General features: G+C 66.5%; 235 protein-coding genes and 3 pseudogenes (1 of these 238 running past the window's edge). 98 read left to right on the top strand and 140 right to left on the bottom strand.

The annotated features are described in order from the left end of the window. From ACHQ4I_RS25940 to ACHQ4I_RS25925, 4 genes are all read right to left on the bottom strand, one after another. On the bottom strand, positions 1-288 hold the beginning of the coding sequence (locus ACHQ4I_RS25940; RefSeq protein WP_420774448.1) for a serine/threonine-protein kinase. It extends 1,977 nt beyond the left edge of the window; 288 of the gene's 2,265 nt are visible here — the first part of the coding sequence; its start codon is at positions 286-288; the stop codon falls past the left edge of the window. Positions 289-380: 92 nt separating this feature from the next. Beyond that, the gene (locus tag ACHQ4I_RS25935) at positions 381-1,622 is read right to left on the bottom strand and encodes a tetratricopeptide repeat protein (RefSeq protein WP_420774447.1); all 1,242 of its coding nucleotides are present in this window, start codon (positions 1,620-1,622) and stop codon (positions 381-383) included. 91 nt (positions 1,623-1,713) lie between these two features. Next, positions 1,714-2,235 carry a hemerythrin domain-containing protein gene (locus tag ACHQ4I_RS25930; RefSeq protein ID WP_420774446.1) on the bottom strand — a complete coding sequence of 174 codons (522 nt, stop codon included), beginning with the start codon at positions 2,233-2,235 and terminating at the stop codon, positions 1,714-1,716. Between the two features lie 275 nt (positions 2,236-2,510). Next, on the bottom strand, positions 2,511-3,548 hold the full coding sequence (locus tag ACHQ4I_RS25925) for an ABC-2 transporter permease (protein ID WP_420774445.1): 1,038 nt from the start codon (positions 3,546-3,548) through the stop codon (positions 2,511-2,513). A 72-nt stretch (positions 3,549-3,620) separates the two neighbouring features. On the opposite strand from ACHQ4I_RS25925, the gene ACHQ4I_RS25920 reads away from it, so the two are divergent. From ACHQ4I_RS25920 to ACHQ4I_RS25905, 4 genes are all read left to right on the top strand, one after another. Then, a complete protein-coding gene (locus ACHQ4I_RS25920) occupies positions 3,621-4,049 on the top strand; it encodes a MarR family winged helix-turn-helix transcriptional regulator (RefSeq protein ID WP_420774444.1) in 429 nt (142 codons plus the stop codon). A gap of 77 nt (positions 4,050-4,126) precedes the next feature. After that, on the top strand, positions 4,127-5,206 hold the full coding sequence (locus ACHQ4I_RS25915) for an NAD(P)H-dependent amine dehydrogenase family protein (RefSeq protein WP_420774443.1): 1,080 nt from the start codon (positions 4,127-4,129) through the stop codon (positions 5,204-5,206). Further along, complete coding sequence (locus ACHQ4I_RS25910) at positions 5,203-5,688, top strand: carboxymuconolactone decarboxylase family protein (RefSeq protein ID WP_420774442.1); 486 nt, start codon at positions 5,203-5,205, stop codon at positions 5,686-5,688. Before ACHQ4I_RS25915 ends, ACHQ4I_RS25910 begins: the two co-directional genes overlap by 4 nt. Before the next feature lie 58 nt (positions 5,689-5,746). Continuing rightward, entirely contained in the window at positions 5,747-6,397 is a 651-nt protein-coding gene (locus ACHQ4I_RS25905) for a hypothetical protein (protein WP_420774441.1), read from the top strand. 5 nt (positions 6,398-6,402) lie between these two features. Here the strand turns inward: ACHQ4I_RS25905 and ACHQ4I_RS25900 are convergent, their stop codons facing one another. Beyond that, positions 6,403-7,089, bottom strand: a complete 687-nt coding sequence (locus ACHQ4I_RS25900; protein WP_420774440.1) for a hypothetical protein — start codon at positions 7,087-7,089, stop codon at positions 6,403-6,405. 116 nt (positions 7,090-7,205) lie between these two features. On the opposite strand from ACHQ4I_RS25900, the gene ACHQ4I_RS25895 reads away from it, so the two are divergent. Together ACHQ4I_RS25895 and ACHQ4I_RS25890 are read left to right on the top strand one after the other, a co-directional pair. Next, the gene (locus tag ACHQ4I_RS25895; protein ID WP_420774439.1) at positions 7,206-7,493 is read left to right on the top strand and encodes an ArsR/SmtB family transcription factor; all 288 of its coding nucleotides are present in this window, start codon (positions 7,206-7,208) and stop codon (positions 7,491-7,493) included. 2 nt (positions 7,494-7,495) lie between these two features. Next, complete coding sequence (locus tag ACHQ4I_RS25890; protein WP_420774948.1) at positions 7,496-7,885, top strand: VOC family protein; 390 nt, start codon at positions 7,496-7,498, stop codon at positions 7,883-7,885. Positions 7,886-7,888: 3 nt separating this feature from the next. On the opposite strand, the gene ACHQ4I_RS25885 is transcribed toward ACHQ4I_RS25890, so the two are convergent. Then, positions 7,889-8,818, bottom strand: a complete 930-nt coding sequence (locus ACHQ4I_RS25885; RefSeq protein WP_420774438.1) for an LLM class flavin-dependent oxidoreductase — start codon at positions 8,816-8,818, stop codon at positions 7,889-7,891. Between the two features lie 56 nt (positions 8,819-8,874). Next, on the bottom strand, positions 8,875-9,384 hold the full coding sequence (locus tag ACHQ4I_RS25880) for a GtrA family protein (protein ID WP_420774437.1): 510 nt from the start codon (positions 9,382-9,384) through the stop codon (positions 8,875-8,877). 350 nt (positions 9,385-9,734) lie between these two features. On the opposite strand from ACHQ4I_RS25880, the gene ACHQ4I_RS25875 reads away from it, so the two are divergent. The 4 genes from ACHQ4I_RS25875 (at position 9,735) to ACHQ4I_RS25860 (ending at position 14,314) form a co-directional block, all read left to right on the top strand. Next, entirely contained in the window at positions 9,735-10,538 is an 804-nt protein-coding gene (locus ACHQ4I_RS25875; RefSeq protein WP_420774436.1) for an aldose epimerase family protein, read from the top strand. A 67-nt stretch (positions 10,539-10,605) separates the two neighbouring features. After that, positions 10,606-11,160 carry a P-loop nucleotide/nucleoside kinase family protein gene (locus tag ACHQ4I_RS25870; RefSeq protein WP_420774435.1) on the top strand — a complete coding sequence of 185 codons (555 nt, stop codon included), beginning with the start codon at positions 10,606-10,608 and terminating at the stop codon, positions 11,158-11,160. Positions 11,161-11,850: 690 nt separating this feature from the next. After that, positions 11,851-12,264: a CU044_2847 family protein gene (locus ACHQ4I_RS25865; protein ID WP_420774947.1), complete on the top strand. Its 414-nt coding sequence runs from the start codon at positions 11,851-11,853 to the stop codon at positions 12,262-12,264. 10 nt (positions 12,265-12,274) lie between these two features. Next, positions 12,275-14,314, top strand: a complete 2,040-nt coding sequence (locus tag ACHQ4I_RS25860; protein ID WP_420774434.1) for a CHAT domain-containing protein — start codon at positions 12,275-12,277, stop codon at positions 14,312-14,314. A 391-nt stretch (positions 14,315-14,705) separates the two neighbouring features. Here the strand turns inward: ACHQ4I_RS25860 and dapA are convergent, their stop codons facing one another. Continuing rightward, positions 14,706-15,593 carry a 4-hydroxy-tetrahydrodipicolinate synthase gene (gene dapA / locus ACHQ4I_RS25855; RefSeq protein ID WP_420774433.1) on the bottom strand — a complete coding sequence of 296 codons (888 nt, stop codon included), beginning with the start codon at positions 15,591-15,593 and terminating at the stop codon, positions 14,706-14,708. Positions 15,594-15,665: 72 nt separating this feature from the next. On the opposite strand from dapA, the gene ACHQ4I_RS25850 reads away from it, so the two are divergent. Next, complete coding sequence (locus ACHQ4I_RS25850) at positions 15,666-16,550, top strand: LysR family transcriptional regulator (protein WP_420774432.1); 885 nt, start codon at positions 15,666-15,668, stop codon at positions 16,548-16,550. A gap of 835 nt (positions 16,551-17,385) precedes the next feature. Here the strand turns inward: ACHQ4I_RS25850 and ACHQ4I_RS25845 are convergent. After that, complete coding sequence (locus ACHQ4I_RS25845; RefSeq protein ID WP_420774431.1) at positions 17,386-18,876, bottom strand: carboxylesterase/lipase family protein; 1,491 nt, start codon at positions 18,874-18,876, stop codon at positions 17,386-17,388. Between the two features lie 112 nt (positions 18,877-18,988). Between ACHQ4I_RS25845 and ACHQ4I_RS25840 the strand changes: the two genes are divergently transcribed. Beyond that, positions 18,989-19,399 (top strand): GlcG/HbpS family heme-binding protein, encoded by a 411-nt coding sequence (locus tag ACHQ4I_RS25840; protein ID WP_420774430.1) that lies wholly within the window; start codon positions 18,989-18,991, stop codon positions 19,397-19,399. Between the two features lie 107 nt (positions 19,400-19,506). Then, positions 19,507-21,030: an FAD-dependent monooxygenase gene (locus ACHQ4I_RS25835; RefSeq protein WP_420774429.1), complete on the top strand. Its 1,524-nt coding sequence runs from the start codon at positions 19,507-19,509 to the stop codon at positions 21,028-21,030. A 62-nt stretch (positions 21,031-21,092) separates the two neighbouring features. Here ACHQ4I_RS25835 and ACHQ4I_RS25830 read toward each other — a convergent pair whose 3' ends face one another. After that, positions 21,093-21,503 (bottom strand): nitroreductase family deazaflavin-dependent oxidoreductase, encoded by a 411-nt coding sequence (locus ACHQ4I_RS25830; protein ID WP_420774428.1) that lies wholly within the window; start codon positions 21,501-21,503, stop codon positions 21,093-21,095. Between the two features lie 140 nt (positions 21,504-21,643). On the opposite strand from ACHQ4I_RS25830, the gene ACHQ4I_RS25825 reads away from it, so the two are divergent. Then, positions 21,644-22,411 (top strand): trans-aconitate 2-methyltransferase, encoded by a 768-nt coding sequence (locus ACHQ4I_RS25825; protein WP_420774427.1) that lies wholly within the window; start codon positions 21,644-21,646, stop codon positions 22,409-22,411. Between the two features lie 6 nt (positions 22,412-22,417). On the opposite strand, the gene ACHQ4I_RS25820 is transcribed toward ACHQ4I_RS25825, so the two are convergent. After that, positions 22,418-22,855 carry a nuclear transport factor 2 family protein gene (locus ACHQ4I_RS25820; RefSeq protein WP_420774426.1) on the bottom strand — a complete coding sequence of 146 codons (438 nt, stop codon included), beginning with the start codon at positions 22,853-22,855 and terminating at the stop codon, positions 22,418-22,420. 72 nt (positions 22,856-22,927) lie between these two features. Between ACHQ4I_RS25820 and ACHQ4I_RS25815 the strand changes: the two genes are divergently transcribed. After that, the gene (locus tag ACHQ4I_RS25815) at positions 22,928-23,644 is read left to right on the top strand and encodes an NADPH-dependent F420 reductase (RefSeq protein WP_420774425.1); all 717 of its coding nucleotides are present in this window, start codon (positions 22,928-22,930) and stop codon (positions 23,642-23,644) included. A 20-nt stretch (positions 23,645-23,664) separates the two neighbouring features. On the opposite strand, the gene murQ is transcribed toward ACHQ4I_RS25815, so the two are convergent. The 7 genes from murQ to ACHQ4I_RS25780 all read right to left on the bottom strand — a co-directional run bounded on the left by murQ (position 23,665) and on the right by ACHQ4I_RS25780 (position 31,235). Next, entirely contained in the window at positions 23,665-24,579 is a 915-nt protein-coding gene (murQ, locus tag ACHQ4I_RS25810; RefSeq protein ID WP_420774424.1) for an N-acetylmuramic acid 6-phosphate etherase, read from the bottom strand. Position 24,580: 1 nt separating this feature from the next. Then, complete coding sequence (locus ACHQ4I_RS25805; RefSeq protein ID WP_420774423.1) at positions 24,581-25,444, bottom strand: MurR/RpiR family transcriptional regulator; 864 nt, start codon at positions 25,442-25,444, stop codon at positions 24,581-24,583. Next, positions 25,437-26,600, bottom strand: coding sequence for an anhydro-N-acetylmuramic acid kinase (locus tag ACHQ4I_RS25800; protein WP_420774422.1), 1,164 nt, complete (start codon positions 26,598-26,600; stop codon positions 25,437-25,439). The genes ACHQ4I_RS25805 and ACHQ4I_RS25800 overlap by 8 nt, the downstream gene beginning before the upstream one ends. Continuing rightward, positions 26,600-28,129, bottom strand: a complete 1,530-nt coding sequence (locus ACHQ4I_RS25795) for a sodium:solute symporter (protein WP_420774421.1) — start codon at positions 28,127-28,129, stop codon at positions 26,600-26,602. The genes ACHQ4I_RS25800 and ACHQ4I_RS25795 overlap by 1 nt, the downstream gene beginning before the upstream one ends. 73 nt (positions 28,130-28,202) lie before the next feature. Further along, the gene (locus tag ACHQ4I_RS25790; RefSeq protein ID WP_420774420.1) at positions 28,203-29,117 is read right to left on the bottom strand and encodes an N-acetylglucosamine kinase; all 915 of its coding nucleotides are present in this window, start codon (positions 29,115-29,117) and stop codon (positions 28,203-28,205) included. Positions 29,118-29,149: 32 nt separating this feature from the next. Then, positions 29,150-30,439, bottom strand: a complete 1,290-nt coding sequence (locus ACHQ4I_RS25785) for an MFS transporter (protein ID WP_420774419.1) — start codon at positions 30,437-30,439, stop codon at positions 29,150-29,152. A gap of 7 nt (positions 30,440-30,446) precedes the next feature. Further along, positions 30,447-31,235 carry an MBL fold metallo-hydrolase gene (locus tag ACHQ4I_RS25780; protein WP_420774418.1) on the bottom strand — a complete coding sequence of 263 codons (789 nt, stop codon included), beginning with the start codon at positions 31,233-31,235 and terminating at the stop codon, positions 30,447-30,449. An 89-nt stretch (positions 31,236-31,324) separates the two neighbouring features. Between ACHQ4I_RS25780 and ACHQ4I_RS25775 the strand changes: the two genes are divergently transcribed. Both ACHQ4I_RS25775 and ACHQ4I_RS25770 read left to right on the top strand, forming a co-directional pair. Beyond that, a complete protein-coding gene (locus tag ACHQ4I_RS25775; protein ID WP_420774417.1) occupies positions 31,325-31,915 on the top strand; it encodes an ABATE domain-containing protein in 591 nt (196 codons plus the stop codon). Positions 31,916-32,109: 194 nt separating this feature from the next. After that, on the top strand, positions 32,110-32,616 hold the full coding sequence (locus tag ACHQ4I_RS25770; RefSeq protein WP_420774416.1) for a DnaJ family domain-containing protein: 507 nt from the start codon (positions 32,110-32,112) through the stop codon (positions 32,614-32,616). Here ACHQ4I_RS25770 and ACHQ4I_RS25765 read toward each other — a convergent pair. Further along, the gene (locus tag ACHQ4I_RS25765) at positions 32,613-32,909 is read right to left on the bottom strand and encodes a chorismate mutase (protein WP_420774415.1); all 297 of its coding nucleotides are present in this window, start codon (positions 32,907-32,909) and stop codon (positions 32,613-32,615) included. The genes ACHQ4I_RS25770 and ACHQ4I_RS25765 overlap by 4 nt on opposite strands. 21 nt (positions 32,910-32,930) lie before the next feature. Beyond that, complete coding sequence (locus tag ACHQ4I_RS25760; protein ID WP_420774414.1) at positions 32,931-33,590, bottom strand: RraA family protein; 660 nt, start codon at positions 33,588-33,590, stop codon at positions 32,931-32,933. A gap of 289 nt (positions 33,591-33,879) precedes the next feature. Between ACHQ4I_RS25760 and ACHQ4I_RS25755 the strand changes: the two genes are divergently transcribed. Further along, entirely contained in the window at positions 33,880-34,287 is a 408-nt protein-coding gene (locus tag ACHQ4I_RS25755; RefSeq protein ID WP_476445410.1) for a TIGR03668 family PPOX class F420-dependent oxidoreductase, read from the top strand. A 267-nt stretch (positions 34,288-34,554) separates the two neighbouring features. Here the strand turns inward: ACHQ4I_RS25755 and ACHQ4I_RS25750 are convergent, their stop codons facing one another. Continuing rightward, entirely contained in the window at positions 34,555-34,860 is a 306-nt protein-coding gene (locus ACHQ4I_RS25750; protein WP_420774412.1) for a protein kinase family protein, read from the bottom strand. Positions 34,861-35,011: 151 nt separating this feature from the next. Between ACHQ4I_RS25750 and ACHQ4I_RS25745 the strand changes: the two genes are divergently transcribed. From ACHQ4I_RS25745 to ACHQ4I_RS25735, 3 genes are all read left to right on the top strand, one after another. Continuing rightward, the gene (locus ACHQ4I_RS25745; protein ID WP_420774411.1) at positions 35,012-35,587 is read left to right on the top strand and encodes a TetR/AcrR family transcriptional regulator; all 576 of its coding nucleotides are present in this window, start codon (positions 35,012-35,014) and stop codon (positions 35,585-35,587) included. A gap of 73 nt (positions 35,588-35,660) precedes the next feature. Continuing rightward, a complete protein-coding gene (locus ACHQ4I_RS25740; protein WP_420774410.1) occupies positions 35,661-36,449 on the top strand; it encodes an oxidoreductase in 789 nt (262 codons plus the stop codon). Positions 36,450-36,498: 49 nt separating this feature from the next. Beyond that, positions 36,499-36,864: a nuclear transport factor 2 family protein gene (locus ACHQ4I_RS25735; protein ID WP_420774409.1), complete on the top strand. Its 366-nt coding sequence runs from the start codon at positions 36,499-36,501 to the stop codon at positions 36,862-36,864. Positions 36,865-37,023: 159 nt separating this feature from the next. Here the strand turns inward: ACHQ4I_RS25735 and ACHQ4I_RS25730 are convergent, their stop codons facing one another. Further along, positions 37,024-38,010 (bottom strand): alpha/beta hydrolase, encoded by a 987-nt coding sequence (locus tag ACHQ4I_RS25730; RefSeq protein ID WP_420774408.1) that lies wholly within the window; start codon positions 38,008-38,010, stop codon positions 37,024-37,026. A 252-nt stretch (positions 38,011-38,262) separates the two neighbouring features. Between ACHQ4I_RS25730 and ACHQ4I_RS25725 the strand changes: the two genes are divergently transcribed. From ACHQ4I_RS25725 to ACHQ4I_RS25710, 4 genes are all read left to right on the top strand, one after another. Beyond that, positions 38,263-38,712 carry a helix-turn-helix transcriptional regulator gene (locus ACHQ4I_RS25725; protein ID WP_420774407.1) on the top strand — a complete coding sequence of 150 codons (450 nt, stop codon included), beginning with the start codon at positions 38,263-38,265 and terminating at the stop codon, positions 38,710-38,712. 5 nt (positions 38,713-38,717) lie between these two features. Next, entirely contained in the window at positions 38,718-39,131 is a 414-nt protein-coding gene (locus tag ACHQ4I_RS25720) for a VOC family protein (RefSeq protein ID WP_420774406.1), read from the top strand. Between the two features lie 235 nt (positions 39,132-39,366). Next, positions 39,367-41,772: an ATP-binding cassette domain-containing protein gene (locus tag ACHQ4I_RS25715; RefSeq protein ID WP_420774405.1), complete on the top strand. Its 2,406-nt coding sequence runs from the start codon at positions 39,367-39,369 to the stop codon at positions 41,770-41,772. A 218-nt stretch (positions 41,773-41,990) separates the two neighbouring features. Further along, the gene (locus ACHQ4I_RS25710; protein WP_420774404.1) at positions 41,991-42,479 is read left to right on the top strand and encodes a DoxX family protein; all 489 of its coding nucleotides are present in this window, start codon (positions 41,991-41,993) and stop codon (positions 42,477-42,479) included. A gap of 264 nt (positions 42,480-42,743) precedes the next feature. Here the strand turns inward: ACHQ4I_RS25710 and ACHQ4I_RS25705 are convergent, their stop codons facing one another. Beyond that, positions 42,744-43,691 (bottom strand): NADP-dependent oxidoreductase, encoded by a 948-nt coding sequence (locus ACHQ4I_RS25705; RefSeq protein ID WP_420774403.1) that lies wholly within the window; start codon positions 43,689-43,691, stop codon positions 42,744-42,746. 292 nt (positions 43,692-43,983) lie between these two features. Between ACHQ4I_RS25705 and ACHQ4I_RS25700 the strand changes: the two genes are divergently transcribed. The 3 genes from ACHQ4I_RS25700 to ACHQ4I_RS25690 all read left to right on the top strand — a co-directional run bounded on the left by ACHQ4I_RS25700 (position 43,984) and on the right by ACHQ4I_RS25690 (position 46,226). Further along, positions 43,984-44,604, top strand: a complete 621-nt coding sequence (locus ACHQ4I_RS25700) for a TetR/AcrR family transcriptional regulator (RefSeq protein ID WP_420774402.1) — start codon at positions 43,984-43,986, stop codon at positions 44,602-44,604. Between the two features lie 424 nt (positions 44,605-45,028). Further along, positions 45,029-45,661: a DUF1906 domain-containing protein gene (locus ACHQ4I_RS25695; RefSeq protein WP_420774401.1), complete on the top strand. Its 633-nt coding sequence runs from the start codon at positions 45,029-45,031 to the stop codon at positions 45,659-45,661. Positions 45,662-45,677: 16 nt separating this feature from the next. Further along, positions 45,678-46,226, top strand: coding sequence for an N-acetylmuramoyl-L-alanine amidase (locus ACHQ4I_RS25690; protein WP_420774400.1), 549 nt, complete (start codon positions 45,678-45,680; stop codon positions 46,224-46,226). Positions 46,227-46,304: 78 nt separating this feature from the next. Here the strand turns inward: ACHQ4I_RS25690 and ACHQ4I_RS25685 are convergent, their stop codons facing one another. The 6 genes from ACHQ4I_RS25685 to ACHQ4I_RS25660 all read right to left on the bottom strand — a co-directional run bounded on the left by ACHQ4I_RS25685 (position 46,305) and on the right by ACHQ4I_RS25660 (position 48,671). Then, positions 46,305-46,637, bottom strand: a complete 333-nt coding sequence (locus ACHQ4I_RS25685; protein WP_420774399.1) for a nuclear transport factor 2 family protein — start codon at positions 46,635-46,637, stop codon at positions 46,305-46,307. A gap of 72 nt (positions 46,638-46,709) precedes the next feature. After that, a complete protein-coding gene (locus ACHQ4I_RS25680) occupies positions 46,710-46,871 on the bottom strand; it encodes a hypothetical protein (protein WP_420774398.1) in 162 nt (53 codons plus the stop codon). A gap of 6 nt (positions 46,872-46,877) precedes the next feature. Beyond that, positions 46,878-47,069, bottom strand: coding sequence for a hypothetical protein (locus ACHQ4I_RS25675; RefSeq protein ID WP_420774397.1), 192 nt, complete (start codon positions 47,067-47,069; stop codon positions 46,878-46,880). 49 nt (positions 47,070-47,118) lie between these two features. After that, the gene (locus tag ACHQ4I_RS25670; RefSeq protein ID WP_420774396.1) at positions 47,119-47,472 is read right to left on the bottom strand and encodes a cold-shock protein; all 354 of its coding nucleotides are present in this window, start codon (positions 47,470-47,472) and stop codon (positions 47,119-47,121) included. Between the two features lie 19 nt (positions 47,473-47,491). Then, positions 47,492-47,722 carry a hypothetical protein gene (locus tag ACHQ4I_RS25665; protein ID WP_420774395.1) on the bottom strand — a complete coding sequence of 77 codons (231 nt, stop codon included), beginning with the start codon at positions 47,720-47,722 and terminating at the stop codon, positions 47,492-47,494. Between the two features lie 514 nt (positions 47,723-48,236). Beyond that, complete coding sequence (locus ACHQ4I_RS25660; protein WP_420774394.1) at positions 48,237-48,671, bottom strand: Hsp20/alpha crystallin family protein; 435 nt, start codon at positions 48,669-48,671, stop codon at positions 48,237-48,239. A 129-nt stretch (positions 48,672-48,800) separates the two neighbouring features. Here ACHQ4I_RS25660 and ACHQ4I_RS25655 point away from each other — a divergent pair, with 129 nt between their 5' ends. Together ACHQ4I_RS25655 and ACHQ4I_RS25650 are read left to right on the top strand one after the other, a co-directional pair. Further along, on the top strand, positions 48,801-49,160 hold the full coding sequence (locus tag ACHQ4I_RS25655; protein WP_420774393.1) for a MerR family transcriptional regulator: 360 nt from the start codon (positions 48,801-48,803) through the stop codon (positions 49,158-49,160). After that, the gene (locus ACHQ4I_RS25650) at positions 49,157-49,417 is read left to right on the top strand and encodes a hypothetical protein (protein ID WP_420774392.1); all 261 of its coding nucleotides are present in this window, start codon (positions 49,157-49,159) and stop codon (positions 49,415-49,417) included. Before ACHQ4I_RS25655 ends, ACHQ4I_RS25650 begins: the two co-directional genes overlap by 4 nt. 172 nt (positions 49,418-49,589) lie before the next feature. On the opposite strand, the gene ACHQ4I_RS25645 is transcribed toward ACHQ4I_RS25650, so the two are convergent. Continuing rightward, entirely contained in the window at positions 49,590-50,519 is a 930-nt protein-coding gene (locus tag ACHQ4I_RS25645) for an AraC family transcriptional regulator (protein WP_420774391.1), read from the bottom strand. A 114-nt stretch (positions 50,520-50,633) separates the two neighbouring features. Between ACHQ4I_RS25645 and ACHQ4I_RS25640 the strand changes: the two genes are divergently transcribed. Beyond that, the gene (locus ACHQ4I_RS25640; RefSeq protein WP_420774390.1) at positions 50,634-51,317 is read left to right on the top strand and encodes an NAD(P)H oxidoreductase; all 684 of its coding nucleotides are present in this window, start codon (positions 50,634-50,636) and stop codon (positions 51,315-51,317) included. A 65-nt stretch (positions 51,318-51,382) separates the two neighbouring features. Here the strand turns inward: ACHQ4I_RS25640 and iolB are convergent, their stop codons facing one another. Genes iolB through iolC form a run of 3 tightly spaced genes read right to left on the bottom strand, consistent with a single transcriptional unit; the run spans position 51,383 to position 54,167 of the window. After that, positions 51,383-52,249, bottom strand: a complete 867-nt coding sequence (iolB, locus tag ACHQ4I_RS25635) for a 5-deoxy-glucuronate isomerase (protein ID WP_420774389.1) — start codon at positions 52,247-52,249, stop codon at positions 51,383-51,385. Positions 52,250-52,254: 5 nt separating this feature from the next. After that, positions 52,255-53,154, bottom strand: coding sequence for a Cgl0159 family (beta/alpha)8-fold protein (locus tag ACHQ4I_RS25630; protein ID WP_420774946.1), 900 nt, complete (start codon positions 53,152-53,154; stop codon positions 52,255-52,257). A gap of 47 nt (positions 53,155-53,201) precedes the next feature. Further along, positions 53,202-54,167, bottom strand: a complete 966-nt coding sequence (iolC, locus tag ACHQ4I_RS25625) for a 5-dehydro-2-deoxygluconokinase (RefSeq protein WP_420774388.1) — start codon at positions 54,165-54,167, stop codon at positions 53,202-53,204. A 184-nt stretch (positions 54,168-54,351) separates the two neighbouring features. On the opposite strand from iolC, the gene ACHQ4I_RS25620 reads away from it, so the two are divergent. Further along, complete coding sequence (locus ACHQ4I_RS25620) at positions 54,352-55,089, top strand: GntR family transcriptional regulator (protein WP_420774387.1); 738 nt, start codon at positions 54,352-54,354, stop codon at positions 55,087-55,089. Between the two features lie 676 nt (positions 55,090-55,765). Here ACHQ4I_RS25620 and ACHQ4I_RS25615 read toward each other — a convergent pair. The 4 genes from ACHQ4I_RS25615 to ACHQ4I_RS25600 all read right to left on the bottom strand — a co-directional run bounded on the left by ACHQ4I_RS25615 (position 55,766) and on the right by ACHQ4I_RS25600 (position 59,915). Beyond that, on the bottom strand, positions 55,766-55,942 hold the full coding sequence (locus tag ACHQ4I_RS25615) for a hypothetical protein (protein WP_420774386.1): 177 nt from the start codon (positions 55,940-55,942) through the stop codon (positions 55,766-55,768). Positions 55,943-55,966: 24 nt separating this feature from the next. After that, positions 55,967-56,593, bottom strand: a complete 627-nt coding sequence (locus tag ACHQ4I_RS25610) for a hypothetical protein (protein WP_420774385.1) — start codon at positions 56,591-56,593, stop codon at positions 55,967-55,969. 214 nt (positions 56,594-56,807) lie between these two features. Then, entirely contained in the window at positions 56,808-59,054 is a 2,247-nt protein-coding gene (locus tag ACHQ4I_RS25605; protein ID WP_420774384.1) for a serine/threonine-protein kinase, read from the bottom strand. Positions 59,055-59,213: 159 nt separating this feature from the next. Continuing rightward, positions 59,214-59,915 carry a hypothetical protein gene (locus ACHQ4I_RS25600; protein ID WP_420774945.1) on the bottom strand — a complete coding sequence of 234 codons (702 nt, stop codon included), beginning with the start codon at positions 59,913-59,915 and terminating at the stop codon, positions 59,214-59,216. Positions 59,916-60,175: 260 nt separating this feature from the next. On the opposite strand from ACHQ4I_RS25600, the gene ACHQ4I_RS25595 reads away from it, so the two are divergent. Both ACHQ4I_RS25595 and ACHQ4I_RS25590 read left to right on the top strand, forming a co-directional pair. Further along, positions 60,176-62,527 carry an arylsulfatase gene (locus tag ACHQ4I_RS25595; protein ID WP_420774383.1) on the top strand — a complete coding sequence of 784 codons (2,352 nt, stop codon included), beginning with the start codon at positions 60,176-60,178 and terminating at the stop codon, positions 62,525-62,527. A 45-nt stretch (positions 62,528-62,572) separates the two neighbouring features. After that, positions 62,573-63,478, top strand: coding sequence for a formylglycine-generating enzyme family protein (locus tag ACHQ4I_RS25590; protein ID WP_420774944.1), 906 nt, complete (start codon positions 62,573-62,575; stop codon positions 63,476-63,478). A gap of 66 nt (positions 63,479-63,544) precedes the next feature. Here the strand turns inward: ACHQ4I_RS25590 and ACHQ4I_RS25585 are convergent, their stop codons facing one another. Both ACHQ4I_RS25585 and ACHQ4I_RS25580 read right to left on the bottom strand, forming a co-directional pair. Then, positions 63,545-64,336, bottom strand: a complete 792-nt coding sequence (locus tag ACHQ4I_RS25585) for a nitroreductase family deazaflavin-dependent oxidoreductase (RefSeq protein ID WP_420774382.1) — start codon at positions 64,334-64,336, stop codon at positions 63,545-63,547. Then, the gene (locus ACHQ4I_RS25580; protein WP_420774381.1) at positions 64,333-65,007 is read right to left on the bottom strand and encodes a TetR/AcrR family transcriptional regulator; all 675 of its coding nucleotides are present in this window, start codon (positions 65,005-65,007) and stop codon (positions 64,333-64,335) included. The genes ACHQ4I_RS25585 and ACHQ4I_RS25580 overlap by 4 nt, the downstream gene beginning before the upstream one ends. Before the next feature lie 100 nt (positions 65,008-65,107). On the opposite strand from ACHQ4I_RS25580, the gene ACHQ4I_RS25575 reads away from it, so the two are divergent. Beyond that, positions 65,108-65,320 carry a hypothetical protein gene (locus ACHQ4I_RS25575; RefSeq protein ID WP_420774380.1) on the top strand — a complete coding sequence of 71 codons (213 nt, stop codon included), beginning with the start codon at positions 65,108-65,110 and terminating at the stop codon, positions 65,318-65,320. Between the two features lie 93 nt (positions 65,321-65,413). Here the strand turns inward: ACHQ4I_RS25575 and ligD (ACHQ4I_RS25570) are convergent, their stop codons facing one another. The 7 genes and pseudogenes from ligD (ACHQ4I_RS25570) to ACHQ4I_RS25540 form a co-directional block, all read right to left on the bottom strand. Beyond that, positions 65,414-66,301, bottom strand: a complete 888-nt coding sequence (gene ligD, locus ACHQ4I_RS25570; RefSeq protein ID WP_420774379.1) for a non-homologous end-joining DNA ligase — start codon at positions 66,299-66,301, stop codon at positions 65,414-65,416. After that, entirely contained in the window at positions 66,301-67,293 is a 993-nt protein-coding gene (ligD, locus tag ACHQ4I_RS25565; RefSeq protein WP_420774378.1) for a non-homologous end-joining DNA ligase, read from the bottom strand. The genes ligD (ACHQ4I_RS25570) and ligD (ACHQ4I_RS25565) overlap by 1 nt, the downstream gene beginning before the upstream one ends. Continuing rightward, entirely contained in the window at positions 67,293-67,859 is a 567-nt protein-coding gene (locus ACHQ4I_RS25560; RefSeq protein WP_420774377.1) for a DNA polymerase ligase N-terminal domain-containing protein, read from the bottom strand. Before ACHQ4I_RS25560 ends, ligD (ACHQ4I_RS25565) begins: the two co-directional genes overlap by 1 nt. A gap of 92 nt (positions 67,860-67,951) precedes the next feature. Further along, positions 67,952-68,128 (bottom strand): annotated as a pseudogene (locus ACHQ4I_RS25555) (ArsR/SmtB family transcription factor); the annotation flags it as partial. 19 nt (positions 68,129-68,147) lie between these two features. Then, positions 68,148-68,744, bottom strand: a complete 597-nt coding sequence (locus tag ACHQ4I_RS25550; protein WP_420774376.1) for a hypothetical protein — start codon at positions 68,742-68,744, stop codon at positions 68,148-68,150. A 122-nt stretch (positions 68,745-68,866) separates the two neighbouring features. Beyond that, complete coding sequence (locus ACHQ4I_RS25545; RefSeq protein WP_420774375.1) at positions 68,867-69,346, bottom strand: hypothetical protein; 480 nt, start codon at positions 69,344-69,346, stop codon at positions 68,867-68,869. A 28-nt stretch (positions 69,347-69,374) separates the two neighbouring features. Then, on the bottom strand, positions 69,375-70,118 hold the full coding sequence (locus ACHQ4I_RS25540; protein WP_420774374.1) for a hypothetical protein: 744 nt from the start codon (positions 70,116-70,118) through the stop codon (positions 69,375-69,377). Positions 70,119-71,440: 1,322 nt separating this feature from the next. On the opposite strand from ACHQ4I_RS25540, the gene ACHQ4I_RS25535 reads away from it, so the two are divergent. Beyond that, the gene (locus tag ACHQ4I_RS25535) at positions 71,441-71,710 is read left to right on the top strand and encodes a hypothetical protein (RefSeq protein WP_420774373.1); all 270 of its coding nucleotides are present in this window, start codon (positions 71,441-71,443) and stop codon (positions 71,708-71,710) included. Between the two features lie 272 nt (positions 71,711-71,982). After that, on the top strand, positions 71,983-72,369 hold the full coding sequence (locus tag ACHQ4I_RS25530) for a hypothetical protein (RefSeq protein ID WP_420774372.1): 387 nt from the start codon (positions 71,983-71,985) through the stop codon (positions 72,367-72,369). A gap of 13 nt (positions 72,370-72,382) precedes the next feature. On the opposite strand, the gene ACHQ4I_RS25525 is transcribed toward ACHQ4I_RS25530, so the two are convergent. From ACHQ4I_RS25525 to ACHQ4I_RS25490, 8 genes are all read right to left on the bottom strand, one after another. Beyond that, the gene (locus ACHQ4I_RS25525) at positions 72,383-72,691 is read right to left on the bottom strand and encodes a hypothetical protein (RefSeq protein ID WP_420774371.1); all 309 of its coding nucleotides are present in this window, start codon (positions 72,689-72,691) and stop codon (positions 72,383-72,385) included. 146 nt (positions 72,692-72,837) lie between these two features. Further along, positions 72,838-73,758, bottom strand: a complete 921-nt coding sequence (locus ACHQ4I_RS25520; RefSeq protein WP_420774370.1) for a universal stress protein — start codon at positions 73,756-73,758, stop codon at positions 72,838-72,840. Positions 73,759-73,779: 21 nt separating this feature from the next. Beyond that, on the bottom strand, positions 73,780-74,652 hold the full coding sequence (locus tag ACHQ4I_RS25515; RefSeq protein ID WP_420774369.1) for a universal stress protein: 873 nt from the start codon (positions 74,650-74,652) through the stop codon (positions 73,780-73,782). Positions 74,653-74,688: 36 nt separating this feature from the next. Next, entirely contained in the window at positions 74,689-75,606 is a 918-nt protein-coding gene (locus ACHQ4I_RS25510; protein WP_420774368.1) for a universal stress protein, read from the bottom strand. Between the two features lie 167 nt (positions 75,607-75,773). Further along, positions 75,774-77,510, bottom strand: a complete 1,737-nt coding sequence (locus ACHQ4I_RS25505; protein WP_420774367.1) for a sensor histidine kinase — start codon at positions 77,508-77,510, stop codon at positions 75,774-75,776. A gap of 54 nt (positions 77,511-77,564) precedes the next feature. Beyond that, positions 77,565-78,212: a response regulator gene (locus ACHQ4I_RS25500; RefSeq protein WP_420774366.1), complete on the bottom strand. Its 648-nt coding sequence runs from the start codon at positions 78,210-78,212 to the stop codon at positions 77,565-77,567. 27 nt (positions 78,213-78,239) lie between these two features. Continuing rightward, positions 78,240-79,760, bottom strand: a complete 1,521-nt coding sequence (locus ACHQ4I_RS25495; protein ID WP_420774365.1) for a bifunctional aminoglycoside phosphotransferase/ATP-binding protein — start codon at positions 79,758-79,760, stop codon at positions 78,240-78,242. Further along, a complete protein-coding gene (locus tag ACHQ4I_RS25490; protein ID WP_420774364.1) occupies positions 79,757-80,521 on the bottom strand; it encodes an SDR family oxidoreductase in 765 nt (254 codons plus the stop codon). Before ACHQ4I_RS25490 ends, ACHQ4I_RS25495 begins: the two co-directional genes overlap by 4 nt. A 234-nt stretch (positions 80,522-80,755) precedes the next feature. Here ACHQ4I_RS25490 and ACHQ4I_RS25485 point away from each other — a divergent pair, with 234 nt between their 5' ends. Then, complete coding sequence (locus ACHQ4I_RS25485; protein WP_420774943.1) at positions 80,756-81,751, top strand: Acg family FMN-binding oxidoreductase; 996 nt, start codon at positions 80,756-80,758, stop codon at positions 81,749-81,751. 174 nt (positions 81,752-81,925) lie between these two features. Here ACHQ4I_RS25485 and ACHQ4I_RS25480 read toward each other — a convergent pair whose 3' ends face one another. After that, positions 81,926-82,834: a DUF302 domain-containing protein gene (locus ACHQ4I_RS25480; protein WP_420774363.1), complete on the bottom strand. Its 909-nt coding sequence runs from the start codon at positions 82,832-82,834 to the stop codon at positions 81,926-81,928. Positions 82,835-82,850: 16 nt separating this feature from the next. Beyond that, positions 82,851-83,456 (bottom strand): flavodoxin domain-containing protein, encoded by a 606-nt coding sequence (locus ACHQ4I_RS25475; protein ID WP_420774362.1) that lies wholly within the window; start codon positions 83,454-83,456, stop codon positions 82,851-82,853. Positions 83,457-83,513: 57 nt separating this feature from the next. Here ACHQ4I_RS25475 and ACHQ4I_RS25470 point away from each other — a divergent pair. The 3 genes and pseudogenes from ACHQ4I_RS25470 to ACHQ4I_RS25460 all read left to right on the top strand — a co-directional run bounded on the left by ACHQ4I_RS25470 (position 83,514) and on the right by ACHQ4I_RS25460 (position 86,316). After that, positions 83,514-84,686: pseudogene (locus tag ACHQ4I_RS25470) on the top strand (SulP family inorganic anion transporter). Positions 84,687-84,767: 81 nt separating this feature from the next. Beyond that, the gene (locus ACHQ4I_RS25465; RefSeq protein WP_420774361.1) at positions 84,768-85,370 is read left to right on the top strand and encodes an Rv1733c family protein; all 603 of its coding nucleotides are present in this window, start codon (positions 84,768-84,770) and stop codon (positions 85,368-85,370) included. A 67-nt stretch (positions 85,371-85,437) separates the two neighbouring features. Then, positions 85,438-86,316, top strand: a complete 879-nt coding sequence (locus ACHQ4I_RS25460; protein WP_420774360.1) for a universal stress protein — start codon at positions 85,438-85,440, stop codon at positions 86,314-86,316. A gap of 239 nt (positions 86,317-86,555) precedes the next feature. Here ACHQ4I_RS25460 and ppsA read toward each other — a convergent pair whose 3' ends face one another. The 6 genes from ppsA to ACHQ4I_RS25430 form a co-directional block, all read right to left on the bottom strand. Next, positions 86,556-88,847 (bottom strand): phosphoenolpyruvate synthase, encoded by a 2,292-nt coding sequence (gene ppsA / locus ACHQ4I_RS25455; protein WP_420774359.1) that lies wholly within the window; start codon positions 88,845-88,847, stop codon positions 86,556-86,558. Positions 88,848-88,871: 24 nt separating this feature from the next. Continuing rightward, positions 88,872-89,426, bottom strand: coding sequence for a flavodoxin domain-containing protein (locus ACHQ4I_RS25450; RefSeq protein WP_420774358.1), 555 nt, complete (start codon positions 89,424-89,426; stop codon positions 88,872-88,874). A gap of 86 nt (positions 89,427-89,512) precedes the next feature. Further along, positions 89,513-91,540 (bottom strand): erythromycin esterase family protein, encoded by a 2,028-nt coding sequence (locus ACHQ4I_RS25445; protein WP_420774357.1) that lies wholly within the window; start codon positions 91,538-91,540, stop codon positions 89,513-89,515. 45 nt (positions 91,541-91,585) lie between these two features. Continuing rightward, a complete protein-coding gene (locus tag ACHQ4I_RS25440) occupies positions 91,586-92,752 on the bottom strand; it encodes a site-2 protease family protein (RefSeq protein ID WP_420774356.1) in 1,167 nt (388 codons plus the stop codon). Position 92,753: 1 nt separating this feature from the next. After that, positions 92,754-93,419 (bottom strand): DUF2267 domain-containing protein, encoded by a 666-nt coding sequence (locus tag ACHQ4I_RS25435; protein WP_420774355.1) that lies wholly within the window; start codon positions 93,417-93,419, stop codon positions 92,754-92,756. Between the two features lie 178 nt (positions 93,420-93,597). Beyond that, positions 93,598-94,590, bottom strand: a complete 993-nt coding sequence (locus ACHQ4I_RS25430) for an Acg family FMN-binding oxidoreductase (RefSeq protein ID WP_420774354.1) — start codon at positions 94,588-94,590, stop codon at positions 93,598-93,600. A gap of 272 nt (positions 94,591-94,862) precedes the next feature. Between ACHQ4I_RS25430 and ACHQ4I_RS25425 the strand changes: the two genes are divergently transcribed. Next, entirely contained in the window at positions 94,863-95,132 is a 270-nt protein-coding gene (locus ACHQ4I_RS25425) for an SHOCT domain-containing protein (RefSeq protein WP_420774353.1), read from the top strand. Between the two features lie 161 nt (positions 95,133-95,293). Here the strand turns inward: ACHQ4I_RS25425 and ACHQ4I_RS25420 are convergent, their stop codons facing one another. Next, entirely contained in the window at positions 95,294-95,500 is a 207-nt protein-coding gene (locus ACHQ4I_RS25420; RefSeq protein ID WP_420774352.1) for a hypothetical protein, read from the bottom strand. A 457-nt stretch (positions 95,501-95,957) separates the two neighbouring features. Between ACHQ4I_RS25420 and ACHQ4I_RS25415 the strand changes: the two genes are divergently transcribed. Next, a complete protein-coding gene (locus ACHQ4I_RS25415; protein ID WP_420774351.1) occupies positions 95,958-96,917 on the top strand; it encodes an acyl-ACP desaturase in 960 nt (319 codons plus the stop codon). Further along, entirely contained in the window at positions 96,904-97,500 is a 597-nt protein-coding gene (locus ACHQ4I_RS25410) for a vitamin K epoxide reductase family protein (RefSeq protein WP_420774350.1), read from the top strand. The genes ACHQ4I_RS25415 and ACHQ4I_RS25410 overlap by 14 nt, the downstream gene beginning before the upstream one ends. 4 nt (positions 97,501-97,504) lie before the next feature. Here ACHQ4I_RS25410 and ACHQ4I_RS25405 read toward each other — a convergent pair whose 3' ends face one another. The 3 genes from ACHQ4I_RS25405 to ACHQ4I_RS25395 form a co-directional block, all read right to left on the bottom strand. Further along, complete coding sequence (locus tag ACHQ4I_RS25405) at positions 97,505-98,509, bottom strand: Acg family FMN-binding oxidoreductase (protein WP_420774349.1); 1,005 nt, start codon at positions 98,507-98,509, stop codon at positions 97,505-97,507. 68 nt (positions 98,510-98,577) lie between these two features. Then, positions 98,578-99,249 (bottom strand): SRPBCC family protein, encoded by a 672-nt coding sequence (locus ACHQ4I_RS25400; RefSeq protein ID WP_420774348.1) that lies wholly within the window; start codon positions 99,247-99,249, stop codon positions 98,578-98,580. A 140-nt stretch (positions 99,250-99,389) separates the two neighbouring features. Continuing rightward, a complete protein-coding gene (locus ACHQ4I_RS25395; protein WP_420774347.1) occupies positions 99,390-99,584 on the bottom strand; it encodes a hypothetical protein in 195 nt (64 codons plus the stop codon). Between the two features lie 516 nt (positions 99,585-100,100). On the opposite strand from ACHQ4I_RS25395, the gene ACHQ4I_RS25390 reads away from it, so the two are divergent. After that, on the top strand, positions 100,101-100,850 hold the full coding sequence (locus tag ACHQ4I_RS25390; protein ID WP_420774346.1) for a sigma 54 modulation/S30EA ribosomal C-terminal domain-containing protein: 750 nt from the start codon (positions 100,101-100,103) through the stop codon (positions 100,848-100,850). 100 nt (positions 100,851-100,950) lie between these two features. Here the strand turns inward: ACHQ4I_RS25390 and ACHQ4I_RS25385 are convergent, their stop codons facing one another. The 8 genes from ACHQ4I_RS25385 to ACHQ4I_RS25355 form a co-directional block, all read right to left on the bottom strand. Beyond that, positions 100,951-101,805, bottom strand: a complete 855-nt coding sequence (locus ACHQ4I_RS25385; protein WP_420774345.1) for a universal stress protein — start codon at positions 101,803-101,805, stop codon at positions 100,951-100,953. A gap of 445 nt (positions 101,806-102,250) precedes the next feature. Beyond that, a complete protein-coding gene (locus ACHQ4I_RS25380) occupies positions 102,251-104,176 on the bottom strand; it encodes an HAD-IC family P-type ATPase (protein ID WP_476445409.1) in 1,926 nt (641 codons plus the stop codon). A 24-nt stretch (positions 104,177-104,200) separates the two neighbouring features. After that, positions 104,201-104,935, bottom strand: a complete 735-nt coding sequence (locus ACHQ4I_RS43265) for a P-type ATPase actuator domain-containing protein (RefSeq protein ID WP_476445407.1) — start codon at positions 104,933-104,935, stop codon at positions 104,201-104,203. Continuing rightward, complete coding sequence (locus ACHQ4I_RS25375) at positions 104,935-105,216, bottom strand: CBS domain-containing protein (protein ID WP_420774344.1); 282 nt, start codon at positions 105,214-105,216, stop codon at positions 104,935-104,937. The genes ACHQ4I_RS43265 and ACHQ4I_RS25375 overlap by 1 nt, the downstream gene beginning before the upstream one ends. A gap of 373 nt (positions 105,217-105,589) precedes the next feature. After that, a complete protein-coding gene (locus ACHQ4I_RS25370) occupies positions 105,590-106,024 on the bottom strand; it encodes a DUF302 domain-containing protein (protein ID WP_420774343.1) in 435 nt (144 codons plus the stop codon). Beyond that, on the bottom strand, positions 106,021-106,311 hold the full coding sequence (locus tag ACHQ4I_RS25365; protein WP_420774342.1) for a YgaP family membrane protein: 291 nt from the start codon (positions 106,309-106,311) through the stop codon (positions 106,021-106,023). Before ACHQ4I_RS25365 ends, ACHQ4I_RS25370 begins: the two co-directional genes overlap by 4 nt. A 45-nt stretch (positions 106,312-106,356) precedes the next feature. Beyond that, the gene (locus ACHQ4I_RS25360) at positions 106,357-106,626 is read right to left on the bottom strand and encodes a metal-sensitive transcriptional regulator (RefSeq protein WP_420774341.1); all 270 of its coding nucleotides are present in this window, start codon (positions 106,624-106,626) and stop codon (positions 106,357-106,359) included. A gap of 65 nt (positions 106,627-106,691) precedes the next feature. After that, positions 106,692-108,836 carry an MMPL family transporter gene (locus ACHQ4I_RS25355; RefSeq protein WP_420774340.1) on the bottom strand — a complete coding sequence of 715 codons (2,145 nt, stop codon included), beginning with the start codon at positions 108,834-108,836 and terminating at the stop codon, positions 106,692-106,694. Positions 108,837-109,038: 202 nt separating this feature from the next. Between ACHQ4I_RS25355 and ACHQ4I_RS25350 the strand changes: the two genes are divergently transcribed. Beyond that, the gene (locus ACHQ4I_RS25350) at positions 109,039-109,656 is read left to right on the top strand and encodes a mycothiol-dependent nitroreductase Rv2466c family protein (protein ID WP_420774339.1); all 618 of its coding nucleotides are present in this window, start codon (positions 109,039-109,041) and stop codon (positions 109,654-109,656) included. 182 nt (positions 109,657-109,838) lie between these two features. Here the strand turns inward: ACHQ4I_RS25350 and ACHQ4I_RS25345 are convergent, their stop codons facing one another. Further along, positions 109,839-110,291: a CBS domain-containing protein gene (locus ACHQ4I_RS25345; protein ID WP_420774338.1), complete on the bottom strand. Its 453-nt coding sequence runs from the start codon at positions 110,289-110,291 to the stop codon at positions 109,839-109,841. Positions 110,292-110,529: 238 nt separating this feature from the next. On the opposite strand from ACHQ4I_RS25345, the gene ACHQ4I_RS25340 reads away from it, so the two are divergent. The 10 genes from ACHQ4I_RS25340 to ACHQ4I_RS25295 all read left to right on the top strand — a co-directional run bounded on the left by ACHQ4I_RS25340 (position 110,530) and on the right by ACHQ4I_RS25295 (position 117,440). Next, on the top strand, positions 110,530-111,297 hold the full coding sequence (locus ACHQ4I_RS25340) for a sigma 54 modulation/S30EA ribosomal C-terminal domain-containing protein (protein ID WP_420774337.1): 768 nt from the start codon (positions 110,530-110,532) through the stop codon (positions 111,295-111,297). Then, positions 111,294-111,737 (top strand): pyridoxamine 5'-phosphate oxidase family protein, encoded by a 444-nt coding sequence (locus ACHQ4I_RS25335; protein WP_420774336.1) that lies wholly within the window; start codon positions 111,294-111,296, stop codon positions 111,735-111,737. The genes ACHQ4I_RS25340 and ACHQ4I_RS25335 overlap by 4 nt, the downstream gene beginning before the upstream one ends. 56 nt (positions 111,738-111,793) lie before the next feature. Further along, positions 111,794-112,177, top strand: a complete 384-nt coding sequence (locus ACHQ4I_RS25330; protein ID WP_420774335.1) for a hypothetical protein — start codon at positions 111,794-111,796, stop codon at positions 112,175-112,177. Between the two features lie 116 nt (positions 112,178-112,293). Further along, a complete protein-coding gene (locus ACHQ4I_RS25325) occupies positions 112,294-113,640 on the top strand; it encodes an alpha/beta family hydrolase (protein WP_420774334.1) in 1,347 nt (448 codons plus the stop codon). Positions 113,641-113,738: 98 nt separating this feature from the next. Further along, positions 113,739-113,969, top strand: coding sequence for a hypothetical protein (locus ACHQ4I_RS25320; protein WP_420774333.1), 231 nt, complete (start codon positions 113,739-113,741; stop codon positions 113,967-113,969). Between the two features lie 94 nt (positions 113,970-114,063). Further along, a complete protein-coding gene (locus ACHQ4I_RS25315) occupies positions 114,064-114,759 on the top strand; it encodes a hypothetical protein (protein ID WP_420774332.1) in 696 nt (231 codons plus the stop codon). A 201-nt stretch (positions 114,760-114,960) separates the two neighbouring features. Continuing rightward, positions 114,961-115,395 carry an Hsp20/alpha crystallin family protein gene (locus ACHQ4I_RS25310; RefSeq protein WP_420774942.1) on the top strand — a complete coding sequence of 145 codons (435 nt, stop codon included), beginning with the start codon at positions 114,961-114,963 and terminating at the stop codon, positions 115,393-115,395. A gap of 343 nt (positions 115,396-115,738) precedes the next feature. After that, a complete protein-coding gene (locus ACHQ4I_RS25305; RefSeq protein WP_420774941.1) occupies positions 115,739-115,984 on the top strand; it encodes a universal stress protein in 246 nt (81 codons plus the stop codon). A gap of 16 nt (positions 115,985-116,000) precedes the next feature. Next, a complete protein-coding gene (locus ACHQ4I_RS25300) occupies positions 116,001-116,939 on the top strand; it encodes a universal stress protein (RefSeq protein WP_420774331.1) in 939 nt (312 codons plus the stop codon). A gap of 9 nt (positions 116,940-116,948) precedes the next feature. Further along, positions 116,949-117,440, top strand: coding sequence for a DUF2267 domain-containing protein (locus ACHQ4I_RS25295; RefSeq protein ID WP_420774330.1), 492 nt, complete (start codon positions 116,949-116,951; stop codon positions 117,438-117,440). Between the two features lie 101 nt (positions 117,441-117,541). On the opposite strand, the gene ACHQ4I_RS25290 is transcribed toward ACHQ4I_RS25295, so the two are convergent. The 13 genes from ACHQ4I_RS25290 to ACHQ4I_RS25230 form a co-directional block, all read right to left on the bottom strand. Then, complete coding sequence (locus ACHQ4I_RS25290) at positions 117,542-117,754, bottom strand: hypothetical protein (protein WP_420774329.1); 213 nt, start codon at positions 117,752-117,754, stop codon at positions 117,542-117,544. 3 nt (positions 117,755-117,757) lie between these two features. After that, complete coding sequence (locus ACHQ4I_RS25285) at positions 117,758-118,237, bottom strand: nitroreductase family deazaflavin-dependent oxidoreductase (RefSeq protein ID WP_420774328.1); 480 nt, start codon at positions 118,235-118,237, stop codon at positions 117,758-117,760. A 202-nt stretch (positions 118,238-118,439) separates the two neighbouring features. Further along, a complete protein-coding gene (locus tag ACHQ4I_RS25280; RefSeq protein WP_420774327.1) occupies positions 118,440-121,091 on the bottom strand; it encodes a cation-translocating P-type ATPase in 2,652 nt (883 codons plus the stop codon). Positions 121,092-121,124: 33 nt separating this feature from the next. Next, entirely contained in the window at positions 121,125-121,274 is a 150-nt protein-coding gene (locus tag ACHQ4I_RS25275) for a hypothetical protein (RefSeq protein ID WP_420774326.1), read from the bottom strand. An 89-nt stretch (positions 121,275-121,363) separates the two neighbouring features. Next, the gene (locus ACHQ4I_RS25270; RefSeq protein WP_420774325.1) at positions 121,364-121,735 is read right to left on the bottom strand and encodes a ribose-phosphate diphosphokinase; all 372 of its coding nucleotides are present in this window, start codon (positions 121,733-121,735) and stop codon (positions 121,364-121,366) included. Positions 121,736-121,814: 79 nt separating this feature from the next. Beyond that, positions 121,815-122,615, bottom strand: coding sequence for a sigma 54 modulation/S30EA ribosomal C-terminal domain-containing protein (locus ACHQ4I_RS25265; RefSeq protein WP_420774324.1), 801 nt, complete (start codon positions 122,613-122,615; stop codon positions 121,815-121,817). A 78-nt stretch (positions 122,616-122,693) separates the two neighbouring features. Beyond that, on the bottom strand, positions 122,694-124,103 hold the full coding sequence (locus ACHQ4I_RS25260; RefSeq protein WP_420774323.1) for a wax ester/triacylglycerol synthase family O-acyltransferase: 1,410 nt from the start codon (positions 124,101-124,103) through the stop codon (positions 122,694-122,696). Positions 124,104-124,228: 125 nt separating this feature from the next. Then, complete coding sequence (locus ACHQ4I_RS25255; RefSeq protein WP_420774322.1) at positions 124,229-124,828, bottom strand: Rv1733c family protein; 600 nt, start codon at positions 124,826-124,828, stop codon at positions 124,229-124,231. 5 nt (positions 124,829-124,833) lie between these two features. Further along, on the bottom strand, positions 124,834-125,145 hold the full coding sequence (locus ACHQ4I_RS25250; RefSeq protein WP_420774321.1) for a DUF1918 domain-containing protein: 312 nt from the start codon (positions 125,143-125,145) through the stop codon (positions 124,834-124,836). 28 nt (positions 125,146-125,173) lie between these two features. Beyond that, positions 125,174-126,232: a hypothetical protein gene (locus ACHQ4I_RS25245; RefSeq protein ID WP_420774320.1), complete on the bottom strand. Its 1,059-nt coding sequence runs from the start codon at positions 126,230-126,232 to the stop codon at positions 125,174-125,176. A gap of 246 nt (positions 126,233-126,478) precedes the next feature. Then, entirely contained in the window at positions 126,479-127,273 is a 795-nt protein-coding gene (locus ACHQ4I_RS25240) for an ABC-2 transporter permease (RefSeq protein WP_420774319.1), read from the bottom strand. 6 nt (positions 127,274-127,279) lie between these two features. Then, positions 127,280-128,149, bottom strand: a complete 870-nt coding sequence (locus ACHQ4I_RS25235; RefSeq protein ID WP_420774318.1) for an ABC transporter ATP-binding protein — start codon at positions 128,147-128,149, stop codon at positions 127,280-127,282. A gap of 49 nt (positions 128,150-128,198) precedes the next feature. Then, complete coding sequence (locus tag ACHQ4I_RS25230) at positions 128,199-129,185, bottom strand: Acg family FMN-binding oxidoreductase (RefSeq protein WP_420774317.1); 987 nt, start codon at positions 129,183-129,185, stop codon at positions 128,199-128,201. 839 nt (positions 129,186-130,024) lie between these two features. On the opposite strand from ACHQ4I_RS25230, the gene otsB reads away from it, so the two are divergent. Then, positions 130,025-134,008 (top strand): trehalose-phosphatase, encoded by a 3,984-nt coding sequence (otsB, locus tag ACHQ4I_RS25225; RefSeq protein ID WP_420774316.1) that lies wholly within the window; start codon positions 130,025-130,027, stop codon positions 134,006-134,008. A 108-nt stretch (positions 134,009-134,116) separates the two neighbouring features. Here otsB and ACHQ4I_RS25220 read toward each other — a convergent pair whose 3' ends face one another. Further along, a complete protein-coding gene (locus tag ACHQ4I_RS25220; RefSeq protein ID WP_420774315.1) occupies positions 134,117-135,001 on the bottom strand; it encodes an SDR family NAD(P)-dependent oxidoreductase in 885 nt (294 codons plus the stop codon). Between the two features lie 62 nt (positions 135,002-135,063). On the opposite strand from ACHQ4I_RS25220, the gene ACHQ4I_RS25215 reads away from it, so the two are divergent. After that, positions 135,064-135,693 (top strand): TetR/AcrR family transcriptional regulator, encoded by a 630-nt coding sequence (locus ACHQ4I_RS25215; protein WP_420774314.1) that lies wholly within the window; start codon positions 135,064-135,066, stop codon positions 135,691-135,693. Positions 135,694-135,763: 70 nt separating this feature from the next. Here ACHQ4I_RS25215 and ACHQ4I_RS25210 read toward each other — a convergent pair whose 3' ends face one another. Together ACHQ4I_RS25210 and ACHQ4I_RS25205 are read right to left on the bottom strand one after the other, a co-directional pair. Next, positions 135,764-136,678, bottom strand: coding sequence for a universal stress protein (locus tag ACHQ4I_RS25210; protein ID WP_420774313.1), 915 nt, complete (start codon positions 136,676-136,678; stop codon positions 135,764-135,766). A 200-nt stretch (positions 136,679-136,878) separates the two neighbouring features. Then, positions 136,879-137,199 carry a GNAT family N-acetyltransferase gene (locus ACHQ4I_RS25205; RefSeq protein WP_420774940.1) on the bottom strand — a complete coding sequence of 107 codons (321 nt, stop codon included), beginning with the start codon at positions 137,197-137,199 and terminating at the stop codon, positions 136,879-136,881. Positions 137,200-137,335: 136 nt separating this feature from the next. Between ACHQ4I_RS25205 and ACHQ4I_RS25200 the strand changes: the two genes are divergently transcribed. The 4 genes from ACHQ4I_RS25200 (at position 137,336) to ACHQ4I_RS25185 (ending at position 140,460) form a co-directional block, all read left to right on the top strand. Next, the gene (locus tag ACHQ4I_RS25200) at positions 137,336-138,130 is read left to right on the top strand and encodes an alpha/beta fold hydrolase (protein ID WP_420774312.1); all 795 of its coding nucleotides are present in this window, start codon (positions 137,336-137,338) and stop codon (positions 138,128-138,130) included. A gap of 89 nt (positions 138,131-138,219) precedes the next feature. Then, the gene (locus ACHQ4I_RS25195) at positions 138,220-138,786 is read left to right on the top strand and encodes a hypothetical protein (RefSeq protein ID WP_420774311.1); all 567 of its coding nucleotides are present in this window, start codon (positions 138,220-138,222) and stop codon (positions 138,784-138,786) included. Between the two features lie 109 nt (positions 138,787-138,895). Then, entirely contained in the window at positions 138,896-139,306 is a 411-nt protein-coding gene (locus ACHQ4I_RS25190; protein WP_420774939.1) for a YciI family protein, read from the top strand. Beyond that, positions 139,303-140,460, top strand: a complete 1,158-nt coding sequence (locus ACHQ4I_RS25185) for an RNA polymerase sigma factor (protein ID WP_420774310.1) — start codon at positions 139,303-139,305, stop codon at positions 140,458-140,460. The genes ACHQ4I_RS25190 and ACHQ4I_RS25185 overlap by 4 nt, the downstream gene beginning before the upstream one ends. 22 nt (positions 140,461-140,482) lie before the next feature. On the opposite strand, the gene sigJ is transcribed toward ACHQ4I_RS25185, so the two are convergent. Continuing rightward, entirely contained in the window at positions 140,483-141,346 is an 864-nt protein-coding gene (gene sigJ / locus ACHQ4I_RS25180) for an RNA polymerase sigma factor SigJ (protein WP_420774938.1), read from the bottom strand. Positions 141,347-141,509: 163 nt separating this feature from the next. Between sigJ and ACHQ4I_RS25175 the strand changes: the two genes are divergently transcribed. Continuing rightward, on the top strand, positions 141,510-142,097 hold the full coding sequence (locus ACHQ4I_RS25175) for an NADPH-dependent FMN reductase (RefSeq protein ID WP_420774309.1): 588 nt from the start codon (positions 141,510-141,512) through the stop codon (positions 142,095-142,097). A gap of 28 nt (positions 142,098-142,125) precedes the next feature. On the opposite strand, the gene ACHQ4I_RS25170 is transcribed toward ACHQ4I_RS25175, so the two are convergent. The 18 genes from ACHQ4I_RS25170 to ACHQ4I_RS25085 all read right to left on the bottom strand — a co-directional run bounded on the left by ACHQ4I_RS25170 (position 142,126) and on the right by ACHQ4I_RS25085 (position 157,621). After that, positions 142,126-142,881 carry a DUF6390 family protein gene (locus ACHQ4I_RS25170; protein WP_420774308.1) on the bottom strand — a complete coding sequence of 252 codons (756 nt, stop codon included), beginning with the start codon at positions 142,879-142,881 and terminating at the stop codon, positions 142,126-142,128. Then, the gene (nicT, locus tag ACHQ4I_RS25165) at positions 142,881-143,987 is read right to left on the bottom strand and encodes a Nickel transporter NicT (protein WP_420774307.1); all 1,107 of its coding nucleotides are present in this window, start codon (positions 143,985-143,987) and stop codon (positions 142,881-142,883) included. Before nicT ends, ACHQ4I_RS25170 begins: the two co-directional genes overlap by 1 nt. A gap of 47 nt (positions 143,988-144,034) precedes the next feature. After that, positions 144,035-145,123, bottom strand: coding sequence for a hydrogenase expression/formation protein HypE (hypE, locus tag ACHQ4I_RS25160; RefSeq protein ID WP_420774306.1), 1,089 nt, complete (start codon positions 145,121-145,123; stop codon positions 144,035-144,037). Further along, the gene (gene hypD / locus ACHQ4I_RS25155; RefSeq protein WP_420774305.1) at positions 145,116-146,228 is read right to left on the bottom strand and encodes a hydrogenase formation protein HypD; all 1,113 of its coding nucleotides are present in this window, start codon (positions 146,226-146,228) and stop codon (positions 145,116-145,118) included. Before hypD ends, hypE begins: the two co-directional genes overlap by 8 nt. Then, positions 146,225-146,590, bottom strand: a complete 366-nt coding sequence (locus ACHQ4I_RS25150; RefSeq protein ID WP_420774304.1) for a HypC/HybG/HupF family hydrogenase formation chaperone — start codon at positions 146,588-146,590, stop codon at positions 146,225-146,227. The genes hypD and ACHQ4I_RS25150 overlap by 4 nt, the downstream gene beginning before the upstream one ends. A gap of 16 nt (positions 146,591-146,606) precedes the next feature. Then, complete coding sequence (gene hypF / locus ACHQ4I_RS25145; protein WP_420774303.1) at positions 146,607-148,880, bottom strand: carbamoyltransferase HypF; 2,274 nt, start codon at positions 148,878-148,880, stop codon at positions 146,607-146,609. Next, a complete protein-coding gene (locus tag ACHQ4I_RS25140) occupies positions 148,877-149,122 on the bottom strand; it encodes a HypC/HybG/HupF family hydrogenase formation chaperone (RefSeq protein ID WP_420774302.1) in 246 nt (81 codons plus the stop codon). The genes hypF and ACHQ4I_RS25140 overlap by 4 nt, the downstream gene beginning before the upstream one ends. A 2-nt stretch (positions 149,123-149,124) precedes the next feature. Continuing rightward, positions 149,125-149,598, bottom strand: coding sequence for a hydrogenase maturation protease (locus tag ACHQ4I_RS25135; protein ID WP_420774301.1), 474 nt, complete (start codon positions 149,596-149,598; stop codon positions 149,125-149,127). Between the two features lies 1 nt (position 149,599). Beyond that, positions 149,600-149,719 (bottom strand): DUF6893 family small protein, encoded by a 120-nt coding sequence (locus ACHQ4I_RS25130; RefSeq protein ID WP_420774300.1) that lies wholly within the window; start codon positions 149,717-149,719, stop codon positions 149,600-149,602. Positions 149,720-149,732: 13 nt separating this feature from the next. Beyond that, a complete protein-coding gene (locus ACHQ4I_RS25125; protein ID WP_420774299.1) occupies positions 149,733-151,034 on the bottom strand; it encodes a hypothetical protein in 1,302 nt (433 codons plus the stop codon). Continuing rightward, positions 151,031-151,675 carry a DUF6084 family protein gene (locus ACHQ4I_RS25120; RefSeq protein WP_420774298.1) on the bottom strand — a complete coding sequence of 215 codons (645 nt, stop codon included), beginning with the start codon at positions 151,673-151,675 and terminating at the stop codon, positions 151,031-151,033. The genes ACHQ4I_RS25125 and ACHQ4I_RS25120 overlap by 4 nt, the downstream gene beginning before the upstream one ends. Next, complete coding sequence (locus ACHQ4I_RS25115; RefSeq protein ID WP_420774297.1) at positions 151,675-152,304, bottom strand: DUF5947 family protein; 630 nt, start codon at positions 152,302-152,304, stop codon at positions 151,675-151,677. The genes ACHQ4I_RS25120 and ACHQ4I_RS25115 overlap by 1 nt, the downstream gene beginning before the upstream one ends. Beyond that, positions 152,301-153,212 carry a NifU family protein gene (locus ACHQ4I_RS25110; protein ID WP_420774296.1) on the bottom strand — a complete coding sequence of 304 codons (912 nt, stop codon included), beginning with the start codon at positions 153,210-153,212 and terminating at the stop codon, positions 152,301-152,303. Before ACHQ4I_RS25110 ends, ACHQ4I_RS25115 begins: the two co-directional genes overlap by 4 nt. A gap of 29 nt (positions 153,213-153,241) precedes the next feature. After that, positions 153,242-155,038 (bottom strand): nickel-dependent hydrogenase large subunit, encoded by a 1,797-nt coding sequence (locus ACHQ4I_RS25105; RefSeq protein ID WP_420774295.1) that lies wholly within the window; start codon positions 155,036-155,038, stop codon positions 153,242-153,244. A gap of 12 nt (positions 155,039-155,050) precedes the next feature. Further along, entirely contained in the window at positions 155,051-156,106 is a 1,056-nt protein-coding gene (locus tag ACHQ4I_RS25100; RefSeq protein WP_420774294.1) for an NADH-quinone oxidoreductase subunit B family protein, read from the bottom strand. 111 nt (positions 156,107-156,217) lie between these two features. Next, positions 156,218-157,018 (bottom strand): hydrogenase nickel incorporation protein HypB, encoded by an 801-nt coding sequence (gene hypB / locus ACHQ4I_RS25095; RefSeq protein WP_420774293.1) that lies wholly within the window; start codon positions 157,016-157,018, stop codon positions 156,218-156,220. After that, positions 156,976-157,350: a hydrogenase maturation nickel metallochaperone HypA/HybF gene (locus tag ACHQ4I_RS25090; RefSeq protein ID WP_420774292.1), complete on the bottom strand. Its 375-nt coding sequence runs from the start codon at positions 157,348-157,350 to the stop codon at positions 156,976-156,978. Before ACHQ4I_RS25090 ends, hypB begins: the two co-directional genes overlap by 43 nt. 148 nt (positions 157,351-157,498) lie before the next feature. Then, positions 157,499-157,621, bottom strand: coding sequence for a hypothetical protein (locus ACHQ4I_RS25085; RefSeq protein WP_420774291.1), 123 nt, complete (start codon positions 157,619-157,621; stop codon positions 157,499-157,501). 458 nt (positions 157,622-158,079) lie between these two features. On the opposite strand from ACHQ4I_RS25085, the gene ACHQ4I_RS25080 reads away from it, so the two are divergent. The 4 genes from ACHQ4I_RS25080 (at position 158,080) to ACHQ4I_RS25065 (ending at position 161,218) form a co-directional block, all read left to right on the top strand. Then, entirely contained in the window at positions 158,080-158,682 is a 603-nt protein-coding gene (locus ACHQ4I_RS25080; RefSeq protein WP_420774290.1) for a DUF4232 domain-containing protein, read from the top strand. Positions 158,683-158,839: 157 nt separating this feature from the next. After that, positions 158,840-159,790, top strand: coding sequence for a hypothetical protein (locus tag ACHQ4I_RS25075; RefSeq protein ID WP_420774289.1), 951 nt, complete (start codon positions 158,840-158,842; stop codon positions 159,788-159,790). A 20-nt stretch (positions 159,791-159,810) separates the two neighbouring features. After that, on the top strand, positions 159,811-160,146 hold the full coding sequence (locus ACHQ4I_RS25070; RefSeq protein WP_420774288.1) for a hypothetical protein: 336 nt from the start codon (positions 159,811-159,813) through the stop codon (positions 160,144-160,146). A gap of 16 nt (positions 160,147-160,162) precedes the next feature. Continuing rightward, positions 160,163-161,218, top strand: a complete 1,056-nt coding sequence (locus ACHQ4I_RS25065) for a DUF4185 domain-containing protein (protein ID WP_420774287.1) — start codon at positions 160,163-160,165, stop codon at positions 161,216-161,218. 106 nt (positions 161,219-161,324) lie between these two features. Here the strand turns inward: ACHQ4I_RS25065 and ACHQ4I_RS25060 are convergent, their stop codons facing one another. The 4 genes from ACHQ4I_RS25060 to ACHQ4I_RS25045 all read right to left on the bottom strand — a co-directional run bounded on the left by ACHQ4I_RS25060 (position 161,325) and on the right by ACHQ4I_RS25045 (position 164,943). After that, entirely contained in the window at positions 161,325-161,486 is a 162-nt protein-coding gene (locus tag ACHQ4I_RS25060; RefSeq protein WP_420774286.1) for a hypothetical protein, read from the bottom strand. An 18-nt stretch (positions 161,487-161,504) separates the two neighbouring features. Then, positions 161,505-161,966: an aminoacyl-tRNA deacylase gene (locus ACHQ4I_RS25055; RefSeq protein WP_420774285.1), complete on the bottom strand. Its 462-nt coding sequence runs from the start codon at positions 161,964-161,966 to the stop codon at positions 161,505-161,507. A gap of 527 nt (positions 161,967-162,493) precedes the next feature. Continuing rightward, positions 162,494-164,332: an AMP-dependent synthetase/ligase gene (locus ACHQ4I_RS25050; protein WP_420774284.1), complete on the bottom strand. Its 1,839-nt coding sequence runs from the start codon at positions 164,330-164,332 to the stop codon at positions 162,494-162,496. A gap of 200 nt (positions 164,333-164,532) precedes the next feature. Continuing rightward, positions 164,533-164,943 (bottom strand): hypothetical protein, encoded by a 411-nt coding sequence (locus ACHQ4I_RS25045; protein WP_420774283.1) that lies wholly within the window; start codon positions 164,941-164,943, stop codon positions 164,533-164,535. Positions 164,944-165,224: 281 nt separating this feature from the next. On the opposite strand from ACHQ4I_RS25045, the gene aac(6') reads away from it, so the two are divergent. From aac(6') to ACHQ4I_RS25020, 5 genes are all read left to right on the top strand, one after another. Then, positions 165,225-165,662, top strand: a complete 438-nt coding sequence (gene aac(6'), locus ACHQ4I_RS25040) for an aminoglycoside 6'-N-acetyltransferase (protein ID WP_420774282.1) — start codon at positions 165,225-165,227, stop codon at positions 165,660-165,662. Between the two features lie 793 nt (positions 165,663-166,455). Beyond that, the gene (locus ACHQ4I_RS25035) at positions 166,456-167,064 is read left to right on the top strand and encodes a MauE/DoxX family redox-associated membrane protein (RefSeq protein ID WP_420774281.1); all 609 of its coding nucleotides are present in this window, start codon (positions 166,456-166,458) and stop codon (positions 167,062-167,064) included. After that, complete coding sequence (locus ACHQ4I_RS25030; RefSeq protein ID WP_420774280.1) at positions 167,061-167,687, top strand: TlpA family protein disulfide reductase; 627 nt, start codon at positions 167,061-167,063, stop codon at positions 167,685-167,687. Before ACHQ4I_RS25035 ends, ACHQ4I_RS25030 begins: the two co-directional genes overlap by 4 nt. Positions 167,688-168,087: 400 nt before the next feature. Continuing rightward, positions 168,088-170,022, top strand: coding sequence for an ABC transporter ATP-binding protein (locus tag ACHQ4I_RS25025; protein WP_420774279.1), 1,935 nt, complete (start codon positions 168,088-168,090; stop codon positions 170,020-170,022). Further along, positions 170,019-170,471, top strand: a complete 453-nt coding sequence (locus tag ACHQ4I_RS25020; protein WP_420774278.1) for a S26 family signal peptidase — start codon at positions 170,019-170,021, stop codon at positions 170,469-170,471. The genes ACHQ4I_RS25025 and ACHQ4I_RS25020 overlap by 4 nt, the downstream gene beginning before the upstream one ends. Positions 170,472-170,531: 60 nt before the next feature. On the opposite strand, the gene ACHQ4I_RS25015 is transcribed toward ACHQ4I_RS25020, so the two are convergent. Together ACHQ4I_RS25015 and ACHQ4I_RS25010 are read right to left on the bottom strand one after the other, a co-directional pair. After that, positions 170,532-171,728, bottom strand: a complete 1,197-nt coding sequence (locus ACHQ4I_RS25015; RefSeq protein ID WP_420774277.1) for a L,D-transpeptidase — start codon at positions 171,726-171,728, stop codon at positions 170,532-170,534. A 203-nt stretch (positions 171,729-171,931) separates the two neighbouring features. After that, positions 171,932-172,492: a hypothetical protein gene (locus ACHQ4I_RS25010; RefSeq protein WP_420774276.1), complete on the bottom strand. Its 561-nt coding sequence runs from the start codon at positions 172,490-172,492 to the stop codon at positions 171,932-171,934. A gap of 203 nt (positions 172,493-172,695) precedes the next feature. Here ACHQ4I_RS25010 and ACHQ4I_RS25005 point away from each other — a divergent pair, with 203 nt between their 5' ends. Further along, positions 172,696-174,126 carry a serine hydrolase domain-containing protein gene (locus tag ACHQ4I_RS25005; protein ID WP_420774275.1) on the top strand — a complete coding sequence of 477 codons (1,431 nt, stop codon included), beginning with the start codon at positions 172,696-172,698 and terminating at the stop codon, positions 174,124-174,126. 97 nt (positions 174,127-174,223) lie between these two features. Here the strand turns inward: ACHQ4I_RS25005 and ACHQ4I_RS25000 are convergent, their stop codons facing one another. Then, positions 174,224-174,907 carry a GNAT family N-acetyltransferase gene (locus ACHQ4I_RS25000; RefSeq protein ID WP_420774274.1) on the bottom strand — a complete coding sequence of 228 codons (684 nt, stop codon included), beginning with the start codon at positions 174,905-174,907 and terminating at the stop codon, positions 174,224-174,226. Positions 174,908-174,916: 9 nt separating this feature from the next. Beyond that, entirely contained in the window at positions 174,917-175,789 is an 873-nt protein-coding gene (locus tag ACHQ4I_RS24995) for a universal stress protein (RefSeq protein WP_420774273.1), read from the bottom strand. A gap of 242 nt (positions 175,790-176,031) precedes the next feature. On the opposite strand from ACHQ4I_RS24995, the gene ACHQ4I_RS24990 reads away from it, so the two are divergent. The 9 genes from ACHQ4I_RS24990 (at position 176,032) to ACHQ4I_RS24950 (ending at position 185,232) form a co-directional block, all read left to right on the top strand. After that, positions 176,032-176,934 (top strand): universal stress protein, encoded by a 903-nt coding sequence (locus tag ACHQ4I_RS24990; RefSeq protein WP_420774272.1) that lies wholly within the window; start codon positions 176,032-176,034, stop codon positions 176,932-176,934. A 539-nt stretch (positions 176,935-177,473) separates the two neighbouring features. After that, positions 177,474-178,688: a 4Fe-4S dicluster domain-containing protein gene (locus tag ACHQ4I_RS24985; RefSeq protein WP_420774271.1), complete on the top strand. Its 1,215-nt coding sequence runs from the start codon at positions 177,474-177,476 to the stop codon at positions 178,686-178,688. After that, on the top strand, positions 178,675-179,184 hold the full coding sequence (locus ACHQ4I_RS24980; protein ID WP_420774270.1) for a Crp/Fnr family transcriptional regulator: 510 nt from the start codon (positions 178,675-178,677) through the stop codon (positions 179,182-179,184). Before ACHQ4I_RS24985 ends, ACHQ4I_RS24980 begins: the two co-directional genes overlap by 14 nt. A 92-nt stretch (positions 179,185-179,276) precedes the next feature. Beyond that, entirely contained in the window at positions 179,277-180,086 is an 810-nt protein-coding gene (locus tag ACHQ4I_RS24975; protein WP_420774937.1) for an FAD/NAD(P)-binding protein, read from the top strand. Beyond that, complete coding sequence (locus tag ACHQ4I_RS24970) at positions 180,086-180,859, top strand: NADH-quinone oxidoreductase subunit B family protein (protein ID WP_420774269.1); 774 nt, start codon at positions 180,086-180,088, stop codon at positions 180,857-180,859. Before ACHQ4I_RS24975 ends, ACHQ4I_RS24970 begins: the two co-directional genes overlap by 1 nt. Continuing rightward, entirely contained in the window at positions 180,843-182,135 is a 1,293-nt protein-coding gene (locus tag ACHQ4I_RS24965; protein WP_420774268.1) for a Ni/Fe hydrogenase subunit alpha, read from the top strand. Before ACHQ4I_RS24970 ends, ACHQ4I_RS24965 begins: the two co-directional genes overlap by 17 nt. Before the next feature lie 64 nt (positions 182,136-182,199). Beyond that, positions 182,200-182,694 (top strand): hydrogenase maturation protease, encoded by a 495-nt coding sequence (locus ACHQ4I_RS24960; RefSeq protein WP_420774267.1) that lies wholly within the window; start codon positions 182,200-182,202, stop codon positions 182,692-182,694. Positions 182,695-182,728: 34 nt separating this feature from the next. Next, positions 182,729-183,634, top strand: a complete 906-nt coding sequence (locus tag ACHQ4I_RS24955; RefSeq protein ID WP_420774266.1) for an ABC transporter ATP-binding protein — start codon at positions 182,729-182,731, stop codon at positions 183,632-183,634. Further along, the gene (locus ACHQ4I_RS24950; protein WP_420774265.1) at positions 183,631-185,232 is read left to right on the top strand and encodes a hypothetical protein; all 1,602 of its coding nucleotides are present in this window, start codon (positions 183,631-183,633) and stop codon (positions 185,230-185,232) included. Before ACHQ4I_RS24955 ends, ACHQ4I_RS24950 begins: the two co-directional genes overlap by 4 nt. Positions 185,233-185,907: 675 nt before the next feature. Here the strand turns inward: ACHQ4I_RS24950 and ACHQ4I_RS24945 are convergent. Then, positions 185,908-186,462: a flavodoxin domain-containing protein gene (locus ACHQ4I_RS24945; RefSeq protein ID WP_420774264.1), complete on the bottom strand. Its 555-nt coding sequence runs from the start codon at positions 186,460-186,462 to the stop codon at positions 185,908-185,910. A 337-nt stretch (positions 186,463-186,799) separates the two neighbouring features. Here ACHQ4I_RS24945 and acsA point away from each other — a divergent pair, with 337 nt between their 5' ends. From acsA to ACHQ4I_RS24920, 5 genes are read left to right on the top strand one after another with little or no spacing between them, the layout of a single operon-like run. After that, entirely contained in the window at positions 186,800-188,599 is a 1,800-nt protein-coding gene (acsA, locus tag ACHQ4I_RS24940) for an acetate--CoA ligase (protein WP_420774263.1), read from the top strand. Further along, complete coding sequence (gene pdhA / locus ACHQ4I_RS24935) at positions 188,596-189,579, top strand: pyruvate dehydrogenase (acetyl-transferring) E1 component subunit alpha (RefSeq protein ID WP_420774262.1); 984 nt, start codon at positions 188,596-188,598, stop codon at positions 189,577-189,579. Before acsA ends, pdhA begins: the two co-directional genes overlap by 4 nt. Then, complete coding sequence (locus ACHQ4I_RS24930; RefSeq protein ID WP_420774261.1) at positions 189,576-190,544, top strand: alpha-ketoacid dehydrogenase subunit beta; 969 nt, start codon at positions 189,576-189,578, stop codon at positions 190,542-190,544. The genes pdhA and ACHQ4I_RS24930 overlap by 4 nt, the downstream gene beginning before the upstream one ends. Next, a complete protein-coding gene (locus ACHQ4I_RS24925) occupies positions 190,545-192,062 on the top strand; it encodes a 2-oxo acid dehydrogenase subunit E2 (protein WP_420774260.1) in 1,518 nt (505 codons plus the stop codon). It abuts the gene before it with no gap. A gap of 18 nt (positions 192,063-192,080) precedes the next feature. After that, entirely contained in the window at positions 192,081-192,335 is a 255-nt protein-coding gene (locus tag ACHQ4I_RS24920; RefSeq protein WP_420774259.1) for an acyl carrier protein, read from the top strand. A 97-nt stretch (positions 192,336-192,432) separates the two neighbouring features. Here ACHQ4I_RS24920 and ACHQ4I_RS24915 read toward each other — a convergent pair whose 3' ends face one another. Beyond that, entirely contained in the window at positions 192,433-193,413 is a 981-nt protein-coding gene (locus ACHQ4I_RS24915) for a 1-phosphofructokinase family hexose kinase (RefSeq protein ID WP_420774258.1), read from the bottom strand. Positions 193,414-193,586: 173 nt separating this feature from the next. On the opposite strand from ACHQ4I_RS24915, the gene ACHQ4I_RS24910 reads away from it, so the two are divergent. Next, on the top strand, positions 193,587-195,005 hold the full coding sequence (locus tag ACHQ4I_RS24910) for a wax ester/triacylglycerol synthase family O-acyltransferase (RefSeq protein ID WP_420774257.1): 1,419 nt from the start codon (positions 193,587-193,589) through the stop codon (positions 195,003-195,005). 36 nt (positions 195,006-195,041) lie between these two features. Here the strand turns inward: ACHQ4I_RS24910 and pspAB are convergent, their stop codons facing one another. Genes pspAB through ACHQ4I_RS24890 form a run of 4 tightly spaced genes read right to left on the bottom strand, consistent with a single transcriptional unit; the run spans position 195,042 to position 197,389 of the window. Further along, positions 195,042-195,614 (bottom strand): PspA-associated protein PspAB, encoded by a 573-nt coding sequence (pspAB, locus tag ACHQ4I_RS24905; protein WP_420774256.1) that lies wholly within the window; start codon positions 195,612-195,614, stop codon positions 195,042-195,044. Between the two features lie 7 nt (positions 195,615-195,621). Further along, a complete protein-coding gene (htpX, locus tag ACHQ4I_RS24900) occupies positions 195,622-196,530 on the bottom strand; it encodes a zinc metalloprotease HtpX (RefSeq protein ID WP_420774255.1) in 909 nt (302 codons plus the stop codon). Positions 196,531-196,535: 5 nt separating this feature from the next. Continuing rightward, a complete protein-coding gene (gene pspAA, locus ACHQ4I_RS24895; RefSeq protein WP_420774254.1) occupies positions 196,536-196,814 on the bottom strand; it encodes a PspA-associated protein PspAA in 279 nt (92 codons plus the stop codon). Further along, positions 196,811-197,389 carry a PspA/IM30 family protein gene (locus ACHQ4I_RS24890; protein WP_420774253.1) on the bottom strand — a complete coding sequence of 193 codons (579 nt, stop codon included), beginning with the start codon at positions 197,387-197,389 and terminating at the stop codon, positions 196,811-196,813. The genes pspAA and ACHQ4I_RS24890 overlap by 4 nt, the downstream gene beginning before the upstream one ends. Before the next feature lie 268 nt (positions 197,390-197,657). Here ACHQ4I_RS24890 and ACHQ4I_RS24885 point away from each other — a divergent pair, with 268 nt between their 5' ends. From ACHQ4I_RS24885 to ACHQ4I_RS24870, 4 genes are read left to right on the top strand one after another with little or no spacing between them, the layout of a single operon-like run. Beyond that, positions 197,658-198,335 (top strand): DUF4389 domain-containing protein, encoded by a 678-nt coding sequence (locus ACHQ4I_RS24885; protein WP_420774252.1) that lies wholly within the window; start codon positions 197,658-197,660, stop codon positions 198,333-198,335. A 32-nt stretch (positions 198,336-198,367) separates the two neighbouring features. Then, complete coding sequence (locus tag ACHQ4I_RS24880; protein ID WP_420774251.1) at positions 198,368-198,751, top strand: hypothetical protein; 384 nt, start codon at positions 198,368-198,370, stop codon at positions 198,749-198,751. After that, the gene (locus tag ACHQ4I_RS24875; RefSeq protein WP_420774250.1) at positions 198,745-201,036 is read left to right on the top strand and encodes a heavy metal translocating P-type ATPase; all 2,292 of its coding nucleotides are present in this window, start codon (positions 198,745-198,747) and stop codon (positions 201,034-201,036) included. The genes ACHQ4I_RS24880 and ACHQ4I_RS24875 overlap by 7 nt, the downstream gene beginning before the upstream one ends. A 29-nt stretch (positions 201,037-201,065) precedes the next feature. Beyond that, complete coding sequence (locus ACHQ4I_RS24870; protein ID WP_420774249.1) at positions 201,066-201,332, top strand: CBS domain-containing protein; 267 nt, start codon at positions 201,066-201,068, stop codon at positions 201,330-201,332. A 51-nt stretch (positions 201,333-201,383) separates the two neighbouring features. Here the strand turns inward: ACHQ4I_RS24870 and ACHQ4I_RS24865 are convergent, their stop codons facing one another. Together ACHQ4I_RS24865 and ACHQ4I_RS24860 are read right to left on the bottom strand one after the other, a co-directional pair. After that, positions 201,384-203,027, bottom strand: a complete 1,644-nt coding sequence (locus ACHQ4I_RS24865; protein ID WP_420774248.1) for a SulP family inorganic anion transporter — start codon at positions 203,025-203,027, stop codon at positions 201,384-201,386. A gap of 193 nt (positions 203,028-203,220) precedes the next feature. Next, a pseudogene (locus ACHQ4I_RS24860) lies at positions 203,221-203,582 on the bottom strand (transcriptional regulator). A gap of 71 nt (positions 203,583-203,653) precedes the next feature. Between ACHQ4I_RS24860 and ACHQ4I_RS24855 the strand changes: the two are divergent. The 5 genes from ACHQ4I_RS24855 to ACHQ4I_RS24835 all read left to right on the top strand — a co-directional run bounded on the left by ACHQ4I_RS24855 (position 203,654) and on the right by ACHQ4I_RS24835 (position 207,928). Continuing rightward, the gene (locus tag ACHQ4I_RS24855; RefSeq protein ID WP_420774247.1) at positions 203,654-204,028 is read left to right on the top strand and encodes a DUF5313 family protein; all 375 of its coding nucleotides are present in this window, start codon (positions 203,654-203,656) and stop codon (positions 204,026-204,028) included. A 24-nt stretch (positions 204,029-204,052) separates the two neighbouring features. After that, complete coding sequence (locus tag ACHQ4I_RS24850) at positions 204,053-204,868, top strand: alpha/beta fold hydrolase (protein ID WP_420774246.1); 816 nt, start codon at positions 204,053-204,055, stop codon at positions 204,866-204,868. Positions 204,869-204,932: 64 nt separating this feature from the next. After that, positions 204,933-205,286: a zinc ribbon domain-containing protein YjdM gene (locus tag ACHQ4I_RS24845; protein WP_420774245.1), complete on the top strand. Its 354-nt coding sequence runs from the start codon at positions 204,933-204,935 to the stop codon at positions 205,284-205,286. 522 nt (positions 205,287-205,808) lie between these two features. Beyond that, positions 205,809-207,167: a cytochrome P450 gene (locus ACHQ4I_RS24840; RefSeq protein ID WP_420774244.1), complete on the top strand. Its 1,359-nt coding sequence runs from the start codon at positions 205,809-205,811 to the stop codon at positions 207,165-207,167. A gap of 197 nt (positions 207,168-207,364) precedes the next feature. After that, positions 207,365-207,928: a TetR/AcrR family transcriptional regulator gene (locus ACHQ4I_RS24835; RefSeq protein WP_420774243.1), complete on the top strand. Its 564-nt coding sequence runs from the start codon at positions 207,365-207,367 to the stop codon at positions 207,926-207,928. Positions 207,929-207,998: 70 nt separating this feature from the next. Here ACHQ4I_RS24835 and ACHQ4I_RS24830 read toward each other — a convergent pair whose 3' ends face one another. The 14 genes from ACHQ4I_RS24830 to ACHQ4I_RS24765 all read right to left on the bottom strand — a co-directional run bounded on the left by ACHQ4I_RS24830 (position 207,999) and on the right by ACHQ4I_RS24765 (position 223,332). Beyond that, a complete protein-coding gene (locus ACHQ4I_RS24830; RefSeq protein WP_420774242.1) occupies positions 207,999-208,172 on the bottom strand; it encodes a hypothetical protein in 174 nt (57 codons plus the stop codon). A gap of 67 nt (positions 208,173-208,239) precedes the next feature. After that, entirely contained in the window at positions 208,240-208,863 is a 624-nt protein-coding gene (locus ACHQ4I_RS24825; protein WP_420774241.1) for a DUF2218 domain-containing protein, read from the bottom strand. Between the two features lie 25 nt (positions 208,864-208,888). Beyond that, complete coding sequence (locus tag ACHQ4I_RS24820; RefSeq protein WP_420774240.1) at positions 208,889-209,536, bottom strand: class I SAM-dependent methyltransferase; 648 nt, start codon at positions 209,534-209,536, stop codon at positions 208,889-208,891. A 139-nt stretch (positions 209,537-209,675) separates the two neighbouring features. Continuing rightward, the gene (locus ACHQ4I_RS24815) at positions 209,676-210,296 is read right to left on the bottom strand and encodes a GNAT family N-acetyltransferase (RefSeq protein WP_420774239.1); all 621 of its coding nucleotides are present in this window, start codon (positions 210,294-210,296) and stop codon (positions 209,676-209,678) included. 8 nt (positions 210,297-210,304) lie between these two features. After that, the gene (purB, locus tag ACHQ4I_RS24810; RefSeq protein WP_420774238.1) at positions 210,305-211,591 is read right to left on the bottom strand and encodes an adenylosuccinate lyase; all 1,287 of its coding nucleotides are present in this window, start codon (positions 211,589-211,591) and stop codon (positions 210,305-210,307) included. Then, a complete protein-coding gene (locus tag ACHQ4I_RS24805) occupies positions 211,588-213,798 on the bottom strand; it encodes a penicillin acylase family protein (RefSeq protein ID WP_420774237.1) in 2,211 nt (736 codons plus the stop codon). The genes purB and ACHQ4I_RS24805 overlap by 4 nt, the downstream gene beginning before the upstream one ends. A 13-nt stretch (positions 213,799-213,811) precedes the next feature. After that, positions 213,812-215,197 carry a cation:proton antiporter domain-containing protein gene (locus ACHQ4I_RS24800; RefSeq protein WP_420774236.1) on the bottom strand — a complete coding sequence of 462 codons (1,386 nt, stop codon included), beginning with the start codon at positions 215,195-215,197 and terminating at the stop codon, positions 213,812-213,814. A gap of 30 nt (positions 215,198-215,227) precedes the next feature. After that, positions 215,228-216,544 carry an NAD(P)/FAD-dependent oxidoreductase gene (locus ACHQ4I_RS24795; protein ID WP_420774235.1) on the bottom strand — a complete coding sequence of 439 codons (1,317 nt, stop codon included), beginning with the start codon at positions 216,542-216,544 and terminating at the stop codon, positions 215,228-215,230. A 22-nt stretch (positions 216,545-216,566) separates the two neighbouring features. Next, positions 216,567-216,827 carry a phosphopantetheine-binding protein gene (locus ACHQ4I_RS24790; protein WP_420774234.1) on the bottom strand — a complete coding sequence of 87 codons (261 nt, stop codon included), beginning with the start codon at positions 216,825-216,827 and terminating at the stop codon, positions 216,567-216,569. Between the two features lie 23 nt (positions 216,828-216,850). Next, entirely contained in the window at positions 216,851-218,458 is a 1,608-nt protein-coding gene (locus ACHQ4I_RS24785; RefSeq protein ID WP_420774233.1) for a (2,3-dihydroxybenzoyl)adenylate synthase, read from the bottom strand. A 42-nt stretch (positions 218,459-218,500) separates the two neighbouring features. After that, entirely contained in the window at positions 218,501-219,844 is a 1,344-nt protein-coding gene (locus ACHQ4I_RS24780; RefSeq protein WP_420774232.1) for a salicylate synthase, read from the bottom strand. A 34-nt stretch (positions 219,845-219,878) separates the two neighbouring features. After that, a complete protein-coding gene (locus ACHQ4I_RS24775) occupies positions 219,879-221,084 on the bottom strand; it encodes a 3-deoxy-7-phosphoheptulonate synthase (protein WP_420774231.1) in 1,206 nt (401 codons plus the stop codon). Beyond that, the gene (locus ACHQ4I_RS24770; RefSeq protein ID WP_420774230.1) at positions 221,081-223,006 is read right to left on the bottom strand and encodes a hypothetical protein; all 1,926 of its coding nucleotides are present in this window, start codon (positions 223,004-223,006) and stop codon (positions 221,081-221,083) included. The genes ACHQ4I_RS24775 and ACHQ4I_RS24770 overlap by 4 nt, the downstream gene beginning before the upstream one ends. Beyond that, on the bottom strand, positions 223,003-223,332 hold the full coding sequence (locus ACHQ4I_RS24765; RefSeq protein WP_420774229.1) for a 4Fe-4S dicluster domain-containing protein: 330 nt from the start codon (positions 223,330-223,332) through the stop codon (positions 223,003-223,005). The genes ACHQ4I_RS24770 and ACHQ4I_RS24765 overlap by 4 nt, the downstream gene beginning before the upstream one ends. A gap of 214 nt (positions 223,333-223,546) precedes the next feature. Here ACHQ4I_RS24765 and ACHQ4I_RS24760 point away from each other — a divergent pair. Continuing rightward, the coding region (locus tag ACHQ4I_RS24760) for a beta-ketoacyl-[acyl-carrier-protein] synthase family protein (RefSeq protein WP_476445406.1) at positions 223,547-224,111 on the top strand (565 nt) is incomplete at its 3' end.

The raw sequence follows: 224,111 nt of genomic DNA, 5'->3' as shown, positions 1-224,111 counted from the left end.
CCAGGTGCGCAATTCCGGTAGGTCCTCGACGTATTCGGCGAGTCGCTTCGGTTCGGTGCCGCGCATCCACCGGTTCGCCAGGTCGACCTTGATCAGCTCGATCAGCGACACCCGGCGGATGGCGGGAGAGTCCGGCAGGTAGGCGGACAGATCCGGGGGCGCGTCGGCCGCGCGCCAGGCCTGCGCGAACCGCTCGACGACCTCGGCCACCCCGGGGCCGCGTGAACCACCCGGCGAGCGATCCGTAGCGACCGTCGCCCCCGGAACCGGCGGAGCGGGGTGCGCCATCTGCGCATCGTATCCCCGCCGCTACTCGGAAGGCGGCCGAGTTGGGCCGCGACACCGATGTCGAACGGTTCCCATGACCGGAAGCCCCACGATCAGCCGGAATTGACTGATCGGTCGGTTTCTCCGGCGCTGTCCTCGGCCGCGGCCCGCCAGACTTCGGCCTCGGCGTGCTTGCCTTGGCGCTCCAGGAGTTCGGCGAGTCCGGTCATCGCCCGCGATTCGCGGCGATCGGCGGCGGTGCGCCACCAGTGTTCTGCATCGCCGAGTTGACCGCGACGGAACAGCATGACGCCGAGGTCGTAGGCCGCGCCCGCGTGTCCGGCATCGGCGGCTTGCGCCCACAGTCCGCACGCCTGGTCCTCCTCGCCCCGGCCGAACATGGCGACGCCGAGGTCGTAGAGGGCACTGCCGTATCCGCGGTCCGCGCCCAGCCGCGGTTCGGGGTCGGGCCGCTGCGGCGCAACGAGTTGGGTGGGTCCGGAATCCACGGATACCGGTTCTCGCGTTTGCGGAACCCGTACGGTGTCCGTAACCGCTGCTGGCTGCGGTAATGGGGTTCGCGCGGGCGCCAAGGGTGCCGTTTGTTCCACCGCCGAGACCTCGGCCCGGGCGGATGCGGTCGGCTCGGGGAACCGCACCAATTCGAGGTCGGGGGGTGTCGGCTGCGGGAGTCGAGGCTGCTCGGGCTCGGCGGACTCGGCTCGTGGTGGCTGAGTCGGCGGCGTCGACTGTGGGGCGGCGGAATGTGGTGGCTGTGGTTCGGGCCGCATCGGTTGGGGCGGCGGAATGTGGTGCGGGGCGGCGGGCGGCGGGGCGGAGACGGCGGGGAGGTCGGCCGTGTCGACCTCCACTACAAGGTTGGCGAAGTTGGGTGGGCCCTCGCCGACGCTGCACCAGAGCACGAGGCGGCCGCTCGGGGGTTGTTCGATGAGAATGCCGTAGTTGCCGGTCCAGGATTTCTGTGCGCCATAGCCGTCCACCCAGACGGGGGTGAGGGAGAACAGCGCGCCCGGATCGGTGGGGATCACTTCGAAGCTCACGCCCGAGGCGAGGGCGTCGCTCCATACATCGACACCGGCGAGGCGTCTGCCATCGATACCGATATGCCCATCGACGACCGACAACCCGATGCCGTGTCCGCGCAGACCCGCCGGCGGTGCGGCGGACAGCAGGGTCATGGTGACCAGGATCGGGGCGGGCCCGACCTGTTCGGTGTACATCGGGTAGACGAGACTGCCGTTCCAGGTGATCGGATCGGCGGATCGGTAGCGGGCGGCCAGCGGTAGGTTGTCGGGCGAATTCTGGGCATACCAGTGCGAATACGGCTGATTCATATCGCGCCCCGACTCTCCACCGATGCTTCCTCGCCCCTGTCGTCGTGGTCCGGCCGGTAATACCGTACCCGTCTCGGATGTGGTCGGCGTCTCAATCTCGTGCGGACCGTGCACCGTCCGCGCCGAGCGCGGTGCCGAGCAGGTCTTCGCCGGTTCCGGTACCCATCTCGAGCGCGTCGAAGGCCTCGATGAGCCTGCGCTCTTCCCACCGGAAGTGCGATTCGAGAATGGCTGCCAGACCGTCGAGTTCGCGCCGCACGGTGTCGGCATTGTTCGGCCCGATCGAGTCGACCAATTCGGTCAGCCTGCGCAGGATATCGCCGACCAAATCGTGGTCTTTGCGCAGTTCGATCAGTACCGGCGCCAGCTCTGGGAACTGCTCAGCAAGCGCCGGGAAGCCCGCGACGTCCTCACTGGTGTGATGCCGGGTGAGGGCGGCGCAGAATGCCGTGCAGTGCGTGCGAAGTCGCGTCGGCCGCAGATCGGAACCGGCTGCGTAGGCGGTGACGTCCGCGCGGATTCGGGTGAGCTCGGTTCGCAGCCAGTGGTGGACCCGCACCAGCTCCTGGCCGAGGGCGCGCGCCCGGTTTGCGTCGAGGTGAGGTGATGGCATGGATCGTCTCTCGATCACGGTGCCTCCATGCCGATCGCCGTCCACCCGGCGCCGTCACGCGACACATCCACGATCTTGCACCTCGACCGGGGCGCCTATCAACTCGGGCCTGTGCCCGAAGATGTTGCGCGCCATGCGAAATTGCAGTTCCTGTCCCAACCGAGGTTGCGTAGAATTTATATGTAACTCACGGTTACACATAAATCAGGTTCTGCGGAATCAAGTGCCAGAGCGGCGATGCGATCACTCTACCCGAAGCCGGGCCGCAGTGCGCGTCATACGCCGACCGCCTCTTCGATCTCCTCTTCCGCCTCGACCGAGTGTTGCGCATGCACCGGCGCGGGAGGAGCGGAGGAGTTACGACGCTCATACCTGGCGGCCACCACCAACAGCACCGCGCCGACCGCCAACCACACGAACAGACTGGCGATCCGACTCGGGAAATCCGCGCCGCCGTCGAAGTACAACAGGCTGCGCGCACCCTCGACGAAACCCGCGCCATTCCAGAACGCGTGCAGCGAACCGAAGAAACCGTTCTGCAGCTCGGGACGGTAGATGCCGCCGGAGGTGGTGAAGTTGAGCATCACGAACAGCACCATCAGCGCGAGCGTGGTCCAACGCTTCAGGAAGGTGTGCAGCCCGATGCCGACGGCGATGATGCCCGCCGAGTACAGCCAGCCCATGGCCCAGATCGCCGCGTAGTCGTGGTCGACGATGTGGAAGACGGGTGCCGCCACCGCGATTCCGATAATGCTTACCACGAGCGAAGTGGCCAGCCCGATCGCCGCGCGCACCCGCATGGACAGTCCGGCACCGGCCGCGCCGATCGCGGCGACACTGCCGTAGGAGCCGATGCTCAAGGCCACGAGCAGGAAGAACAGGCCCTGCCCGGTGGGATCGCCACTGGCGGTGGTGGTGATATCGGTGACCGTGATCGGCATGCTCTGCGCCCCGGCGACCTGCCGGAACACCAGCTCGACCGCCATGGCCGTGGTGTCGGAATTGGCCTTGGCGACAAGCAGTTCCGGATATTGCGCGTCGGGCAGGTAAGCGCCGGAGAGCGTGCGGTCGCGCAATTGCGCCGTGGCGTCATCGCGGGTCGGCAGGGTGACCACCTCTAGTGCGTCGCCCGCCTTGTCCTTCATGGTCTGCGCCAGCACCATCTCCCGCGCGGAGGTGCCGACCACGGCCACCTTCAGATGGTTCGGCTCAGGCTGATGGAACGCGCCCAGATAGGCCAGGGCCATGCCGAGGCACATCAGCAGTGGGGTCAGCAGATGCCCGGCGACATGCCGTAGCTGGTGCGAGCGCATGAGGGTCAACTCCTAATAGTTGGTAAATACAACTATTACTGTTGTAACACACAACGGATGTATAGTGCAACTATGACGTCCGAACCACGCACGGCGGCGATCCACGCCATCCAGCGCGAGTTGACCGCATTCGCTCGGCGCGCCCGCGGTCGCGCTGCCGAGCTGCATCCGGAGTTGTCGCTGGTCGCCTTCAGCATTCTGGACCTGGTCATCGAGCGCGACGGCTGCCAGGCGACCGATGTCGCAGACCATTTCGTCCTCGATAAATCCACGGTCAGTCGGCAGGTGGGCGCGCTGGAACGGCTGGGATATCTGACCCGCGAGGTCGATCCGGACAACCGTCGCAACCACATCCTGCGGCCGACGGCGGAGGGGCGACGGGTCGCGGGGGCGGCCGAGCGGCGTCGTCATCGGGAATTCGCCGAACGCCTCACCGCATGGGAGGACGCCGACATCCGCCGATTCGCCGAGTATCTGGTCCGCTACAACGCCGGCCAATGACAGCGCGAATTCCATAGCCGCACTGCGTAATTCCGCTAATCCCAGCCACCAAACCAAGCGCTTGCTACGCTCGCTCGATGATCCGCACGATCGTCTGGGGCACCGGCAATGTCGGCCGCGCGGCCATCCGCGCCGTCGACGCCCATCCGGCGCTGGAACTCACGGGCGTGCTCGTCCACAATCCCGATAAGGTCGGCCGCGATGCGGGTCGGCTCGCGGGGCTCGACTACGACCTCGGCGTCACGGCGAGCGCCGATATCGACGCGGCGCTCGCCGCCGGACCTCGGGCAGTGGTGTACGCGGCCTCCGGCGATATCCGCCCGGATGACGCACTCTCCGACATCATCCGCGCCATCGAGGCCGGAGCGGCGGTCGTCACCCCCGCGCTCTACGCGCTCTACGATCCGTCCAGCGCGCCACCGGAATTGCGTGATCCAGTACTGGCGGCGGTCGCACACGGCGGCGGGTCGCTGTTCGTCTCCGGCGTCGATCCCGGCTGGGGCAATGATGTGCTGCCGCTGCTGATGAGCGGGCTGGGCAGCACGGTCGAGGTTATCCGCTGCCAGGAAATCTTCGACTACACCACCTACGACCAGCCCGATTCGGTCCGCTATCTGGTCGGCATGGGTCAGCCGATGGACTATCTGCCGCCGATGGTGGCGTCCGGCGTCCCAACGATGGTGTGGGGTGGGCAGATTCGATTGATGGCGCGGGCATTGGGCGTCGAAGTCGACGAGATTCGCGAAACACTGGACCGGCGCGCGCTCGACGCCACCGTCAGCACCGAGCGGATGGGTGATTTCGAGGCGGGTACGCAGGGGGCGGTGCGGTTCGAGGTACAGGGGATCGTCGAGGGCGAACCTCGCATCGTCATCGAACACGTCACCCGAATCCATCCGTCGTGCGCACCCGACTGGCCGACGCCACCCGACGGGGAGGGCGCGCACCGCGTGATCATCGAGGGCCATCCGCGCATCGAGATCACCATCGAGGCCGCCGACGAGGACGGAAACCGTTCCGCGGGCGGCAATGCCACCGCGGTCGGCCGACTGGTCAATGCCATCGACTGGCTCGTCGACGCCGAACCCGGACTCTATGACGCGCTGGATGTCCCACTGCGCCCCGCAGTCGGCAAGCTCGGAAGGAAGCATCCATGATCATCGACATTCCCGAGGGCAAGGACCCGATCGGCTATGTGTGGGGCGAGATGGTGCCGGGTATCGGCCCGGCCGCCTCGAACTTCTCGCTGGCGGTGTACTCGCATTCGACCCTCGGACTGCGCGAATTCGAGGCGGCGCGGCTGAAGATCGCCCAGGTCAACGGGTGCATCTTCTGCCTCGATTGGCGCACCGAACGGGACGGCCAGAAGGTGGAGGCGGAGTTCGCGGACGCGGTGACCAACTGGCGCACCACCGAGTTGTTCGACGACCGCACCCGGCTGGCCGCCGAATACGCCGAACGCTACGCCACCGATCACCACAATCTGGACGAGGAGTTCTGGGACCGGATGCGGGCGCACTACAGCCAGACCGAGATCGTCGAGTTGAGCATGAGCATCGGTTCGTGGCTGGCCTTCGGACGGCTCAACCATGTGCTCGGCCTGGACGCGGTGTGCGTCCTCCCGGGACATTCGTCATAGGCGAGTCCCGCGAATAAATCGGTTTCCCGCGACGACGGCGCGACTCTATGGTCATCGCATGCCGGAATCGTCTCGGGCCGAGCCGGATACGTTGTTCGGGTTGATCGAGCGTGGCCGCGGCGCGTGCTACGACGCCGCGCTCGCGCAGCCCGCCCTCGCACGCGAGTTCGTCCTCGACTGCATCGTTGGCGATCCTCGGCGGGATCACCAAGTGGAACAACGCGATTGGCTGTACGCGACGCTCGTCGCCGAGTTGGGGATCGACCTGTCTCGGCTGCGCGCCGCGATCGCAGCGCAGCTGGTCAGCGCCCCGGCGAAGTCGATGGACCAGCCCGAATGGGAGGCCGCGCTTTTGGCCATCGCAACGGATCTCCTGCACCCGCAGGACTTCCCGCTCCCGGTCCGGATGGCGACGCGCCGCTGTCTCGCTCGGCTGAACTCACCGCGAGCCCTGGCATGGGCCCGTGCGAACGCGGCCCTCGACAGCGACGCCGGACCCACGGCGATCGCCATGATCACCGATTTCGCCGAGCGCCAAGCGATCGAATGCCTCTACGACTGCGAGTCCGAGACCCGCACACTCGCGATAGCGCACGCGAGCACCCGGATTCCCGAGGTGCGCGAAAGCATCCGTGGCATCGCGGAGGACCCGAGCGAGGAGGAAGGCAATCGCCGAGCGGCCGCGGCTCGAATCCTGCTGTGGCGCTGACGTCTTCAGTCCAAGGGCTCCCAGGAGACTTGGTCCAGGCGGTTCCACTCGTCGCCAGCCCAGTCCCAGATGAGTTGGGCGACGGTTGCGCCGTCGGTCATCGTGGCGCCGAGGCGCTGGTCACGGACGGGGTGGTGGAGTTCGAGGGTGTAGTCGGTGGGGGAGTTGCGGTCGATCCGGATGAAACTCCCGGTGGCACTCTGCTTTTCGGCGATCAGGAACGGGGTGGCGGCCAGGAGGTGGAGTTCGCGGACCCAGTCGAAGATGTCACGTTGGGTGAGGGAGGAATATCTGCGCTCGCCGCCGATATCCACCGAGACATAGCGGCGGATTTCGGGGCTGGTCAAGGTGTTGGCCCGCGCATCGTAGATTTCGTACGCGAAACCCGTTATGAGCGCTTCGATGAGCTCGCGAATGCGCGGCGCCGCGTAATCCTTCGCGGAGCCACGCGTTCGGCGCCGGTCCACGCTATCGGCGGCGGTCACCCGCACCGAATCCCCGGCCGCCTCGATCCGCACTCTGGCGTGCCGGGCGGCGGCCGGAATCCGGCTGTTCCACCCGTGTAGTCCGGCAATGACGGTCTGGTAGAGATGATCGTCCGCGGGTTGCCCGCGTCGCGATCGAAAATAAGGAATTACGTCCCCCGGCGATGCCGCCGCGCCCGCGGGCAGCACCACGAACTCATAACTCATCCACCCAATTTAGCTCGGTCACCACCCCATTCGCCCTGTGATTCGACCCCGACCACCATCGCTGCGCGGCACGGTACGACTTGATAGGCAAGTAATTACTTGCCTATAGTGGGGATGTGAGCACCGGTTCGCCAGGCGATGTCTTCAAAGCGTTGGCCGACCCCACGCGACGCGCGATCCTCGACGAATTGGCCGATCGCGACGGCCAGACATTGTTCGAGCTGTGCGCCCGGCTCACCATGGGCCACCAGCTCACCTCGAGCAGGCAGGCGATCTCGCAGCATCTGGATGTGCTCGCGGCCGCCGGTCTGGTGACCACGCGCCGGGACGGCCGGTACAAGTTCCACCATCTGAATCGAGAACCACTGCGGCGGCTGACCGACCGCTGGCTTCAGGAGGAATGATGATCCGCATCAATGTCACGAGTGTGCTCGTCGACGATCAGGAAAAGGCGTTGCGCTTCTACACCGAGGTCCTCGGCTTCGTGCAGAAGACCGATATTCCGCTCGGCGAACACCGATGGCTGACGGTCACGTCGCCACAGGAGCCGGACGGCGTCGAACTATTGCTCGAGCCCGACCAGCATCCGGCGGTTGGACCGTTCAAAAAGGCCCTGGTCGAAGATGGGATTCCATACACGTCATTCGCGGTGGACGATCTGGACGCCGAGTACGAGCGGCTGCGGGGGCTCGGCGTACGGTTCACCCAGCAGCCGCTCGATCACGGACCGGTGGTCACCGCGGTGCTCGATGACACCTGTGGCAACCTGATTCAGATCGCCCAGCAAAAAGCCTGAGGCTCAAGCGGATTGGTGGGCGGGCAGGAGCGCGTCGGCGAGTAGGTCCAGTTGACGGTGGACATCGAGTGATCCGATGCGCAGCACCAGGTGTGATGCACCGGCGTCGAGATATCGGCCGAGCCACTGCACGCATTCGTCGGCCGATCCGCCGAAATAGGCTTGGATCATGGACATTTCGTCCAGGGATCGGCGGTAGTACTGCCGGACGTAGCCGTCGAGTTCGGCGCGCGCGGCGGCGGAATCGGGGTTGATGTTGATCGTGGCGTACAGGCCGGGAGTGATGGTGCGCGTGGTCTTTTCGCGGATCGTGGCCCAGGCGCGGGCGTAGGCGTCCGGGTCCGGCAGGAATGGCAGCCACCCGTCATAGTGCCGGGCCACCCGATCCAGTACTCGCGGTGTGTCGCTGCCCGCCAGCCAGAGTGGGGGACCGGCCGGGCTCGCGGCAGGGAGCGTGTGGGTCAGGTCGTCGAGGTGCCAGTAGCGGCCGTCGAAATCGGTTGCGCCGGACCAACTCCGCCGCCAGATGGCGACCGTCTCGTCGAGTCGGCCCACCCGGTCGGTGAAAGGCACACCGACAGCGGCGAATTCGTCCTGGCTCTCGGGCAGCGGGAATCCGGCGCCCAGGCCCAGGATCAACCGGCCGTTGCTGAGTTGGTCGACGGTGGCGGCGGTGTGCGCGCCCAGCAGCGGGTGACGCAATGTCGCGGTGAACGCGGCGGTGCCGAGTCGCACGCGGGCGGTGGTCGCGGCGACGGCGGCCAGCAGCGGCAGCGGATCGACCCGGGTGCGCGCCAGCGGCGAATCACCGATCCATACCGAGTCGAAACCGGCTTCCTCGGCGGCTCGAGCGAACCGGACCAATCCGGCGGCATCGTGATCACCGGTCATGGCGGTTTCGCGGCTGGGCAGCAGGAGGCCGATCTGAGTCATATCGGCGATCTTCGGTCCGCACCGATTCGGGGTCAATTACCTCGAAGGTAAGCGGTCTAGCGCGGTTCGAGCTCGGATTGGACGAGATCGTCGGGGAAGGCGTAGCGGCGGAACGCCCAGTACCGGAACGCCATGGCGAGCAACACGCCGAGGATCTGGCCGGTGATGAAGTTCGATATGGCCTGCGTGACCGGGCTGACATGCGGCACCCGGATATCGAGCACATACAGCGCGACCGCCTGCGGCAATAGGGTAACCCCGATGCCGAGTGCGCTGATGGCGAAGAACAGGGCCGCCTCGTGATGCCGTTCCCGGCCGCCCCTGGTGCGGAACGACCACTCCCGATTGAGCACATACGACACGATGGTGGCGATCAGCACGCCGAGAACGCGTGCGGTGAGCGGCTTTTCGCCGAGCACGGTCAATTTCAGCGCATATACGATGCCGGTGTCGATGAACCAGGTGATCCCGCCGACCACCGCGAACTTCAGCAGTTCACGACGCCGGATCAGATACGACCGATACGGCTCCGGAATGCGGTCGAGAGCAGGCTGGATGAAGGACACGCCCCGCACTATATCCAGCAAATGCGCCACCTCGCGTTCTCAACCGACGGTCGGCCTGTCTCAACCCGAGCACGCACGCGTACATCGCGCCACATAGGCAACAGCATTCCCATCACCCGCGACCTCGATGCGGATCGCATTCTCGTCACCTGCGACGACACCAATGCGGCTTCAGCCCGCATTATCGAGTCCTGTGGCGGGATGCTCGATTCGATCGAGGCATGGACCGACGGCAGATTGGTACGGCGGTACTGGAACGGCTGAGATCCGACGTCGGGTGCGCCGCGCGTCAGGGCTGCGGCCGTGGCAGTGTGCTACCTGACCAGTTCATTGCCGGACGAGGAGTGCTCATGGCCGACGCAGGCGATTCCACTGTCGTACTGACCGCTGGGAAAGCGGAGCTGACCATTGATCCGCGGGACGGCGGACGCCTGACCAGTCTGCGGATCGGTGGCCTCGAGTTGCTGCGGCAGGGTCCTCACTACGGCGCGTTTCCGATGGTCCCCTGGTGCGGCCGAATGGGATTGGGCCAGTTCCGAAATGGCGGCCAAGTCCATCAGATGCCCATCAACGCCGCACCGCACGCCATCCACGGCACCGGCCGCGATACGGCCTGGCGAGTACTGAGCGTCACCGAATCCTCCGCCACACTGAGCTTCGACCTCGCAGACCCATGGCCTTATCGCGGCCGAGTCACGCAGCTGATCGAACTCACCCCGGACTCGGTCGCACTCACCATGCGTGTCGAAGCGGCTGCGGATTCCTTCCCGGCCCAGGTCGGCTGGCATCCCTGGTTCCTTCGGAACTTGGGCTCCGGCAACGACATCCAGCTCGATTTCGCCCCCGCCTGGCAAGAAGAACGCGGCTCTGACTACCTACCCACCGGCCAACGAATCGCCCCCGAACCTGGCCCCTGGGACGACTGCTTCGCCATGCCCACCGGCACCGATGTCACCCTGACCTGGCCCCACGCCCTGGAGCTGAAAATCGCCAGCCCCGCGCATTGGGTGGTGATCTTCGATCAACAGCACGAAGCTGCTTGTGTCGAACCCCAATCCGGCCCACCCAACGGCCTCAACACCCACCCCCGCCCGGTAACGCCCACTGACCCGCTGGAGCTCTCCACCACTTGGACCTGGCGCTCCCTCACCTAGACAAGTGAGTGCGGTCGGCCAGAGGTCCCGGACTCACGAATCACTACCCGAAACCGTAGAGGGAGCGATGGACAAACTTCTCGTGCTGGTCAATGGCCTACCCGGCTCGGGTAAGTCGACTTTGGCGCCGCTGCTCGCCCGCGAACTGAATGCGCAGGCGCTGTCCAAGGACACGGTGAAAGAAGCTTTGACGGAATGCATTTCCTGCCCCGAGACGCTGCCGTCGCTCGGCGCGATTGCGATGGAAACGGTATGGGCTATGGCCGCAGCGATATCGCATTCGGTGGTGATCGACTCATGGTGGTTCAGACCGCGCGACCTCGAATTCGCGAGAGCGGGCATTCACCAGGTGCGCGCCGACCGCGCGGTCGAAGTCTGGTGTGACGCTTCGGTGGAAGTGGCGCGAGCCAGGTACGCGCGACGGCAGCGGGCCGCCGTACACAACGACCAGCAACGCCTCACTCGCGATTGGGATACCTGGGCCGACCACGGTCGACCGCTGGAACTGACCCCGGTCATCCGCGTCGATACGACGCGCCCCGCGGATATCCTCGGCTTGGTTCAGCGGATCGAAATAGCCGCTGCCGCAATCCATCCGACGGCTGAAGTCTCTCATCGGTGATGACGGGACAGACCGCCGGGCTGAGTACGACCAGAGCCACCACGATTTCCGGGCGGCCTATCTCACGTTCATCGATCTAGCCAGACAGGCACTCGAGGTTGCACCCGACCGTCGGTAGACGTCCGAGTCAAGGCCGACCAGCATCGCGTCGACGCCGAGACGGCCGGATTTCGTTGTCGGAGATCATGTCGGCGAGCAAGGTGTAGGTCGGGTCGCAGCCGCCTCGAGCTTGACCCACGGGGCGGCCGGTGAAAAAATGACGTTGGGCTCGGGGTAAATGCACAGCAAACCTTCTTGCATCGAGGTTAGCACCATGAGCCTTACCGTTTATATTGTGGTTGGTAATTCTGACCCGCGGGGTACTTTTCCAGATTGCGACTGGGTGCACGGGTTGACGACTCGCCTCGGCACCGACGTTGGCGAACGATCCGGCGGTCGGAGTGCATCACGGTGGGGCTTGTTCGATTGGTGCGGGGTCGCAACCACGAGTAAGGAATGGAACACTTCCGGCTGGCATCTCGGCGAATCCTTGAATTCTTGCGCATTACTATCCAACTCACTGGCAAACCTCCCGTGCCATTCGAACTGTCACCGAGTGGGCCAGCGAATTTCGATGAGATTTGATCCGGCTGAGGTCCTCCGATCCGAACTTTATGAACTGGGCGGCTGAAGGGAGTCGCAGAGGTGTCGATGGTCAGTTTTCCGCTCGAAGGCGGCGGCGAGGTGCTGGTGCACGTACAGTCGGCGCCTCGGTACGGCGAGGTTGTGACCCGCGGCAGGCAAGAACAGGCGGCGGATGCCGTGGAGAAGGCCGGACGTTACTTCGATTCCGCGCTCGGGGCGATCCGAGTCATGGCGGAAGGGGTCCTCGGTCAACTGAATGAGCTGGCCGCACCCCCTTCGGAGGTTCGGGTGCAGTTCGGTCTGGAATTCAACGCGAAGGCGGGAGCCGTCATCGCCTCGACTGGCGCCGCGGCCCAGTTGAACGTCGACCTGACGTGGCATCCCAGCACCAGATGTGCGGATGACTTCGACGACCGTCGGCCGGGGAGCGCGAGGCGACCCTTTGTACGGCGTGGTGCGGGGCCAATGGCTAAGGAGTGATCAACGGAAAATGGCATGCACGATTCAAGTGGAGATCGAGGCTGGATCGGGCGCCGGCGAATACACCACTCATGTGGTGCACTCGCCCGTGGGGGCTGAACCGTCAGCGACCATGTATCTGGACGCGTACCGGCTGCTCGATGAGCAGAATGGCTTGGAAACGGAGGTGCTCGCATCAGCGGTAGTCGGGCGCAGGGTTGCCGGACCTGATGAAAAACACCTGCAGGAAGTCGGTGGCCGCCTGTTCAAGGCGCTGTTTGCCGGCCCGGTCCTCAGGACATATCGGGAGAGTGTTGCGGCGGCGCAGGATCGGGGTGAGCAGCTGCACGTGGAATTGCGCATGAGCGCTCCCGAACTAGCTGCCCTGCCATGGGAAGCGCTATGGGACGACGACACGAAGAACTACCTGTGCCTGACCGAGCCACTGGTCCGGCATGTACCTGCGCCGTACGCCCGCGAACCGCTCAAGGTGACACCACCGTTGCGAATCCTCGGGTTGGTGGCCTCCCCACGTGGGATGCCCTTCCTGGAGGTGCTCGATGAACAAGAACACCTGGAACGGGCCCTGGTTCCGTTGACCTCCGGCGGCTTACTGCACATTGAATGGTTGAGGCAAGCGAGCTGGGCGGGCGTGCAGGAGAAGCTGCTCGCCGACCATTGGCACGTGCTGCATTTCATCGGCCACGGTTACTACGACGTCAAAAACGATCAAGGGTGTATCGACTTGGTCGGCTCCAACGGCGGAGCCGATCCGATCGGCGCCAACAAATTGGCCAATTTACTGAGTTTGGCGGAGCCGACACCCCGATTGGTGGTCCTCAACTCCTGCTCCTCCGGTGCGGAGAGCAGCATGGATCTGTTCTCCGGCACCGCCGCCGTGCTGGCCAGAAGCGGCGTCAACGCCGTCGCCGCAATGCAGTTCACTATCAGCGACGCGGCGGCAATCTCCTTCGCCGCTGGGTTCTACACGGCGATCGCCCATGGCCACAGCGTCGACAACGCCGTTCACAGCGGACGAATCTCGATCCTGGGCGCCCATACCCTTGAATGGGTCACCCCGGTGCTGTACCTACGAGGCGAAAACAGCCAACTGTTTACCCTGCGACAGCGCAGAGTTGCCAGGGGGCGAAGCGCCCCACCGAGGCCGAGAAAAACATCGGAACCACGCGACGCCGCAGCCGAGAAACTCGATCTCGCCGATAGATACCAGCGGGCCGTGGACGCACAGGCCTGCCACAAGTGGGCTGCCGCCACCAGCCTCTTCGACGAGATCCTCGAAGCGCGACCAGGCTATCGCGACGCCACCACCCGCCGCCAGGAATGCCGTACCGCAGGACAGATCGCCGACCTACAGTCCGAACTTCGACGCCTAGCCGACACCGGCGACTGGACGGCTGTCGCCGACGTCAGCGACGAAATCGCCCGTCTCGATCCGGCCGAGGCCGACCCTGACGGGCTTGCCACGCGAGCCCGCGACAACCTTCGAGCCGACGCGGAGCTGGCAGGAAAGACGCGGCCCGACACCGGGGGTGACACAAGCAATGGGCACCGCGAGGGCCGCCGGATTCCGGCCTGGACTATCGGAATAGGCGCTGCCGCCGCCATCATCGCGGCTGCCGCAACCGCGATTTACTTCGTAGTAAGTGGACAGCAGCCAGCTGTCCATTGGAGTGCCGGGGATTGTGCGCGAGTCACGGTTGACACGTTAATTCCAATTGCAGTCCCCTGCGACAGCATCGAAGCGGATGCGGAGGTCAAGGCTATCGTCAGCGCGCCGGACAAATGCAACAGACTCAACGGTAATTCACCGGTGACAGGCGGCTATCTTTGCTGGGACATTAATTGGAAAGAGGGGAGATGCTTCGATAAGGCCAGATACCCTGTAAAGCAAATACCCTGCAGTGAGGGGCCCGGCGAGTTCCGTGTAAAGGTTACATCGATCCTGCATGACACTACAGATGCAACCAAGTGCGGGAGTTCCCCGTATACTTCTGTCAACGACATAGATAATTTCGTGGTCTGCGGCCAACCGCTGCGATCTCAGACGTGACCCAAAACGCCCTGCGCGGCGGGCACTCGACCGCGTCAGGAAGCTGCATGCCGCCGGTGATCGTATAGATCTCAACGAGTTTTCGCCCAGACAATTCGGCATGGTCCTGAGTTGCGGGTTGAGAACCCTGCCTGCTGGGCTATTCGCGACCTAGTTCGTCCCGCGCGACGATGGCGCCGTGGTATCACGGGTGGCAGCCGTTGCCGTTCGCGGCGGAGGTGCGGATCGATGCCAGGTGGCGTGCTGAGAAGGTTGTTCAGCGGATTTACGCGGATGTTGTCGGAGGGCCGTGAGTCCGATTGCAGTGCTTAGTTGTTGGCGATCCGACGGGCACGCGATGAAGTCCCGCATGGTGCTTCTATTGCTACCGAGGGCACTGCGGTGAAGTGCGTCAGGCGGTTGCGAGGACGTAGGTCAAGGCTTCGAGGGCGGAGTTGGTGGCGGCGGAGGAAGCGGGAAGGAGGGGGAGGCGGACGGTGGGGGTGGGGATCCGGCCTTGGGCGGCTAGGGCGGATTTGATCACTACGGGATTGGGTTCGGCGAACAGGGCTGTGCAGAGGGGGGCGAGGCGGTGGGCGAGTTGGCGGGCTTCGGGCAGGGGGCCGTTGCGCCACAGGCGGATGAGGGTGGCGAAGGCGGAGGTGGCCAGGTGGGCGGTGGCGAGGATGGCGCCCGATGCGCCTAGGGCGAGAAGTGGGGCGGCGTGCAGGTCGTCGCCCGCGAGGACGGAGACGTCCGACGGGAGGGTGCTCATCAGGGTGATGGTGGTGTCGTCGATGCTGCCGACGGCGTGTTTGAAGCCGATGATGTTCGGGGTGCTGGCGAGTTGGTGGAGGGTGTCGAGGCTCAGGGTGCGGCCGGTGCGCTGCGGAATGTTGTAGACGATCAGGGGGACCGGGCTGGTGGCGGCCAGTTGGCCAAAGTGGGCGAGGACGCCCGCTTCGGTGGGGCGGGTGTAGTAGGGGACGACGGTGAGCGCGGCGGTGACGGTGGGGCCGAAGGCGGCGAGCGCTTCGGTCGAGGCGGCGGTGGAGTTGGTGCCCGCACCGGCGATCAAGGGAGCGTTGCGTTCTCGGCAGACAGTTCCGCAGATATCGAGGACGCGACGGCGCTCTTCGGGAGTGAGGGTGGCGGTTTCGGCGGTGGTGCCGAGGGCGACGATGCCGGTGGCGCCGTCGTCGAGCACCTCATGGGCCAGGCCAGCCAGTGCGTCGGCGGCTAGTTCGCCATTGGCGGAGAAGGGCGTGATCAGGGGGAGGAAGAGGCCGGTGAGCGTCATGGTTCCCAGACTGGCGCGCACAGATGCTTCAGGTCCAGTTCACGTTTCTTCTGGTGAGCATAAGCTGAACTGATGCTCGATGTGCGTAAGCTGCGCCTGCTGCGCGAATTGGCCCACCGCAGGACGATCGCGGCGGTCGCCGAGGCCATGAGCTACACACCGTCGGCGGTGTCCCAGCAGTTGACCGCGCTGGAACGGGAAGCCGGTGTGCCGCTGCTCGAGCGGACCGGACGACGCGTCACCCTGACACCCGCCGCGCTCACGCTGGTCGAACACGCGGAGACGATTCTCGCCGCGCTCGAGCAGGCCACCGCCGACCTCGCCGCCACCCGCGCCGCGCTCACCGGCACGCTGCGCATCGGCGCCTTCCCAACGGCGGTCGCCACGATCCTTTCCCCGGCGTTGATCACGCTGAGCCGGGACCATCCGCGGCTGGAACTGCTGGTGACGGAACTGGATCCGGCCACCGTCCCCGACTCGCTGCGCACCGACGTGCTGGATGTGGCACTGGTGCAGGAGTACGACTATGTGCCCGCGGAGCCCGATCCGGCCCTGGACACCGAGCCGCTCCTGGAAGAGACGATCTACCTGGCCGCACTCGCCGCCGCGCCACTACCGGATCACCGAGCCGCATCGTGGATTGTCGGCACACCAGGAACGCTCTGCCACACGATGACGATTCGGGCCTGCCAGGCAGCGGGATTCACGCCTCGAGTACGCCACCAGGTCGACGACTTCAGCACCGTCCTCGCACTGGTCGCGGCCGGACAGGGCGTCGCCCTCGTCCCGGAACTCGGTGCACTCGACCCACCGCCCAACGTGGTGCTGACCGCACTACCGACCCGACGCAAAACCCACTTGGCCTACCGACGAGGCACCGGCGCACACCCGGCCGTTGTCGCCGCCCGCACCGCTCTACGCGCCTCTGCCACAACGATTTCCAGCGAACAGCAGTAACCCGCCCGCGCAGATTGTGCTGAAGGACCAACCGACTCGTCGGGTGCCGATCGTGCGCTAGACGACCCATCCCATGTCGGCTTGGACCGGCGCGGGAATGCCTTTGCGGGCGATCATGACGCGGTGGACCATGACGGGTCGAGCATGGCCGCGCTGACCGGCTTGGACCCCTCCGACGCCGACACGGTGTGGTATCTGCAGTCGGCATGGCTCTCAGCAGCGTGCTGGACCGCAAGCACCCCCCGTCCTGGGCTGGCCGTAGTTGCCATTCTGGCCGCGATCCGAGCTGCTGTGACCGCCGCGGTTCCAGATGCCGGGGTCACCGCGAAAGCCGCCGTGCATGCCGCCGCCGTCACCGGCCGGCCCAACAGGGGCGGTCGGTGGGGCGGCGGCGATAGCTGCCGACGGAGCCGAAACGGGCTGGGCTTGGGCCGTCGGCGCGGCAGCGATAGCTATTGCCACAGCTCCCACCGCCAACACTGGTGTGATGTAGTTTCTGATTCGCACGAAGGCACTCCCTCAATGGCTCGGTATGGACTCATTCAGAATTGCGCCCCAGCGAACCCATGTCGCCACCGCTGACACCCATCCATGCTTCCCACCAGCCGATATCCCTGCCTACCTGCCAGCAGCAAGCGCGGTGCCGTGAGCAGGAACGGCGCAGCGGATCTGGGCGAACCGGGAGCATTTCGAAACGCGTGCATCAGCGCCAGCCGGCGGCGATCTGCACCCCGAGACTCGTGGACGCCCAGGATCAGGCCGAGGACTCCGCTGCACAGCAGTGGGCGGGAGCCGGACGACACACCTGCCGCCAGATCAGCGAGGTGCCGGTGGCCTAGCCGACCGACTTCCGCAACGCCGCCAGCTCATCCCCGCGCGGATCGCTCACGACAACCGATTCGGGGCTGTCGAAGATTCGCACGAGCCGCGTATCAGCCTCGAACCGCGGCCATCCGGGATCTCCGTATTCGGCGAAAGCAACCCACGCCGAATGGATTTCGTCGGCGAGCGACTGGGGCGGGTTGGGACCGGTCAGCGTGTGCACACCGTCGAGTGAGTCGAAAACAAAGGGCACCTCCAGCACATGGCACGCACCTAGGCCCTCGATGCCCGACGGCCATGCGAACTCGTAGGCGTAGGTCGGCACACCCGCGGCAGCATTCGATTGCGCGAGGTGCAGGGTGTCGGAGCGGAAGGTCCGATCGGTGATGATCGCGGCGAAGACATCCGCGGGCGTGGCGTCTGGGCGATTGGCTCCGTAGATATCGGCCAAGGCGGGATTGATTCCGTAGCGTGCGAGCACGAAAGGCAATGTCTGCGCGGTGATCCCGGCGGCGACACCGGTCGGAACCGTGAAAAAGCGGAACTCCTCCGCGGTGCACCCGGCGATGAACGGCACGGCCCGATCTGGCTGCTCGGCAAGCACTGCGACGGGCCTGGCCTCCACTACCTCACCGTCTATCACCGGCAGCAGACTCATGATGCCCAGCCCGTTCGCAATGATCGACGAACCCCAACGCGCCGGATTCGGATCGCTCATCAATTCGAGTGCGATCGCGTCCTGCGCGGCGCGCAGCTCATCGGGCCCGAGACGGCCGAAATCGTCTGCGACGGCACCGATCCCGAGCTTCGCGGCCAACTCACCGGCGAGTTTGCGGGCGTCTTCGGCCGCTACGACCGCGGATCCGTTGCCGCTCTGCATGATCGCCTGCCGGAACAACCCGCGCGACAGCGGCGAAGCCATCAGCGTCGCCACGCTCATCCCGCCCGCCGATTCACCGAATATCGTGACCCGGTTCGGATCCCCGCCGAAGGATTCGATGTTCTCCTGCACCCACCGCAGGGCGAACAGCTGATCGTGCAACCCGCGGTTGAGCGGTGCGTCCGCCACCGCCGCGAATCCGGAAATACCGAGCCGATAGTTGATCGAAACCAGCACGACCCCGTCGCGTGCGAATGCGGCACCGTTGTAGATCGTCCTGGCATTGGACCCGCGCGTGAACGCGCCGCCGTGAATCCACACCATGACCGGCAGTCCCGAACCACCCGGATCCGGCGTCCACACATTGACATTCAGGTATTCGTCGCCCGGTATCCCATCACTGCCGATCAGTGCGTGGATCGGCGGGGGATACGGCGACTGCACACAGGTCGCTCCATGGGTGAGCGCATCACGAACACCCTGCCAGTCCGGCACTCGTGCCGGCAGCCGGAACCGCGCGGGCCCGACCGGAGCGGCGGCGTACGGCACTCCGAGAAATGCACTCACTCCGTCGGTCGTCCGGCCACGAATCTTGCCGCCGGTGACGGAAACAATCGGTTCCATGGGTCTCCTTCGTCCCACTCGATTCTCTACGCCGGACCGTCGCTGGACCACGGAATCCACGAGCTCACAGAACTTCGGAATAGCTGCGGATGTGCGGTGGTTGCGCACAACCATGACGATCACCCTCGACCAGGCACACGCTGTTATCGCCGCCGCAAGGACCGCGGCCACCGACCGATCCGAAACGGTGGCGCTCGCGGTTGTCGACCAGGGCGGCAACCTGGTCGCGTTCGCGCGCACCGACGGCGCGCCGCTCATCACCATCGATACCGCGATCGGTAAGGCGTTCACCGCCATCTCGATCGGCGCGGACACCATCAACCTGACCCCGGCCATCCAACCGGGCCAGCCCCTTTTCGGTATCGGACTCGGCCTGGCCGGGTCGCGCTCCCTGGTTCCCTACGGCGGCGGTCTGGTGATTCGCTCCGGCGATACCGTCATCGGCGCGTTGGGCGTGTCCGGCGCGGCGTTGTCGCAGACCGACCACGAGATCGGTGTGGCCGCGATCGATCAGCTCGATTGAGTTCGGCATGAACGGTTCCCGGCGGTCACCAGCACCGCGGGAACGACGCAAGGGGTATGCAAGCCGACGCAAGACCACCGCAATGATCGGGCGGCAGAGTCGGGTTCATGAACGAGACATTCGATGTGGTCGTCGCCGGGGCCGGACCGGTCGGGCTGATGCTGGCCTGCGAACTGCGCCTCGGCGGCGTGGATGTGCTGGTGGTCGAACGGTTGACCGAACCCGATATGACCATCAAGGCCGGTGCGATCAATGTGCCCACCGGACAAGCCTTCTACCGCCGCGGACTGCTGCCCGACCTGCTCGAACAGCAGAACGCGACGCTGCAGCGCATGGGCGCCACGAGTATGCTGCCGAGCGACGAGGCGGCCGCCCAGCGCCTGCCGATCGCGGGTCATTTCGCGGGCATCATGCTCCGCATGACCGATATCGACTTCGACGATCCGGATTTCGCCGAACTCGGCCCGGGCGCCGAGGCGGTCATGGTGGCTCAGCAGAGTATCGAAGCCATCCTGGCCCGGCGCGCCGCCGAACTCGGTATCGAGATCCGTCGCGGCGTCGAGTTGACCGAATTCGATGACGACGGAACCGGTGTCACCGTGCGGGTGGGCGAGAGTGCGATCCGCGCGGACTGGCTCGTCGGTTGCGACGGCGGCCGCAGCACGGTGCGCAAGCAGGCCGGATTCGACTTTCCGGGTCTGGATCCGGAGATCACCGGGCATCAGGCCTTGGTCGAGATGACCGGTGCGGAGGGTCTGCGACCGGGGTGGAACTCCACCGATACCGGAATCTACGTCAACGGCCCGATGCCGGGTCGTTTCCTCACCGTGGAACTCGACGGACCGCCCGCCGACCGCTCCGCGCCGGTGACCGCGGCCGAATTGCAGGCGAGCCTGCGCGCGGTCTCGGGCGTGCCGGTCGAGATCACCGCCGTGCACTCCGCGACCCGGTTCACCGACAACACCCGCCAGGTCACCGACTACCGCAAGGGCCGTGTCCTGCTGGCCGGCGATGCGGCCCATGTGCATTCGCCGTTCGGCGGGCAGGGTCTCAATCTCGGCATCGGCGATGCGGTCAACCTCGGTTGGAAACTGGCCGCCGTGGTACGCGGCGACGCGAGCGAGACTCTGTTCGATACCTATACCGCCGAACGGCATCCGGTCGGCGCCTGGGTTCTGGAGTGGACCCGCGCACAGATCCCCCTGATGCGACTCGACCAGCGCAGCAAGGCATTACGCGGTGTGATGACCGATCTGCTCGCCACCCGTGACGGCAGCACCGCCATCTTCAAGAAGATCTCCGGCGTACTGAACCGTTACGACCTCGGCGCCGGACATGACCTCGTCGGCGCGGTCACACCGGATATCGAACTCTCCGACGGCACTCGGGTCGGCGCACACTGCACCGACGGTCGTGCAGTCCTGCTGGACCTCAACGATTCCCGCGAATTGCGGTCGATCGCCGCACCGTGGTCGGATCTCGTGCGCGTAGTTACGGCGAAACCCGTTGCACCACGGGAGCTTTCCGCGCTACTGATCCGACCTGACGGCTACGTGGCCTGGGCCGCGGACTCTGGTGCACACGCCGGGCTGCTCGAAGCGCTGCGCCGGTGGTTCGGCGACAAATCCTGATCAGCCGGGCAAGAAAACCGCGGGGAAGCCGCGACCCCACCCGGTCGCGGCTCCTACACGAGTCAGGCCACCTGGCGGTACACCGCGACGACCGGAATCAACCGGGACGTCTTGGCCTGGTACTCGCCGAATCCCGGCATGATCTCGACCATTCGCGCATACAGTTCGTCGCGTTCGGTACCGGTCACCACCTCAGCCTTCGCCGGGTAGGTCTCGGTGCCGATCTCCACGGTGAACTCCGGATTGGCGCGCAGGTTGTGGTACCAGGCCGGATGCCTATCGGCGCCGCCGTTCGAGGCGATGAGCACGATGCGCTCGCCGTCCGGGAGATAGACGAGCGGGCTGGTGACCTGGCGGCCGGACTTCGCACCCGTCGTCGTGATCAGCACCATCGGCGCACCCTCGAACATGCCGCCGACCTTGCCCTCGTTCGCGCGGAACTCGTTGATCACCTGCGCGTTGAAATCGTTCACTTCACTCCCATCGTTCACAGCGTTTACCGCACCAACCCGCGTCGCGCGCTCGAAATTCCGGCACGCACCTTGCCGAACCCGGCTCCAGCGGAATACAGTACGTACGTACGGTTTGGTTGACTCGACGACTGGAGCTGCCGATGTGGGATCCGAAGAAATATCTGGCCTTCGATGACCACCGCTCGCGCCCGTTCTTCGATCTGCTGGGTCGAATCGGGGCCGAGGATCCCCGCCGGGTCGTCGATCTCGGCTGCGGCCCCGGGCATCTCACCGCAGCGCTGGCCGAACGCTGGCCCGGCGCCGTGATCGAGGCGTCCGACTCCTCACCCGAAATGGTCTCCGCGGCAAGAAGTCTCGGCATCGACGCGACCCTCGGCACGGTAGAGGATTGGCGACCGGCACCGGATACCGATGTCGTCATCACCAATGCCGTGCTGCAATGGGTGCCGACGCACACCACTCTGCTGCCGCGATGGGTGAGTGCGCTGCCCACGGGCGCCTGGCTCGCGTTACAGGTGCCCGGCAACTTCGACGCGCCCTCCCACCGCGTGATTCGCGAGCTCGCGGCCCGCGACGAATGGCGTGACCGGCTCGCGCCCGCGGGCATCCTGCAGCCGCGTGATGTGCTCGACCCCAGCGGATACGCGCAGGTGCTGACCCTCGCCGGATGCGAGGTCGACGCCTGGGAGACGACCTACCTGCAGCGCCTGTCGGGGGAGGATCCGGTGTTGGAGTGGGTCACCGGGACGGCTTTGCGCCCCGTGCGCGATGCGCTCGACGACGCGGGCTGGCGGGAGTTCACCGCGCAATTGGCGCCGCTGTTGCGTGCTGCCTACCCGCGTCAACTCGACGGCACCACCTGGCTGCCTTTCCGGCGGGTCTTCGCCGTCGCGCGCAAGCTCGGCTGAGCGCCCTCAGACACTGCCCGGCGCGACGAACATAAAGCTCTTCTCCTCGACGCGCTGTTTGATCCGCCACCGCCCCTCGATACGTTCGAAGGTGTCGAGATACCAGAGCCCGCACAGCATCAGGCTCTGCTTTCCTTCACCTGTCGAGACCAGCATCGGGTTGTGGCACATGGTGCGCCCGGTGGCGGTGTCGCCATCGACGGTGATGGAGGAATTGCTGATCAGATGCTGGAACGCAAGGAAGTTCGGCATGACGGTGGCGAGAAATTTCTTCGTCGATTCGAGATCGCCCACCGCGCCGCCCATGGCCGAATAGTCGATATGCGCATCCGCGGTGAAGACGTCGTCGAGCAGATCCCACTGGTGGGTGTCTACCGCATGCGAGTACCGGACCATGAGGTCCTCGATCTCCAGACGGTCCGAAATCTCCTGCAGGGACAACATGGTGCCTCCGAATTGCCTACACAGCGCTCCGGCGGGGCGCGGAACTGTGAGTCAGGGTAGCGTCGAAACCGTTTGGCCCCGCGTAGTTCCAGCAATGGGTGGGGAGAATTGCGTCTACCGAGGAGTGTTATGAGAATCGGCATCATCGGCGCGGGCCGGATCGGCGGCGGCATCGCCCGCCAACTGGCCATGGCTGGGCATCAGATCCAGCTGGCCTTCAGCCGGAACCCGGACACGCTGACGAAATTGGCCGCCGATATCGGGCGCGGCGTGACAGTCGGCGAACCCGCGGCGACAGTCGCGATCTCCGATGTGGTGGTGATCTCGGTGCCGTGGCCGGTGGTTCCGGAGGCATTGGCACAGGCGGGTTCCCTCGCAGGCAAGATCGTCATCGACACCACGAATCAGTTCGGTGTGCCGCAGCCACCGGAAGGTTCGACGGCCGCGCAGTTCAATGCCGAGCGGATGGCCGGCGCGCGCTACACCAAATCGTTCAACACGCTGACCTCCGGCTTCCAGGCCGAGGCCGCCCACCGAGTCGGCGATGACCGGGTGGTGCAGTGGCTATGTGGTGACGACGCGGAGGCCAAGGCGATCGTGGCCGGGTTGATCACCGACGCCGGTTTCGTGCCGGTGGATCTCGGCGAACCCGCGGCCGCCGCGGTGATGGAGGCCCCGCGTCGTGACGGTGCGGTGTACGGCGAGGAGTACCGCGCCGCCGATGCGGATGCGGTGGTGCAGGCGGTGGCGGACGGTAAGCCGATCCCGCCGGTGCCCGAATATCGCTGACCGAAGACTAGGAGCAGGTGCTAGCTGATCGCGTCGCGCACCCGTCCGTCCGCGTCGCGGAGGAGTTTGCGTGCCGCTGGTGCGTCGACTCCGGCCAGGCGCATGACGACGGCGGTCTTGACGTGGCCGTCGGCCGCGTCCAAAAGTGCTGCGGCCGTGGCGGGGTCGACTCCGGTCGCTTCGGTGATGATGCGGTGTGCCCGGTCTACGAGTTTGGCGTTGGTCGGCTTCACATCCACCATCAGATTGCCGTAGACCTTGCCCGCCCGCACCATCGCGGCGGTGGAGAGCATATTGCACACCATCTTCTGTGCCGTGCCCGCCTTCAATCGGGTGGAACCGGTCAAAACCTCGGGGCCCGTGTCGATTTCGATGCCGACGTCGGCGTGTGCGCTCGTTTCGGCATTGCGGTTGCAGGAGATGGCGACGGTCGCGGCGCCGATCGAGCGGGCGTGCCGCAATGCGCCGATGGCGTAGGGGGTGCGTCCGCTCGCGGCCAGGGCGACGACCACATCGTCGGGGTTGAGTTCGATCGCGGACAGGTCAGTAGCGGCGCGGGCGGGATCGTCCTCGGCTCCCTCGATCGCCCGCAGAAAGGCATCCGGTCCGCCCGCGATGATCCCCAGCACCTCGCCGGTATCGGTGCCGAAGGTTGGCGGACATTCGACCGCGTCGAGCATGCCGAGTCGGCCACTGGTGCCCGCGCCGATATAGATCAATCGACCGCCACGCTGCCGCGCCTCGACGATCAGCTCCACCGCCCGCGAGATCTTCGGAATCGCCTGCGCCACAGCCGAAGCCACACCGGCATCCTCGGTGTTCATGGTGCGCAGCAGTTCCTCGATCGGCATCGAGTCGAGTGTGGTGGTGCGCGGGTTCGTCGCCTCCGTTGTCAGCGAACCGATTTCGGTCACCGTGCCACCGGTGTCGCGCATTTCATTGGACCTCCTTGGTTCGGCGATCGGCTACCGCCGCGTGGGTGCGGCGCAGAGCTTTCGCCGCGGACGGCGTGCGTTGCAGGACTCCGACATACAGTGCGTCGACGATGAGAAGTTGGCTCATGCGGCTGGCCATTGCCGCGGAACGGAATCCGTCCTCGCGCCCGGCGACTAGCACGGTGTGCGCGGCGGAATTCGCGAGTCCGGAATGCGTTCCGGCAGTCACGGCGACCGTTGCCACACCCGCGTCGGCGGCCCTGCGCACCGCTTCGACCACCGCGGCGGTTTCGCCCGAATGCGAGAACGCGACGGTCACATCGCCCGCCTGCAACAGGCTGGCCTGTACCAGCGCATCGTCCTCGGATATACAGGCGGCACACCACATTCCGATGCGGGTCAGCTTCTGTGCCATATCCATCGCGACGAGTCCGGAGGCGCCGATGCCGACGAGCAGCACCCGCCGCGCACCCACCAGGGCGTCGACAACGGATTCCATCGTCACCGGATCGGCGAGTTCCGCGGTCGCGACCATGCCCTCGGTTTCGAAGGCGGTGAGTTTGTGCAGGACCTTCGACAGTTCGTCATCGGCGGCTATGTCGGTGGCGAAGACCGGCGATCCGTCATCACCGCCGACGGCGGCCAGTGCCAGCCGCAACTGCGGATAGCCTTCGTAGCCAAGCGTTTTGGCCAGGCGCACCACCGCGGAAGTGCTGGTCGTCGACCGCTCGGCCAGCTGACTCACCGTGAGCTGCGCGGCGGCCGCCGGATCGTGCCGGATCACCTGCGCGACGCGCAGGGCGGTCGGTGTGAGCCGCGGCAGGGCGGCGAGCAGGCGGGTGCGTACATCGTCGGACTCAGGCATGGCTCACCACGAGTCGTCGAGGCGCGGCGGTGGTTGCGGCGGGGAGCGTGCACCCGGCCGCGCCCGGGGTGATCGAACCGAGCACTGCCGCACGTCTGGCTCCGGTACAGGCGGGATGGCTGCCCGCTAGGCCGTGCGCGGTGAGGAAGCCGAGCACGGCGAATGCGGTGGCCTCCTTCGCCGCCGAGGGGAGTCCGAGTTCGTCGGAGGTGCACAGTTTCGCACCGTCCAGATGTGCGCCCAGCACTGCCATCAGGGTGGGATTGCGAGTTCCACCGCCCGATGCGATGACTTCGGTCGGGTGCAGCGGCGCGAGGGCGTCGGCGATGGTGCGTGCGGTCAGCGCTGTCACAGTTGCGACAATATCGTCGGCGGATAAGGTACGGCCGTACAACACGCGCTCCAAGTAGGCGCGGTTGAACAGCTCCTTGCCGGTGGACTTGGGTGCTGGCGCGCGGTAATAGGGCTCCGCGAGAAGGGTTTCCAGTAGATCGGCGTCGACCTGGCCGCGCGCGGCGCGCATGCCCGCACGATCGAAATGCTCGGTGCCGCCGGTGCATCGTTCGACCGCCGCGTCGATCAACGCATTGCCCGGTCCGGTGTCGAAGGCGACCGGCTGGTCACCGGTGACGGTGACATTGGCGATCCCGCCGATATTCAGCGCCGCCGCTCGCCCGGGACGCCCGGCCAACCACAGCACGTCGAAGAGCCCGACGAGCGGTGCGCCCTGTCCGCCCGCGGCGATATCGCGCGAGCGAAAATCGCTGACCACGGTCACTCCGGTGCGTTCGGCGATCCAGGCAGGCTGACCGAGTTGTAGCGTGCCGCGGGTCTTACCGTCGGACACCCAGTGATACACCGTCTGCCCGTGTGATGCGACGAGATCGGCGCTGCCGCTGAAGAACTCGCCCATCGCGGCGTCGGCGGCGTCGGCGAAGGCCTGACCGATCGCGGTATCCAGTCGGCACACGGTTGCCATCTCGATCGAACCCGGCGGCACGGCGGCGATGAGTTCCGAGCGCAGCGTGTCGGGATACGGTCGACTGAGCTGCCCGATGAGCCGGACGTGAATGGTCCTGTCCCGCAGGATGATATCCGCACCGACAGCATCGATCGCATCGTGCGATGTCCCCGACATCAATCCGATGACACGCACTATGCCACCGCCGCAACGGTTTCCGGTTCCTCCGGCGTGGACGCAGGATGGAACAGGCTCGCGATCCCGCCGACGACCAGCGTGACCAGCACTCCTATCGGCACCAACCACTGTGCCGCGATACCCTTTTCGACCACCTTCCCGGCAACGGTCACATCGATCTTGACGACCCGCACGACGAAGGTCATCACGACCACCGTGGCGATGAAGGCAATGATCGCGTCGAACTGATTGGCACGCGCCACAAGTCGTCCGAGCAGGAACGCGCCCAGCAGCGCACCGTAGGTGTATCCGGCGATGGTGAGCGCCGTCAGATACACATTGCCCGTCGTCGCGCTGAAGCCCATCGCGAAAAGCGCCATCAGCGCCGCCCACACCAGCGTCATCACCCGGGCGAGCCGCAGCAATGTCTGATCGGCGAGCGTTCGGCGAGAGAAGCTGCGAATGATATCGGCGACCGTCGAATTCGCCATCGAATTCAACGCCGAGGACAGCGAACCCATTGCCGCGCCCAGGATTCCGGCGACGAGCAACCCGGAGATCACCACCGGCAACCCGTGCAGAATGAAATTCGGATACAGGCTGTCCGCGCTGGCCAGCCCGAGTTCCTTGGCCGTCTTGCCGCCGTTGTAGGACCACAGCAGCACACCTACCAGGGAGAATGCGGCGAACTGGATGGCAACGAAGATGCCCGAACCGATTATCGCCCGCTGACTGTCGCGCAACGACCGCGTCGCCAGGATGCGCTGCACGATCAGCTGATCGGAGCCGTGTGAGGCCATCGCGAAGATCGCGCCGCCGATGATCGCGGTCGGAAGCGCGAAGGTGCTGGTCAGAATGTGCGCGATGCCGAAATCGGTATCGAAGACGCGGAACTTGCCCGCGTGCAACGCATCCGACCATCCGGAGCCCCCGACGTGACCGGTGAGCACACAGATCGCGATGAGCGCACCGGTGAGATAGAGGCCCATCTGCAGCGCATCGGTCCAGATGACCGCCTTGATGCCGCCGAGGTAGGTGTACATGACGGTGAGCAGCGTCAGCGCGACGATGATCGCGTCGTAGCCGAAGTCGAGCCCGAATTCGCTGAGCAGCAATTTGATCGGTATCGCGGAGGCGAACAGTCGCACGCCCTCGGCGAGTAGCCGGGTGAATACGAAGGTCACCGATGCCACTCCCTGCAGGTAGCGGCCGAAGCGCAGTTCGAGGTACTGGTAGGCGCTGACGAACCCGCCGCGCTTGTAGAGCGGGATCAGCACGATCGCCACGATCGTGCGCCCGATGATGTAACCGATGGCCAGCTCGACATTTCCGAAGGCCTGATCGGTATACGCACCGCCCGGAATCGAAATGACGGTGAGCACACTGGTTTCGGTGGCCACCACCGAGAAACATACTGTCCACCACGGCATTCGGCCCTCACCGACGAAATAGTCGCTGCTGGACCTCTGTTTTCCGGACAGCCGTAGGCCGATCCACGCGACGGCGACGAGATAGACGACGATGACGGCGAGATTGAGTGCGTTCAACGCAGCTCCCCGGTGACGCGGCGGACGGAATGCAAGTAAGTGTCAGATGTTATGCGATGTCTGTCAATGATTGTCAGACGATTCGGGTGACCAGGGCTTCGAGTGCGGTGGCCGGATCGAGGGCGAGCAGGGCCGCACCGTCGATGGGGTCACCGAGGGGTTCGCGGCGGTCGATCGCGTGGGCGATCTGCCGGTCGAGCGGGTCCAGCAGTGGCGCACCCAGTTTGGTGAGTCCGCCGGTGATCGCGTAGGGGACCGGCGGGTGGATGCCGGATCGCTCGATCGCGGCGAGGACGGTTCGGCCGAGTGCGCGGGCGGCGGTCGCCATGATCGCCGTGGCGATGTCGTCCACAGCGGCTGCGACAACGGGTGCGAAGCTGGCGGCGACCGATGCCGGATTATCTTGTTCGCCAAGGTATTTCGGCAATGCGTCCAGATCGATACCGAAGTGTTCGCCGACCTTCTCGGCCAGGACGGTGTGTGGCCCGCGGCCGTCGTGGGAGCGCAATGCCGCGCGCAGACCTTCGAGGCCGATCCAGCCGCCGCTGCCCTCGTCACCCAGTTGCGGTCCCCAGCCGTCGACTCTGGTGAACCGACCCGCCGCGTCTACCGCCGTCGCGACGGCTCCGGTTCCGATCGCCAGCACGACTCCGGGAGAACCGCCCAGCGCCCCGGCGTGCGCGGTGACGGCATCGGAGGTGACGGCGACCGAGCCAGCGAACTCGGCCAATCGCCGGGCGAGGAATGCGGCCGCGTCCGGGGCCGAGGCAGCTCCCGCCGCGCCGACGGCGAGCGTGAAAGTGGTTGGTATCGGCGTTATCTGGTCGATGACCGCACGAATCGCGCGTTCCGCCTCCGCGACACCGGCGGCATGGGCGAGTCCAGTCGCGCCTGGTGCTTCGGCGTAACCCGTCTGGGTTCCATCGAGGCGCAGCGAACCGCGACAGCCGGTCTTGCCGAGATCGATCGCGAGCACATGGCTGGTCATGGGGAACATCCTTACCAGCAGGGCGGGCGTCCTCACCACCTGTGTGGCATCGCCCAGCCGGGTAGGGATTTGCGTGCGGCGGCGGCGACCGTGGGCACGATGGCCAGTGCCAGGATGCCGCCGCCGATAGCCAGCATGGGGTAGCCGGCAGCGGCGACGACGAGCCCTGAGGCCATGCCGCCGGTGGCGCCCGCGATGGCGATGGTGACGTCGACCAGGCCTTGGGTTTTGGCGCGGGTAGCCAGCGGCACGGCGTCGGTGATGATCGCGGTGCCGGCGACGAGGCCGAAGTTCCAGCCGAGACCGAGCAGTGTGAGTGCCGTCGCCAGCAGGGCTACGGAGTCGCCGGGCGCGCAGGCGGCGACGATTCCGGCGCCGAGCAGGGTCAGCCCGGAGCCGGCGGCGATGGTGAAGCGGCCGTAGCGGTCTACGAGCCAGCCGGTCAGCGGCGATGGCAAGTACATCGCGCCGATGTGGATGGCGATGACGAGGCCCGCGGCGGCGGTGCCGTGGCCGTGGTCGTGCATGTGGACGGGTGTCATCGTCATGATCGCGACCATTACGAACTGGGTGAGCACCATGACCGTCACACCGACCAGCACGCCGGAGCCGCGCCTTTCGACCGCTTGGCGCGGCAGGCCATCGGCATGGTCGGGCTGTGCGCCGATGCGTTCGGCCTCGAGCGTGCGGGCAAGCAGTAGCGGGTCGGGGCGCAGCCAGATGGCCAGCACCACGGCCGCCAATGCGTATGCGGTGCCGGCGAGCAGGAACGGACCGGCCAGGTGGGGGATACCGAGTGCGTATGCGAGGTCGCTGGTCGGCGCGGTGAGGTTGGGGCCGACTACCCCGCCGAGTGTGGTGGCGACCAGCACGGTGGACACGGCACGGGCGCGGTGCTCGGGGCCGGCCAGATCGGCTCCGGCATACCGGGCTTGCAGATTGGTGGAGGTGCCAGCGCCGTAGACGAACAGCGCGACGAACAGCAGGATCGGATTGTCCACGACAGCGGCCGCGATGACCCCGATGCTGCCGATGGCACCGGTCAGATACCCGGCGACCAGGCCGGGACGGCGGCCGCGGGCTTGCGAAATTCGTCCGACGGCGACGGCCGCCAGTGCGGAGCCTGCGGTGCCGAGTGCACTGGGCAGACCGGCAAGGCTGGTTGAGCTGAGCATGTCCTGCGCGAGCAGTGCGCCTACGGTTACGCCCGCCGCCAGCCCCGCGCCGCTCAGAGCCTGAGCGGCGACCAGGACGAATAGGGTGCGGCGCTGCGCCTGGGAGCCGGGGAGATCATCGATCCGGGCCGATACTGAAGTCGCCACGACAGAGTCAGCCCAGCTCGCCCAGGTCAAGGCGGTCGCGGAGTCCGGCGGCAGTGAAAGCCGCGACCAATTCGGCACGGCCCTCGGTGAAGTGGGCCCAACCCTCATAGTGAACGGGAACCACCCGACGTGCGCCGAGGAGCTCGGCGGCCTCTGCGGTCTGGGTACTGTCGAGGACGATCGGCGCACCGTCGAAGAGAACGGAGAAGCGGGGCGCTCCGGCGAAGAGGATGGCGGTGTCCACCGGTGCGAAACGCTCGGCGATCTCCTCGACCGCAGTGAGCGAGGCGTTGTCGCCGCTGACATAGACGGTGGGCAGGCCTTCCCCGGTCAGTACGAATCCGACAACCTGGCCGGTGATCGGTTCGACCTCCTCGCGTGCGCCCGGCCCGTGGATCGCGGGCACCCCCGTCACGGTGATCGTGCCGCCGCCGGGGCGGTCCAGCTCGATCGACTCCCAGTCGACCAGACCTTTTGCCCCGTTTCCGAGGCGTTGCCCGCCACCCGGCGTGGTGAGGGTGAGCGGCACGTCGGCGAGCAGGGCACGGCCGGCGTCGTCGAGGTTGTCGGGGTGCTCATCGTGCGAGAGCAGAACCACGTCGACGCGGCCGAGGTCGGCCGGCGCCGCGGCGGCTGGCGCGGTCTTGGTCAACAGGCCGCCGGACTGCTGGTAGTCGCGGGGCGCGTCGAAGGTCGGGTCGGTGAGGAACCGCAGCCCGCCGTATTCGAAAAGGGCGGTCGGGCCGCCGAAGACGCGGACGCAGACCTGCTGATCGGTTGTGCCTGCAGAAGCCACTAGCAAACTCCTCACGGATGAAGCTCGAAATATCCGTGAGATACGGTAGGGCGTTCTCACGGATAAAAGCAAGTCGTAACATGAGAGTCGTGAGAGAAGCCTTGCCCGCGCCGTTGCCGCCCGCACCGGGGGCCGAGCAGTACCTCGCTCTCGACTTCGCCGACAGCGCCTATGTGCTGCCCGGTGGACACTTCATCGATCTGCTCGGCACCCCCGAATCGACGAATCGGTGGCTCGCCGAACGCGGTCTCGCGCCCGCCGATGCCGGAGTGCAGGAGATGTGCGCGACGCAGCTGCGCGTGTTGCGCGAACACGTCAGGGCATTGTTCGCCGCCCGCGTCGCGCGGCAGCCGGTACTACCCGCAGCGCTGTCCGCCGTCAACGACGCGCTGAGCCGGACCCCAACGGCCGCCCTGTTGCAATGGGATGAGACGAACGGCCCCTACCGCGCTGCGCTGTGTCCACCCAACGAGATCCTCGACCGCGCGCTCGCGACGCTCGCCACGGATGCGGCCGACCTGCTCACCGGCCCCGAGGCCGACTTCCTGACCACCTGCGACTCCGCCCCGTGCAATCGGTACCTGATCCGCCATGGCCGCCGTCACTGGTGCTCAACGCGCTGCGGCGACCGCGCTCGCGCCGCCCGCGCCTACGCCCGCGCCAAGTCGAAGGCGGACTGACCCTGCTCACCGGTCATGCGGCCGGGCCGGCAAGGGTCTCCTCGAGACGCCTTGTCCGACGGCGGTCACGATATCGCCGCGACCGGTGGCCAATCTTGCGGCTCGACATGGGATCCCGGTAGGTAATCGCTGATCCACCGGCGGTCCTGGGCTCCGTAAACTCGAGGTATGGACGTTCCGTCGAAGCTGTTGCCATGACCGAGCGCAAACCACTTGGCGTCACGTTCGAATCGTGGATCGACAAACAGATCCGCCAGGCGACCGAACGCGGCGAATTCGACAACCTCCGGGGCTCGGGGAAACCGATTCCGGACTCGGTCGATGACGAGAACTGGTGGCTGAAGAGCTACCTGCGTGGCGCAGGCGTGCGTGCGGACGGCCTGCTGCCTCCGTCTCTGGTGTTGCGCCGCGATATCGAGGAACTGCCGGAACTGGTGCGGGATATGACTTCCGAGCGCGAGGTTCGCGAAGCGGTTTCGGAGCTGAACGAGCGCATCGTGGACTGGCTTCGGATGCCGCACGGGCCGTTTGTTCCCGTCGGACCGGTGAATACGGAGGCGGTCCTCGCACAGTGGCGCAGTGGCCGAGCTGCCGCACGCCCGAAGAAGCCGCCGAAAACGAGTGCGCCGAAGACTCCTCCGCCGGCCGAACCCCGTTGGTGGCAACGGATTACGCGCCGCCGTTCGACCCGACAGTCCTAAACGCTCTGTCGCAGCGCCGCTTGCTCGGCGAGCTCGAGCTCGATGAAGGCGTCGATCATGGCCCGCCACACCGACTCCGCGACCGCAGGGGCCAAACCGGCTTCGGTGGCACGCGCACGGGCCAGGGCCACCACCTGCGCCACCCGATCCGGCGCGCGCACGGCGTGTTCATCGGTCTTGAACGCCGCCGCCGAGCGCACCAGTCCCTGGCGCTGTGCCAGGAGGCGGATCAACTCGGCGTCGACGGTGTCGATGCGGGCGCGGACCTGGGCAAGCGAGTCGGGTGCGGACATAGCCGCTCATCCTACGGGCCGTCAGACCAGAAACCGCAGCGCCGAGGGTTCGCCGCGTTCGAGGGCCGCGGCGTGCTCGGCGACATTGAGGCCGTCGCTGAGCGTCGATCCGGCATCGAGCAGTTCGACGAGTTTCGCTTCGGCGTCTTTGACCGCTGCCGCCGCATCGAGCAATGCATCGATCCGCGCGGGATCGACGACGATGACACCTTCGGCATCGGCCAGGATCAGATCACCGGGAGCCACCTCGACACCACCGCAGATCACCGGGATCTGCAGCTGGCCGAGTTCAGATGTGGTGCCCGCCATCGGCGTAACGAACCGGCTGTACACCGGCAGCGCGCAGCCGCGAACATAGGCGATATCGCGGTACCCGCCATCGACGATGATGCCGCCGAGACCGCGGACGAGCGCGCCGCGAGCGAACAACTCGCCGGCGAACGCGATTTCGGCACCACCACCGTCGACCACGATGACGTCGCCGGGCGCGGCCGTCTCGACAGCCCGTAAGACCGCGAGGAAGTCGCCGCGACAGCGGACGGTGAACGCGGGGCCGAAGATGTGCGGCTCGGCGGATCGCGGTCGAATCGCGCTGTCGAGCACCCGCGTCGACTTATCGGCGTCGCAGATGGCCGTCGTATCGACGGTGCGGAATTTCGTGACGAGCTGGTCGGTCGGCATCGGTGACGCCCCTTCCGAACTCGAATGACGGATCAGCTGGCATCGTACGGTCTCCCGCCGCGGCCGCTACGAACTCGCCGATGCTCGCATCGGGCTCGCACTGTCATCGGCGTCGTTATCCCGCGCGCTACCCCGAATTCGACCTGCGCAGCCATATGATCAGACATCGGGTGGGGCGGATGGAAGGGCAGCCGCTGTTCACCCCTTCTCGATCGAGAGCCTGCGGGGAAGTCGGCGGAGTACGAAATCGGTTGTACGACCGGTCACGAGATACGGAGGTGCGGTGCGCCTGGATGCCGGGGTGGCGCGGGAACGGTTCATCGCGGAACCGGTAGCCCGGCTTGCCACAGTGTCGACGGACCTGCGTCCGCACATTGTGCCGATCGTATTCGCGGTCGCGGATGAGACCATCTATACCGCGGTCGATGCGAAACCGAAGACGACAACCGCCCTGCGCCGATTGGCGAATATCGCGGAAAACCCGTCGGTCGCCGTGCTCACCGACCACTACAGCGATGACTGGACACACCTGTGGTGGGCCCGAGCCGACGGCACCGCGCGCATCGCCGACAACTCCGAAGCCCAACTGGCCCAACGCCTTCTGGCCGCACGCTATCCGGTGTACGTGTCCCAGCCGCCGCCCGGCCCGGTCGTGGCCATCGATGTCACCCGATGGTCGGGGTGGTCCGCGAGCTGATACGCGGTGCCGCACTGTGGGTCGGCCGCTGCTATCGCCTGAACGAGTACTACGGGTAAGCCGACCGTGCAACCATGGGACTGCCGAGTCGAGAGGGGACGCAGATGGGGAAGCTGGCGGATCCGGCAGGATCGTCGCCACCTCGTCCATCGTCGGCCGCATGGGAGCGGCGAACTCGGGCCACTATGCCGCGGCGAAATGGGGCGTGCTGATTGTCCCGCAAGAGGTTTCCGAAACCATCCTGCTCCTGGTCGGCGAACGCGGCCGTCACTTCAATGGCGAAGCCATCACCATCTCGGGCGGCATGAGCGCGGGCACCAGCTGAACATGCCCTGCCGCAACCGAACCCGGTACAGCAGTCGGATGCTCCAGCCGCGCAACGACACTGGCCTCCCGCTCGAACCGCCGCCGCAGTTCGGCATCGCCGGAGACCTCACGGTTGAGCAACTTCAGCGCGACCGATCGCGGCAGCCGAGGATGCCGAGCGAGATAGACCGTTCCCATACCGCCTTGTCCGAGTACGCCGTCGATGACGTAGTCCGCGAACGTCGAACCAATATCGGGATGAACCACGATCCCCCTCGTACTGCAGCGGTAATGAGCCGCGCCAGCATAGCTAGGAATCCCGGATTGTCTTGTGCGCCTGAGAGATAGCTGCTGCGGCCCAGGGCGGTGGTGACGATTTGTTCTTGACCTCGAGGTCTAGAACGTTTACGGTCAGAGCGTGGGTAGGCCGAGAAGCTTCGATGACGACACCGTGATCGAGCGCGCGATGGAGGCGTTCTGGACCCATGGCTACTCGAGCACTTCACCTGCCCAGCTGGCGGAGGCGACCGGGGTCGCGAAGGGCAGCCTCTACAACGCCTTCGCGAGCAAGCGGCAGCTATTCGACCGAGTCTTGGACTTCTACCACCAACAGATCGCCGAGCTGGCGAAAGGCCTTCTCGACCAACCCGGTACGACGCGCGACTGCATCGGCGCCGCGCTGCGATTCGTCGTCGATTCCGACCTTGCCCAGCCAGTGCGGCGCGGGTGCTTGATCGGCAACACGGCGGTCGAGCTCGCGGGCCATGACCCCGCGATGGCGCAGAAGATCCACAAGATGCAGGACGAGTCCATCGACTGGTTCGCGGCCAGGATCGAACGGGGACAGCGAGACGGCGACGTCGAACGCGAGCTCGATCCGCGCGCTTACGCGGAATGTCTGGCGAACACGCTCGCGGGCCTACGCGTCATGGCGATGACTCACGACGCGCCGGTACTTCATCGAATCATCGATACGACCCTCAGCACGCTCTGACAACGGCGGGCTCGCATGCCCGCCCTTCCTTATGTCCGCGTTTTAGACCGATAGTTCAAGAAAGGTTGATCGGATGGATCTTCAGCTCAATGGAAAGACCGCGGTGGTCACCGGCGCCAGCCGTGGCATCGGGCTCGCCGTCGCCCAGGCCCTGGCGCGGGAAGGTGCCCGTGTGATCGGTGCTGCACGCACCATCACAACTGCTTTGGAAAAGGCCACCGTGGCAGTGGTGCAGGCTGATTTGTCCAATCCCGAAGGTGCGCGGGCGGTCATCGAGGCCGCGGTCGCGGAAACCGGCGGGGTCGACATCTTGGTCAACAATGTCGGCGCCGGAGATAGCGACCGAGTGAAACTGGGCGGGTTCCTCGATGCCGACGACCAGCAGTGGCGAGACCTGTTCGACCTGAACCTGTTCAGCGCGGTCTGGACATCACGCGCGGCCTTGCCCAGCCTGATCCAGCGGCGCGGAGCGATCATCAACGTGTCCTCGATCAACGCCCGGGTGCCGGCAACCGGCCCTGTCGGCTACAGCGAAGCCAAGGCGGCACTCACCGCTTTCAGCAAACGCCTCAGCGAAGAGTTCGGACCCCGAGGAGTGCGGGTCAACACCGTGTCTCCGGGCCCCGTGGGCACCGGGGTGTGGCGCGATCCCGAGGGATTCGGCGCCAAAGTCGCCGCCCACAACGGAGCCACCCACGAGGACTTCCTCGCCGCCATGCCCGAAACGTTCGGCATCGCTTCCGGCCGGATCGCCGAACCCGAAGAGGTCGCCGCTCTTGTCGCGTTCCTGGCATCCCCGGCGGCGGGCAGCGTGCTCGGGGCCGACATCGTGATCGACGGCGGCACCATCAAGACCGCCTGAGCCACAGCGACTTCCCCGAACCATCTCCAACTCCAGAATCGAGAGCCCGATGACCACTAGCGACTTCGACACCCGGTACCTGCGGACCTGGACCGAGCCCGACCCCCGGATTCGCCGCGCGAACATCGACCGCCTGTGGGCCGCAGACGGCCGCATGGCCATCTCCTCGCTCGGAATCACCATCGAGGGCATCGACGGCATCGCTGCGCACATCACGCGCGTGCACGAGGAAAACATCGCCGGCAAGGGACTGACCTTCACCTACGACCAGGACATCGAATCGGGAGACGCGCTCCTGCTGCGCTGGTCGATGCTGACCCCAAGGGGCGAGACCGTCGGTCGCGGGGTGGACGTCGTCTTCCGCGATCCGAACGGACTCGTGAAGACCGTCTATATGTTCATGGGCGTCAACTGAGAACCACGACGCTTCTCGACGGGTTCGCGGCCGGGCTATACCAGCGCCGGGCTCGGGCAAGTGTGCGCGCATCGCTCAGCATGCTCGTGAACGTAGGACAGCCTGCCGCCGGGTCTCGTCCGGATCGCGTCGAACCGATCGACGTCGGTGATAGTCGGGTCAGTACGCGCCGAGTGCTTCGAGGATCATCGGACGCGCGGTCGCGAGCGCCTGCTGCCAGTAGGGCCAGGTGTGTGTTCCATTGACGATGTCGATGCGCGCGGGAATTCCGAGCTCTGCGATTCGATCACGGAACATCTGGGCGGAAATCAGCGTCATCGCCTCGAGGCCCATCGCGTTGATGGTGTTGCCGAGCCCGTAGGGCAGGTCGGGCGGACCGGGCTGGCCGTTGCCCGTCGAGAGGTATATCGGCAGGCCGCGCAGCAATTCTGCCTGCACGGTGGCATCGTTGCGAGGCCAGGCGGGGTCACCGGCCGGACCCCACATGTCGTCCACATTGAAGTTGCCCTCGTCCCGCATGGCGGCGCGCATCGCCTCGTTCCAATGCGGAAATGTCGGATGCACGAATCCGGAGAAGGATCCGGCGAACTTGAACTGGTCGCGATGGTGTCCCGCCAGTATCAGGGCGGCATTGCCCCCCATGGAGGGCCCGATGATGGCGTCGTTGGTGCGCGATACGCCGAACTGTTGCAGGAATGCGGGTAGCTCCTCGGTCAGGAAGGTCTCCCACCTGTACGTCGTCGCCTGACCGTTGGTACTGCTCGGCCGGTACCAGTCGGTGTAGAAGCTCGACCGGCCACCCACCGGGAAGACCAATGTGACGTTGTCGCCTGCGAACTGGCGCAGCGCGTCGGTATCGGTCGTCCACTGACTGTGGTCGTTCGGTGCTCGGAGACCGTCGAGCACGTAGAGGGCGGCGCTACCACCACGGGCCGCCCACTGCACCTGGACCTTGATCGGCCCCATGCTCGACGGCACGAATAGCTCGTCGTAACCGCCTGCCGGTGTGCGCAGCCTCGGTGCGTGCAGCGGTGCGGCGGTAGCCGCCGCGGCACCGATCGACGACACAAGAACAGCTGTTGCCAAGACAGCGCAGGTCTTGCTCAGCCAACCCCGCCTGGATAGTGCTGCCGCACCCACCCGCATACCTCCTACCTTCTTCCCGGTCGATGACCGAGGAGACTCGAATTCGGCTGTCGCTCAGGCCAAGTGGCCGCTGCGGGGTGCGGCGGTGCCGCGCCCGGGATCGAAAGTCATCACAGATTGTGCCGCAATCGCTCTCCGACAGAGGTGAATGCCGCGACAGTGTCGCTCAAAAGTTGCCGCAGCATGGGCGGGCCATTTGCGTGACGGCCAGCGTTCGCCCGCTGGTCTTGCGAATGTGGGACGATCACGTAGGTGACCAGCAGACCAGCCACCGAGGACTACCTGCGCGACCTCGCACGGCTGCGCCGCGTCCGTGACCGGATCGACCGCGAGTACGCACAACCACTGGACGTCGAGGCGCTCGCCCGTGACGCGCACATTTCCGCCGGGCACCTCAGCCGCCAGTTCAAGCTCGCCTACGGCGAGTCGCCGTATGCCTACCTGATGACACGGCGCATCGAACGGGCGATGGCGCTGCTGCGTCGCGGCGACCTGAGCGTCACCGAGGTCTGCTTCGCGGTCGGCTGCTCGTCGCTCGGCACCTTCAGCACGCGCTTCACCGAATTGGTCGGTATGCCACCGAGCACCTACAAGCGCGAGGCGGAGCAGGCAACCGCCGGGATGCCGCCCTGCGTGGCGAAACAGGTGACAAGACCGATCAGGAATCGAGAAGCGCAGGTAGCCGCGCAGAAATTATCGTGATCGCCATGGACATCACCATTCACCAGACCTATCTCCCGCAGGACGACCCGGACGCCGCCCTGGCCTTCTATCGCGACACCCTGGGCTTCGAGGTCCGCAACGACGTGGGATACAACGGGCTGCGCTGGATCACGGTCGGTCCACCTGACCAGCCCGACGTATCTATCGTCCTGCATCCACCAGCCGCCGACCCCGGCATCACCGACGACGAGCGCCGCACCATCACCGAGATGATGGCCAAGGGCACCTACGCCAGCATCAACCTGGCCACCAAGGATCTCGACGGCGTCTTCGAACAGTTGCAGGCCAGCGACGTCGCCGAGGTCGTCCAGGAGCCGACCGACCAGCCGTATGGCATTCGCGACTGCGCCTTCCGCGATCCCGCGGGCAATATGGTCCGCATCAAGCAACTGGGCTGATACAGCCCGAGCTGCCCCAAAGACGCAGCCCGACCTGCGGCTCCGTGAATGAGCCAGCACGCGACGCCGGTGGCGGCCGCCTACCAGCCACCGGCGCCTGCGACGGCGAACGTTTGCCACGACCGCGCCGACGAAGAAGAACCGAACGCACTGCTCGAAGCTGATTAGATCGAGCCAGACGACTCCGACGGAGACCGCGCAGGCGGCCCGCGCAACAGATGGAGACACGATCAGCATGGCCAAGAAGACGGACGCACGACAGGTTGCCGACAGCCACGATCTCATCCGCGTGGTCGGCGCGCGCGTCAACAATCTGAAGGACATCAGCATCGAGATCCCCAAGCGCCGGTTGACGGTGTTCACCGGCGTCTCCGGTTCTGGCAAGAGCTCCCTGGTGTTCGACACCATCGCCGCGGAGTCGCAGCGGCTGATCAACGAGACCTACAGCACCTTCGTGCAGGGCTTCATGCCGACGCTGGCACGACCGGAGGTCGACGTACTCGACGGGCTGACCACCGCGATCATCGTCGACCAGCAGCGGATGGGCGCCGACCCCCGCTCCACGGTCGGCACCGCCACCGATGCCAACGCGATGCTGCGCATTCTCTTCAGCCGAATCGGCAAGCCGCACATCGGCTCACCGCAGGCGTTCTCCTTCAACGTCGCCTCGATCAGCGGTGCGGGCGCGGTGACCGTGGAGCGCGGTGGCCAGACCGTGCGGGAGCGTCGTAGCTTCAGCATTACCGGCGGCATGTGCCCGCGCTGTGAGGGCAGGGGCGCGGTCAACGATATCGACCTGACCCAGCTGTACGACGACACCAAATCGCTCAACGAGGGTGCGCTCACCATTCCCGGCTACAGCATGGACGGCTGGTTCGGTCGAATCTTCACCGGCTGTGGCTTTTTCGATCCCGACAAGCCGATCAAGAGGTTCACCAAGCGCGAGCTCAACGATCTGCTGTACAAGGAGCCGACCAAGATCAAGGTCGAGGGCATCAACCTGACCTATGAGGGCCTGATCCCGCGGATCCGCAAGTCGATGCTGTCCAAGGACATCGACGCGCTGCAGCCGCATATCCGCGCCTTCGTGGAGCGGGCGGTCACCTTCACCACCTGCCCCGAGTGCGACGGCACCCGGCTCAGCGACGAAGCCAGGTCCTCGAAGATCAAGGGCGTCAATATCGCCGACGCCTGCGCGATGCAGATCAGCGATCTCGCCGAATGGGTCGGCGGTCTGAAGGAGCCGTCGATGGCGCCGCTGCTCGCCTCGCTGCGGCACACCCTGGACTCGTTCGTGGAGATCGGGCTCGGCTACCTGTCGCTCGAACGGCCGTCGGGCACGCTGTCCGGCGGTGAGGCGCAGCGCGTCAAGATGATTCGCCACCTGGGCTCCTCGCTCACCGACGTGACCTATGTCTTCGACGAGCCCACCATCGGCCTGCACCCCCATGACATCCAGCGGATGAACGACCTGCTGCTGCGGCTGCGGGACAAAGGCAACACGGTGCTGGTCGTGGAGCACAAGCCGGAGACGATCGTGATCGCCGACCACATCGTCGACCTGGGCCCAGGTGCCGGCACGGGCGGCGGCACCGTCTGTTTCGAGGGCACCGTCGACGGGCTGCGGACCAGTGGCACCATCACCGGCCGCCATTTCGACGACCGGGCCGCGCTCAAAGAGACGGTGCGAAAGCCGAACGGCGCGTTGAAGATTCGCGGCGCGTCGACGAACAACCTGCGCGATGTCGACGTCGACATCCCACTCGGGGTGCTCGCCGTCATCACCGGCGTCGCTGGTTCCGGCAAGAGCTCCCTCGTACACGGGTCCATCCCGGCGAGCGAGGGTGTGGTGTCGGTGGACCAGGGTGCGATCCGCGGTTCGCGGCGGAGCAATCCGGCGACCTACACCGGACTGCTCGAACCGATCCGCAAGGCGTTCGCGAAGGCCAACGGCGTGAAACCGGCGCTGTTCAGCGCCAACTCGGAGGGGGCCTGCCCCAACTGCAACGGCGCCGGTGTCGTCTACACCGATCTCGGGATGATGGCGGGTGTGGCGACCACCTGCGAGGAGTGCGAGGGGAAGCGGTACCAGGCCGCGGTGCTGGACTACCACCTCGGCGGCCGCGATATCAGCGAGGTGCTCGCAATGCCGGTGACCGAGGCCGAGGAGTTCTTCGGCACCGGCGAGGCGCGAATCCCGGCGGCCCACAAGATTCTGCAAGGGCTCGCCGACGTGGGGCTCGGCTATCTCAGCCTCGGGCAGCCGCTCACCACGCTGTCCGGCGGCGAGCGGCAGCGGCTGAAGCTGGCCACCCACATGACCGAGAAGGGCGGCGTCTACGTCCTCGACGAGCCGACCACCGGCCTGCACCTCGCCGACGTCGAACAGCTCCTCGCCCTGCTCGACCGCCTCGTCGACTCCGGCAAGTCGGTCATCGTCATCGAGCACCACCAGGCCGTCATGGCGCACGCCGACTGGATCATCGACCTCGGCCCCGGTGCGGGCCACGACGGCGGCAAGATCGTCTTCGAGGGCACCCCCACCGACCTCGTCGCCGAGCGCGCCACCCTCACCGGCGAGCACCTCGCCGCCTACGTGGGCGCCGCGGCGCAACCGCGAGCACGCCGCACCCGCCGTTGACGATCACCGCACGGCCGATTTTGCGTGGATCGTGCCACCACCCGCAAACGAGGATTATGTGCGTGGAGCGGTGCCGCTGATGATGCGGTGGATGGCGGAGCGGCCGATGCTGTAAGGCAGGACATGCGATGGCGCACGTCACACCGGCGTGGCGTCACACCCTGAGGGCCGGCGGTATCTAATGCCCGACCAGTTACACCATCGGGAAGCCGACGGGGATGCCTGCGAACGGCATCTTCCGGCAGCCCGTCGGCGACGAACGGCTCAGCCAGATCGAGGACGAGCCCGACTCGCCTGCACCTCAGGAGAAGCTCATGAACCTCGCCCTCTGGATCGTTGCCGGGCTGCTTGCCGCCCTCGCCCTTTCCGGCGGCGTAACCAAAGCGTTCATGCCCAAGGCCAAGCTGGACGATTTGGGCGCGAAGTCCGGTGGGGGATGGACGATGCACGCAAGCGCTGGTTTCGTCAGAACCCTCGGCGGCCTCGAGATCCTGGCCGCAATCGGCCTGACCCTGCCCGCCACGCTCGACATCGCACCGGTGCTGGTGCCGGTAACAGCCGTCTGCTGGATCCTGTTGATGATCGGCGCGATGATCACCCACGCCCGCTACCACCAATACCAATACGTCGCGCTGAATCTCGTCTACCTCGCTCTGGCCGCCTTCGTGGCCTGGGGCCGCTTCGGCTCCGAGTCCTTCACCGGCTGAGTCAACACATCCGAGCCGACACCCGCAGATCGCCGCGTCGAGCAACGTTTCGGTAGGTAATCGAATCGCCGAACTGAGCCAGAGTCCCCAATAAGCCCCGCACGTCATCCGATGATTGAGGTGCGGGGCTTTCGATGTCAGGAGCAGCTACTCTGCCTGGATCGCCTGTGCGGCAATGGCTTTCGCTCGGTTTGTCGCGGTTGGTGACTCGCTCGGTACCATCGGATCACTCGTGCGCCCTGACCGGTAATGCGCACGGCGTCGTCAATTCGGTTCGGCGACGGTCAGGACGACCTTGCCGGTGGTCCGTCCTCCCATGACGAGTTGGTTGGCCTCGACTGCCTGGGCGAGTGGGAATTCGCGCTCGACATGCACCTTCAGCTCGGACTTGCGCGCCAGGTCCGCCAGCGCTTCCAGTCCGACGTGATCCGGTTCCACCAGGAAACTGGATGCGCGGACGCCCAGTTCTGCGGCACGTGCCGCCATGCCGGATGTCCAGGCACCTTGGGCGTTGACGAGGATTCCGCCGGGGCGCAGGCACCGCAGGGCGTTCAGGGCCGCGTCGCCGCCGAACATCTGGATCACCACATCGGCATCCCGGACGGCGGTAACGATGTCAGTGGTGGTGTAGTCCACCATCTCATCGGCACCGAGCGCCGTGATGAAGGGATGCTTGGCCGCACGGGCGGCGCCGATCACGTATGCGCCGAACGACTTTGCGATCTGCACCGCCAGATGGCCGACTCCGCCCGCGGCCGCTGTGATCAGCACGCGCTGCGCTGGTCCGATCCTGGCCACGTCGACGAGCATCTGCCACGCGGTCAGCCCGGCCAGGGGCAGTGCGCCCGCCTCGGTGAAGGTCAGATCGTCCGGCATGTGGGCGAAATGACGGGCGGGTGCGGTGACGTACTCGGCGTAGGCGCCCGCCGCGCGCGGAAACCACGGCATGCCGAATACCCGGTCACCAGGTTGGAACCGTGTCGTTCCGTAGCCGACCTGCTCTACCACCCCGGCTACGTCCCAGCCATTGACGAACGGCAGGTCGAGTACGCGGTTGTAGGCCATTCCCCGCGCTGTGTAGTGGTCGACCGGATTCACGCCGGCCGCGATCACCTTGACCAGGATCTCACCGTAAACGGGCTCCGGCCTGTCGATCTCGACCAGCCGCATGGTCTCGGGACCGCCCCACTCGTCTTGCAGCACCGCTCGCATAGCCAACCTCTCCATCCAATGTATGTGGACGACCGTACTATGAGTTTTATGGCCGTGCCTAGGGGCAAAGTGTGATGCGGCTCGGTTAATGTGAGGGAACAGATAGTACGAGCGTCCATATACCTTGCCTTTCGAGAACGGCGGTCTACGCCGACGGAGACGGTCCGGGCCTACGCCGAAGCCATCGGCCAGTCGACCGAGGCAGCACCGGATCGGTTCGCCACCTGGCGGCGGCCGCGTAAGCAGCTTGGACCGTTCGATCTTTAGGACATCTGTCCACTAGACTTGCGCCATGGATAAGCGGGTTCTGCGTGGCCTGCAGTCACGGCAGCTGATACTGGACCGGGCGATGAACATCGCCTCGGTGGAAGGGCTCGAGAGCCTGTCCGTGCGGCGACTCGCCACCGAACTCGAGGTGAGCAAGAGCGGCGTGTTCGCGCAATTCGGCTCCAAAGAGGAACTGCAATTGGCGACCGTGCGGGCGGCGATCGACGTCTTCGCCGCCAGGGTCGTCCGTCCGGCCAGGAAAACACCGGCCGGAATCCGCCGAGTCCGGGCGCTGTCCCAGTCGTGGATGCATTACGCACGACTGCCGGTCTTCGAGGGCGGATGCTTCTTCATGTCGGCGGCCCCCGAGTTCGACGCCCGACCCGGGCGTGTCCGAGACGCCATCGCCTCGGGCCGCCGTGACTGGCACACCCTGTACACCAGCACCATCGCCGAAGCGCAAGCGCTAGGGGAGATCCGCGCCGACATCGACCCCGCCGACCTGGCCTTCGAACTCGACGCCCTCGCTCGCATCGCCGCCGAAGACGCCCTCCTGCTCGACGACGACCACCGCTATGACCGTGCCGACGCGATCATCCTCTCGCGCCTGCGCGCCGCCGCCACCGACCCGGCCACACTCGAATAAGCCCCGGAATCCTGAACCTGTCAGGAAGTGCAGCGTTCCTTGATTGTCCGGCCCGCGAGCGGGTCATCGAAAAAGTATGCGCAACACCACGTTTAGACCGATTTCGGTTTCGAGTAGTCGGTTTCGGTTGTATGCTTCCCGATCAAGCGAATTGGCCTAAACGGGGGGCGGGGGCACAGGACAACGCTGACTTAGCGACGAATCATCTTGCGAGCACACCGATCTCGTGACACGTGCCGCATCTTGCCATTGAATTCCGTCCGTAAATGTCGTCATGCGGCCTGCGGACGGAATCCCTTGTCGTGCAATACAAGTGGAACCAAGATGCCGGACACGCGCGCCGAATCGGCATTCGATGCTGCGCCGGGGGAGTCTTTACCTGCCCAACCGGCGGTACCCAGCTGTCAAGGAGGACAGGACAATCATGACGCGGTTGATCGATTTCTCCGCGGGTCTCATCGAGCCCGGCAACATCCAGACCGCGGGGTTTGCCGGGGTCATCGGATATTTTTCCGAGTCGAGACCCGGAACGAATTTCGCCGCCAAACCGCTGCGGCGCGACTACTGCGAGCGGCTGCGCGCCGCGGGCCTCGAGATCGTCACCAACTACCAATACGGCAAAGCGGATACGGCCGACTGGCGTGGCGGCTACGACGGCGGCGCCCGGCATGCCGAGACGGCGTTGCGCCTGCACTTCGAGGCGGGCGGCCCCGGCTACCGTCCGCTCTACGCTCCGGTCGACGACAACCCGAGCCTTGACGACTGGAACAATCTCATCGCTCCGTTCCTGCGTGGCTGGGCCTCGGTGGTCGGCGCCGAGTGGACCGGCATCTACTGCAATGCCCGCTGCATCGACTGGGCCTTGGAAGACGGTGTCGCCCAATGGTTCTGGCAGCACAACTGGTCCGGTGACCCCACCATCAACGGTGATCACCCCAAGGCGCATCTGCACCAGATCGAGATCGACCACCGCGAGATCGCCGGCGTCGGGATCGACGTCAGCGATGTCCTGAAACCCGACTACGGACAATGGTCGGCCGCCACCAACACCCGATAACCCGAGGGGGAACACCATGGCAACATCACCTATCACCAAGCAAGACGACCAGACCGGCGTCAGTCCCAACTGCGACTCTCGCGACGGCGCGCAGGTGATCTGGTTCCTGCTACACACCCAGGAAGGCGACGGCGATGCCCAGTCGCTGGCACACTATCTGCAGAATGCCAATTCGGGCGTGTCCTACCACTACACCGTGGACAACTCCGGAACGGTGATCGACGTGGTCGACACCGACATGTCCGCGTGGGCCGTGCTCAGCGGTAATCCACGCGCGATCAACCTGTGCTTCGCGGGCTCACGCGTGGCCTGGACGCGGGATGAATGGTTTTCGAATATGCAGGCCGGAATCGACTGTGCCGCATGGATCGCCGTGCAGGACGCCCGCAAGTACGGAATCCCGATTCGCACGATCACACCCGAACAACTCAGCAATGACGAGGCCGGGATCGCCGACCACAATGCCTACACCATCGGCAAGCACGAGGGCACGCACACCGATGTCGGCCCCAATTTCCCTTGGGACTACCTGAATTCGAAGCTGGCCGAGTACAGCGAGGCATGACCTCGACCGGCACTTCACCTTTCGCCGGTCTCGCGCAGCACAACGCGCATACAAGGTCCAGGGTTGTGGCGAATGGACTCAGCGGGCGCTGCCCAGGTTGCGTTCGGATTCGGGGCCGGTGAGCAGGAGGGTGGTCTCCTCGATGCGGCGAAAGCGGCCGTCAGGGGCGAATTCGGCGAAGAGGTAAACCTCGGTGGCGACGTGGGGGCCGTCGTCTTTGATGACCTCGACGATGTGCCGGTCGGCGTAGGCGTGGTCGTGCATGAACTCGTCGAGGACGCGAACCGATCCGGTGGTCACTACCCGGCGCAGGTGGGCGATGTGCTCGGCGAATTCGGCGCGGGTGTCCCAGCGGCCGTCGGTGCGCTGACGGTGGTCAGGGGCGAAATGGCGGTCGCTGGCCTCGGTCATCGACAGACACGGGGTGAAGCCGTCCGGGTGAACCACTTCGTCGGTTCCCGACCCGTTCGCGGGGTGCCGGCTTCATCGAAGTGCCGGTGCCGGGGTGCGGGCGGCGGGCTGGTCGGGTGGTGGCTGCCGGTAGCGGGTGCGGATTTCGTGCCAGCAGGTGGCGGCCACGCACGCCCAGCCGGCGAGCGCGGCGAGCGGGGGAACGGTCACCAGCAGTGCGAGCAAGGTGAGCATGGAGCTTCATACTCCGGCCGAGGGTGCGGCGACTGGGGTGAGGACACCGTCCATGACCTCGGTCCACCAGTGGTCCAAGGGGCTGGGATCGGGCCAGTGCACTGCCGGCGTGTCGCCGAGATCCGTTGCGGGCGTGGGCGTGTGGTGCATGGTCGGGGTGTGGTTCGTTGTGGCGGGGCTGTGTGATGGTGCGATCACGATTGTCCTTGTGCCGGATACCGGATGGTGCGGGGTGCGGTGTCAGGGGTTACGGCTTGCTGCGACGGCAGCGCCGCCAGTGCGGTCGAATACCGGGGGCGCAGGGGCGTGGCGGGATGTGTGGGGTGGTGTGTGCACGGGTGTAGGGCACGACGCGGGTTGTTTCGGGGCCGCGCGGGGTGTCGGTGATGGTGAACACCACCGGCTGCCCGGCGACAAGAGTCTTGAACCCGGGGATGTCGATCGTCTGGTAGTCGACGAATACTGCGGGGCCGGTGTCGGAAGTCAGGAACCCGAAACCCTTCTCGGTGTTGAACCAGGCGACGTGGCCGTGGTGCCAGCGCGGCGGTTCTTCTCCGCCGCCGGTTTGCGGGTCGTACTGCGTGATGCCGGATGAGGGCATGCCCTGAGGGGTGGGGTGGTCAGTCGGCGAGGCTGTAGTCGTAGTCGTCATCGAGGTCCAATGGGGTGATGCAGGATTGGTCGATACGATCGGCGAGGTCGGCGGGATCGACCGCGGCGCGCACCGTTTCGGCCGGTGGCTGCAGCGCGGTGGGGTCCAGGCCGACGTCGCTGTCGTGGGCGGGAACGTTCTGCCCGGCGCGGTCGAAGTCGCTGCCTGCCGGCGTGATGGTGGTCCAGGTGCTGGTCACGGCGATCCCTCCCTCGAGCGTCATCGTGTGGTCGATTCGGGCGAAAGGGGCCGGGTGAGCCCGGAAGCCTTCGTGCTGACCGGGCTCACCCGTGGACGAAAGGGTCTGAACATGAACTTCTGTGAACGGTTCGTGCGTTCTTCGGCTCTTCTACGGGCATCACCTCGCTCTGTCTCGTCGTCGGGTAACGCATCGATACCGCAGGGGGCGGGCCGCGCTGGCGGCCCGGCCCTGCGGCCGGTCGGCGTCCCGGACACCGGGCCGGCTGCGTGGCCGCCGCGTGCCCGGACCGGTCCCGGGGCTCGCGATGCTCGCGCGGCGGTGGAGACCGCCACCGGTCCCAGGCCTGGCACAGGACCTCGTCGAGCTCGGCGAACAACTCCCCGAGATCCGGATCCAATGCCAGCAGCCCGGCATCGGGCCACGACAGCTCGTCTGCGACCTCGGTCGTCGCGTGACCGGTCGCGCACACCATCGGCATCATCACAGGGACCCTCCCGTGATGCCGCCAGGGTCAGGCGTTGATCGCCTGACGGTCGTCGTGGCGGCTGATCTCGATCTTGCGGGGCTTGGCTTTCTCCGCGACCGGGATGACCAGGCGCAGCACTCCGTCGCGGTAATCGGCGCGGATGGCGTCGGTGTCGAGATTCTCCCCCAGGAACAACTGACGGCTGAACACCCCGCGGGTGCGTTCCGCGGCGATCATCGACCGTCCCTGGTCCAGTTCCGGGCGTGAGGCGCGCACGGTCACCACGTTGCGTTCGATATCCAGGTCGAGGGATTCCGGGTCGATGCCGGGCAGGTCGAGTTCGGCGAAGAACTCATCGCCCTCACGCCAGGCATCCATCGGCATCACCACCGGACGGGCCGGCGTGCCGAACACCTGCTGGGTCAAGCGATCCAGATCTCGGAACGGATCGGTGCGCATCAGCATGGTCGCCACCTCCACTCACTCCATTCTCTGTCGACGGGGCTCAGATAATCTCTGTCATCTGGCTGAGATCTTTTTTAGCATTCGACTGAGGAGAGTGCAAGAACCTTGCTGAGGTAATCTAGAAACAGCGAGAGAGGACTGTAGATGTTGCCTGATCACGACCACCCGCCCGGACTCGGCTCCGGTCATCGGCCCGGCCCAGCTCAGGCGGTGTACGGGATCTCGGTGGCCGCCGAGCTGGCCGGGATGGGGGCGCATTCGCTGCGTTTGTACGAGGAACACGGGCTGGTCACCCCCGCCCGCAGCGCAGGGGGCACCCGTCGCTACAGCGACGACGACCTGGCGCGGCTCGCGCGTATCGCCGCCTTGGCAGGGCAGGGGATCAACCTCGCCGCGATCGCTCGCATCCTGGACCTCGAGGACACCAACACCGCACTGCGCGACACCAATGCCGCGCTCACCGCCGAACGCGACCGGCTCCGCGGCCACCACGATCCGGCATGACCGACACTCCCGCTGCGACGCAGCCCCGCACCACCGGGATCGAGACGCTCGAGTTCTGGTCCGTTCTCGACGACATCACCTGTGATCTCGAGACCTTGCGCCAGATCGAGAAGATCCAGCAGCAGCACCATGTCGTGCTCACCTCGACCGCCACCGTCACCGCCCACCTGCACGCCGCGATCGAAGCGCTACAGCAGACGCTCGCCCACACCGGCCGCGGCCGCACCGCGAGAGGCGCTCGAACACCGCGAAATTAGGCGGGCCGCGATCGGTGGGCGCCCTGCGCGAGACCGGGCACAGCGAGGACCCGGCCGATCCACGGCGAGTTCGGTGCCGGATCGCGCCGTCGACCATCGCGTGGACCTGCGACGCGGAGCAGTTGAGCAGCTGGTCTCCTTGCCGGGGACTGGCGGCGAAGTTGACGGTGCGTCAGGCTGCGGCGGCGCGGAAAGCGGTGGGGCTCAGGCCGGTGTGGCGTTTGAAGGCGGCGCTGAAGCCGAAGGGGTCCGCGTAGCCTACGGTCTTCGCCACTTGGGCGATAGTGAAATCTGTTGCGGCCAAGAGCTCTTCGGCCTCATTGATGCGAAAACGGGTGAGATAGGTCAGGGGCGGGGTGGCCATGACTGCGGCGAAGCGTCTGGCGAACAGGGCGCGGGAGACGCCCGCCCGCGCGGCGAGGGAGGCCACCGTCCATGGCGCACTGGGCGTGGTGTGGATGGCATCCAGAGCGGGACCGACCACCGGGTCGGCAAGGCCGCGGTACCAGGCCGGTGCGGCGGGTCCGGCCTGCTCGAACCAGCTGCGCAGGGTGCACACCAGACCCCAGTCCAGCAGCCGGTCCATCATCGCCTGTGATCCGGCGCTCAGCGTGACCGCCTCCTTGGCAGCGCTCTCGAACCAGCCGCACATCTCCACCCCCTCGCTGACCAGCAGCATCGGCGGCAGAGTCTGCATCAGGCGGTCATTACGGCGCGCCGAGGTCTGGTACGCGCCGACGACCAGCGCGGTCGCACCCACCTCCTCTGCGCCCCAGCGGATTCCGCTCAGATCTTCGACGTCGCACTCGATACCGGGTGCGAAGCAGGCGATCTCGTACTCGGTGTGCGGTCCGCCGAGCGAGGCCGGGCGATCGACGACGTGGAAGAGGTCCGGACCGCGCACCACCGCGGTATCGCCCAGGGCGAGCGGGGTTTCGGAGCCATCGGCCAGCACCAGGGTGCCGCCGCCGCGCAACACGGTGATCATGGTCAGTGGGGCGCGGTCGGCGAAACGGATGGTCCAGGGCGCTTCCAGCAGCGCGTGGCTGACCACCGCGCCCTCGGCTCGGATGCCGCGCAGTAGATGGCTCAAGGGGTCCACGCGACGAGCGTAGACGATCTCCTATTGATTGAGTGCTTTCACCCATGGATCGTCCACAGGGTTCCGGATGTACTGGAGACCTCGCAAGCAACCATTCCGACCAGGAGGAATCCCTTGTCGAACAACGATGCTCAGGACCCCCGGACCGCCCTGGTGGTGGTCGCGCACCACCGCACCGATTCGCTTACCGCGCACATCGCCCGCCGCACTACCGCGCAGCTGGAAGCCGCGGGCTACCGCATCGACCTGCTGGACTTGCACGCCGAGGGCTTCGACCCGCGCATGACGGAGGCCGACCAGCCCGACTGGGGCAATCGGGACAAGATCTTCTCCCCCGAGGTGGAGGAGCACATGCGGCGAATCCTGGCCGCCGATATCATCATTGCCGCCTTCCCCGTCTATTGGGCTTACACTCCCGCCATTCTGAAGGGCTGGATCGACAGGGTCTGGAACTACGGCTTCGCCTACGGCCGTAGCAAGCCCCGGCTGGCGGGCAAACGCATGCTGTGGCTCGGGCTGGCGGGCGTCGCCGCTGACGACCCGACCGTCGACTTCATGCAGCAGGCCCTGGACTCCCAGCTCAGCGGAGGCATCGCCTACTACTGCGGCCTCACACACTCCATCGTCGGCCTGCTCCCCGATGCCGAGGAGCGGCGCCAGCGCCTCAACACCGACGGCACACTCCACATCGAAGATCCGGCAATCGGCGCGGCCCGCGCCGCCCAATACGACGCCCTGGAACGCCGCGCCGCCACCTTCATCACGGATTTCCTTGCCGCGGACCGCCTTCCGGCCTGAACAGTCATCGAGCGGGAATCTGTGGCGCACTCCGATGCCGCCCGGATTCCCGTTGATCTTGTGAGCTACGTGCCCATGGGAAGTCGCGGATCGATCGGCATATCGGTCCAGGTGCCGCGCAGCCAGGTTTGGGCCGGGTCGTCGCTGATCCGCCAGGCCCGTTCCGGGCCGGGGCCGGCCATGATGTTGAGGTAGTACATGTGGTAGCCGGGCGCGGCGATGGATGGGCCGTGGTAGCCGTGCGGTACCAGCACGACATCGCCGTCGCGGACCTCCTCGAGCACATCGATCGGCCGCTCGGGGGTCCCGTACACGCGGTGGTAGCCGAAACCCGGCGAATCGTCCGCGCCGCGGGCGAATTCGAAGTAGTAGATCTCCTCGAGCGGGGTCTCGGTATCGGAGAGCTCGTCGTGTTTGTGCGCTGGATACGACGACCAGTTCCCGCCCGGCGTGATCACCTCGCAGGCGATGATCGCATCGGCTTCGAAGGTGTCCGCGGTCGCGAAATTGTGTACCTGGCGGCTGCAGTTGCCCGCGCCGCGCAACTCCACGGCCACATCGGCGGCGGGAATGTAGCGGAACGGCAGCTGTCGCTGGGCGCGGGCGCCACCGAGCGCGAAGCGTCCACCGCCCGTACTGGTCACGGTGTAGCAGCTGTCCCGGCCGATGTAGGCGAAGTCGGTCGGGCCGTCGAAAACACTGTCGCGCCCGGCCAATTCGCACGACTCGCCACCACTGGTCACGGTGCACGAACCCGATAGCGGCACCACGACGATCTCATCGCCACGGCTGTGGGTGCGATGGGCCTGTCCCGGCGCGAGTTCGATGACATGCAGGCTGCAGTGATCCCAGCCCGCCGCCTCCTGGGTCAGCGCCACCGTGAACGGCGCACGATTGTTGCGGGAGGCGGGCACATAATGCGTGCTGTGCATCTCGATCACCGCACCAGCGAAACGGCCGTGTCGACGGCGCCCGCGACATCGCCGTCGCGTGGATACAGCAGGGCGCGGCCCACGATCAGGCCCCGAACTCCCGGCAGCGCAAGGGCTTTCGCCCAACCGGCGTAGGTGTCTTCCGGATCTGTCTCCGGGTCGCCACCGAGTAGCAGGGTGGGCAGGGTGGTGGCGTCCATGACCCGCTCCATCTCCGCGACGACGGGCAGCTTCAACCAGGTATAGGCGGATGTCGAGCCCAGGCCCTGCGCCAGATGAACACTCTTGATGACCGCATCCGGTGACAGGTCGTTGACCACCTTGGTCCCCGGCCCGCCGGGCCGGTGCGACATGAACGGCTCGAGCATCGCGGCCAAGCCGAGTGCGGCGAGCTCATCGATGGCGGCCGCGCTCGCGGTCATCATCGACAGGGTCCCCGGATCGGTGAGATCGAACCGGTTGAGCATCTTGGCGCCATTGAGCCCGGCCGCGGCGGTGGCCCGCGCGGTATAGCCGGTCATCCGGTCGTCGAGCTCGAAATCCGCTCCCGCGATGCCGCCACGGTTCATCGAGCTGAATACGACCTTGTCCTCGAGCGCACCGAGCAGCAGCAGATCCTCGATGATGTCGGCGGTGCCGAGCACACCGTCCACGCCTGGCCGGTCCAATGCCGTGACCAGCCGGTCCAGCAGTTCCTTGCGATTGTTCATGGCGATGGGATTGCCGGAGGCCGACAATGCGCCGCGGGCCGGATGGTCGGCGGCGATGATCATCAACCGGCCGTCGCCACGCACAAGACCGCGGCGGGTCCGCGTGGCGAAGGCCCTGGCAATGGCGCCGGGATCGGCCGCCCGCAACTCGGTCAGCTCGGCATACGAACCCACCCCGACGGTCGGCGGTGCCAGGGTGGCTTTGGGCCCGCCGGTCAACGAATCGCTGCGCGACGCTACCTTCACTTCTGGGCCTTTCCGGTCAATGACAGCGCGACGAGATCGTCGATTTCGGCGCCGGTCGGCATGGCGGTGGAGCATTCGAGCCGGGCGGCCACGATGGCCCCGGCGGCATTGGCGCGACGCAGGATGGTCTCCAGATCCCAGCCGGACAACAATCCGTGACACAGGCTGCCGCCGAAGGCGTCTCCGGCGCCGAGGCCGTTGACCACCTCGACGGTGGCGGGCGGCACCACCACCGATTCGTGGCGGGTCTTGCCGAGCACGCCATCCGGACCCTGTTTGACGATGGCCAGTTCGACACCCAGATCCAGCAGCGCGTCGGCGGCGCGATGCGGGTCGGTCTCGCCGACGGCGATGCGGCACTCCTCGCGATTGCCCACCGCCACCGTGACCTGTGTCAGCGCTTGGCGCACCTGTTCGCGGGCCTGGTGCTCGTCGGCCCAGAACATCGGTCGGTAGTCCAGATCGAGCACGGTGAGCGGTCTGCGTTCCCGCACCGACCAGGCATCGAAATGCGCTGTCCGAGAGGGCTCTTGGGACAATCCGGTGACAGTGGACCAGTAGACGCCCGCACCGCGGATAATGTCGGGATCCACCTGTCCAGCGGTGATCTGCAGGTCCGGCGCGCTGGGCTCGCGGTAGAAGTACAGCGGGAAATCGTCGGGCGGGAAGATCTCGCAGAAGGTCACCGGTGTCGGCAAGCGGCCGGTGGTCTGCACGAGGGCGTCCGATACGCCGAGGCGGACCAGTTCGCGTCGCACGTATCGGCCGAACGGATCGGCGCCGACACCGGACCACAGCGCGGTGCGCCGTCCCAGCCGCGCCGCCGCCACGGCGACATTGGCGGCACTGCCACCGAGGAACTTGCCGAAGGTCTCGACATCTTCCAGACCCACCCCGGTTTGGAGCGGATAGATGTCGACGCCGACCCGACCGGTCGACACGACCTCGAATTGAGCGTTCACAGGCTGACTCCAGATTGGTCCTTGTGGACGGGCACTTGCGCCTGTCCAGACTGTGCCCCGCCGTACCCGCTTGTCAAGACTTTGTCCGGACATACTGACTTACAGACATACGTAAGCGAGACAGTGCGTAGTGACCTAGAGTGGAGGAAACGGCGTTGACCAGCGCCCGCCCCGAGGAGCCCCGATGCCAGCGCCACTGGATGTCGCGATCGACCGCACGAGCCCGGTCCCGCTGTATTTTCAACTGGCACAAGGCATCGAGAACGCGATCCTGGCAGGTCGGCTCGCACCGGGTGACCGCATCGAGAACGAGCTGGATCTGGCCAAACGGCTCAATCTATCCCGGCCGACCACTCGTCAAGCGATCCAGGCGCTGGTCGATAAGGGGCTGTTGATGCGCCGGCGCGGGGTGGGCACCCAGGTGGTGCAGAATCAGGTGCGTCGCCCGGTCGAATTGACCAGCCTCTACGACGACCTGCTCACTGCGGGGCAGGAGCCGACCACCGAATTACTCGACTATCAGCTCGGTGCGCCGGATGCCGATATCGCCAAGGAACTCGGCGTGCCCGAGGACGCCCGCTTCGTGACCTTCCGCAGGCTGCGCCGGGCCGGGACCGAGCCGCTGGCCGTCATGACCAATTACGTCCCCGCCGAATTCGCGCCCGCGCCCGACCAGCTCGAACTGCACGGATTCTATGAATGCCTGCGGGCCAAGGGGATTCACATCGCACTGGCGCGCCAGCGGATCGGTGCGCGCAGCGCCACCCGGGCCGAGGCGCAGCTACTGGAGGAGCGCGCGAATGCACCGTTGCTGACGATGCAGCGGGTCGCCTTCGATGATTCCGGACGCCCGATCGAAATGGGTCGGCATGTGTACCGGGCCTCGCGGCATTACTTCGATACGACGGTGCTGAGTCGCTGACCGCCCGAGCCGCTGGCCATGTGAATCACTGAGCACCTGAACGGCTGAGCGATCGGCACGGCCTCTGCCGCATATTGTTCGAACATATCGGCACCGACCATGTTCGGCTCCGATGTGAGCTCATGTCCAGAGCTGCTGACAAGGCAGGGGCTGCAGAGCCTTGCGCATATCTCTATCGATCAGAACCGTAGCCAGTCTCATCGCATAGATCGCCTTCGCAAAAGTGTGCGCCGCTACGGAGTCGGCCCAATAGTGCAACGGCGGCCAACCCGGAAACTGGACTGCTACATGGCATTCCATCGCTTTACTTCTGCCCTGTGGTGCGGTCGGACATCGAACGAAATGTCACCTGCTGGACACCGCCGGGGGATGCGGGACCCGAGGGGTTCGGTCCGTAATCGCGCGTCGCACCTTTCGATCCTTCCGGCTGTGAAACCCACGCCTGGCAATCGGCAATATTCGATGATCAGGAAGCGGTGCCGCGCATAGGTAGGGTCTACCTGAGGCAGCTATCCAGCACGGTAACCGCGCAGACTGGTTTTCTGAGGCCTGCTGGTCCGGCGGCGAACCTTTGCGGTAAGTAGTACACCCCTTCGCCAACGGCGCAGCTAGGAACAAAAAGTACGAAGGATGGCGCAGTTGAGCCGGATCTTTTTGTAGGTTCCTCCAAATTCACCTACATATCTCCGGGTCTCCGTACGTTCTCACTCAGCACGACGTCTTGGACGTGCACGCCGTTGCCGGGGCCGGGCCACAGTGGAGTGCCGTAGCGGGTGCTCCAGTTCCACTCTCGAGGCGCGCTGAGCGCGTGATCCATGGTGAAGAATCGGCCGACGCGGTCGATCGCCAGCACCTCGTCATCGTCCGCCGACAGTTTTCACAACCATCCCAGTGATCCGAAAACAATGAGAGCCACCGCGTCGATTCCGAGGATCGCGCCCACGACGACGGCCTTGGCGCGCACCGTGGGCAGATCGTACACCCAGAAGCAGGCCGCGAAGAACGGCACGTAACCGATCAGCCAGATCAGCGGCGGGAAGCTCGCCTGCCACCAGGACCAATCCCAGGTCAGCACGCCGATCTTATTGAGCACGATCTCGACGCCCACAGCCAGCGCCGCGTTCACTGCCACCAACACCGGGCGGTTGGGCAGCCCGAAGACGCGTATCTCGCGCGGCGGCAACAGCTTCGCGGCGGCCACGCCCATGATCGCGAACATGAAGCAAATCTCGATATTGAGGCCGATCAGGATCTGATAGGCGGTGGGCCCGGTCGCGCCCCATACCGGCGCACGACCGGTGCCGTGGAAGACCAGGGCGTTCCAGATCTCGTTGAACCAGTCCATCCCCCACAGCGCCAGCCCGCCGAACAACACGTTCCAGTTCCGGCGCTCCACCTCGGTGGCATACACGTAGAGGACGATGAGAAGTAGCGGGATCACATACCACTTGAACTGGCTCGAGTCCCGAACCAACTCCAGCGCCGCACGAGCATTATCGGTCACTGGCCAGCCTCTCTTCCGATGACCTATAAGCCCCGAGAGTGTGTTACATCGCTACACTCATTGTCAATCTGTCAGCTTGTTTTCGGCACCGGCACGTGAACGCCGAGAGCTACCGGAATCGGCTCGGCCCGCGGGCTGCGAGCACCGGACGCGGCGCTGTTCCGCCCGAGTCACGCTGTGCTGTATCCGGATTCGTTCGGCAGTCAACGCGCGGTCAGGCGTGAGAATGGGGACTCACGATGCGATTGAGGGCCACCAGATCCGATTGCAGGGCGTAGAAGGTGCGCAGGGCGACGGCGAAGGCGATAAGCCCACCGACACAGAGGGCTACCATCGAGCCGATCACCGTGTGCTGCTGTTGCGGAGTCAAGAACATCAGCCCTAGTGGAACGCCGATCAGCGGAACCGAAGCTGCCACACCGAGATACATGCGGCTGCGCTGGATAAGCCGATGCAGCCGGATGGCATCGTCGGGGGAGAGGTGCCCGGCGGCGACCAAACCCGGGTAGTACCAGCGCAGTACGAAGAAGGTGGCCGGAAAGTAGGTGTACACGACCGCCACCGTGGCTGCGACGAGGCTCGAGGCGATCAAATTCGCCAGCAGCCCGCCCGGCATCGGCCCCAGCGACAGCAGCTTCACCAGGAAGATACCCATGGCCAGGATCCATCCGGTGAACGCGACTGCCGCGATCCGGTCGGCACAGGCGAGGGTGTCGGCGCGCGCACGCGCGAGGGTGGTCTCGTCGAAGTGTTTGCCCCGGCGCAGGCCGTCGGGCACCAGGAAGACATTGCGGCACCAGTACAGCAGTCCGGCGATGGCGACCGGATAGGAGATCCCGATCACCACGTAGCCCAGGTGGGTCAGCCGCCCCGCAGCCTCGGAGCCCAGTTGGAGTTGGATCAGCCGGACGTTGTGCGCCGACAGGTACAGTCCGGCCGCGACTTGGCCGATCATGCTCGCCGGAAGCACCACCGGAATCGGCCGCATGCGCAGCCGTGCCCGCAGGCTGTGTGCGGGCGGGTCGACCAGGTCTCTGGCCACCCGGTCCTGGCTCAATTCGAGTCGCTGGGCGAGTTCGGCGCCGCTGGGATAGCGGTCGGCGGGGTCGGGCGCAAGGCAGGTCAGTAGTGCATGACACAGTAGGGCCGGGCAGTCGGGAGGAAGGTCGGCCTCCAACGCATCGACGGGCCGGCGGCGTCGATCGATCATCGCCTGCAGCGATTGCTCCGATTCGCCGACTATGTTCCCGTCGTCGAACGGCCGCCGTCCGGTGAGTAGCTCCCACAGGACCACCGCCAGCGAGTAGAGGTCGCTGCGGGTATCGAGATCGGCGGCAGTGGTCGCCAGGTTGGGATGGCAGGCCTCTAGCTGTTCGGGGGACATGTAGGCCAGGGAGCCGCCGAAGTAGGCGACGGGATTCGCGCCGGGTAGGTGACGGCTGAAGCTGATGTTGAAATCGGCCAGTTTGGGCTGGCCATCGGCGGTCAGCAGCACATTCGCGGGTTTGATGTCGCGGTGCAGCACACCGTGGTGGTTGGCGTAGTCGAGCGCGGCGGCCAAGCGGGCGCCCAGCCAGGCCACGGTTTCCGGCCAGGTGAGCTGTTCCAGTTCCGCGCGCGCGGGCGAGGGCTGGGGCTCGAGCACGCCGCCGGTCGCGGTCGCGGAGTCGATGGCCTGCAGCAGCAGCTTGCCGGTGCGCCGCTCCGGTGGGGTGCTGTTCAGCAGTCGCAGCACGCCCAACAGGGTGCCGCCGGGCACGTATTGCATGTACATCAGCTTCAGATGCTGTTCGGCGAGCTGACGCTGATCGAAGACACGAACGATGTAGTCGTGGTCGAGCTGGGCCAGCGTCTGCGGTTCGGCGCCGCGGTCGCGGGAGATCTTCACAGCCACCAGTCGGCTCAGCGATCGCTGCCGAGCCAGGAATACGCGCGCGAAGGCGCCGCTGCCCAACGGCAGCAGTAGATCGAAATCGTCGACGGATGCGCCGGTATTGATGGAGTCGAGAGCATCGACGGCCGTGGGGTCGGCCAGCAGTGTGCTGCGCAGACCGCCGACATCGAAAGTCTCGGTGATGCAGGCCATCTGGGTCGGATAGTCGTGCTCGTACTCGGTGAGGTCGACGTCATTGCGGCAGCTGCGGGCACTGATCTCCTCATAGATGAGATCGGGCGGCAGCGGGGCAGTGGCCAATTCCGGGAACTGTTCGCGATAGTCGGCGAGGCGCAGCGCGTCGTCGCTGCGCTGCCACCGTTCGTGCAGATCGACTTTGATCAGTTCGATCAACGTGGTCCGCCGCAGCGCGGGCTCGATCGGCAGGTGGGCGGAAAGATCGGGTGGTTCGCTCGATGATTGCCAGTCTCCGGCGAACTGGGCAACCAGAGTCGTCAACGCGGTCTGCGTTGCCGTCGCGCGGGTCGCACCGGCGCCGAGTGCGCTCGCGCCGAGGTCCTCATCCATCGTCGCTCGCTTCGAAGTGGCTGATCGCGGCCCCGCACCGACGGGTATTGGATCCCTCCGGCGAGTAACCGGCACTTCACAAACAGCCTTACGCCCTTGTGTCTATTTGTCCACCCCCGGCCCCGATGACTAATGACGCCATCGCCTCAGGGATTTCGTTCAATCGCCCGCTGTGTCAGTAGAAGCCTCCTGGCCGGGAAGCTCTTCGATGCGCCGCGCCCACACCAGCAGCAGGACGCTCACAATCAGCACCCAGGCGGGAAAGGCCAGCGTGACCCACATCGAGAGCTCGCTGACGATCAGCAGCGCGAGTCCGGCCAGATAGGTGATCACCACCAACCAGCGCGGCATCAACCCCGTCTTCAGCCAAATGGTGGCCAGCGAAATCATGAACACCGCAGCCATTCGCAGTGCGTATGTCTTGCTGGCGGACAGCATCATCATCTTGCCGAATTCGATCACCTCGAGGTGTGCACGCGGGTCGGCAACGCCCTGTTTGGTGGCGGTCAAACCGGCGGCGACCGCGGTGGCCACGAACATCATCGCCAAGAAAAGCAGTCCGCTGCCCAGGAAGACCGTGGAAAAGAACCGGTCCTCGAGGCGTCCGAACCCGTCACGCATTACACCGATGAACCACAGAAAGCTGATCCCCGCGAACGGCATCAGCACGGTAGCGATTTCGATGCCGGAACGCTGGCCGTTCAGCCATCCGCTCGAATCCCCAACGCGCTCGGGCATTCTTATGCGAAGGAGCACCAAAATGATGCCGAACAGAATGGCGAAAACGATCCCCGCGCCGGCGGCGGCTCTCGGGGTGGACAGTTGGCGCAGCGTCGATCCGGATGGTTGCGCGGATGACATAGGCATGGCGTCATTCTGGCAAAACGACGCGTCAGCGGGGGTGTTTTCGCGGGTCACGGCGTGGCGTCAGGTTCCGCGCGCCGAGCAAATGCGGCATTTCCGGAAAATATCGCCCATCGACCCGCCATGTCGTGGTTGCTGAGAGAATGCTGGGGTGCGTGGAGGCGGGGTTTCCGCAGCGGATGCGGTACCGCTACTGGGGCAGTTGAGGACAACAGGATCAATGGCGAACGGACAGCTCTCGTTACCGGAGGTGGAGTATGGCCAGGAAGTTCGAGGGAAAGATCGCGCTCGATATACGTGATTCGGAGCCCGACTGGGGACCTTTCGCGGAGCCGAAGGCACCGAAGGGCGCCCCGAATGTGCTGTACCTGGTGTGGGACGACATCGGGATCGGCACCTGGGACTGCTACGGCGGTCTGGTCGAGATGCCGAATATGAAGCGCATCGCCGATCGTGGTCTGCAGTTCACGCAGTTCCACACCACCGCCCTGTGTTCACCCACTCGTGCCTCCTTGATGACCGGTCGGAATGCGACTTCGGTCGGGATGGCGACCATCGAGGAGTTCACCGACGGGTTCCCGAGCATGTGTGGTCGCATACCGGCCGAAACCGCACTGTGCTCGGAAGTTCTCGCCGAACGCGGGTGGAATACGTACGCGGTCGGCAAATGGCATATGACACCGCTGGAAGAGGAGAATCTGGCCGCGTCCAAGCGGCATTGGCCGCTGGGACGCGGTTTCGAGCGGTTCTACGGTTTCCTCGGGGGAGAGGCCGACCAGTGGTATCCGAATCTGGTGTACGACAACCACCCGATCCCGCAGCCGTACCCACCGGAAGACGGATATCACCTGTCGAAGGATCTGGCCGACAAGGCGATCGAGTTCATTCGCGACGCGAAGGTGGTCGCCCCCGACAAGCCGTGGTTCACCTACCTGTGCCCGGGCGCCGGGCATGCGCCGCACCACGTGCCACGGGAATGGGCCGACAAGTACCGCGGCCGGTTCGATATGGGCTACGAGAAGTATCGCGAGATCGTGCTGGAGAACCAGAAGCGCATGGGTCTGGTGCCCGAGAACACCGAACTGTCGCCGATGAATCCGTACGCGAATGTCACCAGCGCAGACGGCAAGCCGTGGCCGATGCTGGACACGGTGCGAGCGTGGGATTCGCTGTCGGAGGACGAGAAGCGGCTGTTCCGGCGGCAGGCGGAGGTGTTCGCCGGATTCCTGTCCTACACCGACGCGCAGATCGGCCGACTGCTGGACTATCTCGAGGAAAGCGGCCAGCTGGACAACACCATCATCGTCGCCTTCTCGGACAACGGCGCCAGCGGCGAGGGCGGTCCGAACGGCACTGCCAACGAGATGAAGTTCTTCAACGGCTACCTCGACACGATCGAGGACAGTCTGGGCAAGCTCGACGAGCTGGGTTCGCCGACCACCTACAGCCACTACAGCATCGGGTGGGCGATGGCGTTCAACACCCCGTACAAGCTGTACAAGCGATATGCCTCGCACGAAGGCGGCATAGCCGACCCGTGCCTGATGTCGTGGCCGGCCGGGATGGCGGCCCGCGGCGAGTTGCGCCACCAGTACCTCAACGTCTGCGATATCACCCCGACCGTCTACGACCTGCTCGGCATCACGCCCCCGGAAACGGTGAAGAATGTGAAGCAACGGCCCCTGGAAGGGGTCAATTTCCGGGCGTTGTTCGATGACCCGAACGCGGACGTCGGCAAGCACACGCAGTTCTATTCGATGCTGGGCACGCGCGGGATCTGGCATCGCGGGTGGTTCGCCGACACCATTCACGCGGCATGCCCGTCCGGCTGGGGACATTTCGACCAGGACCGCTGGGAACTGTTCCATATCGAGCAGGACCGCAGCCAGATGCACGACCTTGCCGACGTTCATCCCGAGAAGCTCGAGGAGATGAAGGCGCTGTGGTTCTCCGAGGCCGAGAAATACAACGGCATGCCGCTGAACGATCTCGACGTCATCTCCATGATGACCCGCTACCGCCCGACCTACGGCGCGAAGCGGGACAGCGCTGTCTACTATCCGGGCGTCGCGGAGGTGGGACCCGGTGCGGCGCTGGAGATTCAGGGACGGTCGTTCGCGCTGCTCGCGGAGGCGACGATCGACAGTGCCGATGCCGAGGGGGTGCTCTTCGCCCACGGCGGCAGACTCGGTGGACACACCTTGTACGTCAAGGACGGCCATCTCTGTTACACCTACAACTTCCTCGGCGAGGAAGAGCAGACCATCGTCTCCGATCGAACGGTACCGCTGGGCGACCACATCCTCGGGATCCGGTACGAACGCCAGGGAACCCGCCCCGACAACTTCACACCCACCGGTGAGGCCGTCCTGTACATCGATGAGAATCCGGTCGGCTCACTAGAGGACATGCGGACCCAACCCATCGTGTTCTCCGGCGTCGGGGAGGGAATCCGCGTCGGCCGCGACAGCGGTCAGTCCGTTTCCACGCGCTACCGCTCACCGTTCCCGTTCACCGGCGGAACCATGCACCAGGTCATCGAGGACGTGAGCGGCAAACCCTATCAGGATCTGGAAATGGCTGCGGCCGCGGCATTTTCGCGCGACTGAGGGAGGTCCATGGCTACCGTGATCCGCGCCGATCTACGCCGCGGCATGGTCCGGATATCCGGCGGCGACTTCGCGATGGGGTCGGACGACTTCTTCCCCGAAGAGCGGCCGGTGCACCGGGTGCGGGTCGATCCGTTCTGGATCGATTCGCACCCGGTGACCAACGCCGCGTTCCGGCGCTTCGTGAAGCAGACCGGCTACGTCACGATCGCCGAACGAACCCCCGCGGCCGAGGATTACCCGGACGCCGAACCGGAGAGCCTGATACCCGGCGCACTTGTGTTCCGGCCCACCAGAGGACCAGTGCCGCTGGACAATTGGCGCCGCTGGTGGCGATATTTCCCCGGGGCGAACTGGCGCCACCCGCACGGGCCCGGCAGCACACTCGACGGGCTCGACCGCCACCCGGTCACCCAGGTCGCCTATGCCGACGCGGCGGCATACGCGGCCTGGGTCGGCAAACAGCTGCCCACCGAGGCCGAATGGGAGTATGCCGCTCGCGGCGGACTGGACGGGGCCACCTACGCCTGGGGCGAGGAGTTCGAACCCACCGGCCGGCGGATGGCCAATATCTGGGTCGGCGCCTTTCCCTGGCAATTCCACCCCGGCCGGGGGCAGACCCGGATACCCGGCACCACAGCGGTCGGTACCTATTCACCCAACGGTTATGGCCTGCACGACATGACCGGCAACGTCTGGGAGTGGACCACCGACTACTTCCGCCCTCAGCACCCGACGCCGACCTGCTGTGCTCCACGCAACCCGCACGTGGACACACCCGAATCGACAGCGCCGCAACGCTTTCCACGCCGCATCATCAAGGGCGGCTCGTACCTGTGCGCGGCAGACTACTGCCTGCGTTACCGGCCCGCCGCCCGACAAGGTCAGACCGAGGACACCGCCACCTGCCACCTCGGCTTCCGATGCGTTGTGCGCGACGGTGAGTCGTGACGGACGGACGTGCTGTCGAGGAGCGTGGAAACGGCGCCTCGGGCAACTGGCGTGGACTGGGTTGGTTCAGTGATGGCTTTGCGTGTCGGCGTGTTGGGATGTGGTGCCGAAGATACGGAGGTGATTGCCCAACCCGGCGATGAGCGCGCCGATGACGATGCCGCTGAGCCATTGGCCGGTGCCGAACACGTTCGCGATGCCGAGTAGCGCGTGGGCCAGGATGACGAGTACGCCCGTTCCGATCAGCAGGGTGGGCAGTGCGCGGTCCCGCGCCGGGGAGGCGGTCCGGGTGTCGGCGGTGGTGTGCAGTTCGAAGACCGGGTGGTCGGCTGCGGCACGGGCGAAATCGCCGGGACCGGATTCGGTGTCGAGACCGAGGGTTTGGCGCAGCACAAGTCCGCCGATCGGTTTGGACAGCCGTGGTCCGGCCACGGATTCGAGGATGGTGGCGGCGGTGGCGGCCGGTACCTCGGCGGCGGTGAACTCGACCAGTCGGCGTCCCCGCGTCAGTGATCCGCGCCCCGCGGCCCGCAGGTTGTGCACCCAGGCGGCCTCGGCGGTGTGGGTGGCGATGAGCCAGCGGCGCCCGTCGTGTTCGAACACGTCGACCGGGTTCGATCTCGGGACTCCGGAACGTCGGCCCGCAACTGTCAGCATCATCACCGGCCCGAGCCGGATTCCGCTTCGCAGCAGCAACCTGATGGCTTGGCCGACGGCGGCCAGGATGGGTCGCCGCAGCGGTGACCGGTGCCGATGGGGCTCTGGACGCTGGTGTGCCGTGTATACCGTGCGAGCAACAATGGCCAGTACGGCTGCGGCGGCACCGGCCACCGCGACGACGATCGCGATTGTGATCATGACGGGTTCTCTCCTGTTGTCTCGGTGGCGTCTTGGTCCGGGGTGATCGATTCGGCGAGCAGCACCATCTCCGGCTCATGTGAGCGGCGGGGCGTGCCGGTTCCGGCGAGATGGCGATGGAATGCGTCGTCGTGGCAGGTCGCCGCGACCAGATGTGCGACGGATGCGCAGTCCGCATCGCGGCGGACCCGGCCGAGGCGTTGCTCGGCCCGCAGGTACCGCTCCACGACACCGGGCGGATCGACCAGCGGCCGGGTCGCCGGCAGTCGCGCGATCTGCGCGCGAATCTCCAACATCAGTCGTTCGTCGGAGAACGCTGCCGCCAATAGGGGCACCAGGTCGTCGAGTACTCGCACCGCCCGGTCGACGAACCAGCACAGGTTCTGCGCGACGGTGTCCCGGCCGGCCCGCTCCGCGAGTTCGCCGACGGCGTCGGTCAGCGTCGCGGCGCGATCCACGACGGCCGCGGCCACCAGTTCGACCCGATTGCCGAAGTAGTTGTACAGCACGCCGCCGGACAGCCCGGCCTCCTCGGCGATGGCCCGGGTCGAGGCTGCCGCAAGCCCTCGGGTGTCGATCACCCGCCGAACGGAGGCCAGGATGTGCGCCCGCACCGCATCCGGATCACCGCCGGTCGTGGCCATGACAGCTGGCGGCAGTGGCCTAGGCATGGGCGCCCCGCACGCGCGTTGACACAGTTATGAGCATGCGCTCACAATAGCAGACGTAGTGAGCGAGTGCTCATAACAGACTAGAAACCAGGAGAAGTGCATGATTACCAGCCGCACCCGCACTGTCATCGTGATCGTCGTGCTCGGCATCGCCCTTGCCGCGCACGTCCTCATCGGTACCGCGGTCGGAGCTGCCCTCTACCCGTGGCTAGGTGCTATCGGTGTCGCAATCCTGGTGGTGGCAGTCCTTTTCGGCCACTACGGCGCCTATCGTGCCGCGACCCGGCGCCGCACGATCAACCGCCGAACCTGAGGGAGAACGGCGCTGTTGCCACGGTCCGCATGTCCGCGCGGAAATCGAAAGTCCAATGACAGCCTTTGGATACCGATGGGCGGAGCGGGAAGCTCAAGGCTGATCGGGGTGTAACCGCTGCAGGGGTCGGGTGAGAGAGCGGGCGTGTCGCTGCATGTCGGCCCAGGGGTCGCCGTGTTCGGCGATTCGTTTGGGCACATCTCGGATCGTGAAGCGGTCGGGTTGCATTGCGCGATCGTCCAACTCGTGCCACTCGAGCGGGGTGGCCACCGGGGCGCCGGGGCGGGCCCGCACCGCATACGGGGCGACGGCGGTCTGCGCGTAGGCGTTGCGCATGACATCGATGTACACGCGATCACCGCGCTTGTCCTTGCGGATTTCCACCGTGCGCTGCGCGGGATCGTCGTCGACGACCACCTCGGCGACCGCACGCGCGAACCGGCGTGTGGTATCGAAGTCGGTGTCGGCCCGCAGCGGTGCGACGACGTGCAGGCCCCGCGATCCGGTGGTTTGGACGTAGGTGGCCAGCCCGAGATCGTCCAGAACGTCGGCGCACATGCGGGCGGTTGCTCGTACCGCGTCGAAGTCCCGGTCGGAGGGGTCCAGGTCGAAAATTAGTCGATCGGGTGTGTCGCCCTCTCGGGACAGCCATGCGTGCGGGGTGATGCAGTCCTGGTTGGCCAGCCACACCAGTGCCTCGCGGCGGTCGGCGATGGGATGCACGACGGTGCCGCCTTCTTTGCGAACTTCGGCGCGCGTCATCCAGTCCGGCATCGACGAGTCGGCGAAGTCCTGTTGGACGAAGCCCTGTTCGTCGATGCCGCGCGGATACCGCCGCACGGCCAGCGGCCGCCCCCTCAGATGCGGCAGCATCACCTCTGCCACCTCGGAGTAGTAGTCCACGAGATCACCTTTGGTAATGCCGTCGCCGGGGAAAAGTACCCGGTCGGCGTGGGTGATCTCGATGTCGATGCGTGCCATCAGCGAGTCTCCTTCACCACGTCGTCGGCGTTCTTGTCGATGCGCAGTCCGGTGTAGCGCGGGTGGCGCAGTTTGCCGTCGCGGGTCCATTCGGTGAATGCCACCTGCGCTACCAACTCCGGTCGCACCCAGCGGGCATCGGGCTGGCGGACCAGGTCTCGGGTGAACGGTGGGCTGTGCTGTTCGATGCCCGACAGCTGGTCGTGCAGGCTGTGCAGTGTCGCGGTGTCGAAGCCCGTGCCCACCTTGCCCGCGTAGACCAGGTCGCGTCCGCTGTGGTAGCCCACCAGCAGCGCTCCCAACCCGATTCGGCTGCCGCGCGGTGCGGTGTAGCCGCCGATCACGAATTCCTGGTCTCGTACGCATTTGAATTTCAGCCAGTCGGTCGAGCGGCGTCCGGCATAACGCGAGTCGGCCGACTTGGCGATTACGCCCTCGTCTCCGCGTGCGCACGCCGCTCGGTAGGCGGCCTCGCCGTCGCCGACTCGGTGCTGGCAGTAGCGCAGCGGATCGTTGAAATTAAATGCGTTGCGCAGCAGTCGTTTTCGCCACAGCAACGGTATCTCGGTGGTCGTATACCCGTCGAGATGCAGAAGATCGAACAGGTAGTAGAAGACGGCGATTCCCGTCGCCCTGGCTTCATCCGGGTCGGTGATGCCCAGGCGGTGCTGCAGCCGCGCGAAACTGGTCCGTCGTCCCTCGAATGCCACGACCTCGCCATCCACGACGAACCGCGACGATTTCTGTGCGGCGAGCGCGTCGAGAACCTCGGGATAGGTGCCGTCCAGCGGTTGCCGATTGCGCGACAGCAGCCGCACCCGCTCACCGTTGCGGAAAGCCAGGCAGCGCATGCCGTCGAGTTTTCGTTCGAAGATCCAGTGCGGATCGGAGAAGCGCTTATCGGTGAGCGTGGCCAGCGTCGGCGGCCGCCAAGCGGGCACGGTCTCGGCACGCATCGCCGCACGCAATTCCTCCGGCAAGCCATCAATCATCACGACTCCGATTGCGACAAGTCGTCAAGGGTCCGTCCGGACAAGACCGATTCCGGCTGACTGCGCACCGGTCGACGGCGCGCGTCGGCGTCGGCGTCGGATTTCTTGACCAGCAGCCATGTCTCGCCCTTGCCCTGCCGGATGCGGGTGAGCGCGTAGCCGCCGCGCAACTTCTCGCCGTCGAGCGTGAACGACAGGTGCCCTCGCTCCAGAGACTGCGCCATCGCGTGTGGGCTGTCATTGTCGTACGTCCCGCGGTCCCACACGATGACGCGCCCGGCGCCGTATTCGCCCTCGGGAATGACGCCCTCGAACGTCTCATATTCCAACGGGTGGTCCTCGGTGCGGCGGGCCATCCGTTTGTCCTTCGGGTTTGTCGATGGCCCCTTCGGCACCGCCCAGGACACCAGCACGCCATCGATCTCGAGCCGGAAGTCGTAGTGATCGGTACTCGCCGCGTGGTGCTGGATCACGAAATGCGGCGCTCTGCGCGCCCCCCGGCGCCGCCGTCCGCGGGGTTCGGGACTGTGGCCCGACCGCTTTTTCCGGTACTCAGCCAAGCTCATATCCAGGCCCTACCCGCTGCACGAAACCGGAAACCGTCGCGGTACACCGACAAGCGGTCGCCGGCGGTGTGTCCGGATGAGGTGTTCGGCTGTCAGATGTGCGGGGGTTCGCCGGTGACGACGTGGTCGGCGTGGTTGAGTCCTTCTCGCACGAGTCGAGCGAGGTGGCCGTCGCGGATGCGGTAGATGACGTGGCGACCGTCGCGGCGGGTCTCGACCAGTACGGTGAAGCGGAGTTCGGCCAGGTGCTGGCTGACCGCGGCGCGAGCTACCGTCCGTCGTCGCGAGCTACTGCAGATTTGATCCGATGGTGTCGGCCACCCACTGAACGAGCCTCTGCGGCACGAAATTCGAGGTGTTGTCCATGACGGTTCCTGTCCCGACGGGTGCTCGATCCGGGCAACCGTCCGGGTCGGCGTACTCGTCGGGCAGGCCCAGCATGTGCCCGAATTCGTGGGCTGCGGTCGAACCCGGATCTGTTGTGTACCAACTGGATTCGCTTGACCTGCCGGGTCCGTTGTGTACGAAGACCCGCAGATCCGTGCCCGTGGTTACCCAGTGCACTCGGAATGAAACTCGACACGGGACCTCGTCGGTTCGTGCGCACTTCCATTGTTGCGGAGCCGCGCCGGGCAGCCTGGCCGGGTTGTTCCATGTCGACTCGATACCGGTCTGCCAAACGCTCTGCAGCGAGCCGATGACCGAGGGTGTGATGCCCGAATCCGGAACCAGCTGAATTCGCACGTCTATGTGCGTCCACGTCTGCGTGAACTCCACCTTCCCGACAATGTCGTCGCAGACGGTCTGATACCAATCGGCGGGCCCAACCTGGACCCTGGCCAAATTCTCCAGCTGCGCTCTGAGGGAACCGAGGCCTCCTGCCATGATGTCCTTCTTGACCCGAAAGTTCTTGGGGTCTCCTACAATCGCCGGGTCAGTGGTTCCATAGAATTCAATGGCGGGTTCCACCACGTATCGGCGGTATACGCCCCGCACGCTGAGGTCTCTCATGACCCGTTTCCTTGCGATTGCGATTGCCCCAGGGCGAGGTTCCAGAACTTCTGTAGCGCTCGATCCATCGACGGCGCAACAGCCTTGCCGAGTACTTCCCGCTGCTCTTGCTCGGGTACGAAACGGAAGGATTCTTCAGCTCCGCTGACGACGATCGTCAAAGAGCCGAGCAGGCTGTCGGGCAACCGAGTCATACGTTCGGAGGCAGGCGTCAAGCTGTAGAGACCGCGACTCACGGCACGTAGAAGCTCGGGAACGTCGAGTCGCTCCGGTGGAATCGACTCGCGCTCGACCTCGTCGCCGACCTGTGCGTCGAAGCGTGAAATACGCGCTCCACCAACGGAATCCACGACGACCTCACAGTCGAGCCGTTGGCTCGGCATGCCCCCGGAGACGCGGTAGCGAACCTGGATATCCGGGCCGAGTTCGCCCCTACCGACCCGCTCGGCGAATGCTCGAACAGTGCTCTGTTCCATTCCCGACCACCTCCAACGTTTTTCGAACTCACCCCAAGAGCACGAGTGTGGGAATCAGTCCACGCCCGCCCGCCCACGGAGCCAGGGCCTTACCCAGCACTGAGCCGAACGCCCGATTAGCATCACTGGCCTTCATGGCATGTCCGGGTGTCGGCGAGGTGGTCAGCAGATCGCCCACCGCGATGGCGCCGTATTCGCTGTCGACTCGGCAATGGACCTTGCCTATCAGGGCGACGGCCAAGCGCTCCGGGGACGAAGACTGCTTATCCAGAATCAGTCCGGGCCGATAGTCACCGGCTCCCGAAACGACTCCGGCGACTTTGGTGTCGTATGCAATATCGCTTTGCCGCAAGCCGCCGCTCTCATCGATGACAAGTACCGACCCGGGCTCGATCTCACTGCCGCCGCGCACATCGAACTGCTCGGCGCAGTCCGCGCCGGCGAGCAGGATGTCACCTGTCACCTTCACGTCACCGCGGAACTCTGCCGCGAAGTCCTTGCCGAGCGCGATCGCTAGCAAGCCGCCGAACGCGTACACCGCCGGCATGTCATCGGCTCGCGCGTAGCCGAGGACGCCCGCACCGTTCTCGCTGGCACCGAATACGCCGGCCCTGCCCGCGTCGCTGGCAACAGTCGTTTCCTGCAGCCTGGGATCGCCGTGGAACCCGAGCAGTCCAGTGTCGTTGCCGGACAGCGCCTCCAATGCCGGCCCCCGCGACTCGGCGCGTATCGCAAGTTCGTCAGACGGCGTTCCGATGAAGAACTTGGCCATGTTGGTCTCCTCGAGTCGGCATCTTTCGCCACCACCCGGCTGCACTCGGGCAACAGCGAGGTTCTTCTCGCTCTACCCTTTTCGCAGGGTGGGGTGAGTCTGCGGGGGTGTTGGCACGGGTGCCTTGCATGTAGCGATGCCGTCGAACTGGACACGGGCCCAGACAGCCGGCTCTTCGGCCGATTGATCCCTGATGCAGAACCACACGCTCGCCGAACCCTGCGGTTGAGGATCACGATCACCCTCGCGTAATGGGGTGAGAATCAAGATGTCCCCCACTTCGCCCTCGCAAGGGAGGGTGTCCTGCTCGAAGCGGGGCCGGAAGTTGTACTGATCGCCGAGAGCCACAGCCAGACCCCGTCTCTGTTCGGTGTGAGCCGCAGACGCTCACAGCTGCGACCACGACTGCACCCTCGGATCGCGGATGGCCTGGACGCTCGGTTCGATGGTGCGCCCTTGCGGCACATCACGTCAACGAGACGCGGCGGAGGAATTGAATCGATCGTGGCGCAGACGTGCCACCTTGCCGGGCAGACTGCCCGGCAAGGTGGCGGCCGCCGAACTGCCTTCTCGTCGAAGTCCCGGATTACCTGGCGCGCATGGCTTTCCGGGACTGTTCAGACGACATTCAGCCCTTCTCCCACGGGCTCTCAGGTGCGGGTCTCAGATGCACCAGATGACACTGCCGAGGTTGAAGCACCACGCTGCCGATCCGAACGATCCGTCCACCGGAGTGGCGGAGGACGACGGGGACGCCGCGGATGGAGTCGAGTCGGCAGAAGCTGCGGGAGCTGCGAGGACGATCACGGGCAAGGCCATGACAGTCGCGGCGACGGTTTTGACTATGCGAGACATTTTGCAACCTTCGATCAAATGATTTGATTCGCGCGCTCGGCGACGCTGCCGAGCTGCTGGGCTTGGAGGTGTGAATGTGTCACGTGCCGAATCGACCGCTGACACGCGATTCGTTGTTTGGTGAACGCACATGACGGCCCCATCTTTGGAGCGCGACAATATGGCTGGCCGAGAGCTGCAGCATCGACCGGAGCGGACAGGACACCTGCTGGTACCGAGCAAAGGCGTCGGGAACAGCTTACCGCTGGCTACCAAATGAATCGGCCAGAACGGGATCATTTCGAAGACGATTTTCCTGTTTAAGGCGAGTCGGGCGAAATTTCTCGAGCCGTATGCATCTCCCATAGCGGACGGTAGGGCCTTTTGGCCCTTCTTGGAGGGACCAGTGGCCCTGCCCGGCGCGACGATGGAGCAATACCGTTGGCCAACGAAGTGATCCACGACATGCCAGTTAGAGGGTTACCTAGATGACCTCGGTGATATCTGATCCAGCCACCCCCGACGTCGTCGTTGTTTCCGATGCGATCGAGCACCTCAGACACGACTTTCCGACCGTCTCCGCCGACGTTCTCCACGCCGCCGCCGCCCGCGCGCGGCATGATCTGCGCCATGCGCCGGCCAATTTGTTGCCCGAACTCGCCGCGCGGTTGGCGTGGTGGCGCCTCGTGACGGCTTCGGGTGCGTTCCGCCCATGGAGTCCGGCCCATCCCGGAGCAACGACTCCGCAACCAGCGTGACCGCATCGCCGATGATGAATTCTGGACTGTGCGCGGTCCGCAACGTTTCGACGCCGACCGGCGGAGTCTGAAGATACGTCCCGCCGACGCCCTGCTTGATCTGGTCCCGATCGAGTTGTACGGCACGAATTGTCGATGGTGCGAGGCGTCTGCGGTTCTGCGGTGCCGATGGTCGGTCGCAATAGGGCCCTACGTCCCTATTGCCAGCAGGCGGCGTCAGTAGGGTCCGTAGCGTGGAAAATGTTGCGCGACATGTTTTGTGGTTCTTGCCGATGCTGTGGCTGGGAATGGTGCTGGCCATTTCATTCCTGGAAGCGCCGTTGAAGTTCCGAGCGCCGGGGATAACGCTGCCGCTCGGGCTCGGCATCGGACGGTTGGTATTTCGTGCGCTGAATATCGTGGAAGTCGCGTTGGCGACCCTGCTGAGCATCGCGTCCCTGATCGTCGCGCCGGGCGGTGCGGTGTGGGCCTGGCTCGGCGTGGCCGTCGCGATCTTGGCCGTGCAAATCCTGGTGGTCCGGCCGCCATTGACCCGACGCTCCGATCGCGTACTGGCGGGCGAGCAGTCGCACCGCTCGCACGCCCACTTCTGGTATGTCGGTTTGGAATTGGCGAAGGTTGTCACGCTGATCGGCTTGGCGGTCGTCGCGGCACCCTAGCCATCTTGTTGTCCTATGGTTCCGGGATCTCCTCGGCCACGGGATCCGTTGCGACGAACTCGGTCACCACGCGGCGCGTGGCCAGGCGGCGCAGCCGTTCGTGCTCCAGCAGGAACAGCGAAATGCTCGTGATGAAGAGCAACGCGGTGGCGAGGGCGCCGAGCTTGGTCCAACCGGCGAAACCGTAGGCCGCGGCGGTGAGTGTCGAGGCCAGGCCGACCACTCCGAGCACGAAGAGCACGATGCCCGGGATGTTGAAGGGGTCGGCCAGGCTTTCGCCGGGCTTGGTGTGGAAGGGTTCGCCGAATGTCGCGCTGCTCATAATGATTCCTTCGATCGAAAGTATGGAATGGGCCGCGGATGGGCGGTTATCCGCGGCCCGATGATCACCATGCCGGTCCGGCGGGGTGATCTAGCAGGGGCTTCGGTCCCGGACGGCGGGGCCGAAGGTTAGCTCATTGCCGTGAGCTATTTCGGATGTACGACCATGACCGGACAGTCGGCATGCTGCACGAGCCAGTTGCTGGTCGACCCCAGCAGCAGGCCATTGAATCCGCCGCGCCCGCGGCTTCCGACCACGATCAGCTGAGCGAACTCCGACCATTTGCCCAGCAGCTCGCGCGGCCCGAAAACCGAGACCTTGCGGGTCACGGTGACATCGGGGTACTTCTCCTGCCAGCCCGCGAGTCGCTCGGCCAATAGCGCGTGTTCGGCGATCTCGAGGTCGACGATGGGGATCTCCAAATACGTGCTTCCGGCGAACGCACCGTCGCTCAGGTCGCTCCAGGCGTGCACGGCGACGAGTTCGGCGTTGCGCTCGGATGCCTCCGTGAATGCGGTGGCGATGGCGGCTTCACCGACCGGGCTGCCGTCCACGCCGACCACGACCGGACCGCGGGGATGGGCCGGTTCCCCTGTGCCGGTGCCGCGTACGACGACTGCGGCCCCATGTGCGTGGCTGACCACTGCGAGCAATGTCGACCCGAGGTGTGCGAGAGTACCGACGCCCGGGGTAGCACCAATGGCAACAAGATCGGCGGTTTCCGACAATGCGATCAACAATTTCGCGGGATTTGCTTCGGAGAGCTCGGTGACGACGGCCAGTTCCGGGTCGACGTCATGAGCCAGTTCACGGGCCTTTGCGAGGATGTGCTCACCGTGGGCATGCATCGGCGCGGTGACCGAGGGCTCCATGGCGTCGTAACTCCCCAAGGCCGCTCGGGTACCGGCGAGGTCGAGGCAGTGCACGATCAGCAACCCCCGTTGCTTCCGAGCCGCCGTTTGCGCGGCCCATCGGGTGGCGGCGTCGCTGTTCGGCGACCCGTCGGTTCCGACCACTACCGCGGCTGATGCCAGTTGGTGCGGATTCTCATCGGGGTGAGCAATCATAGCGATGCCCTTCGGTCAGTTTTATGGGCGGGCGATGATGAGGGGGCAGTCGGTGGTGTGGAGGACGGCCTGGCTGACCGAGCCGAGGGTCATGCCCGCGAAGCCGCCGCGGCCGTGGCTGCCGACGACGATGAGTTGTGCGTCTGCGGATTCGGCGAGTAGGCGTCTGGCCGGTCGGTCCTCGGCGACCACACGCTGTACTTCGAGGTCGGGATACTTTTCGGCGTAGCCCGCGAGGCTTTCCGACAGCAGTTCCTCGGCTTCTTGCTGCATGTCGGCGCGGGGGATGTAGCGATTGAATTCGGACCAGGTGAGCACCGCGCGCACCGCGACCCCGCGGCGGTCGGCCTCGTCGAAGGCCATCTCGATGGCGCGGCTGCTGCTCGCCGAGCCGTCGACGCCGACCAGCACCGGGCCCAGCAGTCGGTCCGGTGTGTAGTTTTCGGGTTCGGGGATGACGGCGACCGGGCAGTGCGCGTGCCGGGCCACGGCGGTACTGACCGAGCCGAGCAGGCCGCGGCGGAAGGCACCGAGACCGCGGGTACCCACGACCAACAGACGGGCGTCGGTGGAGCGGTCGAGCAGGACCGGGATCGGTGGCGCCTCGACCACGAAGGTCGCGATATCGAGGTCGCCGACGGGTGTGGCTGCCGCCGTTGCGAATTCGCGTGCGGCGGCGACAGCCGCGGCCCCGGCCGCCCGGTAAGTGTCGTAATCGATTTGGTTGACGGCGATTCCGGGACCGAAGTCCATCGGCGCGCCGATGCCGTACACGATGTGCAGGGGTGCCTGGTGGCGGGCGGCGTCGACCGCGGCCCAGCGCACGGCCTCGGCGGCCGCATCGGAGTCGTCGATACCGACGAGAACGGGGGAATTGATGGCGTTGGCGGACATGCGATTTCATAGCCCTTCTGGGCGAACTTCGGTGGACTACTGCGGGTGAACGACCATGACGGGGCAATACGCGGTCTGCACCAGCGCATTGCTGGTCGAGCCGACCAGCAGCCCGCGGAATCCGCCGCGCCCCCGGCTGCCCACCACAAGCAACTGCGCGGAGCGCGACCATTCCAGTAGCGCCAGGCGCGGACCGGACAGGTACACCTTGCGGATTACCTGGACGTCGGGGTATTTGTCCTGCCAGCCCGCAAGCTGCTCGGCGAGAATCGCCTGACCGGCGGTTTCGGCGTCGCGGTCGGAGACGGCGTACGGGAGTCCGGCGAAGCGGTCATAGTACAGATCGCTCCAGGCATGGACGGCGACGAGTTGGGTCTTGCGCTCGCTGGCTTCGGCGAACGCGGCCGCAACCGCGGCAGCGCTGACCGGGCCGCCGTCGGCACCGACGACAACCGGGCCGATGCGCCGGGTCTGCTGTTCGGTGCCGGTGTCGCGGACCACGACGATCGCGCCGCGGCCATGGCTCGTGACCGCGAGCAGTGTCGACCCGAGGTGGCTGAGGGTACCGCCCGCCCCCGCAGCGCCGATCGCGATCAGGTGCGCCGCTTCGGACAGCCCGATCAACAGGTGCGCCGGATTCGCCTCGGACACTTCGGTTTCCACGGTCAGGCTCGGATCCACCTCATGGGCCAGTCGCTTTGCCGTGGCCACCAGATCCGCACCCGCGCGGCGGATCGCATCGATCACCGGGGGCATGATCACGTCGTAGATTCCGTACGCGGCCCCGGCCGCGGCGAGGTCGAGACCGTGCACGATGCGCAGTCGGCGGCCCCGCTCGGAGGCGGTCTCGGCGGCCCATCGAACCGCCAGATCGGCGGCTTCGGAGCCGTCTGTACCGACCACTATTTCGGCCGAGGCCAGCCGGTGCGGATCATCGTGGTGCTGGGTTGTCATGCGCGGTGTCCCTTCGGATTCCGATAGATCGGCTACCCGTAGGTTAGGAATCCGAGCAGGTGCGGCACGCCTGGCGTTGGTCACGAACCGCAGGGCCGAAAGGCCGCTCATGCCTCGCTGATGCTCGGCTGCGGCACGCGCAAAGCGCAGCAACCCGGCAACCCAGCTCAGGGCAACGGCACCGACCAGCGCAACACCGTGCCCCCGTTCTCGCCCTTCGTCACGCTGAAACTTCCGCCCGCCTGCTCAGCGCGCGCCGCGAGGTTCGCCAACCCGCTCATGCGCTCGAAGTCATCGGGGACGCCGATGCCGTCGTCGGTCACCTCGATGGTGACGTCGTCGCGCACGCTGAGGTGGACCGATACCGTGGTCGCCGCCGCGTGCCGCACTGCGTTGCTCACCGCTTCGCGCAGTACCGCTTCGACGTCCTCGGACAGTGGCGGCGCCAGCACCGACACCGGCCCGGCCAGCCGAATCGTGGTGCGCAGCCCGCTTTCTCCGATCATGTCCGCGATCACCCCGTGCAGGCGCTTGCGCAGTGTCGGAGCGTCGGCGGCGGTGCTGCTGTGCAGGTCGAAGATCGAATGCCGGATGTCCTGCACGATCGACTGGATGTCCTGGATCGTGTCGGTGAGCCGGGACTTGACCTCTGGTGCGCGGGCACGCTGGGCGGTGCCCTGAAGTGAGAGGCCGACCGCGAACAGCCGCTGGATGACGTGGTCGTGCAGATCGCGGGCGATGCGATCGCGGTCGGAGAGCACGTCGAGTTCGCGCATCCGCCGCTGAGTGTCGGCCTGCTGCAAGGCCAGAGCGGCTTGGTCGGAGAAGGCGGCCATCATCGACTGCCCGGCCGCGTCCAGCGGCTGCGCGCCGGCGGGCCGCACGGTGGCGAGTACGCCGATAACCGCGTCCTTGGCGCGTAGCGGCAGGATCAGTGCCGGGCCGAATTTGGCGGGTTCGTCGAAGATCGGGGCGAGGCTCAACTCGTCGACGGCGAGGATCTTTCCGTTGCGGAACGCTTCACCGGAGTGCGACTCGCTCATGGGAATTCGCTCGCCCATGAGCTCTTCGGCGCCGACTCCGGCGGCCGCCACCACCGCCAGCTCGGTGATGTCCTCGGTGGGGATCTCGGGGTCCTCGGGAAGCGCGAGGAAAGTGTATGCCGACTGGGTGAGCGTCAAGGCTCGGTCGGCGACCAGTTCGAGTGCGGTGCCCGGTTCGCCGCCCGCGAGCAGTTCGGTGGCGACGTCGCGGTTGGCTTCCAGCCACTGCTGGCGGACCCGGGACTGCTCGTAGAGGCGGGCATTGGCGATGGCGATGCCCGCTGCGGCGGCCAGGGCCTGCACCACGACCTCGTCGTCCTCAGTGAACTCCTGGCCACCGGATTTCTCGGTCAGGTACAGATTGCCGAAGATTTCGTCGCGGACCTTCACCGGCACACCGAGGAAGGTGCGCATCGGCGGATGGTGGGCCGGGAAGCCGACCGAGGAGGGGTGCTTCGAAAGATCGGACAGCCGAATGGGTTTCGGTTGTTCGAACAGCAGCCCGAGCACACCGTGACCACGTGGCAGGTCGCCGATCATGACGCGGGTGCGGTCGTCGATGCCCTCGTAGACGAATTCGGCCAGTTGGTTACTGGTCTTATCGGTTTCGCGCACGCCGAGCGCTCCGTATCCGGAGTCGACGAGTTCGATGGCGGTGTGCACGATCGAGCGCAGCGTGTTGTCGAGGTCGAGTCCGGCGGTGACCACCAGCATCGCCTCGATCAAGCGGTCCATCTGGTCGCGTACGCCGACGATCTGGGCGATCCGATCCTGGACCTCGGCCAGTAGCTCACGCAGTCGCAGCTGCGACAGGGTTTCCGTCACCGGTGTCGGGCCGGGCAGAGCTGACTCGCCTTCCATGTCCCGTATTCTCGCACGGGTGTCTCATGCCATACCGCGCGATACGGTTTGCGTTCACTCCACCTTCGTGGGTGCGTTGAGCTTCGAGGCGAGTACGGCGGCCTGGGTGCGGCGCTCGACGCCGAGTTTGGTCAGTAGCCGGGACACGTAGTTCTTCACGGTCTTCTCCGCCAGGAACATCCGGCCCGCGATCTGCCGATTCGTCAGTCCCTCACCCAGCAGATCGAGCAGGGTCCGTTCCTGTTCGGTGAGCGTGGCCAGCGGCCCGGACTTGGCCTGTGCCTCCTCGCGCAGCTTGGCCATGAGGGCCGCGGCCGCGCGATTGTCCAGCAGCGACTTGCCGGCGCCCACCTCGCGAATGGCATCGATCAGCTCGATGGTGTCGATGTCCTTGACCACGTATCCGCTGGCCCCGGCCAGAATGGCATCGAGCATGGCCTGCTCGTCGGTGAACGAGGTGAGGATCAGACAGCGCAGCTCCGGATGCTGATTCAGCAGTTCGCGGCACAGCTCGATGCCATTGCCGTCGGGCAGTCGCACATCCAGCACCACGACCTGGGGACGCAGCGCCGGGATGCGCGCCAGCGCCTGCGATACCGTGCCCGCCTCGCCGACCACATCGAGATCGGGCTCGGCGTCGATCAAATCCTTCACACCGCGCCGCACGATCTGGTGATCATCGACCAAGAACACACTCGTCATAGAGAAGACCTTTCCTCAAGGGTCACTTCAGCCTACTGAGCTGTCGGACTCGGCGGTTCGGAGATAGACCTCGGATTGGTGACGAAAGTCCCTCGAAGTCTCCTGTTCGCTGTGCTGCCAAGCCTGCACCGCTGCGGCCACGGATTGGTCCCGCGGCACAGCCGTGTCGAGGGCTATCGCATCGGGCCATGAAGACGCCGCGGCCGCCATGGCGTCGGCTATATCCGGCGTCGCGTCGGATTCGCCGGCGGTGCGCTGCCGGATCCGGCGACCGGCCAGCGTGTGCGGGCAATGGCACCACAGCGCCACCAGCTCGGCGTGGGATTCCTCGGCGAGCGCGCTCGCGCGCTCGCGTTCGGTGGCGTCGATCCAGCTCGCGTCGAGAATGACCGAGACACCGGTGGCCAGCAGTGCTCGCGCTCTGGTCAACATTTCGGCATAGACACGCGCCTTACCCTCCGGGGTATAGGCGCCCGCGCCGTAGGTGCCGATCGAACCGGTCAGCTCGTGCCCGGCCAAGAGTTCCCTGCGGACATGGTCGCTCGAGATGACGGTGGCGCCGGTGGCCGCCGCGAGTTCGGCGGCCACTGTCGATTTCCCTGTACCGGGCAGGCCGCCGACGAGGGCCAGCCGCACCGCTGCCTGTTCCAGATGGTGGGCGGCGATCCGCAGATGCCGGTGCGCGCGTTCGGCTGCGGCCGCCTCGCCCTGCCCGAAGCGGATCACATCGACCTTCGCACGGACCAGTGCGCGATATGCGACGTAGTGATCGCGCAGCGAGGTGGGTGCCGGGTCCGCGGTGGCGCGGAGGTATTCGTCGAGCAGTCGATCGCCCAGCTCGCGGTGGCCGAGGAATTCGAGATCCATGGCCAGAAAGGCGATATCGTCGAGGACGTCGACGTGGCGGAGTTGATCGTCGAAGTCCAGGCAATCGAGTACACGGAAGCCGTCAGGGAGATCGAAGATATCCTCGGCGAGCAGGTCGCCGTGCCCGTCGACGATGCGGCCGTCGTTGATCCGGTTCGCCAGCAACGGCTTTCGGCCCTCGATGTAGCGCATCGCGAGGTCATCGATGCGCGCGAGCCGCGCCGGATCGACGAGGTCGGCCGATTGTTCCGCGAGCGGATGTACGAGCGCACGCCAGCGCCCGCGCAGCTGCTCCGGCGTGCCGGCGCGGTCGATCTCCGGACCGCGCAGGGCCGTGTGGTGGAACACGGTCAGCACTTGAACCAGCGCGGACAGCTCCGATCCGGGCACCGTTGGATCGGCCAGGACATTCGACAGCCGCCGGTCTTCCGGCATCCGTCGCATGACGATCACCGGTTCGTCGGGGCCGCCGGTCGGATCGGTGAGGTGTGCGATGCCGAGATACACATCCGGTGCCAGCCGCCGATTCAACTCGAGCTCCCGCGCGCATGCGCGCTCACGCAGTGGCGCCGTACTGAAGTCCAGGAAGTCGGTGGCGATCGGCTTCTTCGTTTTGTATGCGCGGTCCCCGCACAGCACCACGACGCCGGTATGGGTTTCCCGCACCTGGGCGGCGATCATTGCCACGTTCCGTGTGCCTGGGCGGGTGCGACGAGTGTCATGCCGGCGGTGGCCCCGCCGTCGATGACGAATTCCGATCCGGTCGAGAAGGTGGCCTCATTGACGATGAAGCCGACCATCGCCGCGACCTCCTCCGGCTCACCGAAACGCGGAAGCGGTTGTCCCGCGGCGACACTCGCGTCGAAACCGGCCGTCATAGGGGTGTGGATGGGCCCGGGGTGCACCGAGCAGACCCGGATTCGGGCGTCGCCGAGTTCGAGCGCGGCGGCCTTGGTCAATCCACGCAGGCCCCATTTGCTCGCCACGTATCCGGCTATCCCGGAGTAGCCCGTCAGGCCCGCGGTAGAGGAGATGTTGACGATGACGCCGTCGCCATTGGCGCGCAGCCTGGGGGCCGCCAAATGCATGCCGAGCCAGGCGCCGAACAGGTTGACGTCCACGACGTGGCGGAACATCGCGGGGGATTCGGACTCGATGCCGCCGAAGTCCACGATGCCCGCATTGTTCACCAGGACGGCGAGCGGTCCGAAGTTCGCTTCGGCGTCGTCGAGCACCCGCAGCCAGCCGCGTTCGTCGGTGACGTCGAGGTGTCGGAATATCGCTGCCGCGCCTAGGGATTCAGCGGTCGCCATGCCCTCGGGGTCGAGCAGATCGGCCACCACGACGCGAAGACCGGACTTGACGAGGGTTTGCGCGATGGCCGCGCCGATGCCGCGCGCGCCGCCGGTGACGACGGCGCTACGGCCTTGGTATTCGAACATGGTGTCGACCTCCGCTTTCGTGACGCAGGCAGGGGGCTTTCGCTGGTGTCCTCAGGATTTCGCACCGGATGCGGCGGCGTGATGGCCGAAGGTCATCGATGTGGCGGGACTTCCGGACCGTCTTCGCGACCCTGGTGCAGCGGCGTCCGAAGTCCCGTCAGGAGGGGCCGTCCTGCTCTTACCGGCACCGTGGCAGCGGTGGCAGCGTGAATCGGGAAAGGAAGGATGACGACAATGGACCACGGGCTGCCCGATGATCACACCGCGAAGGCGGCGCTGACGCTCGCGGTGCGGGCGCCGTCGGTGCACAACACTCAACCGTGGCGGTGGCGGATCGGCGATCGCAGCATTCAGCTGTATCTCGATCCGGCACGGGCGCTGCCCCTCACCGATCCCGATCAACGCGATCTCGTGCTGAGTTGTGGTGCGGCGCTGCATCATCTGCGCATCGCGTTCGCGGCGCTCGGCTGGTCGGCGGTGGTGCATCGGCTGCCGAATCCGGCAGAACCGAACCACCTGGCCTCGATCGAACTGGTGCGGCGTCGGCCGACTCCGCACGATATCGAGCTGAGCGCGGCGATCACCCGCAGACGCACCGATCGCAGACACTTCAGCTCGTGGCCGGTGCCGCCCGGATACCTCGGACTGGTCACCGAGCGCGCCGCGACACTGGGAGCGTTCGTGCGGCAGGCCAGCGACAGGTCGCGCGACCGCTTGGTCGATACCCTGCGTGTCGCGGCCGAGCGTCACGCAGGCGACCCGGAGTATCGGTTCGAATTGGCCGATTGGAGCGGCCGGCATGGGACATCGGATGGTGTGCCAGCCAGGAACACTCCGCCACTTCGGGCCGGCGATGACCTGGCTGCCCGGTCATTCGCCGCTCCCCAGCTGGTCGACGAGGCGCATGAACCCGACTTCGCCGAACTGCTCGTGCTCGGCACTACCGCCGACGATCGGCTCTCGCGACTGTGCGCGGGCGAGGCATTGAGCGCGGTGCTGTTGACGGCGACCAATGTCGGCCTGGCCACGTGCGTGCTGACCGAACCGCTCGAGATCCCGGCACTGCGTCGCCGGGTTCAGGTCGGAGTCATCGACGACTACGGCTATCCCCAGGCCCTGATCAGGATCGGCTGGGCGCCGACGAGCGCCGAGCAGTTGCCCCTCACCCCGCGTCGGTCGGTCGAGGATGTGGTGGATCCCTTCGACGCCGGCCAGGCGACAGCCTGCTGAAATAATCGCGGGCCGTTCCGGGAGTTGTTCCGGGGTGCGTCGGTGGGATGAGGTCATCCGGCTGGTGATATGAGGCCGCCCGCTGCGTCACCGCGATGCTGCGCTCGTCGGCTCACTGCTGGGCAGCGGCCCGATCGCGCGGCGGGCTATGTCATATCGAGGTCCTACGAGAGGTTACGTCGGATCGGGCAAGCGCTTTTCGACGGTGTCGAGGCGTTTTCCGACGGTGTCCAGAGCTGCTGCCAAGCGTTCTCGTGCCTCTCGCGCGATCGCGTGCAGTTCGGGCTGGTCGGCGCGGTGCAGTACCTCGCCGCGTACCAGCAATTCCGGGTCGGCCGCCTCGACGAGGGTGGTGCCGTCGTCGTCGCGAACCACGATGTTGCAGGGGAGCAGCAGGCCGACCCGTGGATCGGCGGCCAGCGCCCGCTCTGCGAGAACCGGGTCGCACGCGCCGAGAATCAGATAGTCGGCCATCTGTATGCCGAGTTCCATCTGCATGGTTGCGCGCACGTCGATCTCGGTCATAACTCCGAAGCCCTGCTCGCCCAAGGCCTTTCGAAGTTCGGACACGGCATCGGCGAACAGGGCGGGCACCCGGACGGTGAGGGCGGCGGTAACCGGTCTGCGGATCTCGGTGACGAGATCGCCCGGCCGTACCGCCGCATCCGGCGCCACCAGGTACACCTCGGTCGGCGGTCCGATCGGCTGATAGTTGGACGAGCGGATCCAGGCGTCGAGCGCACGGTAGGCAGCACCGATGCGGTGATAGTCACCGTGGTGTCTGATGCTGGCGAACAGAGTCGGCTCGCGATGGCGCAGGCTGATCCGTTCCGCGGCGCCATCGAGCGCGCTGTCGGTCACCGGGAGGTCGAAGTCCACCTCGGTGATCGCGCCCGATCCGAGCATGCCCAGATATGTCGTCGACGGGGGTCCGGCCGGTACGAGTCCGGCGCGCTCGGCCAGCGCGTAGAGCGCCCGCATGCCGGCGCCGATATCGTCGCCCGCATGGTCGGCGCGCACGGTGCGGCGCAGCTCGAGCATGGTGGTGGTGTTCGATTCGGTGACCGCGACCTGATACGACATCGCTGCTGCTCCGATCTCAGGGCCGGTGCGCGATGTGGTCGAGTTCGCGATGGGCGAGGCGATCGGCCCAGGCCCGCGCACGTTCCAGCTCGCCCGCGGTGATCGGGCCGAGGGTACCGTCGACGAGGAAGTCGGCCGGTGCGTCGATAAGCTCATAGCCCAAGCGCCGCAACCGTTTTCCGGCACCGCGCGCGGCCGATCCCGGTAGCCAGGACGGTTTCGCCGCCTTGGTGCAGAAGGCAGCGGCCCAGGAGCCGGGTGGCACCGGCAGCGCCGCGTCGAGCCATTCCCGCATGCCGATATCGACCGTGACCGGCGCCTCGGTCCGGGCGGCCGCGTCGCGGCGCGTGCGCGCCCGGCTCATGCCGAACGCGTGCGTCGGCGCGCCGACCACCAACAGATCCACCATCGGCTCGGGACGCTGGGCGGCTGCCGCCACGTCCAGCACCTCCACCTCGCCATATTCGGCAAGTCCCGCCCCGATGGCCTTGGCGATGGCGGCGGTATTGCCGAACATCGACTCGTAGACGACCCGGACCCGCATATCGGTCTCCTCCGCTGTGGGTTCTTCGACCTCGACGCTACGACCGGACAGTGCCCGCGCCCAGTGCCGAACCGACACATGCCGAGGGACTTTCGGCCATCCCCCCGGGCTGACGGTCTGGGCCATGCTGGCCATATGCTGGCATGCCTGCTCCCGGGCCTGCGGCAATTCGACGGCTATGACCGGATTCGGCTGCGTGCCGATGCCCTCGCCGGCGTCACGGTCGCGGCCTATCTGGTGCCGCAGGTGATGGCCTATGCGACGGTGGCCGGATTGCCGCCGGTCGTCGGGCTGTGGGCGTCGATCGGACCGCTGGCGGTGTATGTGCTGCTCGGCACGTCCCGGCAACTGTCGGTGGGCCCGGAGTCGACCACGGCATTGTTGACGGCGGTGGCGCTGGCACCACTGGCGCACGGGCTTTCGCGGCCCGACACGGCAGGCACGTCGCCGTGAACACCGAACTCGGCGCACTCGGCGCGACCAATCTGGCGGCCGGTGTGCTGCACGGATTCCCGGTGAGCTGCAGTGGCAGCCGAACTACCATCGCCGACATTATGGGCGCGCGCCCAGCTGTACTCCGTCGTCGCGCTCGGCAGTGTGCTGGCGGTGTTGCTCGGGGCGCGCGGCGTCCTGGCCGGCTTCCCGACCGCGGCGCTCGGCGCCTTGGTCATCTACGCCGCACTGCGCCTGATCGACCTCGCCGAATTCCGGCGGATCGCGCGATTCCGGCGCAGTGAACTCGTGCTGGCGCTCGGCACGATCGTCGCGGTGCTCGCACTGGGTGTGCTCTACGGGATCCTGGTGGCCATCGCGCTGTCGATCTTCGACTTGTTGCGCCGCGTGGCGCGGGCGCACGACGCCATTCTCGGATTCGTCCCCGGCTTGGCGGGCATGCATGACGTCGATGATTACCCGGAGGCGAAACCCGTTCCGGGACTGGTGATCTACCGCTACGACGCGCCGCTGTGCTTCGCCAACGCGGAGGACTTCCGGCATCGGGCGCTGGCCGCGGTCGACCAGTGGAACAAGCCCGGCGGGACACCGGTGCGATGGTTCGTCCTCAATGCCGAGGCCAATGTGGAGGTCGACCTCACCGCGCTCGACGCGGTCGAGCAGCTGCGCGCGGACCTGGCGGCGTGCGGCATCGTCTTCGCGATGGCGCGCGTCAAAGCGGATCTGCGCGACGATCTGGATGCGGCGGGGCTGACCGCGAAGATCGGCGTCGAGCACCTGTACCCGACCTTGCCGACCGCGATCGAGGCGTACCGGGCGGACGAAGAAGCGAGGTCGGTGGACCCCGGACAGTGATGACCTTCGTCTCTGCCCGCGCACGCGCTCACGCGCGATGCTCGGGTTGGTACAAACGCCACCGGAAGAAGGTGATCGGCGATGTCGCAGGAGTCGACGTTCCCGATCCGTGGCGCGTGGTCACCGCTGCGACGGCTGTGGTGGCTGCGTCCGTGGAGTCCGAATCCATTGCTGCGGCCGTCGGATCGGCTCGAGGCCGTGCTGCGGATCGTGGTCGCGCTCGCGGTATTCATTGCGATCCCGATCGCCGGTGCGCTGGGGACAGCGGCCTATACCCACGCCGCAGCCCGGATCCGCGCCGAGGACGCAGCGAAATCTGTTGTCAGCGCGGTGATTACGGACGAGCCGGAGCGGGCGCCGTCGCATCAGCTCGAGGCGCGGGTGCAGTGGATGCATGATGGTCGCCCCGGCACTGCGACGATGCGGGTGCCGATCCATGCGGTACCAGGCGATCACGTGACCGTGTGGCTGGGACAGGACGGCGCCCCGACGGCGCCGCCTCGGCATCCCGGCGCCGCCGTGCTTGCCGGGATCGGTGTCGGTGTCGTGGTGTTGAACGGCACGTGGATGGTCGCGTGGCTGCTGATGCAGGGCACCGTATGGCTGCTCGAGCGTCGCCATTGGGCTGGTTGGGATCGGCAGTGGCGTCAGTTCAACAGTCCGATCAAAGAAGACCGGCAATGAGGTTGCCGTACGTCGGTGACCCTGAACAGCGACCGGCGCTGTCGGTCCTATCGAAAAGGGAGCAATCATGGGCAATTCCTCAGCGCCGCAGATCATCGCGGCGGTCGACGGCTCGGCGAGCTCGTATCACGCGGCCGCCTGGGCGGCGGTCGATGCCGCACTGCACCACTGCCCGCTGCGTATTCTCACCTCGGTGGCCGTCCCGGACTTCGGCCCCGACCGACCCTTGGGCGAGGCAGACATGGAATGGCTGCGCCGCGACGGCGAGCGGATCCTCAACGAGGCGGCCCGCATTGCACATCAAGCCGCACCCGGTGCGGAACTCGAGCTCGCCACCGAGGTGATCTTCGCATCCATCATTCCGACCCTGATTTTGCGCTCGGCGCAGGCCAGGATGCTGGTCGTCGGCAGCCGCGGCATCGGTGCGTTCCAGCGCGGACTGCTCGGCTCGGTCAGCACTGCGCTCACCCATCACGCGCACTGCCCGGTCGCCGTGATTCACGGGAATTCGGCGCTCGATCCGGTGTCGGTGACCAAACCCGTCCTGGTCGGCGTCGACGGTTCGGACAATAGTGTGCCCGCCATCGAGCTCGCGTTCGAGGAGGCGTCACGGCGCAAGGTCGGGGTAACGGCGCTGCACACCTGGAGCGATGCCAGCAGCATCGATCTGCCGCACTCGGGCTGGGAGGCCGCACGCGAGTCCGAGCAGGCCCTGCTCGCCGAGAATATGGCCGGGTACACCGAAAAGTATCCCGAGGTGACGGTGCTGCGAATCCTGGCACTCGACCGGCCCGTTCGGGCGCTACTGGAAGAGTCGGTAAATGCCCAGCTGCTCGTGGTCGGCAGCCACGGCCGCGGCGGGTTCGCGAGCATGCTCCTCGGGTCCACCTGCAATGCGCTGTTGCATACGGCGGAGTGCCCGATGATCGTGGTACGCAAGGGCTGAGCGGATTTCCGCCGTCGGCGCGGGGTGTCCGAACCGGCCCCCCGCGCCGACGCATGTGTGGTGGTCGATCCGACACCATGTAGCTGTACTCATCCGGGGTGCTGTGAGGTTCAGCGTGCGGCTGTGGGTGAGGTCGGCGAAGGGACACAGGACGGCGTCGGTGGCTATGTTGGCGCCGGCGACGTGAAACGTTGCCCTGGTGCTCAGCGTCCGGAGTACCAGGGCAACAGTGGGGTAAGTCAGCGCGGCGTCTCGGATCCGCGCTCGCCCAACGCACGGTCGAGCAGGAGGCGGCGCTCGGCGGCGGCGACCGCGCGGCGGGCCGCGGGTGCGGCGTCGGGTGTGACCGAAATCGATGTAATGCCCATGCGCACAAGGTATTCAGCAAACTCTGGACGGTTCGATGGCGCCTGTCCGCACAGCGAGGAGGTGATCCCCAGGCGGCGGGCGGTCGAGACGATGCGGCCGATGGCGTCGAGTACCGCGGGATCGGATTCGTCGAACAGTTCGGCGCATTGTTCGGAATCGCGGTCGACGCCGAGCATCAGCTGGGTGAGGTCGTTGCTGCCGATGGAGACGCCATCGATGCCGAGACCGATGTATTCGGGCAGCCAATGCACCACCGAGGGCACCTCGGCCATCACCCAGCGGTGCAGGCCGCGCTGGCCGCCGAGTGGACTGGCGTCGACGAGTTCCAGGCAGGCCGCCAGCTCCCAGCGGGTGCGCACGAAGGGAATCATCAAGTGCAGGTTGGGGGTTCGTTCGCGGACCCGGGCCAGTGCGGCGAGTTCGAGGCCGAACAGCTCGGGTTCGCGAACGTAGCGATAGCAGCCGCGGTAGCCGATCATCGGATTGTGTTCGACCGGCTCGTACCGAGTTCCGCCGTCCAATGCACGGAATTCGTTGCTGCGCATGTCGATTGCCCGGTAGACGACCGGCCGCGGCGCGAAGGCGGCGGTAATGCGGTGCAGCGATTCCGCCATCCGGGCCACGAAGGCCGCTTCCTCACCGCGGACGATCAGATCGTGCGGATGGCGTCCGCCGAGCGCCTCGGTGAGCAGCGTTTCCGCGCGAAGCAGGCCGACGCCGTCGACATCGGACGCGGCGACCCGCTCGGCGGCCTCGGGCAGTGCGAGGTTGACATAGATCCGGGTGGCCGTCGGTTCCGAGGACACGGCGGCGGGTGCGGCGGCGACCGCGGTCGTGCTCGACTCGGTCTTTCCCGCACGGACTTCGCCCGTGCGCCCGTCCACGGTGACCAGCGTGCCGTCGGCCAGCGCCGTCGTCGCCGTGCGGGTGCCGACCACGCACGGGACGCCGAGTTCGCGAGCGACGATCGCGGCGTGACAGGTCATCCCGCCGCTGTCGGTGACGACGGCCGCGGCGCGGGTGATGGTGGGCAGCCAGTCCGGATTGGTCATCGGCGCCACCAGCACCTCGCCGTCCCGCAGTGTTTCCCCCTCCGCCGGAGAGGTGAGGACGCGGACGGCGCCGCTGGCCCGGCCCGGTGCGGCGGCCAGACCGCGCACCAGGACCCGCTGTGGCACCGGGCCCGCCATGCTCGACCGCGCCGGATAGTCGGGGAGCATAGTGATCGGGCGGGCCTGCACCAACCACAGCGTGTCCTCGTCGAAGGCCCACTCGACATCCTGGGGGCTGCCGTGATGCTTCTGCACGGTCAACGCGACCCGGGCCACCTCGACCGCCTGCTGCTCGTCGAGCACCGGCGCATCGGCTTCGGCGGCGGTCAGTTCGACCTGCCGGTCGCCGTCCGGCCCCGCCACAATGGCGAAACTCTGGTGCCCGCTGCGGGTTTCGAGGAGGGTGGGTCCGTCCGCGTCGAGGAGGTAGGTGTCGGGTTCGGTCGCGCCGGAGACGACGACCTCACCCTGGCCGCGGGCCGCGTCGATCACCACCCGGTCGCGCCGCCCGGTGGCCGGATCGGCGGTGAAGGCCACGCCGGACCGTCGTGCGCTCACCATGCGCTGGACCACGACGGCCATCACCGGCCGCTGGCGCAGTCCGCGCCGTGCCCGATAGGTCACCACACGTGGAGTGAACAGTGAAGCCCAGCAATCGTTTACGGCCTCGATCAGCTTCTCGTCGCCGTGCACGTTGGTGCGTGAGAGATTCATACCGGCGAACGACGAGGTCGCGCTGTCCTCGCCGACCGCGGACGAGCGCACCGCCACCGGGACACCGTCACCGAGTGCGTGGTAGGCGGCCAGGATCATGCTGCGCACCGTGTCATCGAGCGCGGTCTGATGCACGAGTTCGCGCATCCGGCGGCACAATTCGGCCACCCGGGCTCCGTCGCCGCTCGCGTCGAGCGCCTCGGTGTGCAGGCGGTCGAGTTGCGCGCCGTTCGGCCCGTCCGCGATCACCTGCTCATAGCAGTGGCGAAGAATGACGAAGCCCGGTGGCACCCGCAACCCGGTCGCGACCAGTTCGCCCAGATTGGCGCCCTTGCCACCGGCCTGGTCGGCGTCGGTGAGCCGGAGCTCGCCGAGTTCGGCTACATAGTCGCCCATGTCGACTCCCATGTTCGTGTCGGTCTACGGATGAATCGGCGTCGACTTCGCCTTCGGCAGGCTGAGTGACCGGGCGATGCCGGTCACCCACGCGAGGATCGCTTCCCAATCGCGCAGATCGCCGTAGCGCCCGCCGCCCATCAGCCGGTAGAGGATGCGCGCTTGCAGCGAGACGCCCGCGCGCTCGTAATGCCCGGCGAAGGCGTGGTAGTCGCGCGGTGCGATCGAATCACGCAGCGCCGCAACCTTCTTCGGCACCATACGGCCGATCCGGCGGCCGATGGGACCACGCAGCGCCGGGCCGATCCCGACGCTGAACAGCCAGACGTCGGCCTGCCTCAGTTCGTCACGGTGGGTCTTCACATAAGACGTCATCGCAGGAAGCAGCGCCCTATCGTGCACGGCGCTGCCAAGGATGATCGCGTCGAAGCCGGACAATTCCGCCGCATGCTCGATATCGCTCAGCTCGATCACCGCGCCGCGCGCGGCGAGCGCGTCACCGATGAATTCGGCGATATCGCGGGTCGATCCTTGTGCGGTCGCGTAGAGGACCGCGATACGGGGTGTTTTCGCTTCCATGTCAACAGCGTCGCGCCGCACGGCGCTTGCCGGGCAGAGGCGTGGTGCCCGCAGTGCCGGGACCAATGGCCCATAGCGGTGGTCCATCACAGACCGGACGGATACGTCTCGGGTGTGGTGCCCGCGATCCACGCACTGGTCGGCTCCAATGGTTCCAGCGCGGTCGTGTGGTCGATGTGGATGAGCGCGTCGAACTGGTCGGCGGGGCGGGTGTGGAAGTAGTGGCTCTGGCGTTCGGTGCCGGGACGGTAGACAACGCCGATCGCGCGCTGTAGCCGGGGCTGGTGCAATAGCTCCCCGGCCTCGCCCGAAAGGTCCATGCGGAGTACGAATTCCGGATTGCCGGTATCGTGCAGCAGTTCCTCCATACTCGAAGGCAGCGCGGGGCGGACGGTTTCGCGGCGGTCGGGCCCACCCCACTCTTCGGCGGCGGTGACGGTGCCCGCGCAGGTGCTGAAGCCGATGAGGCGGCAGGCATCGCCGTGGCGTTCGCGCATCAGCTGCCCGAGGGTGAGCTGACCGTCTCCGCCCATTTCGGTGGCACGGGCATCGCCGACATGAGAGTTGTGCGCCCACACCACTATTCGGGCTGGGGAGTGCTCGCCGGAGCGGTCCAGGTGGTTGGCGAGCGCGTCGAGGGTGTCGGCCATGTGTTCGTCGCGCAGATTCCACGAGGACACCCGGTCGCCGAACATGGCCCGGTAGTAGGCCTCGGCATCGCGCACCGACCAGGCGTTGCGCAGTGCGTCGAACAGGTCGTCTGCGGCGAACGGTTCCAGCTCGCCGCGGGCGATCGCGACGCGCTGCAGTTCCAGCAGCTGCCGGATCACTTGGGCCTCGCAGGATCTGCCCGCGCCGAAGGCGGCGGCGAAACCGTATGCCTGGGCGTCGTCACCCGCGACGTGGTCGAAGCAGGCGTAGCGAGTCTTGGCGCGCTGCGCGGCCGTCGGATCGACGCGGTCGAGGTAGCCCACCACTTCCTCCATCGAGCGATGCAGGCTGTAGAGGTCGAGGCCGTAGAAGCCGGTCTGCGGTGCGTCGGTGCGCAGTTGTTCGGCATTGTGCTTGTGCAGCCAGGTGACGAAGTCGCGGACCTCGGTATTGCGCCACATCCAGGCCGGGAAGCGCTCGAAGCCGCGCAGTGCCTGCTCTGCGGTGGTGTCGGTACCGCGCCCGTGCACGAACCGGTTCACCCGGTAGGCGTCGGGCCAGTCCGCCTCGGCTGTGACGGCGGTGTACCCCTTCTGCTCGATCAACCACCGGGTGATGGCCGCGCGGGCTCGGTAGAACTCCTTTGTGCCGTGCGAACTTTCGCCGATCAGCACGAATCTGGCCTCGCCGATCAGTTCTTCGAGCACCCGGCTCGGTGGGACACCGCCGGGTGCGTCGATGGCCACCGCCCGGATGGTAGCCGCGGCGTCGATGCGCGGGACGGCCGTGCCAGTGGTCGACATGCTCAGCAGGGTGCGCACCTGCTCATCGGTGACCTGGGTGAAGTCCCAGAACCATTCGCCGACCGCTCGAAACGGGGTCGGCATTGTCGCGCAGACCATTTCGTCGACCGATGCGCCCAGTTCCCGGCATGTCGATTCCGGTGCGGCGGGGACTGCGACCACGATCCGTTTCGGCTCGCCCTCGCGGATCGCCTCGATGGCCGCGAACATGCTCGCACCGGTGGCCAATCCGTCGTCCACCAGGATCACCGTTCGCCCGGCCACCTCGATCGGGCCGCGGTCGGCGCGATAGGCCGCCTCTCGCCGAACCAGTTCCTCGGCCTCGTCGCGCGCGATGTCGCGCACCTGATCGGGTGTCAGCCGCAGCGCGCGCACCATATCGTCGTTGAGGACGATGCGACCACCGGTGGACAGTGCGCCGATCGCGAACTCCGGATTGCCCGGTGCGCCGAGTTTGCGGACGACCAGGGTGTCCATCGGCGCGCCGAGCGCCGCGGCGACCTCCCACGCGACCGGAACACCGCCGCGCGGCAGTCCGAGCACCAGGACATCCGGATCGCCGCGATAGTGTTCGAGCAGACCGGCCAGCACCCGGCCCGCCTCGTGCCGATCACGGAAGATCGGTCGAGGCGGTTCGTGCTGCACTGGCGTTTGGCTCATCGCAGGCCTCCCATCAGCTGGCCCGTCGTGGGCCGAATTATCTTGTCAGAGTGCGGTATTCGGTGGTCTGAACCCTTCCGGTCGGTGGATGGGCAGGCCGAGCGCGCTGCGCTGGACAGCCAGGGTCAAATCTGTCGCGGTGACCACGCCGATGAGCCGGCCGTGCTGGTCGACCACCGTGATGACGTCGAAGTCGGGTCGCAGCACCACCTGGGATGCCACGGTGGCGAGCGGTTCGTCGCCCGAGACCCGGGCAGTCGGCGGCAGCGGGCGGGCGACGTTACGCACCTCGGTGGTTTCGCGCGCCGCCGCCGGCAGGGGAGTGAGATCCGACCAGGCGAGTTCACCGATCGGCCGACCCTCCTGATCGGTCACCGGGAACACCCGGTGACCGGTGTGCACGATCTGCGAGCGCAGCAGATCGGCGACGGACCAGTTCGCGGGAACCGACAGCGGGTGTTCGGTCATGACATCATGTATCCGAGTGTCGCCCAGCCGATGTCGTAGCCCGGCGGCGGCCAATTCGACATTGGCCGCCGAGTACAGGAACCAACCGAGCAGCATCAACCAGAGTCCACCGCCGTTTCCCACCGCCAGCAACTCCGCGCCACCGAGGATCAGCAGACTCAGCCCGAGAACTCGGCCGCTGCGCGCGGCCACGGTGGTGGCGCGCAGCTGATCTCCGGTGTGTCGCCAGATCAGCGCGCGCAGCACGCGGCCACCGTCCAGTGGTGCACCGGGCACCAGATTGAACACGGCCAGTATGAGATTCATCGCGGCCAGCCAGCCGAACATCTCCGGTACCGGCCCGCTGACCAGGGCGCCGACCGCACCGGTGATGCCCAATAGACCGACGCCGAGCATGAGACTGGTGAGCGGTCCGGCCAGCGCGATGCGCAGGTCCGAGCGCGGATCCTTCGGTTGGTCGCCGAGCTCGGACACCCCGCCGAGTAGCCACAACACGACCTGTTCGACGCGAGTGCCGCTGCGGCGCGCGACGATCGAATGCGCCAACTCATGACTCAGCAGGGAAGCGAACAGCCCGACCGCGCCGATCGCGGCGATCAGCCAGACCGCCACCGAGTTCCCGTGTGCGTCGGCGAGCGAACGTCCGAGGAGATAGGTGAACAGGCCGAGGGTCGCCAGCGCCGACCAGTGCGCGCCGACGCGAATGCCCGCGACGCGCCCCAGCGGGATCGTCGCACGCAACATCTCAGCGCTCCCGCGCGTCGGCGCGGACCAGCCCCTCGGCGAGCAGGATGCGGTGTGCCTGCTGAGCCGCCTGGGTCGATCGGTCATCGCCGGGCTTATCGGCGGGCAGCCGTTCGAGGCCACGCGCCAGCACGGCGACGGCGTCACCGAGCGCCCGGACACGGTCCGCGAGTTCGGCGAGCGAATCGACCGCGGGCTCCCTGGCGACCGGTTGCCATTCGACCGGCGACTCGTCGACCGCGACGTGTGCGCCGGACAGCGTGCCATACAGATGCATCGGCAGCACCGCGAAGATCCGGTTCAACTGTCCTGGGGAGAAGAGCTCCGACAACGCCGCCGTGACCGCACCCGCGACCGGACCGACCCCATCTTCGTCGATGCCAGCCTCTCGGGCGAACTGCCCGATGAATTCCGCGGCACCGTGCCGGACCGGCACATGGCTCGGCACCCAGCCCTCGTAGTACGCCCCGCGCAGTAGTTCGGGCAATTGCGCGCTCAGATGCGCCGAACTGCTGACGCTGATGCGGTCGCGCACGGTGTGCAGCCAGGCGCGTAGCGCCCGGTAGGCGAAGGCCCGGTCATCGGTATCGAGACTGTCGGCGACGGCGCGCAGCCAATCGTGGGCGGTCTGCACGGCGGGCGCGAAGGGATCGACGTGATGCGACATGGCTGGCCTCCTGGTACTTCCCTGGTGTTATAGGCCCCAGCCTGCGACGCGAGTGGCCGCCGACCAAGGGTCGAAGGGTGCCCTCGGGTGTGCCGATGGTCCCGCTTTCGAATCGCCGATCGCTCGATATCGCGCACCGGGCCCCGGTGGTCGACTCGAGCGGCCGGGAATCGGTCGGTCAAAGGGCGCGGACCTCGAGCACCTCGTCGAGCGGGCGCCGTGGCGTCGGTGTCGGATCGGTGTCCTCGGGGGCGGTGCCGATGCGGATCACGACCTGGGGCACGTCCGGCTGCGGGACCACCTCGGCGATCACCGAACGACTGGCGACGAGTTCGGTGATATGGGTGAGCGCGCAGGTGGCAAGCCCGCGAGCGGTGCATTCGAGCAGCACCTCCGACAATGCCTCGCCGGTATGCAGCCATTGTGCGGGCGCCTCGCCGAGGGTGCTGAGCACTACCAGCCGGGATCGGTCTTCGAGTTCGGCGCGGCGCACGGAGTACGGCGCGGGCGGGAAGCTACGCCCGACGTCGACCCTGGCCGCCTCGGCGTCCGATACCAGCGCGGCGGCGGGGACGCCCTCCTTGACAGCTGAATGACCTGTCCACCAATGCAATTCGTTCTGATACGGCATGTCGTAACGGCGCAACGCAGTGGCGTGTTCGGTGGCCGCGGCCAGTCGGGGCCGGTTGCTGTCGGCGATCTCGTCGACCGCCACATGATGCGGCCTGGCCAGTTCTCGCAGGGCGTCGAATACGTCGAACCAGCCGTCCGGCGCCAGCATCGGCAACCGGTCGGTGCGTCGCCTGCGGATGGCGCGCACCCGGGCGGCCGTCGTATTCAGCGCGCCGGGCCACGGCCGGAATTCCAGCGTGGCCAATAGCCCCGGGAGGTCGGGGTCGGGTATCCGGGTGACATCGGCGAACCAGCCCATCGACACGAAGGCCAGGCGCGCGTGGTCGAGCACAGCGCCGCAGCTGATCACCATTTGTCTGCCGAGCGGATCGGCCGACCGCAGCAGCCGGTCGGTATCGCTGAACAGGTGCAGCCGCGTGCCGTCGAACACCCAGCGCCACGGCTGGGTGTTGTGCACCGATGGAGCCCGGCAGGCGAGCATCAGTGCCATGCGCACGGTCCGCAGATCGGGTGTGCTCGCACGATCGCTTGCGTTCATACTTCGAGTGTCGACCCCGGGTTCGTCCACCACGATGGTCACTGCGCACCGATTCGAGGGCCCATCGTCACCCCATCCCTACCTGCCCAGCTTCGGGCACCTGGTGCGGTCGAACACGGAACCGCGTCAGCGCGTTCTCGACGATTCCGAGGCCGTTGGTACCTGGCGGATGGGGCGATCGGCCCTGCTCGGGTGGCGTGCAGGGGAGCACAGTGGGTTCGTACCGCCGAACCGATCGGCGGCACCGGCTCGCGAGCTGAGGAGACGTCGAGATGATGTATTGGTACGACCACGATCTCAATGGTTGGGGATACGCGTGGATGAGCATCGGGATGGTGCTGTTCTGGGGCCTGCTGATCGCGGCCTTCGTGATCCTGGTCCGCCTCGCCACACGGCCCGATCAGTCGTCGGCGGACCGGCACGAGCGGGCGGCCGAACAGCTACTGGCCGAACGCTTCGCACGTGGCGAGATCGATGAGAAGGAATACACCGATCGCCTCGCGACGCTGCGCACCCACATGGCATCGAGATCGCCGCGATAACCGGAATACGTGCCGGTACGGGTGACGGAGTGGCTGTGCCGGTCGCGGATGCCTCCGACAGTTCGGGGCCGACCGATGTCTGCCCGCAACGCAAATCAGTTAGCGGCGGGCAGGATTACGAGCCGATCGCCGGTCCGTGACTGTCTTACTGCTCGGCAACATCAGATGCAGATGCTGAAACTGAACCCCACCCCCAGCGGAATGTTGAAACAGAACGCCACCGAACCGAATGCGGGCGAGGTCGGCGCGGGATCTGCTGCCTGGGCGGCTGACGCCGACGGGGCAGCCGACGCCGTGGGGACGGCGAGCGTGGAGGCGGATAACGCGATGGCAATTGCCGCGAATGCCGGGGCAAGTTTTCTGAACATTTCAACTTCCTTCGGTGAGCGACGATCAAATACCCCCGACCCGATGTTGGCGCACAGCCTGATTGTCCGCCGATGCAATGACGGTCACAAGGCCCTGATCCGGACGCGCAAGTGCTTACACCGAGACAATTCTGTGCCGTTTCGCTCAATTGCGCACCCACCGCGATCCGCGCTCTTCGCACGGTGAGCAGCGCCGAATCCGCGCCGAATTCGGCCTGCTCGATGATGAATTCCGCCGATGGTTGTGTCACGAGGCGCACGCGGGGTCGACATGGATCCGGCCCTCGGTAAAAGAGCATTCGGCCCCGCGATCAGGGGGACCTTCGGCCCTGGGGCGGCGGCGGGGCGCGGTGGTGGCATGGGGAGCCGATGGATTCGAGCGGAAGAAAGGTGGGGTCCGCGGCGTGAAGATGACCGAGCTGCTGGATTCCTCGAAAAGGAAAGGTAGGCAATACCATTGACGCGTGAGCTGACCCAACGGGAGATACTCGCCGAACTGGAGCCGATGGCCGAGGATTGTGTGCACCGCCACTTGTCGATGAGCAAGGATTGGCATCCGCACGACTACGTGCCATGGGACGAGGGCCGCAACTTCGGCGCTCTCGGCGGAATCGATTGGGACGCCGAACAATCCTCGCTCAGCGAGGTCGCCAAGGCGGCGATGGTCACCAATCTGCTCACCGAGGACAATCTGCCCTCCTATCACCGCGAGATCGCCGAGAACTTCTCCCGCGACGGCGCCTGGGGCACCTGGGTCGGCCGGTGGACCGCCGAAGAAATGCGCCACAGCACCGTGATTCGCGACTATCTTGTGGTGACCCGTGGCGTCGATCCGGTCGCGCTCGAAGAGGCGAGGATGGTCCATATGACCAATGGCTTCTCTTCGGGGGTCAGCGAAGCCGATATCGACAGCGGCGCCGGATTTCTGCATTCGGTTGCCTACGTGAGCTTTCAGGAGTTGGCGACCCGAGTCACTCACCGCAATACCGGTCGAGTATGCGACGACCCGACCGCCGATAAGATGTTGCAGCGTATCGCCGCCGACGAAAACCTGCACATGATCTTTTATCGGACGATGTGCGGGGCCGCCCTGGATCTGGTGCCGGACCAGGCGATCGAGGCCGTCGCCAATATCGTGCAGAACTTCCGGATGCCCGGCGCGGGAATGCCGAACTTCCGCCGCAATGGCGTGCTCATGGCCAAACACGGCATCTACGACCTGCGCCAGCACCTCGAAGAGGTGCTCCAGCCCGTGCTACGGCAGTGGAATCTTTTCGGCCGCACCGATTTCAGCGCACGCGGCGAACAAGTGCGCGAACGTTTAGCGGCATTCCTCGAAGATATGGAGAAGGTGAAGATCCCGCGCTTCGAGGAACAGCGCGACCGCGCACTGGCCCGCGAACGTGCCCGGGTCTGATCTGCCAGCCACGACCGGGGACCCGTCTCGGCGGGTCTCGGCGTGGCTGCTGCTCATCGGTGGTCTACTCGGCTGGCTGGCCTCGGTCACCTTGACCATCGAGCGCTTCAAGCTGTTCACCGAACCCGGCTACCGCCCGTCCTGCAGCATCAACCCGATCCTGTCCTGCGGATCGGTCATGGTCACCGAGCAGGCGGCGGTCTTCGGATTCCCCAATCCGATTCTCGGCGTGGTGGGTTTCTCGGTGGTGGTCACCCTCGGTGTATCGGTGGTGGCCGGGGTGGGCCTGCCGCGCTGGATCTGGCGCGGACTGTGGCTCGGCACCGCGGTCGGCGTCGGATTCGTGTGCTGGTTCGTCTTCCAGACCTTGTACCGGATCAACGCGCTGTGCCCGTACTGCATGGTGGTGTGGGTCGCCACACCGTTGCTGTTGATCCTGGTCAGCGATCGACTCTGGAGCCGAGCGGGCGGGCCGCTCGGCGTGCTGGTGCAGTGGCGATGCACGATGCTGGCACTGTTCTACGCGGTGGTCCTGCTCCTGGTTTTCCTGCGGTTTCAGGACTATTGGCTATCGCTGGTGTAGTGGCTTATTCGTGCTTCATCGTCAGGATGTCGGTGAGCGGGCGGCGCGGCGTCGGCGGGGTTTCGGGTTCGTCGTCGGGTGCGGTGCCGACACGGATGACCACCTGCGGGATACCGGGGTGGGGGAGCATGCCCGCGATAACCTTTCGGCCCGAGGGCATTTCGGTGATGTGGGTCAGCGCGCAGGTCGCCGAGCCGGCCGTGGTGCACTCCAGTAGTACGGCGGAGAGCGCTTCGCCGGTGTGCAGCCATGCGGTGACGGACTCGCGGGACGAGCTGAGCACCAGCAGGCGCGCATGGTCCTCGAGTGTGCCGCGCCGCGCCGAATGCGGTGCGGACGGGAAGTTTCGTCCGACGCCGACGCGGGCGAACTCGGCATCGGAGACCAATGCCTCGCGTGGGACGCCTTCCGGGTCGCCGGAATGTCCGGCCCACCAATGCAATTCAGTCTGATACTCCATGTCGTAGCGGCGGACCGCGGTGGCGTGTTCGGAGGCCACCGCGAGCTTCGGGCGAGCGCTCTCGTCCAGGACATCGAGTTCGAGGTCGTGGGGTGTCACCAGCATCCGCCCGGCGTGCAGGAGCTGCGACAAGCCCGATGGCGCGAATAGCGGCAGCCGGTCGGTGCGCCGCCGATCGATCGCGCGGGCCCGGGACAGCACACCGGCCGGGGGATCGGGCCACGGCCGGAACTCGATGGCCGCGAGGTAGTCGGGACGGTCTGAATCGGGCAGACGCACGGTATCGGTGTGCCATCCATTGGCGGCGAAGACGGTGCGCACATGGTGCAGCATCGCGCCACAGCTGATCACGAGTTGCCTGCCCAGCGGGTCGGTCGAGGTCAGTTGCCGATCGTCGTCGCGGTACAGGTGCAGCCGGACTCCGTCGAATACCCAGCGCCATGGCTGGGTGTTGTGCAGCGACGGCGCACGCGCGGCCGAGCGCATGGCCGCCAGCACCGTCGGATGGTCGGGCACGGAACGTACTGGGGAAGGGCTGATATCGGTCATACCTTCGAGTCTCGGCGCGCGATATGCCGCTCGATATGGGCCTTGCGCCTGTTCTCGAAGGCCCATGGTCACCCGCCGACCGGGGTCGGTGTGTCGGATACCGCGCCGACCGGGGCCTCTTGTTCGCGTTCGGCGCGTTGTTTGATGCCGAGCAGCATCTTGCGCTCCATGACCCAGCTGCCCGGCTCCATGATCAACCGGTTGAACACACGCATGGGTACTGTCGCATCGGGCAGCGCGATGCGGTTGCGGCTCACCAGTCGCGTGCCCTCGTCGCTCGGATACAACCCGAACGCCCACACCCAGTGCCCGTCCTCGGAGGCGAATACCAGTGCGTGCTCAGGCTCGAGGACGGCCACGCGCATGCGCGGGCCGGTATCCCCGAGCGCGAAGGTGTCACCGACGGAGAGGTTTTGGAACTGCGGCAGGATGGTGTCGGCGCTGTGCATATCCAGCCCGAGCAGGTTCTCGATCCAGTCGTAGGTGTAGGCGCCGCCCCGGCCTGGGCCCATCTGGACCAGCCACGGCCAGATCCGCTCCGGGGCCGCGTTGATCGTAATCGACCTGGTGGCAACGATATCCGGGTCGGTGAGCAGGTCGTCGCCGGGCATGGCCCTGGCCACTTCCTCCTTGGTGGAGCCCCACTCGAGGCAGCGACTACGCAGGATTACCTGATAGCCCACCGCCAATCCGGCCAGATATGTGCCGATGCCGATCGCGCAAGCAGTCGTTTTCTTCATATCCGGTACGTTCCACCGAATTTCGACCCGAGCACAGGGTCGTTCGGCTGTGGGAGAGCAGACCTTGGTCGATGCGGCTACTTCGGGCCTGGACCGGGGTGCTCGATCACCGTCGTGCGCCGTGCGTGACAGCCAGCGGCTCAGTTCTGCGGATGATCGTCCTCGGTGCGCGGTGAGCGGTCGTTGTCACCGCGCATCATCAGCAGGAGCATGACCGGGCAAGCCATGACGACCAGCGAGGTCAACAGGGTCGGCGCCGATGCTCCGGCGAGTGCGATCGCGGATATCAGGATCGTCAGCGCGATCACATACAGCGGTGCGTAGCGGATGGTCACGATGGGCCTCTTCCTTGGATCGGTGGCCGTGCGCCCTCAGCGTTATCCGATTCTCGTGCCGCACCAAGGGTCCTTGGTCCTCGGCGGGGGAGTGCCGATCGTCCTGTATTCCACGCCGATGCCCGAGGCTGCGCGCCGATTTCCGCCCGGTTCCGCCGCTTTCGGCGAACCGTAGCCACCGCACGTGTTCCGAGCGACCGGCATTCGAGCTGCACAACCCGCATATGGTGGAGCGGGTGCGTACCGAGACGCATATCGGGTGGGTGCCGAACCGCATCCGGTGGCCGTCGCCGGATCCGCGTCCGTGCTGGTAAGCGAACGTTGCGCGTAGACAACGTTTTTCGGCGGCGATTCGTACGAGAAGAGACCCGGCGTCGAACAAGCCGGTGGCCACAAGTGCCGATGGTCGGATAGGCCAGGGACTTTCGGCCCTCCCGTGATCGGCGCGCGGAATGTTGCCATCGACATGAGATTACGAAGAGGTCGAATCGAGCAAAATCGAAGAGCGAGGTCCTCATGAGTCCGTCTGGGAAGTGGTCGAGCGCGGCCTTCCCGGACATCGTCGTGTTCCCGCGCGGACGGATCGCGGAGTTGGAGCTCGAACGCGTTGCCGGAGCGGTCGGCCGACTGCTCGCCCGATATGGGGTCGAGGGGGGTGCCCGGGTGCGGGTCGTCGCCGCGAACTGTGCGAACGGGCCGCAGTTGGTGCAGGTGAATCTGCGCATAGGCGGCATTCCAGCGCGCGTGCAGACGATCACTCCGGGTGCGGGCGTCGTGCTGCCGGTCGTGTTGCGGCTGGAGCGGCTGGTCAAACGGGTGACGGCACATCCACAGCCGTCGCCGGAGCCGGATCCTATGCGGCGACCGCTCGCGACACCCGGCAAGGGCGTGATCACGCGCCGCAAGAACTGCTCGTTGCAGGTCTGCGCACCGGATGCGGCGGTGGCGGTGATGTACGCCATGGACTATGACGCGCACCTGTTCACCGACGCCGACACCGGTGCCGATGCGATCGTCTATCGTGCGGGCCCCGCAGGAATCGGGCTGCTCCGTTCGCCGCGCGCCACAGCATCGGAGGCGGCGCCGTCGCGAGTTCCGGAGTTGGCGGAATCCGTTGCCGTCGACCGACTCTGCGACGACGGCCTGCCCTATCTCTTCTACATTGATCCCGCCAGCCGTCGCGGGTGTCTGCTGTATCGCCGCTACGACGCCGACCTCGGACTGATCACACCCCGCGACCATCTCGATACGCCGGTCGCCGGGTGAATCCCGCGCCGAACCGCGTTGGTTCGACGTACGCACGATTCTTGTTCGAGGCCGACACCCACGAGACTCGTCATGCCCACAGCGGTGGGACCGATGTCCATCAGGACCGGCACACCAGGACCGGACAGGTGGTGTGGTGGAGCAGGTCCCGGCTGGTCGATCCGAACAGCAGAGCCATCGCGGTGGGGTGGCCGTGGCTGCCGACGACCAGCAGTTGCACATCCTGCGCTATCTCGTTCAGCACCGAGCGGGCCAGGCCGGGGACCGGCATCTCGATGACCTCCACATCCGGATATTCCGTGCGCCACCCCGCCAGTGACTCGGCCAGCAGGGTGCGTTCTTCCTCGCCCCGGTCGAGATGGTGGCCGACCGGTTCGATGCGTGAGGGCCAGCAGTGCACGGCGGTCAGCGGCGCTTCGAGTGCCGCGGCGATTTCGAAGGCGTGGGCGATGGCCGCAGTGCTGAGTTCGGTGCCGTCTATGCCCACCGCCACCGGCTTCCCGTGCGGAATGGGCCTGCCGCCCGCGCCACGCCACACCCCGACCGGGCAGTGCGCGTGCTGGGCGACATGCATGGTGGTCGGTCCTACCAGTCGGTCGCCATAGGCGGTGCGCGCGCCGACCACGACCATGCGGGCGTGCGCGCTCAACGCCACTAGCGCGTCGGCGGGCGGGCCTTCGGGGTGCACCGTGCCGACGGTCAGATTCGGGTCACAGGTGTAGACGAGCTGGCGGGTGCGCTCGATGGTTGCGCGGGCGGCGTCGGAAGAGTGCGGCGAATGGATGCGCTCGGCCAACTGCCGCGCGGCCGTGGCCGAATGCTGTTGCGCGTAGGCGATCAACAGCGGTGCGCGCAACGCACCGGCCAGATACGCCGCCCAGCGCGCCGCGTTCAACGCCGTCGGTGAATCGTCGACGCCGACAACGATCGAGGTGCGATCGGCCCTGATGCTCATTCGATCCGCACTCCTTGCCGCGAGATCTTTCGGCTGTACAACCGCACTCCACCTTCGTCCCCCCGAGGCCCGCCACGGTAGGGACATTGGTGCTCGATGACGAGGCCCTCGGTCAACCGACGCACGAATGCCTCGGCGAATTGCGCACCTTGCCGGAACACAACGCCCTATCCACCCGCACGGCATCGGCAGGCGCCGACTGAGCGGCTCGCGGTGTACCCGTGCGGAATGGTGAGCAGCCACCATTTCACCGGGACCAAGCCGCAGGACAACTGCTGCGGATACTCGATGGGCCATCCGCCGGATAGTCGGTGGATTGCAAGCTGAACGGCGTCACCCGCATCGCTGTTCGGTACTGGCCGCCGTGGCGATCGAACTCGGCACGGCGGCCTTTCGCTGGGCTCCGGCTGTGGATGCCTTTCGACGCGTGTCTGGTCGCGCGTCTTCAGTTCGTGTGCTGACCCACCCGATGTGCGGACCGGTGCGCCCGGCCGATGGTGAAGCGGGCGGCGCGGCGGTGTACGCGGTGGCCGGTTGTTCGGTGGCGCTGCGGAGCAACACGTTTCGGGGCGCGGAAGAAGAAGTGCTTACCGAATTCGGCGAGCGCGAGATAGGCAAGCACCATGAGGGTCAGCGCCAGGAAGAAACCGCCGGGGAGCGGGGTGAAGCCGAGGTCGCGGGCGAAAGGCGTTGCGGGTAGGAGGGCTCCGGTTGCCACCGCAGCCAGGGCGGCCATGAGTAGCGCGACGCTGGGATGGCTACGGAAGAACGGAGTGCGGCGAGTCCGGATGACGAACAGGACCAGGGTCTGTGTGGCCAGCGACTCCACGAACCAGCCGGTGTGGAACAGGGTTTCGTCGGCGTGGAAAAGCCCGAGCATGATCGCGAAGGTGGCGAAGTCGAACAGCGAACTGATGGGACCGAAGACCAGCATAAAGCGTCGGATCAGTCCGACATCCCAGCGCGACGGACGCGAGAGTTGTTCCGCATCAACGGTATCGGTGGGGATGGCCAGCTGGCTGGCGTCGTAGAGCAGGTTGTTGAGCAGGATCTGCGAGGGCAGCATCGGCAGGAACGCCAGGAACGCGGAAGCGCCCGCGGCACTGAACATATTGCCGAAATTGCTCGACGTGCCCATCAGCACGTATTTCATGGTGTTGGCGAAAATGCGTCGGCCTTCCACCACGCCGTCGGCGAGCACGTGCAGGTCCTTCTCCAAGAGCACCACATCGGCGGCGTCCTTGGCCACATCGGTGGCCGAATCCACCGAGATGCCGACGTCGGCGGTGTGCAGTGCGAGTGCGTCGTTGACGCCGTCGCCGAGGAAGGCGACATCGATGCCGCGGGCCCGTTCCGCGCGCACGATCCTGGCCTTCTGTTCCGGGTCGACGCGTGCGAATATCGTCGTGGCAGAGAGAGTTTCGCGCAGCTGTCGATCGTCGAGCCGGTCGATTTCGGGTCCGGTGAGCACACCGCCCTGTGCTAGCCCGAGCTCGGTGCAGACATGTCCGGCGACATCGGGATTATCGCCGGTGATGACCTTCACCGCCGTGCCGAGTTCGGCCAGTCGCCGCAGCGCGTCGCGTGCGCTGGCCTTCGGCGGGTCGAGGAATACCAGGAATCCGCGCAGGCGCAGGTCGTGCTCGTCGTCCGGGTCGAGTCTGTTGCGGCCGGGGGCGGGGCGGGTCGCCACCGCGACGATGCGGTGTCCGGACCGGAACTCGTTGTCCAGCACGGTTTTCGCGGTATCGGGCAGTTCGGTGCAGCGTTCGAGCACGGCCTCGGGCGCACCCTTGGTGATGATCAGCGGCTCGCCATCGCGGTCCGCGGCATCCTTGCGCGGGAGCATGAGCACCGTGACCAGGCGGCGACGGTGGTCGAAGGGCAGCACGGCCAGTCGGGTGTACTGCGCGGCCGCCGCGCGCGGCGCGGTCGGCGCCTGCCAGAGGGCGGTGTCGAGCGGATCCCCGCCGATGACGCGCTCATCGCGCACGGTGGCGTCGGTACAGACCAAGCCGAGCAGCATCGTTTCGTCCGAGGCCGATCCATCGGGACCGAGTGCGCGCATGAATTCGATCCGACCCTCGGTCAGGGTGCCGGTCTTATCGGTGAACAACACCTCGATATCGCCGAGATCCTCGATGCACACGAGACGCTTCACCAGCACCTTGCGGTGCGCGAGCTGCCGCGAGCCGGCGGCCAGGCTGGTCGATACCACGGCGGGCAATAACTGTGGGGAGATGCCGACGGCGATGGCGAGGGAGAACAGCAGCGCCTCCAGGATCGGGCGATGCAGGGCCAGATTCACCGCGAAGATGCCGATGGTCAGTACCGCGGCGACCCGCACGAGAAGCAGCGAGAACCGGCGCAGTCCGAGCTGGAACTCGGTGTCGGGCTAGCGAGTTCCCAGTCCGAGGGCAACTCGACCGAAGACGGTCGAGCCACCGGTCGCGACCACCACACCGCGCCCCTGTCCGGCGCTCACCACGGTGCCCATCAGCGCGCAACTGCTCAGCTCCGCCAGCGTGGCACCGGGCGGCACCGGCTGCACCGATTTCTGCACCGGAATGGATTCGCCGGTCAGCACCGACTCCTCGCATTGCAGTGCCGTCGTGCTGAGCAACCGGATGTCCGCTGGTACGAGCTGTCCGAGCCGAAGTTCGATCAGATCGCCGGGGACCAGCTCGACCAGGCCGACCGATTGCGCCGCACCGTCGCGAATCACCGTGGCGCGGTGCTGGATTCGATCGTGCATCGCCTCCGCGGCCCGCTCCGCGCGGTACTCGTTGAACAGGCCGAGCCCGACCGAGGCGGTGAGGATGACGCCGATGATGAGCGCATCGGTGTGCTGGCCGAGAAAGAAGGATGCGGTGGCGGTGACTGCCAGCAACAACAGCAGCGGCGATCGCAATTGCCGCGCCAACACGGGCAGCAGGCGGGCCTGATGTGAGCGAACCGCGTTGGGGCCGAGGGCATGGGACCGGCGACGGGATTGCGTCGTCGTCAGCCCCGCGCCGGTGGCCGACAGCGCCGAGAGCACATCCGCGACCGGCATCGCAGCGGCGACCGAGACCTCGATTTGGTCGAAACCTGTTGTCTCACGATCGATCCGGTGCGGTGCCGCAGTCATCACGATGCGGTGTGCGCCCGGGGTGGCCGCGCGGGCTTCGGGGTTCGCGGTGCCGTTGCCTCGTCGACGACGGACATTGCGGCCTGGACGATCGCGGTGTCCGGCTTGGACGACGCGGCGAGCGCATCGGATTCGGAGGTTAGGCCGATCACCCGGTCGTTGTCGTCGAGGACGGGCAGCGCGGCGAAGCCGTGTGGGGTGAGCTGATCGATGGCCTCGGTCAGCGGAGCTTCCGGCCGGACAGTCACCACCGACCCGCTGAGGATATCGCGTGCGCGCATCGCTGCCACCTCACGAAATAGTCGGACTTCTCGGCTCATCATCGGCTGCGCAACGGTGCGGGATCGAGGGGCAAAGGTCCGCTTCCGCCGAGAACTCGGTCCCTTCGCCGCCGGTCGGCCCGCCGTGCTGTAGACATCGACGCAGCGCCGACCGGATCATGGCGGTCGGAGTGGTCGGCCGATGACACGCGCCCTGCGTGTAGGTGTTTGGACGCATGGTCCTGAGCGTCTTGGGTTCGGGATGACCGGCATCAACCCGACAACTGGGCCTTTCGATCGCCGATTGGCCTGTCGAATTCCTCGGCTAGCACGGAGCTCGCCGACCGCGCTAGGCCCTTATGCGCCCTGGACCGGACCAGGGGCCTCCGTCAGCTCACCGGCCGACGGGCGCCTGATCAGTGCGCGGCGGGGTGTGGTCGAGGGAGTCGATGGCGGCCTGGAGTTTGATACTGGCTTGCGCGGCGACGGGTTGCAGTGCTGGTTCGTCGGTGACTTGGACCATCAGTTGCGGGTTCATCGCCTCGACGATGATGGCGGTGTCGGAGGTGGGGTCGCGGCGCACGATGACGTTGCAGGGCAGCAGCAGTCCGATCTGGCGGTCGATGCTGACCGCCCGGTGGGCCAGGGGTGGGTTGCAGGCGCCGAGGATGAGGTAGTCCTCCATGTTCTCGCCGAGTTTGGCTTCGAGTGTGGCGCGCATGTCGATTTCGGTGAGAACTCCGAATCCTTGCTGCGAGAGAGCGTCTCGGGTACGGGCGACGGCGTCGTCGAAGCTGGTGTGCAGTGTGGTGGACAGTCCTAGCTTCATGAAGGGTCGTGCCTTTCGGGGAGCGGCGCGGTGGTTGTCGGTCCGTGCTGTGGATGGGCGCGGGCGCTGGTGCCTGATGGCACGCCCAGCCGTGCCATCAGCAGGCTGGACGGGCACCAGCCCACGGCGCTATAGAGGAGCAGGTTGGCGCCGACGAGGGCGGTGAGGATCGACCACCACGGGGACAGCGTCACAGTGAGTGCGGTGCTGAGCAGCACCACCGTTCCGGCCAGGAGCGGGACCAGTCGAGCGATGGTCCATTCGCGGTCTCGCACGGGGTGAGTCATGAGAGTCTCCGTTCGTACGGATGGCCCCGCCTGCCGTCGGGTCGTTCAGGCTAGGGCCAGAAACAGTTTTTCCAGCTCGTCCACGGTCATCGGGTTCGAGCCTTCGGCGGTATCGCCGGTGAGGCATTCGCGCAGCCCGGTGGCCACGATCTTGAATCCGGCGCGGTCGAGTGCGCGCGAGACCGCGGCCAGCTGGGTGACGACGTCTTTGCAGTCGCGGCCTTGTTCGATCATGGCGATGACGCCGGCGAGCTGGCCGTGAGCGCGGCGCAGTCTGTTGAGCACTTCGGTGATTGCGGTGTCGTCGCCGACCATGGTGTCTCCTCGTTTCGTGAACTCTTGCCAGAATACCCCGTAGGGTATCCCGGCAAGAGTTGAGGTCAGTGGTGGGCGAAGTTGATCGTCGGCAGGATCTTGCGCAGCCAGGCCGGCGACCACCAGGCATGATGCCCGGTCAGGCGCAGGGTGACCGGCAGCAGGACCAGCCGCACTACGACTGCGTCGAGCAGGACCGCCACGCCGAGGATGATGCCCATCTCCTTCGGTGGCAGCGGTTGGGCCAGGGCAAAGGTGAAGAACACCGCGACCATGACTGCGGCGGCCGCGAGAATTACTCGCCCGGAGTGGGCCAGGCCGTCGATGTGGGCGATCTTGGAGTCACCGGAACGTTCGTAGTGTTCTTTGGCGGTGGCCAGCAGGAACACGGTGTAGTCCATGGCGATGGCGAAGATCATCGCGAAGAAGAACACCGGCCCCCACCCGTCGAGGAAGCCCTGCGGAGTGAATCCGAGCAGGCCCGCGCCGTGGCCGTCTTGGAAGATCACCTTCGCCACACCGAACGCCGCCGCGGTCGAGAGCAGACTGACCAGAGTGCCCAGTGCGGCGATCAGGGGTGCTTGCAGCGCGATGAGTAACAGGAGGAATCCCAGTGCCAAGATCACCGCGACGATGAGCGGGAAGTAGTCGTCGAGAGCCTGTTGCAGATCGAGGTTCTCCGCGGGCGCGCCGCCGACGAGCGCCTGCTCGGGCAGGCGATCGCGCAGCTGGTCCAGGATTGCGCCCATACGCTCGTCGGAGGGATCGACCTGTGGCAGTGCCTGCATCATCACCAGGCCCGACCCGTCAGCCGCAGGCTGGGCGGGGGTGACCATCGCGATGCCGTCGGTGGACGCGGCGATCCGTGCGGTGTCGGACGCCATGGCGGTGGGGGCAATGATCTGCAAGGCACCCGGTGCGCCCGAACCGAGCTGTCGCTGCACCAGTTCGTAGCCCTGACGGACCGGCGCCTCGGCAGGCACGACCTGGATCGAGGGCATCGCGACCTGTAAACCGAGTACCGGGATCGCGAGCGCGATCAGCAGTGCGAGCCCGCCGATCGCGAACGGCCAGGGACGGGTGTGCAGCATTTCGCCCCATCGCGCGAATCGTGGGGACCGATACTGCTGCCGCTTGGCGTAAGGCAGAGAGCCGGCGTTGACCTTGGCGCCGAGCGCGCCCAGGGCCGCGGGCAGCAGCGTCAGCGTGGCGGCCAGCACGAAACCCACCGCCAGCATGATGCCCACCGCCATCGTCCGCACCGCCGGTGCCGGAACCAGCAGCACTGCCGACAAGCTGACCAGCACCGTCAACCCCGACAGCACGACCGCTTTGCCCGCGGTGTCCATTGTTTCGGCCACCGCAGCGCGTGCGTCGGCCGTCTTGGTCAGCGCGTCGCGGAAACGGGCAACGAGGAACAGGGCGTAGTCGATCCCCAGTGCGAGGGCGAACATCATCGCGAAGTTCATCGCCCACACCGAGATCGGGGTGACGTGGTTGAGCAGCACCAGTCCTCCGGCCGAGGCCAGCAGACCGGCGACGGTCAACAGCAGCGGCAACCCTGCCGCGACCAGCGATCCGAACGCGAGCACCATGATCGCCAAGGTCACCGGCCAGGAGAATAGCTCGGCTTTGATCATCGCGTTGTGGTTGGCGGTATTGAAATCGCTCCACAGCGCCGACGCACCGGTCGGGTAGACCTCGATCCCGGCGCCGGACAGCGCGGTCAATGCCTGCTTATGGTCATCGACCGCTTTGACCATATCGTCGGTGGAGGCGTTCGCACCCGCGATCACGATGCCGGTGTGCCCGTCGGGACTGATCGTCATCCCCGGCTGCGGCGCGACCATCGCACCGAAGCGGGCGTCGCCGGCGAACACCGTCGCGACCTCGCCGATCACCCGCGCCATCGCAGCGCTGTCGACGGTCTCGGTTTCGGAGTGCACCACCACCTGCACCGCGGCCGAGGAGTTCCCGCCGAAATGCTGCTGAGCCAATTCCCGCACTCGCACCGACTCCGACCCGTTGGCCTGCCACCCGGCCCCCGCCAGCGAGGTGAACACGCTCGGCGCCGCGGCACCTAGCGCGACCAGCAGTACCAGCCACACCCCGAACACCAAGCGCGCGCGCCCGGCCATCGCGGCACCGAGACGCGCCATGAGACCGCCCACTGCCTGCCCGACGGTGTCATTGACCATCGTGTCCGTCATCGATGCACCTCCGTGCCGGTGGTCGTTCCGTGTCCACACATGCCATCTCCTCTCATACCCCTGGGGGTATCATTTGAGACGAGCATACCCCCAGGGGTATGTGGGGGAGCGGGTGTGGCGGACACCACTACACCCGCTGCCATGCCCCCGACATCGATCGCGATTCTCGTGCTCGATGCGTTCTCACGAAGGAGGAGCACCTATGGCCGACATTGATCTGTATGTGGATCCGGTGTGCCCGTTCGCATGGGTGACCGCGCGGTGGCTGCTCGACAGCGCCGAGGACGACCACACGGTGAGCTTGCGGCAGATGAGCCTGGCCATGCTCAATGACGGTCACACCATCGACGCCGACCACGAACCGATGATCACCCGCTCACGCCGGATCGGACGTGTGTTCGCCGCCGCAACGCAGCGATACGGCCACGACGCCTTCACGCCGCTCTACCTGGCACTGGGCTCGCGGCTGCATCCACGCGGACCGCACACCGAAGACGACGCCGTCACCGCGGCGGCCATCGACGCGACCGGCCTGGACCCCACCCTGATCGACGCCATGGGCGACACCCGCTACGACGCTGCGGTCGCCCGCGATCACGACGCGAGCCAAACCGCGCTCGGAGGGCGCGGCGGCAGCCCCATCATCGCCATCGACGGCCACGGCTTCGGCGGCCCCGTTCTGACCGCGCCACCCGGCCCGCAACACGCCACCGAGTTGTTGCACGCCGTCATCACCGCGGCAACCACGCCCGGATTCGCCGCGCTACAACGTCCCTACCAGGGCCCACCCACCATTACCACCCCCGAGGAACGCCACTGAGCGGAAGCCAGCGTTCGAGGTCGCGCTCGATCGGGAGTTCGGCGGACAGCGTGGCGCGGGGGTGCGATTCGAGGCTGGGTCGTCTATCGCGACAGCGCGCGGAGAGCGGATAACTGACCGCACAGACCACGCCCCGGCAAGGCCGGGGAATGGACGTGGCGCAGACCGTCCTGACGTCGACGTTATTGCGAACCCTCGCCGGTAGACGCCGGAAGATGCTGTGCGCATACGGCTTCCACGAATTCACCGACGGTGGCCCCGGGCAGGCGCCGGGACAGGTCGGCCTCGGTGATGATGCCGACCAGCTTGCCGGACTCGGTCACCGGGAGTCGTCGGATCTGGTGGCGCTCCATCAGTACCAGCGCGTCATCGATATCGGTGCCGGTGTCGACGGTGAGCAGGTCGTCGCCCTGGGCCATTTCGCCCGCCGTGGTCGTGCGCGGATTCGCACCGGTGGCGATGCATTTCAGGACGATATCGCGGTCGGTGACGATGCCGACCGGATGTCCCTCACCGTCGCAGATCGGCAGTGCGCCGACGTCGAGCTGACGCATCCGCTGCGCCGCGGTTTCCATAGTGTCGCGGACCGTAATGCTCGCGACATCGGGCTGCATGATGGCCTGTGCGGTGGTCATGGCTGGCCTCCTTGCCGAATAGGTCTGCACTGGTCGTACCCATCGTCGAACGGCCGAAGCGGGACAGCGAGGGCCGAAAGTCACCATGGTGCCGGTATTCGATGATGGATCCGGGCGGCGTCCCGCAGCGTCGCTGTGACACAGCCGACGTCCTCGATACATGGGACCTTCGGCCCTGTTCGGCGCTGTCGCGGCGCGGTGAAACTGCTGATGTGGTCTGCCGAGAAGGGGTTGCCGAGTGAGTACATCCGAGCTGTGGTCGACCGGGACAGCCGCGGAAGGGGTGTGCACCGTCCATGGTGCGGTGGATCCCGTCCAGATCGACCGTGCGATGCGGGCGATCGATCGCGTGCTGCGCTGTCACCACGTCGATGAACCGGTGCGGGTGCGGCTGACCGGACCGCCGTGCCCGGACGGACCGATGCTGGCGCAGGCGAATGCGGTGTTCCGGAATATCCCTGTGCGCGTTCAGGTTCCGGGTCCCAGCGGATTCATCGCCACCTTCCTGGCCGACCGGCTCGACCGCGAGTTCGCGCGGATGAGCTCCGATGCGGTGCCGAGGTATTGGCCCGATCCGGCGCGCCCATCGTTGGCGGCCCCCACCGAGGAACAGCCGATCGTGCGCCGCAAGCACTGCGCAGTGCTGACCGGAACCCCGGCCGAGGCGGTACGCGCGATGGAGGCGATGGATTACGACGTCCACCTGTTCACCGACGCGCAGACCGGCGAGGACGCGATCGTCTACTGGGCGGGCCCGCTCGGGGTGCGGCTAGCCCGGCAGCATCAACAACAGCTGCCCGAGTTCCTTTCGGGGTTGTCGCTCACCATGAATCCGCATCCCACGCCGTGTCTGACCGAAGCCGAGGCCGCGGCCAGGCTGTGCCGATACGGCCTGCCATTCCTGTTCTTCACCGATCCGGGCGGCGGGCGGGGGCGGCTGCTGTATCGCCGCTACGACGGCGCGCTGGCGATCGTCGCACCTGCGGCCGGGGGTGCGCGAACATGACCGATTTCGCCACCGACGACGTCTCCGTGCGTGCGATCGTCGAACTCGATCGCGCGTCGGCATTGGACCTGCTCGCGAGCGTCCCGATCGGACGAGTGGTCTTCAGCCGCAACGCATTACCGGCGATCCGCCCGGTCAACCATCTGGTCGAGGCGGACGGTCGCATCATCGTGCGCACCCGCCTCACCTCCCGGCTCACCTCTGCGGTGCGCGGCAACTCCGATGTCGTGGTGGCCTACGAGGCCGACGAGATCGACCCGCTCCTGCGCACCGGCTGGTCGGTCGTGGTGACCGGGCTTGCCCGCCCGGTCACCGATCCCGAGCGCATCGCCCGTTACGAGCGTTTGCTGCACCCGTGGGTCGACCAGCTCATGGATACCGTCATCGAGATCGAGCCCTCGATCGTCTCGGGTATCCGTCTCGTCGCCGCGGCCGCGTAAGCAGTCCTGGGCTGGTCGGAGGCCGCATCACGAACGCAGCACGAGAGGAGACAGCTATGACCCATCCCACTGATCTGAGCCCGGCCGAACGTCAACGCCGAGCCCGGCATGCCGTGGACGAACTCGGTCGAGACCGCGGCGAGCACACCGTGGTGCGCGTGCGCTGCGGTCGAAGTCACCACGTCGCAACCGTTTTCGATACGGCGCTGGGCGCGGTATACGTATCGTCGATCGGCCCGCATGCGCACGGGCGGCGCGACTTCAGCGATGAGGCCCATCATACGAGCCGACACGGCACCACATACGCCGACCTGCTCGATGGCGATCCGTTCACCGAGGACGCGCTTCCCGCCCACTGCGAGTGCGGCACGCACGAATTGTCCAGAGCTGAGCTGCGCCGCGCCGTCGACACACACCAGCGCACCGTCCAATTGAGCTGAGCGGCCGACAGCCTGCGCGGCTGGCGGGTGAGGGACCAACGACCCATGGGTGGGCGACATCGGGATCTTCCGGCGGGTGCGGTGCTTCGCGAAGCTGGTCTGTGAGGTGGTTGGCGATGGTTTTTCTCGACCGAGGCGACGCTGGCCGACAACTGGCGGTGCGCCTGCGGCAGTTGAAGGATGCCGATACCGTCGTGCTCGGTTTGCCGCGCGGCGGAGTTCCGGTCGCGTTCCAGGTCGCGCGCACGCTCGGTGCGCCGCTGGATGTGATCGTGGTGCGCAAGCTCGGGGTTCCATATCAGCCGGAGCTGGCTTTCGGCGCCATCGGCGAGTCGGGCGTCCGCGTGCTCAACGAATCGGTGATCGAGGAGGCGCGGCTCACCGCCGCGGAGATGGCGGCCGTGGAAGACCATGAGCGCGAAGAACTTCGGCGCCGGATCGAACGATACCGGGGTGAGCGTGCGCGAATCCCCCTGGCGGGACGGACAGCGATCATCGTCGACGACGGTGTCGCCACCGGCGCGACCGCCCGCGCGGCCTGCCGGGTGGTCCGGGCGCTGGGCGCGGCACGGGTCGTGCTCGCCGTGCCGGTCGGCGCGCCGGACGTGCTGGCCGAGCTGTCGAAGGAGGCCGACGAGGTGATCTGCGTCGAGCAGCCGTCGTGGCTCCACGCGGTCGGGCAGTGGTACTACCGCTTCGGTCAAACCCCCGACCGCGAGGTCACCGAGCTGCTGCACCGCGCCGCCGAGAGCGTGCCGAAGCGGCTATCGATGCCCGAGAGCGACCCGCCGCTGCGCGACGACGACGTTCGGGTGATCGCCGGAAAGGTCGAACTCACCGGACATCTCACAATTCCGGAGCAGCCGATCGGAATGGTCGTCTTCGCGCACGGCAGCGGCAGCAGCAGACACAGTCCCCGCAATCGCTATGTGGCCAGCGTGCTGAACCAGGCTGGTCTCGGCACGCTGATGTTCGATCTGCTCACGGTCGAGGAGGAGATCCACCGGGCTCGGGTCTTCGACATCGATCTGCTGGCGCGGCGGTTGGTCGAGGTCACCGAATGGCTTGTCCGCCAAGAACACGTCCCCGGTTTGCGGATCGGCTACTTCGGGGCCAGTACCGGGGCCGGTGCGGCATTGTCGGCAGCGGCCGATCCGCAGGTCGAGATTCACGCGGTAGTGTCCCGTGGTGGCCGACCCGATCTGGCCGGTGACCGGCTGGCCGATGTCCGAGCGCCGACCCTGCTGATCGTCGGCGGCCACGACACCGTTGTGCTGGAGCTCAATCAGCTTGCGCAAGCGGCGATGTCGTGCGAAACCACACTCGCCGTCGTACCCGGCGCGACCCACCTGTTCGCCGAACCCGGCGCCCTGGAGAAGGTCGCCGAACTGGCCCGCGACTGGTTCGTCGCCCAACTGGGCCCCATCCCCGCGGAGGAACGATCCGAGCACGGCGAGTCATAGGCACGCCGGGGTCATTGCCGGCGACCGGAACTCGTCGTCGCGACGGTGATTCGGCAGGGCCGAAATCGGCTGTTGTCGAGGACCTCGGCGCCATCCTCATGGCAGGGATCTGGGCGGGCCTGGCCTGGCAGGGGACCGGCCGCTTGCCGCTGCTGATCTCGGGTGCGTTCGGACTGCTGCTCGGCGTGTTCGCGATCGGCGGCCATCGATTCCGGCCGGACCCGGGTGCGTGCGGCGGTGAAGCCAGCCGCGGCGGTCGCCGGAATCGAGGCGACGCAGCCGAGCACCGTGGGCCGAAGGTCACGTCGACCGGTGACTCGATGCACTGACCCGGCATGGGCCGGATGACGAAAGTGAATGCGATCAATTCATTGTGACACCTGGTGGAGAGGGGCGAACGTGGTCGCTCGTGACGAAGTCAGTATGCGACGCCGCTGGTTCATGGCGTGCGCGGGCGGCGGGGGCATCGGCTTCGCGTCGCCCACGCTGATGTCGGCGGCGCTGCCCGATGTGACGGCGGCGTTGCCGATCGCCGGTGCCGTCGCCGGGGTCGTACTCGGCGGCTTCCAGGCCGTGATATTGCGTTCGCTGTTGGCCGGGTTCGGGATGCGCGATTGGGTGCTGGCCACGGCTGCCGGTACGGCACTGGCCTGGGCAGTGGTGTCGATCTTCCTGCGCAACGGGCCGTGGATGGCCTACGCACCCACCTCGGTTCAAGCGCCGCTCGCCGTGGCGGGCGGACTGGTGCTGGTGTTCGCACTGGGCATCGCGCAGTGGATGGTGTTGCGCCGCTGGACCGAGCGTGCCGTTTTATGGATCGTGGCCAATGCGGTGGGGTGGACCATGGGTTTGGTTGTGATCGGCCTGATCACCATGCCGCTGCGGCGATCGGGACAGATCGCGGTACCGGCCGCGGTGACCGAATTGGTCGCGGGTCTGGTGTTGGCCGTGATCTCGGCCGCCGTTACGGCGGCGTTCTTGGGGTACGTCCTCGAACCACGCTATGTCGCCGCGCCGGTGAACGCTCGGCGCGAAGGCCGTCGGGTCGGACGACCTGTGCCGCGTCCGCGTGGCCGGTTCCGCCTCGTTCTACGCGGAACTGGCGTTGCCACAACATAATTCGCGACATCTGCGGTTCCGGCTTTCGGCCGCCGACGCGCTGCGCACCCCAGACGGTGGTGCGCGACCGGCGCGTCACCGGACTTTGCGCCCCCGCGACGACGACAAACGGCCCGATCCGATCGGGACCGGGGTCCCTAGTCCGGCACAGCGGGCAGTGGTCGAATCGAAAGTGTCAGTCTCCCAACGAAAATGGAGCCAATCATGAGCCTGCTTCCGGTACATCGCCGTACGCACTCACTGTTTCCCGAACTGACCGACTGGCTCGGGGTTTTCCCGACCATCGAGAACATGCGCCCGTTAGTGCAGGGCCGTCTGCTGCGCGTCGAGGACGAGATGTCCGAGGGCAGATATCTGGTGCGCGCCGAGATGCCCGGCCTGGATCCGGACAAGGATGTCACCATCACCGTCCGTGACGGTGTGCTCACTATCAAGGCCGAGCGCGGCGAAAGGCAGGAGACAAAGGGCCGGTCGGAGTTCAGCTACGGCTCGTTCGTCCGCTCGGTCGCACTGCCCGCAGGCGCGAAGGAAGACGATATCGCCGCGTCGTACGACAAGGGGATCCTCACCATTTCGGTGCCCGTCGCCGAGGTCGCCGTGCCCGCCGAAAAGCACATCGCGATCAAATCCTCATAGCGACGACCGGATCCGGGACGGCCGTCGCGGCGGCCGCCCGGATCGCCGTATCGATCCTCGAAGGGACGCTGCATATGCCCGTCCAACCCGCAGTCGATCGGCATCAGCGGGCCTCGGCGTCGGTGGTGGTCGGCGTCGACGGCTCCGATGCGTCGTACGCGGCCGGAGCGGGCGGTGGGCTCACCCACCTGCGCTCGACGCTGTTCGCCGTGGCCGCCCACGGCCATGGCGGTGTCGTAGTGGTTCGGGGTGATGAACCGCCCACTCACCGCGCCGGTCCGGTCGTGGTCGGCCTACCTTCTCGGGACTTCCCGGCATCCTCACGATCCGCGAATTGGCGGCCGTGGCGCAGGATGTGCCGGCCGAGCAGCTGGCAGGATGGTCGGAGAAGTTCCCCGAGGTCGAGGTGATCCGCAAGGTGTATCCGGGCGGGCCGTGCGATCGGCTGCTCGCCTGTTCGCAGACCGCGCAATTGGTCGTGGTCGGCAGCAGCGCGCGGGGCGGGTTCCGCGACATGCTGCTCGGCTCCACAAGCAATTTCCTGATCCAGCCTGCCCACTGCCCGGTCCTGGTGGCCCATCAGCACTAGAGAGGTGTGAAATCCGATGTCCGACCGCAACAGTCCGTCCGATCCGAGCACCACCGATCCACATCGGGTGCCCTCGGCCATGGTGGTCGTCGGCGCCGACGGCACCGAGGGCGCGGACCTCGCGGTGCGCTGGGCTGCCCGAACCGCGGCGCGGCGGGGTCGCGGACTGCTCATCACACATGGCCTCGACCTGGGCGCGGTGCCTGCTGCGCTGCACGGACACGCGGTCGCGTTGTCGTCGCTGATGGATGAATTCCGCGCCCGCGGTACCCGTCTCGTGGCGGCCGCACGGCATCTCGCGCACGAAGTCGCCCCGGAGCTGACCATCACCACCGAGGTCTCCGACGCGAATCCGGCCGAACTGCTGGTTCGGCACTCGAGCACGGCGCATCTGATGGTGCTCGGGGCGACGCCCGGTGTCGGCTCCCTGCGCCATCTCGGCTCGACCCTGCTGGCCGTGGTGGCCCATGGTCGGGGTGCTGTCGTGGTCGCGCGGGCCGGTGATCCGGCACAGCCACCACGGTCGGACGGTCCGGTTGTGGTCGGGATCGACGGCAGCCTGGCCGGTGAGGCCGCAGTCGGCATGGCATTCGCCGAAGCCGCCGAGCGCGACACCGATCTGGTCGCGGTGCACGCCTGGAGCGATCTCGACTTCGCGGAGTTCGCCGGATACGACTTTCTCGATATTCCGGACGAGGATATCGCGGCCGCCGAGACGGTGCTGCTGACCGAGCGCCTAGCCGACTGGCAGGAGAAGTTCCCGGACGTTCCGGTGACCCGTGAGGTCTATCAGTCCGATGCCAGGACGCACCTCATGGAGTGGTCGAAGAAGGCACAGCTGGTCGTGGTCGGCAGCCGTGGTCGCGGCGGATTCCGCGGCCTGCTCTTCGGTTCCACCAGCAATTCGCTTGTACAGCATGCATTCTGCCCTGTGATGGTCGTCCATCCCGATTAGGTGGTGACAATGTCGAACCCCGATGATCCCTTCGCCCATGCCGTGCACACCGCGCATGTGTGGCTGCGCCGCATCACCGACGACCTGGCGACCGAGGACCGCGCCTTCGCCTATCGGGTGACCCGCGCCTGGCTGCACACCGTGCGCGACCGGTTGGAGGTGGCGGGAGCCGCGCATCTGAGCGCACAATTGCCCGCATTGCTGCGCGGCATCTTCTTCGAGGGCTGGGTCCCCGCCAAAGTGCCTGTCTCGCACAGTGTCCCGGAGTTTCTCCAGCAGTTCGCGGCCGAGGCCGGTGTGACCGAGGACGAGGCCACCGGGCTGGCCTGGCTCGTCACCGACGCCCTGCGTGACCTCTGCTCACCGGGCCAGTTGGATCAGATCGCGGCCGTCTTCCCGGAGGACCTACGCAATCTGCTGTTCGGCGTGAATACCGGTCCCTTCGATGAGGATGTCGACGAGGCGGCCGTCAACAACCGCAAGCCATTCCGGGCCCCGTGATAATGCGCGCCACCACCGGAGAACGTACGCCCGGCACGTCTGCTGTCGAGTCAGTTCTGCCGATGCTCTCGCATTCGGATTCCAAAGATCGCTGTCTCATCTCACGGGCCGAGGTATAGCCGTTCGTTGGGGAGGCGGGGGTAGCGGCTGGTGTCGCCGAGGTCGATGGTGACGGCGTCGTGGTAGTGGCGCGCCTGGTGTTCGCGCATGAATTCCAGTGCGGCGGTGAGGCAGGCGGTGAAGTCGAACCGCGCACCGTGGAGGAACACCGACAGATTGAGCGGGGACGCGAAAGGGGGATTCGCAGTCCTCATCGGTCAGGCGCGCATCGGCTCTGACTCGATACGGAACACCGGATAGTCCGGGGCGATCCGCTCGAAGTCGGCCACCGGGGCGTCCCGGGTAACCGGGATATGCGGTCGGGCTCCCGGTGCGACCCGCAGGTAGTTCCGCAGGATCGGCGCGCGCTGTTCCGGTTCGACCGCCACGAGGTGGACGTGCTCGTCGGTTCCGTGGCGCAGTTCGGCGTGACCTTCGGCGGCGTCGAGATTGCGCACCCAGTTCACATTCCGCCCCAACATCGACACCACATAGCGTTGGCCGGCGAAATCCGTCAGCACCACCGGAAACCAGATCACCTGCCCGCTGCGCCGCCCGCGAATACCGAGTGCGGCGACCCGCCGCGGTGCGATACCCGCCGCGAAAATCCATGCCGACAGACGATTCTGCCATCGCGCGAACCAATTCGGCCGACCGCTGCGATAGAGCCAGCGCAGATAGTTGTCGTAACCCCGCATGACGTGCTCCTCGTATGCATCGATTTCGATTACCGACTCAGCCTGCCTCGCGTACATGATTCCGCCCAGGGCCAAAGACCCTGTCCAAGAGTGTCCTCCGACCTGACCGGTGCGCAGGACATGCTCGGCCGGATCACTCCCAGGGCAGCGGCGAGCACCACCGTGGGCACCGAAAGACGTGGTGATAAAGGTTGCTTCGTTGTCATGACCGACTCCGGCGGTTCGCCGGTGCGAGACGTTTGTACAGAGTGTCTGCGAGCAGGACAGCCGGGATCGCGAGCAATGCGGCGAGCGCGCCGGGCCCGGTCGGACCCGCCTGGCCGAGTAAGCGGGCGATCGGCGCAAGGTAGAGGAAGGCGGCGAGCATGCCGAACTCCGCCAGGATGGCTCCCAGGAGCAGGCGGTTGGTGCGCGGCGGCATCCGCCAGAACGGCCGGATCGTGCTGCGACAGGCGAAGGCGTTTGCCGCCTGGCCGAAGACGATCGCGGTGAACGCCGCGCCCGAGGCGGCTGCCAGCGCCGGTCCGGTGGGGAACGCTTCGCCCGGCCGCCAGCCCATCGCGAGGAAGGACAGGACGAACACTGCGAGGCTCGTCGCCGCCTCGACCGGACCGAGGACACCGAAGGACCGGGCGAACAGCCTGCGGTCGAGCAGATGACCGCGGATCGGCGGTCGGTCCAGCACATGCGGGGCCGGTGGTTCCGCGCCGAGGGCCAGCGCTGGCAGCACATCTGTTCCGATATCGAGGGCGAGCACCTGCAAGACGCCGATCGCGAGCGGAAACGCGCCGCCGGAGAGCGCCCATGCGACGAAGGGTGCCAGCTCGGCGACATTGTCGGTGAGGTGATAGGTGAGGAAGCGCCGGATATTGGCGAAGGTCGCCCGCCCTTGTTCGATGGCGGCGACGATGGTGCCGAAGTCGTCGTCGAGTAGCACCAGATCGGCCGCCTCGCGCGCCACATCGGTGCCCGACTTGCCCATGGCGACGCCGATCGCGGCCTCCCGCAGGGCGGGTGCATCGTTCACCCCGTCGCCGGTCATCGCTACGACATGGCCGCGGGCCTGCAGCGCCTTGGCGATACGGAGTTTGTCCTCCGGGGTCACCCGGGCCACGATGACCGCGTCCCGGTCCAGCAACTCGCCCAACTCCGGTTCACCGCTGGGCAATTCGTGTCCGGTGTGAACCGGTGCGGCCGGGCCGGTCAAACCGATCTCACGGGCGATGGCCCTGGCAGTCTCTGGATGGTCCCCGGTGATCATGGCGACTCGAATGCCCGCGCGGCGGCAGGCGGCCAGCGCGTCGGCCGCGCCCCGGCGGGGCGGATCCTCCAGTGCGACAAGGCCCAACAGGGTCAGGTCGCGCTCGGCGTCGTCGGCGGAGGTGGGCGGGTCCGAGGCAATTGGGCGGGCGGCGACCGCTATGACCCGCAGACCGCGCCCGGCCAGCCGGTGCAGTGCCGCTGTCGCCTCCGGCAGTGTGGTGCAGCGCGAAAAGATCGCATCCGGTGCGCCTTTCACGAGCACCCGGTCCGCGACGACCACCGACATGCGCCGCCGACGCGCGTCGAACGGGAACCGTGCGCGCTCTGGAGGCGCGTCGGTGTCGCCCGCAGCGGCCACGCGGTGCGCTAACGTGTCCAGCGCGGCCTCCATCGGGTCACCTTGCGCGACCCACTCGCCGTCGCGGCGGACCGCGCGGCCCGATGAGCAGCGCCGCGCCGCCGACGCCAACTCCCGCACCGAATCCGAACTGCCGGTGGGCGGGTAGTTCACCTCGCCCGTCGGCTCGTACCCGTCACCGCTGATCGTCACCGTGCCGTCGGGCAGCCAGACCTCGACCACCGACATCTCGTTCTTGGTGAGCGTTCCGGTCTTATCGGTGCAGATGAATGTGGTCGATCCCAGCGTTTCCACGGCCTTGAGGTGCCGGACCAGCGCACGTCGCTCGGCCATCCGCTGTGCGCCCATGGCCAGTGACAGCGTGACGGTCGGCAGCAACCCGCAGGGCACCACGGCCACGGTGACACCGACCGCGAACAGGAAACCATCGGAGGCCCGGGTGCCGAGCAGCAGCGCCACCGCGAAGAACGCGACGCCCACTACGATCGCGACGGCGGCGATGATCCGCGAGATCCGATCCAGTTCGCGCCGCAGCGGGGTGGCCGCGGGGCGCTGCGCCTGGGTGAGTTTCGCGATACCGGCCAGCCGCGTCTGCGGCCCGGTCGCCACCACAGTCGCTTGGCCCTCGCCCTCGACGATGAAGCATCCGGCATACACCGATTCGCCCGGCGCCGGGTGCTCGGGCACGCTTTCGCCGGTGAGCGCCGAGGTGTCCACCGCGAGCCCGTGCACCCGGTCCAGGCGCAGGTCCGCCGACACGCGATCGCCCTCGGCGAGCAGCACCATGTCATCCATGACGAGTTGTTCGGCCGATATCTCCAGCACGGTCGCGTCGCGCACAACGGTGACCTGTCGCGGGAGCAGCCCACGCAACCGTTCGGCGGCGTGCTCGGCCCGCTGCTCCTGTGCGAATGCGAAGGCGCCGTTGAGCAATACGACCACGAACACCGCGATACCCAACTGCGGCATACCGGCCACGAACGCCAGCGCCCCCGCGACCCAGAACAGCAGCGCGAAGAAATGCACCAGCTCCGCCGCGAGGCGTCGCCAGGCCGGTGTCCGGCGCCGCACCGGCAGCGCGTTGGGCCCCGCACTCGCCAGCCGCCTGGCCGCTTCGTCCGCGGTCAGACCGCATTGCCCGGATACCGGTGCGTTCCCGACATTCCGCCCGGCTGCCCTGCGTGCCGCGATCGGGATTCGCTCGCTCGGATCGACTTGGATTCGCTCGCGCATCTGCACCTCCCGTCCGCCGTCGGCCGTGCCTGCCTACATCCCCGTTCGGGGGTGTGATTTGCGGGAATGACGATCGGGATGGCGCCGGGTCCACCGGGCCGCGATCAGCAGCGCGAACAAACACAGCAGCGTCGCCAACCAGACCCCGGTCGCCACATAGGCGATCACCGCACCGGTACTCATATCCGTCTGCTCCGTTCTCGGTCGATCATCGCATCGGTTTGCGTCGCGTCGACCGGTGATCTCCTTTGGTCGGTGTCATGCGTGGGGCACTAACTCGTGCAACGGCTGGTTGTGGTGCATGCGGGCGATCGCATCGGCCAGCAGCGGCGCGACCGAGCACACCTCGTATGGAGCGGCCGAATCCGGAATTTGCGCACGATCGCCACCGAATCCTGCATCGACGCCGCGAACTGTTCGGCGAGTTTCGCGGCGCCGAGATCCGGCGCGACGACGATGGTCCGCCCGGATCGCGCCGGGGCCGCCGCCTCCGACAGCAGCGGCACGGCGGTCAATACCTCGACGGGTACAGGCGATATCGCCTCCAGCGCCTCGGTGTGCGGGTCGACGACGTCCAGCCGATCGGCGATGGCGGCGGCCAGCCCCGGGTTGGCGCTCCCGGACACGACACGCAGTGTGGTCATGACATTCAGCTTCCGATGCGCGGGATGGAAAAGGCAGATCCGGTCGTCGCCAACCGAAGAGCCGTTGGTCCCTGCCCCACTACCCGACGGGTGTAATCAGCCCGTAGTGCCCGTCGTAGCGGTGATAGAGCACGCAGCCGCGATCCAGCTCGCGATCGTGGAAGAACACGAACGGCCAGCCGGTCAATTCCAGGCGCACGATCGCGGCCTCGACGTTCATGACCGGCGCCGGCCACGGACTGATCGTCATCCGCAGCGCGCCACGGGTGACCTTTTCGGGATGCGGATCGAATTGGGCGAGCCGGTGGCCGCCGCGGCCGGTGCGATACAACACGCTGTCGCTGCCCGTGCCGGATTCGGTGAAGAGGTGGAAGTCGTAATCCAGCAGCGCCATATCGAACGCGGCCTCGTCACAGGTCGCCTCGGCCAGCGCGAGCGCCTTGCGCCGCACCACCTGACGTTCGTCGGTGGGGCGCGGGAAGTACGGCAGCCGGGCCCGCGGCGCATCGCCGTGACGCCATTCGTGTGCGGCCGGTACGGTCCGGCGGCCGCGAATCGCCTCCCAATTCCGCGCAAGCCGCTGAAGTCGCGCCTTCAACCGCGCCTCTAGCAGATCGATCGCCTCGCGGGTGGTCGCCGCCGCGATCTGGACACGGACGGCACGACCATCCATATTCACATTCGCCTGGGCGACAATCGGATTGGTGGCCGCCGGATCGGTCTGCCCGGTGAGTCGCACGCGCGCCGACAGTACCGGCTCCGGCGCGTGATTCAGTGCGTCGCCGATCTTTTCGCGCGCGTACGCCGCCCCGGCGGCCGATACGTTCCGGTCGGCGGAGATCCGCAGTATCGAATCCGATTCCTTTGATTGGGTTTGCATGAATCCTCCTCAGGGACGACTGTGGCACCGACCCGATGCCGTGGAGAGGGTCGAAGGTCATCGTTCGAGCGGAATTGATCAGCCGCGAGCGGGTGCTTCGTGGTCGCGGTGCGCCCTGGCAGGGGAGGTGCCGTCCTGCGGCAGGTGCGCGACGGTGGCGTGTTCGGCCAGTTCCGCGATGCCGTCCCGGATTCCGTCGGCGATCACGTCGATATCGGGGGTGGTGTCGTAATCACCGGTGATGCCGAAGGCCAGGTGATCGCCGTAGCTGAGGATGGCGATGGCGGTGCGCAGGCGCATCGCGATCGGCACACACGGCAGCAGTTCCAGCACCTTGTGGCCCAGCACGGTCAGCTCGCGCCGCGGCCCGGGAACGTTGGTCGCCAACGCGCCGACGCCGCGCTGGGGGAAGCGCGCCGCGAGCCGAACGGTCCAGGCGACGGGGGCGAACGGGAGCCGCGCGGCCATCGACAGCAGGGAGTTCTCGGCCTGTGCCGAGCCGTCGGACTTGTGTGCGGTCATCCGGTCATGGATCGTGCCGAGTCGTTCGACCGGGTCGGCGATATCGACCGGCAGGTGCGGCAGTATGGCCGAAATTCGGTTGTCGAGGGCGTATTTCGCCTCCGCCGGTCGCATCGACACCGGCACCAGGATGCGCAGCTTATCGCGGGTCGGCTCCTCGCCACGGCGCAACAGCAGGGCTCGGTAGGCGGCGGCGACCGCGGCGAGCACGATGTCGTTGACGGTCACACCGAGCACCGCGCCGATGCCGCGCACATCGGAGAGTGAGGTGCGCACGGCGACGTAACGGCGCTGGCTCCCGATGGGACCGTTCAGCGAGGATTCGGTGGCCGGGCTGATGGCCGCGACCGCGATCGGAGCGAGGCTGCGCAGCGTGCCGATCACGAAGCGAGGTGCCTCCAGCGGCATCCGCAGGCTCTTGACCACCCAGCCGAACCATCCGGCCGCAGTGTGGTTTTCGTGATTTTGGCGCGGCTTGCGGGCTGGTACGTCGTCGGTGGTTCGATCGCAGAAGCTCTCCAGCAGTGAGATCCCCGAGACACCGTCGACGAGGCTGTGGTGTGCCCGTACGATCAGCGCCCAGCGGTCGCCGGCGAGATGTTCGACGACGGTGCACTGCCACAGCGGATGGTCGCGGTCGAGTCGCTCCGCGAGTTCGGTCGCGATCAGTTCGAACAGCGTCGCCTCATCTCCCGGCTCAGGGAGGGCGGCCCAGCGGATGTGGCGCGCCACCTCGAAATGCGGATCGTCCTCCCATACCGGTGCGACCAGGTCCAGTGGCGCACGGTGGATCCGCTGCCGTAGCCGGGTGTTGTGTTCGAGGTGTTCGACCAGCGCCTCGGTGAATTCGGCCCGCTTCGGCGCGGTTCCGGAAATGATCGCGACCGCGCCGATTCCGAGGCTGATGTGCCGGTCGGAATCCTCGAGTTCGATGAATCCCGAATCCAGTGGGCGTAACTCGGTCATGATGGGCACCTATCTCGTCCGCCGCCGACCTGACTGTGGTCATCTGAGGAGCTGCCGCTAGCCAATTGTCGCGTTTCGCGCTCGCGCACCCGAGATGCGAAAGTAACCGACCGAGGTGACCGTCGTCACGAGTCCTGTCCGACCGGGCGGCTCATACCGCGCCATTCCCGGTCCAGGGCCGCGTAGCGGCGCGCACGCAACAGGCGGCCGACGCCGAAGCCCGAAACAAGTGCGCCACCCCAGATGGTGACCAGCACCGTCAGTCCGATGCCGACACCGCTGTTGGCGGCGTTAACTGGACGCACCGGTGGGGTAGTGGCTTTGCCATCGGCGTCGAGCCACACCCGCACCTCATCTCCCGGCGCGGACTTGCCGGATACCCCGGTGGTCGTCGTCCCGGCGCGACCGCCCTGATTCCAGCGCACCGTCGCTTCGAATCGCTCGGTGGCCGCACCATAGGCGTCAACCGTCACGATGCGCTCCGGAGCCGCCGTAATCGAGGCCGGTACGGAGACTTTCGTCGCGTTCTCGACCCGGATCCGGCTCGCCGCCGCGGTGTAGCCCGCCGTTCCCGCCGCGCCCGCGACCGGCACCGCGACGAGCATGACGATCACCGCGATCAGCCACACCAAGGCCTCGATCCGATCCGACCCACGCATCAGCGGCGTGCTGCGCCACGGCCGTCGCCGCCACCAACGGGTCGGCAATGAGGGGTATTCCGACATGTTGATCACCTCGTCCGCCGTGTCGTGGCTTCCGGCTCGGATATCGTTTCCGCCGCGGGACCTGGACGCGACAGCTCATGCCGCAGTGCTGCGAGCCGTGCCGCCGCGTTCTGCTCCCGCTGGCGCAGCTGCGCACTGCTCAGGACATAGGAATCGGGACCGGGGAAGGTCAGCGCGCGATGCCCGGTATCGGACCAATGCACCAGGTAGGGCGGCGAGCCATCGCTCGAATGCACCTCCTCGATGAGACCGCGCCGAGTGGGGCCGTGGTTGGCACCGCCCTCGACGATCAGCCAATCTCCGGGTTGTGCGTGCATGACCGGACCTCCGACCAGTGTGTGAAGTTCAAGGATTCGTGCGCAGGATGCGGACGAGGAAGTAGCCGGTGACGGCAGCCATCGTCGCGGCCATCAACAGGCCGCCGACGATGCCGATCAACACCACGAGCGCCGTGGACTGTCCGGGCTGCCATAGCGGGCTGGTGAAGGCGGTGAATGCGAGCAACCCGGCCAACCAGGCCAGTGCGGTCGCCCAGATCCAGCGACCCGCACCGATTACGTGGTCGCGCAAAACAAACCACTGTGCGACACCGAGTGAGAGGAGCAGGACGACTCCGCCGACCGTCGCCGCGGGCACCAGGATCCAGGGGGACCAGGTGTCGAGTCCGTCCCCGGCCAGCACCGGGACCGCGCCTATCGACCAGGCGACCAATGCCCCGAGTGCGGTGGCGCGAATCCAGTCGCCCGAGCGCAATCCCGGCAGGGCCGAGCGCAATACCCTGGCCTGGAACCAGCCCAGCACACTGCCCTCGACCACGCCCGCGATCAGCAGCGCCAGGGCGGTGACCGGTGCGGTATCGCGCACCAGGGCACCGGTCACCGCGGGCGCCGCGAAGCCGAGCAATTCACCGAGTGTCACATTGGTGAACCAGCGCCGCCACAAGCCCCGCTGTTCGGTGCGTTCGGCTGGGCTGCCCACCATGTAGTGCGGCTCGGGCGTACCCGCCAATTCGATCACCACGATCGGATCGGTCGTCGGAACCTCCGAGCGTGGAAATGCCGCCTGATAGATCGCTGCCGCTTCCTCGCGTTCCAGCGAATCCGGTTGTGCCACATGCCCCATACCGCGATGCCACCGGCCGTCGAGCCACACCGAAAGCGGCCGGGGTGTGCGGAAGTTGCGCCACCACGTCTTCGTGTCGGCGCGACCGACCCGGATGACCACGTTGTCGTCCATGCGGGCATAGGACACTGCAAGCGCAATATGACGACCCGAACGCCGCGCCTGATAACGCAGCTCGCACAGGTTTCGCCGCAGTCCGTGGGCGAGCGGGGAATGCAGTGCCGACAACATCACGGATGTGCCGAATCCCAGTGTCTGGTATCGAGTCGTGCTCATCGTCATATGTCGATCGTCACGCCACTGCACGGCGTCGCGGCAGGACCGAATGGCACCGGTCCGGTAGCCATTTGCCCCTGAGGATCACCCGGAAGTCCCGGCGAAAGCCGAGACCCGGCCGAGCATCGTCGGCTTCGAGGGCTCACCGCATGGGTCTTTGGTCCCTACCGGGTCCTACGCCGCATCGGCAAGCGGCGCCGCACTGCGCCGTCGGCACGGCGAATCGGCGCTGCGGCCCGGACTACGGCCTACTCACACGCCAGCGATATCGCGCCGATCGAATACCGGCAAGGCGACCAGCAGACAACCGATACCGACCAGCGCCGGCCACAGGTACGCCACCGACAGACCAGCACCGAGCGGTCCACCCTCGATCGCCTGATGAAACGGTGACCACGGCCCCCACGGGCGCACCGCCGCGACCAGCTTGCTCGCCACATACAGCACATACGCGCCGACGGCCAGCACCGCAGCGGCACCCAGCGCGACAACCCTTCGTCCGGTCGCCGCACCGACCGCCGCGGCGATCAACCCGTACTCGATACCGAGCAGCGCCATCGACAGCGCCCCCGTGGCGGCGGCGCCGATCGACACCCCGAGCCCGAAAACCGCCGAAGCCACCCCGAGCGAACCGAACAGCACGATCGCCAGCACCCCCACCGAAGCGATCACCACCCCCGCCTGCTCGAGTGCCAGCCGAATCGGTGAAACCCCGTTCATCAGAAGCACTTCCAGCGTCCCGTCCTCTTCCTCACGGGCGACGCCGCGGGCCCCGCGGCCGATGGCGAACACCAGGAACAGGATCGGCAGCAGCATGCTGAACAGCTCGGCGTTCAGGAATCCCGCGCCGGTGACGAATTGGTCGAGATTGAACAGTTTGCGCAACGCCTCCGGATAGTTCTTCAGGAACTCCTGCATGCCGGACATATTCGAAAATGACGGCCAGATAGCGGATTCCAGCAACACCAGCGACGCGATGCCGATGCTCCAGCCGATCAGCCCGCGCCGCTGATCGCGCAGGCACTTCGTGAATACGGTGCGCAACATGGTGTTTCAACCCTGTCCGTAGTAGGCGAGGAAGATATCCTCGAGATCCGGCTCGTGACTGACGATGTCGGTGACCTGATGCGGTGCGACCGCCTGCAACAGTTCTGCCGTCGATCCTTCGATCTCGACGTGCACCGCCTTGGTGTTGCGCCGCACGGTCCTTACCCCCTCGATGCGGCGCAGTCCCTCCAGATCCGGTGGTGTGCCCGCGAATACGAGATCCAGCCGGCGCAACGGTCGCGCGGTGAGTTCGGCGATCGAGCGCACCTCCACCAGCCGACCCTGCCGCAGGATGGCGACCGTATCGGCCACCTCCTGGACCTCGGAGAGCACATGTGAGGACAGAAAGACCGTCCGTCCCTCATCCCTGACCTCGCGCAGTAGCGCGTGGAACTCCCGCTGGACCAGCGGATCCAGCCCCGCGGTCGGTTCATCGAGGATGAGCAGCTCGGGCTCGGCCATGAACGCCTGCACGATCCCGACCTTCTGCCGATTGCCGTGCGACATCGCACCGATATGCGTCGAGGTATCCAACCCGAGCCGCTCGGCGAGCCGGGCGCGCACCTTCGGGTCGACGCCGCCACGCAGATGGGCGAGATAGCTCAGGTACTGCTCGGCGGTCAGGTCCGGATAAGCGACGAATTCGCCAGGGAGATAGCCGATCCGGCGTCGAGCCGCGGCCCGGTCGCGCACCGTGTCCGCGCCATCGATGGTCGCCGTGCCGCGCGTCGGCCGTAACAATCCGGCCAGCAGCCGAATGGTGGTCGTCTTGCCGGCACCATTAGGTCCGAGGTAACCGAAGACGACCCCGGCCGGGACCTCGAGGTCGAGGTCCACGAGTGCCGGCTTGTCGCCGTAGCATTTTGTCAATCCCACGGTTCGGATGGTCGGTGACATGGTCCCTCTTTTGTCAGGAGGCAATCGCCTACAGCGGCCGCACCACGTCGGCCAGTGGGCGACGCGGGGTGGGCGGCACCTGCGCGGCACTCGTCGCCGCCCAGCCGATTCGAACCATCAACTGCGGAAAACCGCTGTCGGACAGGACATCCGCGCGCACCAGGGCGCGGGTGTCGGGCAGTTCCAGCGGTTCGCTGAGCGGGCAGGTGGCCAGCCCGTAGGTGGTGGCGGCCAGCAGTACCGCGCTGGTGGCCTCCCCGGCGCGCAGCCGCGACATCGGATCGTCGGATGCGGTGTGCACCAACAGCAGCACACCGCGCTCGTCGAGGTCGTGGATCACCGCCTCGGTCAGCTCGGGACTGTGGAACTCGCGGGTCAGCGGATCCGCGGCCGTGACGGCACTGCGAGCGGGCACACCCTCGGGCGCGACATGCCGCCCGCTCCACAGCGCGAGCTCGGTCTGGTACGCGGCATCGTCGCGATGGCGCGTGGCGGCCTGCTGGAAGGCCTGCACCAGCCGCGTCCGGGTGCTACCGCCGAGGATCTCCTGGACCAACGCGCCCTCCGCCGTACCGACCTCGATGAGGTGCTCGATATGTGTGGGCGGGACCTCCCATGAGGTGACGCGCCGTCGATCCGTGCGCCGTCGTTCGATGGCTCTGGCCGCCGCGACGACGTCGGCGGTGGGAGTGGTCGGGGAGAACTCGATGGACGCGAGGTGTTGCGGCTCGGCCGGATTCGGGAGGCGATGCACGACGGTGTGCCAGCCGAAGGACTGCGCAGCCACCCGGAAGTGGTGCAGCGCCGCCCCGCAACTGAGCAGCAGATCGCGTCCGTCCGGGTCGGCCAGCGACAACTGCCGAGTTTCGTCGGCATACAAGTGCACCGTGCGGTCGCCGACGCGCCATTGCCACGGCTGGGTGTTGTGTATCGATGGCGCGCGCACAGCCAGCGCCAGCGCGGACCGCACGGTCTCGGTATCGGGATGCGCTTGGGCCATTGCCTCTTCCTTCATCTAGCGGCTATGACTTCTTGGCGGACAGATAGGTGGTCACGATGACCATCAACGCGATGACGACGGCGATGATGACGGTCGCGGTGGGCCAGTCCATGGCGACTCCTTCGATCGGACACGTGGTGACGACCCCACTCTCTGTCGCGTGCCTGGTCGCCGAATAGGGGAATTAGGTCCCGCGACCAGGTCTTTCGGCCTCTCCATGCAATTCGGGTTTGTAGTGCCCATCGGCCCACCACAGCGGGACCAGTGGCCCTGGCACGTGGCGCGCCCAGGGCCGACAGTGGTGAAACCGGCCCCGAGGGCCGGGGCAGGAATGGCGGTGGCATTGAACGACGGCCCACCCAGAGACCGGATCAACCCGCGTGCGATTCGATTCGCGACTCCCGCATGACCGATGAGTTGCGGGAGCCATTCGAGCAGGACGGCGCGATCCGGCCCTTGGACGTCAGTGCCGTTGCGACGGCCGCACGCCTGCCCTTGGCCGCGGTGGCCGGTGCCTGCTTGCGCGCCGTCTCGGATTCTGACGACCGGTACCGATCCGCGCCCGACGCTCCAGACGCCTGTGTCGCCACCACCCGGTGGCGCCGACAGAGCTGTGCGGTGCGGATCGTCCTGGCAGGTGTTGCCGGAGATGCTGCGGCGACATCCTTGCGACGATATGTGCGTGATTGCCGATCGGGGCAGGAGTCGTTGGTCGTCGGATCGGCCGCCACTGGGCCTGCGGCGCAGGGATATCGTGGTCCCGGACGGTGGCTCGCCGGGACTTCCGGCCCTTGATCCAGGGGCACCGATCGCCCCAGTCTGAATAGGTGAGAGCAAGCGGACAGCCTGCGCCGGTGATCGATGCACGTCGGCACGACGCGGTGATCTTCGATATGGACGGGGTGGTCACCGACAGCGCGTCGATACATGCCGCCGCGTGGACCGAACTTTTCGATGCGTTTCTCGCCGAGGGCGCTGCCGAGCCGGGACAGGACCGCTCACCGTTCACCGAGGCGGATTACCAGCGCTTCGTGGACGGTAAACCGCGCTACAGCGGTGTGGCGGATTTCCTTGCGTCGCGCGGAATTTCGCTGCCCTGGGGCGATCCGTCCGATCCGGAGGGCGCTGCCACCGTCTGTGGTCTGGGCAATCGTAAGGATCATCTGTTCCTGGATCGGCTGGCGCGCGACGGAGTCCGGGTTTTCGAGTCCACGGTCGCGCTGGTGCGTGAGTTGCGTGACGCGGGGTTCGGTACCGCGATCTTCTCGGCCAGCTATCACTGTGTCCAAGTGCTCGAGGCGGCCGGTATCGGCGATCTGTTCGCGGTGCGGGTCGACGGGATCGTCGCCGAAGATCTGCGGCTGACCGGCAAACCCGACCCGGCGATGCTGGTCGAAGCCGCGGGTCGGCTGGACGCGGATCCGAGCCGGACCGTCGTCGTCGAGGACGCCGAGGCGGGGGTCACCGCCGGTCGGCGGGGCGGGTTCGCCTTGGTGATCGGCATCGACCGGACCGGGCACGCCGACCAGCTGCGTTCCCATGGCGCCGACGTGGTGGTCACCGATCTGGCCGAGGTTCGCGTGCGTGCCGGATTCCGGCGTATGTCGGAGGTGCCGGGTGCGCTGGAGTCTTGGCCCCGGATCTCCGCCCTGCTCGATACCGAGAACGTGGCCGTACTGATGGATTTCGACGGTACGGTCGCCGAGATCGTCCCGGACCCGGATGCCGCCGCCCTGGTCGACGGAGCCGCCGCGGCGATCACCGAACTCGCCGGCGCATGCCCGGTCGCGATCATCAGCGGCCGCGATCTGACCGATCTGCGAAAGCGGGTGGGACTGGCCGGAATCTGGTATGCGGGAAGCCACGGCTTCGAACTGGTCGCTCCCGACGGCAGCTATCACGTACACGATGCGGCGCCGGCCGCCGAACGGGCGATCGCCGCCGCGGCCGACGAACTCGGGCGCCGGGTCGGCGATATTCCCGGAGTTCGGGTGGAGCACAAGCGATTCGCCGTCGCGATGCACTATCGCAACGCCGCACCCGACGTCGTCGCCCGGGCGATCGGCGCGGTGCACGCGGTCGCACAGCAGGGCGGGCTGCGAGTGACGAACGGCCGCAAGGTCACCGAGATACGCCCGGATGTGGACTGGGACAAGGGCCGGGCCCTGCACTGGATCCTGGACCATCTGCCGGGCCCGGAACTGCCGATCTACCTCGGCGACGATCTCACCGACGAGGATGGCTTCGATGCTGTCGCCTCGCACGGCATCGGAATCGTGGTGCGTCACACCGAGGACGGGGACCGGCGCACGGCGGCACGATTCGCGGTCGACGGTCCCGGTCGAGTCCGCGACCTCCTCGATCGGATGGTGCGGCCGCTGAGCCGCGAATCCGATTCGGAGGCGTCCGATGCCTGGACACTCGTCTTCGACGGGTACGACCCGCACACCGAGAAACTGCGCGAAGCGCTGTGCACCGTGGGCAACGGCTATTTCGCCACCCGCGGTGCCGCACCCGAATCGCGGGCCGGCGAGCACCACTATCCCGGCACCTACGCGGCCGGAATCTACGACCGGCACAGCGACAAGCTCTCGGGGCGCACGGTGGACAACGAGAGCCTGGTGAACCTGCCGAACTGGCTGCCGGTGTCGTTCCGGATCGATGACGGAACATGGTTCGACGTCGACACCACCGAATTGCTGTCCTACCGACAGGAACTCGATCTGCGCCGAGCGGTGCTCACCCGCCGGTTCCGATCCCGCGACACCGCGGGCCGGATCACCGAGGTCACACAGCGGCGGTTCACCGCAATGCACCGACCGCACGTGTGCGCCCTGGAGACGACGATCGTCGCCGAGAACTGGTCGGGAAGGCTGGTGATCCGCTCGGCGCTCGACGGCGACGTACGGAACTCGCTGGTGGAACGCTATCGGGCCCTGTCCGGTGACCATCTCACTCCGGTGCGGGTCGCGAAACTGTCCACGGATTCGGTGCTGCTGGCGGTGCAGACCAGCCGATCCCGGATTCCGGTGGCGATGGCGGCCCGCAACAGAATACTCCGGGACGGGGAAACGACTGCCGGCACAGAACAACTCGTCGACCAGGACGGCATGATCGGCCACGACATCGACGTTCAGATGACCGCAGGGACGGCGGTGACCCTGGAGAAGGTCGTCACGGTCTTCACCGGGCGCGACCATGCGGCCTCCCTTCCGGAGGAGGAGGCTGTCCGCTGGCTGAGCTGCCAGCCCGGATTCGCGGTTCTGCTGGACGGGCATGCAGCGGCGTGGGAACACCTCTGGGAGAGGTTGCGCATCGATCTCGAAAACCGCGAGAACGCGGTGCGCATACTGCGTCTGCACCTACTGCATCTCGTGCAGACACTGTCACCCAACACGGCCGATCTCGACGTGGGTGTCCCGGCGCGGGGCCTGCACGGGGAGGCGTATCGCGGACACGTGTTCTGGGATGAGCTGTTCGTATTCCCGGTGTTGAATCTGCGCTTTCCCGCCCTGACTCGATCGCTGTTGCGCTACCGCTACCGGCGTTTGGCCGAAGCACGCCGCGCCGCGGGTGAAAACGGTTGTGCGGGTGCGATGTTCCCGTGGCAGTCCGGCAGCGACGGCCGCGAGGAAAGTCAGCAGCTGCATCTCAATCCCCGGTCGGGGCGTTGGAACCCCGACCCCAGTCATCGAGCGCGGCACATCGGCAGTGCGATCGCGTACAACGTCTGGAACTACTATCAGGCGACCGGCGATCGCGAATTCCTCACCGAATACGGCACCGAAATGCTGGTGGAGATCGCCCGGTTCTGGGCGAGCGTCGCCACCTACGACACCGAGCGCGACCGTTACCGCATTCGCGGCGTGATCGGCCCGGACGAATTCCACTCCGGCTATCCGGCAACTCCGCACGACGGCATCGATGACAATGCCTACACCAACGTCATGGCGGTCTGGGTGATTCTGCGGGCGCTGGACGCGCTGGAACTACTCATGCCGCGCGATCGCGCCGAACTGATGGAGACCCTCGGCGTCGCACCGTCGGAGCCGGCGCACTGGGCCGAGGTCAGCCGCCGCATGTATGTGCCGTTCCACGACGGCGTCATCAGCCAATTCGAAGGCTACGGCCAACTGGCCGAACTGGATTGGGACCGCTACCGGGAGCGCTACGGTGACATCCAGCGGCTGGACCGGATCCTCGAGGCGGAGGGCGACGACGTCACCCGGTACCAGGCGGGCAAGCAGGCCGACGTGCTGATGCTGTTCTATCTGCTGTCCTCGGACGAACTCCGGGAAGTGCTGGAACGACTGGGATACGACCTGCCGGGCGAGATGATCCCGCGCACCATCGACTATTACCTTGCGCGCACCTCACACGGGTCGACCTTGAGCAGCGTCGTACACAGCTGGGTGCTGGCCCGTGCCAACCGTGAGCGTGCCATCGAGTTCTTCGACAGTGTCCTCGAATCCGATATCGGGGACATCCAGGGCGGAACGACCGCGGAAGGAATCCACCTGGGTGCGATGGCGGGCAGCATCGATCTGGTGCAGCGCTGTTTGACCGGGCTGGAAACCCGCAGCGGGCGTTTGATATTCACGCCGCACTGGCCGGAATCGCTGGGTTCGTTGGTTTTCCCGATCAGCTACCGCGGCCACCGGCTGACCATCCGGATCAGCGGCGATGGCGTGGAAGTGCGGTCGGAGCCGGGCGACCTGCCACCGATCGAAATCGAATGCCGAGGCCAGGTCGAGCAGCTCGCGCCCGGCGCCACCTTCCGAGTGCAGCGCAGATCGGCGCGGCCCCGCATCAACGACAGGGACAGCCAACAATCGTAGAAGCGCGCGTCCGTGCCGGGCGCCTCGCGCGAGACCGCCGCCGTCCGGGGCGGACGATCACCAATGGCTCCGAGACCAATGACAGTGGCTGCTGTCAACGAACTTGGCCTACCCGCTCAGGAAGCGCTGGGTGGCGTCGTAGACGTCGCGCTGGTAGGCGCGATCGCGGGAGCGCGCCGAGGACAGCTCGACACGTCCGGTGTCCACGGCGCGGACCGAACGGATATAGCTGCCGCTGGGGTGTGCGGCGGGGCGGGCGGCGGTGGCGACCACTGTGCGCGCGGGCCGCTCGGGGGAGGACAGCAACGGTGCGCCGAGGAGGCCGATCAGGTGCAGCGGACCGCCCGCACTGCGCTGGAATCCGGTGCGCACCGCCCCTGGATCCACCGCGTACACCGCGATCCGGTCACGCCACCGTTCGGCCAGCGCGTAGGTGTAGGCGAGGTTGGTGAGTTTGCTCGACGCGTACGCGCGCATCTGCGTCCACTCTCCGGGAAGTGCCCAGTCCTGGATCGGGCGGGCCCGCGCTTCCAGGTACGAGGTCATCATGATCACCCGCGCTGGTGAATTCCGCTGTTCGCCAATCGGTTTCAGTAGCGATTCGAGGCCGCGGGTGAGTCCGGCGACCGCCAGGTGATTGACGGCCACGGTCCGTTCGACGCCATCCACGGTGAGGCCGTGGCGATCGAATGCGGCGCCCGCGTTGTTGACCAGGGCGCCGAGACCCTCCGGTGCGGCACGGTGCACCTGATCTACGAGTCGCGCCACCCCCGAACGTGTTTCGAGGTCGGCATCGACGGGAATCAGGGCGCCCGGCACGTCGCCCATGCGCGCCGCGGCCTCCCGCGCACGCTCCGCGGTGCGCCCGTGCACCAGTACGGTCCAGCCGAGCCGCGCCAGTGCGCGACCAACCGAGAATCCGATACCGCTTGTCGCTCCGGTCACCAATGCGGTCGAAGCCGATGGGACCGCCAATGGATTCGTTGTGTCCATTGCTCTTATTCTCGGAGCACAGAATGGAATGACAATACCAAAATCGAATCCGGAGAAGCCCGATGCCCGCGTCCACCGATACCCTGACCGCCAAAGGACTGCGCAGCCGCGCCAAGATCGTCGACGCCGCCGCGCGCCTGATGCTCGCGAACGGTGCGCACGGCGCCACGATGGAGGCGATCCAGCACGAGGCGGGCGTCAGCGCCTCGCAGCTCTATCACTACTTCGACAACAAACGGGACCTGCTGGCGGCGGTGATCCAATCCAGCACCGAGGTCGTGCTCGCCAATAAGTGGCTGCTCGATATGCGCTCGCTACATGATCTGCGCGCGTGGCGGGATGCGGTGGTCGGCGCGGCGCGCGCGACCGGCTGCCGCACCGGGTGTCCGCTGGCCTCGTTCGCCGAGGACATCCCCGACACCGATCCGGAACTCCTCGAACTGGTGGCCGCCGGATTGCGCCGCCTCACCGCCGCCGTGGCCGACGGCCTCACCGCCATGCGCGATGCCGGAGAACTGCGCCCGGACACCGATATCAACCGTTTGGCGCTCGTCGTCGTCACCGCCTACGAGGGCGGCATGCTCGTCTCCCGGACCCAGCGCGACCCCGCACCGCTGGAAGCGGCCCTCGACACCGCCGTCGCCTACGTCGAGACACACGCCGCTCGCACCGAGGAGTTCCGTCGAGCGTAGTCGAATGGTTGGTCGCAGACGCTGCGTTCAACCGCCATATCACTACGCTCGGCGAGCTGCTGGAGCGGCACTAGTACGGGTGTACGACCATGACGGGGCAATGTGCGTGTTGTACGAGGGCGTTGCTGGTGGAGCCGAGTAGGAGGCCGCGGAATCCACCGCGACCGCGGCTGCCGACCACGATGAGCTGTGCGGTCTTGGACCATTCCAGGAGATGTTGGCGGATGCGCAGGTCGTAGACCCTGTGCCGGACCTCGACATTCGGGTACTTCTCCTGCCAGCCGCGCAGGCGTTCGGCCAACAGTTCGCGCTGCGTGGCTTCCATGGTCTCGATGGGTGCGTCGAAAAACGGGTATCCGGCGAAGGAATCGATGAAAAAGTCGTGGTGGCCGTGCACCGCGACCAGCGCGGCCCCCCGGTCGGCTGCCTCGGCGAAGGCGGTCGCGGTCGCGGCTGCACCGGCCTGGCCGTCGACACCGACCACCACCGGACCGTCGGCCGGCAACTGTCCGCGCGGGTCGGCGGTGCGCACGACGACAACACTGCCGTGGCCGTGCGCGACCACGGCCGACAGGGTCGATCCGAGATGGGTGGCGCCGCCGACCCCGGGTGATACCCCCAAGGCCACCAAATGTGCGGTGCGTGAGTGCCGGATCAACAGTTCGGCGGGATGTGCCTCGGACACCTCCGTCGAAACGGTCGATTCGGGGGCTTCCTCGCGTGCGATACGCTCGGCCATGGCGACGAAATCCGCACCGCGCATGTGGATTTCGTCCAGGAGCGGAGCGGAGACGGCGCGCGCGTCGAGACCGGCGGTCGCGGCACGCAGATCCATGCCGTGCACGATCAACAGAGTCCGCCCGCGCTGCGCGGCGGTCCGGGCGGCCCATCGAACGGCCAGGGTCGACGCGACCGTGCCGTCCACACCGACGACCACCTGCGCCGATGCCAGCCGGTGCGGATCGGTATTCACGTTCTCGGTCATCTCGGTTGTCCTTCGAGTTGCTTTCGCGGGCATCACTGGCGCTACTGGCTATCCGAATCCACGGCAACGGTCGGTCGGCCTGCCATATTCACTCCCTCCGGCCTGTCCTGGCGAGTCCACGCCTCCGCTGGTCGACCGGTCGGCGATGCAGGCTTTGGTCCCGGTCGGACATGGTTTTGGTCGACCGCTGTGTGCCGGGATCAGAGCTGGATGGCGACTCGGACGATGCTGTTTTGGCGATGAGTGATCACCGGGAAATCGGATTCGATGATCAGTCCCATCATTTTCGCATTCGTCGGTAGCACATCCGCGGCGAATCGTTCGATGCCGCGCTCGCGAGCCAACTCGGCGAGTCGGGACAGCAGATCGGTAGCGATACCGTGGGCGTGTTCACCGTGGACGACGGTCAGCGCGGCGACGGCTGTTCGGGGCTGTGCGAGTGCAGCCGAATTCGCTACCCCGACCAGTCGGCCGTCGATGAACGCGCCCACGACGCAGTGCGTCGGATCGTTCTTGCCTATGGCCGCGGTGACCTTGCCCCGGATCAGACCGCCGGTCCGGCATTGCGACGGTCGAAGTCCCGTCGGGTGCGGCCCGCACCGCCCGGATGTGCGACAAACCGCTCGAGGTGACGACGGTCTGAAATAGGCTGGGCCCGTGCGGAAGACGGTGAAGGTAAACGACGGCCAACTGGTGAGCTATATCGATCACGGTGGCACCGGGCCCGCGGTGTTGCTTCTGCACAGCTATCTGATGGACGCCGACATGTTCGCTCCGCAGGTGCAGGCGCTCGGCGGGGCGTTCCGGCTGATCGCGATGGACGAGCGCGGCCATGGCAGTACTCCCGCCGACCGCCCGTTCACCTACTGGGATGTGGCCCGTGACGCGCTCGGCCTACTCGACGAGCTCGGGGTGTCCCGCTGCGCCGTGGTCGGCACCAGCCAGGGCGGGTTCATCGGCCTGCGGATGGCGCTGCTGGCACCGGACCGCGTGGCCGCACTCGCGCTGCTGGGCACCTCGGGCAGCGCGGAGGATCCGGAGGTCGCCGCCGGGTACCGCCAAGCCGCCGCCGCCTGGCGGGAATACGGTCCGACCCAGGAACTGCTGGACCTCAATGCCGCGATCTGCCTCGGCGAGCACGACGCGACCGAGTGGCAGGCCAAGTGGCGGCGGCTGTCCGGCGACCATATCGACCGCGTGCTCACCCCGCTGGTCGAGCGGGACAGCGTGCTCGACCGTGCGCCGGAGATCGGCTGCCCAGCTCTGGTCCTGCACGGCTCGGCCGACGCCGCCTACTCCGTCGACCGCGCTCGCGAGTTGGCAGCGGCCCTGCCGAACGCCGAATCTGCGGTGATCATCGACGGCGGTGCGCACTTCCTGAGCCTTACCGACGCAGACGCGGTCAACCCACACCTTCGGGCGTTCCTCGACAGGTCGGGAAGTCTCCGATAGCGTCTGACGGCTCCGCGGTCCGGACCTTCGATACGGCCAACAGCCCTGTGCCGCAGCCCATCTGGGTGCAGTCCGCCTACAATCCCCGCGTGACGCTTACCCTCGCCGACCTGGTCGGCTACACCGATCGCGACCTCGACGCCGACCTGGCGCGTTGGTTCCCCGCTACCGCGCCCGTTCAGCTTCCCGAGCAGACCCGATCGGTGGCACCGTTTCTCGCGCGTATGGCTCCCACCGACGCGGCGGCGCTGGCCGCCTTCGACCGCCGGGTGCGCTCGGGCCAGTTGCCGCAGTTCTTGGACATCTTCGACTGGTCCTACGGATTCGATTTCGCCGGAAACGACTGCGGCATCCTTGATTCGGACTACACGACCGAGCTGACCGACGACGACGTCTACTCGATCGGTGCCGATGGCGGCGGCAATCTGTACGTCGTACTCACCAACGGCCAAGTAGCCGTCTGGTTCCACGAGGAGGAGGTGCTCGAAGGCGGCACCCGCTTCGACAACCTCGACGTCTTCCTCTGGTCGTTCGTGCGCTACCGCGCGGTACGCGCCGGGAAACTCGCGCGCTCGGCCGTAGCGACAGACTTCCTGGCGCTCGGCCAGGACGGCGCACTCGAACCGCAACTCGGCCTGCTGAGCCTCATGAAGTAGGACGGGCCAGTCATTTGTGCGAATTTCCGGCGGCAGTGTCGAGAACAGCGCGCTGGCTCCGTCCCTGGTGCACGATCGGCCTGACCGGCCGTACAACCGAGAAGGAGTCATCGTGAAGTATCTGCTGCTCAAGCACTATCGAGGTGGCCCGGCCGCGACTGTGGACCAGCCGCCGATGGATCAGTGGGCCCCGCAGGAGGTCGACGCGCACATCCAGTACATGAACGACTTCGCCAACCGCCTGAAGGAGACCGGCGAGTTCGTGGACGCGCAGGCCCTGAGCCCCGAGGGCACCTTCGTGCGATCCGACGGTGCGGGACGCCCGCCGGTGACCGATGGCCCGTTCGCCGAGACGAAGGACCTCATCGCGGGCTGGATGATCATCGACGTGGAGTCCTGGGATCGAGCGGTCGAGCTGGCCGGGGAGCTGTCCGCGGCTCCCGGAGCCGGTGGCGAGCCGATTCACGAATGGCTCGAGCTGCGGCCGTTCCTCACCGAATCGCCCACGGTGACCGAGTGAACGAGCCGCCGCTGCGGGAGCTCGTGCCTGCGGTGATCGGCGTCCTCGTCCGTCGCGGAGCAGACTTCGCCGCGGCCGAGGACGCCGTGCAGGAGGCCCTGATCCGGGCACTCGAAGTCTGGCCGGCGGAGCAGCCACGCAATCCGAAAGCGTGGCTGATCTCGGTCGCGTGGCACAGGTTCCTCGACGCCGCCCGGGCCGAGACGGCCCGGCGCGAGCGAGAGCTCGCCGTAGAGGCCGAACCCTCCGGCGGCCCGGTGCCCGCCGCGGACGACACACTGCGCCTGTACTTCCTGTGCGCGCATCCCATCTTGTCGCCGAGTTCGGCCGTCGCGCTGACCCTGCGCGCGGTCGGCGGCTTGACGACCAGGCAGATCGCGGCGGCATACCTGGTTCCGGAAGCGACGATGGCACAGCGGATCAGCCGGGCCAAACGGCGCATCGCCGGGGTCCGGCTGGACGAGCCCGGCGACCTGGCGACCGTGCTGCGAGTGCTCTACCTGGTATTCAACGAGGGATACAGCGGGGATGTCGACCTGGCGGCCGAGGCGATCCGGCTCGCCCGCCAACTCGCCGCCCTCTCCGAGGCTCCCGAAGCGGCCGGTTTGCTCGCGCTGATGCTTTTGCACCACGCGCGCCGGACTTCTCGCACTGGGCCCGGCGGTCGCCTGGTGCCGCTGGCCGAGCAGGACCGCTCGCTCTGGGATACCGAGCTGATCGCCGAAGGAGTGACGATCCTGCAGACCGCCTTGGCCCGCGACCGGCTCGGCGAGTACCAGGCCCAGGCCGCGATCGCCGCCTTGCACGCCGACGCCCGCACCGCGTCCGAGACGGACTGGGTGCAGATCGTGGAGTGGTACGACGAGCTGCTGCTCCTGACCGGCAGCCCGATCGTGCGGCTCAATCGTGCCGTGGCCGTCGGCGAAGCCGATGGACCACAGTCCGGTCTCGCCGCCCTCGACGACATCGACCCCACCCTGCCCCGGTACGCCGCGGTGGCGGCTTACCTGCGTGAACGCGCAGGCGATCTCAGCCAGGCCGCCGACCTGTACGCCGAGGCCGCCCGTGCCGCCACCAGCCGGGGCGAACGCGACCACCTCACCCGCGAGGCAGCACGCGTGCGCCACCTTGTGCGGACCTCACCACCGCCTTGAAGCTCACCGGGCATTTCGCGGATTATCCGACTGTCCAGGGTCGCAGTTTCTCCGGATTCCGGATCGCCCAGATGCGGGTGATCCGGCCGTCGGCGATATCGAAGGCGTATACCGACACGATGGCGTCGGCGACCTGCGCCACCAGGCCGGGTTGGCCGTTCACCGTGCGCTCCAGCAACGTCACCTCGGGGGCTCGGGCGGCGATGTCGATCCAGGCGCGGGCGATTTGTTCGCCGCCGTTGATCGGGTGCAGGAAGGCCGGAGCCAGGCCGCCGCTGTCGGCCGTCGCGGTCGCCTGCGGATCGAGCAGGCCGATCAGAGCCTCGATATCTCTTGTCTCCCAGGCCCGTTTGAAGTCCCTGACCACCTCGGCGCGCCCAGTTCTCGACGGCCCCTGCGCTGTGCGGATGCGACGGCGGGCCGAGGAGGCGAGCTGGCGGCAGGCCGCAGGAGTGCGCCCGACGATGTCGGCGACCTCGGCGAAGGGGTAGCGGAACACGTCGTGCAGCACGAACGCCACCCGCTCGGCCGGCGTCATGGAATCCAGCACGACGAGGAAGGCCATACTGATCGACTCGTCGAGGGTGACCCGATCGGCGGGATCGGCGGGAACGGGACCACCGAGCCATTCGGCACGGTCGGGTACCGGCTCTGGAATCCATTCGCCCACATAGCGTTCCCGCCTGGCTCGCGCCGAGCCGAGCAGATCGAGGCAGATGCGGCTGGCGACCGTCGTCAACCAAGCGCCGGGCGTCGCCACGTCTTGGCGCTGCTGCTCGGATAACGCATACCAGCGCGTATAGGTCTCCTGCACGACATCCTCGGCTTCGGCCAGCGAGCCGAGCAGCCGGTAGGCGAGATTGATCAGCTGACGGCGTTCGCTGATGATCTAGCGCAGTTGCGGATCGGTCATGGTGTCGGCTCCTTCGGTCGATGCGGCCCTCACCGAATCGACGACGCAGCGACCCGAACTGTGAGACGGCCTGACATTCCGGTCGGCTGCGTCGTCGGGAGGCTGTGACACATTCAGCAGAACAGGAGTTCCGGCCATGATCAGAATCGGGATTATTCTCGGCAGTACCCGCCCCAACCGTAACGGTCTGCAGGTCGCACAGTGGGTTCTGGACACGGCCTCGCGTCGCGACGACGCCGAGTTCGAACTGATCGACCTGCGCGAGCACCCGCTACCGCATCTGGACGAGCCGGTAGCGCCGATGTTCGGGCCCTCCGTAAATGAGCACACCCGCGCCTGGGCCGAGCTGATCGGCGCGTTCGACGGCTTCGTGGTGGTGACCCCCGAGTACAACCACTCGGCCCCCGGCGTGCTGAAGAACGCCATCGACCACCTGTTCGCGGAATGGGCCGACAAGGCGGTGGGATTCGTCTCCTACGGCGCGGGTGGCGGCATCCGCGCGGTGGAGCATCTGCGGCTGGTCTGCAGCACCCTGCGCATGGCCGATGTGAGCCACCAGGTCGCGATCTCGGTGCTCACCGATTTCGAGAACTTCACCGTCTTCACACCGCGCGACCACCACGCCACAGCCCTGAACACGCTGCTGGATCAGGTCATCACATGGAGCACCGCACTCGCCCCGCTTCGGCAGGCCGACGCCGAAACCACACTCGTCAGCTCCTGAGGAGCACGACAACTCGCCGCTGCCGGACTCACCGCCGGGGGAGAGTGGAATGGGCGTGGGCGGATGCCGCCAAACGTCGATTCGTCACGCGCAGTTGCCGTTCCGTGCTGTTCGTGAGGTCGTCGACTTGCTCGGTCGTCAACTGCCCGCACGGCTGTCCCCAGTGCAGCGCGATATCGTCCCCCGGGGCTGCGTCGGGGAGCGCGGCGTAGCCGTCGGTCCACACCGGGATGGTTCGCCGTATCGTCTCCGACAGTGATAGGCGTGCGCCGTCCCAGCACAACCGGCGGGTCGCGACGGTGAGGTCGTCGCGGTGGCGATCCAGCACGGTCGCGGCCGTGATGCGGCAGTTGTCGAGGATTTCCAAGGGCTGGTCGCCGCCGGTGGCGACCAGCACCCTGGTCCACGGGTAGACACCGAAGACGTGGAAGCTGTGGTTCGCGGCTGCCTCCGGAGCGAGGTCTGGCCCCAGATGGGACCAGTACACACCCGCGATCGGGGCGATGAGTCCCAGCAACTCGGCGAGGAATTCGGGGCCGTCGAGCTCGGCGCCGATGCCCCCACCCAGCCAATAGGATGCCACCAGTCGCTCATCGAGCGGGTCGGTGACACCGGTCAGGCGCGACATGGCCCGCAGGTAGGGCCATGCGCCGGAGAAGCCACGCGCGAGGTCCCGCACTCGTTTGCCATCGCGTTCCCGTAGCGCCGCGGCGTGCTCGGGCCCGCAGTAGCCGAGGTGGTTGGGCGCGTACGCGTAGCGCGCGAACATTTCCACACCGTCCATCAGGTCGATTCCTCCGATAGCGATGCGCTCCAGCGACTTTCGATATCGCCGTAATGCCAGATCGCGAATGCGGCGGCCCAGGTGAACGCGAAGAGACCGACGATGATGAAGCCCATCGTGGCGAGGTCCAGGCCTCCGATCCAGGCGAGCACCCCGCTGGTGACATCGAGTTTCTCGGTGAGGATGGAAAGGAGCTTCTGGACACCGATCAGCAGGGCCACCGCGACCGAGAGCCCGGTGACCACCATGTTGTAGTAGATCTTGCGGATCGGTCCGGCAAAGGCCCAGCCGTAGGCGTAGTTCATGAACGTACCGTCCAGCGCGTCGAACAGCGACATGCCCGCCGAGAACAGAACGGGCAGAACGAGAATCGCGTACCAGGGCAGCCCGGTGGCGGCCGCGCCGCCGGCGATCACCAGCAGACCCACTTCGGTGACGGTGTCGAAACCGAGGCCGAACAAAAGCCCCACCACATACATCTGCCACGGCCTGCGCACCGCGCGCATGACCGGCGCCAGGACCCGGTTGAGTACGCCGCGGGAGTCCAGTGCGCGCTCGAGTTGCTCTTCGCTGTAGCCGCCGCGCCGCATCGCGCGCAAGACCTGCCAGATCCCGAGCAGTGCGATCAGGTTCAGCAGTCCGATGAGGATCAGGAAAGTCCCCGAGACCGATGTGCCGAACACCCCGGTCCACTGCTGTAACCGCGAGTCCTCGTTTTCGAGGTTGCGCGCCAGCGCGGTAACCCCGAGGGCCAGCAGCGCGACGAGAACGAAGACGATGCTGGAGTGCCCCAAGGAGAACCAGAAGCCGACCGCGAGCGGTTTCTGCTTGTCCGCCACGAGTTTTCGTGTCGTGTTGTCGATCGCCGCGATATGGTCGGCGTCGAAGGCGTGTCTCATGCCCAGCGTGTAGGCGGTGACGCCGAGCCCGACGCCGAATATCGCGCCATTCACCATGTACTGCTCGGGCACGATCAGCAACAGCAGCGCCCCCCATCCCACGATGTGCAGAATGACGATCGTTGCTGTCATGCCGAGGATGCTGCGCCGCTGCCCGCCGTCGAATCCGACCCAGACATCTCGCACCCTCGTGGTGACTGTTGTCATCCCCACGGTCCCATCTTCCCAACTCATCGGCGCAGCCACCGCCGTGTTCAACAGATTCGCGGTAGCTGTTCTCCTGCGGGCAGATCCACGACGCGGGTACCGCCGAGGGCGGTGCGGGCCACCACCATCCCCGGGTGTTCGGCAACGCAATTGCCCACGATTGCCGCGTGTGCGCCGAGCGGATGCGCATGCAGGGCATCGAGGACGCGGTCGGCGTCCTCGGCGGGTACGAACGCGACGAGTTTGCCTTCGTTGGCGACATACAGCGGGTCGAGGCCGAGCAACCCGCAGGCATCGCGCACCCCGACGGGAACCGGGATCGCCCGTTCGTCGAGCTCGACGCCGACACTCGAGGCGCGGGCGATCTCGTTGAGGGAGGCGGCCATTCCGCCGCGCGTGGGATCGCGCAGCACGTGCACATCCGCGCCGGTGGCGAGCATGGCCGCGACCAATCCGTGCAGTGGCGCGGTGTCGCTGCACAGGGTCGTGCCGAATTCGAGGCCTTCCCGGCAGCTCAGTACCGCGATGCCGTGCAGTCCGATCTCGCCGCTGACCAGCACGATATCGCCGGGCCTTGCGCGCTGGGGCCGGATGTCGACGCCTTCCGGGACCAGTCCGATGCCCGCGGTGTTGATGAAGATGCCATCGCCGTGCCCCGCGTCGACGACCTTCGTGTCGCCGGTGACCAGCCGAACTCCGGCCGCGAGTGCGGCGGTGCCGACGGCCTCGGCGATGCGGGCGATTTCGGCCAGCGCCGTACCCTCTTCGAGGATGAACGCGGTCGAGAGCACCATCGGTCGGGCGCCGGACATCGCCAGATCGTTCACCGTGCCGTTCACCGCGAGGTCACCGATCGAGCCGCCTGGGAACACCAGCGGCTTGACCACGAATGAGTCGGTGGAGAACGCCAGTCGCACACCACCGAGGGCGAGCACCGCCGAATCGCCGAGCTCGGTTTCGGCGGCCGCGCCGAACGCGGGCAGGAACAGATGCTCGATCAGCTCACCCGACATCGCGCCGCCGCCGCCATGTCCCATCACGATATTGGGCGCGTCGCGCAGCGGCATGGGGCAGACCCAACCATCGATGTCGAGTGGGGGCGATGCGGCTGCCCCACTGCCATTGGTCTCAGGCATGGGCGGCCTCCGCGGGCAGATCGAGCCGCCGATACAGGTAGTACGCGGCACACGCGCCTTCGGAGGAAACCATCGTGGCACCCAACGGGTTTCGCGGAGTGCACTCCTTGCCGAACGCGGCGCACTCGTGCGGTTTGATCAAGCCCTGGAGCACTTCACCGGAACGACACACCGAAGACTCGGCGGTGTGCAGATCGCCGACGGAGAAACGCTGTTCGGCGTCGTAGTCGCGGTAGCGCGGCGAGAGCCGCCAGCCGCTGCGGGGGATCACGCCGATGCCGCGCCACGCCCGGTCGGTGACCTCGAATACGTCCTCGAGCATCGCCTTGGCCGCGGGATTCCCGGCTGCGGCCACCGCGCGGGGATAGGCGTTCTCGACCTCGTGGCGTCCCTGCTCGAGCTGGAGCACGGTGCGCCGGATGCCCTCGAGGATGTCCAGCGGTTCGAATCCGGTGACCACCATCGGAACCTTGTATTTCGCTGCCAGCGGCGGATATTCGCCGGTGCCCATCACCGTGCAGACGTGCCCGGCGGCGAGGAATCCCTGAACCCGGCAGCTGGGCGACTCCATGATCGCCGCGATGGCCGGTGGGACGAGCACGTGCGAGACCAGCAGCGAGAAATTCTCGATGCCGAGCCGTTGGGCCTGGTACACCGTCATGGCGTTGGCGGGAGCGGTGGTCTCGAATCCGATGCCGAAGAACACCACCTGACGGTCCGGGTTGTTCTTGGCCAGTTCCAGCGCGTCCAGTGGTGAGTAGACCACCCGCACGTCGCCGCCTTCGCTCTTGACCCGGAACAGATCCTTGTGGCTGCCGGGTACCCGCAGCATATCGCCGAAGGAGCAGAAGATCACCCCGGGCCGGGCGGCGATCTCCAGTGCCTTGTCGATCACCTCGAGCGGGGTGACGCACACCGGGCAACCGGGCCCGTGGATCATCTCGATCTGATCGGGCAACAGCTGGTCGATGCCGTGGCGGATGATCGAATGTGTCTGTCCGCCACACACTTCCATGATCGACCACCGCCTGCTGGTGGCGGCGCGAATGCGGTCGAGCAGGTGCCGCGCCAGCTCGGGATTGCTGAATTCGTCCAGGTACTTCATGACTTCGCCTCCTGGTCGTCGCCGGTCGCTCCGGACGCGGATGCGTCGGAATTGCTCGCCCCGGGCTGTGGGGCATCGGGGTTGTCGAGACCGGCCTGCTTCGCCGCGATGGCGAAACCGTCGCCGAACTCCTCCTTCAGTACGCCGAGATGTTCGAACTCGGCCAGCGTCCGCATCGCGGATTCTTCATCCAGGCGTTGGATCGCGAACCCGACGTGCACCACGACGTAATCGCCGACTGCCACGTCCGGGATGTATTGCAGACACACGTCTTTGCGGACGCCGCCGAAGTCGACCTCCGACATCAGCGTGCCGTCGCGTTCGTGGACGCTGAGCACCTTTCCGGGAACCGCAAGACACATCGCTTGTCTCCTTCACTCACACGGCGCCGACCACCAGGAGCTGACCGAACGCGATCCCGCCGTCGTTCGGTGGCAGTCTGCGATGACTGATGACGCGGAATCCGTCGCGCCGCAGCGAACGGGTGCAACTCGACAACAGCAGCGCGTTCTGGAACACACCGCCCGACAACGCGATCACCGACCGCGGCGCGGCAAAACGCCGTGCCGCCTCGTGCACGAGGTCGGCGACAGCGGCGTGGAATCGGGCGCCGATGACCGCGGGCGCTACGCCGCCCACGGCGTCGGCGACGACCTCGGCGAGCACCGGGGCGGGATCGACCCGGGCGGGATCGCCGTCGTGCCAAGCGAATCGGTACCGGCCCGCCGCATCGCGGGCCCCGCGGGCCATGCCTTCGAGTTCGATCGCGGCCTGGGCCTCATAGTCGACGACGTGCCGCACCCCGGCCAGGGAGGCGACCGCGTCGAACAGCCTGCCCATGCTCGAGGTCGGCGCGCAGCCGAGGCCGGTGTCGAATTGGTGCTCGAGCACGGCCCGCTCGGGTGCCGGGCATGCGTCGACCGAGGCGATGGCAGGGGACCATTCGATACCCGCCGCACGCAGATGCGACAGCGCCATCCGGTAGGGCTTGCGTACGCTGAGGTCGCCGCCCGCCAAGGGCACATACGACAGGTGCGCCAAGCGCCGGTAGCCCTTGTACCCGGCGACGAGCACCTCGCCGCCCCAGATCGCGCCGTCGGGTCCGTACCCGGTGCCGTCGAAGGCGATACCGAGAACCGTTTCGTTCGCATCGATCCCGTGCTCGCCCATCACCGCGGCCAGATGTGCGTGATGGTGTTGCACGGTGTGCACCGGTCGGTCGGCCGCGTGCGCACGGGCCCACGCGGTCGACCGGTAGCCGGGGTGGGCGTCAGCGGCGAGTTGGGCCGGGTGCACACAGGTGAGTTCCTCCAGGTGCGATCGCGCCGTGTCGAACGCCTGCAAGGTGGCCAGATCGTCCATGTCGCCGATGTGCTGACTGAGCCAGGCGTACCGCCCGTCGGCGACGGCGCAGGTGTTCTTCAGATCGGCGCCGACGGCCAGGGTCGGCGGAACCGGGATGGGCAGCGCCAGCGGCAGCGGCGCGTAGCCGCGAGAGCGGCGCACCGGCAGTTCGGCGCCGTCCACGACACGCACCACCGAGTCGTCGCACGGAACGAGAATGCGCCGGTTGTGGCCGAGCCAGGCGTCGGCGAGCCCGGCCAGACGGGTGCGGGCGTCGGCGTCGGCGTAGCAGATCGGTTCGCCGCCGAGATTGCCGGAGGTCATCACCAGCACGTCGGGGCCGGGCGGGTCGCCGGGCAGGCCGAACAACAGCAGATGCAATGGGGTGTAGGCGAGCATGACGCCGAGGTCGGGGCTGCCGGGGGCGACCGCTTCCGCGACTGGCCGTTCGCCACGTGGCAGCAGCACGATCGGCCGCTGCGGACCGCTCAGCAGGGTCTCGCCGGTGGGATCGATGGTCACGATCCGCGCCGCGGCGTCCAAGTCGGCGACCATGACGGCGAACGGCTTATTGCCGCGCCGCTTGCGGCGGCGCAATTCGGCAACGGCCGTGTCGTTGTCGGCGTCACAGGCGAGGTGGTAGCCGCCGATGCCCTTGACCGCGAGAATCGCTCCGGCGCATAGCAATTCGCGCGCCGCGGCGAGCGGGCGCGTCGGATCACCGGGCCCGGTGTAGGACAGAGTGGGCCCGCAGGCCGGACAGGCGATGGGCTGGGCGTGGAACCGCCGATCGGCGGGATCGGTGTATTCGCGGGCGCAGCGCGCGCACATGGCGAAATCGGCCATGGACGTGCGTTCGCGGTCGTAGGGCAGCCCGGCGATGATGGTGAATCGCGGGCCGCAGTTGGTGCAGTTGACGAAGGGGTGGCGGTAGCGGCGGTCGGCGGGGTCGCGCAGTTCGCGCGCGCAGTCCGTACAGATCGCCACGTCGGGGGAGACCAGGGTGCGTCCGGCGCCGCCGCGCACGGTGTCTCCGATCAGGAATCCGGTACCGCCTCGGGTATCGACCGCGGCCTGCTCGACCGAGGCGACGGCGGCCAGTGGTGGCGGTGATTCGTGCACCCGGCGGATGAACTCCCGCACCGATGCCTCGGCGCCCTCGATCTCGATGACGACGCCGTCGGTGTCGTTGACGACGCTGCCGGTCAGCGCGAGCTCGACGGCCGTGGTGTAGACGAACGGCCGGAATCCGACGCCTTGCACCACGCCGCGCACGAGCAGGCGGCGGCGAACGCGGTCGGCGCTCATGACTGCTCTCCACTGCCGAGCAGGCGCAGCCCGGCCATCGCCCGCTCCGCGCCATCGGCGTCGGTCTTCTCGACGACGAATCCCATGTGGATGATCACCCAATCACCCGGCGCGGCGGGCTGATCCGCGGCGAGCAGACCGATATTGACCTTGCGCTTCTCGCCGGACACCTCGACAACGGCGATCTGCCCGTGGTAGCCGTCCGGAATCTCCACGACCCGCCCCGGAATGCCCAGGCACATGATCACACCTCCCGTCCAGCGCGCAATTGCGCGGCGATGCGCTCGACCGCGGCCGCGGCAGGGTCGACGGCCGCGGCGACGGCCGCGCTGAGACCGATCCCGTCGGCCACCGAGTCCACCTGGCAACCGACGACGACGGTCGGCGGCACGACACCGCCGAGCGCGCGCACCGCGGCGAAGACGGCCTCCGGATTCATCGCGTGCGCGTCCATGGCCGTCGTGGCACTCGACTCGGGTTCGGCGCGTAGGATCTGCACGCGGCCGGGTTCGCCGGTATTCGGCAGAGCGTCCACCAGCACCACCGCATCCCACCCGTCGAGCAGGTCGTAGGCCAGATGCAACCCGCGAATGCCGTAGTCGACGATCCGCTGGTCCCCAGCCGACGCCGCGGGTAGCCGGCGGACCACCTCGGGGCCGAATCCGTCGTCGCCGAGGAAGATATTGCCGATCCCGGCAACGAGCACGCGAGCGCTCATCTCACATGTGGCGAATCTTGAGATAACGCCGGAGGTCGGGGATCGACCGTATGCCGAGATACGCGCCGACCACGACGATGACCGCCACCACCGCGGTGGCGGCTACACCGACTGCTTCCATGACCGTATTCCTTTCACTCGTCGCCGTTGACAATCGGTTCGAGCTCATCGGGTGCGAAATACAGGTAGCGGCCATACCATTCGTGCAGATCGGCCGCCGGATCGTCGTCGATGACCACGCCGACGTGCGTTTCGCCGTCGACGTCGGCGTGTACCGAGGTGACGCGCGCCGACCTGCCCTCGTAGAACAGGTCGTGGGCGTCGGCGCGCCGCGTCGGGCGCAGCCGAACCCGGCTGCCCTTGCGCACCGACACCCCGCCGATCGGGACCGCGTCCGATTCCGGGCGCACCGCGCCGTCGGCTGCGGGATCCCACCAGTTCATGCCCTCGGGCACCTCGGGCACCAAGCGCGGTGCCGGCTCGCGCCACAGCCCGTGCAGGTCGTGCATGGCCTCGGGCGTCATGCGATCGCAGCGGTCGATGATCTCGGCCGCTCGGGGGTCGGTGGCGCGGGCCCGTTCCTTCTCGTCGTCGGTCATCGTCATCACCCGCAGGGTGAGGATTTCGTCGATCTCGGTGGAGTCGAACAGCTGGCCCGCGCTCTGCTCGGCGATCTCGGGATGGTCGTAGAGAATGATCGGCGACACCAGGACAACGCCCTTGTGCCCGGGCGGCCCGGCCAATACCGGGAAACAGCGGTGCTGGGTGCAGTGCTCGACAGCCGTCTCGGCGCCGGGTTCGGGATCGAGGAGCGAGACGAACTCACCGCCGTCGAGTTCGGCGATCACGTGGGCGCCGAGCATGGACCGGGCGGTGGCGTCGCCCGAACTCGTGGCCGCGCGGCCGCTGTTGCGCAGCCGTATCCCAACGCGCCGATATACACCCTCGGGGGCGACTGTCAGTTCGAGTGTGCCCTCGATCGGTGATCGGGTGCGCACTACCGTGCCCGCCGCCGACCCCGGAATCGGTTCGACCGCCTGCCAGCCCGGCACTTCGATCGGCATCGTCGTATTCGCCAACGACGATGGACCGCAGGGGATTTCGCATTCGGCGGCCTCGTCCCAGCTGACCCATCGGCGACCGTCGACGAGCAGTTCGGCGCGCGCGGTTCCGTCCAGCTCGATCGTTCGGCGCTGCAATTGCAGAAACCGCGCGGTGAGCGTGATCCGGGTGGTCCGGGGCGCGCGGACGATGCATTCGGCGGCCAGCGAGTCGTCCTCGCCGAATCCGGCCGCGGCCGCGCCGGGCGGGCCGAGTACACCGAACTGCCAGCGGGACTGGTTCTTTCGGGCGTCCGACCGGTACGGGTACAGCAGGTATCCCTCGTACAGCACGGCGTCGGCGATCGCGCGGGCGCGGGTCATGGCGGCGTTCACGGCGCGGACTCCTCGGTGAGCAGTTTGGCGACAGCGTCGTCGAATCCGAGCAACCCGTGCGAGGACTTGTAGGCGGCCAGCGCTTCGACATTCTCCCGGCGCAACCGCACCCAGCCGGAGTTCGGATAGTGGGTGTCCATGAGATCGCGCCATGTGCCGACCGGCATGTCGAATTTGTCCTCACGGTCCCATGGCACCTGCTGAACGGCGAAACCCCTTTCCCCTCTGATGAATACGGTGCCGCTGAACAGGAAGATCAGGGGGACGGTGCCTTCGCGCAGGGCGTGCAGGTACTTCGAGCCGGTGACCTCGAAGTCGTAGGTGCACGGCATCGGCAGTTCGACCTCGGCGCCGCCGGCGAAGCCGGGCACCATGGTGGCACAGTGCATCCAGGTGAAAGACTTCTGTGTTTCGTGCCAGCGTTCGCGCGGGCCGAAAAGGTCGACCAACCCCGCGCCTTCGGCATCGGAGTAGCCGCGCCGGAAGGGTTCGATGCGCACCTGGGCGCGCAGCGCGATCGCGTGCACCGGCTCCTCGGCCAGCGCGGCGATGCCGATGCGCGCCGACAGATTCGGGGTGACCGCGTACGGTTCCGGCCGCACCTCGAGCACCGCGAAGGTCATCGCATAGGCCGGACTCATCACGCCACCTCCGGGCGGGCCCGAGCCGACATCGCGGCGAAGAATTCCGCGATGAAGTCCCTGGCTTCCTTGCCGCCGTCGAATCCGCGCCACAGCATCCGCATCCGTCCGACGAACTCGTAGCAGGCATCGATCGGCAGCAGCAGTACCGCGCCGGGACCGCCGCGCTGCGGCATTCGGATGAGCAGGGCCTCGACATCCGGCGCGAGCCGGTCGAGCTCGGGATGGCGATCCAGGATCGCCCGCCATTCCTGCAGCGGCAGTTCGGATTCGGTGGCCCCTGCCGGTCCCGGATAGAACGCGACAGTGCGCCCGAGCGCCGAATTGACGAAGAAGAACGCCAGCCCGACCGGGATGTCGAGGGCATCCCATTCACCCTGACCGATCACACAGTCCGGAAACGAGACGTAGTGGTCGGGCACCGCACGGTAGCGCAGTGCGGCATGCTGATCGGTGAACAGCAGATAGCACAGCGCGCACACGCACATCAGTTGCCTGCCTTCGACATCCACCACATGCCGGTGCTGCGCGCCGACCGGTTCGGCGCACATCTCGCACCGCTCTCCGGCGGCCGCGGGCGGGGTCGGGTCGGTCGCGATACGACGCAGTGCGCGCAGGCCCCGGTTCATCCGTGGACCTCCGCGGGCACGGCCACCGAGATCGCACCGGAGCGCACCAGCACGGGGAACGGCTCCAGATGCCCTTCGCCGTCCAGCCGCGCTCCGGCGTGCACCACGTCGAAATGGGCCAGGCACCCCGGACAGCGCAGCACCGCCGAGCCTGCCGGGGCACCCATCCTGCGGTGCAGCGCGGCGCCCGCCATCGAACGCCCACAGGCCGCGCAGCGGTCGCGATAGACGAACAGGTCCGCGCCAACCCTGCACGCCAGCACCGATACGCCGCCGACGGTGAACCCGCCGACCTCGCCCGCCGCCAAGTCCGCGAGCTCCGGGACCGGGATCCAGCTGCCCGCGGGCGGATCGCCGGTATGCACGCGCGCGAACAGCGCTTCGGCCGGTATCACCCCCGGCTGCGCCGCCGCAGCGGCGACCACCTCGATCGCGTCGATCTCCGGTGCGGCCGCACGTACCGCGTCCTCCACGGCCAGTTCCAGAGTCACCGACGACGAAGGGCATGTGCGGCAACTACCGGACAGCTCGAGCCGCACGACACCATCGGCGACATCGATGAGCGTCACATCACCGCCGTGCGAGCCGAGGTAGGGGCGGACGCTGTCGAGCGCCGTCGCCACTCTCGTTCGCACGTCGTGCGGGTGCAGGCCGTGCACCAACAGCAGGCTCGCGACCAGATCGTCGCGGGTCAGCTCCTCGACGGTCCGCTCATCCAGCACGGCCATGACCCGGCCGAGTGCCGCGCCATAGAGGTCGACGACCTCACGCACGAGCCGCTCGGCGCGTTCGCGCGCTACCGGGCCGCCTGCCGAACAGGCATCCAGCAGGGTGTCGATCCGATCACCCGCTTCCCGCCACTGGTTGTCGTCGGTCGGTTTGGCTCGCTGCTGCGGGCGAGCATCCACGCTGTGCCTCCCGTCGTCGGCCCCGCCTGTCAATCCGCGGTGAGCGTCTGCGTCGGGGAATGCACCTTGTCCAGGGTTACGCCGTTGCCCAGATACATGTGCACCCCGCAGGGCAGGCACGGATCGAAGCTGCGCACCGTGCGCATGATGTCGATTCCCTTGAAGTGCTCCCGGTCGTTCTCCTCGAAAATCGGCTGCCCCTGTACCGCGTCCTCGTAGGGCCCCGACGTCCCGAGGGAGTCACGCGGACTGGCGTTCCACGGCGTCGGCGGATACGGGTGGTAGTTGGCGATCTTGCCGTCCCGGATGACCATGTGGTGCGAGAGCACACCGCGCACCGCCTCGGTGAAACCACAGCCGATGCTCTCGTCGGGCACCTCGAAGTCTTCCCAGGTCTTGGTGTTGCCCGCCCGGATCTCACCGAGCGCCTGCTCGGCGAAGTGCAGCGCGCATGCCGCCGCGTAGGCCTGGAAGTAGGTCCGCGCTCGGTCGCGTTCGATCGTGTTGCTGCCGTGCGTCGGAATCTTCCACTCCAGGGTGACCGGGCCTTTCAACGCGGTCTTGGGCAGGTTGATCTGCACGCTGGATCCGGTGGATTTGACGTAGCCGATGTCCACCAGCCCGGCCAGCGCCGTCGTCCACAGCCTTGCCAGCGGCCCACCGCCGGTGTCGAGCGCGAGATGGTCCTTGCCGTCGAACCAGCGGGGGGACATCACCCAGCTGTACTTGTCGTCCAGGTCGCGCTTCTGCGGTTTCGGGTTGGTGTGCTGATTCCACGGGTGACGCCGGTCGACCGGATTGCCGAGCGGATCGTTCGTGACGAACATTTCCTGATCGGTCCAGTCCTCGTAATACGAACTGCCCAACAGGATCCGGATGCCGAGATTGATGTCGACCAGCGAGGTGGTGATCAGCTTCCCGTCCACGACGACGCCGGGGCTGACGAACATCCGCCGACCCCACTGCTCCATGTCCTTGTAGTTGAAGTTGCACACCTCGGGATCCTGGAACGATCCCCAGCAGCCGAGCAGTGTGCGGCGCAGCCCCACATTCTCATAGCCCGGCAACGCCTCGTAGAAGAAGTCGAACAGGTCGTCGTGCATCGGCACGACCTTCTTCATGAACTCCACATAACGCATCAGCCGCGACATGTAGTCGGTCATCAGCTGAATCGTCGCGACCGTGCCGACCCCGCCGGGATACAGCGTCGAGGGGTGCACGTGCCTGCCCTCCATGAGCGAGAACATTTCGCGCGTGTACCGACTGACCTGCAGCGCCTCCCGATAGAACTCGCCGCTGAACGGATTGAGCGCCCGCATGATCTCGGCGACGGTGCGATACCCGTGGTCACCGGCGTGCGGCGCCTCGGTGCGCTCGGCGAGTTCGAGCACGCCCGGATTGGTCTCGGCGACCATCTTCTCGCAGAAGTCCACCCCGACCAGGTTCTCCTGGAAAATGTTGTGGTCGAACATGTACTCGGCGGCCTCGCCGAGGTTGACGATCCACTCGCCGAGGGCCGGTGGTTTGACCCCGTAGGCCATGTTCTGGCAGTAACACGAGCAGGTCGCGTGGTTGTCACCACAGATGCCGCAGATGCGGCTGGTGATGAAGTGCGCGTCGCGGGGGTCCTTGCCCTTCATGAAAATCGAATAGCCGCGGAAGATCGATGAGGTGCTGTGGCACTCGACCACCTCGCGACTCGAAAAGTCGATCTTGGTGTAGATGCCCAGGCTGCCGACGATACGGGTGATCGGATCCCAGGCCATCTCGACCAGGGCGTCGGGTTCGATCTTGCGATGCGACGGATCGGGAATGATCGCTGTCATCGAAGTATCTCCCTACCAGGTGCGTGTCGCGCCGGATTCGAGCTTCCCGCCCTTGTGCCGCCAGCGCGGTTCCTTGTCGACGGTGCGGGCGGTGATGTGGCGAAGGCTGCGGATCACCGATCCGTACAGCCCGGAAGTGGTCGAGGACAGCCTGCTGCCCGGCGGTTCGTCCATGAACGGCATGAACTTGTCCGGGAATCCCGGCATCGTGCAGCCGATGCAGATGCCACCCACATTCGGGCACCCGCCGACGCCGTTGACCCAACCGCGCTTGGGCACGTTGCACTTGACGACCGGACCCCAACAGCCCAGCTTCACAAGGCATTTCGGCGATCCGTACTCTTCGGCGAAATCACCCTGCTCGTAGTAGCCGGCCCGGTCGCAACCTTCGTGCACGGTGGCGCCGAACAACCACTTCGGGCGCAGCGCATCGTCGAGCGGGATCATCGGCGCCTGGCCCGTGGCCAGGTAGAGCAGGTAGGTAAGGGTCTCGGACAGATTGTCGGGCTGGATCGGACAGCCGGGCACGCAGACGATCGGAATGCCCGCTTTGCTCTTCCAATCCCAGCCGAGATAGTCCGGGACACCCATCGCGCCGGTCGGGTTTCCCGCCATGGCGTGGATGCCGCCGTACGTCGCGCAGGTGCCCGCGGCGACCACCGCGATCGCCTTGGGCGCCAGCCGATCGAGCCATTCGCTCGTCGTCATCGGCTGACCGGTCGCAGGATTGTTGCCGAAGGCGCACCAGTAACCCTCTTCGTGCAACTGCTCATTGGGGATCGAGCCCTCGACGACCAGAACGAACGGATCGAGTTCGCCGCGATCTCCCTTGAAGAACCACTCCAGGAAATCGTCCGCGCCGCCGGTTGGACCGCATTCGAAATCAATGAGCGGCCAATGCACAGCAATCTTCGGTAAACCGGGGAGTGCTCCGAGTGCGATCTCTTCGATGCTCGGCTGGGTGGCGGCGGTGAGGGACACCGAATCGCCGTCACAGCTGAGTCCCGCATTGATCCATAGGACGTGGATCAACGTATCTTCGGCTTTTACTGCTTCCTGAGTTGGCATCGGACTGCCACCTTCCGGAGCGGGGCACGCGGATGCCTCCCCGGTCAGCTCCACCGACTCATCCGCATGTGAATCTGATCACATGAGTCTAGGTCTGAGAGCCAACGGCTTTCAAGGCATCGATATGCCTGCAGTTAGCTGAGTGGTGAGCCACTCGTACCAGAGAGCCAGTCCATCGCCGACGGTCGCCGATACCGGAATGATCGTTACGCCGGGATTCACCGACCGCGCGTACTCCATGCATCGCTCCGGATCGAAGTCCACATACGGCAGCAGATCGGTTTTATTGATCAGCACCAGCTCCGCGGCAGCAAATATGTGCGGGTATTTCAACGGCTTGTCGGTCCCCTCGGTGACCGAGATGATCACGACCTTGCCCGCCTCGCCCAGATCGAACAATGCCGGGCAGACCAGATTGCCCACATTCTCCACGAACAGCAGGCTGCCCGGCGCCGGTTCCAGCGCGTCGAGAGCGCGCCGCATCATGTCCGCGTCGAGATGGCAGCCCGCGCCGGTATTCACCTGTACGACCTTGCATCCGGTCGCCTCGATGCGCCGCGCATCCAGCACGGTGGCCTGATCGCCCTCGATTACGCCCACCGGAACAGATTCGAGGTCGCGGATGGTTCGCTCGATCAGGGTCGTCTTCCCCGCGCCCGGCGAACTGGTCATATTCAGTGCCAAGATCCCGCGTTCGCGCAATCGCGCACGGTTGGCCGCGGCGAGCTCGTCGTTCTTGGCGAGCACCTTCTGTTCGAGGGTCAGCGTGGTCAGAGCGTGCTCATGGGAGTGCTCGTGTTCATGACCCGGACCATGCTCATGGTGGACATGATCGTGCGGGTGATCGTGGTCCTGGTGCCCGACGGTGATCACGGCGACCCCGTCGCCCTCGCATCCGCAGGTTGCGCACATCGCTCACTCACCTCCATCGATACGATTCGAAGTTCCCGCCCCGCAGTGATCTCGACATCGGCGCTGCCGCAACGGCACAGCACGATGAGATCGGGCAGGAGGAATTCCGCCCCACAGTTTCGGCAATGCGCCGCCCCCTCGACGATGCGCAGGTCCAGCCGCGCTCCCTCGGCGATCGTCCCCTCGGTGGCGAGCTCGAAACAGAACTGCATGGACTCGGGCACCACAGCACACAGCGCGCCGACCTCGACCGCCACGCTGCGCACCGCGCGCCCCTTCGCATGCTCGCAGACGGCCTCGACAAGGTACTGGGTTATCGCCATTTCATGCATCCCGACCTCGCCTTTCGACAAGCCCTGGGATGAATCCTACCGCGCGGGCGAACTCGCCCGACCCGACCGGGACGCACCGGCTTCATGGGCGGTAACGGCGAACGAGGCCGCTGAGCCGCATATTGTCGGCCGTTCACTGACCGCGTCCTTATTGCTCGGTGTGGTGGCTACGGATCGTGGGCAATAGCGCGCGGGCGTGGCGCAGGTCGAGCGGCGCGGCGTCGATGCTGTGGCCGAGGATCTGTTCTGCTTGTTGGACGCGGTATGTCAATGGTGTTCGGGTGGACGTGTAGTGGCCAGCGAGGACGTCGAGTGGGCGGCGCCCCGCCGAGCGTGGGAGGCGTCGAGGTGGGATCAGCGGAAACCGTTCAGCCCGGAGCCGGGCTCGCCGAGTGCGATGCGACAGTCGGCGACTTCCTGTCGGGACAACGACATGAACGAGATCCACACCGAGGCGAAAGACGCTGAGCCGGAGCAGACTCCGCGCCCTTGGCGGATCTGAACTCCGCTGGCGACACCTTTTGCTCTGTGACCGAAGGATGCAGCGAACTCCGCAATCGCTGCACGGTTGCATAGTCACCCCGAGTGCGGCACTCGCCGGTGTGTGCGCCTTTGTCGCGCCGTCGACCGTAACGGGTCCTTCGTGGCGTATCCGGTTGTGGTGATTGGGTTTCCGCTGCATATTCGCCCGCTCGCGGAGTACCGTTAGCTGTTGTGAGGAAATCGCGGATGGCGTGGTGGCTACTCACTGCGGCTACGGCCGCAACCGTCAGCGGTTGCGGTTCCGAACAGTCGGCGCCGGATACGACGAGCAACAGCGCGAACCCGACGCCGCATGTGGTTTCGGGATCGACGGCCGCGCGGACGACGGCCGCGAGCGATTCGAATGCCGTCGCATCGCAATGTCGGGCATCCGATCTGGCGGCCGCTCTCGGACCGGAGAGCGCGGCTGCCGGAAGTGTCGCCTTCCCGATCGTGTTCACCAACAACGGGTCTGGTCCGTGTTTACTCGAAGGTTTCCCGGGGGTCTCCTATGCCACCGGTCCCGATAGCGCACCCGTCGGTGCGCCCGCCGCCCGTGAGGGCGCCTCGTCGGGTCCGGTCCAGTTGGATCCCGGCGGTCAGGCGTCGGCGCTCGTGTTCGCGGTCAACGTGCACAACATTCCACCCGAGCAATGTCAGCCAACGGCGGTGCCGGGGCTGCGAATCTACCCGCCCGACAACACCGCATCGCTGTATCTCGAGCGCACCGCGACAGCGTGCGGTAACGGGCAGGTGACCACGACCCAGCTGAGAGTCCGCGCGGTCGTGGCGGGCGCCGGGGGCCAGTAGCTCGAACGGCGACGGGTTTCGTTGCGGCGTCACCGGTTACGAGGCGGTCACGAGAAACGCGTTATCGATGACGTGACCGCCCGCAGCCCTGGAGAATTGGTAGCAAACACCCGAAATCCGGTCCGCTCGAGGGCCGGTCGACCTCTTGGAGGGGATTATGGTTGATTCCCTTTTCGCCGATGTGTCCGAGTTCCAAGTTCCGGTCGATGATTCCTATCCGTATCAGATCTTTTCGTTGCGCTCCAACGATGGGACCTACCGGGACCACAACTTCTACACGAACTATGCCTGGGCCGCTGAAGCCGCCGACGCCGGGCGACTAGCCTGCTTCATCGTCTATTTCTATTGGCGGCCGAACTGGCTCGACACCGTCGACACCCACCGGAGCATGGTCGGCCAGGCGGGCGGCCCGCATCCGAAGATGATCTCCATGATCGATGTGGAATCCGGCGGCAATCCCGGCGGGGACCAGTCCGACGGTATCAACCGCGCCTATTGGCGGCTGGCCGACTGGCTGGGCTCCACCCGCCGGGTCATCGGCTATGCCAACCGGCCCGATTTCGACAGCATGTGGCCGGTGCGCCCGGATGGGCTCAATATGATCGGCGCCGGCTACGGCAGCAACCCCAACCTACCGGGCCAGATCGCACACCAGTACACCGACGGCCAGGGATATGGCGGTGGCCTGCCCGAGGGCGCCCCGCCCTTCGGGAACTGCGATATGAACTCCGCCGACGGATTCTCGCCGGAGGACTTCGCCAACCAGGTCGGTGTCGGAGTCGTCGCGCCGGATCCGGTGACCGACATGTGGATTCAATTCATGGGTATCGGCGGCAACGGCTGGCCGCAGCTGGCCGGTCACACCCTCGTCGACGGTGTCGCCACCGTCGGGCAGACCCTCGGGCTGCCGGGGTTCGCGCCACCGCCGGGGCCGACTCAGGTACCGCTGCCGCGTGACGCCGACGGCCGCATCCGCGACGAGTGGATTCAGATGCGGGGTGTACAGGGCGACGGCTGGCCACAACTCGGCGGGTGGTCCCTCGTCGACGCGATCGCGGCAATCGGACAGAAGCTCGATATCGCCGGCTTTCAGCCACCCACCCGATAGTGCCCTGACGGAGTATTTGCATGCCGACAATCGCCAGCACGAACGGTCGCTTCTTCGTGATCACCGACTCCGTGCCACAGGTCCGGGCGGCGCCGACGGCCGCCGCCGCGGGCGGCACCCTCGCCGCCCTCACCGCTGCCACGGTCGCCGAGATCACGTTCCCGGACGGGGCGTTCGCCGACGTACCAGCTTCCGACACAACACAAGCCGGACCGACCGCATGGTTCGCCACCTACAACGGCGGGGTCCGCGAGGGCTACGTCTTCGCCATCGACCTCACCACCGGACGGGTCTGGACCGAAAACGCCAACCGAGCCGCGGCACGGATCCGATTCGTCCTCGCCGCTACCGCATAAGCCGAATTGAGCGCCTATGTCGAAACATTGGGGCACCGCGATCACCGGGTACGCCGGAAGTACGGCAAAACAGTTCGGGGTGGGTGGCGCCGACCTCGGGATCCCATATGACCGGAGCCATTTCGGGCCGGGCCGGTCGGGATTCGTCTTCGGCGACACCTTCACCGGCGACAGTCAAGGCTCCGGCACGTGGCTCGGCTCGCCGATCCTGCTGTTCAGCCCCGACCTTCCGGATACCACTACCACCTTCACCGCAACGCCCGGCGGGGCGCAGGCAAGGCAGGCCCTCGCCTATACCCACAACGCCGACAACGGCTACGGGTTCGAGGTCACCCGGATTCCCAACGACGCCTACGTCGACCCGGATGGGCGAACATGGTTGACCTACACCAGCGTTCACGACTGGAACGCGCCCGATGATAGATACGGGGCATTGTTCTGCGGGCTCGCCTACTCCGACGACGACGGCGCCACCTGGACGGACTACGCGACCGTATGGCCCAACGACGGCAGCGACGGCTACAACGGCTGGAGCCCGTTCATGATGCAGTCCTTCGCCGGCATCGGGAACAACAACGGCGACGGCTACCTGTATGTCGTATCCAAGCAATGGGGGCGCAGCCACAATCGCGACGGCCCGATCCTGATGCGCGTGCCGTGGCGGCAGATCACCAACCGCGCCGACTATGAGTATTGGGGCTACAACGGCTCGACCTGGCGGTGGGGCAACCCGACACCCACCCCGTTGTTCGCGGGTATGGGGCCCATCGGGGAATTGAGCGTGAAGAACATAGCCGGAACCTGGGTCATGTCTTACTTCGATGTTGTCGGCTACTGCATTTCGACCCGCACCGCACCGGCGATCGACCGGGTGTGGACCAACCCGAGACGACAGATCTACGGCGCCGTCCCGTGGTGGCAGTTCTGGGTCCGCTCCTTTCCGCAGCTCTACGGCGGCTACATCCACCCCCGCTCCGCCTCGCCCACCGACGTGACGCTGTATGTCTCGCAATGGAACACCACCACGAACAACCCTTACTGGGTGATGCAATTCGACGGCATTACGCCCTAGCCACCCTGCTCCGACCTTTCGGACCTGTTTCACCCACGCGTCGAGATCGCCGCCGCGGCGCTCGACGAGGATCGCCGCGAACTCGCCAACGCGCCTGCCCCATAGGTCATTTCGGGGCAGGATGCGAGCAGCGGCGCCCGGCGGGCAGATCGGTGGGTCGGCTCACGATCCACGAGGTCAGCCGCCGCGAGAAGGGGCTGACCCGGTCGCTGTCGGCGCGGCCCTGGTTGAGGTTTCCGGGGGTTGCCACGCCCAGCAGCCCGGCCACCGCGCGCATTTGAATGCGCTAGGAGAAGTGTCCCCTTTCCGCCTGTTCCATCAAGCGCATGAACTCTTCGGTACGCATGTGGATGAGCGTCTCGTGGTCGCCGGCCTCGAAGTAGATGTCGGGTTGTGTACTCAGGCTTTCGTCCATCAGTGTCTGCATGCCGTAGGCGGTGCAGACGGGAGGGATGGCGCCGACTTCACAGTCTTTGAAGACTTCCCGTATCTCCGACTCGTTGGCCAGCGATAGACGCCGTCCGGTTTGGTCCCACAGTTTTGACAACCGCAGGTGATGCGTGGATGGCAGCACGGCACCGACGTACCCCTGCTCGTCTTCGAGCAGGATCGTCTTGGCGAGTCGGTCGCTGGGGATGGCCGCAGTTACGGCTGTCTCGGTGCTGCTATGGCTGTGCGGATGCCGAACGACTTCGTATTCGACGCCCGCATCGCGTAGACAGGTATGCACAGTAGGTGACATGGGCATCGCGGAACCTCCACTGGCTGGTTAGCACCACTTCTGAACCCGGCGGCCCTAGTCCTTCATCATAGTCCTGACACGCCTCGGCGAGGCAGCGCCGCACCATCCCATGACCTGGGCAGCCCGACTCCTCACCCGACGGCTGCGGCCCCAAGACGCAACCCGCGATGCTGCACGGGAAAGCAAACACCCAAAGTTGATGCACCGCAATGGGCGCGGGGATGGACGTCGAAGTTCCAGGTGCAGCCCTGATCGGTGTGTCCGTTGACGGTGCCGTTGGGGCCGGGAGGGAGAACACCACCCAGCCGACCTGGGGCACTTGCAGCGGCAGTATCAGCTCCGGGTCACATTGGCCGCCGCCGTCCGGACAGGCCAGTACATCGATGTTGTTCAGCGTCGAGGCGTCGGGTAGGTCGTAGTTCCACGTGCCGAAATACTTTGCCGCGTTCGCACCCGACCCGGTGTCGAGGGCACGGGGCTACTGCGACGAATGCGACGACCCCGTCGGCCCGCACTGCGGGATCTGCGGGTGCTCAGTGATAGAGAGCGTCGATGCTGTGGGCGAGGTTCTCGACGACTATCTTGCGGCGCAGTTTCATACTCGGTGTGAGATCACCGGAATCGATGGACAGTTCGTGGTCGATGATGTCGAACTTCTTGATCTGTTCCCAGCGATTGAGTTGGGTGTTCAGGTGGTCGACGTAAGCGGCGATCGCATGGTGGGTCTTCTCGTCCCGCGCGATTTCGGCGAGCGGTTTGTCTGCCAGACCATGCTTGCCGGCCCATTCGGTGATGCTCTGGGTGTCGAGGCCGACCAATGCGACGCAATAGGGTCGAGTCTCTCCGTAGACGATGAATTCCGCAGCGTACGGACACATTCCCTTGAACGTGGCGGCAATCGCGGAGGGCGCGACGTACTTGCCCTGCGAGGTTTTGAACAAGTCCTTCTTGCGGTCGGTGATGTGCAGGAATCCGTCTGCGTCGATCGCGCCGATGTCGCCGGTGCGGAACCAGCCGTCCGCGTCCAAAGCCTCGGCGGTGGCCTCGGGACGGTCGTGATAGCCACTCATCACACCGGGACTTCTGAGCAGGATCTCGCCGTCCTCGGCGATCTCGATCTCAGTGCCGGGGAACGGCTTGCCTACGGTTCCGAACCGGTACGCACCCGGGCGGTTGATGAACGAGGCGGCGGCTGTCTCGGTCAGGCCGTAGCCTTCGAGCACGATAATGCCGATCGCGTCGAACCACTGCGCGACATCGCGGTCCAAGGGGGCCGATGCCGAAACGAAGTAGCGCAACCGACCACCGAAGCGTTCACGGACTTTGGAAAGCACCAGCCTGTCGGCAACTGCGTGCTGCAAGGAAACCAACAACGACGGATCCTTGCCGGCCTGCCTGGCACGCGAGACCTTCAGGCCGACCCCGACCGCCCAGTCGAATAGCTTCTTCTTGATTCCGCCTTCTTCGGCCATCACGCCCTCAATACGGGCATGCGCCTTTTCGAAGATGCGCGGAGCGGCGGCCACGATGGTGGGATGCAATATCGTGAGGTTGTCCACGATCTTGTCCACTCGGCCGTCGATCGCCGTGGGAAAGCCGATCAGCGGTGACAGTGCCAACATCACCTTGCCGAACGCGTGGGACAGCGGCAGCCACAGAAAGTTCAGGTCGTCGGGGCCGAGAACCTTCAGAGCATCGATCGCTGCGGCGCTATACGTCCATGCGGAATGCGGCAGCCGAACCCCTTTAGGGGTGCCGGTCGTCCCGGAGGTGTACATGATGCTGCCCAGGTGCTCGGGCCGGATGCCGCGGATGCGGTCGGCGATCGCGTCGGGGGATTGGGCGAGCAGTGCGAGTCCGCGCTCTTCGAGGTCGTCGAGAGTGATCACCCAGTTCCCGTCGCCCTCACCGTCGAAGATCACCACCCGTTGCACGTCAGGCAACTCGGCGCGATGCTCGATCAGCTTGTCGACCTGTGTCTGATCCTCGGCAACGACGACACGGCTGCCCGAGTTGGCGATGATGAACGCGACGCCTGGGGCGTTGGTGGTGGGGTACACGGTGGTGGTGGCCGCACCAGCGCACATCACGGCGAAGTCGGCGAGTACCCATTCGTACCGCGTGGATGACACCAGCGCGACCCGGTCCTCGGCCTGGATTCCGAGCGCGATCAGCCCGGCGGCGAGAATGTCGACGCGATCACCGAACTGCTTCCAGGACACGCTGATCCAGCCCTCGCCGTCAAGGAATCGGAACGCCTCCGCGTCGGGGGTCACGGCGATGCGGTCGACCAGCATCTGGGCAACTGATGATGCCCGGTGCTCGATCTTGCCGAGATCGGGAAGTTCCTCGGATTCCCGGAGGAACGTCATCCCTTCATCCTACGGAGTCTCAGGCCGATTGATGAGGCGATCGGACGAATGGTGGCACCCTCGTATCGGAGCCCGTCACTCCATGCTCGGTGATGATCGCGAGCAGGAAGGCGTTCTCCGCGGGTCCTCCTAACGAGCCTGTGCACGCCGACGAGAAACGGGGCGGCCCGGACACGTCGCCACACGGAGCAAGCGCAGGATCAGAGCGCTGCGAGAGCGAGCGCGGCGACCCACAGCTCTCGATCGATCGGATCGTCCGGTACGCCGTGCTCGGCCGACCGGAACGTTTCCACGATATCGGCGCCGGGGTGGTCCCGGGATGCGGTCCAGAGGTTGCCCCGTGCGTCGGTGGTCCGCATCAGGGCCGCTTCCGCGTGGAATCCGAACCCCCACAGTGTCTGACGGGGCGCGCGCGAGAACACCAGCGTCGCCAAATCCTGGAACGGCGGATCAGCAGATGTCGGCTGGGTGAGAACACCGATCTGATCCGGACCCGCCAGGGTGAGGCCGAAAAACAGGGGAGTCGAGTCCCACTGCTCGTTGGCTCCGAGCAAGGTGGCGGTCACGGTGCGGATCAACTCATCGGACGGGTACAGAATCGTTCTCGACATGCCTGCCTTCCCGGATAGGCCGCGCTTGCCCGCCACGGTACTGGTTGCGGCGCAGGCATGGGCCGGGCCGCGGCGTAAAAGCTCGACGCGTCAGGTCGACGTCAGGCGCAGTCCGACCACATTTGGAAGGGACCGCGAATTCCGACGGCCCGTTTCGGCGAATCGAATTGCCTTGCTTTCGGCCTCGCGTAGAGACTGTCCGAACTCCGAGAACCATGACGGATCGGTGACCGATCCAGCCTACGGCTACGGTGGCCGGCTCATCGCTCTATGGTGCTGACATGAGGATCGACCGGTACCACGAATCGGATCTGGAAGTCGTGGCGCGTTTGCGTGCGCAGCTGTGGCCGGAAGGAACGGTCGCCGAGCACCGTGCCGACCTCGAGGAAACCGATACCGCCGCAGCTACAACGTTTCTCGCGCGCACAGACGACGGCGTGGTGATCGGCTTCGCCGAAGCGACGCTGCGGCACGACTATGTCAACGGGTGCGACACCTCACCGGTTGTGTTTCTCGAGGGAATCTATATCGAAACCGGTCATCGCCGCACGGGCGCGGCCCGTTCGCTGTGCGCCGCTGTCGAACAGTGGGGCCGCGACCTCGGCTGCACCGAACTCGGATCCGACGCGCTCATCGACAACGCGCTTGGTCGCGCTCTGCACGACGGGCTCGGTTTCGAGGAACGTGAACGAGTCGTCTGCTATCGAAAACTGCTTTGAGCAGCACTCGCTGATCAACTGCCCGCCGAGTCCACCTGAACACGATCCGCGCTGCCCGTGGGGTTCAACTCGGCTTCAGCACTGATGGCGTGAAATCCTTTGCGATACAAAGGGTTTCATGCTCCTCTGCGTCCAGAGGGGAAATGACCACTACGCCCACTTGCTTCACCAGCGGCAATTGCTCGCCGTAGGAGAATAGGCCGACCTGTGGCTCCGCCCTGGCGTCGCCCGTGGCCGGGCTCACGTATGCGCGCTCCAGAGCGTTGGCACCTCGAAAAGCTGGGCGTACCACTACATCACGACTGGGACGTGTCGAAGTGATGTGAGGGGCGGGCTGTTGCGCGCGCTGGTGTTGCGCCAAAATTGCGATTGGATCGAATGTCCGGTCCGCGAGGGGGCTACTGCCGGTGACGCCTGTCCGGGTTCCGGCTGCGATAGCGACATCAGGTTTTATTGGTTCCGGGGATTTTATTGCTCTACACTTGAAAGTCGAACAACAACCTCCGTCGCGCTCGCGACGATATTTTGCGAGAATAAGGGGATGGGCTTGTGAGTGCGAAGCCACCATTCGACTCTTGTCGCTCGTCTCCGGCGCCCGGTCAGGCGTGAGTAAAATCCGACCACTCACAATCTTTCATTTCGGTTAATTTGTCACCCGCCGCTCCCCGTGTGGATCGGCGAGTCGACGCGATGCCGATGTGATTAATTGCTGATTTCAGCGGTGCCGCTATTAATTCTACGTTTTCGGCGGCGCCGCTATTCAACTCTGCTCCGATCTGCACCGGGAGGTGCTGTGTCCGATTTTGTGGCGCTCTTTCTGCTCGCTGTTCGTTTCGTGGTGGCGGGATGGCTGCTTGCCGCTGCGGTCGCGAAATGGGTTGGGTTTTCGGAATTCGTGTCAGCCGTCCGCGCCTACCGACTGGTACCAGTGCAAGCAGTGCGGGCGGTGGCCGTCGGTGTCGTGCTGGCGGAGACGCTGTGCGCAGTGTTGTTGGTGACAGGTGCGCTCGTGACCGTGGCGGGGGCGGTGGCTGGGCTGCTGCTGGTGGTGTTTGCGGTCGCGATGGGCATCAATGTGCGGCGAGGGCGGCGGATCGCCTGTGGCTGCGCGAGTTCATCGGGTGACCGGGTGGTCAGCTGGGCGCTGGTCGCCCGCAACCTTGTTCTGGCCGTGGCTGTCGGGTTGGTGGCCGCGCTACCGGTCACGGGGTTATCGATGGGCGGGACCGGACCCGCGTGGTGGCCAGCCGGGCCGGTGCTGACGGTCTCCGGCGGGGACGGGCTGGCGGTGCTGGTGGCCGTCGCGACGGCGCTGATGGGCCGCCGACTGGCTGCCGCACTCGCGGCGGTCATCCGCGCAGATCGCGCCGTGGCCGCGGTGCTGGCGGAGCGTGCGTCATGACCGGCCCGTGGATGATCACGACCACCCTGCTCGCGGTACTGGTGATCGCGCAGGCCACCGTGGTGGTCGGGGTGCTGCTGCGGATCGCGCACCGGCTCGACCGGGCCGCCACCGTCCGGCAGGACGGGCCGCCCCACCCGGCCCCGGGCACTCGGTTACCGCAGCTGGACCTCACCGACAGCAACGGCCGGCCGCTGCCGAGCGATACGCACTCCCGTCTGCCGATGGTGCTGCTGCTGGTGTCGGCCGATTGCCCGCCGTGTCGGCGGCTGTTGGACCTCATCAGCACGTCCGGGGATGTCCCGGCAGTGTCGGTGCTGGTTGTGGCCGACGAGCGCAAACCGCTCGAGGTATCGCTGCCGCTGTGGGCGCGGTTGGCCTATCAGCGTGACGCCTCGCTCACGCGGGCGCTGGGCGCCGATCGAACCCCGCTGGCCATCGCGGTGGCCGCGGACGCCACTGTCACCGCCACCCGGGTCCCCACCAGCCCCGCGGATCTGACGCAGCTGGCCAGCTCCCTCACCCCCAACGCCGAAAGCCCCGGGGCAGCCCACCCCACGCCTCACACGAACGGCGGAACAGCAATTGTGCCAGCTGCTCCGCAACCTCTCGCCGGGCCATAGGAGAGGAAAACCTGGCACAGAAAGGAAAAATAACAATGACTACAAAAATGCACCGCGCCTTGGCCGCCGTCGCACGGACTATCCTGCCAGAGCTAAGAGTCCACGCCGACTGCCTCACCGACTGTGTAAGACAGATCGACAATCACTGCGTGGTCTGTATAACCGATTTGACCGCCCCTCCATGCCATACCCAATCATGTATTGACGCCCTAGCGTTCTGCGAGCGTAAATGCCTCTGATGGGTCCGGCTTCGGGTGACGCCTGCTAGGCGATCAGGTACCCGAAAACTCCTCTCCTGACTTCGGTCGATATTGCCCGGCGTACGACATGAAGCCAGGAGAGGTATGTCGGCGTCGAAAAGTGAAGAATGTGTCGTGCTGCGAATCTCGATTATCGCGTCGTGAGTACGCAGCCGCTGGGAAAGAAAGGGGGAATACGCATGCGGGTGATGCGCAGGCTGGTGTGGCTGCCGCTGCGCGGGCGACGGCTTCGGCTATCGACGGTCGCGCGCGTGGACCGGTTGCTGGTCGCGGCTATCGGGGAGGTAATGCGTGCGGCGCCGGTGGCGGTGGCGGGGCTGGCGTTATTGACCCTGGTGGCGGCGTTGCCGCCGGTAGCAACAGCCTGGTTGACCAAGAGGCTGGTCGACGGTCTCGCCGGGGTCGCGACCGGGCCGCAGGTTCTCACCATTGCGGTGGCGCTGGCAGGAACCGGGGTCGCCGCCACGGTGCTGCCGCAGCTGTCGGCGTTCGTGGCCGGACACCTGAATCGTCGGGTGGCTCGTACCTGCCTGGGGCAGCTGTATCGGGCGGTGAACCAGGCGCCCGGCATCGCGCGGTTCGAAGATCCGCAGTTCATCGACCACCTGCGGTTGGCGCAACGGTCCGGCGGGTTCGCGACCGCTCGAGTCGTGACGATCCTGATGGGCCTGGCAGGCAGTGCGTGCACCACGGCCGGGTTGCTCGCCAGTATGGCCGTGCTCAGCCCGGGTGTGACGATCATGCTGTCGGTTTCGGCGATTCCGGTGGTGATCGCTCAAATCTCGCTGGCGCGTCAGCGCTCCTGGCTGATGTGGACGATCAGCCCGGTCGAGCGCAGAGAAGTCGCGTTGGAGACTCTGCTATCCAATGTGCAAGCCGCCCAAGAGGTTCGCCTGTTCAACCTCGGCTCATGGCTGCAAGGCAAAATGCTGGCGGCGCGTGTCGCCGCCGACGCCCACCGCGCCGCCGCCGACCGGCGCACGCTACTGGTGCAGGGCGGATGCGGGCTGATCTCGGCTACCGCAGCCGGTATCGGGCTGGTGTGGGCGGTCAACGCCGCCGGCCACGGACAGCTCAGCGTCGGCTCGATCAGTTTGTTCATCTCCGCCACCGCCAGCCTGCTATCGGCATTGACCGCCGCCGCCACCGGCGTCGGTAGCCTGCACGAGCAACTGCTGTACTACCGACACCACCACACCGTCGTGACCAGCCCACCCGACCTCCCGATCGCGAACCGCCCGCAGCCCATCGCGCGTCTGCGGCGCGGTATCGAACTGCGGGACGTGTGGTTTCGCTACAGTCCGACCGGGCCTTGGATTCTGCGAGGCGTGAGCGCCACCATTCCGGCGGGTGCCGCTACCGCGGTGGTCGGCCATAACGGCGCCGGCAAATCGACGCTGATCAAACTGCTCTGCCGGTTCTATGACCCCACCCGCGGAGCCATTCTCTGGGACGGGGTAGACCTGCGCGACCTCGACCCCGCACAACTACGGGAACGCATCGGCGCGGTGTTCCAGGACTTCATCCACTACGAGTTGTCCGCCGCCGACAACATCGCGGTCGGCGACCTGTCGGCTCTCGGTGACCTGCCCCGTATCCGCGCCGCTGCCCGAGCAGCCGATATCGACACCGCCCTGCGCGAGCTGCCCGACGGCTACCACACCTACCTCACCCGCCAATACTTCTTCCTCAACAGCCACGATGAGGAACAATCCGGTGTCGTCCTCTCCGGTGGGCAGTGGCAGCGCCTGGCTGTCGCCCGTTCCCTGCTGGCCACCGACACCGACGTACTCATCCTCGACGAACCCAGCTCCGGCCTGGACCCCCAAGCCGAAGCCGACATCCACCACCTACTGCTCGAGCATCGCACCGGCCGCACCAGTCTGCTCATCTCGCACCGGCTCAACACCGTCCGCGACGCCGACACCATCCTCGTGCTCGACCACGGCCGCATCACCGAAACCGGCGACCACACCACCCTCATGACCCGAAATGGCACCTACGCCACACTGTTCCACCTGCAAGCCGACGGCTACCAACACCAGCAGCAGCCCCTCACCCCCCTCCAACCATGACCATCCACGGCCCTCTGCTTGCCGCCACCGTCGCTGTCGCTTCGACCGGCGCTCTGCTCGCCTGGGCGCGACGTCACCTGCTGCTGGTCACCGTGCAAGGACCCAGCATGCAACCCACACTGCACAACGGCGACCAACTCATCGTCCTACGCAACCCGCGGCGCCTGCACAGCGGCGACATCATCGTCCTCGAACCCCGCAGCCCCCACCGCCCACTCACCCAACCACGCTGGCTCATCAAACGCCTCATCGCCCTGCCCGGCGATCTCGTCCCCGCCCACCTGTTTTCCACCCTCCCCAATGAAACCACCGTTCCCCCAGGACATTTCATAGTCCTCGGCGACAACCCGGACCGCAGCTACGACTCCCGCCAACACGGCTACTTCACCACCACCAGCATCCTCGGCACCGTCATCTACCCCCGCCACTCGAATAAAACCCAGCCATAGCAGCGCGATTCGACAAACTCGCCGACCGTTACATCGTCACCAGCCCATTTCGCGGCCGTGTCATGTGTGGATGCCGCCGCGAAGCCACTCGGGCCAGGGGATGCTCCAATCGCCGTTCTGCCAGATGTCGAGGGGGTCGCCGCCGGTGTTGCGGACCTCGACTACGTCGCCTGGGATGACGAAGTCGTAGAACCATGCGGCGTCGTTGGGGGAGATGTTGAGGCAGCCGTGTGAGACGTTGGTGTTGCCTTGGGCCCACATGGTTGAAGCCAATTCGTGCACGAAGATTCCGTCGTGGCTGATGCGGACCGCGTGGTTGATGCTCGTGCGGTAGCCGAGCCCGGAGTTGGTGGGCAGGCCGTAGCTGGAGGAGTCCATGATCACCGGGTCTTTTCGGTCCAGCACGGTGTAGATGCCGGGGCGGGTCCAGAACGACATGGACCTGCCGCCCACGACCGCGGTCCCGCCCTTGCCCATCGATGTGGGCATGGTGCGCACCAGGTTTCCGTTCTCGAAGACCTCGATCTGTTTGGTGTCGTCGTCGGCGATCGCGACGTGCGCGGGCCCGATGATCACCGAAACCCGTTGGTCGCGCAGGCCGTAGCGGCCATCGCCGAGCGCGAGGCCGAACAGTTCGGCCTCGACCGTGATCCTGGTTCCAGGTGCGTGATAGTGCTGCGGCCGCCAGTGTGCGTTCTGATCGTCGAGCCAGTACCAGGCACCGGTGACGGCGGGCGCGGTGGTGACCTTCAGGTGGGGTTCCACCGCTGCCCGGTCGACGGGTTCGTCGAAATGAGCGACGAGCACGAAACCTACTCCGTAGGTGTCGTTTTCGGCCAGATCGACGAGATTGGCGGAGCGCAGACAGACGTCGACGAGCTGTTGCGGGTGCACAGTGGCGCAGGTTGTCGTCGCGGTGACGTCGCCGGTTTCGCCGTGAGCCACGGCTTTCACGGTGTAGGTATGTCCGTAGCCGAGCGGTTCGGCACTGGTCCAGGTTCGATGATCGGGTGCCGATGCGCCCGGCAGTGATCTGCCCGTTTCATCGATCCATTCGACCGACCGAAGCGTCCCGTCGGTGACGGTGATCGTGGCGGGGCTGCGCGCTTGGACATCGTGGCTGCCGGGTGGGGGATCGAATCGGATTGTGGCGGGTTTGGCTGGCGGCGCGGCTTCACGCGCCCACCCGCATCCGGTCAGAGCGAGGCCACCCGCACCGGCGAAGCCGATCAGCAGCCGACGACGTCCCAATGCCACCGTGTAGCTCCCTTCTCCGGGGTGCTGGGCCGACCTCTGTCGGTCAGCATGCGGCAGCTGAGCGCCGGCCGTGACGCCGACGACCACTATCTCCACCGATCCGTCGCACAACTGATACCGTTCGGCGATCGAGCCGGGTTCCCGTAAAACGGTCATCGGCGGTCTGCAGAACCGGACGGTCACGCGGTCTGGTGACGCAACGGTCAGCCGAAAACCCGGCTCAGGCCGCACGACGGTGACCGGCGGCCAACAGCACCGCGCTGGTGGCCTCGCCCGCCCGCAACCGCGACAGCGGAACGTCGGATGCGGTGTGCACCAGCAGCAGCACGCCCGCGCTCATCGAGGTCGTGGATCACCGCTTCGGTCAGCTCGGGACTGCGGAACTCCCGGGTCAGGGGATCCGCCGCGGCGACGGCGTTGCGGGCGGGCACGCCATCCGGCGCGACATGCCGCCCGCTCCACAGCGCCAGTTCGGTCTGGTATGCGGCGTCGTCGTGATGTAGCCGCGCGGCTTCCCAAAATGCCCGCACCAGCCTGGTCCGCGTGGCGCCGCCCACGATCTCGTGTACCAGCGCACCCTCGGCGGCACCGACCTCGACAATATGCTCGGTATGCGTCGGCGGCACCTCCCACGAGGTGACGCGCCGCCGAACGGTGCGCCGACGGGTAGTCGCTCTGGCCACCGCGATGACGTCGGCGGTAGGCGTTGTCGCGGTGAATTCGCTTATCCAGACGTCGATGCCGCCACGCTCCACTGCGACCACCCCCGCACGAAGAGCCGAAAGGCCATGGATCGAGGGCCTGGTGTCCTATTGATCGGTGACCGACGACGTGTCGGCCGCCCCGAGAACGGGACATTCGACCCCGCGATTCGGTCCGATGTCCTCCAGTGGCCGCACAGCTGGCGACCGCACGCTATCCACAGGTCCGCATGACGCGGAGGGTCGGATGCTGGGATGGAGGGATCGTGCTCGGAGTCGATCGGATCGAGTTGGAGACCAGAATCGATGAGATGATCGGTCGTCGGCCGATGGTTGGTGCGGTGGTGGGGGTGGTGCGCGACGGAAAGCTGGATTTCGCTGTTCGGCACGGCCTTTCGGATATCGCGACGCGGCGGCCGATCGACGAGGATACGGTTTTTCGGATCGCGTCGATCACCAAGACATTCACCGCGATCGCGGTGCTGCAACTGTGGGAGCGGGGCCTCGTCGATCTCGACGCGCCCGCGAATGACTATCTACGCGCCTACCGGCTGGTTCCCACGGACCCGAACTTCGGCCCTGCGACGCTGCGGCATCTACTCACCCACACCGCCGGAATCGGTGAAACCGTCCATCCGACAAGGCTTTTCCGTCCGGATTTCGGAGAGAGCGTCGCTCCGGGCGCACCGGTGCCGCCGCTGCGCGAGTACTACGGGGGTGCGCTGCGGATTCAGGCCGAACCCGGTACGAGGTGGACCTACAGCAACCATGGCTTCGCCACGCTTGGGCAGATCATCGAGGATGTCAGCGGGGTCGGGCTGGAGCAGTACCTGCGCGAACACCTCTTCGGTCCGCTCGGCATGCTCGAAACCGGCTCGAGCCCTCGGGATTTCACACGGGCTCAGCTGGCGACCGGCTACACCTTCCATCGCGACGGCCCCCGCCCGGTTCCGCTGCGCGAGATGGTAACGGTCGGTGCCGCCGCTGGATATTCGACCGCGCGCGATATGACCCGCTACCTCGCGGCGTTGCTGGGCGGTGGCGCGAACGAATACGGCCGGATGCTCGAATCGAGCACGCTGGCGATGATGTTCGAGCCGCAGTATCAACCGGATCCCCGGATACCGGGCATGGGCCTCGGCTTCTTCCGTGCGGAGCTGGGCGGCCACCAGGTGATCGAACATCAGGGCATCCTCACCGGGTTCGATTCTCAGATCTGGGCGGCGCCGGATGACGGTGTCGGACTGATGGCGTTCATCAACGGCGCGCATCGGGCACTGCTGTGGTTGCCCGCCGAGACGTCGGGTCTGATGCGCGGACTGCTCGGCGTCGGCGACGACGCGATCCGCACCGACGTCGCGCACCATCCGGAGATCTGGGACAAGATCTGTGGCCGCTACGACGTGCAGGGTCGGTTCACCGATGTGCGCGCCAGGGCGATGGTCGGTGCCGGGCTGCGGGTCGAGGTGTGTGGCGGGCGACTTGTCCTGCGGGTGCTCACGCCGTTGCCCGGCCTGTTCCGGGGGCTGCCGCTGCATCCGGATGACCCGCACGATCCGTGGGTATTTCGGCTCGATCTCGCCGATTTCGGGACCGGCACCCTGCGGATCGTATTCCGTCACAGACCGCGCGACGGCGCGACCGCGATGCATCTGGACGTAGCCCCGATGACAGCGCACAGACGGCCACACCGGTAGCCGAACATCGGAAGCGGCGCCGCCACGCTGACGGGTGGGCGGCGCCGCTGTCTCGGAGCAGCCCTGCTCACGGGGCCGATAGCCAGTCGGTCGACGGTCAGAGGTGCACGCTGACCCGGGCGATATCGTCCTGGCGGTGCGCGGTGACGGGGAAATCGGCGTCGATAATGAGACGCATCATCTTCGAATTGGTCGGCATGACATCGGCGACGAACCGCTCGATCCGCCGCTCCCGGGCCAGTGCCGCCAGCCGGTGCAGCAGATCGGTGCCGATGCCGTGCTCCTGCAAGTCGTGGGCGACCACCAACGCGACCTCCGCCGCCTTGGTCCCCGGCAACGTCACGAAGTTCGCCACGCCAACGAGCCGATCGTCGAGGAATGCGCCGACCGCACCATGCGCGCGATCGTTGCGAGCGATCGCGGCGGCGACCTTGTCCAGGTGTTTCGGCGCGGGTGTGAAGAAGCGAAAGATGCTGTCCTGCTGATCCATTCCGGCGTGCAGCTTGCGAATTGCCGGGGCGTCGTCGGGCCCGAGGCGGCGGATGGTGACGGTCGGGGCGGCGGTGGTCATGGTCGTGTTCCTCTCCGGAATTCGCCGACTGGTCCAGCGGGTGCCGACTTCGGCGGGCAGGTCATCGACGGTCGTCGTGTACAGGGTCGCTGTTGTGGGGTGGGTCACCACAGTGCCGAAAGACCTATCCGTGAAGCCTTTGGTCGAATGCCCGTCGGGGCTGGCGGCGGGGTCGGCTTGGTGCCGGCCGTCGTGTGGGGCGCCGTGCACAGTGAGCGGTCATTCCCGGGGACGGGCGATGATCACGGGGCAGTCGGCCGCATGCAGGACGGCTTGGCTGGTGGAACCGAGGGTCATACCGGCGAAGCCGCCGTCGCCGTGGCTGCCGACCACGATCAGTTGCGCGCGTTGAGCGGTGGCGAGGATGCGCTTGGCTGGGCGGTCCTCGGTGACCACTCGCTGGACGCGGACATCGGGGTACTTCTCGGTGTAGCCCGCCAGGCATTCGGCGAGCAGTTCCTCGGCCTCGTTCGCCATATCAGCGCGGGGGATATAGCGATTGAATTCCGACCAGGTGAGCACAGCCACCAGAGCCGCGCGACGCCGCGACGCCGCATCGAAGGCGACGTCGAGGACGCGGGTGCCGCCCGGGGAGCCGTCGACACCGACCACGACCGGGCCCAGCGCCCGTTCGGGTGCCACCGTCTCCGGGATCACCGCGACCGGGCAGTGTGCATGCCGGGCCAGCGAGGTGCTGACCGAACCGAGCAGTCCGCGCCGGAACGCGCCGAGGCCGCGGGTGCCGACGACCAGCAGCCGGGCCTCCTTCGATCGGTCGCACAGCACGGGTATGGGCGACGCCTCGACAACGAACGTCTCGATATCGATCCGGTGGATCGAATCCGCCACGGCGACAGCGGTTTTGCGTGCGAGCGCGACCGTGGCGGCACCGGCTTCGCGATAGGCGTCGTAGTCGATTTGATTGAAAGCGATACCCGGTCCGTAGTCGACAGGTGCACCGATCGCGTAGACGATGTGCAGGGGCGCGCCGTGGCGGGCCGCGTCGACAGCAGCCCACCGCAGGGCTTCGACGGAGTCGGCGGATCCGTCGGTGCCGACGAGGACGGGCGGATTGACGGTATTAGCGGACATGTGATTTCTCGGGTTTCTGGACTATCGGGTACCCGTAGGTTAAGAACTCCGCGGTGCCCTGCACGCCTGCACAAGGTCACAAACCCGAGGGCCCAAAGGCGGTGGCTGCTCGCCTCGCCGGGGCCACTCGGCCCATCCGGGCGATGACCTTCTTCTCTGCTCACGCCGCCGTCTGAGCGCGATGCTCGATGCTATCGAGTCGTCGGAACAGGTGACCGGCAATGACGGCGAAGGGACAGAACATGTCAGACGAAAGTGCTTCGCACGCCGAACAACCCGATGCACCGATCCTCGCGGCCGTCGACGGCTCGGCGAATTCGTATCAGGCGGTCGCGTGGGCGGCGGCCGAGGCCGCGTTGCATCATCGCAGGCTGCACATCCTCACCTCGGTGGGGATCCAGACGGGTTACGGACCCGGTGTATTGCTGACCGAATCCGACACCGAGCTGCTGCGTCGCGATGGCGAGCGCACCCTGACCGAGGCCACCCGCCTTGCACGGACGGCCGCGCCCGGCGACAAACCGGCCATCACCACCGAGGTGACGTTCGACCTCATCATTCCAACGCTGATCGAGCGCTCCGCGCACGCGCACATGCTGGTGGTCGGCAGCCGAGGCCTCGGCGCGTTCCAGCGCGGATTGCTCGGCTCGGTGAGCACCGCCGCCACCCATCACGCCCACTGCCCGGTCGCGGTGATCCACGAGAACGCGGCGCTCGACCCGGACTCGGCGACCCAGCCGGTGCTGGTCGGCGTCGACGGCACCGAGAACAGTACGCCCGCCGTCGAACTCGCTTTCGAGGAGGCATCGCACCGCAACGTGGACCTGATCGCCCTGCACGCGTGGAGCGATACCAGCGCGGTCGACCTGCCCCTGGCCAACTGGGAGACCGCACGCGGCTCGGCAGAGGCGGCGCTCGCCGAAAGCCTCGCGGGCCGGGCCGAACGCTATCCCGATGTGAAGGTGCACCGAATCGTGGTGGTCGACAGACCGGTTCGCTCGCTGCTCGACGAGTCCGCCAACGCCCAGCTGGTCGTCGTCGGCTGCCGCGGCCGCGGCGGATTCGCCAGTATGGTCCTCGGTTCCACCAGCAACGGATTGCTGCATGCAGTGCAGGTGCCGATGATCGTGGTGCGTTCGAACTGATCTCGAACACTCGGCGCGACAGTCGATCTCGACGGCCGCGCCGGATCCGGCCGCCATCGTCGGCGAACGCGAGAATGCGGCCGAGCCAGCCGTCGCCCCGGGATCCGCAGTGGCCCGCCGGTGAATTCGTTCCGCCCCTGATGAGCGGCCCGAAATCCAGTTCCTCGACGAGTCCGGCGGGTACGCCGGCATCGACCACCGCCAGCACCTCATCCACCAGGGCCGCGGTCTTCTCCGCCGAGCAGTAGGCGTCGTTGTCCGAGAGCGAGTTCTGCGGCAGGATCGCTTCGCGCAGTAACTGTCCGGCCAGCAGCATGCGTTCGGGTGCGGGCAGCGCGGTCATCCCGACAAGTTCGGTCAACGCGGTGAGCCGATCGGATCGGGCCGCATTGTGGACATGCCGGTCGGTGAACAGCTGCCTCGCATCTGTTAGGGCATTGGCCTTCTGTGGGTGGGACCTTCGCCTCTCACGACCCGGCTCCCGCGCGACGAGACTCGAAATGCGAACACCTGTCCGTCGATCGAAGGGAGGCTCGGTGATGTCCGTCGACACCGAGGTGATCGACCGCGCCGGTCTCGACCGTCTGGTGGATGTGCTGCGCGATGACGGGTATCGAGTCATCGGCCCCCAACTGCGCAACAGCGCGATCGTGCTGGACGAACTGGATTCGGGGAAACAGCTGCCCGGCGGTTGGGGCGTCGAAACCGCACCCGGCCGATATCGGGTGTATCGCCGCCCCGATGATGCTGTATTCGCGCATTCGGCCGGGCCGGGGTCGTGGAAGCAGTTCCTGCTTCCGCCGCGGCGCAAGGTGTGGGAGACCGGGCCGGACCTGAATCCGCGACCGGCCGAACAGGCCCGGGTCCGCATGGCATTTCTCGGCGTCCGCGGCTGTGACCTCGCCGCCATCTCGGTACTGGGGCGCGTGCTGGGCGGCGGCGCCCATCCCGACCCCGCGTACGTCGGACCGTCCGGCACTCGGGCGGCGGGGCCCACCGACACCCCGGCTACAGATCCCAGTGAGGGCCGGGACGACCGGGGCTTGCCCGCAGCCGATGACCAAACCCCGTTCGTCGTCGCGGTGAACTGTACGGAGCCGGGCGGCGTGTGCTTCTGCGCATCGATGGGCACCGGTCCGGGCGTGGCGCCCGGATACGACCTCGCCCTCACCGAGCGCACCGACGCCGACGGCCATCGGTTCCTGGTCGATATCGGCAGCGCGGTCGGCGCCCGAATTCTCGCGCAGGTCACCACTCGGCCGGCCGACGCGACCGAGGTTTGCGATGCGCGCGCGGCAGTGTCCGCAGCCGCGGGCCGGATGGGCCGTACCATGCCGGAGACCGATATCCGCACCCTGATCCGCGATTCCCGGGAGTCGCCGCACTGGCAGGATGTCGCGAGCCGCTGCCTGGCCTGCGCCAACTGCACCATGGTGTGCCCGACCTGTTTCTGCACCAGCACCGAGGACGTCACCGACCTCACCGGCGAGCACGCCGAACGCTGGGAGCGGTGGGCGTCCTGCTTCGAACTGGACTTCTCCTATCTGCACGGCGGCAGTGTTCGGCAATCCGGCGCGGGCCGGTACCGGCAGTGGCTCAGCCATAAACTGGGCACCTGGTATGACCAGTTCGGCAGCTCGGGATGTGTCGGCTGCGGGCGGTGTATAGCCTGGTGCCCGGCCGGTATCGATCTGACCGCCGAGGTTGCCCGGCTCGCCGAACTCGCCGAAGGAGTCGACGATGATCACCGTTGACGAATTGTCCGAGTTCGCCCGTCTGGCTTCGCTGAGCCCGGCGGAACTGGCCGTGCTGGCCGCGTCTGGACGTGAGGTGTCCTATCCGGCCGGGCACCGGTTGATCGCGGAAGGCCAACCCGCGCAACAATGCTGGCTGATCCGCCGAGGCCGGATAGTGTTGGACTCGCCGGTTCCGGGGCGCGGCGATATCGTCGTGCAGACCCTCGGCAGCGGTGACCTGCTGGGTTGGTCCTGGTTAGTGCCGCCCTACCGCTGGCATTTCGGCGCGGTGGCGGCCGAAGCGGTGGAGGCGATCGAATTCGATGCGGCGGCGCTGACCGAATTGGCCGAAGTGGACCCGAAATTCGGGTATGCGCTGACCTTGATGCTATTCGAAGCGTTACTCGATCGGCTGCAGGCCACCCGGGCCCGGCTACTCGATCTCTACCAGAACCCCGCCGAATCCTGCGTCGACTATGCGTGCCGAATAGGCGCCGGGCGAGGTGCGCGATGAATCAAGCATTGCGCGGCGATTCCCTGCGGAGTGGTCGTCGGGCTACAGGTGGCGTCGACACGGTGGCCCGCCCGACGCCGGTCGGCGAGGCGATGCTGCCGTACCGGGTGACCCAGCGCACCCAGCAGACGCGGGACACCGTGACGCTGCGGCTCGAACCGGTTGGTGTTGCGGTGCAACGCTTTCAGGCCGGTCAGTTCATGATGCTGTACAGCTTCGGCATCGGTGAGGTTGCGATCTCGGTCAGCGGCGATCCGACCGCGGACAGCGATGTGCTGGAGCACACGATCCGCGCGGTCGGGGCGGTCAGCGGGGCGTTGCACGACACCGGAATCGGCGGTGTGATCGGCGTGCGCGGCCCCTTCGGGGTTGGTTGGGATCTGGCCTCTGCGGTCGGGAACGACCTGGTCATCGTCGGTGGTGGGGTCGGCCTCGCACCGTTGCGCTCGGTGGTCCTCGGCGCTCTGGCGGCTCGCGCGGACTACCGGCGCGTCATTCTCGTCACCGGCGCGAGAACCCCGTCGAACATCCTGTTCGGGCGAGAGCAGAACGACTGGAAGACAGCAGGTTCGGTCGAACTCCACCAGACCGTCGACCATCCCGAACCCGGCTGGACGGGGCGGATCGGTTTCGTTACCGAGCCGCTGGCACAACTGCGGCTGGAACCGGGCCGCACCACCGCCTTCCTCTGCGGCCCGGAACCGATGATGCGATTCTGTGCACAGACCCTGTTACGCAAGGGAATTGCCGCAACCGATATCAGGGTGGCGCTGGAGCGCAATATGCAATGCGGCGTCGCGCGATGCGGTCACTGTCAACTCGGGACACTGTTGCTCTGCCGAGACGGCCCGGTCGTCGACTACGCGGTGGCCGAACCACTACTGGCCGTCCGGGAGTTGTGATGGATACGCCGACCCTCGCGGTTTGGAAGTTCGCCTCGTGCGACGGCTGTCAGCTGACGCTGCTGGACTGCGAGGACGAACTGCTGACCCTCGCGGGCCGGATCCGCATCACGCACTTCATCGAGGCATCCAGTGCGGTCGAGCCGGGGCCCTACGATGTCTCGCTGGTGGAGGGTTCGATCACCACCCCCGACGACGCGCGCCGGATCACCGAAATTCGTGCGCAATCCCGGATTCTGGTGACAATCGGCGCATGCGCGACGCACGGCGGGATCCAGGCGCTGCGCAATTTCGCCGATGTCACCGAATTCACCTCGGTGGTCTACGCCAGCCCAGAATACATTTCGACACTCGCCACCTCGACCCCGATCTCGGCGCACGTGCCGGTCGATTTCGAGCTGCGCGGCTGCCCGATCGACCGCCGCCAGCTACTCGATACCCTCGGTGCGTTCCTGGCCGGGCGCGCACCCGATATTCCGAACACCAGCGTCTGCACCGAATGCAAACGCCGCGGCACCACCTGTGTGTCGGTCGCCGACGGTATCCCGTGTCTTGGACCGGTCACCCAGGCCGGATGCGGTGCGCTGTGCCCGGCCTACCACCGTGGCTGCTACGGCTGCTTCGGACCGATGGCGAATCCCAATATCGGTGCGCTACTTCCCATCCTGCGCATCAACGGCATGGACCAGCCCGACATCGACAGAGTGTTCACGACATTCGCGGCGGCCGCACCGGCCTTCGCGGACAGGAGCCGTGATGAGTCACCGCAGTAGGCAATTGAAGGTCAGTTCGCTGGCCCGGGTGGAAGGCGAAGGCGCGCTGCGGGTCGTCGTCGCGGACGGGGTCGTCGAGAGCGCGGAGCTGAATATCTACGAGCCGCCCCGATTCTTCGAGGCATTCCTGCGTGGCCGCGCCTATACCGAGCCGCCCGATATCACCGCCCGCATCTGCGGCATCTGCCCGGTGGCCTACCAGACCAGCGCGTGCAATGCGATCGAGCAGGTCTGCGACATCCGGCTCGACGAGCCGCTGGCGAACCTGCGGCGGCTGCTGTACTGCGGCGAGTGGATCTCCAGCCACGCCTTGCACATTCACCTGCTGCACATTCCCGATTTCCTCGGCTATCCGGATGCGATCACCCTCGCCGCCGACCACCGCGAACTCGTCGAACAGGGCCTCGCGTTGAAGAAGGCGGGCAACATGCTGCTCGAGCTCATCGGCGGCAGGCCGATCCATCCGATCAATGTCCGGGTCGGCGGCTTCTATTCGGTTCCCGACCGCGCCGATTTCGCCCAGGTCGCCGAACAATTGCGCCGTGCACAGGATTACGCCGTGCACACCGCCCAATGGGCCGCCAGCTTCGATTTCCCCGAGGTCGAACTCGACCACGTACTCCTCGCCGCCACCGAACCGGACCGATATGCCATCGACCGCGGCGAAGTACACACCACCGACGGTCTCCACTTCCCCGCGGCCGAATTCCCGGCCCATGTCGTCGAGCAGCAAGTACCGCATTCCACCGCACTGCACGCCCGGCTCGACGGCAAGCCCTATCTGACCGGGCCGCTGGCCAGATACACCCTGAATTCCCGGCAGCTTTCGCCGACCGCCCGGCAGGTCGCGGCGGAAATCGGGCTCGGCGCGCAATGCCGTAACCCGTTCCGCAGCATCCTGGTTCGCGCCGTGGAGGTCGTCTACGCCGTCGACGAGGCGCTGCGGCTGATCGAAGGCTACGAACGCCCGCCCCGCCCCGCCGTACCCGCCGCACCCTGCGCGGGCGTCGGCCACGGTGTCAGCGAAGCGCCACGCGGATTGCTCTACCACCGATACGAGGTCGACGCCGACGGGATCGTCCGCGCCGCCACCATCGTTCCGCCGACCGCCCAGAACCAGGCCGCCATCGAGGACGATCTGCGCCGCGTCGTCGCGGCCAACCTCGCCCTCGACGACGCCGCGCTCACCACGCTGTGCGAACGCACCATCCGCAACTACGACCCGTGCATCTCCTGCGCCGCGCACTTCCTCGATATCGAAGTGGTGCACCGATGAGCGGGCGAATCATCGCACAGCGCGCACTGCGCATGCCGGAGCCGAGCGCCGGCGAGGCGCGGGCATGAGCGGGGCACGCGCGGTCGTCATCGGCGTCGGCAACGAATACCGCAGCGACGACGGGATCGGTCTCACGGTAGCCGCCGCCCTCGAAGAACTGGGACTGCCGGGCGTATTGGTGACCCTGTGCGACGGCGAACCCTCCGGGCTACTGGATGTGTGGGCGGGGGTGGAACTCGCGATCGTGGTCGATGCGGTGCTCTGTGAACCGTGCACTCCGGGCCGGATCTGGCGTACCACCGTCGATGCGCTGCGCGGCGTCACCCGGGCCGCCAGCTCACACGCCCTCGGCATCCCCGACGCCCTGCCACTGGGCCGAGCCCTCGGCCGCGTTCCCGACGAACTCGTCGTCATCGCTGTCGAAGCGGCCTGCCTCGATCTGGGCGTCGGCTTGTCCGAACCTGTCGAGGCCGCGGTGCCACAGGTGGTCGAAGCGGTGCTGGCGGAACTGGCTCGACTGGGAATCACGACCGGGAGGCGACCCTGCGGTCGAGAATGAACATGTGACATCCGGAGATGGTCGGAGGTGAACCATGGGCGTGATCGAGGCTCGAGGGCTGACGAAGCGTTATGGCACCACACTTGCCCTGGATCGGCTCGATCTCGACATCCCGGGCGCCGAAGTCTACGGATTCCTCGGGCCCAACGGTGCGGGCAAGACGACGACGATCCGGTTGCTGCTGGGCTTGCACCGGCCGAGCGCGGGCAGTGTGCGGATCGTCGGGCGTGATGCCTGGGCAGATCCGGTTGCGGCGCACCGATATTGCGCCTATGTCGCGTCCGAGCCGACGCTGTGGCCCGCGCTCACCGGGGCCGAAACGCTCGACTATCTGGCGAATCTGCGCGGCGGATGTGACCGCGCCTACCGCGACGTGCTGGTGAAGCGTTTCGATTTCGACCAGGACAAGAAGATCCGCGCACTGTCCAAGGGCAACCGGCAGAAGGTGCAACTGGTCGCGGCCTTCGCCACGCGCGCGGAGATCCTGATTCTCGATGAGCCGACCTCAGGGCTGGATCCGTTGATGGAGGCCGCGTTCCGGGAGACGGTCGAGGAGGCCAAAGCGCGTGGACAGACGATCTTCTTGTCCTCGCATGTGCTCAGCGAGGTGGAGGCGGTGTGCGATCGGGTCGGCATCCTGCGGGCCGGGCGGCTCATCGACGAGGGCAGCATGACGCAGTTGCGGCGTCTGTCGGCACGTAGTGTCGAGGTGCGTTTCGCCGAATCCGGGGTGGATATCGAACCGCTACGTCAGCTCGACGGCGTCGAGATCGCCGATTTCACCGATCATCAGTTGGCGCTTCGGGTTCGCGGCGATATGGGCCCGTTGCTGAGCGCACTCACCCGACTTCCGGTGGCAACCCTGGACAGTCGCGAACCGAGCCTCGAGGAGATCTTCCTGATCCATTACCACGACGGATCCGGCGAGGCACCGCGATGAGTGCGGCCGTGCGGGGGTTCGCCGTGCTGGTCCGAGCCCGCTTGCGCGCCAACCGGATGTCGCTGATTGTGATGACCGTGCTGATGGCGGTGATGTGCACGGCGCAGCTGCAGGCGTTCGTTTCGGTGTTTCCGGAGAAGGCCTCGCGGGTGACAATATTGACGCCGCTGGTGAACAATGCGGCACTGCGGGTGTTGTACGGCTATCCCTATGACATCGCAGATCCGGCGGGCTGGGTGGCCTGGCGCAATATGACCTTCGCCGGCATCATCCTGGCAGTGTGGGCCGCGATCACCACCACCGGCGCGCTACGAGGTGAAGAGGACGCCGGTCGTGGCGAACTGGTGCTCAGCGGGCAGCAGCCGCGTCGGCGCTGGTTCGCGGCGGTGCTGTCCGCGACCGCGCTGCAGGCCGTTGTCATCGGCGCGGCGACGGTGCTCGCGCTGGCTGCGGTCGGTGTTGCGCAACATCTGGTGACCTTCGCCAACTGTCTCGAACTCGGCCTGCAGCTGGTACTTCCGGCGCTGCTGTTCGCCGCGGTCGCGGCGCTGACAAGTCAGCTGGCCAGCACCGTCCGCGCCGCACGCCTAGTGGCCGCCGGAATTCTGGTGGCCGCCTTCATTGTTCGCGCCCCGGCCGATATCGGCGACGGAATTCCGTGGCTGCGCTGGCTGACACCACTCGGCTGGTTCGAGCTGCTGCGGCCGCCTGCGGCGCCGTCACCGGTTGTGCTGGCCGTGATCGCGCTGGGAGTCGTAGTGCCGGTACTGGTCTCGCTGCCGATGCTGGCGGCCCGCGACATTGGACGGGGCGTGCTGCCGGTACGCGACAGCAGGCCGCCCCGCCGGATGCTGCTCGGCTCGTCCTGGCAGGCGGCCCTGCGCGACGAGGCGCCGCATCTGGGTTTCTGGCTGGCGGGTACGGCGGCCTACGCGTTGTTGATGGGCGCCATGATCAAGGCCGTGCTGGACCTCGTGCATCGCACTCCGGCGTATGCGCAGCTGTTCGGTGAACGGTTGGCCGTCAACGGATTCGTGGCCGCCTTCTATTCGATGATCCAGCTGCTGGCCGCCTTGCTCGCGGTCACGCTTATCGTGTCCGCGCGCGGCGAAGAGGCAACGGGGCGACTGGAATTGGTTCTGGCGATGCCGCGGGCCCGAACCGGCTGGCTGTGCGGGCGGGCGCTGCTCGCTGCCGGTCCGGCGGCGATACTGTGCGTCGTCGCCGCGCTGTCGATCTGGGTTGGGGCGTCGGCGACCGGACAGCACGTCGGCATCGGCGCGCTGCTGGCCGCGGCAGGTAACAGCCTGCCGCTCATCGTAGTAACCGTCGGCGCCGCCGCCGCGGTGCTCGGCCTCGCACCCCGCGCGGTGCCCTTCGTATACGCCCTCGTCGCCACCGCGTTCCTGTGGGACGCGCTGGGCAGTGCCCTGAAAGCGCCCGCCTGGTCACTGCAGCTGACGCCGTTCCACGCGCTGGCCCGAGTCCCGATGCAGGACTTCGCTCCAGCGCCCGCCCTCTGGATCACCGCGATCGGCGCCGGGTTGTTCGCGGTCGCGCTGTGGCGGTTCCGCCGCCGCGATCTGGCCATGGGCTGAGCGTCCCGTCGAGAGGTGTCGATAGGTCCCCGAATCCAGGGACCGGCGGCCCTGCCCGGGTGTCACCACGGACCAATACGGTTGGGCAACAATGTGACCCACGAACAAGGCAGCCGCACATGACAACGGTGAGATCCGAGCACGCCACGCCCGACGTTATCGATGAGACCGATGCGATCGAGCACCTCCGACGAGACTTTCCGGCGGTTTCCGCCGACGTCCTCCGTGCCGCCATCAGCGGTGCACGACGGGAGCTGAACGGCGTACCGCCCGCATGGCTGCCCGAACTCGCCGAACGATTGGCGTGGTGGCGTATCGGAACAGCCACCGGGGCATCGCGTTCATGGGCTCCGGGCTTGTCCGCAACCGGCTTCGTGGGTCGATCGTCGTAAGTAGCCGCCCGTTCGAGCGACCCGTTGCGTACCGGGTCGAATGGCGATGGCCCCCGAACCATGGGCGGTTCGGGGGCCTCTACTACGGAAGTTACACCAGATCACGCCTCTCAGCGGCGGATTCCGCGAAATCGCACGCAGCTACCACCGAATCGAATCGATCAGCGACGGATCCGAGCCTCGGCGGCGCGGGGCCGGGCATCAAAGTGTGCTCCGGTTCCCGACTGCGATCAGGGGGTGATCTCGGCGGGATCTTCGCTATGCGACGTCAGCTCGACTCCGTTTACCGAACAACGGTGTTCGACTGCGCGGCGGGCAGACCGAGTGATTCCGCAATGGTTGCGGACCAGGCGCGGATGGCGGCCCAGTCGCGTAGATCGCCGTACCGGCCGCCGCCCATCAAGCGATAAAGAATCCTCGCTTTGAGCGAGATGCCGACGTGTTCGTAGTGTCCTGAGAACGGCTGGTAGTCCCGCGGCGATATCGAGTCACGCAGCGCGGCAATCTTCTTGGGCACGATGCGGCCGATCCGGCTTCCGATGGGCCCGCCGAGCGCAGGTCCGAGGCCGAGGCTGAAGAGCCAGACGTTCTTGTTCAGCAATGCCTTCCGGTGCGTTCGCACGAAGGTGACAGCGGCGGGCAGGAGGTCCATATCGTGGATCGCGCTACCGAGCACGACCGTATCGAAGCGGGACAGCTCCGGTGCGTGCTCGGCGTCAGCGAGCTCTACTTCGGCGCCCTGCTCGCCCAGCTCGGCAGCGATGAACTCCGCGACATCGCGGGTCGATCCCTTTTCGGTCGCGTACACGACCGCGATGCGAGGTGCGTTCGATTCCATACCCTCAGCGTCGCGCAGGAGCCCGCAAGGTAGTGAGAGCCGTGATACCCGTCCGTCGGGGACCAATGTCCCAATTCGGAACGCGGCGGACGGTGGGCCCGCAGCGCCTCAGCCGATGTCGGCAAGCGGCAGATGTCCAGCTCCAGCCCGGCGGGTGACCAGCGCGCGGGTCCGGGTGCCCGCGATATGCGCCGGCCGCCGAACGACCGCTGCATCGGGTCGTGCCGTGACCAGAGCCGAAAGTCCCTTCGGCCGGGGACTTGCCGCCGGAAAACCGGCGACACCTGCGGGTCGGGGGACTCTGCCGCTGGACGCGTATGCCGCAGACCATAGCGCTATGACAGAAACGACCGCGACCGGCGCTCCGGCGGGCGCCTGTTTCGCTTGGGCCCCGATCGAGAAACCGGCATCGGACCGAGTGCGGGCCAACCTCGCCGACTATGACAAGGAGCATCGGGACTTCTCGTGGGAGACCGCGCGCCATGGGCTCGACGGGCTGCCGGGCGGTGGCCTGAACATCGCATACGAGGCGGTGGACCGGCACGCGGCAGGTCCCGCGGCGCAGGCGATCGCACTGCGCTGGCTGCGTACCGAGGGCAGCGCCGTCGAATACAGCTACGCCGACCTCGCCGTGGCGACCAACAGGTTCGCGAATGTGCTGCGGGCCAACGGGATTCAACGCGGACAGCGGATGTGTGTGCTGCTCGGCCGTACCCCGGAGCTCTACATCGCGATCCTCGGCGCGCTCAAAGCCGGTTGCGTGGTCTCCCCGCTGTTCTCGGCCTTCGGCCCCGAGCCGGTGCGCCAGCGGCTGGCGATCGCGCAGGCCAATGTGGTCGTGACGTCGAAGGGGCTGTACCGACGCAAGATCGCGCCGATCCGGGACGCGGTGCCGGAGCTGGAAACAGTGCTGCTGACCGACGGTGGCGAGCCGGACGGGGTCGATCTGGCGACCGCGATGGCCGCCGCCGATCCCGAATTCGCGATCGTGCCGACCCGCGCAGACGATGCGGCGCTGTTGCATTTCACCAGCGGCACCACCGGGAAACCAAAGGGCGCCCTGCACGTTCACGGCGCGGTGCTCGCCCATATGGTCACCGCGCGCTACGCACTCGACCTGCGGGCCGACGATATCTTCTGGTGTACCGCCGATCCGGGCTGGGTGACCGGCATGTCCTACGGTGTGATCGCCCCATTGTGTCTCGGCGCGACGGTCATCAGCGACGCGGCCGAGTTCGACGCGCGCCGCTGGTACGACATCCTGACCGCGGAGCGGGTTTCGGTGTGGTACACCGCACCGACCGCGCTGCGCATGCTGATGCGCTACGGGGACGAACTGCCCGAGGGCACCGATCTGTCGAGCCTGCGGTTCATCGCCAGCGTCGGCGAGCCGCTGAATCCTGAGGTGGTGCTCTGGGGCGAACGGGTGCTCAGTAGACCGGTACACGACAACTGGTGGCAGACCGAGACCGGCGCCATCATGATCGCCAATTTCGCCGCCACACCGGTGCGTCCGGGCTCGATGGGCCGACCGCTGCCCGGTATCGATGCGGCCGTGCTGCGGCGCGGCCCGGACGGCCGGGCGGCCCTGGCGGGCGGCGTCACGCTCGCCGAGCCGGGGGAGGTCGGTGAGCTGGCGCTGCGCAGCGGCTGGCCGTCGATGTTCCGTGCCTATTGGGGTGAACCAGAGCGTTATTCGCGGTGTTTCGCGAACGGCTGGTACCTGAGCGGTGATCTGGCCCGCCGTGACGCGGACGGCTACTACTGGTTCGTCGGCCGTGCCGACGACGTCATCAAATCCGCCGGTCACCTGGTGGGTCCGTTCGAGGTGGAGACCGCTCTGATGGAGCATCCCGCGGTCGCCGAGGCAGGTGTGATCGGCAAACCGGATCCGGTGGCGGGCGAGCTCGTGAAGGCGTTCGTCTTGCTGCGCCCAGGATTTGCGCCGTCGGAGGACCTGCGTGCCGAACTGACCGCTTTCGGCAGGCGTGCCCTCGGCGCGGTGGCGCCCAAGGAGATCGAGTTCACCGAGAACCTGCCGCATACCCGCAGCGGCAAGGTGATGCGGCGGCTGCTGAAGGCGCGCGAACTCGGTTTGCCCGAGGGGGATACCTCGACCCTGGAGGGAGTGTCATGAACGCCGACCCCGCCGCACTGGATAAGGACGAGCGGATCGAACTGCTGCGGCAGATGGTTCGGATCCGCCGCTTCGAGGAGCGGTGCGTGCAGCTCTACAGTGCCGGCTCGATTCGCGGATTCATGCATCTGTATATCGGTGAAGAAGCGGTGGCGGCCGGGGTGCTCACCGCGATCGGTCCCGAGGACGCGGTGGTATCCACCTACCGCGAACACGGGCACGCGCTGGTACGCGGCATCCCGATGGCCGCGGTGATGGCCGAAATGTACGGCCGCGCCACCGGTTGCAGTCGCGGGCACGGCGGATCGATGCACCTGTTCGATGCCGAGCGGCGGTTCTACGGCGGCCATGCCATCGTCGCGGGCGGTCTGCCGGTCGCGGTGGGTTTGGCCATGGCCGACGCGTTGCAGGAGCGCCCGATGGTGACGGTGTGCTTATTCGGTGACGGGGCCGTGGCCGAGGGCGAATTCCACGAATGCCTGAATCTGGCCGCGCTGTGGCAGCTTCCGGTGTTGTTCGCCTGCGAGAACAACCAATACGCGATGGGCACCGCGCTGGCCCGCGAGCATGCGGCGACCGATCTCGCGCTGCGCGCGTCGTCTTATGGGATGCCGTCCTGGCCGGTCGACGGCATGGACGCGCCGGCGGTCGCGACCGCGACGCGACGGGCGGTGGAATCCATTCGCGGTGGTGGCGGTCCGTGCTTCCTCGAGTTGCGCACCTATCGTTTCCGCGCGCACTCGATGTACGACGCGGATCGCTACCGCGACAAGGCCGAGGTCGAGCGGTGGCAGGAACAGGATCCGATCCCGCGGCTGTTCGCCGAACTGTGCGCCTCCAGCGAGTTGCGCGACAACGACCTGGCCGCAATGCAATCCGACGCCGACAGCGAGCTCGACGCCGCAATCGCCGCGGCCGAGGCCGCGCCCTATGAACCGGTCGGCGACCTCACCCGATACGTCTATACGGAGCGCTCATGACCACCTATCGCGATGCGATGCGAGAAGCGCTGCGCGAGGCGCTGACTCGCGACGAGCGGGTATTCCTCATGGGCGAAGACGTCGGCGCCTATGGCGGCTGCTTCGGGGTGAGTCGCGGCCTGCTCGACGAATTCGGGCCGCGCCGGATCCGGGATACGCCGCTGAGTGAATCGGCGTTCGTCGGCGCGGGCATCGGCGCCGCACTCGGCGGCATGCGGCCGATCGTCGAGATCATGACCGTCAACTTCAGCCTGCTCGCGCTGGATCAGATCCTCAACAACGCGGCGACGCTGCGGCATATGTCCGGCGGACAGCTGTCGGTGCCGCTGGTGATCCGGATGGCCACCGGCGCGGGTCGGCAACTGGCAGCACAACATTCGCACAGCCTGGAGGCGTTCTACGCGCATATCCCCGGGCTGCGCGTGCTGTCGGCGGCAACGGTCGCCGACGCACGAGGCATGCTCTGGTCCGCATTGCAGGACCCGGATCCGGTGCTGATCTTCGAGCCTGCGGTGTTGTACAACTCGCAAGCCGAATTGCCTGCCGACGCAGGGGCGACCGATATCGATCGGGCGGTGATCCGGCGTGCGGGCGCCGCGGCCACGGTCGTCGCCTACGGTGGCACGCTTCGGGTCGCCGAGGCCGCCGCCGACGCGCTGGCGGCCGATGGCATCGAAGTCGAGGTGATCGATCTGCGTACACTACGACCGCTGGACGAGACCACACTGCTGCAATCGCTATCACGCACCCACCGCCTGGTCGTTGTCGACGAGGGCTGGCGCAGTGTCGGCATTGCCGCCGAAATCGCCGCGCGCGCCGCCGAACAGGGATATTACGAACTCGATGCGCCGGTGCAGCGGGTGTGCACCGCCGAGGTGCCGATCCCGTACGCCAAACACCTGGAACAGGCAGCTCTACCGCAGGCCGAGGACGTGGTCGCGGCCGTGCGCCGGGTGGTGAGCTGAATGTCGGAATTCCGGATGCCGTCGCTGGGGGCGGATATGGAGGAGGGCACGCTGCTGACGTGGCGGGTGCATACCGGCGACGTCGTGCACAAGGGGGACATCGTCGCCGAGGTCGATACGTCCAAGGCGGCGATCGAGGTCGAATGCTTCGACGATGGCACCATGGGCGAAATCCTGGTGCCGGAAGGAGCCACGGTACCGGTCGGCACCGTGCTGGCGACGATCGAACCGAACGGGGCTCGACCGGCCGAGGCTCGGGCGCGAGCGGTGCCGACGGCGGTGAGCTCGACGCAGGCGCCCGAGTCGGCAGCGCCCGAGCGCACCTCCGATGAGGCCGCATCCGTCGCGGCCACGGCCGATCGATCGACTGCGGCTCGGCGCAAGCCCAAGCGGCGCCAGCGTTCGCGCCCGGCCGCGACGGCCACCGTGCCGAGGATTCCTGAGGCCGACGTCCATGCCACACCCTTGATTCGGCGTTTGGCCGAGGAGGCCGGAATCGATCTCGCCTCCGTCAACGGTTCGGGATCGGGTGGACGCATCCTTCGCGCCGACGTGGAGCATGCCGTCGCGGCCCGTCGGGGCATGGTCGCGGCCGCGCCACCGCGGCCGGGTGGCGCCCCTCTCGCGGCGCCCGGGCATATCCACGCGTCCGGATATGCGAGGAGGCTGGCCCGGGAACTCGGCATCGACTTGTCGGCGGTATCGGGCAGCGGTCCTGGCGGGGCTATTCGCTCCGCCGATGTTCGTGCCGCACAGCCATCGCCGACCACTGACCGTGCTTCGGTGGAAACACCGGAGGTTCCGAGTCGGGTTACCTCGGCACGCCCTCAACCACAATCTGCGCCGCCGCGCGATTCGGCGGCGATGCGCCGCACGATCGCGGCGACCATGACCCGCTCCAAACAGACCATTCCGCACTACTACCTGTCGAGCACCATTGATCTCGCTGCCGCGACCGACTGGCTGCGCGAGGTGAACAAGGCCGCTCCGGTACCGGACCGAATTGTCATGGCCGCCTTGCTGTTGCGCGCGGTGGCGCTGGCCGCGCGCACGGTGCCCGCCGTGAACGGGCACTGGATCGACGACGAATTCCACCCGGCCGATACCGTCGATCTCGGCATGATCGTCTCGTTGCGCGGCGGCGGCATCCTCGCACCGACCATTGCCCGGGCCGACACGATGGACCCACGCACCGTAATGACACAGCTGCGCGATGTGGTCGCCAGGGCCAGGCAGGCCCGGTTGCGCTCCTCCGATACCGTTGCCGCTACCATCACCGTCACCAATCTCGGCGATCTCGGCGTGGAATCGGTGATCGGCGTGATCTCGCCGCCCCAGGTGGCCATCGTCGGATTCGGCGCCGTCAGCGAACGCCCTTGCGCGGTAGACGGATTTCTCGGCGTGCGCCCCCAGGTGACCGTGACCCTCGCCGCCGACCATCGCGTCAGCGACGGCGCCGTCGGCGCCCGCTTCCTGAACACCATCGCCGAGTTGCTACAGCACCCGGATCAGCTGTGAATTGAGAGGTGAACGACCATGCCCGACACCCTGTCTCGCGCGGACGCGGATTCGGTCGTAAGGACCGCACTGACCGGCTTCGCTCCAGCCGCGGACCTCGCGGCACTGACACAGGCCGAACCGCTGCGTCCCACGCTCGACCTGGACTCCCTCGATTTCCTCACCTTTGTCGAAAGGCTCACGCGCGCAACCGGAATACGAATCGAAGAGGCCGACTATCCGCACCTTGCCACCATCGGCTCCTGTGTAGAGTTCCTCACGGCGACGACCTGAACGGTCGAGCGATTCGGTCGATTTCGGTCTGGAAGCGGACGAAGTGGTGCCAGTCCGCCCGGCGTCCTCGTCCGCACCTCTTCGAGGGGCCGACGCGTTATCGCCGGATCAACCAGTGCGTGCGCACGGCTGCCAGCAGTTCCTCGACGGTGGTCGGCTCGAATACCTCGGTCCCCGGGAGCAGCACCGTCGCCGCGGCCGCCGCGACTCCGTATTCGCACGCGCGAACGCAGTTGTCGCCCATCGCGAGGCGGTAGGTCACCGCGGCGATCAGGCTGTCGCCCGCACAGGCGTCGCTGCGCGGAGGGTGGGGTAGCGCAGGCGCGGAGATCTCATTGTGCGCGGTCTGGGTGGATAGCACGGCGCCGAGTGCGCCGACCGTGGTGATCGCGTTGGTGACCGCACCCGACTCGAGGACGGACTCGTTGGCGGCCCTTGCGTCGGCAAAGGTCGCGATGGGGCGGCCGATCAGGGCGCCGGCCTCGCTGCGATCGAGACGGTTCACGAAGACCGGCTCCTGTACCACCTTGCGCAGCTGCGCTCCCGCCACGTCCAGCACGACACGGATGCCGTCGGCGTGAGCCAGCCTGACGACCTCGGCGCAGAAGTCGTCGCGTACTCCGGGCGGCATGCTTCCAGTGATGACGAGGTATGAAAAGTGTTGCGCCATCTGGATTACGGTCGCCAGGCAACGCTCACCGTCAGCTTCGCTGAGCACAGGGCCGGGCGGTACGATGTGATAGCTGTGCCCGGAGCGCCCCTCGGCGATGACGAAGGCCTCCCGAGTGTCCCCGTCGATCTCGATACGTCGATGGTCCAAGCCTTCCTCGTCCAGGATCCGATCGAGCCGTCGACCGATCTCCCGGCCGGAGGTGTGCAGAGCAGTCGCGGAACCACCGAGCCTGCGGACGCAGCGGGCGACATTGATACCACCGCCACCACCTCGAACCGAGCACAGTCGGGCCCGGTTCTTACCCTCACCACAGAGCCGTTCCACCTCCAGGCAGATGTCCACGGTCGGATTCAGCGTGACGGTCAGTATCGACGACGGGGTACGGTCTGGATTGCCGGAATCCATACTTCTCAAGGTCCGCCGAAGCTGCCGCGGGATATAGGGCAATTCGGCGCTATGACTGTCGACCTTTGTCTCTCACCTGCAGCGATGCTCGCGCGCGAGGATTATCTAGTGGCAGTGCCACACTGTCCCATCCGAGGTACCGGCTGCCACCATCGATCTGTTCGAGGTTGACCATGACCGAGCTACGCCCTTTGGATTCGGGGTTCATGGAGTTGGAGGACACTGACCGGCATATCAGCCTGGGTATTGGCGCGGTGGCGATCGTGGCGGGCCCGCCGCCGACGCGCGAAGAGTTCACCGCGGGATTGGCCGCGGGGCTCGCGCGTAACGCCCGGCTCCGGCAGAGGGTGCGCCGGGCGCCGCTGGACCTCACCGCACCGGTATGGGAAGACGACCCGAATTTCGATCTGGCGCACCATATTCGGTGGACCGCGCTGCCGGAGCCCGGCGACGAGTCGGCGCTGCGCGAACTGATCGCGACGGAACTGGAGGAACGTCTCGACCGAGATCATCCGCTGTGGCAGTGCGTGGTCGTCGAGCGACTGGCGGGCGATCGCTGGGCAATGATCGTCAAGGCCCATCACAGCATGGTCGACGGCATCTCGGGCATCACACTGTTCGAGCGCCTGTGCGATCGGTCAGCCGACGACGGCAACGCGAAAGGCGCTCGCGCTGAAGGTCGTTCGCCTAGCGGCCTATGGGGTCAGGTGGCCAAGGGGATGAGGTTGCCGATAGTGGCGCCACGGTTCGCTGTGTCGGTGGTGCGTGGTCTGGTACCGGTGGTGTTCGCCGCCGTCGCCCCGACCGCGACGTCCTCGTTGAACGGGCCGATCGGGCGGCAACGGCGCTATGCGGTCGCCCGCGCCTCGCTTCCCGAAATCAGGGAGATCGGCGCGGCCTTCGATGCGACGGTCAACGATGTCGCACTCGCGGCCATCGCCTCGGCTTACCGAGTCGTATTGCACAAGCGTGGCGAGGAGCCCACACCCGGTAAGCTCCGCATTCTGGTGCCGATATCCGTGCGCCCGTCGGACGCGAAATATCTGATGGACAACAGGGTTTCGGCCATGATCCCGTACCTGCCCATCGAAATCGAGGATCCGGTGCGGCGCTTGGCGACGGTGCACGACCGGATCTCTCGGCATCGCGCGAAGGGTGAGGCCGAGGCCGAGAAGTCGATGCTGTCGATGGCCGAATGGCTGCCCTTCGCCGTCGTCGCCTGGGCCTTCCGACTGGCCGGACGCTACCCGCAGCACAGCGTCGGCGCCCTCGCCACCAATGTCCCCGGCCCGCGGCATCGATTGACCGTACAGGGGCGCGAGGTACTGGAAATCCTGCCCTGCATCCCTATCGCGATGCGCCTGCGCACGACCATCGCGATCCTCAGCTACCACGACCGACTCACCTTCGGCATCACCGGCGACTACGACACAACCCCCGATATCGACATGATCGCCGAGGGCATCGAAAACGGTATCGCCGAGCTTCTCGCGCAGTCCCGTCGTCGCCCGGTAGTAGTGCCACTCAACGGTTCAGGTGCCGGGAAGCGAGCGACGGGGGAGCAGGAGCAGAGCCGTCACCTGGATGGCTGATGCAGTGGAGTGGCTGAATGGGACTCCGAGTTGATCTCACGGCACGGGCGCATCCCAGAGTGGGAACCAGCGCGGAAGTTCGGGTTCGATCGGAAGTTCCGCGGAAAGTGCTGCGCGCGTCTGTAATTCGAGGGCGGTATCGCGTTTCCGGTCGTCCAGCGGGGCGAACGGATAGATGGTGCCGCGCTTGAACAGGTACACCAGGCCGAGTCGCCGTCGGCCCTTGGGGTCGGCGAAACCGATGACGGTGCACAGCAGGTTCGGGCCGAAGCCCGCCTCCGACAGTGTGGAATTCACCGCATGCAATGCGGTCACGAGTTCGGCGAGATCGATGATCTCCTGTTTGCCAGTGAACCAGGTGAAGCCGAACTCATCGTGGGTGACCATCATGGTGACGTTCGGGTAGAGCCGCAGCAAGGCGAGCGCCTCATCGAGCGCCCCTTGGACACCCGCTCCTTCGGCCTGCTTGAAGCACACAGCGCCGATTCCGGTGGGCTGCACGTCGATGGCGGCCTGGAGGGTATAGGCCGCGGGCGGAATGGTGAACAGCACATCGAGATTCGGCGGTACGGGTACCGTCCGGCCGAGCAGCGCGTCGAAGAATCCCATCGGGGCCTCAGACCCCAGGGCCCAGTTCGGTGGTCAGCCGAGCCAGCTGGTCGAGGCGTTGCTCCAGGCTCGGGTGGGTCGAGAGCAGTGTCGACAAGCTCACCCCCGCACCGAAGGCCGGTGCGAAGAAGAAGGCGTTGAACGGCTGGTCGGCGCGTAGGTCGCGGCTGGGGATCCGCGCGATATCCCCGCTGATCTTGGTCAGTGCCGAGGCCAGTGCCGACGGACTGCCGGTGAGGATGGCTCCCGCCCGGTCGGCGGCCAGCTCCCGGTACCGGGACAGGGCCCGGATCAGCAGGAAACTGATCGCGTAGACCGCCGCCGACACCGCCATCACGAGCAGGATGGCCAGGAACAGATTGTCCGAGCGCCGGTCCCGGCCGCCGCCGAACATGGTGGAGTACATCGTGAATCGCGTGACGAGCCCGGCGAGCACGCCGAGGAACGACGCGGTAGTCATGACCACCACATCCCGGTGTGCCACGTGCGAAAGCTCATGTGCCAGTACGCCGTCGAGTTCCTCGGCGTCCAATCGCCGTAGTAGGCCGGTGGTCACGCAGATCACGGCGTGCCGGGTGCTGCGGCCGGTGGCGAAGGCGTTCGGTAGTTCGGTGTCGGCGATCGCGATCCGTGGCTTGGGCATATCCGCGGTGGCGCACAGCCGGTCGACGATGCCGTGCAGCACCGGCTCCTGTTCGGCCGTGACGATTCGAGCGCGCATGGCGTAGAGGGCGATTCGATCGGAGAACCAGAACTGGGCCCAGAGCAGTGCGCCCACGATGAGTACGATCACCACGACCGATTTGATGAGTACCACCAGCGCCGCGATGAACGCCACATAGACCAGTCCGAGCAGGAACATGGTCAGTACCATCCGAGCGGTCAGCTGATGGTCCGGTCGGAATCGGGTGTGCACCGCGATTACCCCGGAATCAAACCGTCGTCCCGCAGCATCGCGCGGACCTCGGCGAGTGGCATATCCGCCGACGGCAGCACGAGATCGGAGACCTCGATGCGGTCGTCGGCGATCGCGGTTCCGCGATATCGGATCGCGGCGAGCAGTTGACGCAACGTCAGGGCGAAACCGGTCTCATCGCCCGCATCGGCGGCCTGGACCAGTTGCTCGTCGAGGAAATTCAGTTCGGCCATGTGGGTATCGGCGACGTCGAACTGTCCCTCGCCGAGTATGCGAATGATCATGATCCGGACGCCTCCTTCGGTGCGTCGATGACCGAGGTGCTTCGACTCTTCAGCTGTGCTGATTCGGATGCGATGCCGCTGCTCGATATGGCGTCCAAGGCCGCTTGGATATCGTCGTTCCGGTCGGCCGGTATGGTCGCGTCGTCGAGAGCCCCGCTCACGACCAGCTCATCGAGCGCCAATGCGCGCGACCGCATTTGCGCCGTTTTGTCCGCAGGCGTCAATTGCGCTTCCTGCGCTGCCAGTTCGTCGTGTTGTGGGCGCAATTGGTCCAGCTGGGCGAGCGCAGCGGCACGGCGGGTCAGCGCCTCCCTGGCCAGATCCTCACGATCGTGGGTGACGGCCTCGGCAGCCTGCTGCCGCCGCCGGTCGGCGGATTGCTGCAATTGGACTTGCTGCAGTTCGATGCGTTTGCGGCTGGTGGCGACATCGGCGAGGCCACGGCGCACCTGAGCGAGCATTTCGAGTTGTCGTTGATATGAGTAGTCGAGTACCTCGCGCGGGTCCTCGCTGCGGTCGAGCAGCTTGTTCGCCTTGACCCGAAACAGCAATGCCATGCGGCATGCGATGCCCATGGTCATCACCTTGCGCTACTGCTTCTTGGCGGACAAATACGTGGTGGCAATGACCATCACCGCGAAGATCACGGCGATGAGTACGGCGGCGGTCGTCCAGTCCATGACAACTCCTTCGAACGGATGGGGGATCCGATTCCACTGTCGTCGCGCGGCCCCCACGGTCATGTAGGGGAATTCGGACCTGCGCAGGGGGCTTTCGGCCTCTCTTGCACGGCCCACATGGATGCGACAGTCGGAGCAACGCAAGCGCTTAGGAGCACTGATCATGAGTTCTTCCGAGACCTCCGACTATCCGGTCAACCTGCGTGGCGACCTGGACGAGCCGCTGTCACGATGGTTGTGGCTGGTGAAATGGATTCTCGCGATACCGCACTTCATCATCCTGTTCTTCCTGTGGATCGCCTTCGTGGTGCTCACCGTGGTGGCCGGAGTCGCCATTCTGTTCACCGGCCGGTATCCGCGCGGAATTTTCGACTTCAATGTCGGGGTGATCCGCTGGTCGTGGCGGGTGCAGTTCTATTCCGCTGCCACGCTCGGCACCGACCGGTATCCGCCGTTCACCCTGCGATCCACCGACTATCCGGCCGATTTCCAGGTCGACTATCCCGAGCGGCTGTCACGGGGCCTGGTCCTGATCAAATGGTGGCTGCTTGCGATACCGCACTATGCGGTGGTGCTCGCCATGACCGGGGGCGGCGCCTCTATCGGCACCGACGACAACGATTCCGGCGGCACCATACCCCTGCTCGGCGTGCTCGTCCTGATCGCCGCCGTCATCCTGCTGTTCACCGCCCGATACCCACGACGGCTGTTCGACTTCATCCTGGGCATCAACCGCTGGCTCTATCGAGTCCTGGCCTATGCGGCACTGATGCGTGACGAATACCCGCCGTTCCGGCTGGACCAGGGGTCACGGGAACTGTCGGATTCGGCGCCGCTGTGAATGCCCCGACACCGCACCGTCGCATCTGGATCGTGGCCGTACTGGCGGCGACGGCGGCCGTGCTGCATCTGGTCCGCATCGGCACCGGTGCGAACAAACCGTGGGAGGTGGTCGGCACCCAGAACAGCACCCTGACGCTGACCATCCCCGGCTACGAATCGCTGGTCGGGTCTCCGGTCACGGTGGGTGGCAGGATCACCGGTGTGGACGAGAGTCTGCGCGTGCAGATCCGACGGCTCGACCGAGCGCGGCCGGTGGGCGAGGTCTCCGGCATCCCCGCCGGCGGAGCCGATACACCGTGGACCACGACGGTTCCGTTCGCGGTGACCTGCCCTGGCACTCTCACCGTCGCCGTCGCCACCGGCGGACATATCGCCGAGGTGGAGCGCTTCGCGGTAACCGGAGTTCGATGCTGATGTTTCGGCAGGCGTTGCTGGGATCGGTGATCGGCGCACTGGTGGCGGCGGGTCTGGTCGCGCGTCCGTTCAACACGACCGCGGCCGATCTGCTGTGGCTCGCGGCGACGGTGATCGCACTGGTGCCCACGCTGTGGTGGGTGGCGGCCGATCTGCGCAAGCGGCGATACGGTGCGGATCTGCTCGCCGTGATCGCGCTGACCGGTGCGGCCGCGGTCGGCGCGTACTTCGCGGGTGCGCTGATCGCGTTGATGGTCGCCACCGGACGGGTGCTGGAGGCGTACGCCGGGCGCCAGGCGGGGCGGGATCTTTCGGAGTTGTTGCGACGGGCCCCGGTTCGGGCGCATCTGCGGCGGGCGAACGGAATCGAGACGGTTCCGGCCGCCGCGGTAGGTCCCGGCGATGTGGTCGTGGTGCTGCCGGGGGAGACCGTCCCGGTCGATGGTGTGCTGAGCACCGAGGGGGTGTTCGACGAGTCGACACTGACCGGTGAGCCGGTGCCCGTCGTTCGCAAGGTGGGCACGGATGTGCGCAGTGGGGTGACGAATGCCGGTGCCGCTGTGGATATTCGGGCCGCGGCCACGGCCGAGCAGAGCACCTACGCCGGAATTGTGACACTGGCCGGACAGGCGGCAGCCGCAGCGGCGCCGGTTGCGCGACTGGCCGATCGAGTGGCGGTGTGGTTCCTGCCCATCGCACTGGCCATGGCGGGCATCGCATGGGCGGTCACCGCGGACCCGGTTCGCGCGGTCGCCGTGATCGTCACCGCGACGCCGTGTCCGCTACTGCTCGCAGTGCCGGTGGCGGTCACCGCGGGGATGTCGCGGACCGCGCGGGCGGGAGTGGTCGTCAAGGATGGTGCGGCGCTCGAAACGCTCGGGCGCGCACGGTGTCTCGCGATGGACAAGACGGGCACCGTGACCGTCGGCCACCCCGAGGTGATCGATATCGTCACCGCTCCCGGCGCGACCACGGAGGTGGTATTGCGGCAGGCGGCCGCGGTCGAACAGTATTCACCGCATGTGCTGGCCAAAGCCGTCATCGGCGCTGCTGCGACGCGTGGGCTGAAACCGGCTGCGGCCGTGGATATTTCGGAGGAACCCGGACAAGGGGCGACGGGTACGGTCGAGGGCGATCGGGTGCGGGTCGGCAGGTTGCCCGCCGACACGGACCCCGCACCCTGGGTCGGCGCGGCGTCACGACGCGCACACTTGGATCTGGCCGGCATCATCTGGGTTTCGGTCAACGATGTCCCGGTCGCGGCGCTGCTGGTGCGCGACCGCATCCGTGTCGACGCGGCGCGGACCATGCGCCGACTGCGCGGAGCTGGCCTGCGCAGGCTGCTCCTGCTCACCGGTGACCGGGTCGACAACGCGACCGAAGTTGCGCGCATGCTGGGCCTCACCGAGGTGGTCGCAGACGCCGACCCCGCCGATAAGATCGCAGCGATCCGCGCCGAACAGCACGACGGTGTCACGGTGATGGTGGGTGACGGCGTCAACGACGCACCGGCCCTGGCCGCGGCGGATGTCGGCGTCGCGCTCGGCTCCCGTGGATCGACCGCCGCGGTGCAGGCCGCCGACGCGGTGATCGTGGACGACCGCATCGACCGGCTGGCTGATGCCGTCGACATCGCGCAGCGAACGCGTCGGCTGGCCGTGCAGAGCGCGCTCACCGGCATGTCGCTCTCACTGGTGGCCATGATCGCGGCGGCGTTCGGATTGTTGGTGCCCGCGGCGGGAGCGCTCGTGCAGGAGGGAATCGACGTCGCGGTAATCCTGAACGCGCTGCGGGTTCTGCGCATCGGGCGTGGCCGGCGCAGCGCCGCGATAGACCCGCTGGTGGCGCGCTTCGCGCGCGAACACGAACGGCTGCATGCCGCCCGAGCTGCCGTGCGCGATGCCGCGGACGCCTTGTCGCGCGGTCCGGTACCCGATGCCGACACCGCACTGCACCAGGCTCTGGATGTACTCACCGCCGACGTCCTGCCGCATGAGCGCGCCGAGGAGACGCAGCTGTATCCGGCTCTGGCGAGCTACCTGCGCGACCCGGAGGCGATGGTCACCATGAGCCGCGAGCATACCGAAATCGAGCGCCTGGTCGAGCGGATCCGCCGCCATCTCGCCGAGTCGCCGGACGGCATCCGCGCGGACCAGATCGATGACCTGCGCGCCACCCTGTACGGCTTGGACGCGGTCCTCACGCTGCACTTCGCCCAGGAGGACGAAGCGTTGTTCACCTTGGCGCACAATCCGGGTGACCACGATCCGGGCGTCGGTCGATAGCGTCGACCTTCGCCGACATTGGCCACATCGTGGCGGGCACGAGGCCTCTCGTTGTCGTAGGGAGGGGAGGGCACGCTGATAACCATGTACGCACGCGAATACTCAGCCGTCCGGTCGTGACAGTGCATCCGGAAACGCCACTGCACGAGGCGATCTCGCTGCTGACCGAGAACGGCTCCGCCGCGCTGCCGGTCGTCGACGACGAGTATCGGGAGCGCGTCATCGCCAGCCCGGCGCGCACCGTGCACGGCGTCACGCATATCGACGAGGTGCGCGCCGACGCGGTAACGCCCTGAATGCGACAGGCGACGGGCGATCGACCAGCTCACCTGCTCGGATCGGGGTTCTTATGGGGTGGCCGGAGCGTGGCCGACCGGCAGGTAGCGTCGAGCGTGGTCGATCGCAGCGGCGGTGTGGGTGAAGATCGCTTCCGCGCCACCGGCGGGGAGGGCACCGATCGCGGACAGGCGGCGATGGTGATCGGCGCGCAGTCCCGACATCAGCACGGTGATGTGCCGGTGCTCCAATTTGGTGATGGCGTCTTGGAGCACGAGTGCGCCGGTGGTGTCGAGTGCGGTGATCTTGGACATGCGCAGAATAACGACCTTGACGTCGGCGACCTCGGCCAGTTCCAGCAGGAATCGGTGTGCGGCGGCGAAGAACAGCGGGCCCTCGATGCGGTAGGCGACGATGTGATCGCGCAGCAGCTCGTATTCCTCGGCGAGATGGTCGCTCTCGTCGAGCGGCACCTGTTCCAGGCGGGCCTCCCGCGCCACCGACCGCAGCGCGAGCACGATCGCGAATCCGACACCGACGGCCACCGCAGTGACCAGATCCAGTGCGACGGTGACCGCGAACGTGACCGCCATGATGATCGCGTCGCCGCGCGAGGCCCGCGCGATTGCCGTCAGCGAGGCGGTTTCCACCATGCGCAGGGTCGTCGCGAGCAGCACACCCGCGAGTGCGGCCACCGGGATGTCCGCGACCAGCGGCGCGGCCAGATAGATTATCGCCGCCAGGATGATCGCATGGGTCAGCGCGGCCAGCCGGGTGCGGGCACCGGAGCGCACATTCACCGCGGTGCGGGCGATCGCCCCGGTAGCGGGCACACCGCCGAACAGCGGCGCGGCGATATTTGCCAGGCCCTGTCCGAACAGTTCGCGATCCGGGTTGTGTCGGGTACCGACCGCCATGGAGTCGGCCGCGGTAGCCGACAACAATGATTCCAACCCCGCCAGCGCCGCCACCGCAAGCGCGGGCGCCACCAACGACCCCAGCTGACTGGGATGCACGAAACTCAACGACGGCGCGGGCAAGCCTGCGGGAATGGTGCCGATCCTGGTCAGATTCATGTTGAACAATTCGGCGGCGACCGTGGCCACGGCGACCGCTACCAACGCAAACGGCAGCTTGGGCAGATACCGGCCACCGATCACGATGACCGCCGCCACCACCAGTGCCGTTACCGGCGTGGCGACACTCGGCTGTTCGACATAGCGGCGCACCGAGTCGAACGCCGACTGCCACACCTTGTCACCGTCGACGTGTGCGATGCCGAGGGCGGCCGGAAACTGTTGCAGCGCAATGACAACGGCGATACCGGCGGTGAACCCCTCGATCACCGGGGCGGGCATATAACGCACCGCGCGACCGACCCCGGCGACCGCGAGCACCACCAGCACCAGGCCCGCCATCAGCCCGACCGTGAGGACCCCGCTCGCGCCGTGTGCGTGCACGATCGGCACCAGCACCACGGTCATCGCGCCGGTCGGGCCCGACACCTGGAACCGTGAGCCGCCGAACACCGCGGCCAGTGCGCCCGCGATCACCGCGGTGGCCAGGCCCGCGGCCGCGCCCAGACCGGAGTTGATGCCGAATCCGAGCGCGAGCGGCAGCGCCACCAATGCGACGATCAAACCCGCCAGCAGGTCCGCACCGGGTGCCCGAACCGCGGGCTGCCATTCCTGCCAGGTCGGTAGTAGCGCTCGCACGGTCAGCGGTTGTCGAGCAGTCGAAGTTTCAGCGCGGCCAGTCGCTCGCGTAGTTGGGCCTGCGTTCACGGTGGACGCAGAGCTATCGGTCACAGGGGTGCCTTCCTTCGAAAATCGCTACGTTACTAGTTTAGAAATCATGCAATCAGCTGGCCGGGTTTGATCGGGTGATCATTCCCACCCTTCGGCGCTCTCAGCCGACGCCGGGCGAACCCGCGACAGGCTCCTCGGGCAACTCGACCTGCCCCGCCACCACCCCGGTCAGGGTGGCGCGGGCCATCAGCAGCAACTCATCGATCGACGGCGAGGTCGGCGCAGAGGTCACCGAACCTGCGACACAGCGGTTGCCAACCAAACCGGCGCGCCGCGAAATCGACAACCGCTGGGGCGAATTCGCCAGTTCGACACCGACCTCGGGCAGCATCTCCGCAACGAAGTGTCCCCGCTCATGAGTAGCTCCAGGACCGGAATGCACATCCGATGCCCGGGCGTGTCGGAGAAGTCGACCTTCCTCCGGTGCAGTGGCGTGAGTCGATCCCGGCACTGTGGAACCAACCTCCCCGGTCGAGGCCAGCCTCGGCCGACGTCTAATCTCTTGATTGCGCACTTTAGCAAACAGGAGACCTATGCCGAACACCCCCACACTGCCGCAGCGGATCGGCTACATCCTCGGCCGCACCCTGCCCCCGTCGATGTCGGAATGGGTGCTCAACGACCTGACCGGACCGGGTGCGGCGCGCCGTTATCTGATGCGGTTCCTGATCCCGATCATTCCGGTGCTCATGTTGTTTCTGCTGGTGCCCGGTCCGAAATGGATGGGACTGGCGATGATGGCGCTGCTGTACCTGCCGCTTATCTATTTCACTGCCGCCCTGATGTACGTCTACCGGCGCAGCCGCCTGATCAAGCACGGCCTCGACCCGGCGCTGGCCGACGCGGAGTCCCGACGGCGCGCCGAGGCCGATCGTCTCGACTACGAACGCCGCCACGGTCGCGCCTGAACCACCACCAACGGAAGCAGAATCATGCCCATAGCCACCCTCAACGGGATCCGACTCAGCTACGACGTCACCGGTACCGGTCCACTCGTATTGCTGATCATGGGGACCGGTAGCCCCGGCCGAGTCTGGCGCACCTACCAGGTGCCGGCGCTGGTGCAGGCCGGATTCCGGGTCGCCACCATGGACAGCCGGGGGATCGCGCCGTCGGACGAATGCGCCGAAGGCATGAGCATCGACGACCTCGTCGCCGATGCGGCCGCGCTGATCGAGCATCTCGGCGGTGCACCGGCGCATGTGGTCGGCACATCGATGGGCGCTCGGGTTGTCCAAGAGTTGTCGCTGTCGCGCCCAGATCTCGTGGCCAAAGCGGTCATGCTCGCCGCGGTCGGTCGTCCGCATCCGATGGCCCACGCGCTCAATCTCGGCGAGCAGGCCCTGCATGATCAACGCGTCCAGTTGCCCCCGCAGTACGCGGCCGCGATCAAGGCCATGCTGAATTTGTCGCCGCACACGCTCGAGGACCCGGTCAGCGCCCAGCAATGGCTCGACATCTTCGAATACTCCGCCTCGGCCGCGCATTCGCCCGGTGTGCGGGCCCAGATCGGGATGGACCGCTCCCGTGATCGCCTCGCCGACTACGCGCGAATCACCATTCCCAGCCTCGTCGTGGGCTTCGCCGACGACCGCATGACCCCGACCGTATTCGGTAAGGAAGTCGCCGCCGCGATCCCCGGTGCCCGCTACGTCGAGATCGACCGCTGCGGGCACTACGGCTACCTGGAGCGGCCCGAGGAAGTCAACCGCGTGATCATCGAGTTCCTCACTGCCCCACCGGCATAGGGCCAGCACGGATTTCGCAGCACCACCGGACCACCCAGTCCCGCCGATGAAAAGGACCAACCTGATGACCGAATCGTTGCCCCCGTGCCCCGCGTGTTCGAGCGCCTACACCTACGAAATGGGATCGCTGCTGATCTGCCCGGAATGCGCGCACGAATGGACCTCCGGTCTTGGCTCGGACCCAGCCAACGCACAGGAGACCGTCATCACCGATTCCGTCGGCAATGTCCTCGCCGACGGCGACACCGTGACCGTGATCAAGAGTCTCAAGGTCAAAGGCAGCGCCACCGGAATCAAGGCGGGCACCAAGGTCCGAAATATTCGTCTTGTCAACGGCGTCGGCGACCACGACATCGACTGCAAGGTCGACGGCATCGGCCCCCTCCAGCTGAAATCCAGCGTGGTCAAGAAAATCTGACAGTCACACAGTGCGACCCCTCGCGGCAGTTCCGCAGTCGACCCATGATCGGCGGATGTCGGGGCGGTCGGGTGCGAGCGTGCAGCCGTCGACGGCCGGATGCACCTGCCATTGGTTTTCTGGTTTCTGCTGTTCAGTTGCAGTCGAGGGGCTTTCGGCGTCTGCGATCATCGAGCACCATCGTTCGATGTCGGGTGTGCCCGAGGTTGCCCAGCCTCCTTGCCAGGTGCCGATGCGCTGGCAGTGCAGGATCGGGTGGAGTTCGTTCCAGCCCGAGTGCGCGGAGTCGTAGACCCCGCGTCCGCCACGGACTCACCTCCATGGCAGGGCAATTCGGCCCGCCCTTGACGCCCAGGTCGACGGTGGTGGTGCCGATCGGGATCGCTGTGGTGCCGAGGCTCGATCTCGATTGACGGGTGATCGGCAGGTCGCCGCGGTTGGCGACATCAGCCCGTGGACAGTCGTTTTCGGGCGCATTTGCCAACCGTGGCAAGCTCTGCGCTATCGGCTTTACTTGGTCCTGTGACGTCTATCGCTACCAGTGTCCGTGCGTTGCCCCCGATGGTCTCCGGCCGCCTCCGCAACACCAAACGCTTTCTCACCGAACCGATTACGTTTCTCTCCGACGCCAGGTCCCAGCACGGTGACGTGTTTCGGTTTCAGCTGATCAACGGGGTCATGGTCGGCGTTACGCATCCCCACCACATCAAGTACATCTTGCAGGAACGCATGGCGAACTTCACCCGCGAGACCGAGATGTACGACATCCTGGAGCCGTTCGCGGGCCGCGGGCTGGCGACCATCGCCGATCACGACAAGTGGCGACACAACCGGCGCCTCGCCCAACCCGCCTTTCACCACAAGAAGATCAACGCGCTCAGCGAGATCATGGTGGCCGAGATCGACGCCATGTGCGACGAATGGGCAGAACACGCCCGAACCGGCCGCACGATCGATGTCGGCGAGCAGATGAGCCTTCTCACATTGCGGGTCGTGGTGCGGGCTCTGTTCGGAATGGATGCGCACGGACCGGAGGTGACCGGTTTCGCCAGCGCGACACAGCGGGTCAACTACGAACTGGGAAAGTTCATCCGGATGCCGTTGATCCCCTTGCAGTTTCCGACTCCGAGCCACCGCCGCTTCTGGCGGGCGATCGGCGAGATGGATGCCATCGTCTACTCGGTGATCGACCAGCTCCGCGATAACGACAATGGCGGATTGCTGGCCATGCTCATGAACGCCACCGACGCCGAGACCGGCAAGAACTTCACCGACAAAGAGTTGCGCGACGAGGTCGTCACCATGCTCTTCGCCGGTCACGAAACCAGCTCCTCGGCTCTGACCTCGGCCCTTCTGTTTCTGCAACTGCATCCGGAGGTGCGCGAGCGGCTGCGCGACGACGTCGACACCGCGCTGTCCGGCGGCCACGCCACCGTGACCGACCTGCCCGCGTTGGCCTACAACAAACAGGTGATAGAGGAGGTGTTGCGGCTGATGCCACCGGCGTGGATGGGACAACGCCGCGCCCGCGAGGCCGATGAGATCGGGGGCCACCTCATCCCGGCGGGCACTCCGGTGATGTTCAGTTACTATCACGCACACCGCAATCCCGAGGTCTGGGATCAGCCGGACACCTTCGACCCGGACCGCTTCGCCGCCGACGCGGTCGCCGCCCGTGACCGGAACATCTACCTGCCCTTCGGTGCGGGTGGACACCTCTGCATCGGCAACGCGTTCGCGATGATGGAAATGCAACTCGCGTTGTCGACCATCATGCGGCGGTTCGAGTTGACCATTGAGAACCCAGATCCCACCCCGGCTACGGCGATCACCCTCAGCACCAAGTTCCCGCTGATCGCGTCCCTGACCGAACGGGGATAGCGCGCGATCCGCGACCATCGGTTCCGGGGCGCGTGCCGACCGTGGACGCTTTTCAATACGTTCTGATTATGTCCATGCGGAGTGTATTGAATGAGAATCGCGCGTTGGCCACTGTGTACTCGGCGTTGATGTCACACGGTCGCCCCAGCGGTGCGAGCGACGCAGGAACGATGCTGTGACCTCGGTACACTCGGCATGTGCCCAAACTATGGAACGACACGATCACCGCGCATCGGCAGGCGGTACGTGATGCGTTGCTGGACACCACTGCTGATCTGGTGCAGGAACATGGTGTCGCATCGGTGACGATGACGCAGATAGCCGAGACAACGGGGATCGGTCGCGCCACTTTGTACAAGTACTTTCCTGATGTCGAGTCGATTCTGCGGGCATGGCACGAGCGGCATGTGAGCGCGCATCTGCAGCAGCTGACCGATATCGTCGAACAGGGCGGTGAGATCGGGCAGCGGCTGGAGAAAGTGCTCACCATGTACGCGATGATCGATTACGAGCGGCACGGTGGGGAGATGGTGTCGCTGTTGCATCGGGGTGAGCATGTGGTGCACGCGCAGCGGCATCTACATGAGCTGGTTCGTGATCTGATCGGCGCCGCGGCCGATGCCGGTGTGGTGCGTTCGGATGTTCCGGCCGATGAACTCGCGCGGTTCAGTCTTTCGGCGCTGTCGGCGGCGAATGCGTTGCGATCCAAGGCGGCTGTGCGCCGACTGGTCACGGTCACCTTGTCCGGGTTGCGACCCTAGCCCGCCTGCCTTGACCAGCCGGGACACAGTGTCGCCCAGGCGACATCATGTCTGACAAGTAGGCGAGTTCCTACCGAATTGCGATACCCGGCTTGCCGCCGCCTCCGTTGCCAGCACCGAGGCCGAGGATCGCCAGCACCACCCAGACGATCACTGCGAGAGCGGAGATCCGGAACGGGAGTGGGGTGCAGAAGAACGGTTGGTGGAAGTGATCGCAGACGGTCTGCGAGTCTGAGTGGACCATGCTGAAGTGAACCGGCCTTGCGTTCGTCCCTCATACGATCGCAATGCCGGTTCCCTGGCGTTCGGGGTCAGTGGGGTGAGCTGCCCGCTTTGGCGATCAAACGTCGGTGCAGGTTCCGACCGACCAGTCCCATGAAGGCGAGCTTGCACAGGATCACGGCGGCCCCGATGACGCTGAGTGCACCGATGTCGCGAACCAGACTGCCGCCCAGCAGCAGATGCGCTGCCAGGATGCCGATCACAACGGTGGCGATCAGTACCGTGCGCGGACGCGACAGCCGGGCGTGCTGCCCGGCGTGTTCGGCTGCGTTTTCATCGCGAGTTGCGGCGAGAGTGGCGCTGTCCGGGGATTGGGAGCGAGTCCAGTTGACCCGCAGGGGATTTCGGTGACTGAAGCGATCGAGGTTGTTCGTGATGATGTCCTCGATCCGGCGCAGGCCCGAGGTATCGGCTGCTTCGATGTGTACGGTCAGGGCGCTGTCGTCGGCGGTCAGGGCGCAGCGACCCCACGGAGCGAAGGTGATCGAGCCTTCGCCGCTGGACCATTCGGCGCGTATCCGGATATCCGGGTGGGTGCGCGGGTGATGCGGATGGGAGGCATGACCACCACCCATCGCCGCGGCGTGGCGGCACAGCTGGGTGAGATACCGCCCGGCGCGGTCGGTGTCGATTCGAGTATCAGCGGTCAACATGAAGCTGCCTTTCCGATCGTGGGCGTCAGGGGGTCCGGACTCGGGTGAAAGCGGCCAGCCAGGCGGGAATCTCGTGGGCATGCGGACCCGCCCGTAGAACGGTGGGATCGATCGAATCGACACGCCAGCCATCGGCGAACAGGGCGGCGATCTCGTCGAGGGTCAGTGCCCGATGATGGTCGCCGCCTTCGCGGAAGCACAGCAGGAAGTAGCGCCCGCCGACCCGAGTCGTCGACCGTAGCCCGTCGAGATAGGCCGTGCGAGCGGTGTCGTCGTCGATCAGATGGACGAACAGTCCGCAGTCGAGCACGGTGTCGTACTGCTCGCCGAGTTCGGCGAGCAGGGTGGCGTCGTGGCAGCGGAACTCCGCGCGCAGCCCGCGGTCGAAGGCCTTGTGCATGGCCAGGTTGATCGCGGCCGGTGAGATGTCGATCCCGGTGGCTGCGAGCCCGTGTTCGGCGCACATGAGCACGTGTTCGCCGGTGCCGCACCCGAGATCGAGCACGCGTCCGGTGAGCGCGCCGTTGTCGGCGAGTTCGCGGAACGCGGACTGGGCGCGGCCGATATCCCATTCGGGGCCTCGGTCATACAAGTCGTCCCACTCCACCGGCCCGTGCGGCTCGTGGCCGTCGCCAGGGTGGCCAGGGTGCAGATGCGGGGGAATCGCGGTCATCTGGGTGTCCTTTCGGTCGGTTCCCGGAGGGACTCGATAGCCCAGATTTATCAGTACATACTGTCTCTGTCAATGACGCTTCGTCTAGATTATTATTGTGCTGCTGCGCGCAAGTGTCGAATAGCGCGGCAAGGCGGGCTCACGAGTACAACCGCTCCGAAAGCCGTTGCCGCACCGCCGGCCAGTCGTCGTCGGTCATCGCGTACTGAACCGTGTCACGCCAGCTGCCATCGGGCCGCTTCTTGTGCTTGCGCAGGATTCCCTCCCGTTCGGCGCCGAGGCGGGCGATCGCCTCCTGTGAGCGGGCATTGCGAATGTCGGTGTGCCAATAGACGCGGACGGCGCCGAGTTCGTCGAATGCCCTGGTCAGCAGGAGCAGCTTGGCCTCGGTATTGAGGGCGGTGCGCCACCAAGCGCGGCCGAGCCAGGTGTATCCGATGGCAATCGAGCGACTGTTGCGGTCGATGTCGTAGTAGGAGGTCGTCCCGGCGAACGGGCCGTCGGCTCCGTCGCGGATATCGATCTGGGCGAAGCACACCCGGCTTCCGCGTACGTCGCGGTTCATCATGGCGGTGACCATCCGTTCGGCGTCGGCTCGCGAATGAGGTCGCGGGCTCGACAAATGCTGGAACACTTCGTCGTCGGCAATCTCGAACAGTCCATCGGTGTGGGCCGCGGTGAGTGGTTCGAGGCGGACGAAGGTCCCGGTGAGAGTTGTCGGTGTGGTCCAGTCCGCGGTTGCGGCAAGAGTTTCGGTCATGGCGGTGTTCATTCCTTCGGTTCGGCCAGCGCCTCGAGGCGGCGGCGGATCACGTGATGATTGGTGAGAAACAGCTCGGCATCCAGTTCCTCGACGTCGATTCCATTGGAGGCGAGTACTTTTCGAAAATCGGTGCCCGAGCGCACGGCATCGGCCGCGGCTGCCTGCACGGCCCGATAGGCTTGCTCACGTTCGACGCCTCGCTCGAGCAACCGCGCGAGCACGACGGAACTGAACGCCAGCCCGCGGCTGCCGGCCACGGTGTCGCGCATGCGCTCCGTCGCCACATCCAGCGTCGCAACCAGATCGGTCGTCAGGGTCGCCATGTAATGGCCGACCGTCAGCAGTTCGGGCAGCGCGACGCGTTCGACTGCGGCGTGGGCGAGATCGCGTTCGTGCCAGAGTGCGACGTTCTCGAGCATCGGGCCGACCGCGCCGCGCAGCAGCCGAGCGAGGCCACAGATGCGTTCGCTCTTGGTCGGATTGCGTTTGTGGGGCATGGCACTCGAACCCTGGTACGCGCCGGTGCGGCATTCCTCCACCTCGCGCACCTCCGTCCGTTGCAGCAGCCGGAACTCCAGCGCGATGCTCTCGATACACACGCCGAGCGTGGCGATCGCGACCGCCAGTTCGGCGTGCCGGTCGCGGGCTACGACCTGGGTCGGCACTGGTTCGATGCCCAAATCCAATGCGCGGCAGACGTATTCCTCGACGAACGGGTCGATCAGCGCGTAGGTGCCCACCGCACCTGAGATGGTGCCGACGGCGACAGCGGCACGCGCGGCAGCCACTCGCCGGATCGATCGGTCGATACCGAAGGCGAACCCGGCGAGCTTGTGCCCGAAGGTGGTGGGCTCGGCGTGAACGCCGTGGGTGCGCCCGATGCACACAGTGTCCCAGTGTTCGATCGCGCGGTCCACAAGCACCCGGCACAGTCGCCGCGCGGCATCGAGGACCAGGTCGGTGGCCTGTGCGAGAGTGCAGCCGAGCGCGGTGTCCACGAGGTCGTAACTGGTCATGCCCAGATGGACCCAGCGGGCCGAATCCTCGGGCATGGGTTCGCAATAGGCCGCGAGGAAGGAGAGCACCTCGTGCTCGCGGTCGCGTTCGAGTTCGGCCACCCGAGCGGCGAGCGGGGCCAGCGCGCGGCGGATATCGGCGAGCGCCGCGGCCGGTACGTGGCCGAGTTCGGCCTGAGCCTCGGCGGCCAGGACCTCGACGCGGGTCCAGGTGTCGTACCGGTTCTGCTCGGACCACAGGGCGGTCATCTCGGGAGTGGAAAAGCGGGCAATCACAGCGTCCCCACCGGCTCGAGGCGGATGCGCTGTTCGGTGTGCTGTTCCACCTTGTCGCGGCTGTAGAGCATGGGGACGTAATCGCCCGCGCGCCAGATGTCGAACAGGTCGCGATAGTGCGGGCCGCGCGGATCCCCGGACTGACCGGGCGTGTTGACGCACCGGGAGTTGTCCCATGCGCCGACATCGATGATCATCCGGAACGACGGGCCGAGGAATGGGAAGAAGTCGTGCGGGTGGTAGGAGCCGCAGTCGACGGTGGTCCCGGACCCGCCGATCGGCACCGGACCGACGTCCAGCGACGTGTCGATCCTACCGAGCGGGTGTGGCTGCCGATTCCGATGCAGCGCACCCCAACTCCACGATTCGGGCCCGGGGCCGAGCATCGCGACGAGTTCTTTGTACGCGTCAGCGAGTGTTTCACCGATGATGCGGTCACGGGTACCGACCGAGGGGGGATTGCGGAGCCAGGCGCGGACCGCCTCGGGATCGGGATGGGGAATCAGCGCTGCGGCAGCAGGATGTGCGCAAGCGCGCACCATCGCAGGACCCAGATGTCGCGTCCACCAGGTCTCGAAGAGCGCGGCGGCGGCGGAGTCCGCCGTCTCCACGGCATCCCATTCAGAGAGGAGTTCGATTGCGGCCGTGGACAATTCGTTGCCGTGCTCGGGTCGCAGCGAGCGCAGCAGGTGGAGGGTGTGCCAGGCAGTCGGGGAGAACAAGTCGGTCTGCAGGGCCGCGCTGTCGTCGGGCGAATGCGGTGCTGGCCGGGCGAGGGTCTGGACGATTCGGCTATACCGGTCGTATCCCGGCCATTCGTAGGCGGGAAGAGGATAGCCGGGCGGAACATTGAATTGATTCGCGCTGGCAAGGAACCCGCTGCCCGGACTGACACCGCGGGCGAAGTCGGCGGGGGCGAAGAACCCATCCCAACGGTAGTTTTCGCAGCCGGCCGGGACGGGGAGCAGACCATCGTATCCGGTACGACGCGGGACGAGTCCGGCGCTGCGCGTAGCGATGGTCCCGTGGACGTCGGCGTACACGTGGTTCTCGCCGGGGGCCCGCCAGCTTTCCAGAGCCGCATCGAACTCGGACCAGCTGGTGGCGGACAAATAGTCCAGGCTCCCCAGATACGGCGCGGTGCCCGGTTCGAACCAGGTGGACCGCAGCGCATAGATCTTTCCTCGCGCGCGGTCCACATGCAGGACCGGCCCCTCGGTGCTGAATTGCAGCTCGACCTGCACAGGTGGGGAATTCTTGACGGCGACGAGTTCGGCCACCGTCTCGATCGGTTCGCGGTCGAGATCACAGACCACCAGATCCTCGGTGTCGATCGGACACACCGTGAACCCGAAGGCGGCGGTTTCGTTGTGGCCCAGTGCGATTCCCGGCATATGCGGTTCGCCGGCACCGATGACGTCGATGCCCGGGGCGCACAGGTGGGAGATGTAGCGCAGCGAGGGAGTGGTGTAGGCGCGGTGCGGATCGGCGGCGAGCAGCGGGCGACCCGTCGTGGTGTGCTCGGCCGCGACCGCCCAGCAGTTGCTGCCCTCCACCACATCGGCTGGCATCGGCTCAGCGCTCTGCCCGGTGGCCAGCAAATACGGCTGCAGGACTTCCGCGGGCAGGTCCAGGTCGATCCCAGGCGGAACAACCATACGGTGGCCCGGAACCACATGCTGCCGCAGCGCATCGGATTCGATATCGGCCGCCGCGACGACCTGTGCCCGGCGCACCTGCGAGATCACGTTGAACACCGGAGCGTGCGCGCGCGGGCGCACGACATCCTCGGGCGACCATCGGGCGGGCCGGTAACCGGCCAGGCCGAATTCTGGTGGCAGCGCTTCGGAATGGTCATCGAGCCAGTCGAGATAGGCGTTGATGCCCGCGACGAATCGGGTGACCGTGGCACGGGTCGCCGGTCCGTATGCCCGCCACTCCGCCTCGATATCGCCGCGATACAGCAGCAATCGCGCGGCGCGGTCCTGCTCCAGGTATTCGGGTCCGAACGCTTCGCAGAGCAGTCCGAGCCCGCGCCGCCGCCACAGATCGAGCTGGAACAGCCGGTCGCGTGCGGCGTTGTAGCCCTGGGCGAAGAACAGGTCCTCGGCCGATTCGGCGTAGATATGAGGGATCCCCCAACGGTCGACGAGGATGTCGACCGGAGCATGTAGCCCGGGGACCTGTCGAGTGGTGAAAGCGCGCACAGCACATCCTGTTTCAGTGAGCGGGTTCGACTGTGGAAGGTTGGGCGGCGGTCGCGGAACCGGGGCGCCGGCCGACGATGGCTCGCAGCGCGGGCGCGGTGACTCCGGTGGTGATGAGGGCCATGATCACGAACATCGCGAACAACGCGGAATCCAGCAGGCCGAGCTGCAGGCCCAGATTGAGTACGACGAGTTCGGTGAGACCCCGGCAATTCATCATGATCGCGACCGCGAGGGCATCGCGGCGGGACTCTCCGACGGCGAGTGCGGCCGCGCCGCTGCCGATCACCTTGGTGGTCAGGGCAACTGCGACGATTACCGAGCAGACCGCGAGGGCGGACACACCGGTGACGGCTCCGATATCGGTGCGCAGTCCGACGGTGACGAAGAACAGCGGCAGCAGCACCCATAGCGTGAGGCCTTCGAGTTTGGTGCCGAGATCGGTGATCGTCGCCGAGCCGCGGGGCATGATGATGCCGGCGAGGAACGCACCGAAGATAGGGTGCACGCCGATGGCCTCGGTGACGAGTGCCGATACCAATACGACGCAGACCAGTCCGGCATACAGCGCGATGGGTGACCTAGCGTTCCGATCCGCCTGTGCCACAAGGCGAACCAGTGCGGTGCGCACGATGGTGATCATGGCGATGGTGAACGCCACTGCCGTTGCGATCGCGACCAGTGCGGGCAGCAAGGACGTGTGGTGCACGACGGTGACGACCACCGCCAGCAGGCACCATGCGGTCAGGTCGCACGCTCCGGCCGCGCCGATGCCCATACTGCCCAGCCGGGTCGAGAGCAAATGCTGTTCGTCCAGAATCCGGGCCAGTACCGGGAACGCGGTGATCGCAAATGCCACACCGATGAATAGTGCGAACGACAGCGAGCCGGAATGAGCGGGCGGATATCGGTGGTACAGCCACCAGGCGGTCGCGACACCGCCCAGGAATGGGACCGCGATGGCGGCGTGTCCGATCACGATCGCTTTGGCGCTGATGCGGCGCATGTCGGTATGTGAGACCTCCATGCCGACCAGGAACATGAAGAACACCACGCCGAGTTGGGCCATCGAATCGAGTTGGGGGAGAATGTTCTTCGGAAACAGCCATTGCTGTAGTCCGGGTAGGGCAGCGCCGAGGGCGGTCGGGCCGAGTAGGAGGCCCGCGATCAACTCGCCGAAGACTCGGGCCTGCCCCAAGCGCTCGGCGAGCGCGCCGCCCACGGCTGCCGCGCCGACAACGACGGCAATGGCGACCAGTAACCGCGGCAAGGTCGATGCGTCGGCGACGGCCGGTGCGGCGCCGCCCGGCGCCGTCGCACCGATCGGCACGATCAGTGCGACGGCGGCCAGCGCCGGTGCGGTGACGATCAGCAGATACGCGATGAGTAGCCGTTTCACGGGTCACTCTCGATGTCGTGATCGGTGTGGCTAGACCGACGGAACCCGCAGCGGCGGGCCGTCGACGCCGTAGACCGGGCAGCCGAGTTCGAGTTCGAACGGGGCGAACAGCGCGTATTCCTCATGCTCGCGCAACCGCTTGACCAGACGATTGTCATCGGACCAGAAGTCGCCGTTGAGGGTGAGCACCCGTTCCTTCTCGCCGAGCCCCTCCGAGGTCAGCAGTTGACGGATGTAGGTGCCCATCGTCCCGACCCTGGTGTCGTACACGGCACGGATCAGCCGATAGTAGGTCTCGTAGCCGGTCTTGAAGAAGTTCGAATACCGCAGCTGCGCCACGGGTTCGGTCGTCTCGCCGGCGAGCAGCTTGCGGGTCTCCTTGGCGGCTTGCCGCCCGCTGGCCAGGGCCAGGTAGACGCCCGCCGAGAAGATGGGATCGGTGAATGCGCCGGCGTCACCGGCGATGAAGAAGCCGGGCCCGGTCAGCGTGTCGGCGTGGTATTCGAAGTTGCGCTCGCCGCGCATCTCGTGCCAGACCTTGGTTCCGGTGAGGCGCTGGGCGATTCGCGGCAGCCGCTCCAGGCCGAGGTCGAAGACGGCCTCGGGGGTGGAGGCGCGCAATTTTTCGGAGTGGGTCATAGCGCCGACGCTGATGATGTCGTCGCGAATCGGAATGGCCCACATCCAGCCGTCGGCGTGGACGCCGATCTGGGTGTCGCCCTCGCGGGTCGGGTTGTACTGCTCGTCCAAGCCTTCGAAATGCCTGAAGACGGTCGCCATCCTGAGCTTGTTGTCGGTGGTGCGCAGCTCGAGATGCCGGGCGATGACGCCGGACCGGCCGCTGGCGTCGATGACGTATTTGGCGGTGGCGCTTTCGAATTGGCCGTCGTGCTCGAATCGGACGCCGGTGATGCGTTCGCCGGTGAAGATGAGTTCCTTGACCGGGGCCTGCTGCAGCACCGTGACGCCGGGCGCTTCGGCGGCGGCGTCGAGCAGGATCTTGTCGAACAGGGCCCGCTCGACCTGGTAGGTCCAGGTGCGGTAGCCGTCGTCGCCGGTCACCTCGAGGTCCACCAGCCGGTTGCCTTCGGGCAGGATCAGATCGAGTCCCCGTTTGATCGGAAATCCGTTGCCGGGCATACGATCCAGTACACCCAGCAGCTCCAGCATGTCGGCGGTGTAGGGCAGGAACGATTCACCGATGTGGAAGCGGGGGAATTCTTCCTTCTCCAGCACGAGCACCGAGTGGCCGCCCTGGGACATGGTGATGGCGTAGGAGGATCCGGCGGGGCCGCCACCGATGACGATGGCGTCGTAGTCGGTGTGCCCGTTGGTGTTGGTCGTCATGGTTGTTCCTCGGGTCGGGCGGTCAGTGGGACTGGGCCGCGGGGGATCGGGTGAGCCGTGCCCATGCCGCGAGCGTCGGTTCGTCGGTGAGGTCTTCCATCGAGATCCGGATGCGGACGCGGCGCCACAGGTTGATGACCCGCATCATCGCCAGGGAGTCGAGGCCGAGCTCTTGCAGGTCGGCGTCCTCGGGGATGTCGGCGGGGTCGATGCGCAGCAGTTCGGCGACGGTGTCGCGCACCTGATCGAGGGTGGGTGGCTGGCCGGGAGGCTTGGGCGGCATGGGTTTTGTGTTCTCCTCGTGATTCAGGCGGTGGTGGCCGCGGTCGCCGCGAGCCGCTTCTTGTCGACCTTGCCCAGACCAGTGAGCGGCAACTCGGAAACCAGCTCCAGGCGATCGGGAAGCTTGTAGTCGGCGATTCCATTCTCCTGCAACGCCTTACGCAGCTCTCGCAGCGTGGGCGTGATCCCGTCGGCCGCTCGAACGAACGCACAGATGCGCTCGCCCACATAGGGATCGGGCACCGGTACCACGGCGACCTGGTCGACCGCGGGGAGCGCGAGCAGATAGCCCTCGATCTCGGAGGCGGACACCTTATTGCCGCCGCGGATGATCACGTCCTTGCGTCGGCCCTGCACGATCAGCTCGCCGGTAGGGGTGGCAGTGACCAGATCACCGGTGCGGTAGAAACCGTCTTCGGTGAAGGCGATCGAATTGTGTTCGGCGGCACGGTAGTAGCCGCGCAGCGTATAGGGTCCCCGGGTCAGCAACTCGCCGGTGCCCCCCGGCGGGACCTCGACGCCGGTGTCGTCGACGATGCGGATCTCGTCGTCGGGAGACAGCGGCTGGCCTTGCGTGGCGAGGACCGTCTCGTCGGCATCGATGTCGCGGGTCATGGTGATCAGACCTTCCGCCATCCCGAAAACCTGCTGTAGGCGGCAGCCGAAGGCCGGGCCGATCCGTTCGGCGGTTTCGCGATGCAGCGGAGCACCGCCGACCTGGATGGTGCGCAGGCTCGGCAGTTCGTGCGGGTCGTCGTCGATTGCGTCCAGCCACATCTGGACCAGGGCTGGTACCAGCGCCGTGACGGTGACGTGTTCGGTTTCGATCAGCTCGAAACAGTCCGCCGGGATGGGGTCCTCGACCAGCACCACGGTGCCGCCGACCCGGAACGTGCCGATGATGCCGGGGCAGCCCCAGGTGAAGTTGAACGCGGCCGGCAGGGCGGCGAGATAGACATCGGAGCGGGTGAGCCTGGTGACGGCCGCGGCGGCGCGGGTTTGGTAGGCGTAGTCGTTGTGTGTGCGGGGAATCAGCTTGGGCAGTGCGGTGGTGCCACCGGACAGCAGGAAGAACGCCACATCCCCCGGATCCGACGCCGCGGGCGCGGACGACTCGGCGTCGACCGCCGCGAGCGCGACAGCGCCCTCGGGAATGTCCTTGCCGTGCACGAAAACTCGCAACGTCGAGAACTCCTCGGCCAACGTTGCCGCCATGGCCCCGTGGTCGAACCCATGGCTGTGGTCGGGAACCACATAGCCGCGGGCGTCGGTCATGGTCAGCAGGTGGCGGATTTCGATGGCGCGGTGCGCGGGCAGTGCGAAGACCGGTTTGACGTCGATGCTGATCAGTGCGAAGTAGGTGATCACGAATTCCGGAACATTGGGCAACTGCAGGACTACTCGGTCGCCGGCCGTGAGTCCCTGTGCCCGGAATCCGGCCGCCATCCGCCGGATTCGCAGGTCGAGTTCGCGATAGGTGATGCGTTGCTCACCGTGCACGAGCGCGGTGCGGTCGGCGTATCGCGTCGCCCAGTGGCCGGGCAGATCGGCGAGGGTCTCGCCGCTCCAGTGGCCGTGGTCGCGGTATCGGGTCGCGACGTCGGCGGGCCACGGTGTGCAGCCTTCGAGCATGGCTGGTTCTCCGATCGATCGAGGGACTGACTGGGGATCAGGTCATCCGGCGGCGACCGGAGCGGCGGCGGGGACCAGGAATTTCGCGACGCTGTCGAGCTTTTCGCAGGTCTCCTCGAATTCGCGCTCGGGCCGGGACTGGCCGACGATGCCCGCCCCCGCCTGTAGCCAGGTACGGCCGAACTGGCGGTAGACCGCGCGCAGCACCAGTGCGGCATCCATGGATCCGTTGTGGTCGACGCTGAACACCGCGCCGCTGTACAGACCGCGCGCGGCGGGCTCGAGGCTCCGAATCGCTTCATACGCCGCGGCTTTCGGCACACCGGAGGCGGTGACGGCCGGGAATACCGCGGCGAAGGCGTCCCATGCATCGTGGCCGTCGGCGAGGCGGCCACCGACCCGGGAGGCCAGATGCTGCACGGTACCGCGCTCCCGGACGGTCATGAATTCCTCTACCGACAGCGAATCCGGAGTGCAGACGCCGACCAGTTCGTCGACGGCGATCTTGACCGAAATGGCATGCTCGTAGATCTCTTTGGGGTTCGACAGCAGTTCCGTACGCAGGTGCCCATCGCGGGCGGGATCGCCGGTGAGCGCGCGTGTGCCGGCGAGTGGCTGGCTGATGACGCGGCCGTCCGCGTCGACGGCGACGACCACCTCGGGGCTGAAACCGGTCGCCTCGATGCCGCCCAGGTTGAGCAGGAATGACCGCGCGGGGTTGTTCGCTTTCCGTCCGTGCCGGTAGGTGGCGAGCAAATCGATCTCTTTGTTCACCGCGAACGTGCGCGACAGGATCACCTTCTGGAACCGGTCGGCGTGGATCGCGTCGACGGCGTCGGCGACGGCCCGCTGGTAGTGAGTTGCGCCGTGCCGAACATCGATCGGTGCCGCGACGGGAGCCGGAGGGTTGGTCGCGGCCGCCAGGCACTCGGTCACCGCGTCCAGGCTCTCCGTGTCGGTCGCACGGACGACGGCTGTGCCGCCGTCGATGCGGACCTCGGTGCGGGGGATGATCAGGTGCAGCAGCGGCTGTTCCCCGACCGCGGAGCGGTCGCCGTCTTTGGCGTAGGCCAGCTCGAACGCGGCCCAGCCGTAGGCGCGCCAGCCCGGCACCGGGAACGAATCGAGCAGCTGCCGAATCTGGAGCAGCGGCTTGTCATTCCAATCCAGGGAGATTCCGTCCGTCACGCCGCGCAGGTGGGCGCCGGAACGGTCGAGACTGATCTCCGCGAGTACGCCGCCGGCGTAGCTCCACTGGCGGGGCTGTTCGTAGACGATATGCTGCTCGTGCAAACCAGCCTCGACGAGTGCGGTCAGTGCCGTCAGCGGATCGGTCGGCAGTGACACGGCGCGCTCGATATAGCGTTGGCCTGGAGAGGTTTTCACGGCGGAGTACCTTTCGATGAAGCGGCTCGACGGATCAGGCGGAGACGGCGTCGGCGAAGTGGTCGATGAGCGTGGCGGCCTGGCCCGGATCCAGTCGCGGATCGCACGGCGGTCGTGAGCTGGATTTGCCTGTTGGGGTCAGTGATTCGCGGCATTCATGGACGGCGTCCGGACTCACCTCGAGATGTAGTCCGCCGGGGTGGCAGCCAGCGGTGCGCAGGGTGCGGACGAATGCGGTGACCTCGGTTTGCAGGTCGGGCAGCAGGCGCGTCTTGCTGCCGTCGATGGTGCGGGTATTGGCGTGCATCGGGTCGCAGACCCAGAGCACGGGCGCCCGGGATTCGGTGACGATGCGCAGCAGCGGCGCCAATCGCTCGGCTGCTTCCTTCGCGCCGAGCCGGGTGATCAGAGTCAATCGCCCGGGCTCATGCCGCGGGTCGAGCGCACGGGCGAGGTCGAAGACGTCGTAGCCGGTGGCGGTGGGGCCGATCTTCACGGCAATCGGATTGGCGATGGTCGCCGCCCATTGCACATGCCAATTCCACAGTCGGCGAGTGCGATCCCCGATCCACAGCAGATGTCCGCTGCCCGCGAACGGGCGGTCACCGCCGCGCGTCAACGGTTCTTCATAGTCGCGCAACAGCGCCTCGTGGGAGAGGAAGATCGGCCGATCCGGGTGTGCGTGGCGGGTCAGCTGGGCGAGCGTTTCGGTCGCATGGCGGTAGGAGTCGAGCAAGCGTTGCGGGTCCGGCCGCCGGGACTCGCTGGTCGGGTCCAGGCTGTTGACCGCGTCGCCGCGGTAGGTGAGGATCTCCGTCCCGCCGGGGCCGTATTCGTATGCGCTGCTGCGTGGTTTGGCGTGCTGACCCGCCATTCTCGTGACAAGGATGACCTCGCGACCGGTGCGACGGGCGAGCCGGTCCGCGAGGCTGCGGTAGAGCCGCAAGCGCCGTTCCACGTGCTCGGCGGTGGCCATGGCGAAGGTCTCGGCGCATTCGCCGATCTGCAGCACGAACGCGGCACCGGATTGGGCACGGGCGAGTCCATCGCGAAGTAGGTCGATATCGGTGCGGTTCACCAGTGGCAGGCGTTGTGCCAGCCGGGTTCGGACCGTGTCGAGGCCCGGATCGCGGTCCCAGGGCGGCTGATGTTCGGCGGGCAGCGTGCAGAGCCCGGCAAGCCGGGCGGCGGCCGGTCCTGCCGGTGAGAGCACCTCGACGGCGAAAACTGGAGGCGTCATGCGGTTCCTTCGGTCCGTTGCGAAAGGTCGGGCTCCGCGGCGGCGGTGATCGCCGACCAGTGCCAGGCGGGGTCGAACGCGGTCACAGCGACCTGGTGACCGGCGGCCGCCAGCGCTGCGGCCGCGCTGGTCGCGGTGGCGATGAACTCCGAAACACGATGGGCGGCGAGCAGATCCTGTTCGGTGAACGGATCGGACGCACAGCGCAGCAGCCGTAGATCGACGAAGCCGTCGAAGCGGCGACCGTCGATGTGGACCGGTTGTGGGCTGCGAATGCTGAACCGGACACGCGCCGCGATGTGGCCGTGGTGGTGCTGATCGGAGAAATGCGACAGATCGGGGATGGTCGGTGGGACGAAGTGGTCGCGCGCGCGGACCACCGCTACCCGGGGGAGGTTCCCGGGCACGAAATGCCAGGAGTTGTACTGCATTCGTGCCGACATCGACCAGGCGATGTCGGCCAGCTGCTCGACGCTGTCGCCGAAGAATCGGCGGGACGACGGCGCGGGGACGACGCAGCAGAAGTACTCGGGCAGCTCCCAGCCGCAGATCGTCGCCCAGTCCTCGTCGCGCAGCGCCTCGATCAAGCGGGTCAGATCCCGTAGGCCGCGGCTCATGGCGAAATCGGCGGAGAAACATTCCCGTGCCGCACTTACTGTTTCGTAGATGAGCGATTCGAGGCCGGTACCGAATCGGCCGTGTGGGTGCGCCAGCCATTCGGGCGCTGCCGCGACGCTCGCACCCAACGCGGTGAGGTGTTCGCCCGAAACCGGTAGCCGCTCACGCAATTTCCGGCACAGGATCAATTCGCGCTGGCGGGTCGATTGTTCGATCGGGCCCGCGACGCGCTCGATCTTGTGCATGAGTGGGCCGTAGATCTCGCGGTAGAGCCGCACTGCTCCGGTGAGTTCGCCACGGCGCTTGCGCAAGCGGGTGGCCAGTGCGTGCAACGAGGCGACATCGGCCTTGCCGGCGGCGGTCACGCGTGTGCCGGTCAGGACGGAGTTGTAGGTTTGCCGCGTACGTTCCAGCAGTTCAGCGATGTGCGCCACGGTGAGCTGGGTGCCGTTGGCCTCCTCGATCCGCGCGTAGCCGCTGGACCGGACCAACAGCGCCAGGCACACCACGAGCATCACCGTGCTGTCGGACCACTCCCACAGCGGGAGTCCCCCCAGGGCGGTGAGAACACTGTCCGGGTGACCGGGTAGCAATGTCTTGCCCGGGAGATTGTTGCGCTCACGGAAGTTCGTGTAGAGCTGGTCGGCCTGATACAACATGAATGGCGCGGTGCGGCGCGCCGCGTCGGCGAGCTCGTCGAGCAGGGCATTGCGCTCGTCGACTTCCATGGCCTGCAACCAGTTCCGGCAGTCCGCGACCGATTCGGCATACTCCGCGATGGCGAGCCACACGTGCCGCCGGTACGCCTGAACCTCCGCGGCCGTCCAGGAGATGCGCAGTACTCCTCCGACCAAGTCGTCGCGCTCCGACACCGGCGTGGCATCCGGTACGCCGATCGCCACCCGGCCGGTACCGGTGAGCCCGATCTCGCCAACGAATTCCGCTGCCCCCGAGGATCTTTGATCGCCAACCGCGACTCTCTCGCTGGTTCGCCAGGTCAAACCGCACAAAACCGTGAGTGCGGAGAGTTCCGTGAGGCGCAGTGCGCGCAACTGAACGTCGGCGGGGATACGGCCGTCCAGCGTCAGCAGTATCCGCACCGCGCTGTCGATATCGTTTGCGGCGACGGCCCGCTGCCACACGTTCGCCAGCAGTGTGGGAAAACCGGCGGTGGCGTCGAGGTACCGGTCCGGGATGGGGGTGATGCCGGCTGGTCGGCCCAGTCGGCTCGGCCGGCGGCTCTGGCGGGCCTTGGCCCTTTCCGCACGGCGTTCCGAGCGGTCGTGCCCGGTGCCGGTGCTCATCGAGCCACGTATTCGTTCTTAGTGACCAGATCCCAGACTGTTTCGCCGGTCGGCTGGTAGTCCTCGTCGACGTAGATGCAGTCGACAGGGCAGACCGCAATGCATTTCGGGCAGCCGGAGCACAGCTCCGGCACGATGACGACCCGCAGACCGTTGTCGATGATGGCACCGAATTCTGCGGGGCAACTGCGGACGCAACTGTCGCAGGTAATGCATTCCGCGGATTCGATTCGACGCGGCGGCTTGCGCCATTCGTCTTTTCGTGAGCGGGTTTCGATTATCTGATTACGCCCGGTGGTGTTTCGGGTGTCGGTCGCGAGTGTCAATTCCGGTCTCCCTCTGCGCAAGACTTCCGTTCGAGAGCATCCGGGGTGGCGGGCTTTTCCGTCAAGCCGATTCACCGCATCGCTGTTCAAGTGACGAATCCGGCAGTTGAACGGGCGGTTGAGCACTGGATGCGAATAACTCGATCGATGACTTATCCGACGCGTGGCCCTACGATTCGGAAAAATTACCGACTTCGAACATAGGACTACGGCCATGAAGGTTGATGGTGTGTTTTTTGCTGGGGTGGGTTCGGCTGGGGTGGGTGTGGTGGATGTTGGGGTTGCGGTGGAGCGTGGTTGGTGGGATGCGGGGGTGGCGGAGCGGTCGGGTTTGGTGTCGGTGACGGTGGCGGGTGGTGTGCCGGCGCCGGATTTGGCGGTGGAGGCGGGGTGTCGGGCGTTGGTGGGGTCGGGGGTTTCGGTGGGGGAGGTGGATGCGGTGTTGCATACGAATGTGCATCCGCAGGGGCCGGATGGGTGGTCGGCGCAGCATTATGTGAATCGGCGGACGGTGAATCGTCCGGTGACGTCGGTGGAGATTCGGAATGGGTGTATCGGGTTTTTTTCGGCGGTGCATTTGGGGGTGTGTTTTTTGTTGGCGGATGTGGGTCGGCGGGCGGTGTTGGTGACGGCGGCGGATAATTTTGGTACTCCGGCGGTGGATCGGTGGTCGGCGTCGCGGTTGTTCGTGTTGGCTGATGGTGGGGGTGCGGTGGTGTTGTCGAAGGGGGGTGGTTTTGCGCGGTTGTTATCGATTGATTCGGTCTCCGACCCCGAAC

Source organism: Nocardia nepalensis (assembly GCF_048910785.1).
GTDB lineage: Bacteria > Actinomycetota > Actinomycetes > Mycobacteriales > Mycobacteriaceae > Nocardia > Nocardia nepalensis.
Note: the sequence above shows the minus strand (reverse complement) of the source record. Positions and strands in the feature narration are given on the sequence as shown.

Bases quoted from the DNA above. Each gene is read 5' to 3' on its own strand.
- ACHQ4I_RS25935 (WP_420774447.1), bottom strand. From the start codon at position 1,622: ATGAATCAGCCGTATTCGCACTGGTATGCCCAGAATTCGCCCGACAAC.
- ACHQ4I_RS25930 (WP_420774446.1), bottom strand. From the start codon at position 2,235: ATGCCATCACCTCACCTCGACGCAAACCGGGCGCGCGCCCTCGGCCAG.
- ACHQ4I_RS25925 (WP_420774445.1), bottom strand. From the start codon at position 3,548: ATGCGCTCGCACCAGCTACGGCATGTCGCCGGGCATCTGCTGACCCCA.
- ACHQ4I_RS25920 (WP_420774444.1), top strand. From the start codon at position 3,621: ATGACGTCCGAACCACGCACGGCGGCGATCCACGCCATCCAGCGCGAG.
- ACHQ4I_RS25915 (WP_420774443.1), top strand. From the start codon at position 4,127: ATGATCCGCACGATCGTCTGGGGCACCGGCAATGTCGGCCGCGCGGCC.
- ACHQ4I_RS25910 (WP_420774442.1), top strand. From the start codon at position 5,203: ATGATCATCGACATTCCCGAGGGCAAGGACCCGATCGGCTATGTGTGG.
- ACHQ4I_RS25905 (WP_420774441.1), top strand. From the start codon at position 5,747: ATGCCGGAATCGTCTCGGGCCGAGCCGGATACGTTGTTCGGGTTGATC.
- ACHQ4I_RS25900 (WP_420774440.1), bottom strand. From the start codon at position 7,089: ATGAGTTATGAGTTCGTGGTGCTGCCCGCGGGCGCGGCGGCATCGCCG.
- ACHQ4I_RS25885 (WP_420774438.1), bottom strand. From the start codon at position 8,818: ATGACTCAGATCGGCCTCCTGCTGCCCAGCCGCGAAACCGCCATGACC.
- ACHQ4I_RS25875 (WP_420774436.1), top strand. From the start codon at position 9,735: ATGGCCGACGCAGGCGATTCCACTGTCGTACTGACCGCTGGGAAAGCG.
- ACHQ4I_RS25870 (WP_420774435.1), top strand. From the start codon at position 10,606: ATGGACAAACTTCTCGTGCTGGTCAATGGCCTACCCGGCTCGGGTAAG.
- ACHQ4I_RS25865 (WP_420774947.1), top strand. From the start codon at position 11,851: ATGGTCAGTTTTCCGCTCGAAGGCGGCGGCGAGGTGCTGGTGCACGTA.
- ACHQ4I_RS25860 (WP_420774434.1), top strand. From the start codon at position 12,275: ATGGCATGCACGATTCAAGTGGAGATCGAGGCTGGATCGGGCGCCGGC.
- dapA (WP_420774433.1), bottom strand. From the start codon at position 15,593: ATGACGCTCACCGGCCTCTTCCTCCCCCTGATCACGCCCTTCTCCGCC.
- ACHQ4I_RS25850 (WP_420774432.1), top strand. From the start codon at position 15,666: ATGCTCGATGTGCGTAAGCTGCGCCTGCTGCGCGAATTGGCCCACCGC.
- ACHQ4I_RS25845 (WP_420774431.1), bottom strand. From the start codon at position 18,876: ATGGAACCGATTGTTTCCGTCACCGGCGGCAAGATTCGTGGCCGGACG.
- ACHQ4I_RS25840 (WP_420774430.1), top strand. From the start codon at position 18,989: ATGACGATCACCCTCGACCAGGCACACGCTGTTATCGCCGCCGCAAGG.
- ACHQ4I_RS25835 (WP_420774429.1), top strand. From the start codon at position 19,507: ATGAACGAGACATTCGATGTGGTCGTCGCCGGGGCCGGACCGGTCGGG.
- ACHQ4I_RS25825 (WP_420774427.1), top strand. From the start codon at position 21,644: ATGTGGGATCCGAAGAAATATCTGGCCTTCGATGACCACCGCTCGCGC.
- ACHQ4I_RS25820 (WP_420774426.1), bottom strand. From the start codon at position 22,855: ATGTTGTCCCTGCAGGAGATTTCGGACCGTCTGGAGATCGAGGACCTC.
- murQ (WP_420774424.1), bottom strand. From the start codon at position 24,579: ATGCGCGACACCGGTGGCACGGTGACCGAAATCGGTTCGCTGACAACG.
- ACHQ4I_RS25805 (WP_420774423.1), bottom strand. From the start codon at position 25,444: ATGCCTGAGTCCGACGATGTACGCACCCGCCTGCTCGCCGCCCTGCCG.
- ACHQ4I_RS25790 (WP_420774420.1), bottom strand. From the start codon at position 29,117: ATGACCAGCCATGTGCTCGCGATCGATCTCGGCAAGACCGGCTGTCGC.
- ACHQ4I_RS25770 (WP_420774416.1), top strand. From the start codon at position 32,110: ATGACCGAGCGCAAACCACTTGGCGTCACGTTCGAATCGTGGATCGAC.
- ACHQ4I_RS25765 (WP_420774415.1), bottom strand. From the start codon at position 32,909: ATGTCCGCACCCGACTCGCTTGCCCAGGTCCGCGCCCGCATCGACACC.
- ACHQ4I_RS25760 (WP_420774414.1), bottom strand. From the start codon at position 33,590: ATGCCGACCGACCAGCTCGTCACGAAATTCCGCACCGTCGATACGACG.
- ACHQ4I_RS25740 (WP_420774410.1), top strand. From the start codon at position 35,661: ATGGATCTTCAGCTCAATGGAAAGACCGCGGTGGTCACCGGCGCCAGC.
- ACHQ4I_RS25735 (WP_420774409.1), top strand. From the start codon at position 36,499: ATGACCACTAGCGACTTCGACACCCGGTACCTGCGGACCTGGACCGAG.
- ACHQ4I_RS25730 (WP_420774408.1), bottom strand. From the start codon at position 38,010: ATGCGGGTGGGTGCGGCAGCACTATCCAGGCGGGGTTGGCTGAGCAAG.
- ACHQ4I_RS25720 (WP_420774406.1), top strand. From the start codon at position 38,718: ATGGACATCACCATTCACCAGACCTATCTCCCGCAGGACGACCCGGAC.
- ACHQ4I_RS25715 (WP_420774405.1), top strand. From the start codon at position 39,367: ATGGCCAAGAAGACGGACGCACGACAGGTTGCCGACAGCCACGATCTC.
- ACHQ4I_RS25710 (WP_420774404.1), top strand. From the start codon at position 41,991: ATGCCTGCGAACGGCATCTTCCGGCAGCCCGTCGGCGACGAACGGCTC.
- ACHQ4I_RS25705 (WP_420774403.1), bottom strand. From the start codon at position 43,691: ATGCGAGCGGTGCTGCAAGACGAGTGGGGCGGTCCCGAGACCATGCGG.
- ACHQ4I_RS25700 (WP_420774402.1), top strand. From the start codon at position 43,984: ATGGATAAGCGGGTTCTGCGTGGCCTGCAGTCACGGCAGCTGATACTG.
- ACHQ4I_RS25695 (WP_420774401.1), top strand. From the start codon at position 45,029: ATGACGCGGTTGATCGATTTCTCCGCGGGTCTCATCGAGCCCGGCAAC.
- ACHQ4I_RS25690 (WP_420774400.1), top strand. From the start codon at position 45,678: ATGGCAACATCACCTATCACCAAGCAAGACGACCAGACCGGCGTCAGT.
- ACHQ4I_RS25685 (WP_420774399.1), bottom strand. From the start codon at position 46,637: ATGACCGAGGCCAGCGACCGCCATTTCGCCCCTGACCACCGTCAGCGC.
- ACHQ4I_RS25680 (WP_420774398.1), bottom strand. From the start codon at position 46,871: ATGCTCACCTTGCTCGCACTGCTGGTGACCGTTCCCCCGCTCGCCGCG.
- ACHQ4I_RS25670 (WP_420774396.1), bottom strand. From the start codon at position 47,472: ATGCCCTCATCCGGCATCACGCAGTACGACCCGCAAACCGGCGGCGGA.
- ACHQ4I_RS25655 (WP_420774393.1), top strand. From the start codon at position 48,801: ATGTTGCCTGATCACGACCACCCGCCCGGACTCGGCTCCGGTCATCGG.
- ACHQ4I_RS25650 (WP_420774392.1), top strand. From the start codon at position 49,157: ATGACCGACACTCCCGCTGCGACGCAGCCCCGCACCACCGGGATCGAG.
- iolB (WP_420774389.1), bottom strand. From the start codon at position 52,249: ATGCACAGCACGCATTATGTGCCCGCCTCCCGCAACAATCGTGCGCCG.
- ACHQ4I_RS25620 (WP_420774387.1), top strand. From the start codon at position 54,352: ATGCCAGCGCCACTGGATGTCGCGATCGACCGCACGAGCCCGGTCCCG.
- ACHQ4I_RS25605 (WP_420774384.1), bottom strand. From the start codon at position 59,054: ATGGATGAGGACCTCGGCGCGAGCGCACTCGGCGCCGGTGCGACCCGC.
- ACHQ4I_RS25600 (WP_420774945.1), bottom strand. From the start codon at position 59,915: ATGTCATCCGCGCAACCATCCGGATCGACGCTGCGCCAACTGTCCACC.
- ACHQ4I_RS25595 (WP_420774383.1), top strand. From the start codon at position 60,176: ATGGCCAGGAAGTTCGAGGGAAAGATCGCGCTCGATATACGTGATTCG.
- ACHQ4I_RS25590 (WP_420774944.1), top strand. From the start codon at position 62,573: ATGGTCCGGATATCCGGCGGCGACTTCGCGATGGGGTCGGACGACTTC.
- ACHQ4I_RS25585 (WP_420774382.1), bottom strand. From the start codon at position 64,336: ATGATCACAATCGCGATCGTCGTCGCGGTGGCCGGTGCCGCCGCAGCC.
- ACHQ4I_RS25580 (WP_420774381.1), bottom strand. From the start codon at position 65,007: ATGCCTAGGCCACTGCCGCCAGCTGTCATGGCCACGACCGGCGGTGAT.
- ACHQ4I_RS25575 (WP_420774380.1), top strand. From the start codon at position 65,108: ATGATTACCAGCCGCACCCGCACTGTCATCGTGATCGTCGTGCTCGGC.
- ligD (WP_420774379.1), bottom strand. From the start codon at position 66,301: ATGGCACGCATCGACATCGAGATCACCCACGCCGACCGGGTACTTTTC.
- ligD (WP_420774378.1), bottom strand. From the start codon at position 67,293: ATGATTGATGGCTTGCCGGAGGAATTGCGTGCGGCGATGCGTGCCGAG.
- ACHQ4I_RS25560 (WP_420774377.1), bottom strand. From the start codon at position 67,859: ATGAGCTTGGCTGAGTACCGGAAAAAGCGGTCGGGCCACAGTCCCGAA.
- ACHQ4I_RS25550 (WP_420774376.1), bottom strand. From the start codon at position 68,744: ATGGCAGGAGGCCTCGGTTCCCTCAGAGCGCAGCTGGAGAATTTGGCC.
- ACHQ4I_RS25545 (WP_420774375.1), bottom strand. From the start codon at position 69,346: ATGGAACAGAGCACTGTTCGAGCATTCGCCGAGCGGGTCGGTAGGGGC.
- ACHQ4I_RS25540 (WP_420774374.1), bottom strand. From the start codon at position 70,118: ATGGCCAAGTTCTTCATCGGAACGCCGTCTGACGAACTTGCGATACGC.
- ACHQ4I_RS25535 (WP_420774373.1), top strand. From the start codon at position 71,441: ATGACCTCGGTGATATCTGATCCAGCCACCCCCGACGTCGTCGTTGTT.
- ACHQ4I_RS25530 (WP_420774372.1), top strand. From the start codon at position 71,983: ATGCTGTGGCTGGGAATGGTGCTGGCCATTTCATTCCTGGAAGCGCCG.
- ACHQ4I_RS25525 (WP_420774371.1), bottom strand. From the start codon at position 72,691: ATGAGCAGCGCGACATTCGGCGAACCCTTCCACACCAAGCCCGGCGAA.
- ACHQ4I_RS25520 (WP_420774370.1), bottom strand. From the start codon at position 73,758: ATGATTGCTCACCCCGATGAGAATCCGCACCAACTGGCATCAGCCGCG.
- ACHQ4I_RS25515 (WP_420774369.1), bottom strand. From the start codon at position 74,652: ATGTCCGCCAACGCCATCAATTCCCCCGTTCTCGTCGGTATCGACGAC.
- ACHQ4I_RS25510 (WP_420774368.1), bottom strand. From the start codon at position 75,606: ATGACAACCCAGCACCACGATGATCCGCACCGGCTGGCCTCGGCCGAA.
- ACHQ4I_RS25505 (WP_420774367.1), bottom strand. From the start codon at position 77,510: ATGGAAGGCGAGTCAGCTCTGCCCGGCCCGACACCGGTGACGGAAACC.
- ACHQ4I_RS25500 (WP_420774366.1), bottom strand. From the start codon at position 78,212: ATGACGAGTGTGTTCTTGGTCGATGATCACCAGATCGTGCGGCGCGGT.
- ACHQ4I_RS25495 (WP_420774365.1), bottom strand. From the start codon at position 79,760: ATGATCGCCGCCCAGGTGCGGGAAACCCATACCGGCGTCGTGGTGCTG.
- ACHQ4I_RS25490 (WP_420774364.1), bottom strand. From the start codon at position 80,521: ATGTTCGAATACCAAGGCCGTAGCGCCGTCGTCACCGGCGGCGCGCGC.
- ACHQ4I_RS25485 (WP_420774943.1), top strand. From the start codon at position 80,756: ATGGACCACGGGCTGCCCGATGATCACACCGCGAAGGCGGCGCTGACG.
- ACHQ4I_RS25480 (WP_420774363.1), bottom strand. From the start codon at position 82,834: ATGTCGTATCAGGTCGCGGTCACCGAATCGAACACCACCACCATGCTC.
- ACHQ4I_RS25465 (WP_420774361.1), top strand. From the start codon at position 84,768: ATGTCGCAGGAGTCGACGTTCCCGATCCGTGGCGCGTGGTCACCGCTG.
- ACHQ4I_RS25460 (WP_420774360.1), top strand. From the start codon at position 85,438: ATGGGCAATTCCTCAGCGCCGCAGATCATCGCGGCGGTCGACGGCTCG.
- ppsA (WP_420774359.1), bottom strand. From the start codon at position 88,847: ATGGGCGACTATGTAGCCGAACTCGGCGAGCTCCGGCTCACCGACGCC.
- ACHQ4I_RS25450 (WP_420774358.1), bottom strand. From the start codon at position 89,426: ATGGAAGCGAAAACACCCCGTATCGCGGTCCTCTACGCGACCGCACAA.
- ACHQ4I_RS25445 (WP_420774357.1), bottom strand. From the start codon at position 91,540: ATGAGCCAAACGCCAGTGCAGCACGAACCGCCTCGACCGATCTTCCGT.
- ACHQ4I_RS25440 (WP_420774356.1), bottom strand. From the start codon at position 92,752: ATGTTGCGTGCGACGATCCCGCTGGGGCGCGTCGCGGGCATTCGCGTC.
- ACHQ4I_RS25435 (WP_420774355.1), bottom strand. From the start codon at position 93,419: ATGTCGCATCACGTCGATCCCTTCGCGCCCGCCGTGCAGACCGCCCAC.
- ACHQ4I_RS25430 (WP_420774354.1), bottom strand. From the start codon at position 94,590: ATGAACGCAAGCGATCGTGCGAGCACACCCGATCTGCGGACCGTGCGC.
- ACHQ4I_RS25425 (WP_420774353.1), top strand. From the start codon at position 94,863: ATGATGTATTGGTACGACCACGATCTCAATGGTTGGGGATACGCGTGG.
- ACHQ4I_RS25420 (WP_420774352.1), bottom strand. From the start codon at position 95,500: ATGTTCAGAAAACTTGCCCCGGCATTCGCGGCAATTGCCATCGCGTTA.
- ACHQ4I_RS25405 (WP_420774349.1), bottom strand. From the start codon at position 98,509: ATGACCGATATCAGCCCTTCCCCAGTACGTTCCGTGCCCGACCATCCG.
- ACHQ4I_RS25400 (WP_420774348.1), bottom strand. From the start codon at position 99,249: ATGAAGAAAACGACTGCTTGCGCGATCGGCATCGGCACATATCTGGCC.
- ACHQ4I_RS25390 (WP_420774346.1), top strand. From the start codon at position 100,101: ATGAGTCCGTCTGGGAAGTGGTCGAGCGCGGCCTTCCCGGACATCGTC.
- ACHQ4I_RS25385 (WP_420774345.1), bottom strand. From the start codon at position 101,805: ATGAGCATCAGGGCCGATCGCACCTCGATCGTTGTCGGCGTCGACGAT.
- ACHQ4I_RS43265 (WP_476445407.1), bottom strand. From the start codon at position 104,935: ATGACTGCGGCACCGCACCGGATCGATCGTGAGACAACAGGTTTCGAC.
- ACHQ4I_RS25375 (WP_420774344.1), bottom strand. From the start codon at position 105,216: ATGCGCGCACGCGATATCCTCAGCGGGTCGGTGGTGACTGTCCGGCCG.
- ACHQ4I_RS25370 (WP_420774343.1), bottom strand. From the start codon at position 106,024: ATGAAGCTAGGACTGTCCACCACACTGCACACCAGCTTCGACGACGCC.
- ACHQ4I_RS25365 (WP_420774342.1), bottom strand. From the start codon at position 106,311: ATGACTCACCCCGTGCGAGACCGCGAATGGACCATCGCTCGACTGGTC.
- ACHQ4I_RS25360 (WP_420774341.1), bottom strand. From the start codon at position 106,626: ATGGTCGGCGACGACACCGCAATCACCGAAGTGCTCAACAGACTGCGC.
- ACHQ4I_RS25355 (WP_420774340.1), bottom strand. From the start codon at position 108,836: ATGACGGACACGATGGTCAATGACACCGTCGGGCAGGCAGTGGGCGGT.
- ACHQ4I_RS25350 (WP_420774339.1), top strand. From the start codon at position 109,039: ATGGCCGACATTGATCTGTATGTGGATCCGGTGTGCCCGTTCGCATGG.
- ACHQ4I_RS25345 (WP_420774338.1), bottom strand. From the start codon at position 110,291: ATGACCACCGCACAGGCCATCATGCAGCCCGATGTCGCGAGCATTACG.
- ACHQ4I_RS25335 (WP_420774336.1), top strand. From the start codon at position 111,294: ATGACCGATTTCGCCACCGACGACGTCTCCGTGCGTGCGATCGTCGAA.
- ACHQ4I_RS25330 (WP_420774335.1), top strand. From the start codon at position 111,794: ATGACCCATCCCACTGATCTGAGCCCGGCCGAACGTCAACGCCGAGCC.
- ACHQ4I_RS25325 (WP_420774334.1), top strand. From the start codon at position 112,294: ATGGTTTTTCTCGACCGAGGCGACGCTGGCCGACAACTGGCGGTGCGC.
- ACHQ4I_RS25320 (WP_420774333.1), top strand. From the start codon at position 113,739: ATGGCAGGGATCTGGGCGGGCCTGGCCTGGCAGGGGACCGGCCGCTTG.
- ACHQ4I_RS25315 (WP_420774332.1), top strand. From the start codon at position 114,064: ATGCGACGCCGCTGGTTCATGGCGTGCGCGGGCGGCGGGGGCATCGGC.
- ACHQ4I_RS25300 (WP_420774331.1), top strand. From the start codon at position 116,001: ATGTCCGACCGCAACAGTCCGTCCGATCCGAGCACCACCGATCCACAT.
- ACHQ4I_RS25295 (WP_420774330.1), top strand. From the start codon at position 116,949: ATGTCGAACCCCGATGATCCCTTCGCCCATGCCGTGCACACCGCGCAT.
- ACHQ4I_RS25290 (WP_420774329.1), bottom strand. From the start codon at position 117,754: ATGAGGACTGCGAATCCCCCTTTCGCGTCCCCGCTCAATCTGTCGGTG.
- ACHQ4I_RS25285 (WP_420774328.1), bottom strand. From the start codon at position 118,237: ATGCGGGGTTACGACAACTATCTGCGCTGGCTCTATCGCAGCGGTCGG.
- ACHQ4I_RS25280 (WP_420774327.1), bottom strand. From the start codon at position 121,091: ATGCGCGAGCGAATCCAAGTCGATCCGAGCGAGCGAATCCCGATCGCG.
- ACHQ4I_RS25275 (WP_420774326.1), bottom strand. From the start codon at position 121,274: ATGAGTACCGGTGCGGTGATCGCCTATGTGGCGACCGGGGTCTGGTTG.
- ACHQ4I_RS25270 (WP_420774325.1), bottom strand. From the start codon at position 121,735: ATGACCACACTGCGTGTCGTGTCCGGGAGCGCCAACCCGGGGCTGGCC.
- ACHQ4I_RS25265 (WP_420774324.1), bottom strand. From the start codon at position 122,615: ATGCAAACCCAATCAAAGGAATCGGATTCGATACTGCGGATCTCCGCC.
- ACHQ4I_RS25260 (WP_420774323.1), bottom strand. From the start codon at position 124,103: ATGACCGAGTTACGCCCACTGGATTCGGGATTCATCGAACTCGAGGAT.
- ACHQ4I_RS25255 (WP_420774322.1), bottom strand. From the start codon at position 124,828: ATGTCGGAATACCCCTCATTGCCGACCCGTTGGTGGCGGCGACGGCCG.
- ACHQ4I_RS25250 (WP_420774321.1), bottom strand. From the start codon at position 125,145: ATGCACGCACAACCCGGAGATTGGCTGATCGTCGAGGGCGGTGCCAAC.
- ACHQ4I_RS25245 (WP_420774320.1), bottom strand. From the start codon at position 126,232: ATGACGATGAGCACGACTCGATACCAGACACTGGGATTCGGCACATCC.
- ACHQ4I_RS25240 (WP_420774319.1), bottom strand. From the start codon at position 127,273: ATGTTGCGCACCGTATTCACGAAGTGCCTGCGCGATCAGCGGCGCGGG.
- ACHQ4I_RS25230 (WP_420774317.1), bottom strand. From the start codon at position 129,185: ATGAAGGAAGAGGCAATGGCCCAAGCGCATCCCGATACCGAGACCGTG.
- ACHQ4I_RS25220 (WP_420774315.1), bottom strand. From the start codon at position 135,001: ATGGACACAACGAATCCATTGGCGGTCCCATCGGCTTCGACCGCATTG.
- ACHQ4I_RS25215 (WP_420774314.1), top strand. From the start codon at position 135,064: ATGCCCGCGTCCACCGATACCCTGACCGCCAAAGGACTGCGCAGCCGC.
- ACHQ4I_RS25210 (WP_420774313.1), bottom strand. From the start codon at position 136,678: ATGACCGAGAACGTGAATACCGATCCGCACCGGCTGGCATCGGCGCAG.
- ACHQ4I_RS25175 (WP_420774309.1), top strand. From the start codon at position 141,510: ATGATCAGAATCGGGATTATTCTCGGCAGTACCCGCCCCAACCGTAAC.
- ACHQ4I_RS25170 (WP_420774308.1), bottom strand. From the start codon at position 142,881: ATGGACGGTGTGGAAATGTTCGCGCGCTACGCGTACGCGCCCAACCAC.
- nicT (WP_420774307.1), bottom strand. From the start codon at position 143,987: ATGACAACAGTCACCACGAGGGTGCGAGATGTCTGGGTCGGATTCGAC.
- hypE (WP_420774306.1), bottom strand. From the start codon at position 145,123: ATGCCTGAGACCAATGGCAGTGGGGCAGCCGCATCGCCCCCACTCGAC.
- hypD (WP_420774305.1), bottom strand. From the start codon at position 146,228: ATGAAGTACCTGGACGAATTCAGCAATCCCGAGCTGGCGCGGCACCTG.
- ACHQ4I_RS25150 (WP_420774304.1), bottom strand. From the start codon at position 146,590: ATGTGTCTTGCGGTTCCCGGAAAGGTGCTCAGCGTCCACGAACGCGAC.
- hypF (WP_420774303.1), bottom strand. From the start codon at position 148,880: ATGAGCGCCGACCGCGTTCGCCGCCGCCTGCTCGTGCGCGGCGTGGTG.
- ACHQ4I_RS25140 (WP_420774302.1), bottom strand. From the start codon at position 149,122: ATGTGCCTGGGCATTCCGGGGCGGGTCGTGGAGATTCCGGACGGCTAC.
- ACHQ4I_RS25135 (WP_420774301.1), bottom strand. From the start codon at position 149,598: ATGAGCGCTCGCGTGCTCGTTGCCGGGATCGGCAATATCTTCCTCGGC.
- ACHQ4I_RS25130 (WP_420774300.1), bottom strand. From the start codon at position 149,719: ATGGAAGCAGTCGGTGTAGCCGCCACCGCGGTGGTGGCGGTCATCGTC.
- ACHQ4I_RS25120 (WP_420774298.1), bottom strand. From the start codon at position 151,675: ATGAGTCCGGCCTATGCGATGACCTTCGCGGTGCTCGAGGTGCGGCCG.
- ACHQ4I_RS25115 (WP_420774297.1), bottom strand. From the start codon at position 152,304: ATGAACCGGGGCCTGCGCGCACTGCGTCGTATCGCGACCGACCCGACC.
- ACHQ4I_RS25105 (WP_420774295.1), bottom strand. From the start codon at position 155,038: ATGACAGCGATCATTCCCGATCCGTCGCATCGCAAGATCGAACCCGAC.
- ACHQ4I_RS25100 (WP_420774294.1), bottom strand. From the start codon at position 156,106: ATGCCAACTCAGGAAGCAGTAAAAGCCGAAGATACGTTGATCCACGTC.
- hypB (WP_420774293.1), bottom strand. From the start codon at position 157,018: ATGTGCGCAACCTGCGGATGCGAGGGCGACGGGGTCGCCGTGATCACC.
- ACHQ4I_RS25090 (WP_420774292.1), bottom strand. From the start codon at position 157,350: ATGCATGAAATGGCGATAACCCAGTACCTTGTCGAGGCCGTCTGCGAG.
- ACHQ4I_RS25080 (WP_420774290.1), top strand. From the start codon at position 158,080: ATGGCGTGGTGGCTACTCACTGCGGCTACGGCCGCAACCGTCAGCGGT.
- ACHQ4I_RS25075 (WP_420774289.1), top strand. From the start codon at position 158,840: ATGGTTGATTCCCTTTTCGCCGATGTGTCCGAGTTCCAAGTTCCGGTC.
- ACHQ4I_RS25070 (WP_420774288.1), top strand. From the start codon at position 159,811: ATGCCGACAATCGCCAGCACGAACGGTCGCTTCTTCGTGATCACCGAC.
- ACHQ4I_RS25065 (WP_420774287.1), top strand. From the start codon at position 160,163: ATGTCGAAACATTGGGGCACCGCGATCACCGGGTACGCCGGAAGTACG.
- ACHQ4I_RS25055 (WP_420774285.1), bottom strand. From the start codon at position 161,966: ATGCCCATGTCACCTACTGTGCATACCTGTCTACGCGATGCGGGCGTC.
- ACHQ4I_RS25050 (WP_420774284.1), bottom strand. From the start codon at position 164,332: ATGACGTTCCTCCGGGAATCCGAGGAACTTCCCGATCTCGGCAAGATC.
- ACHQ4I_RS25045 (WP_420774283.1), bottom strand. From the start codon at position 164,943: ATGTCGAGAACGATTCTGTACCCGTCCGATGAGTTGATCCGCACCGTG.
- ACHQ4I_RS25030 (WP_420774280.1), top strand. From the start codon at position 167,061: ATGACCGGCCCGTGGATGATCACGACCACCCTGCTCGCGGTACTGGTG.
- ACHQ4I_RS25020 (WP_420774278.1), top strand. From the start codon at position 170,019: ATGACCATCCACGGCCCTCTGCTTGCCGCCACCGTCGCTGTCGCTTCG.
- ACHQ4I_RS24995 (WP_420774273.1), bottom strand. From the start codon at position 175,789: ATGTCCGCTAATACCGTCAATCCGCCCGTCCTCGTCGGCACCGACGGA.
- ACHQ4I_RS24990 (WP_420774272.1), top strand. From the start codon at position 176,032: ATGTCAGACGAAAGTGCTTCGCACGCCGAACAACCCGATGCACCGATC.
- ACHQ4I_RS24985 (WP_420774271.1), top strand. From the start codon at position 177,474: ATGTCCGTCGACACCGAGGTGATCGACCGCGCCGGTCTCGACCGTCTG.
- ACHQ4I_RS24980 (WP_420774270.1), top strand. From the start codon at position 178,675: ATGATCACCGTTGACGAATTGTCCGAGTTCGCCCGTCTGGCTTCGCTG.
- ACHQ4I_RS24975 (WP_420774937.1), top strand. From the start codon at position 179,277: ATGCTGCCGTACCGGGTGACCCAGCGCACCCAGCAGACGCGGGACACC.
- ACHQ4I_RS24970 (WP_420774269.1), top strand. From the start codon at position 180,086: ATGGATACGCCGACCCTCGCGGTTTGGAAGTTCGCCTCGTGCGACGGC.
- ACHQ4I_RS24965 (WP_420774268.1), top strand. From the start codon at position 180,843: ATGAGTCACCGCAGTAGGCAATTGAAGGTCAGTTCGCTGGCCCGGGTG.
- ACHQ4I_RS24960 (WP_420774267.1), top strand. From the start codon at position 182,200: ATGAGCGGGGCACGCGCGGTCGTCATCGGCGTCGGCAACGAATACCGC.
- ACHQ4I_RS24955 (WP_420774266.1), top strand. From the start codon at position 182,729: ATGGGCGTGATCGAGGCTCGAGGGCTGACGAAGCGTTATGGCACCACA.
- ACHQ4I_RS24950 (WP_420774265.1), top strand. From the start codon at position 183,631: ATGAGTGCGGCCGTGCGGGGGTTCGCCGTGCTGGTCCGAGCCCGCTTG.
- ACHQ4I_RS24945 (WP_420774264.1), bottom strand. From the start codon at position 186,462: ATGGAATCGAACGCACCTCGCATCGCGGTCGTGTACGCGACCGAAAAG.
- acsA (WP_420774263.1), top strand. From the start codon at position 186,800: ATGACAGAAACGACCGCGACCGGCGCTCCGGCGGGCGCCTGTTTCGCT.
- pdhA (WP_420774262.1), top strand. From the start codon at position 188,596: ATGAACGCCGACCCCGCCGCACTGGATAAGGACGAGCGGATCGAACTG.
- ACHQ4I_RS24930 (WP_420774261.1), top strand. From the start codon at position 189,576: ATGACCACCTATCGCGATGCGATGCGAGAAGCGCTGCGCGAGGCGCTG.
- ACHQ4I_RS24925 (WP_420774260.1), top strand. From the start codon at position 190,545: ATGTCGGAATTCCGGATGCCGTCGCTGGGGGCGGATATGGAGGAGGGC.
- ACHQ4I_RS24920 (WP_420774259.1), top strand. From the start codon at position 192,081: ATGCCCGACACCCTGTCTCGCGCGGACGCGGATTCGGTCGTAAGGACC.
- ACHQ4I_RS24915 (WP_420774258.1), bottom strand. From the start codon at position 193,413: ATGGATTCCGGCAATCCAGACCGTACCCCGTCGTCGATACTGACCGTC.
- ACHQ4I_RS24910 (WP_420774257.1), top strand. From the start codon at position 193,587: ATGACCGAGCTACGCCCTTTGGATTCGGGGTTCATGGAGTTGGAGGAC.
- pspAB (WP_420774256.1), bottom strand. From the start codon at position 195,614: ATGGGATTCTTCGACGCGCTGCTCGGCCGGACGGTACCCGTACCGCCG.
- pspAA (WP_420774254.1), bottom strand. From the start codon at position 196,814: ATGATCATTCGCATACTCGGCGAGGGACAGTTCGACGTCGCCGATACC.
- ACHQ4I_RS24890 (WP_420774253.1), bottom strand. From the start codon at position 197,389: ATGGGCATCGCATGCCGCATGGCATTGCTGTTTCGGGTCAAGGCGAAC.
- ACHQ4I_RS24885 (WP_420774252.1), top strand. From the start codon at position 197,658: ATGAGTTCTTCCGAGACCTCCGACTATCCGGTCAACCTGCGTGGCGAC.
- ACHQ4I_RS24875 (WP_420774250.1), top strand. From the start codon at position 198,745: ATGCTGATGTTTCGGCAGGCGTTGCTGGGATCGGTGATCGGCGCACTG.
- ACHQ4I_RS24855 (WP_420774247.1), top strand. From the start codon at position 203,654: ATGCCGAACACCCCCACACTGCCGCAGCGGATCGGCTACATCCTCGGC.
- ACHQ4I_RS24850 (WP_420774246.1), top strand. From the start codon at position 204,053: ATGCCCATAGCCACCCTCAACGGGATCCGACTCAGCTACGACGTCACC.
- ACHQ4I_RS24845 (WP_420774245.1), top strand. From the start codon at position 204,933: ATGACCGAATCGTTGCCCCCGTGCCCCGCGTGTTCGAGCGCCTACACC.
- ACHQ4I_RS24830 (WP_420774242.1), bottom strand. From the start codon at position 208,172: ATGGTCCACTCAGACTCGCAGACCGTCTGCGATCACTTCCACCAACCG.
- ACHQ4I_RS24825 (WP_420774241.1), bottom strand. From the start codon at position 208,863: ATGTTGACCGCTGATACTCGAATCGACACCGACCGCGCCGGGCGGTAT.
- ACHQ4I_RS24820 (WP_420774240.1), bottom strand. From the start codon at position 209,536: ATGACCGCGATTCCCCCGCATCTGCACCCTGGCCACCCTGGCGACGGC.
- ACHQ4I_RS24815 (WP_420774239.1), bottom strand. From the start codon at position 210,296: ATGACCGAAACTCTTGCCGCAACCGCGGACTGGACCACACCGACAACT.
- ACHQ4I_RS24795 (WP_420774235.1), bottom strand. From the start codon at position 216,544: ATGACGACCAACACCAACGGGCACACCGACTACGACGCCATCGTCATC.
- ACHQ4I_RS24790 (WP_420774234.1), bottom strand. From the start codon at position 216,827: ATGCCGCCCAAGCCTCCCGGCCAGCCACCCACCCTCGATCAGGTGCGC.
- ACHQ4I_RS24785 (WP_420774233.1), bottom strand. From the start codon at position 218,458: ATGCTCGAAGGCTGCACACCGTGGCCCGCCGACGTCGCGACCCGATAC.
- ACHQ4I_RS24775 (WP_420774231.1), bottom strand. From the start codon at position 221,084: ATGACGCCTCCAGTTTTCGCCGTCGAGGTGCTCTCACCGGCAGGACCG.
- ACHQ4I_RS24770 (WP_420774230.1), bottom strand. From the start codon at position 223,006: ATGAGCACCGGCACCGGGCACGACCGCTCGGAACGCCGTGCGGAAAGG.